At 67.7% G+C, this 230,686-nt stretch carries 216 protein-coding genes, 9 pseudogenes and 2 riboswitches (2 of these 227 cut by a window edge); of the genes and pseudogenes, 93 read left to right on the top strand and 132 right to left on the bottom strand.

All coding sequences use genetic code 11. The features are described from left to right. Positions 1–576 carry the 5' portion of a malate synthase G gene (locus tag OG225_RS09645; protein ID WP_405181351.1) on the bottom strand. It extends 1,605 nt beyond the left edge of the window, so the window shows 576 of its 2,181 coding nt (coding positions 1–576); the start codon lies at positions 574–576; its stop codon lies off the left edge, out of view. 259 nt (positions 577–835) lie between these two features. Beyond that, on the bottom strand, positions 836–1,876 hold the full coding sequence (locus tag OG225_RS09640; protein WP_405181350.1) for an alpha/beta fold hydrolase: 1,041 nt from the start codon (positions 1,874–1,876) through the stop codon (positions 836–838). 98 nt (positions 1,877–1,974) lie between these two features. Between OG225_RS09640 and OG225_RS09635 the strand changes: the two genes are divergently transcribed. After that, positions 1,975–2,604: a class I SAM-dependent methyltransferase gene (locus tag OG225_RS09635; protein ID WP_405181349.1), complete on the top strand. Its 630-nt coding sequence runs from the start codon at positions 1,975–1,977 to the stop codon at positions 2,602–2,604. 30 nt (positions 2,605–2,634) lie between these two features. On the opposite strand, the gene OG225_RS09630 is transcribed toward OG225_RS09635, so the two are convergent. After that, a complete protein-coding gene (locus OG225_RS09630) occupies positions 2,635–3,333 on the bottom strand; it encodes a winged helix-turn-helix transcriptional regulator (protein ID WP_216906701.1) in 699 nt (232 codons plus the stop codon). Positions 3,334–3,426: 93 nt separating this feature from the next. Between OG225_RS09630 and OG225_RS09625 the strand changes: the two genes are divergently transcribed. The 5 genes from OG225_RS09625 (at position 3,427) to OG225_RS09605 (ending at position 8,112) form a co-directional block, all read left to right on the top strand. Then, positions 3,427–4,560 carry an acyl-CoA dehydrogenase family protein gene (locus tag OG225_RS09625; RefSeq protein ID WP_405181348.1) on the top strand — a complete coding sequence of 378 codons (1,134 nt, stop codon included), beginning with the start codon at positions 3,427–3,429 and terminating at the stop codon, positions 4,558–4,560. Between the two features lie 106 nt (positions 4,561–4,666). Next, positions 4,667–5,203 carry a DM13 domain-containing protein gene (locus OG225_RS09620; RefSeq protein WP_405181347.1) on the top strand — a complete coding sequence of 179 codons (537 nt, stop codon included), beginning with the start codon at positions 4,667–4,669 and terminating at the stop codon, positions 5,201–5,203. 260 nt (positions 5,204–5,463) lie between these two features. Then, positions 5,464–6,009 carry an HNH endonuclease gene (locus tag OG225_RS09615; protein ID WP_216906697.1) on the top strand — a complete coding sequence of 182 codons (546 nt, stop codon included), beginning with the start codon at positions 5,464–5,466 and terminating at the stop codon, positions 6,007–6,009. Between the two features lie 22 nt (positions 6,010–6,031). Then, positions 6,032–6,307, top strand: coding sequence for a WhiB family transcriptional regulator (locus tag OG225_RS09610; RefSeq protein WP_109524287.1), 276 nt, complete (start codon positions 6,032–6,034; stop codon positions 6,305–6,307). Between the two features lie 125 nt (positions 6,308–6,432). Beyond that, positions 6,433–8,112, top strand: coding sequence for a VWA domain-containing protein (locus tag OG225_RS09605; protein ID WP_405181346.1), 1,680 nt, complete (start codon positions 6,433–6,435; stop codon positions 8,110–8,112). 5 nt (positions 8,113–8,117) lie between these two features. Here OG225_RS09605 and gcvP read toward each other — a convergent pair whose 3' ends face one another. The 7 genes from gcvP to OG225_RS09570 form a co-directional block, all read right to left on the bottom strand. Next, the gene (gcvP, locus tag OG225_RS09600; RefSeq protein ID WP_405183228.1) at positions 8,118–10,883 is read right to left on the bottom strand and encodes an aminomethyl-transferring glycine dehydrogenase; all 2,766 of its coding nucleotides are present in this window, start codon (positions 10,881–10,883) and stop codon (positions 8,118–8,120) included. A gap of 201 nt (positions 10,884–11,084) precedes the next feature. Then, positions 11,085–11,184: riboswitch (glycine riboswitch) on the bottom strand. Positions 11,185–11,319: 135 nt separating this feature from the next. Further along, a complete protein-coding gene (locus OG225_RS09595) occupies positions 11,320–11,913 on the bottom strand; it encodes a MerR family transcriptional regulator (RefSeq protein WP_109524283.1) in 594 nt (197 codons plus the stop codon). 163 nt (positions 11,914–12,076) lie between these two features. Further along, positions 12,077–12,550 carry a bifunctional nuclease family protein gene (locus OG225_RS09590; RefSeq protein WP_405181345.1) on the bottom strand — a complete coding sequence of 158 codons (474 nt, stop codon included), beginning with the start codon at positions 12,548–12,550 and terminating at the stop codon, positions 12,077–12,079. Positions 12,551–12,755: 205 nt separating this feature from the next. Then, positions 12,756–13,556 carry a MerR family transcriptional regulator gene (locus OG225_RS09585; protein WP_405181344.1) on the bottom strand — a complete coding sequence of 267 codons (801 nt, stop codon included), beginning with the start codon at positions 13,554–13,556 and terminating at the stop codon, positions 12,756–12,758. Between the two features lie 162 nt (positions 13,557–13,718). Next, complete coding sequence (locus OG225_RS09580) at positions 13,719–14,204, bottom strand: FHA domain-containing protein (protein ID WP_109524280.1); 486 nt, start codon at positions 14,202–14,204, stop codon at positions 13,719–13,721. A 163-nt stretch (positions 14,205–14,367) separates the two neighbouring features. Next, complete coding sequence (gene gcvH, locus OG225_RS09575) at positions 14,368–14,766, bottom strand: glycine cleavage system protein GcvH (protein ID WP_216906688.1); 399 nt, start codon at positions 14,764–14,766, stop codon at positions 14,368–14,370. 76 nt (positions 14,767–14,842) lie between these two features. Then, complete coding sequence (locus OG225_RS09570; protein WP_308165136.1) at positions 14,843–15,436, bottom strand: CDP-alcohol phosphatidyltransferase family protein; 594 nt, start codon at positions 15,434–15,436, stop codon at positions 14,843–14,845. A 217-nt stretch (positions 15,437–15,653) separates the two neighbouring features. On the opposite strand from OG225_RS09570, the gene OG225_RS09565 reads away from it, so the two are divergent. The 3 genes from OG225_RS09565 to OG225_RS09555 all read left to right on the top strand — a co-directional run bounded on the left by OG225_RS09565 (position 15,654) and on the right by OG225_RS09555 (position 19,800). Beyond that, positions 15,654–17,372: a GMC oxidoreductase gene (locus OG225_RS09565; RefSeq protein ID WP_405181343.1), complete on the top strand. Its 1,719-nt coding sequence runs from the start codon at positions 15,654–15,656 to the stop codon at positions 17,370–17,372. 60 nt (positions 17,373–17,432) lie between these two features. Then, positions 17,433–18,833 (top strand): DUF2252 domain-containing protein, encoded by a 1,401-nt coding sequence (locus OG225_RS09560; protein WP_405181342.1) that lies wholly within the window; start codon positions 17,433–17,435, stop codon positions 18,831–18,833. A gap of 88 nt (positions 18,834–18,921) precedes the next feature. Next, positions 18,922–19,800, top strand: coding sequence for a nuclease-related domain-containing protein (locus OG225_RS09555; protein WP_405181341.1), 879 nt, complete (start codon positions 18,922–18,924; stop codon positions 19,798–19,800). A 15-nt stretch (positions 19,801–19,815) separates the two neighbouring features. On the opposite strand, the gene OG225_RS09550 is transcribed toward OG225_RS09555, so the two are convergent. Next, on the bottom strand, positions 19,816–20,481 hold the full coding sequence (locus tag OG225_RS09550; protein WP_405181340.1) for a heme oxygenase (biliverdin-producing): 666 nt from the start codon (positions 20,479–20,481) through the stop codon (positions 19,816–19,818). 130 nt (positions 20,482–20,611) lie between these two features. Beyond that, positions 20,612–22,132, bottom strand: a complete 1,521-nt coding sequence (locus tag OG225_RS09545; RefSeq protein WP_405181339.1) for a threonine/serine exporter ThrE family protein — start codon at positions 22,130–22,132, stop codon at positions 20,612–20,614. Between the two features lie 194 nt (positions 22,133–22,326). Between OG225_RS09545 and OG225_RS09540 the strand changes: the two genes are divergently transcribed. Next, on the top strand, positions 22,327–23,223 hold the full coding sequence (locus OG225_RS09540) for a TIGR03619 family F420-dependent LLM class oxidoreductase (RefSeq protein ID WP_405183227.1): 897 nt from the start codon (positions 22,327–22,329) through the stop codon (positions 23,221–23,223). A gap of 9 nt (positions 23,224–23,232) precedes the next feature. On the opposite strand, the gene OG225_RS09535 is transcribed toward OG225_RS09540, so the two are convergent. From OG225_RS09535 to OG225_RS09525, 3 genes are read right to left on the bottom strand one after another with little or no spacing between them, the layout of a single operon-like run. Continuing rightward, positions 23,233–24,867, bottom strand: a complete 1,635-nt coding sequence (locus OG225_RS09535) for an ABC transporter permease (protein WP_405181338.1) — start codon at positions 24,865–24,867, stop codon at positions 23,233–23,235. Further along, the gene (locus OG225_RS09530) at positions 24,864–25,796 is read right to left on the bottom strand and encodes an ATP-binding cassette domain-containing protein (protein WP_405183226.1); all 933 of its coding nucleotides are present in this window, start codon (positions 25,794–25,796) and stop codon (positions 24,864–24,866) included. The genes OG225_RS09535 and OG225_RS09530 overlap by 4 nt, the downstream gene beginning before the upstream one ends. Continuing rightward, positions 25,796–26,416, bottom strand: a complete 621-nt coding sequence (locus OG225_RS09525; RefSeq protein ID WP_405181337.1) for a TetR family transcriptional regulator — start codon at positions 26,414–26,416, stop codon at positions 25,796–25,798. The genes OG225_RS09530 and OG225_RS09525 overlap by 1 nt, the downstream gene beginning before the upstream one ends. A gap of 158 nt (positions 26,417–26,574) precedes the next feature. Here OG225_RS09525 and OG225_RS09520 point away from each other — a divergent pair, with 158 nt between their 5' ends. After that, positions 26,575–28,506, top strand: coding sequence for an acyl-CoA dehydrogenase (locus tag OG225_RS09520; RefSeq protein ID WP_405181336.1), 1,932 nt, complete (start codon positions 26,575–26,577; stop codon positions 28,504–28,506). A gap of 47 nt (positions 28,507–28,553) precedes the next feature. Here OG225_RS09520 and OG225_RS09515 read toward each other — a convergent pair whose 3' ends face one another. Further along, a complete protein-coding gene (locus OG225_RS09515) occupies positions 28,554–30,068 on the bottom strand; it encodes a sugar transferase (protein ID WP_405181335.1) in 1,515 nt (504 codons plus the stop codon). A gap of 490 nt (positions 30,069–30,558) precedes the next feature. Here OG225_RS09515 and OG225_RS09510 point away from each other — a divergent pair, with 490 nt between their 5' ends. After that, a complete protein-coding gene (locus tag OG225_RS09510; RefSeq protein ID WP_405181334.1) occupies positions 30,559–31,341 on the top strand; it encodes a glucose-1-phosphate cytidylyltransferase in 783 nt (260 codons plus the stop codon). Here OG225_RS09510 and rfbC read toward each other — a convergent pair. Next, positions 31,290–31,898 (bottom strand): dTDP-4-dehydrorhamnose 3,5-epimerase, encoded by a 609-nt coding sequence (gene rfbC / locus OG225_RS09505; RefSeq protein ID WP_405181333.1) that lies wholly within the window; start codon positions 31,896–31,898, stop codon positions 31,290–31,292. The two genes, OG225_RS09510 and rfbC, sit on opposite strands and share 52 nt — an antisense overlap. A 247-nt stretch (positions 31,899–32,145) precedes the next feature. On the opposite strand from rfbC, the gene OG225_RS09500 reads away from it, so the two are divergent. From OG225_RS09500 to OG225_RS09490, 3 genes are all read left to right on the top strand, one after another. After that, positions 32,146–32,736, top strand: a complete 591-nt coding sequence (locus tag OG225_RS09500) for an MspA family porin (RefSeq protein WP_405181332.1) — start codon at positions 32,146–32,148, stop codon at positions 32,734–32,736. A 167-nt stretch (positions 32,737–32,903) separates the two neighbouring features. Next, positions 32,904–34,265 carry a glycosyl hydrolase family 28-related protein gene (locus OG225_RS09495; RefSeq protein ID WP_405181331.1) on the top strand — a complete coding sequence of 454 codons (1,362 nt, stop codon included), beginning with the start codon at positions 32,904–32,906 and terminating at the stop codon, positions 34,263–34,265. A 3-nt stretch (positions 34,266–34,268) separates the two neighbouring features. Continuing rightward, positions 34,269–35,597, top strand: a complete 1,329-nt coding sequence (locus OG225_RS09490) for a GNAT family N-acetyltransferase (protein ID WP_405181330.1) — start codon at positions 34,269–34,271, stop codon at positions 35,595–35,597. Here OG225_RS09490 and OG225_RS09485 read toward each other — a convergent pair. After that, positions 35,567–36,043, bottom strand: a complete 477-nt coding sequence (locus OG225_RS09485; RefSeq protein WP_216917257.1) for a hypothetical protein — start codon at positions 36,041–36,043, stop codon at positions 35,567–35,569. The genes OG225_RS09490 and OG225_RS09485 overlap by 31 nt on opposite strands. A gap of 157 nt (positions 36,044–36,200) precedes the next feature. Here OG225_RS09485 and OG225_RS09480 point away from each other — a divergent pair, with 157 nt between their 5' ends. The 3 genes and pseudogenes from OG225_RS09480 (at position 36,201) to OG225_RS09470 (ending at position 38,729) form a co-directional block, all read left to right on the top strand. Further along, positions 36,201–37,898: a bifunctional metallophosphatase/5'-nucleotidase gene (locus tag OG225_RS09480; protein WP_405181329.1), complete on the top strand. Its 1,698-nt coding sequence runs from the start codon at positions 36,201–36,203 to the stop codon at positions 37,896–37,898. A gap of 200 nt (positions 37,899–38,098) precedes the next feature. After that, a pseudogene (locus OG225_RS09475) lies at positions 38,099–38,314 on the top strand (SDR family NAD(P)-dependent oxidoreductase); the annotation flags it as partial. A gap of 217 nt (positions 38,315–38,531) precedes the next feature. Further along, on the top strand, positions 38,532–38,729 hold the full coding sequence (locus tag OG225_RS09470; protein ID WP_405183535.1) for a hypothetical protein: 198 nt from the start codon (positions 38,532–38,534) through the stop codon (positions 38,727–38,729). A gap of 79 nt (positions 38,730–38,808) precedes the next feature. On the opposite strand, the gene OG225_RS09465 is transcribed toward OG225_RS09470, so the two are convergent. Beyond that, positions 38,809–39,462 (bottom strand): cutinase family protein, encoded by a 654-nt coding sequence (locus tag OG225_RS09465; protein ID WP_405181328.1) that lies wholly within the window; start codon positions 39,460–39,462, stop codon positions 38,809–38,811. A gap of 310 nt (positions 39,463–39,772) precedes the next feature. Between OG225_RS09465 and OG225_RS09460 the strand changes: the two genes are divergently transcribed. The 3 genes from OG225_RS09460 (at position 39,773) to hemC (ending at position 43,234) form a co-directional block, all read left to right on the top strand. After that, a complete protein-coding gene (locus tag OG225_RS09460) occupies positions 39,773–40,471 on the top strand; it encodes a TetR/AcrR family transcriptional regulator (protein WP_405181327.1) in 699 nt (232 codons plus the stop codon). Positions 40,472–40,473: 2 nt separating this feature from the next. After that, complete coding sequence (locus OG225_RS09455) at positions 40,474–42,180, top strand: FAD-binding dehydrogenase (RefSeq protein ID WP_405181326.1); 1,707 nt, start codon at positions 40,474–40,476, stop codon at positions 42,178–42,180. 124 nt (positions 42,181–42,304) lie between these two features. Next, entirely contained in the window at positions 42,305–43,234 is a 930-nt protein-coding gene (hemC, locus tag OG225_RS09450; protein ID WP_405181325.1) for a hydroxymethylbilane synthase, read from the top strand. Positions 43,235–43,307: 73 nt separating this feature from the next. On the opposite strand, the gene OG225_RS09445 is transcribed toward hemC, so the two are convergent. Next, positions 43,308–43,586: a three-helix bundle dimerization domain-containing protein gene (locus tag OG225_RS09445; RefSeq protein ID WP_405181324.1), complete on the bottom strand. Its 279-nt coding sequence runs from the start codon at positions 43,584–43,586 to the stop codon at positions 43,308–43,310. Between the two features lie 173 nt (positions 43,587–43,759). Between OG225_RS09445 and OG225_RS09440 the strand changes: the two genes are divergently transcribed. Next, positions 43,760–44,239 carry a nuclear transport factor 2 family protein gene (locus tag OG225_RS09440; protein WP_405181323.1) on the top strand — a complete coding sequence of 160 codons (480 nt, stop codon included), beginning with the start codon at positions 43,760–43,762 and terminating at the stop codon, positions 44,237–44,239. Positions 44,240–44,350: 111 nt separating this feature from the next. After that, positions 44,351–45,430 (top strand): hypothetical protein, encoded by a 1,080-nt coding sequence (locus OG225_RS09435; protein WP_405181322.1) that lies wholly within the window; start codon positions 44,351–44,353, stop codon positions 45,428–45,430. 79 nt (positions 45,431–45,509) lie between these two features. On the opposite strand, the gene OG225_RS09430 is transcribed toward OG225_RS09435, so the two are convergent. The 4 genes from OG225_RS09430 to OG225_RS09415 form a co-directional block, all read right to left on the bottom strand. After that, positions 45,510–45,815 carry a helix-turn-helix transcriptional regulator gene (locus tag OG225_RS09430; protein ID WP_332873274.1) on the bottom strand — a complete coding sequence of 102 codons (306 nt, stop codon included), beginning with the start codon at positions 45,813–45,815 and terminating at the stop codon, positions 45,510–45,512. A gap of 136 nt (positions 45,816–45,951) precedes the next feature. Continuing rightward, on the bottom strand, positions 45,952–47,028 hold the full coding sequence (locus tag OG225_RS09425) for a hypothetical protein (RefSeq protein WP_405181321.1): 1,077 nt from the start codon (positions 47,026–47,028) through the stop codon (positions 45,952–45,954). Further along, the gene (locus OG225_RS09420; protein WP_405181320.1) at positions 47,028–48,191 is read right to left on the bottom strand and encodes a sensor histidine kinase; all 1,164 of its coding nucleotides are present in this window, start codon (positions 48,189–48,191) and stop codon (positions 47,028–47,030) included. The genes OG225_RS09425 and OG225_RS09420 overlap by 1 nt, the downstream gene beginning before the upstream one ends. Next, positions 48,188–48,859 carry a response regulator gene (locus OG225_RS09415; RefSeq protein ID WP_405181319.1) on the bottom strand — a complete coding sequence of 224 codons (672 nt, stop codon included), beginning with the start codon at positions 48,857–48,859 and terminating at the stop codon, positions 48,188–48,190. The genes OG225_RS09420 and OG225_RS09415 overlap by 4 nt, the downstream gene beginning before the upstream one ends. 528 nt (positions 48,860–49,387) lie before the next feature. On the opposite strand from OG225_RS09415, the gene OG225_RS09410 reads away from it, so the two are divergent. Beyond that, positions 49,388–50,440 carry an aminotransferase class V-fold PLP-dependent enzyme gene (locus OG225_RS09410; protein ID WP_405181318.1) on the top strand — a complete coding sequence of 351 codons (1,053 nt, stop codon included), beginning with the start codon at positions 49,388–49,390 and terminating at the stop codon, positions 50,438–50,440. Positions 50,441–50,476: 36 nt separating this feature from the next. On the opposite strand, the gene OG225_RS09405 is transcribed toward OG225_RS09410, so the two are convergent. From OG225_RS09405 to OG225_RS09395, 3 genes are all read right to left on the bottom strand, one after another. Continuing rightward, positions 50,477–51,778, bottom strand: a complete 1,302-nt coding sequence (locus OG225_RS09405; RefSeq protein WP_405181317.1) for an IS4 family transposase — start codon at positions 51,776–51,778, stop codon at positions 50,477–50,479. 184 nt (positions 51,779–51,962) lie between these two features. After that, a complete protein-coding gene (locus OG225_RS09400; protein ID WP_216917247.1) occupies positions 51,963–53,036 on the bottom strand; it encodes a diacylglycerol kinase in 1,074 nt (357 codons plus the stop codon). Beyond that, on the bottom strand, positions 53,033–53,827 hold the full coding sequence (locus tag OG225_RS09395; protein WP_405181316.1) for an SDR family oxidoreductase: 795 nt from the start codon (positions 53,825–53,827) through the stop codon (positions 53,033–53,035). Before OG225_RS09395 ends, OG225_RS09400 begins: the two co-directional genes overlap by 4 nt. Positions 53,828–53,921: 94 nt before the next feature. Here OG225_RS09395 and OG225_RS09390 point away from each other — a divergent pair, with 94 nt between their 5' ends. Next, positions 53,922–54,872: a helix-turn-helix domain-containing protein gene (locus OG225_RS09390; RefSeq protein ID WP_405181315.1), complete on the top strand. Its 951-nt coding sequence runs from the start codon at positions 53,922–53,924 to the stop codon at positions 54,870–54,872. A 10-nt stretch (positions 54,873–54,882) separates the two neighbouring features. Here the strand turns inward: OG225_RS09390 and OG225_RS09385 are convergent, their stop codons facing one another. Together OG225_RS09385 and OG225_RS09380 are read right to left on the bottom strand one after the other, a co-directional pair. Further along, positions 54,883–55,398: a hypothetical protein gene (locus tag OG225_RS09385; protein WP_405181314.1), complete on the bottom strand. Its 516-nt coding sequence runs from the start codon at positions 55,396–55,398 to the stop codon at positions 54,883–54,885. Between the two features lie 368 nt (positions 55,399–55,766). Next, positions 55,767–56,135: a hypothetical protein gene (locus OG225_RS09380; RefSeq protein WP_405181313.1), complete on the bottom strand. Its 369-nt coding sequence runs from the start codon at positions 56,133–56,135 to the stop codon at positions 55,767–55,769. Here OG225_RS09380 and OG225_RS09375 point away from each other — a divergent pair. From OG225_RS09375 to OG225_RS09365, 3 genes and pseudogenes are all read left to right on the top strand, one after another. Next, entirely contained in the window at positions 56,106–56,702 is a 597-nt protein-coding gene (locus tag OG225_RS09375; RefSeq protein ID WP_405181312.1) for an oxidoreductase, read from the top strand. The two genes, OG225_RS09380 and OG225_RS09375, sit on opposite strands and share 30 nt — an antisense overlap. A 98-nt stretch (positions 56,703–56,800) precedes the next feature. Further along, positions 56,801–58,282: an FGGY-family carbohydrate kinase gene (locus OG225_RS09370; RefSeq protein ID WP_405181311.1), complete on the top strand. Its 1,482-nt coding sequence runs from the start codon at positions 56,801–56,803 to the stop codon at positions 58,280–58,282. Positions 58,283–58,308: 26 nt separating this feature from the next. Further along, positions 58,309–58,698 (top strand): annotated as a pseudogene (locus OG225_RS09365) (thioredoxin family protein); the annotation flags it as partial. Between the two features lie 124 nt (positions 58,699–58,822). On the opposite strand, the gene OG225_RS09360 reads toward OG225_RS09365, so the two are convergent. Continuing rightward, positions 58,823–59,470, bottom strand: a complete 648-nt coding sequence (locus OG225_RS09360) for a hypothetical protein (protein ID WP_405181310.1) — start codon at positions 59,468–59,470, stop codon at positions 58,823–58,825. After that, positions 59,467–59,619, bottom strand: a complete 153-nt coding sequence (locus tag OG225_RS09355) for a hypothetical protein (protein WP_405181309.1) — start codon at positions 59,617–59,619, stop codon at positions 59,467–59,469. Before OG225_RS09355 ends, OG225_RS09360 begins: the two co-directional genes overlap by 4 nt. 88 nt (positions 59,620–59,707) lie before the next feature. Here OG225_RS09355 and OG225_RS09350 point away from each other — a divergent pair. The 3 genes and pseudogenes from OG225_RS09350 (at position 59,708) to OG225_RS09340 (ending at position 62,219) form a co-directional block, all read left to right on the top strand. Continuing rightward, a pseudogene (locus OG225_RS09350) lies at positions 59,708–60,570 on the top strand (NAD-dependent epimerase/dehydratase family protein). A 198-nt stretch (positions 60,571–60,768) separates the two neighbouring features. Then, a complete protein-coding gene (locus OG225_RS09345; protein ID WP_405181308.1) occupies positions 60,769–61,176 on the top strand; it encodes a hypothetical protein in 408 nt (135 codons plus the stop codon). Between the two features lie 230 nt (positions 61,177–61,406). Then, positions 61,407–62,219 (top strand): ABC transporter ATP-binding protein, encoded by an 813-nt coding sequence (locus OG225_RS09340; protein WP_405181307.1) that lies wholly within the window; start codon positions 61,407–61,409, stop codon positions 62,217–62,219. 7 nt (positions 62,220–62,226) lie between these two features. On the opposite strand, the gene OG225_RS09335 is transcribed toward OG225_RS09340, so the two are convergent. Both OG225_RS09335 and OG225_RS09330 read right to left on the bottom strand, forming a co-directional pair. Next, positions 62,227–62,730, bottom strand: coding sequence for a hypothetical protein (locus OG225_RS09335; RefSeq protein WP_405181306.1), 504 nt, complete (start codon positions 62,728–62,730; stop codon positions 62,227–62,229). Continuing rightward, positions 62,727–63,095: a hypothetical protein gene (locus tag OG225_RS09330; protein ID WP_405181305.1), complete on the bottom strand. Its 369-nt coding sequence runs from the start codon at positions 63,093–63,095 to the stop codon at positions 62,727–62,729. Before OG225_RS09330 ends, OG225_RS09335 begins: the two co-directional genes overlap by 4 nt. Positions 63,096–63,116: 21 nt before the next feature. On the opposite strand from OG225_RS09330, the gene OG225_RS09325 reads away from it, so the two are divergent. Next, positions 63,117–63,710, top strand: a complete 594-nt coding sequence (locus OG225_RS09325) for a TetR/AcrR family transcriptional regulator (RefSeq protein WP_405181304.1) — start codon at positions 63,117–63,119, stop codon at positions 63,708–63,710. 7 nt (positions 63,711–63,717) lie between these two features. On the opposite strand, the gene OG225_RS09320 is transcribed toward OG225_RS09325, so the two are convergent. Then, complete coding sequence (locus tag OG225_RS09320; protein ID WP_405181303.1) at positions 63,718–64,374, bottom strand: HAD family hydrolase; 657 nt, start codon at positions 64,372–64,374, stop codon at positions 63,718–63,720. A 266-nt stretch (positions 64,375–64,640) separates the two neighbouring features. Here OG225_RS09320 and OG225_RS09315 point away from each other — a divergent pair, with 266 nt between their 5' ends. Continuing rightward, a complete protein-coding gene (locus tag OG225_RS09315) occupies positions 64,641–65,306 on the top strand; it encodes a PaaI family thioesterase (RefSeq protein WP_405181302.1) in 666 nt (221 codons plus the stop codon). Positions 65,307–65,357: 51 nt separating this feature from the next. On the opposite strand, the gene OG225_RS09310 is transcribed toward OG225_RS09315, so the two are convergent. From OG225_RS09310 to OG225_RS09300, 3 genes are read right to left on the bottom strand one after another with little or no spacing between them, the layout of a single operon-like run. Continuing rightward, a complete protein-coding gene (locus OG225_RS09310) occupies positions 65,358–66,521 on the bottom strand; it encodes a sulfotransferase family protein (protein WP_405181301.1) in 1,164 nt (387 codons plus the stop codon). A 14-nt stretch (positions 66,522–66,535) separates the two neighbouring features. Next, positions 66,536–67,312 carry an SDR family oxidoreductase gene (locus OG225_RS09305; protein WP_405181300.1) on the bottom strand — a complete coding sequence of 259 codons (777 nt, stop codon included), beginning with the start codon at positions 67,310–67,312 and terminating at the stop codon, positions 66,536–66,538. After that, on the bottom strand, positions 67,312–68,475 hold the full coding sequence (locus OG225_RS09300) for a hypothetical protein (RefSeq protein ID WP_405181299.1): 1,164 nt from the start codon (positions 68,473–68,475) through the stop codon (positions 67,312–67,314). The genes OG225_RS09305 and OG225_RS09300 overlap by 1 nt, the downstream gene beginning before the upstream one ends. Before the next feature lie 84 nt (positions 68,476–68,559). Here OG225_RS09300 and OG225_RS09295 point away from each other — a divergent pair, with 84 nt between their 5' ends. The 4 genes from OG225_RS09295 (at position 68,560) to OG225_RS09280 (ending at position 73,543) form a co-directional block, all read left to right on the top strand. Next, positions 68,560–69,477: a helix-turn-helix domain-containing protein gene (locus OG225_RS09295; protein WP_405181298.1), complete on the top strand. Its 918-nt coding sequence runs from the start codon at positions 68,560–68,562 to the stop codon at positions 69,475–69,477. 71 nt (positions 69,478–69,548) lie between these two features. Further along, complete coding sequence (gene cysD / locus OG225_RS09290; RefSeq protein WP_405183225.1) at positions 69,549–70,442, top strand: sulfate adenylyltransferase subunit CysD; 894 nt, start codon at positions 69,549–69,551, stop codon at positions 70,440–70,442. Further along, a complete protein-coding gene (gene cysC / locus OG225_RS09285) occupies positions 70,442–72,277 on the top strand; it encodes an adenylyl-sulfate kinase (protein WP_405181297.1) in 1,836 nt (611 codons plus the stop codon). The genes cysD and cysC overlap by 1 nt, the downstream gene beginning before the upstream one ends. 522 nt (positions 72,278–72,799) lie before the next feature. Continuing rightward, the gene (locus OG225_RS09280) at positions 72,800–73,543 is read left to right on the top strand and encodes a response regulator transcription factor (protein WP_405181296.1); all 744 of its coding nucleotides are present in this window, start codon (positions 72,800–72,802) and stop codon (positions 73,541–73,543) included. Between the two features lie 10 nt (positions 73,544–73,553). On the opposite strand, the gene OG225_RS09275 is transcribed toward OG225_RS09280, so the two are convergent. Next, entirely contained in the window at positions 73,554–74,063 is a 510-nt protein-coding gene (locus OG225_RS09275; protein ID WP_405181295.1) for a nucleotidyltransferase domain-containing protein, read from the bottom strand. A 163-nt stretch (positions 74,064–74,226) separates the two neighbouring features. On the opposite strand from OG225_RS09275, the gene OG225_RS09270 reads away from it, so the two are divergent. Then, positions 74,227–74,907: an SDR family NAD(P)-dependent oxidoreductase gene (locus OG225_RS09270; RefSeq protein WP_405181294.1), complete on the top strand. Its 681-nt coding sequence runs from the start codon at positions 74,227–74,229 to the stop codon at positions 74,905–74,907. Positions 74,908–75,055: 148 nt separating this feature from the next. Here OG225_RS09270 and OG225_RS09265 read toward each other — a convergent pair whose 3' ends face one another. From OG225_RS09265 to OG225_RS09190, 16 genes are all read right to left on the bottom strand, one after another. Next, a complete protein-coding gene (locus OG225_RS09265) occupies positions 75,056–77,743 on the bottom strand; it encodes a fumarate reductase/succinate dehydrogenase flavoprotein subunit (RefSeq protein ID WP_405181293.1) in 2,688 nt (895 codons plus the stop codon). Next, the gene (locus OG225_RS09260; protein WP_216914778.1) at positions 77,740–78,489 is read right to left on the bottom strand and encodes an ABC transporter ATP-binding protein; all 750 of its coding nucleotides are present in this window, start codon (positions 78,487–78,489) and stop codon (positions 77,740–77,742) included. The genes OG225_RS09265 and OG225_RS09260 overlap by 4 nt, the downstream gene beginning before the upstream one ends. After that, positions 78,486–79,337 carry an ABC transporter permease gene (locus OG225_RS09255; RefSeq protein WP_405181292.1) on the bottom strand — a complete coding sequence of 284 codons (852 nt, stop codon included), beginning with the start codon at positions 79,335–79,337 and terminating at the stop codon, positions 78,486–78,488. The genes OG225_RS09260 and OG225_RS09255 overlap by 4 nt, the downstream gene beginning before the upstream one ends. After that, a complete protein-coding gene (locus tag OG225_RS09250; RefSeq protein ID WP_405181291.1) occupies positions 79,334–80,770 on the bottom strand; it encodes an ABC transporter substrate-binding protein in 1,437 nt (478 codons plus the stop codon). The genes OG225_RS09255 and OG225_RS09250 overlap by 4 nt, the downstream gene beginning before the upstream one ends. 17 nt (positions 80,771–80,787) lie before the next feature. Continuing rightward, positions 80,788–81,015, bottom strand: a complete 228-nt coding sequence (locus OG225_RS09245; RefSeq protein WP_216914782.1) for a ferredoxin family protein — start codon at positions 81,013–81,015, stop codon at positions 80,788–80,790. Next, positions 81,015–81,770: a GntR family transcriptional regulator gene (locus OG225_RS09240; protein ID WP_405181290.1), complete on the bottom strand. Its 756-nt coding sequence runs from the start codon at positions 81,768–81,770 to the stop codon at positions 81,015–81,017. The genes OG225_RS09245 and OG225_RS09240 overlap by 1 nt, the downstream gene beginning before the upstream one ends. A 230-nt stretch (positions 81,771–82,000) precedes the next feature. Then, entirely contained in the window at positions 82,001–83,797 is a 1,797-nt protein-coding gene (locus OG225_RS09235) for an acyl-CoA dehydrogenase (RefSeq protein ID WP_405181289.1), read from the bottom strand. Between the two features lie 63 nt (positions 83,798–83,860). After that, positions 83,861–85,498 (bottom strand): pyridoxal-phosphate dependent enzyme, encoded by a 1,638-nt coding sequence (locus OG225_RS09230; protein ID WP_405181288.1) that lies wholly within the window; start codon positions 85,496–85,498, stop codon positions 83,861–83,863. A gap of 81 nt (positions 85,499–85,579) precedes the next feature. Next, entirely contained in the window at positions 85,580–86,023 is a 444-nt protein-coding gene (locus tag OG225_RS09225; RefSeq protein ID WP_405181287.1) for a hypothetical protein, read from the bottom strand. Between the two features lie 73 nt (positions 86,024–86,096). After that, the gene (locus tag OG225_RS09220) at positions 86,097–86,675 is read right to left on the bottom strand and encodes a MarR family winged helix-turn-helix transcriptional regulator (protein WP_405181286.1); all 579 of its coding nucleotides are present in this window, start codon (positions 86,673–86,675) and stop codon (positions 86,097–86,099) included. Positions 86,676–86,733: 58 nt separating this feature from the next. Beyond that, entirely contained in the window at positions 86,734–88,974 is a 2,241-nt protein-coding gene (locus tag OG225_RS09215) for an ATP-binding cassette domain-containing protein (RefSeq protein ID WP_405181285.1), read from the bottom strand. Then, a complete protein-coding gene (locus OG225_RS09210; protein WP_405181284.1) occupies positions 88,971–89,945 on the bottom strand; it encodes an ABC transporter permease in 975 nt (324 codons plus the stop codon). Before OG225_RS09210 ends, OG225_RS09215 begins: the two co-directional genes overlap by 4 nt. Positions 89,946–89,960: 15 nt before the next feature. Beyond that, complete coding sequence (locus OG225_RS09205) at positions 89,961–91,550, bottom strand: ABC transporter substrate-binding protein (protein WP_405181283.1); 1,590 nt, start codon at positions 91,548–91,550, stop codon at positions 89,961–89,963. A 16-nt stretch (positions 91,551–91,566) separates the two neighbouring features. Beyond that, positions 91,567–91,762: riboswitch (cobalamin riboswitch) on the bottom strand. Between the two features lie 54 nt (positions 91,763–91,816). Further along, positions 91,817–92,689: a metal ABC transporter permease gene (locus OG225_RS09200; RefSeq protein ID WP_405181282.1), complete on the bottom strand. Its 873-nt coding sequence runs from the start codon at positions 92,687–92,689 to the stop codon at positions 91,817–91,819. Between the two features lie 24 nt (positions 92,690–92,713). Further along, entirely contained in the window at positions 92,714–93,472 is a 759-nt protein-coding gene (locus OG225_RS09195) for a metal ABC transporter ATP-binding protein (protein WP_405181281.1), read from the bottom strand. Positions 93,473–93,581: 109 nt separating this feature from the next. After that, positions 93,582–94,520: a metal ABC transporter substrate-binding protein gene (locus OG225_RS09190; RefSeq protein WP_405181280.1), complete on the bottom strand. Its 939-nt coding sequence runs from the start codon at positions 94,518–94,520 to the stop codon at positions 93,582–93,584. 263 nt (positions 94,521–94,783) lie between these two features. On the opposite strand from OG225_RS09190, the gene OG225_RS09185 reads away from it, so the two are divergent. Continuing rightward, positions 94,784–94,981: a hypothetical protein gene (locus OG225_RS09185; RefSeq protein ID WP_157978363.1), complete on the top strand. Its 198-nt coding sequence runs from the start codon at positions 94,784–94,786 to the stop codon at positions 94,979–94,981. 70 nt (positions 94,982–95,051) lie between these two features. Here OG225_RS09185 and OG225_RS09180 read toward each other — a convergent pair whose 3' ends face one another. Next, a complete protein-coding gene (locus tag OG225_RS09180; RefSeq protein WP_109524220.1) occupies positions 95,052–95,333 on the bottom strand; it encodes a hypothetical protein in 282 nt (93 codons plus the stop codon). Between the two features lie 290 nt (positions 95,334–95,623). Between OG225_RS09180 and OG225_RS09175 the strand changes: the two genes are divergently transcribed. Then, the gene (locus tag OG225_RS09175) at positions 95,624–95,848 is read left to right on the top strand and encodes a hypothetical protein (protein WP_405181279.1); all 225 of its coding nucleotides are present in this window, start codon (positions 95,624–95,626) and stop codon (positions 95,846–95,848) included. Here the strand turns inward: OG225_RS09175 and OG225_RS09170 are convergent. Beyond that, complete coding sequence (locus tag OG225_RS09170; RefSeq protein WP_405181278.1) at positions 95,815–96,450, bottom strand: TetR/AcrR family transcriptional regulator; 636 nt, start codon at positions 96,448–96,450, stop codon at positions 95,815–95,817. The two genes, OG225_RS09175 and OG225_RS09170, sit on opposite strands and share 34 nt — an antisense overlap. 86 nt (positions 96,451–96,536) lie before the next feature. Between OG225_RS09170 and OG225_RS09165 the strand changes: the two are divergent. Next, a pseudogene (locus tag OG225_RS09165) lies at positions 96,537–96,724 on the top strand (dihydrodipicolinate reductase); the annotation flags it as partial. Between the two features lie 15 nt (positions 96,725–96,739). Here the strand turns inward: OG225_RS09165 and OG225_RS09160 are convergent. Further along, positions 96,740–97,578 (bottom strand): annotated as a pseudogene (locus OG225_RS09160) (NADP-dependent oxidoreductase). Positions 97,579–97,651: 73 nt separating this feature from the next. After that, positions 97,652–97,831: a hypothetical protein gene (locus tag OG225_RS09155; RefSeq protein ID WP_405181277.1), complete on the bottom strand. Its 180-nt coding sequence runs from the start codon at positions 97,829–97,831 to the stop codon at positions 97,652–97,654. Between the two features lie 23 nt (positions 97,832–97,854). On the opposite strand from OG225_RS09155, the gene OG225_RS09150 reads away from it, so the two are divergent. Continuing rightward, on the top strand, positions 97,855–98,349 hold the full coding sequence (locus OG225_RS09150; RefSeq protein WP_405181276.1) for a hypothetical protein: 495 nt from the start codon (positions 97,855–97,857) through the stop codon (positions 98,347–98,349). A 264-nt stretch (positions 98,350–98,613) separates the two neighbouring features. Continuing rightward, positions 98,614–98,817, top strand: coding sequence for a hypothetical protein (locus OG225_RS09145; protein ID WP_216918418.1), 204 nt, complete (start codon positions 98,614–98,616; stop codon positions 98,815–98,817). Between the two features lie 254 nt (positions 98,818–99,071). Here the strand turns inward: OG225_RS09145 and OG225_RS09140 are convergent, their stop codons facing one another. Further along, complete coding sequence (locus OG225_RS09140) at positions 99,072–100,292, bottom strand: cytochrome P450 (RefSeq protein ID WP_405181275.1); 1,221 nt, start codon at positions 100,290–100,292, stop codon at positions 99,072–99,074. 13 nt (positions 100,293–100,305) lie between these two features. Next, the gene (locus OG225_RS09135) at positions 100,306–101,406 is read right to left on the bottom strand and encodes a cytochrome P450 (RefSeq protein WP_405181274.1); all 1,101 of its coding nucleotides are present in this window, start codon (positions 101,404–101,406) and stop codon (positions 100,306–100,308) included. Between the two features lie 942 nt (positions 101,407–102,348). Between OG225_RS09135 and OG225_RS09130 the strand changes: the two genes are divergently transcribed. From OG225_RS09130 to OG225_RS09120, 3 genes are all read left to right on the top strand, one after another. Beyond that, a complete protein-coding gene (locus OG225_RS09130) occupies positions 102,349–103,101 on the top strand; it encodes an LGFP repeat-containing protein (RefSeq protein ID WP_405181273.1) in 753 nt (250 codons plus the stop codon). A gap of 87 nt (positions 103,102–103,188) precedes the next feature. Then, positions 103,189–104,616: an MDR family MFS transporter gene (locus tag OG225_RS09125; RefSeq protein ID WP_405183224.1), complete on the top strand. Its 1,428-nt coding sequence runs from the start codon at positions 103,189–103,191 to the stop codon at positions 104,614–104,616. Positions 104,617–104,628: 12 nt separating this feature from the next. Next, positions 104,629–105,663 (top strand): LLM class flavin-dependent oxidoreductase, encoded by a 1,035-nt coding sequence (locus OG225_RS09120; protein WP_405181272.1) that lies wholly within the window; start codon positions 104,629–104,631, stop codon positions 105,661–105,663. A gap of 68 nt (positions 105,664–105,731) precedes the next feature. Here OG225_RS09120 and OG225_RS09115 read toward each other — a convergent pair whose 3' ends face one another. Beyond that, positions 105,732–106,559, bottom strand: coding sequence for an NADPH-dependent oxidoreductase (locus tag OG225_RS09115; protein ID WP_405181271.1), 828 nt, complete (start codon positions 106,557–106,559; stop codon positions 105,732–105,734). Positions 106,560–106,701: 142 nt separating this feature from the next. Here OG225_RS09115 and OG225_RS09110 point away from each other — a divergent pair, with 142 nt between their 5' ends. Continuing rightward, positions 106,702–107,463: a siderophore-interacting protein gene (locus tag OG225_RS09110; protein ID WP_405181270.1), complete on the top strand. Its 762-nt coding sequence runs from the start codon at positions 106,702–106,704 to the stop codon at positions 107,461–107,463. Here OG225_RS09110 and OG225_RS09105 read toward each other — a convergent pair. Then, positions 107,376–108,113 (bottom strand): YitT family protein, encoded by a 738-nt coding sequence (locus tag OG225_RS09105; protein ID WP_405181269.1) that lies wholly within the window; start codon positions 108,111–108,113, stop codon positions 107,376–107,378. The two genes, OG225_RS09110 and OG225_RS09105, sit on opposite strands and share 88 nt — an antisense overlap. 103 nt (positions 108,114–108,216) lie before the next feature. Here OG225_RS09105 and OG225_RS09100 point away from each other — a divergent pair, with 103 nt between their 5' ends. From OG225_RS09100 to OG225_RS09090, 3 genes are all read left to right on the top strand, one after another. Continuing rightward, positions 108,217–109,014, top strand: a complete 798-nt coding sequence (locus tag OG225_RS09100; RefSeq protein WP_405181268.1) for a class I SAM-dependent methyltransferase — start codon at positions 108,217–108,219, stop codon at positions 109,012–109,014. 103 nt (positions 109,015–109,117) lie between these two features. Then, positions 109,118–110,167, top strand: coding sequence for a Gfo/Idh/MocA family oxidoreductase (locus OG225_RS09095; RefSeq protein WP_405181267.1), 1,050 nt, complete (start codon positions 109,118–109,120; stop codon positions 110,165–110,167). 119 nt (positions 110,168–110,286) lie between these two features. Next, complete coding sequence (locus tag OG225_RS09090; protein ID WP_405181266.1) at positions 110,287–111,093, top strand: M50 family metallopeptidase; 807 nt, start codon at positions 110,287–110,289, stop codon at positions 111,091–111,093. Here the strand turns inward: OG225_RS09090 and OG225_RS09085 are convergent. Both OG225_RS09085 and OG225_RS09080 read right to left on the bottom strand, forming a co-directional pair. After that, positions 111,090–111,569 carry a gluconokinase gene (locus OG225_RS09085; protein ID WP_405183223.1) on the bottom strand — a complete coding sequence of 160 codons (480 nt, stop codon included), beginning with the start codon at positions 111,567–111,569 and terminating at the stop codon, positions 111,090–111,092. The genes OG225_RS09090 and OG225_RS09085 overlap by 4 nt on opposite strands. Before the next feature lie 34 nt (positions 111,570–111,603). Then, positions 111,604–112,182, bottom strand: a complete 579-nt coding sequence (locus tag OG225_RS09080; protein WP_405181265.1) for a TetR/AcrR family transcriptional regulator — start codon at positions 112,180–112,182, stop codon at positions 111,604–111,606. 159 nt (positions 112,183–112,341) lie between these two features. Between OG225_RS09080 and OG225_RS09075 the strand changes: the two genes are divergently transcribed. Further along, positions 112,342–113,067, top strand: coding sequence for a TIGR03086 family metal-binding protein (locus OG225_RS09075; protein ID WP_405181264.1), 726 nt, complete (start codon positions 112,342–112,344; stop codon positions 113,065–113,067). 359 nt (positions 113,068–113,426) lie between these two features. Here OG225_RS09075 and OG225_RS09070 read toward each other — a convergent pair whose 3' ends face one another. After that, complete coding sequence (locus tag OG225_RS09070) at positions 113,427–114,296, bottom strand: VOC family protein (protein ID WP_405181263.1); 870 nt, start codon at positions 114,294–114,296, stop codon at positions 113,427–113,429. An 85-nt stretch (positions 114,297–114,381) separates the two neighbouring features. Between OG225_RS09070 and OG225_RS09065 the strand changes: the two genes are divergently transcribed. The 4 genes and pseudogenes from OG225_RS09065 (at position 114,382) to OG225_RS09050 (ending at position 119,923) form a co-directional block, all read left to right on the top strand. Further along, positions 114,382–115,329, top strand: coding sequence for an Lrp/AsnC family transcriptional regulator (locus tag OG225_RS09065; protein ID WP_405181262.1), 948 nt, complete (start codon positions 114,382–114,384; stop codon positions 115,327–115,329). 250 nt (positions 115,330–115,579) lie between these two features. Next, positions 115,580–116,890 (top strand): annotated as a pseudogene (locus OG225_RS09060) (alkaline phosphatase D family protein); the annotation flags it as partial. Between the two features lie 303 nt (positions 116,891–117,193). Next, positions 117,194–118,114 (top strand): LLM class F420-dependent oxidoreductase, encoded by a 921-nt coding sequence (locus OG225_RS09055; RefSeq protein ID WP_405183222.1) that lies wholly within the window; start codon positions 117,194–117,196, stop codon positions 118,112–118,114. 93 nt (positions 118,115–118,207) lie between these two features. Further along, positions 118,208–119,923 carry a protein kinase domain-containing protein gene (locus OG225_RS09050; protein ID WP_405181261.1) on the top strand — a complete coding sequence of 572 codons (1,716 nt, stop codon included), beginning with the start codon at positions 118,208–118,210 and terminating at the stop codon, positions 119,921–119,923. A gap of 58 nt (positions 119,924–119,981) precedes the next feature. On the opposite strand, the gene OG225_RS09045 is transcribed toward OG225_RS09050, so the two are convergent. Next, positions 119,982–120,191, bottom strand: a complete 210-nt coding sequence (locus OG225_RS09045; protein ID WP_405181260.1) for a hypothetical protein — start codon at positions 120,189–120,191, stop codon at positions 119,982–119,984. 476 nt (positions 120,192–120,667) lie between these two features. Between OG225_RS09045 and OG225_RS09040 the strand changes: the two genes are divergently transcribed. After that, positions 120,668–121,600 (top strand): DUF5995 family protein, encoded by a 933-nt coding sequence (locus OG225_RS09040; RefSeq protein ID WP_405181259.1) that lies wholly within the window; start codon positions 120,668–120,670, stop codon positions 121,598–121,600. Positions 121,601–121,620: 20 nt separating this feature from the next. Here OG225_RS09040 and OG225_RS09035 read toward each other — a convergent pair whose 3' ends face one another. Then, the gene (locus OG225_RS09035; RefSeq protein WP_405183534.1) at positions 121,621–121,947 is read right to left on the bottom strand and encodes a hypothetical protein; all 327 of its coding nucleotides are present in this window, start codon (positions 121,945–121,947) and stop codon (positions 121,621–121,623) included. Between OG225_RS09035 and OG225_RS09030 the strand changes: the two genes are divergently transcribed. After that, the gene (locus tag OG225_RS09030; RefSeq protein WP_405183221.1) at positions 121,856–122,932 is read left to right on the top strand and encodes a PQQ-dependent sugar dehydrogenase; all 1,077 of its coding nucleotides are present in this window, start codon (positions 121,856–121,858) and stop codon (positions 122,930–122,932) included. The genes OG225_RS09035 and OG225_RS09030 overlap by 92 nt on opposite strands. Here OG225_RS09030 and OG225_RS09025 read toward each other — a convergent pair whose 3' ends face one another. From OG225_RS09025 to OG225_RS09010, 4 genes are all read right to left on the bottom strand, one after another. Beyond that, positions 122,933–123,679, bottom strand: coding sequence for a ferritin-like domain-containing protein (locus OG225_RS09025; protein ID WP_405181258.1), 747 nt, complete (start codon positions 123,677–123,679; stop codon positions 122,933–122,935). A gap of 149 nt (positions 123,680–123,828) precedes the next feature. After that, entirely contained in the window at positions 123,829–124,668 is an 840-nt protein-coding gene (locus tag OG225_RS09020) for a mycofactocin-coupled SDR family oxidoreductase (RefSeq protein ID WP_405181257.1), read from the bottom strand. A 119-nt stretch (positions 124,669–124,787) separates the two neighbouring features. Further along, on the bottom strand, positions 124,788–126,344 hold the full coding sequence (locus tag OG225_RS09015) for a phytoene desaturase family protein (RefSeq protein WP_405181256.1): 1,557 nt from the start codon (positions 126,342–126,344) through the stop codon (positions 124,788–124,790). 73 nt (positions 126,345–126,417) lie between these two features. Continuing rightward, on the bottom strand, positions 126,418–126,972 hold the full coding sequence (locus tag OG225_RS09010; RefSeq protein WP_405181255.1) for a hypothetical protein: 555 nt from the start codon (positions 126,970–126,972) through the stop codon (positions 126,418–126,420). A 148-nt stretch (positions 126,973–127,120) separates the two neighbouring features. Between OG225_RS09010 and OG225_RS09005 the strand changes: the two genes are divergently transcribed. The 6 genes from OG225_RS09005 to OG225_RS08980 all read left to right on the top strand — a co-directional run bounded on the left by OG225_RS09005 (position 127,121) and on the right by OG225_RS08980 (position 135,645). Beyond that, positions 127,121–127,618 carry a hypothetical protein gene (locus OG225_RS09005; protein WP_405181254.1) on the top strand — a complete coding sequence of 166 codons (498 nt, stop codon included), beginning with the start codon at positions 127,121–127,123 and terminating at the stop codon, positions 127,616–127,618. Then, positions 127,618–128,994, top strand: coding sequence for a hypothetical protein (locus tag OG225_RS09000; RefSeq protein WP_405181253.1), 1,377 nt, complete (start codon positions 127,618–127,620; stop codon positions 128,992–128,994). The genes OG225_RS09005 and OG225_RS09000 overlap by 1 nt, the downstream gene beginning before the upstream one ends. Next, a complete protein-coding gene (locus OG225_RS08995) occupies positions 128,991–130,361 on the top strand; it encodes a vWA domain-containing protein (RefSeq protein WP_405181252.1) in 1,371 nt (456 codons plus the stop codon). Before OG225_RS09000 ends, OG225_RS08995 begins: the two co-directional genes overlap by 4 nt. Positions 130,362–130,375: 14 nt before the next feature. Then, entirely contained in the window at positions 130,376–131,491 is a 1,116-nt protein-coding gene (locus OG225_RS08990) for an AAA family ATPase (protein ID WP_405181251.1), read from the top strand. Next, a complete protein-coding gene (locus OG225_RS08985) occupies positions 131,488–134,286 on the top strand; it encodes a DUF5682 family protein (protein ID WP_405181250.1) in 2,799 nt (932 codons plus the stop codon). Before OG225_RS08990 ends, OG225_RS08985 begins: the two co-directional genes overlap by 4 nt. A gap of 213 nt (positions 134,287–134,499) precedes the next feature. Next, on the top strand, positions 134,500–135,645 hold the full coding sequence (locus OG225_RS08980) for a BTAD domain-containing putative transcriptional regulator (RefSeq protein ID WP_216906244.1): 1,146 nt from the start codon (positions 134,500–134,502) through the stop codon (positions 135,643–135,645). Between the two features lie 15 nt (positions 135,646–135,660). Here the strand turns inward: OG225_RS08980 and OG225_RS08975 are convergent, their stop codons facing one another. From OG225_RS08975 to fabG, 4 genes are all read right to left on the bottom strand, one after another. Further along, positions 135,661–138,276 carry a protein kinase domain-containing protein gene (locus tag OG225_RS08975; protein WP_405181249.1) on the bottom strand — a complete coding sequence of 872 codons (2,616 nt, stop codon included), beginning with the start codon at positions 138,274–138,276 and terminating at the stop codon, positions 135,661–135,663. A gap of 123 nt (positions 138,277–138,399) precedes the next feature. Next, positions 138,400–138,852 carry a hypothetical protein gene (locus OG225_RS08970; protein WP_405181248.1) on the bottom strand — a complete coding sequence of 151 codons (453 nt, stop codon included), beginning with the start codon at positions 138,850–138,852 and terminating at the stop codon, positions 138,400–138,402. 183 nt (positions 138,853–139,035) lie between these two features. Next, positions 139,036–139,488 carry a MaoC family dehydratase gene (locus tag OG225_RS08965; RefSeq protein ID WP_405181247.1) on the bottom strand — a complete coding sequence of 151 codons (453 nt, stop codon included), beginning with the start codon at positions 139,486–139,488 and terminating at the stop codon, positions 139,036–139,038. A gap of 19 nt (positions 139,489–139,507) precedes the next feature. Then, entirely contained in the window at positions 139,508–140,263 is a 756-nt protein-coding gene (gene fabG / locus OG225_RS08960) for a 3-oxoacyl-ACP reductase FabG (protein ID WP_405181246.1), read from the bottom strand. Between the two features lie 148 nt (positions 140,264–140,411). On the opposite strand from fabG, the gene OG225_RS08955 reads away from it, so the two are divergent. Continuing rightward, positions 140,412–141,020, top strand: coding sequence for a QsdR family transcriptional regulator (locus tag OG225_RS08955; RefSeq protein WP_405181245.1), 609 nt, complete (start codon positions 140,412–140,414; stop codon positions 141,018–141,020). A gap of 6 nt (positions 141,021–141,026) precedes the next feature. On the opposite strand, the gene OG225_RS08950 is transcribed toward OG225_RS08955, so the two are convergent. The 3 genes from OG225_RS08950 to OG225_RS08940 all read right to left on the bottom strand — a co-directional run bounded on the left by OG225_RS08950 (position 141,027) and on the right by OG225_RS08940 (position 145,206). Further along, positions 141,027–141,986 carry an acyl-ACP desaturase gene (locus OG225_RS08950; protein ID WP_405181244.1) on the bottom strand — a complete coding sequence of 320 codons (960 nt, stop codon included), beginning with the start codon at positions 141,984–141,986 and terminating at the stop codon, positions 141,027–141,029. 179 nt (positions 141,987–142,165) lie between these two features. Further along, positions 142,166–142,828 carry a lactate utilization protein C gene (locus OG225_RS08945; protein WP_405181243.1) on the bottom strand — a complete coding sequence of 221 codons (663 nt, stop codon included), beginning with the start codon at positions 142,826–142,828 and terminating at the stop codon, positions 142,166–142,168. A gap of 158 nt (positions 142,829–142,986) precedes the next feature. Further along, positions 142,987–145,206: an ATP-dependent Clp protease ATP-binding subunit gene (locus tag OG225_RS08940; RefSeq protein ID WP_405181242.1), complete on the bottom strand. Its 2,220-nt coding sequence runs from the start codon at positions 145,204–145,206 to the stop codon at positions 142,987–142,989. A gap of 335 nt (positions 145,207–145,541) precedes the next feature. Here OG225_RS08940 and OG225_RS08935 point away from each other — a divergent pair, with 335 nt between their 5' ends. Together OG225_RS08935 and OG225_RS08930 are read left to right on the top strand one after the other, a co-directional pair. Beyond that, entirely contained in the window at positions 145,542–146,267 is a 726-nt protein-coding gene (locus tag OG225_RS08935) for a uracil-DNA glycosylase (RefSeq protein ID WP_405181241.1), read from the top strand. Positions 146,268–146,461: 194 nt separating this feature from the next. Next, on the top strand, positions 146,462–147,016 hold the full coding sequence (locus OG225_RS08930) for an Lrp/AsnC family transcriptional regulator (protein WP_405181240.1): 555 nt from the start codon (positions 146,462–146,464) through the stop codon (positions 147,014–147,016). Positions 147,017–147,144: 128 nt separating this feature from the next. Here the strand turns inward: OG225_RS08930 and OG225_RS08925 are convergent, their stop codons facing one another. Then, entirely contained in the window at positions 147,145–148,926 is a 1,782-nt protein-coding gene (locus tag OG225_RS08925; RefSeq protein ID WP_405181239.1) for an FAD-dependent oxidoreductase, read from the bottom strand. A gap of 176 nt (positions 148,927–149,102) precedes the next feature. On the opposite strand from OG225_RS08925, the gene OG225_RS08920 reads away from it, so the two are divergent. Next, on the top strand, positions 149,103–149,879 hold the full coding sequence (locus OG225_RS08920) for an IclR family transcriptional regulator (RefSeq protein ID WP_405181238.1): 777 nt from the start codon (positions 149,103–149,105) through the stop codon (positions 149,877–149,879). A 32-nt stretch (positions 149,880–149,911) separates the two neighbouring features. Next, positions 149,912–151,405: a glycerol kinase GlpK gene (gene glpK, locus OG225_RS08915; RefSeq protein ID WP_405181237.1), complete on the top strand. Its 1,494-nt coding sequence runs from the start codon at positions 149,912–149,914 to the stop codon at positions 151,403–151,405. 9 nt (positions 151,406–151,414) lie between these two features. On the opposite strand, the gene OG225_RS08910 is transcribed toward glpK, so the two are convergent. Continuing rightward, on the bottom strand, positions 151,415–151,870 hold the full coding sequence (locus OG225_RS08910; RefSeq protein WP_405181236.1) for a hypothetical protein: 456 nt from the start codon (positions 151,868–151,870) through the stop codon (positions 151,415–151,417). A 105-nt stretch (positions 151,871–151,975) separates the two neighbouring features. Between OG225_RS08910 and OG225_RS08905 the strand changes: the two genes are divergently transcribed. The 3 genes and pseudogenes from OG225_RS08905 to OG225_RS08895 all read left to right on the top strand — a co-directional run bounded on the left by OG225_RS08905 (position 151,976) and on the right by OG225_RS08895 (position 153,481). Continuing rightward, positions 151,976–152,617, top strand: a complete 642-nt coding sequence (locus OG225_RS08905; protein ID WP_405183220.1) for a GntR family transcriptional regulator — start codon at positions 151,976–151,978, stop codon at positions 152,615–152,617. Positions 152,618–152,749: 132 nt separating this feature from the next. Beyond that, positions 152,750–152,986, top strand: a pseudogene (locus tag OG225_RS08900) (MFS transporter); the annotation flags it as partial. 114 nt (positions 152,987–153,100) lie between these two features. After that, positions 153,101–153,481 (top strand): DUF1304 domain-containing protein, encoded by a 381-nt coding sequence (locus OG225_RS08895; protein ID WP_405181235.1) that lies wholly within the window; start codon positions 153,101–153,103, stop codon positions 153,479–153,481. A gap of 46 nt (positions 153,482–153,527) precedes the next feature. On the opposite strand, the gene OG225_RS08890 is transcribed toward OG225_RS08895, so the two are convergent. From OG225_RS08890 to OG225_RS08865, 6 genes are all read right to left on the bottom strand, one after another. Then, on the bottom strand, positions 153,528–154,778 hold the full coding sequence (locus tag OG225_RS08890; RefSeq protein ID WP_405181234.1) for a cytochrome P450: 1,251 nt from the start codon (positions 154,776–154,778) through the stop codon (positions 153,528–153,530). Next, positions 154,775–155,380, bottom strand: a complete 606-nt coding sequence (locus OG225_RS08885; protein ID WP_216906275.1) for an ATP/GTP-binding protein — start codon at positions 155,378–155,380, stop codon at positions 154,775–154,777. Before OG225_RS08885 ends, OG225_RS08890 begins: the two co-directional genes overlap by 4 nt. Further along, positions 155,355–155,705 (bottom strand): DUF742 domain-containing protein, encoded by a 351-nt coding sequence (locus tag OG225_RS08880; RefSeq protein ID WP_405181233.1) that lies wholly within the window; start codon positions 155,703–155,705, stop codon positions 155,355–155,357. Before OG225_RS08880 ends, OG225_RS08885 begins: the two co-directional genes overlap by 26 nt. After that, on the bottom strand, positions 155,702–156,133 hold the full coding sequence (locus OG225_RS08875) for a roadblock/LC7 domain-containing protein (RefSeq protein WP_405181232.1): 432 nt from the start codon (positions 156,131–156,133) through the stop codon (positions 155,702–155,704). Before OG225_RS08875 ends, OG225_RS08880 begins: the two co-directional genes overlap by 4 nt. Continuing rightward, positions 156,133–157,566 (bottom strand): sensor histidine kinase, encoded by a 1,434-nt coding sequence (locus tag OG225_RS08870; protein WP_405181231.1) that lies wholly within the window; start codon positions 157,564–157,566, stop codon positions 156,133–156,135. The genes OG225_RS08875 and OG225_RS08870 overlap by 1 nt, the downstream gene beginning before the upstream one ends. Positions 157,567–158,099: 533 nt before the next feature. Beyond that, the gene (locus OG225_RS08865) at positions 158,100–158,651 is read right to left on the bottom strand and encodes a YceI family protein (protein WP_405181230.1); all 552 of its coding nucleotides are present in this window, start codon (positions 158,649–158,651) and stop codon (positions 158,100–158,102) included. Positions 158,652–158,815: 164 nt separating this feature from the next. Here OG225_RS08865 and OG225_RS08860 point away from each other — a divergent pair, with 164 nt between their 5' ends. Then, positions 158,816–159,247: an SRPBCC family protein gene (locus OG225_RS08860; RefSeq protein WP_405181229.1), complete on the top strand. Its 432-nt coding sequence runs from the start codon at positions 158,816–158,818 to the stop codon at positions 159,245–159,247. A 116-nt stretch (positions 159,248–159,363) separates the two neighbouring features. Here OG225_RS08860 and OG225_RS08855 read toward each other — a convergent pair whose 3' ends face one another. From OG225_RS08855 to OG225_RS08840, 4 genes are all read right to left on the bottom strand, one after another. Continuing rightward, complete coding sequence (locus OG225_RS08855; RefSeq protein WP_405181228.1) at positions 159,364–160,902, bottom strand: DHA2 family efflux MFS transporter permease subunit; 1,539 nt, start codon at positions 160,900–160,902, stop codon at positions 159,364–159,366. Positions 160,903–160,965: 63 nt separating this feature from the next. Beyond that, positions 160,966–162,900 (bottom strand): MFS transporter, encoded by a 1,935-nt coding sequence (locus OG225_RS08850; RefSeq protein ID WP_405181227.1) that lies wholly within the window; start codon positions 162,898–162,900, stop codon positions 160,966–160,968. Between the two features lie 184 nt (positions 162,901–163,084). After that, positions 163,085–164,494, bottom strand: coding sequence for an amidase (locus OG225_RS08845; RefSeq protein WP_405181226.1), 1,410 nt, complete (start codon positions 164,492–164,494; stop codon positions 163,085–163,087). 134 nt (positions 164,495–164,628) lie between these two features. Next, on the bottom strand, positions 164,629–165,642 hold the full coding sequence (locus tag OG225_RS08840; RefSeq protein WP_405181225.1) for a crotonase/enoyl-CoA hydratase family protein: 1,014 nt from the start codon (positions 165,640–165,642) through the stop codon (positions 164,629–164,631). Positions 165,643–165,765: 123 nt separating this feature from the next. Between OG225_RS08840 and OG225_RS08835 the strand changes: the two are divergent. Next, positions 165,766–165,939: pseudogene (locus tag OG225_RS08835) on the top strand (helix-turn-helix domain-containing protein); the annotation flags it as partial. 444 nt (positions 165,940–166,383) lie between these two features. Here OG225_RS08835 and OG225_RS08830 read toward each other — a convergent pair. After that, positions 166,384–167,967, bottom strand: a complete 1,584-nt coding sequence (locus OG225_RS08830) for a putative glycoside hydrolase (RefSeq protein ID WP_405181224.1) — start codon at positions 167,965–167,967, stop codon at positions 166,384–166,386. Positions 167,968–168,082: 115 nt separating this feature from the next. On the opposite strand from OG225_RS08830, the gene OG225_RS08825 reads away from it, so the two are divergent. Then, entirely contained in the window at positions 168,083–169,105 is a 1,023-nt protein-coding gene (locus OG225_RS08825; RefSeq protein ID WP_405181223.1) for a polysaccharide deacetylase family protein, read from the top strand. Between the two features lie 15 nt (positions 169,106–169,120). On the opposite strand, the gene OG225_RS08820 is transcribed toward OG225_RS08825, so the two are convergent. Beyond that, positions 169,121–170,740: an amidohydrolase gene (locus tag OG225_RS08820; RefSeq protein WP_405181222.1), complete on the bottom strand. Its 1,620-nt coding sequence runs from the start codon at positions 170,738–170,740 to the stop codon at positions 169,121–169,123. Between the two features lie 410 nt (positions 170,741–171,150). On the opposite strand from OG225_RS08820, the gene OG225_RS08815 reads away from it, so the two are divergent. Together OG225_RS08815 and OG225_RS08810 are read left to right on the top strand one after the other, a co-directional pair. Continuing rightward, positions 171,151–171,327, top strand: a complete 177-nt coding sequence (locus OG225_RS08815; RefSeq protein ID WP_216906296.1) for a hypothetical protein — start codon at positions 171,151–171,153, stop codon at positions 171,325–171,327. Between the two features lie 99 nt (positions 171,328–171,426). Next, complete coding sequence (locus tag OG225_RS08810; protein WP_405181221.1) at positions 171,427–171,927, top strand: hypothetical protein; 501 nt, start codon at positions 171,427–171,429, stop codon at positions 171,925–171,927. Between the two features lie 55 nt (positions 171,928–171,982). Here the strand turns inward: OG225_RS08810 and OG225_RS08805 are convergent, their stop codons facing one another. The 7 genes and pseudogenes from OG225_RS08805 to OG225_RS08775 all read right to left on the bottom strand — a co-directional run. Beyond that, positions 171,983–173,584, bottom strand: a complete 1,602-nt coding sequence (locus OG225_RS08805; RefSeq protein ID WP_405181220.1) for a regulator — start codon at positions 173,582–173,584, stop codon at positions 171,983–171,985. Between the two features lie 26 nt (positions 173,585–173,610). Further along, positions 173,611–174,309 carry a cysteine hydrolase family protein gene (locus OG225_RS08800; RefSeq protein ID WP_405181219.1) on the bottom strand — a complete coding sequence of 233 codons (699 nt, stop codon included), beginning with the start codon at positions 174,307–174,309 and terminating at the stop codon, positions 173,611–173,613. Next, entirely contained in the window at positions 174,306–175,694 is a 1,389-nt protein-coding gene (locus tag OG225_RS08795) for an allophanate hydrolase (RefSeq protein WP_405181218.1), read from the bottom strand. Before OG225_RS08795 ends, OG225_RS08800 begins: the two co-directional genes overlap by 4 nt. A 215-nt stretch (positions 175,695–175,909) precedes the next feature. Then, positions 175,910–176,212 (bottom strand): hypothetical protein, encoded by a 303-nt coding sequence (locus tag OG225_RS08790; protein WP_216906308.1) that lies wholly within the window; start codon positions 176,210–176,212, stop codon positions 175,910–175,912. 69 nt (positions 176,213–176,281) lie between these two features. Then, positions 176,282–176,752, bottom strand: a complete 471-nt coding sequence (locus tag OG225_RS08785; protein WP_405181217.1) for an NUDIX domain-containing protein — start codon at positions 176,750–176,752, stop codon at positions 176,282–176,284. A gap of 60 nt (positions 176,753–176,812) precedes the next feature. Beyond that, the gene (locus OG225_RS08780; RefSeq protein ID WP_405181216.1) at positions 176,813–177,481 is read right to left on the bottom strand and encodes a GntR family transcriptional regulator; all 669 of its coding nucleotides are present in this window, start codon (positions 177,479–177,481) and stop codon (positions 176,813–176,815) included. 46 nt (positions 177,482–177,527) lie between these two features. After that, positions 177,528–177,791, bottom strand: a pseudogene (locus tag OG225_RS08775) (steroid C27-monooxygenase); the annotation flags it as partial. 464 nt (positions 177,792–178,255) lie between these two features. On the opposite strand from OG225_RS08775, the gene OG225_RS08770 reads away from it, so the two are divergent. Together OG225_RS08770 and OG225_RS08765 are read left to right on the top strand one after the other, a co-directional pair. Then, entirely contained in the window at positions 178,256–178,420 is a 165-nt protein-coding gene (locus OG225_RS08770) for a hypothetical protein (protein WP_405181215.1), read from the top strand. Positions 178,421–178,622: 202 nt separating this feature from the next. Continuing rightward, positions 178,623–179,891, top strand: a complete 1,269-nt coding sequence (locus OG225_RS08765; RefSeq protein WP_405181214.1) for a PucR family transcriptional regulator — start codon at positions 178,623–178,625, stop codon at positions 179,889–179,891. A gap of 192 nt (positions 179,892–180,083) precedes the next feature. Here the strand turns inward: OG225_RS08765 and OG225_RS08760 are convergent, their stop codons facing one another. The 11 genes from OG225_RS08760 to OG225_RS08710 form a co-directional block, all read right to left on the bottom strand. Next, on the bottom strand, positions 180,084–181,589 hold the full coding sequence (locus OG225_RS08760; protein WP_405181213.1) for an MCE family protein: 1,506 nt from the start codon (positions 181,587–181,589) through the stop codon (positions 180,084–180,086). Further along, the gene (locus OG225_RS08755; protein ID WP_405181212.1) at positions 181,589–182,746 is read right to left on the bottom strand and encodes an MCE family protein; all 1,158 of its coding nucleotides are present in this window, start codon (positions 182,744–182,746) and stop codon (positions 181,589–181,591) included. Before OG225_RS08755 ends, OG225_RS08760 begins: the two co-directional genes overlap by 1 nt. A gap of 5 nt (positions 182,747–182,751) precedes the next feature. Further along, entirely contained in the window at positions 182,752–183,987 is a 1,236-nt protein-coding gene (locus tag OG225_RS08750; RefSeq protein WP_405181211.1) for an MCE family protein, read from the bottom strand. Further along, positions 183,984–185,018, bottom strand: a complete 1,035-nt coding sequence (locus OG225_RS08745) for an MCE family protein (RefSeq protein ID WP_405181210.1) — start codon at positions 185,016–185,018, stop codon at positions 183,984–183,986. Before OG225_RS08745 ends, OG225_RS08750 begins: the two co-directional genes overlap by 4 nt. 2 nt (positions 185,019–185,020) lie before the next feature. Then, a complete protein-coding gene (locus OG225_RS08740; RefSeq protein ID WP_405181209.1) occupies positions 185,021–186,046 on the bottom strand; it encodes an MCE family protein in 1,026 nt (341 codons plus the stop codon). Continuing rightward, entirely contained in the window at positions 186,043–187,197 is a 1,155-nt protein-coding gene (locus OG225_RS08735; protein ID WP_405181208.1) for an MCE family protein, read from the bottom strand. Before OG225_RS08735 ends, OG225_RS08740 begins: the two co-directional genes overlap by 4 nt. Before the next feature lie 4 nt (positions 187,198–187,201). Continuing rightward, a complete protein-coding gene (locus OG225_RS08730; protein WP_216906334.1) occupies positions 187,202–188,047 on the bottom strand; it encodes an ABC transporter permease in 846 nt (281 codons plus the stop codon). Between the two features lie 10 nt (positions 188,048–188,057). Next, positions 188,058–188,852 (bottom strand): ABC transporter permease, encoded by a 795-nt coding sequence (locus tag OG225_RS08725; protein WP_216906336.1) that lies wholly within the window; start codon positions 188,850–188,852, stop codon positions 188,058–188,060. Positions 188,853–188,901: 49 nt separating this feature from the next. Then, a complete protein-coding gene (locus tag OG225_RS08720) occupies positions 188,902–190,398 on the bottom strand; it encodes an aldehyde dehydrogenase family protein (protein WP_405181207.1) in 1,497 nt (498 codons plus the stop codon). 311 nt (positions 190,399–190,709) lie between these two features. After that, a complete protein-coding gene (locus OG225_RS08715; RefSeq protein ID WP_216906340.1) occupies positions 190,710–191,216 on the bottom strand; it encodes a hypothetical protein in 507 nt (168 codons plus the stop codon). Beyond that, positions 191,213–191,818: a TetR/AcrR family transcriptional regulator gene (locus OG225_RS08710; protein ID WP_405181206.1), complete on the bottom strand. Its 606-nt coding sequence runs from the start codon at positions 191,816–191,818 to the stop codon at positions 191,213–191,215. Before OG225_RS08710 ends, OG225_RS08715 begins: the two co-directional genes overlap by 4 nt. Before the next feature lie 440 nt (positions 191,819–192,258). On the opposite strand from OG225_RS08710, the gene OG225_RS08705 reads away from it, so the two are divergent. The 6 genes from OG225_RS08705 to OG225_RS08680 all read left to right on the top strand — a co-directional run bounded on the left by OG225_RS08705 (position 192,259) and on the right by OG225_RS08680 (position 199,788). Continuing rightward, the gene (locus tag OG225_RS08705; RefSeq protein ID WP_405181205.1) at positions 192,259–193,428 is read left to right on the top strand and encodes an amidohydrolase family protein; all 1,170 of its coding nucleotides are present in this window, start codon (positions 192,259–192,261) and stop codon (positions 193,426–193,428) included. Between the two features lie 33 nt (positions 193,429–193,461). Further along, on the top strand, positions 193,462–194,697 hold the full coding sequence (locus tag OG225_RS08700; protein ID WP_109524149.1) for a Xaa-Pro peptidase family protein: 1,236 nt from the start codon (positions 193,462–193,464) through the stop codon (positions 194,695–194,697). Further along, positions 194,687–195,808 carry a M24 family metallopeptidase gene (locus OG225_RS08695; RefSeq protein WP_405181204.1) on the top strand — a complete coding sequence of 374 codons (1,122 nt, stop codon included), beginning with the start codon at positions 194,687–194,689 and terminating at the stop codon, positions 195,806–195,808. Before OG225_RS08700 ends, OG225_RS08695 begins: the two co-directional genes overlap by 11 nt. An 8-nt stretch (positions 195,809–195,816) precedes the next feature. Next, a complete protein-coding gene (locus OG225_RS08690) occupies positions 195,817–196,863 on the top strand; it encodes an enoyl-CoA hydratase/isomerase family protein (RefSeq protein WP_216906346.1) in 1,047 nt (348 codons plus the stop codon). A 36-nt stretch (positions 196,864–196,899) separates the two neighbouring features. Beyond that, positions 196,900–199,368, top strand: coding sequence for a CaiB/BaiF CoA transferase family protein (locus OG225_RS08685; RefSeq protein ID WP_405181203.1), 2,469 nt, complete (start codon positions 196,900–196,902; stop codon positions 199,366–199,368). Between the two features lie 114 nt (positions 199,369–199,482). Then, positions 199,483–199,788: a hypothetical protein gene (locus tag OG225_RS08680; RefSeq protein WP_405181202.1), complete on the top strand. Its 306-nt coding sequence runs from the start codon at positions 199,483–199,485 to the stop codon at positions 199,786–199,788. Positions 199,789–199,897: 109 nt separating this feature from the next. On the opposite strand, the gene dmpG is transcribed toward OG225_RS08680, so the two are convergent. The 20 genes from dmpG to OG225_RS08580 all read right to left on the bottom strand — a co-directional run bounded on the left by dmpG (position 199,898) and on the right by OG225_RS08580 (position 222,217). Further along, the gene (gene dmpG, locus OG225_RS08675; RefSeq protein ID WP_109524144.1) at positions 199,898–200,941 is read right to left on the bottom strand and encodes a 4-hydroxy-2-oxovalerate aldolase; all 1,044 of its coding nucleotides are present in this window, start codon (positions 200,939–200,941) and stop codon (positions 199,898–199,900) included. Further along, positions 200,938–201,855: an acetaldehyde dehydrogenase (acetylating) gene (locus OG225_RS08670; protein WP_405181201.1), complete on the bottom strand. Its 918-nt coding sequence runs from the start codon at positions 201,853–201,855 to the stop codon at positions 200,938–200,940. The genes dmpG and OG225_RS08670 overlap by 4 nt, the downstream gene beginning before the upstream one ends. A 15-nt stretch (positions 201,856–201,870) precedes the next feature. Then, positions 201,871–202,656, bottom strand: coding sequence for a 2-keto-4-pentenoate hydratase (locus OG225_RS08665; protein WP_405181200.1), 786 nt, complete (start codon positions 202,654–202,656; stop codon positions 201,871–201,873). 22 nt (positions 202,657–202,678) lie between these two features. Beyond that, entirely contained in the window at positions 202,679–203,881 is a 1,203-nt protein-coding gene (locus OG225_RS08660; RefSeq protein ID WP_405181199.1) for a cytochrome P450, read from the bottom strand. A gap of 22 nt (positions 203,882–203,903) precedes the next feature. Continuing rightward, positions 203,904–205,142 (bottom strand): cytochrome P450, encoded by a 1,239-nt coding sequence (locus OG225_RS08655; protein ID WP_405181198.1) that lies wholly within the window; start codon positions 205,140–205,142, stop codon positions 203,904–203,906. Between the two features lie 58 nt (positions 205,143–205,200). Next, on the bottom strand, positions 205,201–205,395 hold the full coding sequence (locus OG225_RS08650; protein ID WP_216906362.1) for a ferredoxin: 195 nt from the start codon (positions 205,393–205,395) through the stop codon (positions 205,201–205,203). 22 nt (positions 205,396–205,417) lie between these two features. Then, a complete protein-coding gene (locus OG225_RS08645) occupies positions 205,418–206,620 on the bottom strand; it encodes an NAD(P)/FAD-dependent oxidoreductase (protein WP_405181197.1) in 1,203 nt (400 codons plus the stop codon). Positions 206,621–206,802: 182 nt separating this feature from the next. Continuing rightward, on the bottom strand, positions 206,803–207,639 hold the full coding sequence (locus tag OG225_RS08640) for an SDR family NAD(P)-dependent oxidoreductase (RefSeq protein WP_216906369.1): 837 nt from the start codon (positions 207,637–207,639) through the stop codon (positions 206,803–206,805). Between the two features lie 5 nt (positions 207,640–207,644). After that, entirely contained in the window at positions 207,645–208,499 is an 855-nt protein-coding gene (locus tag OG225_RS08635) for an alpha/beta fold hydrolase (protein ID WP_405181196.1), read from the bottom strand. After that, positions 208,496–209,896 (bottom strand): 3,4-dihydroxy-2-butanone-4-phosphate synthase, encoded by a 1,401-nt coding sequence (locus OG225_RS08630; protein WP_405181195.1) that lies wholly within the window; start codon positions 209,894–209,896, stop codon positions 208,496–208,498. The genes OG225_RS08635 and OG225_RS08630 overlap by 4 nt, the downstream gene beginning before the upstream one ends. After that, a complete protein-coding gene (locus tag OG225_RS08625) occupies positions 209,893–210,507 on the bottom strand; it encodes an NADPH-dependent FMN reductase (protein WP_405181194.1) in 615 nt (204 codons plus the stop codon). Before OG225_RS08625 ends, OG225_RS08630 begins: the two co-directional genes overlap by 4 nt. 21 nt (positions 210,508–210,528) lie before the next feature. Further along, a complete protein-coding gene (locus tag OG225_RS08620; protein WP_216906379.1) occupies positions 210,529–211,524 on the bottom strand; it encodes a cyclase family protein in 996 nt (331 codons plus the stop codon). Positions 211,525–211,576: 52 nt separating this feature from the next. Then, entirely contained in the window at positions 211,577–212,389 is an 813-nt protein-coding gene (locus OG225_RS08615; protein ID WP_405181193.1) for a coniferyl-alcohol dehydrogenase, read from the bottom strand. 22 nt (positions 212,390–212,411) lie between these two features. Beyond that, a complete protein-coding gene (locus tag OG225_RS08610; RefSeq protein ID WP_405181192.1) occupies positions 212,412–213,716 on the bottom strand; it encodes an LLM class flavin-dependent oxidoreductase in 1,305 nt (434 codons plus the stop codon). Then, positions 213,713–215,518 (bottom strand): FAD-binding protein, encoded by a 1,806-nt coding sequence (locus tag OG225_RS08605; RefSeq protein WP_405181191.1) that lies wholly within the window; start codon positions 215,516–215,518, stop codon positions 213,713–213,715. Before OG225_RS08605 ends, OG225_RS08610 begins: the two co-directional genes overlap by 4 nt. Further along, complete coding sequence (locus OG225_RS08600; protein ID WP_405181190.1) at positions 215,518–216,495, bottom strand: 3-carboxyethylcatechol 2,3-dioxygenase; 978 nt, start codon at positions 216,493–216,495, stop codon at positions 215,518–215,520. The genes OG225_RS08605 and OG225_RS08600 overlap by 1 nt, the downstream gene beginning before the upstream one ends. Continuing rightward, positions 216,452–218,107 carry a bifunctional 3-(3-hydroxy-phenyl)propionate/3-hydroxycinnamic acid hydroxylase gene (locus OG225_RS08595; RefSeq protein ID WP_405181189.1) on the bottom strand — a complete coding sequence of 552 codons (1,656 nt, stop codon included), beginning with the start codon at positions 218,105–218,107 and terminating at the stop codon, positions 216,452–216,454. The genes OG225_RS08600 and OG225_RS08595 overlap by 44 nt, the downstream gene beginning before the upstream one ends. Beyond that, the gene (locus OG225_RS08590) at positions 218,104–218,973 is read right to left on the bottom strand and encodes an alpha/beta fold hydrolase (RefSeq protein WP_405181188.1); all 870 of its coding nucleotides are present in this window, start codon (positions 218,971–218,973) and stop codon (positions 218,104–218,106) included. The genes OG225_RS08595 and OG225_RS08590 overlap by 4 nt, the downstream gene beginning before the upstream one ends. Positions 218,974–219,014: 41 nt before the next feature. Then, positions 219,015–220,643, bottom strand: a complete 1,629-nt coding sequence (locus tag OG225_RS08585; protein ID WP_405181187.1) for an FAD-dependent oxidoreductase — start codon at positions 220,641–220,643, stop codon at positions 219,015–219,017. Positions 220,644–220,678: 35 nt separating this feature from the next. Beyond that, a complete protein-coding gene (locus tag OG225_RS08580; protein ID WP_405181186.1) occupies positions 220,679–222,217 on the bottom strand; it encodes an AMP-binding protein in 1,539 nt (512 codons plus the stop codon). Between the two features lie 219 nt (positions 222,218–222,436). Between OG225_RS08580 and OG225_RS08575 the strand changes: the two genes are divergently transcribed. From OG225_RS08575 to OG225_RS08550, 6 genes are all read left to right on the top strand, one after another. Continuing rightward, positions 222,437–223,297: a mycofactocin-coupled SDR family oxidoreductase gene (locus OG225_RS08575; RefSeq protein WP_109524128.1), complete on the top strand. Its 861-nt coding sequence runs from the start codon at positions 222,437–222,439 to the stop codon at positions 223,295–223,297. Positions 223,298–223,422: 125 nt separating this feature from the next. Next, on the top strand, positions 223,423–224,787 hold the full coding sequence (locus OG225_RS08570) for a cytochrome P450 (RefSeq protein ID WP_405181185.1): 1,365 nt from the start codon (positions 223,423–223,425) through the stop codon (positions 224,785–224,787). After that, the gene (locus OG225_RS08565; RefSeq protein WP_405181184.1) at positions 224,784–225,878 is read left to right on the top strand and encodes an amidohydrolase family protein; all 1,095 of its coding nucleotides are present in this window, start codon (positions 224,784–224,786) and stop codon (positions 225,876–225,878) included. Before OG225_RS08570 ends, OG225_RS08565 begins: the two co-directional genes overlap by 4 nt. Before the next feature lie 31 nt (positions 225,879–225,909). After that, entirely contained in the window at positions 225,910–227,055 is a 1,146-nt protein-coding gene (locus OG225_RS08560) for an amidohydrolase family protein (protein WP_405181183.1), read from the top strand. Next, the gene (locus OG225_RS08555; protein ID WP_109524124.1) at positions 227,056–227,457 is read left to right on the top strand and encodes a Rieske (2Fe-2S) protein; all 402 of its coding nucleotides are present in this window, start codon (positions 227,056–227,058) and stop codon (positions 227,455–227,457) included. Positions 227,458–227,479: 22 nt separating this feature from the next. Beyond that, positions 227,480–228,346 (top strand): alpha/beta fold hydrolase, encoded by an 867-nt coding sequence (locus tag OG225_RS08550; protein WP_216906408.1) that lies wholly within the window; start codon positions 227,480–227,482, stop codon positions 228,344–228,346. Between the two features lie 14 nt (positions 228,347–228,360). On the opposite strand, the gene OG225_RS08545 is transcribed toward OG225_RS08550, so the two are convergent. After that, complete coding sequence (locus OG225_RS08545; protein WP_405181182.1) at positions 228,361–228,834, bottom strand: hypothetical protein; 474 nt, start codon at positions 228,832–228,834, stop codon at positions 228,361–228,363. Positions 228,835–228,875: 41 nt separating this feature from the next. On the opposite strand from OG225_RS08545, the gene OG225_RS08540 reads away from it, so the two are divergent. The 3 genes from OG225_RS08540 to OG225_RS08530 are packed head-to-tail and all read left to right on the top strand — an operon-like array spanning position 228,876 to position 230,613. Next, on the top strand, positions 228,876–230,174 hold the full coding sequence (locus OG225_RS08540) for an NADH-ubiquinone oxidoreductase-F iron-sulfur binding region domain-containing protein (RefSeq protein WP_405181181.1): 1,299 nt from the start codon (positions 228,876–228,878) through the stop codon (positions 230,172–230,174). Beyond that, positions 230,171–230,425 carry a ferredoxin gene (locus OG225_RS08535; RefSeq protein WP_405181180.1) on the top strand — a complete coding sequence of 85 codons (255 nt, stop codon included), beginning with the start codon at positions 230,171–230,173 and terminating at the stop codon, positions 230,423–230,425. The genes OG225_RS08540 and OG225_RS08535 overlap by 4 nt, the downstream gene beginning before the upstream one ends. After that, the gene (locus OG225_RS08530; RefSeq protein WP_405183219.1) at positions 230,416–230,613 is read left to right on the top strand and encodes a ferredoxin; all 198 of its coding nucleotides are present in this window, start codon (positions 230,416–230,418) and stop codon (positions 230,611–230,613) included. The genes OG225_RS08535 and OG225_RS08530 overlap by 10 nt, the downstream gene beginning before the upstream one ends. Before the next feature lie 12 nt (positions 230,614–230,625). On the opposite strand, the gene OG225_RS08525 is transcribed toward OG225_RS08530, so the two are convergent. After that, a protein-coding gene (locus OG225_RS08525; RefSeq protein WP_405181179.1) for an acyl-CoA dehydrogenase family protein crosses the window boundary here: on the bottom strand, positions 230,626–230,686 show its 3' portion. It continues 1,112 nt past the right edge of the window; the window shows 61 of its 1,173 coding nt (coding positions 1,113–1,173); the start codon falls outside the window, past its right edge; its stop codon occupies positions 230,626–230,628.

Here is a 230,686-nt window from a genome sequence, read left to right as displayed (position 1 = left end):
CGACGACGATCCGATATGCGAACCGGTGATGAGCGTCACCGAATCGTCGAGGAAGTTACGCGCCCACTCGATGACCTTGTCACCGCGAACCCTGTTGTAGCCCTTGCCCTTCTCGGCGCCGCCGGTCTCCGGGATGGCATCGGTGCCGTAGAGCGCGTCGTAGAGCGAGCCCCAGCGCGCGTTCGCGGCGTTGATGGCGAACCGCGCGTTCATCACCGGCACCACCAGCTGCGGGCCCGCGGTGGTCGCGATCTCGGTGTCCACGTTCTGGGTGGTGATCTGGAATCCGGCCGGTTCGGGGCGTAGGTACCCGATCTCGGTCAAGTAACTCTTGTACGCGGCCTTGTCGTAGTTCGCGCCGGGGTGCTCGGCATGCCAGGCGTCGAGTTTTCCCTGGATCTCGTCGCGTTCGGCCAGCAGGGCGCGGTTGCGCGGCGCCAAGTCGTTGATCACCTGTTCGGCACCGGCCCAGAACGCGGCGGAGTCCACGCCGGTCCCGGGAAGCGCCTCGTTCTCGATGAACTCGTGAAGAACACTGGCCACCTGGAGCCCGCCGACCTGAATCCGCTCTGTCATCTACTGCCTCACTTCTGAGAAAGCCGGGTGTGAAAAGACGGGGTCAATGTTACCCGTCGGTAGTGGTTACTCGGCGCGATGGGTGACGGAAGCACCGTGCGCGTCCGGTCGGCGCGCTGCCAGCACATTCTCGTCCGCGATGCCGGTACCCGATGGTCCTTCGGTCGGCGGGTCGCGCGGGTTGTCGGCGGTCGGCCGAACAATCGCGTCGATCCTATCGCTCGCGCGGTGACCCACCGATATCGGCCGTGGGTACGGGTTACCGGCCCGGTCGGTCCCTCCTGATCGCCGCCGCGGCGGCAGCGCGGGATCGGACGCCGAGTTTGGTGCGGGCGTTGGCGATGTGACGGTGGACGGTGTGCGGACTCAGCGTCAGCCGTTCGCCGATCTGGACGTCGGTCAATCCGTCCGCGACCAGGCGCAGGATCTCCCGCTCGCGATCGGTCACCGCCTCGGGACCGGGAAGGGCGGGACGTGACCGCACGGGATGTCCGAGTCCGCGCAGGGTCGCGTCGGCGACGGCCGTGGCGTCGCCGCGCCACGGGAAATGATCCTCGCCGTGCAGTTCGACCAGGGTCGCCCGGCGGACCCGGCGCGCCACGTCGACGCCGAGCGCGAACGGCACCGCGCGGTCGCCCCTGCGGTGCAGGACCGTCGTCGGGGCGGTGACGGCGGTCAGATACTCGGTCGCGTCGATCTCGTAGGTGGCGGCCAACGATCTCGCGGCCTGCTCGGCGGTGGCGGACAGACGCTGGAAGCGGGCGAAACGTTCGCGCTCGGCATTGTCGGCGTCGGGGACGAACACATCGGCGAGCAGCCGCGAGCCCAGCCCCCAGTGCGCGGAGACGGCGTTCACCATCGCGCGGCGCGCGCTTTCCGGCGCGATATCGGCCCCGTCGGCGAACGCGCCGTAGAGCACGAGCCGGTGTACCCGGTCCGGCAGCAGCGCGGCCAGGCCCGCCGCGACGGCGGCGCCGGAGGACGCGCCGAGCACGGCGAAGCGGTCCACTCCGAGCGCGTCGACGATCTCGGCCGTCGCGGTGATCTCGTCCTCCAGATCGCGCGGATACCCGGCGGCGGCGGACAGGCCTCGCCCCGGCTGGTCGTACCTGACGACGGTGAATCGTTCGGCCAGCCGGGAGACGTAGGCGCGGAAGAGCGGGTCCTCCCAGTTGAGGGCGAGGTGGCCGCACCACCAGCCGCCGATCAGCAGCGGCGGACCACTGCCGACCTCGGCACAGGCGATGTCGCCGTGGGCGGTCTTCACGTAGCGCACGACCTGATTCTCGACACGCAGCATCACATCACCTTCCCGAATCCCGGATCACCTGTTCGGGCCATCGATGATGGCCCGAAACGGCCATGACGGCGGGGTGACCCGCGCAGCAGACTTCCACCATGACCACCACAACGTTCGGCGAACGCTTCTTCGCGAGCTGGTATCCCCGTTTCATGGCCCGCGTCGAGCGGGCGGGTCAGGCAGGTGTGCGTCGCGCCCAACTCGCCGGCGCGCGGGGCCGGACCCTCGAGATCGGCGCGGGAAGCGGTCTGTCCGTGCCGCACTACCCCGACGATCTGACCGAACTGGTTCTGCTCGAACCGAATCCGGCGCTGCGCACCCGGCTCACGGTACTCGCCCACTCCCCCGCCGCCCCGATCACCGTGGTGGACGGTGACGCGCACGCCCTGGAGTTCCCCGACGGCAGCTTCGACACCGTCACCGCGTCCCTGGTCTTCTGCTCGGTGCGCGACCCGGATCGCGCCCTGGCCGAGGTACACCGGGTGCTGCGGCCGGGGGGGCAGTTCCTGTTCCACGAACACGTCCGAGGCACCGGTGTGCGCGCCGCCGTACAGGACCTGCTCACCCCGGTACAACGACGCCTCGCCGACGGCTGCCACGCCAACCGCGACTTCGAATCCCTGCTCGGCGCGACCGATTTCCACCTCGAGGTGATCCTGCGTACCCGTATGCCGACACGAATGCCGACCATCGTGCCCCTCGTCGTCGGCACGGCGCGTCGACGATGACGCCGTGCGCCGGGGTCATGCCGGAAGGTGTCACGCCGGAACGCTGCTCAGCCGCGCGTCGAACGCGGATTCCGTGTACGGGGCGATGGGGCTCAACCGCAGCACCGAGGACATCCTGCGGGTCAGCGCGGGCGGGCCGCTGAACTGGAGCAGGCCGGTGCGCTGGGCGTGGGCGACCGGGATCCGTCCGAGCCACACCTCGTAGAGCGAACCCACGTCCGAGGTGATCGTGACGTCGACGGGGTAGCCGGGGTCGGCGGAGCAGACCGACGGGTCACCCGCTTCGATCACGATCCAGTAGCGGCGGATGTCATCGGTGAAGCGGACGGCGAGTACCTGCCGCTTGCCGGGGAACGACGAGGTGTCCAGACGGGTGTGCATCCACCACACCAGCAGGTCGGCGTCGAGTTCCCGCGGATCCGGCTCGCCGAAGGTCCAGCGGGCGCCCCACTCGCCGAGGCCGAAGAGAATCGGCTCCAACTCCCGGCCCGAGTCGGTCATCACGTAGTTCGTACCCAGTTTCTCGATGAGCCCGGAGCGCTCGAACTGACGCAGACGTTTGGTGAGCAGGCTGCGCGACAGCCCGGGCAGGCCGCGGGCCAGGTCGTTGAACCGGGTGGTGCCCAGGAGTAGATCGCGCAGGATCAACAGGGACCAGCGATCACCGAGCACATCCAGCGCGCGCGAGATCGGACAGTACTGGCCGTAGCTCTGGGTCGTTTCCGACACGATCACCTCCGGGGTCGCGGGGTCCACTTTCTGAACCGGGTAAGTCCACTTTCTGGACTATTCGGTTATCGCGGGAATTCGTAGCTTCGAAACATGACGACTTCCACGATTCCCGAGACCACCACCGACTGGACCGCCTCGGCGCGCCGGATCGGCGAAAACCTGCGCCCCGGGGTCGCCGAACGCGACCGGACCGGCGAGATCGACGCCGCGGCCTTCGACCGGCTGCGCGAGGCCGGACTCGCGGCCGCGCTGGTGCCGATCGAATTCGGCGGCGGCGGCGCGACCCACCGCGAGGCGGGCGAGATCCTGCGCGAACTCGGCAGACACGATCCCTCCACCGCGGTCACCTTCGCCATGCATTCGCATCTGGTCGCCACCCAGGTGTGGCGGCATAATCACGGCGCGGACGCGACGCCGGTCTTCCGGAAGGTGGCCGACGGCGCGATCCTGGTCAGCACCGGCGCCTCGGATTGGGTGGGCTCGAGCGGCACGGCCGAGCGCGTCGACGGCGGCTACCGGGTGAGCGCGCGCAAATCACCCGCCAGCGGCTGCGAGGTGGGCACCGTGCTGGTGACCAGTATCCGCTGGGACGACGCGCCGGACGGGCCGCGGGTGCTGCACTGCGCGGTGCCGATGGCCGCCCCCGGCATCCGGATCGAGAAGACCTGGGACACACTGGGTCTGCGTGCGACCGGATCGCATTCGGTCGTGCTGGAGGATGTCTTCGTGCCGGACGCGGCGGTATCGCTGATCCGTCCCGCCGAACTCTGGCCGCCGCTGCTGAACGTGGTGATCGGCGCGGCCATGCCGTTGGTGATGGCCGCCTACCTCGGAATCGCCGACGGGGCGGTCGAACTGGCGACCGCGCTCGTCGCCGGACGCACCGATCCGCACCTGTGCCAACTGGCGGGCGAGATGACCAACGCCCACATCACGGCGCAGGATCTCGTCGACGCGATGTTCGCCACGTCGGACAATCTGGGTTTCGCCAACACCGACGATCACGCGGCGCGCACCCTCAGCCGCAAGACCGTCGCGGCCGAGAACCTCATCGACACGGTCCGCCTCGCCATCGAAACCGTCGGCGGCGTCGGCTACTCGCGCACCTGCGAACTCGAGATGCGCTACCGCGACGTGCACGGCAGCCTGTTCCATCCGCTGCCGAGGGCCAAGCAGACACAGTTCACCGGCCGGGTCGTTCTCGGAAGCGGACCGCTCGGCTGAGGACCCATGACGGAACCGTGACCATCGGGGCCGAATCACGACACACGCGGTGTCCACGCGGTTCGATGGTGTCGACAGCGATGGTCACGAATTCGAGGAGTGCGTCATGGTTTCGGTAGCAAGGGTGGTCCGGTCACCGCTCGCGTGGATCGTCGCCGCGGTGGTCGTCGCGTTCGGCGCGACGGCGATCGTGCTGCTCGAACCGTGGAAGCTGATCGTCGACACCACGGTGAACGAGGCCGCGCCCACCGCGGCGGTCGCCACCGGGTCCACCGCCGCTCCGGTCGCGGGCCCGGTCGTCCTGGCCGAGGGGACCTTCGTCTCGCACGAACACCACACCTCCGGCACCGTGCGCGTCCTGCGCCTGCCCGACGGCAGCCGCGTGCTGCGCCTCGAGGATCTCGACACCTCCGATGGACCCGACGTGCGAGTCTGGCTCACCGACCAGACCGTCACCGACGACTGGTTCACCTTCGACGACGGACATCACGTCGATCTCGGAAGTCTCAAGGGCAACAAGGGAAACCAGAACTACGCCGTTCCGGCGGAACTGGATCTCGCCGCGTTCGTCAGCGCCGATCTGTGGTGCGACCGCTTCAACGTCTCGTTCGGCGCCGCCACGCTGGTACGCACCGGCAACTGAGACCGGGCGCGATCCGGCCGGAAATAAATGGGCCGACAACGGCACGATCCGTGTGCCACCATGTAATTCATCGACGATCACCCCGATCAGCGGGGTGATCTTTTCGAGCATCAGGAGAGGAGGAGGTGGCTTGTCGAATTCACAGAACCCGAACGTGATCGGCCTGGCGGATCCGGTATCCGGCCACCTCCGGTCCGGTCGCTGACCGAAGCCGTTCCCCCGGCAATATCCGCTGCTCTTCACGAAACATGGTGATCCCCATGATATTCCGCCATGCCACCGATCGGGTGGCGTTGACCGCGTCCAACTGGATACACACCGGCGTCCTCGTCCTGAACGCGTCCTACGAGGCGCTCGACGAGATCGGCGCCGACCGTGCCGTGGTACTGGTGACCAGCGGCGCCGCGGAATCGATCGCCGACCACGAGCCCTACTTCCCGATCCGGTCCAAGGATCTGGAGATCGCGCTGCCGGAGACGATCCGCCTGCTGCGCTACGTCTACATCGAGCACACCGTGCTCGTCCACGACGAGAGCCGCGCCACCCTGGCCGGCGTGCTGCGCCGCGACAACCACCGCTGCGGGTACTGCGCGAACTGGGCCCGCACCGTCGACCACATCCGACCGCGCAGCCGGGGCGGCCCGAACACCTGGAGCAATCTGGTCGCCTGCTGCGCGCCGTGCAATTCGGCCAAGGCCGACCGGACCCCGGAGGAAGCGGGCATGCGGTTGCTGTGGCAGCCCAAGGCCCCCGACCACCTGGCCAAGCGGCAGCGCCGCGTCTGGAAGCAGTTGGCCACCACCTGACCGATCCGAGAGGAGCAAGGATATGACCGTCCGTACCCAGCCGACCCGCACCGACGAGTTGACGCTCGTCGACCTGCTCCCGGTTTCGGACAGCCGAGAGTGGCACCGCGCCGCGTGCCGGGGCGACCCGAATCACGAGGCCTGGTTTCCGTACCCGTCGCAGGATTTCGAGTACGCCCGAGAGATCTGCGCCGGGTGCCCGATCCGCACGGCCTGCGGCGAATTCGCCTCCGGCACCGGACAATCCGGCGTCTGGGGCGGGCACGAATTCGATCGCGGGCGGGTCATCCGCGAGTGAGACGACTCGCGGCGCGGCGGGCCGCCGTCCTCGCGCGAGCGCGCGGCGGCGGCCCGTACCCGCCCGTACCGATGACCTGGGCCTCCCCGTAGAGCACCGGTCGACGTGAACATACACTGACCGTCGTGGGCACTCATCGCAGCGGAATCAACTCCCGAGGCGTCAGCAAAGGTCCGGTTATCGCAGCGGTGACAGTCGTGCTGCTGGTGGTAGCCGTCTTCGCCTGGTTCCAGTTCCGGGATCGCGCCACCGACCGCGACAGCGCGGCGGCGGCCGAATGCGTCGAAGGCGAATCGACGCTGTTCGTCACCGTCGACCCCGATATCGAAGCGCCGGTGCGCGCGATCGCGGACCGATACAACGCGACCGCGCCGCAGATCCGCGACCACTGCGCGAAGGTGCTGGTCACGGCGCGCCCCACCGCGTCGATCAGCGCCGGTTTCATCGCGGGCGGAGTGTGGAACGGCACGCTCGGACCACAGCCGGCGCTGTGGATCCCGACCTCCTCGCGTTCCATCGAGGCGACACGGGTGCCCGGACTGATCGAGGGTGAGCCGACCTCCGTCGCGGCCAGTCCCGTCGCGCTGGCGGTCACCGAGGAACTGCGGCAGTCGATGGAGCAGGCGCAGGTCGCCTGGAGCGATCTGCCCACGCTGCAACAGGGCTCACTCGACCAGATCGGGCTCTCCGACTGGGGTGGCCTGCGCATGGCGCTGCCCGAGGGTGACGCCACCGTGGCCGCGGCGGCGGCGGTCGCCGCGACGGTCTCCGGCACCGATCCGCTCACCACAGAGGCCGCGCAGTCCGGCCAGGTCGTCGCGGCGGTCTCCGGATTGGCCGCGGGCGCACCGCAGGCGACGAGCACCGGCGACGCGCTCGACGCCATCGCGACGGCGCTGCCGCAGCAGAAGGCCGATATCCACGCGGTAGCCGCTACCGAACAGCAACTGCGGACCCGGCCGGGCCTGGTCGCCTATCGACCGGCGGGAGCGGCGCCGGTCGCCGACCATCCCGCCGCGATGATGTCGGGATCGTGGGTGGACCAGACCCAGAATCTGATCGCGAGCGTGTTCGCCGAATACCTGCGCGCGCCGCAACAGGCGACGCTGCTCACCGACGCCGGTTTCACCGTGCCGCCGACGACCGCGACGGGGACCGGCGCTTCGCGCGAGGCGCTCGACAAGGTCGCCGCGACCCTCGCCGATCCGGTCCTCGGCGTGCAGTCGACGGTGGTGCTCGATATCTCGGCCTCGATGTCGACCTCGGAGGGTTCGGGCACCAGGCTTTCCAACAGTCTCGGCGCGCTGCGTTCCACCATGAACGTGATGCCGCCGGATTTCGGCCTGGGAGTGTGGACCTTCGCCGAGAACCTCGACGGGGCCAAACCCTATGACGTGCTCGCCTCGACCGCGCCGCTCACCACCACCCAGCGCACCGCCATCGACACCGCGCTCGGCAAGGTGCGCGCCAGTGACAGCCGCACCGATCAGGCCTACCCGACCGTGCTGGCCGCCTACCGGGCCGCGATCGCGAACTACGCGGCGGGCCGGACCAATTCGCTGCTCGTCGTCACCGACGGCCCCGACGACGATTCCAGCATGACCGGCGCGCAACTGCTCGCCGATATCGCCGCCGCCACCGACAAATCCCGGCCGGTGCGCATCGATATCGTCGTCATCGGCGGTACCGCCACCGAAACCATGCGGGATCTCGCCGAGAAGACGGGCGGCACGTACACCCGGGTCGCCACCTCCGACAACCTCACCTTCGCCAGCACGGTGGTGAAAGCCCTGACCAGTCCCTAGCGCGTTCAGTCGGCGTAGGCCTCCGGCGGCGGGCAGGAGCACACCAGGTTGCGGTCGCCGTAGGCACCGTCGATACGCCGCACCGAGGGCCACACCTTGGCCCGCGCGTGCGTGAGACCGCGCGGGTAGACCGCGGTCTCGCGGCTGTAGGGGTGATTCCACTCCCCGACCAGGCTGGCCGCGGTGTGCGGCGAGCCGCGCAACGGATTGTCGGTGACCGGCCAGACACCGGCGGCGACCTGATCGATCTCCGCGCGGATCGCGATCATCGCCTCGACGAATTCATCGATCTCGGCGAGGTTCTCGCTCTCGGTCGGCTCGACCATCAGCGTGCCCGCGACCGGGAAGCTCATGGTCGGCGCGTGGAAGCCGTAGTCGGCCAGACGTTTGGCCACGTCGTCGACGGTCACGCCGGTCCGTTTGGTGATCTCGCGCAGATCCAGGATGCATTCGTGCGCGACCATGCCGTTGTCGCCGGTGTAGAGCACCGGGAAGTACTCGTCGAGCCTGCGCGCGATGTAGTTGGCCGAGGCGATGGCCGACAAGGTGGCGCGACGCAGGCCGTCGGCTCCCATCATCCGGATGTAGGCCCAGGTGATCGGCAGGATCGAGGCCGAACCGTATTTCGCCGCCGACACCGCGTGCGAACCGGATTCCAGCGGGTCGCCGGGCAGGTACCTGGTCAGATGCGAGCGCACGGCGACCGGACCGACGCCGGGACCGCCTCCGCCGTGCGGGATGCAGAAGGTCTTGTGCAGATTCAAGTGGCTGACGTCCCCGCCGAAATGTCCGGGGCGCGCCAGTCCGACCAGCGCGTTCAGATTCGCGCCGTCGACGTAGACCTGGCCGCCCGCCTCGTGCACCAGGGCGCACAACTCGGCGACCTCGTGTTCGTAGACACCGTGCGTGGACGGGTAGGTGATCATGATGCACGACAGCCGTTCGGCGTGGTCGGCGATCTTGGCGCGCAGGTCGTCCAGATCGACGTCGCCGTTGTCGCGGCACCGGACCACCTCGACCCGCATGCCGACCATGGCCGCCGAGGCCGCGTTGGTGCCGTGCGCGCTGGACGGGATCAGGCAGGTGTCGCGGTGCGCGTCGCCGCGATCGAGGTGGTAGCGGCGGATGGCGAGCAGGCCCGCGTACTCGCCCTGGCTACCCGCGTTCGGTTGCAGGCTCACCGCGTCGTAGCCGGTGATCTCGGCCAGCCAGTTCTCCAGATCGGAGACGACCTTCAGCAGACCCGGCGCGTCCTCGACCGGCGCGTAGGGGTGAACACGCGCGAATCCGGGCCAGGTGATGGGCTCCATCTCCGCGGTCGCGTTGAGTTTCATGGTGCACGATCCGAGCGGAATCATGCTGCGGTCCAGGGCGATATCCTTGTCCGAGAGCCTGCGCAGGTACCGCAGCATCGCGGTTTCCGTGTGATAGCTGGTGAACGCCGGGTGGGTCAGGAATTCGGTGGTTCGGGTCTCGATCGCGGCGCCAGGACTCTGCGCCGGTGCCGCCGCGTCCAATGAGCGCGCGGTGCCGAAGGATTCGAGTACGGCCGTGATGTGCGCGGTGGTCGTCGCCTCGTCACAGGCGATGCCGACGTGATCGGCATCGACCAGACGCAGATTGATACCGCGCGATTTGGCCTTGGCGACAACGGCTTCCGCGCCGCCCGGCACGTGGGCGAGCACGGTGTCGAAGAAATCGCCGTGCACGAGCGCGCCGCCGAGTCCCGCGGCGACGGCCGCCGCGTGCGCGTGCACCCGGCGCGCGATCGCGCGCAGCCCGTCGGCGCCGTGGTAGCTGGCGTACATCGCGGCGACGATGGCCAGCAGCACCTGTGCGGTACAGATGTTCGACGTGGCCTTCTCTCGGCGAATGTGCTGCTCACGGGTCTGCAACGCGAGCCGGTAGGCCGGATCCCCATCGGCGTCGACCGAGACGCCGACCAGCCGTCCCGGCAGTTGACGCGCGAAGGCCTGCCGCACCGCGAGGTAACCGGCGTGCGGGCCGCCGAAACCGAGCGGGACGCCGAAACGCTGGGTGGTGCCGAAACAGACATCCGCGCCCTGCTCGCCCGGCGAGGTGATCAGTGTCAGCGCCAGCAGATCCGCGCCGACCGCGACGAGTGCGCCGCGCTCGTGGCCCGCCGCGACGACCTCGCGCCAATCGACCACGCGGCCCGACGCCCCCGGTGCCTGCACGAGCACACCGAAGAAATCACCGTCGGGCAGCGCGCCCGAGGACAGATCCGCCGCCACGAGTTCGATGCCGAGCGGTTCGGCCCGGGTCTCGAGCACGGTTCTGGTCTGCGGGAACAGATCGGTGTCGATGAGCAGCCTGGTGGATTTCGACCTACCCGCGCGACGCAGCAGCGTCATCGCCTCGGCGGCAGCGGTCGCCTCGTCCAGCATGGACGCGTTCGCGACATCCATTCCGGTCAGATCCGACACCATGGTCTGGAAATTGAGCAGCGCCTCGAGCCTGCCCTGACTGATCTCGGGCTGATACGGGGTGTACGCGGTGTACCAGGCCGGATTCTCCAGCAGACTGCGCACCAGGACGGGCGGGGTGAGCGTGTCGTAGTACCCGAGCCCGATCATCGACGTGGCCACCGTATTGGAGTGGGCCAGCGCCGTCAGTTCGGCGAGCACCTCGTGTTCGGTCAGGGCGGCGGGCAACCCGGCCAGGGCGGTGGCGGTGTCGTCGAGAATGCGCGCGGGGATCGCGGCCGTCGCCAGGTCGTCCAGTGAGCCGACGCCGACCACCGGCAGCATTCGGGCGAGTTCCGCCCGGTCCGGTCCGATATGGCGGTCGGCGAAAGATCGAGTCACGTCAGCTCCAAGGGTCGGGCGGGTCGACCACGTGGCCGACGGGTACCAGCCCTCCCCCTCTGTCGTGGAGCCTGAGAGATTCGGGACCTGTCGTCCCTTTCCCCATGGGCGGGCGGCACGCGGCCACCGCTTTCCAGAGGCGCCGAAGCCCGTACGGTCCGGTTGCCTGAGAGATTGACGGGGAGGTGCTGCTCCTTCGGCGCCCGGACTCATGTCGAGACCGGAACTCTCCCGCACGGCGGCGACGCATCGCCCAGTTTATGCGGAAGGGCCGCCGAACACGGCCTCCAGGTCTGTGTCGCCCTCGTCACTCGATGCCGCGAGGGCGATCACGACAGAAAGACCGCCCCGGTGACATCCGGGACGGTCCGAACCGGATCTAGCCGGTTTTGGCGTTCATCCGCGCCTTGCGCCGGTAGGCCAGTTCGTCCTCCGGCCGCTCGGTCGCCGATACCGCTCGTTCGGCGGGGAAATTCGCGATCGCGCCCGTCAGCTCACGCATGGCGCCGCTGACCGCGATACCGAAGACGCCCTGACCGCCCTGCAGTAAATCGACGACTTCCTCGGGCGAGGCGCACTCGTAGACCGAGGTGCCGTCGGAGAACAGGGTGATACCCGCCAGATCCTGAACGCCCCGGCTGCGCAGGTGATCCACCGCGATCCGGATGTTCTGTAGCGAGATGCCCGCGTCGAGCAGTCGCTTCACGATCTTCAGGACCAATATGTCCTTGAACGAGTACAGCCGCTGACTGCCGGATCCCGCCGCGCCGCGAATCGAGGGCACGACCAGTCCGGTGCGCGCCCAGTAATCGAGCTGCCGGTAGGTGATGCCTGCCACCTGACACGCGCTGGGGACGCGATAGCCGACTAGATCATCGGGTACCGAATCATCCGGGAACAGGCCTGGCTGTACCACATCCTGCGATTGCTCTGCCACTGACCACTCCCTTGCTTCGCCGACGCCTTGCCTCATCGATGACCCGGCTCCGTGACGACCATCAACCCGCCGTAACGGACATGGCCCAACTATCGAGATTACTCCCACTGATTCTCCTGGGAGCAGCATCATCGATCCAAACGCGACGCGCGGTAAAAGTCTCGACCTGTAGTTCAGGGCAAGAAGATAGCCATACCGTTCAGCTATCGGTTGCCTTGAAATCATCGGGCGAAACCGACTCGAGGAACTCCTTGAACTTCTCCACCTCGTCCTCGCGCTCGTCCGGCATCACCAGCCCCGCCTCCTCCAGCACCGCCTCTTCGGCGTAGATCGGGCAACCGACCCGCAAGGCGATCGCAACCGAATCGGAGGGACGCGCGGAGATGGTCAACTCGTTGTCGAACACCAGATCCGCGTAGAAGGTGCCCTCCTGTAGATCCACGATCCGCACTTCCTTGAGGGTGCGCCCGAGCTCGGCGATCAAGATCTTGATCAGATCGTGAGTCAGCGGGCGGATCGGGGTCACCCCCTCCTGCTCCAGCACGATCGCCGTCGCCTCGGCCTGCCCGATCCAGATCGGCAGATACCGGTCCCCGGACACTTCGCGCAGCAAGAGCACGGGCTGGTTCTGCGGCTGCTCGACACGAATGCCGATTACGCGCATCTCACTCATCGCACTGCCTCCCATACTCGCCGGCCGCCCGGCATGACCGCTGCGGAGCTCGCCGTAATACCGAGTCTAAGCGAACTCGGAGCAGTGCTGCGATCGGTGTACGGAGCCGAAACCGGCGTGTTGTCACGGTGGAATACACGCGGGGACCCGGCCTCGACCGCGCGGTGCGCGACCGCGTCCCGCGAGGTGGGATCGGCAGCGCCGTTCAGCCGCCGAGCGAATTGCGCACCGACGCCTTGACCAGGCACGTGTGCAAGGTCAGGGACAGGGCCGCGAGCTCACGCGCGGTCTCCTCGGCCCGTGCCCTCGCACCGGCGTCACGACTCTTGGCGATCGGCGCGACGATCTGCGCCACCAGGGCCGCCTCGCGGTCGGCCGCCAGCTTGAAGGCGCGCAAATGCCGTGCCTCCAAGCCGAATTCGGCCATCGCCTTGGCCGTTCGGGCCAACGTGACCGCTTCGGAGTCGAAGAACCCGGCGGCGCCGGGAACGATCAGATTCGCGCGGATCAGGTCGTTGAGGAATTTCTCGTCGATCGCCGCCTGCTGGAGCAGATCGGCACGAGTGAGCCGGATTTCGTGATCGAACCGCAGTTCGTCGGGTGAAATCTCACCGGGCACGACGCCGAGCCTACGGGGTGGCGCGTGACCCGCAACCCGAGCGGAACGGTCGCCCGATTCGGCCGGGTGTCCGGAATCGTCCGACCGCACCGGCTCGACGCCGCCGCCACCGACGGCCCTGGCCCGCGCCTCACGGAAACCGAGCGTCGCCGCACCGCTGTCGATGGCCTCGAGTTGTTCCTTGATGACCTTCAACGGCAGGTACTGATCTCGCTGCGCGGTCAGCACGAACCGCAGCCGTTCGCAGTCGGCGACCGAGAACCTGCGGTATCCCGACGGAGTCCGTTCGGGCCGGATCAGGCCCTCGGCCTCGAGGAAGCGGATCTTCGAGATGGTGACATCGGGAAAGTCGGGACGCAGCAGATCCAGGACGGAGCCGATGGACATACCTCCGCGCGCCCACTGCGCCGCACCTGTCACAGTGCCGAGCCTTTCATGATCGCCGACACCGTCCCGCCCTTGTCACTGCCCCGATTGTCTCCACCCGGCCTGCGCTCGGCGGCGTCACGCGCGCCGTGCGCAGGCATCCGATTCACTCGTCGCGCGTGCTCATAGCGAGCCCGCACCCGCCGACGGCTCGTTGACCTGCGCGCGCGGACCGGTCAGGAAGACGAGCCGGAACTTTCCGATCTGAACCTCGTCACCGTTCTGCAGTTCCGAGGAGTCGACCGGCTCCCGATTCACATAGGTGCCGTTCAAGCTGCCCACATCCACGACCTGGAACGTGTCGTCGTCCTGCCGGAACTCGGCGTGCCGACGACTGACAGTGACGTCGTCGAGAAAGATGTCACTGTCGGGGTGACGACCGGCCGACGTGGTCGGCTGATCGAGCAGGAACCGCGAGCCCGCGTTCGGACCACGTTTGACGACCAGGAGGGCCGCACCGACGGGCAGTCCCTCGACCCCTTGGACCGGCTGTTCGCCGGTCGGCTCTGCGGAGCGCGACGCGTCGACCTCGTTCAGGAAATCCGCGCGGAAGACCGACGTCGTCTCGGCCGCGGTCTCCTGGTAACCCGGGTCTTTGTTCTCGCTCACCGTTTCTCTCCTCCTCGAACCTGATTATCCATACAAGCAGGTGATGCCTTCATTGACACGACACGTCGTGTCACGAGAACACCGGCATCGACCGCCGGACTCTGTTGGCATTGACCGTACCCTGCCGGGCCGTGCCCGTGCAGGTAGAACAGGGAAGGCTGATTCAGCCCCCGATAACTCCTTGATAACCCGCGGCATCCAGCAGGTCGGCAAGCGTGTCGTCGAGGCCGGCGGCGTCGGCGACCTCCAATTCGAACAGCCATCCGTCACCGTAGGGATCGCTGTTCAGCGACTCCGGTGACTGCGTCAGTTCCTCGTTCACCGCAACGACTTTCGCGGTCAACGGGGCGTAGATATCGGAAACGCTCTTGGTCGATTCCACCTCGGCGATGCTGTCTCCCGAGGCGACGTCCTTGTCCGCGTCCGGCAGCTGCACGAACACGACGTCACCGAGCTGTGACTGGGCGTAGTCGGTGATGCCGACCCGGACTATCGTCGGGCCGATCCGGCGCACCCATTCGTGCTCCTCGGTGTAGCGCAGATCCTCGGGGGTCTGGGTCACAAGGCCGTCCTTTCTTCGTCAAGGTCGCACGCAACTCTATTCGAGACCGGACCGTCGGGCCGACCCGACGCCTCGGTTACGGGGAGCGCTGTGGCACAGCCGGTATCGCACGCGCCACCGCGACCGCTTTGCCCAGGTACAGCAGACCCGTCCAGACGTAGACCGCGGTACCCCAGATCAGGAAGGCGCCGCCGAAGGCACGACCGAAACCGTCCAGCGGCCAGTCCATCTCTCCGGCCAGCAGCCACGGCAGCGCCGACATCAGCGCGAACGTCGCCGCTTTGCCCAGATAGATCACCTCGGGCGGTTCCAGGTCGCGGCGCCGGTAGACGCCCAGGGTCAGGGTGAGCACCAGATCGCGTCCGACCAGGATCACCGCCACCCACCACGGGATGAGCCCGCGGATGACGAAGGCGACCAGCGTCGTCACCAGGTACAGCCGGTCCACCAACGGATCGAGCAGCGCGCCCAGGCGCGAGGACTGGTCGAGCAGCCTGGCCAGTTTGCCGTCGAGGAAGTCGGTGACCGGGCTGGCGATCAGCAGGGCGAACGCCCAGCCGTCGGCTCGCACGACCAGCAGCAACCACAGGAACAGGGGAATGCTGAGCAGCCGCAGCACGCTCAGCACGTTCGGGACGGTCAGTACGCGGTCGGCGAATACGGCCCGGATGCCGGTGGGCGCGTCGGCGTCCCCGTGCGGTTCCGTCGTTCCCGGTTCGGTTGTCACAGCCCAGTGCATACCGCACCGCCCCCGGCCACCGCCATCCGGGCGCGCCTACTCCCTCGCGGAATCCGCCCGGATCGACGGGTTATGTCACATTCGACGTGGTGAAAGAATGACTGTGAAACCATCTCAGCTGGCCTGTCAGCCGAACGGGAGGAAGCCCATGACCGCATACGACTACGACGTGGTGGTGATCGGTTCCGGATTCGGCGGCAGCGTGAGCGCGCTGCGGCTGACCGAGAAGGGGTACCGGGTCGGCGTACTCGAGGCGGGCAGGCGCTGGGATCCGGAGGAGCTGCCGCGCACCAACTGGAATGTGCGCAAATCCATCTGGGCGCCGCGCCTGGGCCTCACCGGCACCCAGCGCATCAGCGTCCTCGGCAAATGCGCGGTTTTCTCGGGCGCCGGTGTGGGCGGCGGCTCGCTCATCTACGGCAACACGCTCTACGAACCGCTGCCGAATTTCTACACCGACCGGCAGTGGGCACACATCACCGACTGGCGTGACGAACTCGCGCCCTACTACGACCAGGCCCAGCGCATGCTCGGGGTGACGACGAATCCGCGGATGACCCCCGCCGACCGGGTCATCCGGGAGATCGCCGACGATCTCGGAGTCGGTGACACCTTCCACCCCACCCGCGTCGGGGTGTACTTCAACGAGGACGATCCGGGCGCCGAGGTCGACGACCCGTACTTCGGCGGTGTCGGCCCGCGCAGACGCGGCTGCGTGCACTGCGCGCAGTGCTTCACCGGCTGCCCGCACAACGCGAAGAACACCACCCCGAAGAATTACCTGTACCTGGCCGAGCAGGCGGGCGCCGAAGTACATCCGCTGACCACAGCCACCGAGGTCAGGCCGTTACCCGGCGGCGGATACGCGGTGCGGACCGAGCGTTCGGACCGCTGGATCCGCAAGCAGCGCACCACGTTCACCGCCGAGCAGGTCGTCTTCGCGGGCGCGGCGCTCGGCACCCAGAAGTTGCTGCACACGATGCGCGACAAGCGGGTGCTCCCCCACCTCTCGCCGCGGCTGGGCGCGCTGACCAGGAGTAATTCCGAGGCCATCCTGAATGTGGTCAGCCGTTCGCGCGCCGATTTCGCCGAGGGCATCGCGATCACCTCCTCCATCCATCCCGAGGCCGACACCCACGTCGAGGTCTGCCACTACGGCAAGGGACAGAACGCGCTGTTCCCGATGTCGGTGCCGATCGTGGACGGCGGCGCTTTCCGCTTCCTGCGGTTCCTGCTCGCGATGGTGTTGCACCCGGTGGTGTTCGCGCGCAGCCTCGACGCCAGGCGCGCCTCGGAGAAATCGGTGATCCTGCTCGTGATGCAGTCGCTGGACAATTCGCTCACCTCCTACCGCAAGCGCGGACTGCTGAAGACCAGGGCGGGTGGCGGCGAGCCGAATCCGAGCTGGATCCCCCTCGCCCACGACATCGGCCGCCGATTCGGCGCGAAGGTCGACGGCGATACGCACGGTCTGGTGATGGACGTGTTCAACATCCCGGCCACCGCCCACTACATCGGCGGCTGCGTCATCGGCGATACCCCCGACACCGGCGTCGTCGACCCATACCAGCGGGTATTCGGACACCCCGGCCTGCATATCGCCGACGGTTCGGCCGTCACGGCCAACCTCGGCGTCAACCCGTCGCTGACCATCACCGCTCAGGCCGAACGCGCCATGGCCTTCTGGCCCAACAAGGACGAGCCCGACCCGCGCCCGACCCTCGGCGCCCCGTACCACCGCATCGACCCGGTGCCGCCCGGCCGTCCCGCGGTGCCCGACTCGGCCCCCGGCGCCCTGCTGCTCCCGCTCACCCCCGTCGACCCCGCCCTGCGAGCCGGCAGGGCCGACCCGACCCCGACGACCTGAGCGACGCCTCGGCCGCCGACGGTAGGCAACCGCGAGAACTCCCAGCTAGAGTTCCGATCTGTGTCAGACAGTGGTAGCGACCGTAGCGACCTACGGAACTTCGTCCCCGCCGAAGAGGTGCGGGCTCGTGGGCGCGCGCTGCGCGAGCGTGTCCCGGTGACCGCGCGCGACCGCGGCGCCGTCGGCCCGCGACGGCCGGGGGTGCTGGAATTCCTCGAGGCCAGCCATGCCGATCGGCTGCCGCATCTGGTCCCGTTGCGGGTGGGCCGGATGATGTCGGGACCGTTCACCTTCTACCGGGGTGCGGCGGGGTTGATGGCGGCCGATCTGGCGCACAGTCCGGTGAGCGGGCTCGACGCGCAGATCTGCGGCGACGCCCACGCCGCCAATTTCGGCCTGTACGGCACCCAGCGCGGCGAAATCGTCATGGATATCAACGATTTCGACGAGACGATCCTCGGCCCGTGGGAGTGGGACCTGGAACGTCTCGCCGCCAGTCTCGTGCTGGCCGGCCGGGAGTCCGGTGTCGCCGAGGACGCCTGCCGGGCCGCGGCGCGTGACGCGGCGACCTCCTACCGGACCGCGATCGATCGGCTCGCCGAGATGCCGTTCATGGAGTCGTGGACCGCGTTGCCGGACGAGTCGGTGCTCAGCGCGGCCAAGGCCGACGATCTGCTGGACAATTTCAAGAAGGCGGCCAAGAAGGCGCGCAAGAACACCAGCGCCAAGGTGGCCTCGAAGTGGACCGAGCATATCGATGACCACGAGACCGGTGTCCGCAAACATCGATTCGTGAGCGACCCCCCGGTTCTCACCGCCGTGGACGAGCAGGTCGCCGAGGCGGTGATCGACGGTCTCGAACACTACGTCGCCACGCTGCGCGAGTCGCGACGTAATCTGATCACCCGATTCGCCGTGTCCGACATCGCTTTCCGTATCGTCGGCACCGGCAGCGTCGGGTTGCACAGCTATGTGGCGCTGCTGCACGGCAACGACGGGGAATCGCTGGTGCTGCAACTGAAGCAGTCCATCCCCTCGGCGCTGGCCCCGTATCTGCCACCGCGTCCGGAGCGGCACGAGGGCGAGCGAATCGTCCAGGGTGCCAGGCATGTTCAAGCCGAGACCGATATCCTGCTCGGCTGGACCTCGATCGCGCTCGGCGAGCGGGAGTTGCCGTTCATCGTGCGCCAGTTCCGCAATCTCAAAGGCGCGATCGATCCGGCCGGACTCGACGCCGATGATCTCGACGATTACGGCAGGCTGGCGGGCGCGCTGCTGGCACGGGCGCATTCGCGATCCCTCGATCCTCGCTCGACCTCCGGATATCTCGACGGCGACGAGAGTTTCGATGACGCGGTCAGCGCGTTCGCGGTCCGCTACGCCGACCGCACCGAGGCCGATCACGCCGAGTTGGTCGCCGCGGTGCAGGCCGGAAAACTGGCCGCCGAACTGCCCGCTTAACCGTGTCTGCGGCGCGGGTGGCCGAATTGCTCGTATCCTGTGCACTGTCGAGTGACGACGTGAAGGGCGGTCGCGAATGCTCGTGCGAGTGCAGAACCCGGCAGGCACGAATGCCGAACGGGCACTGATCGACTGGTTGCGCACCTGGAAGGATCCGGGCAGCCCGCACGGGGTTGCGACGATCAATTGCAGTCTGTTCCACGAGGATCGACTGCATCAGTTCGACGCGGTGGTCTGGACGCCGACCAGTTGCGTGGTGATCGAGGCGGAGGCGTTGTCCGCGCGCCAGGACGGTGTGCTGGATATTCCGCTCAACGGTCCGTGGACGATCGACGGCGAAGCGGCGACCCTGGAGGGCAGGGACCGGCGCACACCGCTGGACAAATCCCGTGAGCACACTTTCGCCCTGCAGAACTGGCTCGCCGCGCGCGGCCTGGGCCAGCGCGCGGTCCACGGCGTGGCGCTCATCGTTCCGTTGCGCGGCGCGCAGCTGAAGATCCAGCAGGCGTGGAACGACCCGAGTTTCGATGTCATCCTCGGTAACGATCCGGGCAGGCTGCGCCACTATTTCGAGGTGCTGTCGGAGTCGGAGAAGCATCTGTGGACGGCCAACGACGTCGCGGTCGCGTTCCGCGGACTCGGCATCCTGCCGTATCTGCCCGCACCGCAGGAGTTGCTGCACGAGGGCTTCATCGGGCCGATCGATATCACCCTGTGGCACGGCGGCCCGCAGCAGGCGCAGGCCGAGGCCTACGCCGAGGAGTTGGCCCAGGCCGAGCGCGACGCGAAACCGCCGCTCATCCAGGCGCCCTGGTACAGCCCGTGGAAGCTGTATCCGACCGAGGCCGGTGACATCGATATGGGCCGAGCCTTCATGCGTACGTTGCTGACCATCGGGATGGTCATCGGGGTCGCGTGGGTGGTGTGGATCGTGATCATGGCGATCCTGAGCTACGGCCCGGGCTGATAGGGCCCGTCACTCTCAGGAAGGACGGCGGGCGGGGAATTCGACGGCGAGTTCGGCGAAGACCGCGGTGTTCAGGGCGAACGCCCGCTGTCCCTCGTCGATCACGCGGCGGCGTTCGAGGTCGTCGACCGCCAACCCGTCGAGCAGCAGGCGGTATTCGCGCTTGAAGGCGGCCGGGTTGTCGATGCCGTCGAAGACGTAGAACCGCACGCCGTCGCCGCGGCGCGGCAGATCCCACAATTTCTCGGCGGTACCGCGGATCACCTGTCCGCCGGACAGGTCACCGAGGTAGCGGGTGTAGTGGTGGGCGACATAGCCCGCGGGCCACTGTCGTGCGCATTCCTCGATCCGCGCGGCGTAGGCCGTGGTCGCGGGCAACGCGGTGAGTTCGTCGCGCCAACGCGGTCCGATCAGGTGCGCGAGGTCACGCTCGAGTTCGGGTGTCCTCGCCAGTTCCGGCCGGATGAACGGCCCGGCGACCGGATCGTCGGCGAGCACCTCCCAGTGCGATTCCAGCGCGCGGTAGATGAACCACAGCTGGGCGGTATAGCGGTGGTAGGACGCGATGCCGAGCGTCCCGCCGAGCATTTCGCCGATGAACGAGGAATTCTCGGCCTCTGCGTGTTGCCGGGCGGTCGCCGAACGGAGCGCAGCGGAGAACGTCACTATTTCATCCGACATATCCGAACCACCTCACCGTCGCCGCGAGCATCTTCTATGGATACCCTTACCAGTCGCACCGACCATACCGGTTCGACCGCCCGCGCACAGTTGTTCGGTCCGGGACGAACGTGCCGCCCCGAACCGGGATCTACCCCGCGGCGGACGCGCGCCTGCGCCCGCGCACGATCGGCCTGCGCAGCGAACCGAATCGGCGCAGGATGCGCGGCCGCAACTGGGTGCGGTCGAACCATTCGCCGAGGGTGACGCCCGCCGCGAGCGCGCAGCCGACGCCGAAGGCCGCGAGCAGTTGATTGATCCCGAGCAGGAGTTCGTCGGTGAGCACGGCGTAGAGCCCTCGGTACACCTTCAGACCAGGCAGCAGGGGCGTGATGCCCGCGACCGCGACGACGAGTGGCGGCGTCAACGACCGTCGCGCCATCAGACCACCGGCCAGACCGACCACGGTGGCGGCGACGGCGGAGGAGATGATCGGCCCGAATCCGGCCTGCTGGACGAGCAGGAAGCAGATGATGCCCGCCGCGCCGCCCATCGCGGCCGCGGCCAGCGCGCGTCGTTCCGCGTAGCAGGCCAGGGCGAAGGCGAACGCAGCCACCGCGCCCGCGACCAGTTTGACCGGTAGATCGGTGATGTCGCGCCCGACGCTCATCTCGATGGAGGGCACCGTCGCGCCGAGTACCTGTCCGAATCTGAGGGCGAACACGATGCCCGCGACGATGCCGCCGGTCATCATCATGACCTCGAGCAGTCGCGCCGACGCGGTGATGGGCGCGCCGGTGATCGCGTCCTGCACCGCGCCGACCAATTGCAGACCACTGAGCAGCACGGTGATCCCGGCGGCGACGATCAGGGTGGGATCGGCGGTGATCCCGAGTGGTTCCGCGAAGGTGGACAGGATGATGGCGGGCGTCGCCGCGACGGCGCCACCCGCCACGTGTTGAAAGAAGAACGGGAGACCGTAGCCGTTGAGTACCCGGTTCACCCGGTCGATGAGCAGGGTGGTGCCGAAACTGACCGCGGCAACCAACCAGCCGCCGCCGAGCAGCGCGCCGATGGCCGCGGCGAGCAGCGACCAACCGAAGGTGGCGGTCCAGCGGTGGTAGGGGTGCGGTGCGGTGGTGATGGCGTCGAGTGCGGCGCGAGCGTCGTGGGGGGCGACGACCTGGGTGCGGATGCGGCGGGTGAGCCGGTCGACGGCCGCGAGCCTGGTGAAATCCAGCGAGCGGTAGTGCACCACCCGCATAGTGCTCGCGGGCGGTAACCGTGGGCCCCGATCGGCCCAGATGCGGATCGCGTCGTAGGTGACATCGATATCGCAGCGCGCCAGGCCGTAGGTGGCCGCGATGAAGCGGACCTGGGCGCTGGTGTCGATCACGCCGGTCCCCGAAGCCAGCACGACCTCCCCGACCCGGACCGCGAGATCGAGTACCTCGGCGACGCGCGCGTCGTCGGCGAGGTCGATCGGTTGCAGGGGTGTGGGGGCGGAGACGATGGTGTCGGCCATCGCCTGCCGGTCCGCGACGAGCAGGCCGACCGCCTGGGTGACCACCGGCACCCGCAGCACCCGCCTGCCGCGTAATCGGCCCCGGCGACCGGTGTGCCCGGACGGGGATATCGTCTCGCCTGCTCCCGGAAGTGCGTCAAGACCCATGCTCGCGAAGGTAGTCAACGACCCGGCGATCGCGCATCCGCGCCTGGGAAACGCGTGTCGAGATCACAACCGACCAGCCGGTTCAACGCCCGGATATCGGATTCGAGTCGATCGGGCTCGGCGCGCGAACTCTTGGTGCGAACATCGGGACAGTGGTAGAACTTGTTCTAATTCGACCGATGGGAGCGGAGCCGGTGCGGTACGGAATCGTGTTGTTCACCAGTGATCGGGGCATCTCGCCCGCCGTGGCGGCGGTCACCGCCGAGCGGAGCGGATTCGACTCGTTCTACGTGCCCGAGCACACCCACATCCCGGTGGTCCGCGCGGCCGCGCACCCGACCACCGGCGACGCCACGTTGCCCGACGATCGCTACCTGCGCACCCTCGATCCGTGGGTGGCGCTGGCGACGGCGGCCGCGGTCACCGACCGGATCACCCTGTCGACGGCGGTGGCGCTACCCGCCGAGCACCATCCGATCGCACTCGCCAAGACCATCGCCTCGCTCGACCATCTCGCGGGCGGACGAGTCGGCCTCGGTGTCGGATTCGGTTGGAACACCGACGAACTCGCCCATCACGGCGTGCCCGCCGGTAAACGCCGCACGGTGCTGCGGGAACATCTGGCGGCCATGCGCGCGCTGTGGACCACCGAGGAAGCCGCGTTCGACGGTGAATTCGTGACGTTCGGTCCGAGTTGGTCGTGGCCCAAACCCGCCAGCAAGCACATCCCGGTGATTCTCGGCGCGGCGGGCGGCGAGAAATCCTTCACCTGGCTGGCGAAGAACGCCGACGGCTGGCTCACCACGCCGACCGAGGGCGTACTCGACGACAAGATCGCACTGCTGCACCGGATCTGGCGCGACAACGGTCGCGACGGCACACCGGAGATCGTCGCCCTCGCGGGCCGCCACGACGCCGACCAACTGGCCCGGTGGGCCGAAACAGGCGTCACCGAGGTCGTTTTCGGACTTCCCGACCTCGAGGCCGATGTCGTGCGCGGCTACATCGGCAAACTCGCGGGCAAACTGGGACTCACGGCCTACGACGGCCCGGACCGTCGCCTGGCCGAGTACGCGCCGCCGACGACCTGAGCACCGAGATCAGCGCAGGTCGCGACGGCGGAATCCGGCGACCCCGACACCGACCAGCACCGCGGCGACGGCGAGCAGCCACAGGATCGGCGACCACTGCCACGGCGCGCCGGGCAGTTTCGGCGGATGCACGAACGGCACCACATCGATGAGCCACTGCGGCAGTCCGTCGAGCGCTCCGAGGAAGAAGATGATCAGCATCGCGCTGAGCACGCCCCACGCCGTCGGGGCGAACCGAGGGGCCAGGCCGTAGACGGCCATCGCGATTCCGGTGATCACCCACACGGCGGGCACCTGGACCAGCGCCGCGCCGAGTCCGTCACCGATCTTCTCGGCGAACCCGCCGTCCATCGCGCCGTAGACCCCGCCGATACACAGACCCGCGATCGACAAGAGCACCACCGGGCCGAGCAGCGCGAAGAGCAGGTGACTCGAGGCGTATCGGGCGCGGCCGACGGCACCGGCGAGGGTGGTCTCGGCACGCTCGGTGGCCTCCTCCTCGTGCAATCGCAGCACCGCCGAGATCGAATAGGCCGACGCGGCGATGGCGAGGAAGGACACGGCGAAGGTGATGAAGGAGTTCTGCAACTGCTCGGTGCCGCCCATTCGCGCCAGCACGTCCTTGACCTGCTGACTGTCGCCGAGTATGTCGCCGACGCTGTCGATCGCCCCGCCCATCAGCAGGCCGTAGAGCAGGAATCCGACCGACCAGGCCAGCAGGCTGCCGCGATGCAGCCGCCAGGCCAGACCGGTCGCGCCGGACAGCGACGCGGCGGCCAGCGCCGGGCCCGGCCGCTCGGCGAGCAGTCCCGATCCGGTGTCGCGGCGACCCAGCAGCAGGTACGCCGCGGCGGTACTCAGTACCGCGAGAGTCAGCAGCGGGATCAGCACCCACCAGCGTTCGTCGGCGTAGGGACGCATGTTGATGCACCAGCCCAGCGGCGACAACCAGGACAGCACGCCGTTGCCCGCGTCACCGACCGCGCGCAGCGCGAACGCCGTGCCCAGCGCGGCGAAGGCGATTCCACGCGCGATCCGCGCGCCGGTGCTCACCTGCGCGGTGATCGCGGCCACCGAGGCCCAAACCAGCCCGGAACCGCCGAGGGCGGCGCCGTAGGCCAGTGAACCCACGAGCGGCAGGCCGCTGCTCAGCAAGGTGAGCGCGGCAAGTACGCCGACGAGTACGCAGCCGACGGCCGTCATGGTCAGCGCGGCCGTGAGTCCGGCGTAGCGGCCGATACTGGTGGCGCCGACCAGTTCCGCGCGACCGGTCTCCTCCTCGACCCGCGTGTGCCGGATGACGGTGAGGATGACCGCGATCGCGATCAGCGCGTAGAACGGCCCCGCCTTCCACAGCCCGATCGAGCCGATATCGGTCCCGAAGGCCGGGCCGTACATCGCGACGAGCGCGGGACTGTCGGTGATGGACCTCGCGTAGTTGTCGAGTTCGGCCTGGGTGCTGTACACGCTTTCGGTACTGGACACGTAGAAGGTCGGCAGCAGCCCGAAGGCGAGCACCCACAGCGGCAGCACGATCCGGTCGCGGCGCAGGTAGAGCCGCAACATCTGCGCGGTACCGGCGAAATCCGTCGATCCGCGCAGAACCGGTGCGGTGAAACCGCGTTCGGCGGTGACGGCGGTCATGCCCGCACCTTCTCGACCGCCACGTCGACCCCGTCGACGTGATAGTGGCGCAGGAACAACTCCTCCAGGGTGGGCGGCGCGCTGGTGAGGCTGCGCACCCCGGTGTCGCCGAGTACCCGGATCAGTTCGCCCAGATGTTCGCCGTCGACCTGACAGCGCAGTGTCGAACCGTCGCGCACGATATCGTCCACCCCGTCGATTCTGGTGAGATCGCCCGGGTCGCCGAGTAATTCGGCGGTGATCGAGGTACGCGAGAGATGGCGCATCTCCGACAGCGATCCGCTTTCCACGGTGCGGCCGGACCGGATGATGGTCACCCGATCGCAGAGCGCCTCCACCTCGGACAGGATGTGGCTGGAGAGCAGGACGGTCGCGCCGCGTTCCCGCGCTTCGCGGGTGCATTCGCGGAATACCTGCTCCATCAACGGATCCAGGCCCGAGGTCGGCTCGTCGAGCAGCAGCAGTCCCACATTCGAGGCGAAGGCCGACACCAACGCGACCTTCTGCCGATTGCCCTTGGAGTAGGTACGCGCCTTCTTGCGCGGATCGAGGTCGAACCGTTCGATCAACTCGGCCCGCCGCCCGGGGTCGATACCGCCGCGCATGCGGGCGAGCAGGTCGATGGTCTCCCCGCCCGAGAGCGACGGCCACAGCGTGACATCGCCCGGCACATAGGCGAGTTCGCGATGCAGGGCGACCGCGTCGGTCCACGGGTCACGGCCGAACAGTCTCGCACGACCCTCGGTGGCGCGCAGGATCCCGAGCAGCACCCGGATCGTCGTCGACTTCCCCGCGCCGTTGGGCCCGAGGAAACCGTGGATCTCCCCCTCGTCGACCGACAGGTTCAGCCCGTCCAGGGCCGCGACATGTCCGAATGTCTTACGGAGATCAGTGATCTCGATTACCGGTGCAGTAGCTGAATCGGCCATCATCGCTCCTCGTCGAGTGCGTCCAGCAGTGTGGAATCGGTCAGCATTCCCTGCGTGTAGAGCTCGAGCGCAGGGAAGGTGGTCTCCTCGGCGATATCGCGAATCGCCTTGCGGTAGTCGATCTTTCCGTCACGCTGCACACGCATTTGCAAATACAGGTTCATGGCTCCGACATGGCAGAGCACGATGTAGCGGGCGCGGGCGGCCGGATCGCGGCTCGGTTTGAGCCTGCCCGCGTCCACCGCGTCCTGCATATATTTCTCGGCGTCGGAGATCATGTGCTCCAGCAGTGATTCGGCCAGCGATCCGCCCGCCTGGAAACTGCGCAACATGTAGGCGACGACCGGGGCGTACACCTCGATCTCGGCCAGGGCGTCGATCATGCCCGTCGGGCCGGGCGCCGCGATGGCCTTGCCCTTCTCGACCCTGATGATCTCGAGGACTCTCTCGTCGCAGACCGCGCGCAATCCGTCCTTGGAGCCGAAGTGGTGGTTCACCAGCCCCGGGGACACCCCCGCCGCGGCGGCGATCGCCCTGACGCCGACCTGGAATCCGTTCGCACCGAAGACGTCGATCGCCGCGTCACGGATACGCGCGGCCGCTGTCAGGTCCGAGGTCATCGGACCGGCGGATCTTCGCGATACCGGATCGTCGCGATCCGGAGCTCGATTGAACACATGTTTGGCATCTTAAACACTTGTTCAGTCGTGCGGCAAGAGTTGGATCACAGTTGTCGTGACAGCGGTTTGCCTCCGATCGTGCGGGCTATCGTCGGATTATGGACACCGGCAGCTCATCGACGGCAGATCACCTTCGTGCGGCACTCGACGGCCCCTGGGGCGACGTGAGGGAAGAGGCACGCAAACAGCTCGCGGGCGACGAATTCGCCGGTGATCCGCACCTGGACTACAAGGCCGCGCGGGCCCGCGTCCTCGAGCAGATGCGCACCATCGCGACCATGGGCATCGCCGAGCGTGGATTCCGCCGCGAGAACGGCGGGACCGGCGAACCCGGCGCCGCCGTGACCGGCCTGGAGATGCTGGCCTACGCGGATCTGTCGCTGTGGGTGAAATCCGGCGTCCAGTGGGGGCTGTTCGGCGGCGCGGTGGAGAATCTCGGCACCGAACGGCACCGGGAGTACATCGAACGGCTGATCTCCCTCGACCTGCTCGGCTGTTTCGCGATGACCGAATCCGGCCATGGCAGCGATGTCGCCGATATCGAGACCACCGCGACCTACGATCCGGCCACCGAGGAATTCGTCATCCACTCCCCCACACCGTCGGCCCGCAAGGACTACATCGGCGGCGCGGCCGAGCACGCCAGGATGGCGGCGGTTTTCGCCCAACTGGTGACCGACGGTGAGAACAAGGGCGTGCACTGTCTGCTGGTGCCGATCCGAGACGAGCAGGGGGCGGATCTGCCCGGCGTCACCACCTACGACGACGGCCTCAAAGGCGGTCTACCCGGGGTCGACAACGGGCGCATCGTGTTCGATCAGGCGCGCGTGCCGAGGGAGAACCTGCTCAACCGCTACGCCGACGTGGCTCCCGACGGCAGCTACACCTCCGATATAGAGAATCCGAGCCGGCGCTTCTTCACCACACTCGGCACGCTGGTGCGCGGCCGGGTCAGCGTCGGCGGCGCGGCGGCGGCGGGTGCCAGGGTCGCGCTGAGTATCGCGGTGCGCTACGCGCTCGAGCGGCGTCAGTTCTCCGACCCCGACACCGGCGAGGAGACGTTGCTGATGGACTACCGCAGCCATCAGCGCAGGCTGTTCCCGCTGATCGCGCGCTCGTTCGCGCTGGCGTTCGCCCAGAACGACCTGGTGCGGCGCATGCATCTGGTCCAGACCGGACAGAATCTCGATCCCGAGGCACAGCGGTCGCTGGAGAAACGGGCCGCCGGACTCAAGGTCGCCCAGACCCGCCACGCCACCCGGGCCATCCAGGAATGCCGCGAGGCCTGCGGCGGCGCCGGCTACCTCACCGAGAATCGGCTGGTGACGCTCAAGGCCGACACCGACGTGTTCACCACCTTCGAAGGTGACAATGTCGTGCTCACCCAGCTGGTCGCCAAGGAACTGCTCACCGCCTACGCCGACGAGGTCCGCGATCTGGACGCGCTCGGCTGGGTCCGATTCGCCGCGACCATGGCCGGTGACGTGGTGCGCAAGCGCTCCGGGGTGCGGCAGATGATCCAGACCATGCGCGACCGCAACGACGAATCGGTCGACGAGGGTGACCTGTCACGCCGCTCGGTACAGCTGCAACTGTTCGCCGATCGCGAGGACTACCTGGTCCGCACCGCCGCGCACCGGTTGCGCGCGCGAGCGAAGGAGACCGGCCCGTTCGAGGCGTTCAACAACGCCCAGGATCACATCCTGGCCGCCGGTACCGCGCATATCGACCGCCTGGTCCTGGAGGCGTTCATCGACGGCCTCGCCGATATCGAGGACGACGACGCCCGCCACCTCGCCGAGGCCGTCTGCGATCTGTTCGTCTACTCCCTGGTGGAGGAGAACTCGGCCTGGTTCATCATGCACCGGTTCATGTCGGTGGAACGGGCCAAGGCGGTGCGCCGCGGCGTCAACGAACTCGTCGACCGACTGCGCCCCGACGCGCTCACCCTGGTCGAGGCGATGGGCGTCCCCGAACCAATGCTGCGCGCCGCGATGCTCGACGACGCGAGCGTCTACGACCGACGCTGAATTCGCGTTCCCTCGCGGAATCGGCCGCCCGATTCCGCGAGGGATGTTCAGTAGGCGCCTTCGCCCCGCGCGACCGCGCCGATCGTCTTGGCGATCAACAGCAGATCCAGCACCATCGACCAGTTCTCGACGTAGGACAGGTCGAGCCGGACCGCGTCCTCGACGGAGAGATCGGATCGACCGCTGACCTGCCACAGTCCGGTGACACCCGGTTTCACCAGCAGACGCCGTCGCATCTCCCCGTCGTAGGAGTCGACCTCGCGCTGCACCTGCGGACGCGGGCCGACCACGCTCATCTCACCGCGCAGGACATTGAGGAATTGCGGCAGTTCGTCCAGGCTGAATTTGCGCAGGAATCGTCCGACCGGGGTGACGCGCGGATCCTGCTTCAACTTGAAGAACACCGGATTGCCGCCGTTGTGCTCGATCAGATCGACCACGTCGCGATCGGCGCCGATGTACATGCTGCGGAACTTGATCATGCGGAAGGGTGTGCCGCCGCGACCGATCCGCTCCGACAGGTAGAACACCGGACCGGCACTGGTCGCCTTGACCGCCACCGCGATGACCAGGAGCACCGGCAGGATCGCGAGGAGGACGGCCGCCGAGAAACCGAGGTCGAAAACCGCCTTGCCGGTCGATTTCGCGCGGTCGTACCTGGGCTTGGCGATATGCAGCATCGGCATGCCCGCCACGAGTCGATTGGTGAGCCTGGCCCCGGAGATGTCGACCACGCCGGGAGCGACCACGAGTTCCACCCCGAGGGGGTCGAGTGCCCAGGCCATCCGGCGCAGTTCGACGGGACCCAGGTAGTCGGTGGCCGTCACCGCCACGGTGTCGGCGCCGCTGCGCCGCACCGCGTCGACCACCGAGCGGTCGTCACCGACCACCGAGACGGTCCGGTCGGTGGCATGCAGGCCGAATCCGGCGCTGCCCGGTATCCCGTCCGGCACGCAGACGCCGACCACCTTGTATCCGGTCGCGAGATCGCGGGAGAACGCCGTCGCCATCGCCTGGGCCGCTTCCGGCGGCCCGACCACCAGCACCGAGGTCAGGTAGTCGCCGCGACCGCGCCGCCGCGACCGGATCCGCAGCCGCCAGGCGAGTCTGCTGAACATCAGACCGAGCAGGCCGAGCGGCAGCGCGATCGCGAGATAGCCGCGCGCGAACTCGATCTGGAAGATCAGCGAGATGATCGCGAGCACGCCGAACAGCCGCAGCGTCGCCGAGACGAGCCGCCGATACTCCTCGGTACCGCTGCCGATCACCTGCGGTGACCGGGTATTGCACGCGACGAGGAAACCCATCCAGCTCACCGCGAGCACCACGGAGACGACGGTGTATCCCACCTCGTACGGCAGCGTCCACGCCAGCGGTGGCGCCACCGGACCACCGAACCGGATGACCTGCGCCAGGATCACCGCCGCCACGATCACCGCGAAATCGGTTGCTTCCAAGCGCCTCACATAGTCGGCCTGCCAGCGTTCCCGGTTCGATCGCGGCGACACAGCGGCGGACACCGGCACATCGAGGTCATCGCCCTCGGAGAGCTCGAAGCTCATGAACACACACCTCCCCCTGGGAGAGAATCGTCGCCCCCGATCGACATCGACCGGTCCCCTCGGCAAACACGAGGCGCCCGGGGTGTTCGGTCATTCGGCGCCCGACAGCTGATTGTTACAGACCACATTCCGATTCACACATCTAATGACAAGGGGCACAAAGTATTCCGCGAGTTAGCGGAGAGGGTGAAGATCATCCGATCCGACCGCGCACAATACCGGACTCCGACCCCTGCCCGGGAAATCCCCGAAAGCCGCGCCGGTAGCCCGCTGGATGCTACCCGGCAAACCGGATGGTAGGTAGTCCGGAACCCGCTACCACACAGATGATTCCGCCCTCGTCGGCCGAGCCCCGGACATCGGCGATACATGATCGCTATGGACCGATCCGCGGTGGCCGGTGGGCGGTGCGCAAGCCGTCACCTTTTCGGGCGATCGAAATCCCCTCCGGCGCGGTAGATTCACACATCAGACACAGGGAGGTAACCCGATGAAGGTCGTGCTGTTCTGCGGCGGGTACGGCATGCGGATGCGGGAGGGCTCCGACGACGTGGTGCCCAAACCCATGCAGATGGTCGGCAATCGACCGCTGATCTGGCATGTGATGCGGTACTACGCGCATTACGGCCACACCGATTTCATCCTGTGCCTCGGATACGGCGCCGCGCACGTGAAGAACTACTTCCTCACCTACCAGGAATCGGTCTCCAACGACTTCGTGCTGCGCGACGGCCGGGTGGAACTGCTGAGCGAGGACATCGCCGACTGGTCGATCACTTTCGTCGACACCGGACTCGAATCGGCCATCGGGGAGCGACTGCGCCGGGTGCGCGGACATCTCGGCGAGGACGAGGTCTTCCTGGCCAATTACGCCGACGTGCTCACCGACGCGCCACTCGACGCCATGATCGAGCGGTTCACCGCGTCGGGCGCGGCCGCGTCGATGCTGGTGGTGCCACCACAGCAGTCGTTCCACTGTGTCGACCTCACGCCGACCGGCGAGGTCAAGGAGATCATGCCGATCTCGCGCATGCCGCTGTGGGAGAACGGCGGATACTTCGTCCTGACCCGGAGGATCTTCGACCTACTGCCACCGGGCGGTGATCTCGTCGCCGACGCCTGCGGCGCGCTCGCCGGGCAGGGCAGACTCCTCGGCTACCAGCACCAGGGGTTCTGGAAGCCCGCCGACACCTTCAAGGAACGCGCCGAACTCGACGCGGCCTACCACAGCGGCGAGCGGCCGTGGATGGTCTGGGAGTCGGCGCCACGGTGACCCTGCCACACCATCCGCAGCACCTGCTCCCAACTCCCGGCGGCCGCGTCGCGCGGCGAGACCACGCTGACCGGCAGCGGCCATTCGATCCCGAGATCCGGATCGTCGTAGGCGACGCCGATGTCCTCGGCGGGGTCGTGCGGCCGATCGATGCGGTAGCACACGTCGGCCGTGGTGGTGAGTGCCTGGAATCCGTGCAGGAATCCCGGCGGTACGTACAGGTGGTGGAACTCGGCGTCATCGAGACGGAACGCCTGCTGCCGACCGAAACTCGGCGATCCGGGACGGATGTCGACCAACACGTCGAACACCGCGCCGTTGGCGCACCGCACCAGTTTGGCCTCGCCGCGCCCGCGCCTGCCGTGCATACCCCGGACCACACCCCGGCCCGAACGGGACTGGGAATCCTGGAGGAAGGCGGCGCCCGCACCGGGCACGCCGAGATACTCCTCGAAGATCTCCACGTCGAAAGTCCTCGTGAACAGGCCCCGATCGTCCCTGAAGGGCTGCGGTATCAGCAGCAAGACGTCGGCGAGCTCCGTCTGCTCGATACGCACCGCGTCATCGTGCCACGAACGACCGGGTGCCGCTATGTCCGAATCGACCCGCCCCCGCCTTCGGCCCAGCGCGCCCCCAGCGGTCATTGTCGGACTCGACCGGCCGTGACGGGGGCCGATCGGCTAGTTTGAACTCGCTGCGCCGCATCTCATTTGCCGATGGTGACGCAGCACACAGTCCGGAAAAGAGAGAAATCTGATGAGGGAAACCACCCGGCTCCGATCCCGGAGCGTACGAGTTCTTACCATGGCCTCGATCGTCGCCGCGGGGCTGGCATTCGGGAACGGATCGGCCGCCGCGGCGGTCGACAACAGCAGTTCCATCGTCGACCGGGCCCAGCGCACGGTCGAGGCGATCCAGGCCGACACCAAGATCGACTCCGTGCCGCCGCTCGACAGCAACCCGTTGACCAGGGAGTGGTTCCACAACGGGTCGGCGGGCTTCAAGATCTCCGGCCCCGACGCGAGCGACTGGAAGGGCCACATCACCTTCGGCTATCAGGTCGGCTACCCCGCGACGGTGGGCGGAAAGATCAAATTCGAGTACTCCACCCCCGGCCTCGGCGTGGATCTCGGTGGCGCCGATATCGGCGTGCTGAAGATCGACAGCCTGATCCCGAAGGCGGGCGTACAGCTCGAGGCCGGTTTCGGCCCCGGCATCCAGACCATCGAATGCGCGGGCGGCGACGTCTCGGGCACCGAGGGCTTCATCCGGCTGTCCGGATTCCACGCGACCATCACCGGCGTGCTCGGCCAGACCAATATCCGGCCGTTCGTCAAGCTCGTGAGCGCCGACGGTGACACCGTGATCACCTACGGCAAGCCCTGGACCCTCTGATCCGGCTACGCCCTCGCCCGGATGTCGAGTCCGAAACGGCGTTCTCGGGTGAGGGCGAACGGTCGACGAGGCACGCGCCGCGCGGCCTCCGCGCAGCGTGCCCGGATCGACGCGGTAGCGTACGGAACCCGGGAAGGGGCCTGCGATACTGGTCGGGAGACTGCACAATGACCGATGACGCCATCCGTCGACGACGACTGCTGGCCGTTTCCCTCGGCGCCGCCGCCGTGCTGCCACTGGCCGCGTGCGCGACCGCCGAGCAGGAGCAACCGGATACCGAGTTCCGCTCCCCCACGGTGACCGACGCGCCCGCGGCACGCAATGTGCGCGATTTCGGCGCCGTCGGTGACGGCCTCGCCGACGACACCGCAGCCATCGCCGCCGCGGTCGCCGCGTCCGAAGGCCCCCCGGTGCTCTACCTGCCCGCGGGCCACTACCGGGTGACGGCCTTCCCCGAACTGCCCGATTTCGCCACGGTGCTCGGCGACGGCCCCGACATCTCGACGCTGGTCTGCGAGACCGACACCACGCTCATCTCGTTGCGCAATCGCAGCAGGGTGCGGTTCTCCCGGCTCGGGATCTACATGTCGGGCCCCCGCTCCACCGCCGTCGTCCTCACCGAATGTTTCCGGTGTTCCTTCGACGCGGTGGTGATCCGGGGCAACCATCTGAGCACCAATCACCCACAGTTCCTGGCCCAGCGCGGCGTGGTGCTGGAGGGCAATACCGGCGGCACCGCGTTCATCAACTGCGATATCAACAATTTCGGTGTCGGCATCACCACCTCGTGCATCCAGAACTATGTGACCTCGTCCAAACTCACCAGCAATTTCATCGGCGTGCTCGGCACCGGCAACGATCACAACGCCGGTCTGGCGCTGACCAATGTCGAATTCGTCTCCGACCACGACCCGAGGACCACCGACAAACACCTCGCCATCGACGGGGCCGCCAACGACTGGTGGTTGACCAATGTCTGGTTCGAGGGCGCCGATATCGCGGTGTCGGTCGGCGACCGCGAGCGCGGCGGGCCCGCCCAGTTCGGCATGGTCAACTGCAAGGTCGCGGCCCGTTCGGTCGCGATCGACCTGGTCTACTGCCGCCAGCCCTACCTCGCCAACATCGTGTTCGACCCGGACCTGGAACGGCATCCGATCGAATTGCGGATCGATCCGGCAGGCTGCCCGGAGGGTACCGCCGTCAACCTGATCTCCAGTGCCGGAGAGGATTTCGCGCCTGCCCAGTTCCCGGACCGCTGGCACGTGCTCGGGCGGGGCAGTATGCGCGCACCGCGCTTCGAGGGCACGATCGTCGGCAGGGCCGGACGCGGCGACGCCGACATCATGCAGGCCCAGGGGCCCGACGGCGATGTGCGATCGGCCGTACTATCCAGTGGAGCGTGGCTTTCCGACCGGCCCGAAGGCGGGGTCGTGCTCAAGGACAACGACGGCGGCTACTGGAGGCTGACCGTCTCCACCGATGGCGCCGTCCGCACCTCCCCGCTGGGACGCCAGCGACCCAAGGGGTGACCCGTGACCGACCATCCGACCCCTCTGTCACGGGTCAGGCTCGGTCCGGTCACCCTGCACGGCGCCACCATCGTCCTGCGGCCGCCGCGGATCGATGACTACTCCCGATGGCGGCAACTGCGGCTGTACGACCGGCACCGGATCGAACCGTTCTGGTCGAGTTCGCCGCTGGACTGGCCCGCGCGCCACACCCCGCGACACTGGGTCCACGAATATCTCGCGGGCCGAGCGGGCGAGCGCGCCGCCCGCAGACTCGGGCTGGTGATCGAGGTCGACGGCCTGCTGGCCGGGCAGGTCGAACTGGCCCACATCGACTTCGATTCCGGCAGTGCCGAACTCGGGCTCTGGATGTCCTCGCAGCTGGCGCGGCACGGCATCGCGGCGCTGGCGACGGCGTTGATCGTGGATTTCGCCTTCGGCACGGCGGGTCTGCGGCGGATCACCGCGCCGATCTCACCGGCGAATGCCGCGACCGGCGCCGGAGCGCAGCGGCTCGGGTTCCGCCGCGAGGCGCTCATGGCGAGGTACTTCGACGCGGGCGGCGCGCCGCAGGATCACGAACTGTGGGCCATCACCGACCGGACCGCGCCGCGAGAAGGCCTGACCGAGTACTGGATCCGGCACCGCTCGGGCCGGCCGCCACGCAGCGAGCCGCCACCGGAACTGCCGGATATCCGGCCACCGCGCCGCACCGAGGTGCTCGTCGCGATCGCCAGGTATCACGCGGGCCGGGTTCTGCGTTCGGCCGACCCGCTGTGGTACGCGCAGCGGATCCGGCTCACCGACCCGCGCCATCCCGGTCTGGCGGTGCGCAGTCCCGAACACGCCGATCTCACCACCGGGGCGGCCCGATGGCGGCCCATCGGGGCCGGTACGGCACGTCCGAGGGGATGGACCTTCGGCCTGGCGCGTCCCCGGTGCGACGCTCCCCCGCCCGACCTGGTGCTCGCGATCGAGGACGACGGCGCGTTCGCCGGCGAGGTGCGCCTGTTCGAGGCCGATATGTTCAACCGGCACGCCCGGCTGTTCGCGTGGACCGATCCGACGCTGCCCCCTTCCTCGACACGCAGGATCCGCACGATCGCCATCAGGCTCGTCGTGGAATACGCGCTGACGGTCCTGCGCATGATCCGCGTCGCCGCCGAGATCGAACCCGACGACATCGAGTTCGCCGAGCTGGCCGCACGCGCGGGCATGGAGTGGGAGGGGCGGCTGCACGATTTCGTCGGCGTCACCGGACGCCGCGCCGACCACGACCTGTGGGCCGTGACCGTCCCCGATTCCCGGACCGCGCGGCGGCTCTACCGCACGATCGGCGCGGAGGGCCGGTAGCGTCGGATGGTGTCGGCGACGGCGTCCGCGGAGGTGGACAGGTCGGCTGTATCGATGCGGTAGGGATCGAAATGGCGCGCGACCACCGTCATCCTGCGCCCGCCCGCGATATGGATCAGTTCGATCTCCGACCAGTCGAACGCGGTCACGAGTCCGCCGTGCCAGTGACTCAATCCGTCCGCGGTGATGACCAGGCGTGGGGTCGTGCGCCAGATCTCGCGCGCCGCCCACAGCCCGACCCCGCCGATCGCGCACCACAGGATTCCGAACACCAGCCCGAATTCGGGCTCGAACCGATCGAGATTCGCGGCGTTCTCCGCGCCGTAGGCGAGCAGGGCCGACACCACCACCGCCGTACCCGCCCCGCCGAACAGGATTCCGGCCGCCAGGCACAGCCACGTATCGAGCACCGCCGTCGGCGCCTGCCGATACGTTGTCGACGACATGAGAACCACCTCGCTGTCGACGAACCGGCCGTCGAAGGACCCGTGATCGAACTCTTCGAGTGTACGGCCGCACGTCGTTCGCGGCACACCGAACGTTGGTCGGAACGACACACCGTGTCCGGTGCATGAACGGGCGACGCGTGGGAAAGTCTCGCGTATGCGCGAGTCCCGTTCCATCGCCGGTGTCGTCATCGGATTCCTCGCTCTCGGCATGCTCGCCGGGTGCGCCCCCGCCACCGACGAGAGGTCGCCCGCGACCACATCCGGCGGTGCCCCACTGATCTCGACCGACGATCTCGTCGGAGTGAAACCGGACGAGGTGCACCTGTTCGGGTTCAACGACCTGCACGGCAATCTCGAGCCGCCGCAGGGGTCGACGGGCAAGATCGCCGGATACGACGCGGGTGGCGCGGTGTATCTCGCGACGCACCTGGCCAGGCTGAAAGCCGCCTATCCCGCCAGCGCGGTGGTGTCGGCGGGCGATAATATCGGCGCGAGTCCGCCCATATCGGGCCTGTTCCACGATGAGCCGACCATCGCGTTCATGAATACGGTCGGGGTCGCCGCCTCGGCGGTCGGCAATCACGAATTCGACGACGGCGTCATCGAATTGGGGCGGTTGCAGCGGGGTGGGTGCGCCCCGGACGGCTGCACGCCCGGAGAGCCGTTCACCGGCGCGAAATTCCCGTTCCTGGCCGCGAATGTCACCGACGCGTCGGGCAAACTCCCGCCCGCGCTGCGCGCCTGGACGATGGTCGAGGTCGGCGGGCGCAAGATCGGCGTCGTCGGCACCGTCACCGCCGACACCGTGAATATCGTGATGCCGGAAGGGATCCGGGGCTACAACTTCGGTGATCAGGTCAGCGCGATCAACGCCTACGTTCCCGAGATGAAGGCGGCGGGGGCGGAGACGATAGTCGCGCTCGTGCACGACGGCGGCGCGCAGCAGGCCGCGGGGACCGGCCCGGTCGACTACAACGGGTGTGCGAATGTCGGGCCGGAGGTCACCGCGCTCGCAACCCGGACCGACCCGGCGGTCCGCGCGGTGCTCACCGGCCACACCCATCAGCCCTACGTCTGCGCGGTGGACGGGAAAGTGGTCACCCAGGCCGCCTCCTACGGCAGGCTGATCACCGACGTCACCCTGCGGTTCGGCGCGGACGGCGTGCAGGCCTCGGCGGTGAACCGGGTGGTCACCCGCGAGGTCACCCCCGACGCGAACGCGACCGCGCTGGTGAATTTCTATGCCGAACAGGCGCGCCCGCGTGCGGCGCGGGTGGTCGGGACGACGGCCGTCGCCCTGCCGCACGATCCCGGCCCGGCCGGTGAGTCACCGCTGGGCAGCGTGGTCGCCGATTCCATGCTGACCGCGACAACCTCGGCTCCCTCGACCGCCGTCGCGGCGTTCACCAATCCCGGTGGTGTGCGCGCCGACCTGAAAGCCGGTCCGATCACCTACGGCGACATCTACACGGTCCAGCCGTTCGGGAACCAGGTCGTCACCCTCACCCTCACCGGACAGCAGGTGCTGCGGCTGCTCGAGCAACAATGGAGCAACGGGACCAAGAGCACGGTGCTGTCCCCGGCGGGCCTCACCTACACCTACGTCGATTCGGCGCCGAAGGATCAGAAGGTCGTGGCCGCGAGCGTTCGCATCGGAGGTCAACCGCTCAACCCGGTCGCGACCTACCGGATCACCACCAACAGCTTCCTCGCCTCCGGCGGCGACGGATTCACGGTCTTCACCGAAGGCACCGACAAGACCGTCGGCCCGACCGACCTCGGCGCGTTCGAATCCTTCCTGACCTCCCGCCCGAACGTGCAGGCTCCCACCCCTCGCGTCGAAAAGAAGTAATTCGACATTCTGTTCGCGCCGATGTGACCGGCGCATCAATAACTCCGATGTGTATATGAAAACTGTTGTCACACAAATAAATCACATCGGGCCCGCGGTGACAATTCACACAGCGTCCGCCGACCTCGCGGCTCGCTCCCGCCGAACCGGACCCATTACAGTTCCCCATCAGTCAGGACGAAGGTGTTCCCACCGACCGGATGCACGATTTCGAACGGACCATGGCCGTGAACTATTTCGGCGCGGTGCGCCTGATCCTGGGTCTGTTGCCCTCCATGCGCGCCCGCCGCTTCGGCCATATCGTCAACATCTCCTCCATCGCGGTGCAGACCAAGGTGCCGCGCTTCGCCGCCTACGTGGCCAGCAAATCCGCGCTGGACAATTTCAGTGAGATCGCCGCCGTCGAGAACAGCGACGCCGGAGTCGGATTCACCTCGATCCGGATGCCGCTGGTGCGCACCCCGATGATCGCGCCGACCGACCTCTACCGCTCGCTGCCCGTCCCCGATCCCGACCGGGCCGCCGCCATCGTGGTCAGGGCGCTCGAGGAGCGCCCCGATCGCATCGACACCCCCCGTCGGCACGTTCGCCCAGGCCGTCGACCTGCTGATGCCGTCGGTGAAGCGGTCCATCATGCATCGAGGTTTCCGTCGGTTCGGCGAATCCGATGCCGCGCGCGGGGTCTCGTCGATACCGCGCGCCGAGAGCGCGGACAAGTCCTCGGCCACCGGGACCGCGCTCGGCGTACTCGCCCCGGTGCTGCTGCCGTTGATGGCGTTACCGGGCCCGGCGGCCCGCATGGCGCGAATCGTGCCCGGATTGCACTGGTAGCGAAACGAATTCACCTCGACGCGGCGACGCGGGGTGGAGGCAGTGCCCTCCACCCCGCGTCGCCGTGCTCGGTCGCGGATCAGACGTGTTCGGCCGCGAGCCACGCCGCGGGTCCGAACGCCCATCCGTAATCGGTGTGCGTGCGGAAGTCGATGCCACCACCGCAGATGGGATCGCCGCTCACACAGTAATTTCCGGTTCGCCAAAGATAGAGATCCGAGACGCGCCAGCCGACCGCGCGCAGCGGATCACCGAACAGCAGAACCGCCGCGACCTTCGATTCGAGATGTATCGGCAGGACGTGGACGCCGGGAATCCAGGCGACCAGGGCGGTACCGAGTACCCCGTGGACGACCGCGGCCCCCTGGGAGTAACCGACCAGGACGAAACGCTGATCCGGGCAGTCCTCGGACTGCCGGACGAGGTGATTCACCATATCGGTCGTACCGTCGGCCGCCGACGACGGAACCGTCAGGTCGGCGGGATAATTCACCGCGTACGCGGTGGAATCGACCGGAAGTGCCTGTACCAGTTCGCCGTACAGCGGGTCACCGACCACGCTGCCAAGCCACCCGGGTTCTCCGGTCCCCCTCGCGACGACGACGTCCACCGCCGCGCAGTCGTTCGCCAGGGCCGTAGCGCCGAGACTCGTCACCCCCGCCACCAGGACCACCACCGCGAATGCCCGTACCGGACGCCACTTCTCGGAGAATTTGATGTGTCGAATTGCCATCGTGATCACCCACTCACGCCGTTGTGAGACGCCGAGTGGCGCCTGTCGATGACAAGCGCCACTCGGCTATATCCGCGAAGGTAGGGACGGCACCGGTCGGCGTCAAGGAATCGGACCGAAGCGAGACCGGCTCAACGCTCAATCGTTGTGCGGAGGGCGATTTCACTACGGGACGAGATCGACCGCGCCGGTGGAAGGTCCGTACGCGGGGTCGGCCGAGGGTGGCGCCGCCACCCGAATCCCACCGAACCGACACCCGGGGGCGGCGCGGGCTGATACAGTTCCGTATTCGATACAGAACTGTATCTAAATGACCGGAATATCCGTTTTGCCCGAGGAGAACGCCCTGCCATCGCCGACCACCCGGAGCGCACCGCGCCGCGTCACGCGCAGGCGTAGCGAAACCCGGCACCGCCTGCTCGCCGCCGCCTACGACGTCTTCGCCGAGGAGGGTTTCGGGCGCGCGTCGGTCGAGCGGATCTGCGACCGGGCAGGTTTCACGCGGGGGGCCTTCTACTCCAATTTCGCCTCGCTCGACGAACTGTTCCTCGCCATCTGGGAACAGCGCTCGGCGGCCATGCTCGACGATCTGCGCGCCGCGCTCGACGGCATCGGCGCGGACGGCGTCGGCGACCTGCGCGACGCCATCCACCGGCTGGAGCGGGCGGTGCACCTCGACGAGGCCTGGTTCCGGATCAGCGCCGAGTTCACCGCGCACGCCCTGCGCACGCCCGCCCTGCGCACCGCGATGGCCGACCGCGAGGAGGCGATCGTCACCGCGCTCGTCCCGACCGTGGTCGCGGCGCTGTCCGGACTCGGGCGCGATGTCGCCGATCCGGTCGTGCTCGGGCGGGCGATCGTCGCCGTGCACGACGGCACCGCGATCCAGGTGCTCATGGAACCGCTCGACAGCCGAGTGCGGCGCGCGCGTACCGACCTACTGCGACATGTGGTCCTGGCGTACAGCGCGCCCGCGGCGACCACACCGCCCACCACCCCCGAAGGATGAACATGACCAATTGCAGTCCCGAATTCGCGCGCACGGCCGATGTCATCGTCGTCGGCGCGGGTCTGGCCGGTCTCGTCGCGGCCTACGAACTCACCGCGGCGGGCCGCACGGTGCATCTGATCGATCAGGAGAACCGCGCCAATCTCGGCGGGCAGGCGTTCTGGTCGCTGGGTGGCCTGTTCTTCGTCGACAGTCCGGAACAGCGCCGGCTCGGGATCAAGGACTCCTACGAACTGGCGTTGCAGGATTGGCTCGGCTCGGCGGGCTTCGATCGTGACGACGAGGACCACTGGGCCCGGCAGTGGGCGCGGGCCTACGTCCGGTTCGCCGCCACCGAGAAGCGGGATTACCTGCACGCCTTGGGTTTGCGGGTGACACCGCTGGTCGGCTGGGCCGAACGCGGCGGCGCTTTCGCCGACGGGCACGGCAACTCGGTGCCGCGTTTCCACCTCACCTGGGGTACCGGGCCCGAGGTGCTGCGCGTCTTCGCCGAACCGGTGCTCGACGCCGAGAGGCGCGGTCTGGCCGGGTTCAGTTTCCGGCACCGGGTGGACGAGCTGCTCGTCGAGGGTGACGCGGTGGTGGGTGTGAAGGGCGGTGTCCTGGAGGATTCCGATGTCGCGCGCGGTGTCGCGTCCTCGCGCGAGGTGGTCGGCGAATTCGAGTTCCGGGCGTCGGCGGTCGTCGTCACCTCCGGCGGAATCGGCCACAACCACGAACTGATCCGCCGGAACTGGCCGACCGACCGTCTCGGGCCGTGCCCCGAGACGCTGATCTCCGGTGTGCCCGCCCACGTCGACGGCCGTATGCTCGGGATCACCGAGGCCGCGGGCGGCGCGATCGTCAATCGGGATCGCATGTGGCACTACACCGAAGGCATCGTCAACTGGGATCCGATCTGGCCGGACCACGCCATCCGCATCATTCCCGGCCCCTCCTCGCTGTGGTTCGACGCGAACGGAAAACGGCTGCCCGCACCGTGTTTCCCCGGATTCGACACCAACGCCACGATGAAGGAGATCCTCGCCTCCGGCTACGACTACTCGTGGTTCGTGCTCACCCAGTCGATCATCGAGAAGGAGTTCGCGCTCTCCGGTTCCGAACAGAACCCCGATATCACCGGCAAGGATCTCAAACTCACCCTGAAGAGCCGCGTCGCCAAGGGCGCGCCCGGTCCGGTCGAGGCGTTCAAACAGCACGGCGTCGATTTCGTCGTCGCCGACACCCTGCGCGAACTCGTCGACGGCATGAACAAGATCGCCCGCGGCCCGCGACTCGATCACGACGCGCTCGAAGCGCAGATCGTCGCCAGGGACCGGGAGATCGGCAACAAGTTCAGCAAGGACGCCCAGTTGATGGCGATCACCAACGCGCGCCGGTACTTCGGCGACAAGGCGGGCCGGGTGGCCAAACCGCATCGCATCCTGGATCCGGCGCACGGCCCGCTGATCGCGGTCCGGCTCAATATCCTCACCCGCAAAACCCTCGGCGGCCTCCAGACGACCCTGGACTCCCAGGTCGTGCGCCCGGACGGCACACCGTTCGCGGGCCTGTACGCCGCGGGCGAGGTCGCGGGATTCGGCGGCGGCGGCGTGCACGGATACAACGCGCTCGAGGGCACGTTCCTCGGCGGCTGCATCTTCTCCGGCCGCGCCGCGGGGCGCGCGCTCGCGTCCCGGCTCGCGGACGCCGAGACGTCGGTGGGTTAGGGTGATACAGGCAACAGTCCTCGACTCTTTTCCCCTGCACGGACATCCGAACCAGCGCCGATACGGCCGACGCGCGCGCGTCCCCTCTGTTCGCCCCCGATCGCGGCGGAGTAGTGTCCCCTGAATGTCGCGTGGGCGCGTTATTCGCATTTCGACCCGATCAAGTCCGATGGCTCTGGCGCAAGCCGAACAGGTCGCGGGCCTACTCGCGGGTCTCGGGGTGGACAGCGAGATCGTGAAATTGACCACCGCGGGTGACCGGTGGATGGGCGATCTGTCGAAACTCGGTGGCAAGGGCGCGTTCGTCAAGGAGATCGATGTCGCGCTGCTCGCCGATGACGCCGACCTCGCGGTGCACTGCCTCAAGGACATCCCGGGCGATATCCCGGTGCCCGAGGGACTCGCCTTCGCCGGGTATCTGCCGCGCGAGGATGTACACGACGCGGTGATCACCCGCACCGGCGCTCCGCTGAGCGAGTTGCCGGAGGGCACCGTGGTCGGGACCAGTTCGGTCCGGCGCAGCGCGCAATTGCGGCTGCACTACCCGCACCTGGCGGTGAAACCGTTGCGCGGCAACGTCAATACGCGGCTGGCCCGCCTCGAAGAGGGACATATCGATGTCCTGATCGCGGCGGTCTCCGGCCTGCACCGGGTGAACCAGGCGCACCGCATCACCGAAACCCTCGGTCTGGACGTCATGCTCCCGCCGATCGGCGCGGGCGTCATCGCGTTGCAGTGCCGTAAGGACGACACCCGACTGCTCGAACTCGGCGCTCGGCTCGACGATGCCGTCACCCACCGGCACGCCGACGCCGAACGGGCGATGCTGCACGCGCTCCAAGGCCACTGCAACTCCCCCATCGCGGGCTACGCGACCTCCGATGCCACCGGCCGCCTCACCCTGCACGGCAAGGTGTTCGACCTCGACGGCAGCCGCTGGCTCGACGCCATGCACTGGGGCGTCGCGGAGGATCCGCAGGCACTGGGCTTCTTCGTCGGCGCGGATCTACTGCGCCAGGGCGCGCGTGCGCTGATCGACTCCATTCCGCACTGAGACCGACCGCGTCGTCGGACCGACACACGAATCGCCGGGCACCGTACGGTGCCCGGCGATCGTCGTCCGACGACTACACCTCGGCGGACGTTCTCGTGCCGTGCTGCTCCGCGTCGGCGGCCTTCAACAGTTCGCGGGTGTATCGCTCGGCGAGCAGGGGAAGGAAATTGTCGATATTCGCGTGGTCGGCGACATGCGCGTACGCGGCGCGCACCATGACGTCGATATCGTCGTCGGCCGCGATATCGTCGAATTCGCCGCGCAGGCGCTCGACGGCGGCGCTGAGCGCCGCCTGCTGGTCGAGAGTCAGGTCGGAATGGGTGTTGTCGGGTTCGATCGGGCTGTCGGTCACGATGGCTCCTCGACGTGCCGTATGGATTTCTCATCTGCCGAGCCGGGCTCGGGTCACCCGCGCTCGACTGTCGAGTACCCGATTCGCCGCCGTTCACCCGGGCGAACGGCGAGCGAAACGCGGAATTAGAACACGTTCTTGTGCGGTGGCGAACCGCGTGCGACGCTGTCGGCATGGACCTCGCCGCCGTGGAAGCTGTTCGGCAGCTCAAATACCGCTATTTCCGGACACTCGACCTCAAACAGTGGGACGAATTCGCCGACACCCTCACCGAGGACGCGGCGGGACGATACGGCACCCACGCGCTCGGTGAACCGCTGACGCTGGACGGACGCGAGGCCATCACCGATTTCATGCGGCAGAATCTCGGCCCGTCCCTCGTCACCGTCCATATCGCGAATCACCCCGAGATCACCGTCGACGGCGATACCGCCACCGGTTCCTGGGCCTTCGAGGACACCGTCATCGCGACCGAATACGGCGTCCTGATCAGGGGCGCCGGGTACTACACCGACCGGTACCGCCGCGACGACGACGGCCGCTGGCGTATCAGCGAAACAGGCTACCGGCGGGTTTACGAATCGTCACAGGCCCTGGCCGACACACCCAGTTACCAACTGCTGAGCAATATGTGGGCCTCGTCCGACCGGTGACCGCGACGGCGGAAAGCCGGAGGAAATCCCAGAGAATGGTGACGACCTGTTGCGGCCGTGGCATTTCCACGCAATAGTGACCTCTTGCGGTTGACACGGAAAGGTCCAGGGATGGCACTCAGGTCTATCGCGGTCTCATTGGCCGCGGTCGGGCTCACGATCTTCGCTCCGAACGCCTCGGCGGACGGGACCGGACCCTTCGCCTACGTCCCGGTGGTGAGCGAGGGCGCCGTGCTGGTGGTCGACACCGCCGCGGACCGCGTGGTCCAGCGCATCGAGAACGCGGGCCCACACGCCTCGTCGGTCACGACATCGCGTGACGGCCGCAAGCTCTACGTGCAGGCGTTCAATCCGCCGTTCGTCGGCACCGACGACATCGCCGTGATAGATCGCGAATCGAACGCGGTCACTTCGCGTATCCCGATCACGGGAACCGACGGACTCGCCCAGCCGATCGCGGATCCGGTACGCGACCAGGTGTACATCCTGACCGCGCGACCGTCCATCGACGTGCTGAGCACCAAGACCGACACGCTGCTGCGCTCGATGCCGTTGCCCGCCATACCGTTCGCGGCCGCCATCGCGCCCGACGGCAGCCGCGTCTACGCCGTGTTCGCCGATTCCACCGCGGCCGCGTTCGACCCGGAGTCCGGATTCCAACTGGGACAGCGCATCCAGATCGACGGGTCGGTCCCCTACGCCGCCGCGATCTCCCCTGACGGCCGCAAGCTCTATTCGATGAATGTGCTCGGCGACAACGTGTCCGTCATCGACACCGCCGGTTGGCAACGAACCGGGGCGATCTCGTTCGGAGCGGGCAGCGCGCCCGTGGCGGGCGCGATCAGCCCCGACGGCACCCGACTGCTGGTCGCCACCGTCGGCTCGGACGCGGTCCAGGTCGTCGACATCGCGACGGACCGGGTAGTCGGCACCGTGCCCGTCGACGCCCCGGTCTCGGTCGGCTTCACCGCCGACGGTGCCAAGATGTACGTCGGCAGCCTCGGGCCGCAGGCACGCCCGCTGGTTCCCACCGCGATCGCCGGATTCGACGCCACCGAGGTGCTTCCCGCGTTCCTCCAGGCGAATCCGCGTCCCGGAACCCTGATCCCCTTCGGCACGTCCGATTTCCAGCAGGCAGGCGCCCCCATCGGCATCGGATCCGGGCCGGGCTCGGCCGCCTTCTCGCACTGACACCGGATTTCCGACGGCGAAAGCGGACAACCCGGTCGCCGTCGTCGTGTCCGGACCGTTCTGTTCCCCTCGGATCTCGTCAGATCTCGTCGAGATCGAGATAGCCGTCCTGGAGCGCGCGCGCCATCAGCGCGGCCTTGGTCGGCGCGGGTCGGCCCGCGCGTTCGTACTTGTCCCGGATACGGACGAGATGGGTGTTGACGGTCCCCGGGGAGATGTACAGTTTCTGGCACACTTCGGTTTTGGAATCGCTCGCGATCCACGCGAGCAGAACTTCGATCTCCCGCGGGCTCAACGGCGGGGTGATACGACGGCGGCGCGGGGTGGCGGCACCCGCGGCCGACAGCGACGACACTGATTCCGGGACAGCGGAAACGAACGACACGATGATCTTCCTTCTTCCGTCGATATTCGGGTCCGGCACCGGTCTCCCCGATCACGACACGCGCCGACCTCACCTGAATGCTAGTGGATTGCTCACTGACGGAGCAGATTCCAGTTCCTTGACCCCAGAGTTGGTGTCATCGTTCGCCGGGATAACGATCTTCCTCGTCGTTCCCGGTAGAGGTGGTGCGCAGACCGGCGTCGTGGCCGACCTCCACCCGGCGAATCCCGTTAACCGGATGGTTGACGACGATCGTCGCGAGCATCGAACGGCGCGGTGGCAGTATCCGGATACTCACGCTGCCCGCGTCCGCGCGCTCGAGTTCGGCGGCCACCACATCGACCAGGCGTGCCCGTACCCGCGCGGTCACGCCGTCGAGACCGTGATCGTCGACGAGCACCACATCGACACCGCGGCGTCGCGCGGCGCGGGCTTTCGCCGTCACCGGGGCGACATCGAGCGCGGGCGCGCGCAGGCTGTCCCTCAGATGCGCTTCGATCAAACGGCATTCGGTCCTGATCTCGTGGTCGAGCGGGCCCGGTCCCGCGATCGTCTCGAGAATCGGGCGCACGAGCCGATCGACCCGCCGCGTCTGATCTCGGCGCTCTTCCAAGGCGGCCGCCGCCGCGGCTTCCCGGCCCGCCCGCCGTGTCGATTCCTCTCGCAGCGCGAAGATCTCGTGGGCGGCCGGACGGATCGTGTAGGCGAAGAAGGTCGCCATGAACAGCGGCCCGAGATTGATGATCGAGATCTCGACCCCGTGGCCGACGCCCTGACCGGTGCGCGCCGACCACAGCGCCGAAACCCCGATCATCGCCGTCATTGCGAGCCACGCGGCGGCGGCGCGTCCTCGCACGCACAGGAAGGTCGCGGTGACCGTACCGGACCCGAACGGCCACAGTTGCGCCGCGGAGGTCGGTGGCACCGGCAGTTCACACAGCACGAGCAGACTGCACACCGGAACCGAGATCGCCAGGGCGAGGGTGAGTATCGGCGCGAGCGGGTCGCTGCGCGCCGCGATCAACGTCGCGGTCGCGAGTACCGTCAGCGCCAGCGCGACGAACACCGGCCACACTCGGTCGACGTCGCCGGAGGAGGTGATCGCCAGTGCCGCTTCCGAACACAGGTAGAAGCCCGCGATGACCCACGCCGCGCGGGTGTTCATCCCCAGCAGGGTGCCCGCGTCGCGCACCGGGACGCCCGGTTCGCTCATCACGCCCGCCACGACATACGGACGGTGGTGCCGTGTCCCGGCCGCGAGCGCACATCGACCGTCCCGCCAGTCAATCGGCGCAACCGCCCGATGATGCTGACCGACAGTCCGAGCCGGTGCGGCGCGACGGCGGCCGGATCGAACCCGATCCCGTCGTCGGTGACGACGATATCGATACCGGACGGCTCGACCGTGAGGTCGACCCGGCGAATCGCGTCGACGCCCGCGTGCAGCACGCTGTTGCGGATCGCCTCGGTCACCGCGGCGCCGAGAACGCGGACCGGATCGGACGGGAAGGACGCGTCCCGGACATCGTCGTGGGTGTGCACCGTGACCTCGAGGGTGTCGTCCGCGTCCGCGACGGCGGTGCGCAGGTGCGCAATCAGCACGGCGGTCGTGTAGCCCTCGATATCGTCGGGTTCGCTCTCACCGAGTTTGACCAGGGCGAGTCCGGCCTGCTGGCGTACCTCCTCGCGCGCGGTGCGCCTGGCGGCGGCCAGCAGTGACGACATGACCCAGTCGTGGATCAGCGCGTTGAATCGGGCGCGCTGCACACTGCGCGACTGCGCCGCGGCTGCCGCGGCGGCGCTGGCGTGCGCGGCGGTCCTGGTCCGGTCGAGGAGCCTGCCGGTACGCATCGCCATCAGCGCCGCGGCGACGAAGATCAGGCAGAAGCTGAGCGCGAACATCAGATCGGGCAGGAAGAGACCGTTGCGATCGGGCATCCGGCAGTAGTGGTTGATCAATTGCACAGGAACGACCGCCGCCGCCAGCAGCGCCACCGCCCACGGCGGTCGCCAGGTGAGAGCCGCGGCGAGCCCGGCCAGGCCGGGGATGGTCGAGATCCACGCGTCCGCGGCGAGCAATGTGCCGTCCCAGGCCAGCGGCCACAGCAGGGCGGCGACCACGAACAGCAGCGCCGTCGCGGCGGCGGCGCGGTACATCGGGGTCGGGTCGCCGTGGAAGGACGCCAGACCGAGGACGATGGGCGGCCCGAACACCATGGGGACCGCGATCCAGGTCCACCAGGTCGACATCGCGGCGGCCTGGGTGGTGATGTCGCGAAACATCAGCGCCAGATAGAACACGTACCCCGATCCGATGAACCGGGCGAACAGCCGGGTGATCCGCATTCCGGCGGAATCGTTTCCCCGGGTTGTCATCTCCGACGTCTCGGGATGGGTAACCAACCGTCCTCCAGCGCGCGCTTGAACAATTCGGTCTTGTTCCGAGCCGGCCGACCGGCCTCGGCGTATTTCTGGCGGATCCTGCCGAGATAGGCGTTGACCGTATCCGCGGTCAGCCCGGTCAGTTTCGCGACGCGGGCCGCCGGTTCGCCCGACGCGTACAGCGAGAGCACATCGCGCTGCCGTGGACTGAGATCGACCTCGGCGAAACTGTCGTCGGAATCGATGGCGGCCGCCCAGTCCATACTCGGCACCAGTTCGCCCACGGCGGCGGCGCAGACGGCGGCGGCGATCACATCGTCACGTTCGGATTTGCGCACGACACCGAGAACTCCCGCGCGCGCGGCGGCGCGGACCAGGAACGGTTCGTCGCCGGAGGTGAGTACCAGCGCCTCGACTCCGGCCGCGCGGAGCTGCTCGACATTGGCGATCGGCGACGAGCCGTCGGGGAGACGCAGATCCAGGACCACCAGGTGCAGGTCACGGGTGACAGCCAGCAGTTCGGTGACCGATGCCGCGGTGGCGACGATCTCGACATCGGGCTCGTCGGCGAGGATCTGACGCAGACCGGCGATGGTCACCGCGTGATCCTCGACCACCCCGACCCGGCGCGGATATTCGGTCCGACCGTTCGAGCTACGCACATTCGTTCCCCTCGTCGAATATCGCTGTCCGTCGTCCGGCGGCGTCCGGATCCCGTTGTCCGCCGTTCACATCATTGTGTGAGAATTTCTCCGGCGAACACCGATCACACTATTTCGCGGAATGAATCGACGATGATATTCCGAGCCGTGAAAGAGATATGCCGTGAAAGTCGGACGGTACGCGGTACCGATCACCCGACGATGAAAGTTCCTACCTCACCCGCTGTTCCGAGCGTCGGGCGGCGGATCGCCGCGCTTCGGAACCGGAGGTAATTCGATCCACCGCATTCCCGGTGACAGGCCGAGGTAATGGACCGATAATTCGACACGGTCGGCGGAACCGAATTGAGCACCGGACAATGCTAACGCAGCGACGTCACGTTTGCCAGGAGATGGCGGAACGTTAATTATACCGAATGGTTGGCACTTGATCGCGGGAATATATTTCTCGCGCGGCCACCGAGGAAAGGTCCAGTTTCGCGGCACCGGCGCTGGACACGCATGGCGACGAGATCACATGCTGAGTCCATGAAGTCGCTCGCACCGGCCGAATTCTGCTCCGAGACCACCTATCTCAATACCGCCGCGTACGGGCTGCCACCCGCGCGCGGCCTCGCGGCCGTGCGGGAGGCGACTGTGCGATGGGCGGCGGGGCGGGGTAGCGGGCTCGCCTCCGACGACGAGAGCGTCGAGACCGTGCGCGCGGGGTTCGCCCGATTGCTCGCGGGCGCGACCCCCGACGACATCGGCCTCGGCGGCACGGCCGCCGGACTCGTCGGCCCGGTGGTCGACGCGCTGGCGCCGGGGGCCGAGGTCCTGATCGCCGACGGCGAGTTCTCCTCGGTCTCCATGCCCTTCCTGCATCGCGGCGACCTCTCGGTCCGTTTCGTTCCGCTGGCGGACCTCGCCGATCGGGTGCGGGCGGAGACGGGGTTGGTCGCGGTCAGCGTGGTGCAGTCCGCGAACGGCCGCGTCACCGATCTGTCCCGGTTGCGCGCCGCCACATCGGCGCACGGGACCCGCCTGCTCGTCGACGCGACCCAGGCCGCGGGGTGGCTGCCGCTGAGATTCGCCGACGCCGACTACTGGATCTGCGCCACCTACAAGTGGATGATGGGCGCCCGCAGCGTGGCGTTCTTCGCCGTCGGTCCGGAGGCCGCCGCCGCGCTGCGACCGCTGTCCCCCGGCTGGTACGCGGCCGCCGATCGCTGGGCCGAACTGTACGCGCCGGTGGCGCTGGCGAATTCGGCGCGGCGCTTCGACTTCTCCCCCGACTGGCTCGGCATCCTCGTCGCGGGCGCCGGGCTGAGCCTGCTCGAAGAACTCACCGTCGAGACCGTCCACGCGCACGACATCGGCCTCGCCGACCGGTTCCGCGCCGGACTCGTCGAGCGCGGGTACACGCCGGTACCGGGACGATCGGCGATCGTCTCGGTACCGGGCGCGAGCGCATCGGCCGCCCGTCTCGAACAGGCCGATATCGTGGTCGCGGCGCGGGGCGGCGGACTGCGTTTCGCCTTCCACCTCTACAACAGCGCCGACGACGTCGACCGGGCACTGGAGGTGCTCGGCGACGCCTAACCCCAATGCCGCGCAGTTTGGCGGGTTGGTCTGATGTCAAGTTGGTGGTTTTCGGAGGTTGATGGTGATGTCGATGTTCGGGTAGTTGGTGCGGTCGATGATGCCTTTGGCGCGGTGTTTGGAGATGGCGCGTTTGACGACGCGGGGGCTTTGCCGGGGTCGGCGGGTGGGTATCGGATCGGCCAGGACCGCGCGGCCGATGCGTCCGACCAGGTCGATGGCGGTGTCGGCGATGACTGCGGCGGCGTGGATGAGTTGGTCGCGGGCGGTGTTGAGCGCGATGGTGAAACTGGCGTGCAGGGGGCCGGGATGACCGTGTGTGGCGTCGGCGATGGCGATGCGCAGTGCCTGGTGGGTGACCAGAAGGGCGTAGACTTCTTGGTCGATCCCGTTCGGGGTGCGGGCGCGTAGCACTCGACCGTTGAGGATGCTCGATTTGATTTCGGCGTAGCTGGTTTCGATCTGCCATCGCTGGTGATAGAGCCGCATGAGTTCCATCGCGGGGTAGCGGCGGTGGTCGGTCAGTGTGGTGAGCAGCCGGTAGTGTTCGGTGCGCCGTGGCCCACCGTGTGGCGCGACCTCGATGTCGGCGTCGATCACCCTCACGACGATCTGGCCTTTCAGCGTGAGCCAGGACCCGTCGGCCGAGCGCTCGATCATCGGGACTGCGTGGCCTGTTTTCGCACGGACCAGCAGGTCGGCCTTGGTTTCGGCGATCTGGGTGATCAATGCCGCGACGGCGGAGTTGCGGTCGGCCAGCAACAGCATGCCCTCTCGTAGGCACCCGAACAGCTGTGGGGCGTATGCCTGTTCGGAGATACCGTGGGTGCCGAACACGGCATCGATGACGGTGCGGGTGCCACACGCCACCACCGTCAGCAGTCGTAGCATCGGGTACCCCGACTCACCGTTGCCGCTGCCTTGACGGTGGTAGGTACTCAGATTGGCAGTGGTATCGGGCACGAACATGGTGGTGGCATCGATGGCACAGACGAGCAGTCCGCGCCACCGGGTCGCGCCGGCGGCAGGCCCGGCGAGCAGGCCGAACAACTCCCGCAGCGGCGCGGACCCGACCCGGCGACGAGCCTGGGTCAGGGCCGAGGAACCCGGGCGGGCCGGGGCCGGGCCATCCAGACCCGCGATCATCCGCGCCCAGACCTGCGTGTAGCCGATATCGGCGAACAATGCCCCGGCCAGTAGCAGATACACCACCACACGCGAGGGCAGATCCCGCACCCTCGACTGCACCGCCCGCGCCGATTCCAATGCGGCATCGACCATTTCGAACGGCACGATCTGGGTCAACTCACCCAGATGCCCCGGCGCGAACACCCCCACCGCGACCCTCGGCGCACGTGTGATGACAGACTGAACAGACAGCGGAGCTCCCGGTGGATGGTTTGTCTTGGAGGACGAAACCTCTCTACCAGTAGTTCCGCTGTCTCATTTCACGACATACCGCGCCCCACAACACGACTCGCTTGACACACCCACCAACCACCTAAACTGCGCGGCATTGCGCCTAACCCCGCCGGGTGGCCGGGGCGGTGATCAGCGGCAGGTCGAGCGCGGTGCGAATGCCGGGCTCGGCCGCCACGACGGCGGGTACCGCGTTGACGATGCGCATGGCGGTCGCGAGCAGCGTGGCGAAATTGTGATCGCCGCGCGGACTCGAGGTGACGACATCCATGGCGTAGCACGGGTCTCCGGTGATCTCGATCCGGTAGGAACCCTCCCGGTGCGCGGGTTGGCGCCACTGCGGGCACAGATCGGGGCGCAGCCGGGTCACGTGTTCCAGCACCGTCACCGGTTCGTCGCCGACCATGCCGCGCACTTCGAAACGCAGTGCGGCAGCAGTTCCCTCGGCGATATGGCCGGTGACGATATCGAAGGATTCCGGGGCCGGGATCCGTTCGTAGACCTCGGTGACACTGTCGAGGGTGACCCCGATGCCCGCCGCGAGCTGACGCACGGTGCCGCCCCACGCCAGCGAGAGCACACCGGGCTGCAACAGCATCGGCACCTCGTCGAGCGGTTTGCCGAAACCCATGATGTCGAACATGACCGCGCGATTGTCGTAGCTGGCGTAGTCGACGATCTCCACGCAGCGAAGTTGATCGATGCGCAGACAGGTGCCAGCCAGCGCCAGCGGTAACAGGTCGTTCGCGAAACCGGGATCTATCCCGTTGACCCAGAGCGACGAATTGCCTTCGCGTGCCGCCTCTTCGATCGGCGTCAGCAGTTCGGCGGGCAGCACGCCGTAGGGATACTGGAAGAACACCGGCGCGCAGGCGACGACGTTGATCCCGGCGGCGAGCAGCCGCCGCAGATCCTCGATGGCCTCCATCAGCCGGTTGTCGGTCATCGAGCAGTAGACGACGCAATCCGGTTTCGCCGCGATCACCGCCGCCGCGTCGTCGGTCGCGATCACTCCCACCGGATGATCCAGTCCGGCGAGGATTCCCGCGTCCCGACCGGCTTTGTCCGGACCGGAGACCCACACGCCGGTCAATTCCAGATCCGGCGAGGCGATGATGCCCGCCAGCGCGTGCCTACCGACATTGCCCGTGCCCCACTGCACTACGCGACAGCTCATGACAGGTCCGGAATCGGCAGGTCGAGATTCGGGCTGATCAGGCCGCCGTCGGGTTCGAGCACCTTACCGGTCAGGTACTTTCCGGCCGGTGAGACGAGATACAGTGCCGCGGCGGCGATATCCTCCGGTTCACCGATGGTGTGCAGCGGCGTCTTCGACTCCACCTCGGTGCGCATGGCGTCGTTGCCGGCGACGATCTCGAGCGCCGAGGTGAGAATGGAACCCGGCGCGATGGCATTCACCCTGATGCGCGGATTCAGGTCCAGCGCGGCCAGTTTCGTGTAGTGCGCCAGCGCCGCCTTCGCGGTCCCGTAGGCGGCGAAGGCGCGCCCGGGCAGCCGACCCATCGTCGAGGTGATGTTCACGATCGAACCCTCACCCGCGGTCTCGAGTATCCGCGGCACCGCGGCGCGGACAAGCGCGTGCGCGGTGGTGACGTTGAAGCGGAAGGCCGATTCCAGCGCGTCCGGCGTGGTGCCGAGCAGTGTGCACGGCATCGCGCCGCCGACATTGTTGACCACGATGTCGAGGCGGCCGAACTGCTCGACCGCCGTGGCGGCGAGTGCGGCGACGGCGTCGATATCGTTCAGGTCGGCGGGAACCACGTGGGCCCTGCGACCGACCGCGGCGATCGCGTCGGCCACCTCGTCGAGCTGGCTCTCGGTCCGCGCCGCGACGACCACGTCGGCTCCCGCTTCGGCGAATGCCACCGCGATCGCGCGGCCCAGTCCCCGTCCCGCACCTGTCACGACGGCGACCTTGCCGTCTATCCGGAATCTGTCCAGAATCATGCGATCCACCCGTTCATCTGACGAATATTCGACACCTCATGACATATATTCGACATCGTAAGGTTGCTCGCAGAGATCACACAAGGGGTTGGCCATGAAAGACCGTATGACCGCGCCGACCGGAAAGAACCGCGCGCAACCCGAGGACGACCGTTCGGCGTCGCCACCTACCCGCCGCGTCGTCGAGATCGTCGCGCTACTGGCCTCGACTCCCGAACCGCTGCCGGTCGCCACCATCGCCGAACGTCTCGATATCGCCCGCGCCACCGCGACCGCCGTGCTGGCCGAACTGGATTCGGCGGGCTGGGTCATGCGTGATCCCCGGCGCGGCTACCGCATCGGCACCGTTCCGACCGGCCTGGCCGAGCCGCCGCTGCCGCCCGGCGTCGGCGACATCCTCGCCGCGCTCGCCGCCGAGACCGGATGCGGCACGACCCTGAGCCGGATCTCGGCGGATCGACTGACCGTTCTCGACATCAGGCACGGACCCGATCGGGTGGTTCCGGGAATCCCACTGGGACATCGCATTCCGTTGCAGTTCCCGGCGGGGGCCGCCGTCATGCCGTGGCGCGACGCCGCCGAGCAGAACACCTGGCTTGCCACCGCTCCCGATACCGACCGCCGTGGCGCGGCCGCCCTACTCACCCTGGTGCGCGATCGCGGTGTCGCGCTTTTCCGTCCGCGCGCCGACGACAACGGCATGGTGGATCTGCTGGCCGATCTGCTCACGGCCGCGGGCACCGAATTACTGCAATCGCATCTGCGCACCCGGGCGTTGCGCCAACTCGCGGCGTTGACCTCACGGCCGTTCACCAGGGACGAATTGGATTCCGACGCGATACTGCCGCTGAGCTATCTGGGCGCGCCCGTCTTCGACTCCTCGAGCGCCGCCACCTACGAGATCCAGCTCGGCCCGCTGCGCGCGGCCACCACGAGATCCGAACGCGACGCCTACATCCGCGCGACCCGCACCGCGGCGGAGGCGCTCACCGCGGCCGCCCGACACCGCGAGCGCCCGGGGGTGGCCGCGCTGCGTGACACCTGACCGCCGACGGTCAGGTGTGACTCCAGATCGGCACCGCCCGGTCGTCGGGGGCCGCCCACTGTCGATCGAACAGCCACACCAGACCGTCACCCGCCGCGGCCAGGCGGAAGGCGAGGACCTCGCCGAATACCGCGCCGAGTCCTTTGGCCTCGTTGACGCCCATCTCCAGGTAGACGACCTGCCGCGAGCGGGCCAGCTGGGCGCGCACGCGATCGGGGCCCGGTCCCGACCCCGCGGGCAGCCGTTGGGCCAGCACTTCCGCGATATCCCCCTCCGCGGCGGTTCCCGACACGGCGCGAATCTGCAACGGTCGTCCGGCGGACTTCCAGTGCACTTCGATCTCGGCGCCGTGCCGCTCTATCCGCAACTGACCCGCGGCCGACTCGAGCGCACGCGCGGCCTCCTCGTCGGTGTCGAATACCGCTTCCGCCAGGGTTTTCAGGTCCGCGGTCGCCAATTCCTCGCGCAATTCCTTCACGTCGAGTTCGATCCGGCTCCCGCAGTACACGCTGATCCACTCCGCCACGGGCACACCGTACCCCGCGCCGCAAGTCACGATCGGTTCCGTGATCAAGTCGTATATCACTATCGCCCAACATGTTTCATGACACCGACCGGTACGCGACATGATCCGCGACACATACGCGCCGGTATGCGCACGAGTTGCTCCGACGCCTTGGGCGAACGTGACCAGCGAGAATCGCGTTACCGGGCCGTGAGCGATATTGCTCCGAAGATCGGGCTTCGCGACGGGAATGCCATGTCGATCCAGCCGCTCGATCGTAAATAATTACGGTCTAGGGGGATTGACGCCAAACCCCCACCGAACCGGCGCCGTCCGGCACGCGCGATCCGCGAACTCTTCTATACCGCAGGCATTCTCGGTCCACCGAGTTACGCGTGGCGAGTGTCTCGATCCGAACCTGATACCGAATTCTTTCCGGCCACGCCCCGTTTCGGATGTCGCGCCGCGACCGGTGACGCGCCTTCGCCGTCCCCGCGACGTTCACCGGTCAATACCCGCACCATGTCGGCGACGAGCCCCCTGGTCTGCCCGTAGGAGGCCTCGTTCACCGCGGGCGCGCCGACCACCACCCGCATCACCCCGAGTCCCAGCAGCAGCGCGCCGACCAGCTCGGCGCGCAGTTCCGCGTCGGGTCCGTCCAGGCGTCGGGTGAATTCGCGCAGGTAACGAACCGGGTGCTCACCGAGGTGCCCGCCCTCACCGACACCGTGGACGGACTCGTATTCGGCGCGCAGCACTTCCGTCCCCAGCGCGTGGAGACCGCCGACGGATTCGAAAGCACCTTCGCACCGGCCTATCTCAGCGGCTACATCCTCGGTCACGGACTCGTCCCGTTGCTGGAGGCCGCGCCCGCCCCGGTCATCATGAATATCGCGGGTCCGGGCGGACTGCCGGGAACCATCGCCTGGGACGATCTGCAACTGCGCGACGACTACCGCGGTAGGCGCGCGGCGATGCAGGCTTCCCGGTGCATCGACCTGCTCGGCATCCACTTCCCGCAGCGTCATCCCGGCGCGCGGACCCGATACGTGCTCTACAACCCGCTGTTCACCCGCACGTCCATGGCCGACTCGTTGCCGACCACGCAACGACTGGTCAGCAAGGCGGCGGCGGTGTTCTTCGCACAGTCGGTCGCCAAGGCCATCGTTCCCGTCGTCGAACTTGTGGACACACCTCCGTACGCACCGGTCAGCGCCTTCCGGCGACGCACACCGATTCCGCTGACGGGGAAGGATTTCGACCCCGACGCCGCGCGGCGACTGGACGCGGTGACCGCCGCGTTGCTCACGGAAACCACCGCCTGAACCTTCCTGCGGGCATTGCCGCGACCTCGGCGATAGGCTCCTCACGGCGGCCGCCACACGGCGGGCCGCGGCCGTGGCATCCGATCGGGAGGCACGTCATGTTTCTCGGCATCGATATCGGGACATCGGCTTCCAAGGGGGCGCTGGTACGCGAGGACGGCGTGATCGTCGCGAAAGCCGAACGCGCGCACGGCGTCTCGAGGCCCGAGCCGGGATGGGTCGAACACGACGCCGAGGCCGTCTGGTGGGCCGATTTCCGCGATATCACCCGGGAACTGCTCGCGAGCCGCGACGGCGCCGCGCTGGACGGCCTCGCGGTCTCGGGAATCGGACCGTGCCTGCTTCCCGCCGACGCCGAGGGGAATCCGCTGCGCCCGGCGATCCTCTACGGCGTCGACACCCGCGCGACCCGCGAAATCGCCGATCTGAACGCCGAATTCGGCGCCGACACGGTCCTCGCCCGCGCCGGGGCGCCGCTCACGAGTCAGGCCGTCGGGCCGAAATGGCGTTGGCTCACCCGTCACGAACCGCACGTCACCGACCGCACCGCCATGCTGCTGATGGCGAGTTCCTTTCTCGTGCACCGGCTCACCGGCCGATACGTCCTCGACCACCATTCCGCCAGTCAGTGCGTGCCCATGTACGACCTGTACCGGCGGGAGTGGGCGGCGGATATGTGCGCGGCCGTCGCGCCGGGACTCGCGCTGCCCGAACTCGGCTGGCCGACCGAAGTGATCGGGCGTGTCACCGAACGCGCCGCGCGGGATACCGGACTCCCGCCGGGACTTCCGGTGACCACGGGCACCATCGATGCCTGGGCCGAGGCCGCCAGCGTCGGCGTCCGCGCGCCGGGCGACGCGATGATCATGTACGGCACCACCATGTTCCTGGTGCAGGTGCTCACCGATCCGCGCCCGCACCCCGGCCTGTGGGGCACCTGCGGCGTCGAACCCGGGACCTACACCTTGGCCGCGGGTATGGCCACCTCGGGCGCGGTCACCGACTGGTTGCGCGGACTGGTCGGCGGGGATTACACCGAGTTGACCGAAGCGGCGGCGCGGGTGCCCGCCGGTAGCGGGGGCTTGCTGCTGCTCCCCTATTTCGCGGGCGAACGCACCCCGCTGTTCGATCCGGACGCGCGCGGGGTGATCGCCGGTCTCACCCTGGCGCACGGCAGGGCCGAGTTGTACCGCGCCGCGCTGGAGGGCATCGCCTACGGCGTGCGGCACAACATGGAGGCGATGACCGAGGCGGGCGGGCGGGCGCGACGTCTGATCGCGGTCGGCGGCGGCACCAGGGGCGGGCTGTGGACCAGGATCGTCTCCGATGTGACCGGTGTGGCCCAGCGACTTCCGGCCGAGACCGTCGGCGCGTGCCTGGGCGACGCGCGCTTGGCGGCCGAAGCCGCGGGCGTCGACACCTCGGAATGGAATCCGGTGGTCCGCACCGTCGAACCCGACGCCGAAAAGACCGCGCGCTACGAGCCCTACTATCGGCACTACCGGGATCTGTACCACCGCACCGTCGATATCGCGCATTTCCTCGCCTCCGAACAGCGCGGGACCGAACCCCCTTCCTGAATTCGGCGTGGCCGTGCGAAAATCCGATGCGCGAATCGAATGCCAGGGAGGAAGACCCCGTGCCGACAGTGACCCTGACTCAGCACAACTTCGAGGAGATCGTCACCGGCAACAGCATCGTGCTGGTCGACTGGTGGGCGGGCTGGTGCGGACCGTGCCGCCAGTTCGCGCCGGTGTTCGAGGCGTCGTCGAACGAACATCCGGAAATCGTGCACGGCAAAGTCGACACCGAGGCCGAAACCGAACTCACCGAGATGGCGCAGGTGGACCGTTTCCCCACGCTGATGGTGTTCCGCGAGGGCATGCTGGTCTTCTCCCAGCCGGGTTTCCTGGCCGCCGACGCGCTGGAGGAGATCGTCCAGCAGGCACGGTGGCTCGACATGGACGCCTTGCGTGCCGAAGCGGCGTCGGCGGCGACTCCGGTTGTCCCGCACAGCCGTACCGAACAGCGCGCCGCCATGCCCGCGCACGCGACGGCGGGCTTGGCCGCCGGTCCGGCGCGTTACGGCTGGCCCGGTATCTGAGCGTCGATCTCGGCGATCAGAGAGCGCCCGAATCGGTATCGCCGAGGTCCGGCGGCGAGTCCGGGCCGGGGTCGTCGAGATCCATCGCGAGTAGTGCATCGATCCGCGCGAACGGGTCGTCGGTATCGAACCCGTCGCCCGCGTCCAGCGGCACGGTCGCCGTGCCGATGTCCTCGCTGTCGAAGGACCGCGACGGATCGTCGGCACCGGCGAGCAGTTCGTCGGCGCGGGTGAGCGCGTCGTCCATGGCGCCGGTCAGAGCGTCGAGCGCGCCGAAACCGTCCAGCAGATCCGCAACTTCGGCGCGCACCGATTCCAGTTCCGCGATCACCGGGTCGATACGCGACCAGGCCACCCGGTCCGACCACCACGGATCGCGGTCGATCCAGGCGAACACGATGTCGCGCAGGAATATCGGGTCGCCGGTGTACAACTCGAACTCGTCGGTGGCCACGGCCGCGCGATGGGCGATCCGATACATCCCGTCGGGCAGCAGGTCGGCCCTGATCCGTTCGCCGCCCCGGGTGACATCCAGGAACGGACGCTCGGTCTCGGCCGTGGCGTCCAACAGCCCGGTCAGTACCGGATCGGTGAGCACGGGCAGCGTGGCACCGTCACCGGTCCGGATACGGATTCCGGATTCCTCGTCCGGGTCGTCGCTCATCGCGCCCAGTGTGCCCGATGCGGCCGGGCCACGATGTGCCCACCGGCGAAATCGCGCACCGAACCGGCGGTGCGGCAAGGTCGGCGACGGGCGCCGTCGCGTCGCGCGGTGATCTTGGGCGTACCGCCGCCCGCTCCGCTGATCGGCATTACTGTATTCCTGACAGTAATGCCGGAGACCCAGGGAGTCGACGTGACACCGAACCAGGCGGACGACAGCAGGCGCACCGTCCTCGTGATGGGCGCCAGCGGATTCCTCGGCTCGCACGTGACACGACACCTCGTCGAGCGCGGCGACCGGGTGCGGGTACTGCTGCGACACAGCAGCCCCACCCGGCCGCTCGAGGGCCTGGACGTCGAGCGACACTACGGCGACATCTTCGACGAGCAGGCCGTGCGGACGGCGATGACCGGTTGCGACACCGTCTACTACTGCGTGGTCGACACCCGCGCCTGGCTGCGGGACCCGGCGCCGCTGTTCCGCACCAATGTCGACGGCCTGCGCCGAGTGCTCGACATCGCGATCGAACTGGACCTGCGCCGGTTCGTCTTCACCAGCACCCCATCGGCACGATCGCCGTCGGCGACGCGAGGTCTCCCGCCACCGAGGAAACGCCGTACAACTGGAACGGCCGGGGCGGTCCTTATATCGAATCCCGCTGCGCGGCAGAAGCGCTCGTACTCGAGTACAGCCGCGAGCACGGATTGCCCGCGGTGGCGATGTGCGTCGCCAACACCGACGGGCCCGACGACTGGCAACCGACACCGCACGGCTCGCTCGTGGCGATGGCGGCCCTGGGCAGAATGCCGGTGCATTTCCGCGGTATCGGTTCGGCCGTGGTCGACGTGGACGACGCCGCCGCCGCGATGCTGCTCGCCGTCGGCGATGTCGTGCGCAGGGTGCTGCGCCGCGACTCTCCGATCACCCCGACCTCGGTCCAGCTGCTGCGGTGGACCTCGCCGCTCGATCACGGCAAGGCCGAGCGGGAACTGCACTGGCGGCCACGCCCCACCGTCGACGCGATCCGGCGCGCGGCACAGTTCTATGTCGAACGCCGCACTCGGCGCATGGACCCGTCGCGAGCGGGTACCGCCGAATAGAAGGCGGTTACGGTCGACCGTGATGCCACGGACGCCCTCCACCAGCGCGGACAGCAGCACGATGACGCCGCTGTCTGTGTGATTCGACCACGAGCGTGGCCGATGGGCTGGATCATGGGGTGTCGTTGCCGGATGAGGGCCGTACGCGCTTTCGTCGTGTCAGAGATCCGTCCCACCTCACAGGAGGAACGAAGATCCATGATGACCACTCGAAATCTCCGCACCCTCACCCACACTTCCGCCGCGCTCGTCGCCGTCGGCGCGGCCTCGGTGGCACTCGCCGCTCCCGCGTCCGCCGCCAACGCCATCGATGTCATCAGCGCGAACACCGGCACCGTCGGTGTCGACTACAGCTGCGACGCCGACGCGGGCGTGACCAGCGTCAAGGCCATGGTCGGCGAACCGACCGCCGAACGCCCGGCGGCCCTCGGCGTCCAGAACGCCGTGGTCTGCGACGGCACACCCCAGACCGCCACCATCACCATCGTCCCCGCCGAGGGCGAAGCGCCGCTGGACACCGGCGGACTGATGCAGATCCGCGCGGCCCTGGTCGACGCGAACAATATCGTCGTCTCGGGGCAGGCGAAGATCGTCGTCCTGCAATAGTCGCGGCGTACGCGGGCCGTACCCGGATCGGCGGTCCGGCCCGCGCCGGTCGTGTCCGCGACGTGGCGACCCGGGTGAGCGAGGCCCGAGCCGACAGGTCGGCGGGTTCCCCGCACACGAGGACGACTACCCTGGCACCGACCTTTGGCACACCCGACGACGTGCCGATGGTCGACCAGTTGCGCGGGCATCCGCTCGCCGCGCAATCCGCCGAGCCAGGAGCGCGACCCGTGACCGAGGACCGACCCGTGCTGAATCTGGCGGAGGTGACCTTCCGCCGCGACGGCAAACAGATCATCGACGGGATCTCGCTCACCGTGCGCGCGGGTGAACACTGGGCGCTGCTCGGACCGAACGGCGCGGGTAAGAGCACGCTGCTGGGATTCTGTGCGGCCGTGACCTTTCCGACGACTGGCACCGTCGACATCCTCGGCCACCGGCTCGGCCGGGTCGATCTCGCCCAGTTGCGTCATTCCATCGGCCACGTGAATCCGCGCCACCCCCTGCGTTCTCCCCTCACGGTGCGCGAGGTCGTCCTGACCGGTATCACCGCCACCATAGACACTCCGATGCGATGGACCCCGACGGCGGATCAGTCGCGCCGCGCCGACGCGATGATCGAGACCGTCGGGCTGAAGGGGAAGTCCGAGGCCACCTGGAACACGCTGTCCCAAGGCGAACGCGGCCGCAGCCTGATCGCGCGGGCGCTGATCTCCGAACCCCGTCTGCTGCTGTTCGACGAACCGACGACCGGTCTCGACGTCGCCGCCCGCGAACAACTCCTGGAGACCATCGACACCTTGGACGACACCCACCCGGATGTGGCGTCGATCCTGGTCACCCACCATCTCGAAGAGCTGCCGAGCACCACCACCCACGCCCTGCTCATCGCCGACGGGCGCACGGTCGCGGCGGGTCCGGCGCACGCGACGGTCACCACGGAGAACATCACCACCGCCTTCTCCCACCCGGTCGAGGTCGGACACGACCGGGGGCGATGGTCCGCGCGAGCCCGGGTGTCGCGGCTCGACGTCCCGCACTGAGCACCCGTCAGCCGGTCGCGGTCGTCGCTCGCGCTTCGCGTTCGGCGAGTTCCTTCAGCGTCAGTAGTTGCTTACGCATCATTACCAGGTCGCCGAGGGACAGCGCGGCGGCGAGAATTCGCGGGAGTCCCCAGCGCACCCGCACGAGCAGGCGGGTGCCGGCGCCCTCGGGGCGCACCGCGTAGGTGACGCAGACCCGGCCGGAGGTCAGGGTCAGATGTCCGCCGAGGACGAACGACACCAGGGTGAACGTCGACATGAATCGCTGCCCGCGTTCGAGTTCGGTCAGCGCCGGATCGCGGTGACGCGGACTCGGCTCGCCGAAATTATCGAGCAGGTCGTAGCTGTAGGGGGCGACGCGCAATTGGCACAACCACGCGTAGACCACCGAGGGCGGGGCGTCGACGCTGACGGCGCGGTCGGATCGTGTGCCGCCCGGCCGCTCGACATCGCAGGGCAGTGGAATCTCGCGCTCGGCTTCGGTCGCGCCCCAGACCAGCCCCGGGATCATGCCGCGTCCGCGATTCGGCGCAACATCCGCCTGACCACGATCCGGTGCCCGCCGGTGCCGATGACCAGTGCGCGGTAGATCCGGCCCGAGATCCCGGGGAATTCCGCCAGGGTCGTGGCCCGCAGCCGGGTGGTCGTCGCCCCTTCGTCGTCGAGTTCGAAGATCAGCGCGTACCGGGAGAACGGGTGTCGGCCGCTGAGCGCGAGCCTGCTCGGTTCCTCGGCCGAGTCGAGGACGAATCCGGTGGGCACCGTGCGCGGATCGCCCGGGTCCGCGCAGACGACTTTCAGCAGCGCTTTCCAGGTCCGGTCGCGGTTCGCGTCGACGGTTCTGGCATGCTCATCGATATAGGACAATCGCTCCATATAGAAGGAACGTACTAGTACATGGCCCCGCCCCGCAAGCACTCCACCGATGTGATCCTCGACGCTGCCCGCACCCTGGTCCTGGAGAGCGGGCCTCGGGCCGCGAGCGTCGCCGCCATCGCCGCGGCCAGCGGCGCGCCGGTGGGCACCCTCTATCACCGTTTCGGCAATCGCAACGGGGTGCTGACCGCCGCGTGGCTGCGGGCGCTCGAACGCTTCCAGTCGCGGGTCCTGGCCGCGTCCGAGGAACCGGACGCGGTCGAGGCCGGGGTCGCGATGGCACGCGCGAGTATCGAATTCGGTCGTGAACTACCCGACGACGCGCGACTGCTGCTGAACCTGCGGCCCAGCGACCTGCTCGACGGCGGACCCGACGACGATTTCCGGGCCCGTCTGAGCGAGATGAACGCGCCGCTCATGGATCAGCAGCGCCGGATCGCCCACGACCTGTTCGGCCGCGCGACCGACCGCGAATTCGACGCCGTCAGCCGCGCGATCGTCGATCTGCCCTACGCCGCCCTGCGCAGGCACGCCCACGCCGACACCCTGCCCGACTGGCTCGACGCCGACCTCACCGCCGCCGCCCGCGCCCTGCTCGCGTCCTATCGGGTCTGAGACCGGCTCAGCTTCCGGAGGCCACCAGCGCAGGCGTCAGTTCGTCGAGTCCGTCGATGACGTGGGTAGCCAACGCGCGGGCATCGGGGTCGAGCGGATACTCCGGCCTCGGCGCGGCGATGACGCGCATGCCCGCGGCGTGCGCGGCCCGCAGGCCGTTACTCGAATCCTCCACCGCCGCACAGTCGGTCGACTTCTTGCGCAGGAATCCGGCCACCGCGACGTAGACGTCGGGCGCGGGTTTGCCCCGGTCGACCTCCTCGGTGGAGAAGGTGACATCGAAGAACTCGATCAGGCCGGTACGCCCGAGCACCGTGTCGATCAAGGCGCGCGGCGAAGAACTCGCGACACCGAGCGGCCAGTTCTCGCTCAACCGCTGCACCGCCGCCACCGCGCTGGGCAGCAACGGCACCTTCCGGTCGTAATGTGCCGCCATCCGCTCGATGACATCCTCGGCGACGGTGGCGGGCTTGTCTCCGACACCGAGTTCGGTGCTGAGATATTCCGACCACTCCCCCGTGCTCATCCCCATCAGACGTTTCTGCGTATCGGGTAGCCAGAGCCCGCCCTTTTCGGCGACATATTCGCGGCGCACTCGTTCCCATACCGGTTCGGAATCGATGAGTACGCCGTCCATATCGAAGACGACCGCCGTAATACGCATCGGTACAACGCCTTTCGCCGGCCACGCGCCCGCATCGACCGACGCTCGAGCCGGACCGATTCGGGCATCGCGGGGGTGTTCGCAAGTCCTGATGGATCAACGGGTACCCAGCGTAGGGCACGGCTTTCACCCGCGTGCGGGCCGCCTCGCCCCGGTCCCGCCGATGTCGGACCGGTGGAGTTGTCCTCGGCGGACGTACTCGACTGTGACGGGGTCGACGGGTGCCGAACGTGAGCATTCCACCGGCAACCGATAACTTGGTTCTCATGAGCGAACAGCAGGCCGGACCCGCCCTACCGAGCGAGGAACACCACGAAGGCGGTTTCCGGCCGATGATGGAGCTGATCGAGGAGCACTCCGCCGACACCACACGCGGCGGGCCGCACTTCGGCGCCCTGATCGAGCAGGTCCGCACGTTGATGGACCGCGCGCGGCTCGCCTGTCCCCCCGACGACGAGGCGTTGGAAGCCATCGCGATCCTGGAGAAGCTCAACGAGAAACTCGAGGCGTCGGTGACCGACGAATGGTCCTCGCCCACCTGGACCCGGTTCGATCTGCCCTCCCGCGGAAACATCTCCCTGCCGCCGATCACCATCGTCGAGGCGAGTCGCGACGGCGTCGACGCGCGTGTGACATTCCGCCCCTTCCACCTGGGCGGAAACGCCGCTGCGCACGGCGGGCAGATCGCGATCGCACTCGACGAACTGCTCGGCATGGCGGCGGCGGTGCATTCGGGCAATGTGACCAGGACCGGCTCGCTGACCATCGACTACCGCTCGATCACGCCGCTGGACACCGAGTTGCGGGTGCATACCTGGGCCGAGCGTATGGAGGGTCGCAAGGTCTACGTCCGCGGCACCGTCCACGCGGGTGAGCGGCTGTGCGCAGAGGCGAACGGATTGTTCATCGTGCTGAAACCCGGTCAGCAGTAGGCGGCGCCGCACCGCGCGGATCCCGCCGATCGACCGGCGGGATCCGATTTCTCACCGACCCGGGAAATGCGCTTCGCGGTACGCGCCGAAACGCGCGTCGACCTGTTCGGCCGTCAGTCCGAAATCATCGAGGGTGTACCGGTGCACCGGCCGGGCCGCCCCGGAGGTGCTCTCGGTGTGCAGCACCGCCATCGCGACCTCGGCCTCGGTGCTGAGAGCCAGCCCGAAATGGCCGTAGATCGATCCGACCGTGCCGATCGGGTCGGCGACGAAATCGTCGTAGTAGACGTCGCAGAACTGCGCGGCGTCGTAGCGCCGACGATCCGCGAGGAACCGGTCCGCCCCGCGCGCCCACAGGTCCAGTTGCGTCGCCCCCACCGTCGCGCCGCGGAATTTGTCCGACCAGCCCGCCGAGGCCTGCTCGTTCAGGCTGCACACCGAGGCGATGATGGTGCTCGGGTCCCGGTGCATCTGGATGATCAACGCGTCCGGGTACACCTCGAAGATCGCGTCGAGCGCGAACAGGTGGCTCGGATTCTTCAGCACCCAGCGCCGGTCCGCGTCGGGCAGGCCGATCAATTGCAGATTGCGCCGATGTCTGCGGTAGGCGTCGGTCCAGTCCTGTTCGCGCAGCCACTCCGAATAGCCGGGCAGGTAGCCGAGACATTCGTAGGACACCGACATGGCCGACTGGCGAAGCAACTGCCAGCACTCCTCGACCTGATCGGCCGAAATATGGTGCACGCCCATGAATTCCGGATGCTCCACGTGATGCCGCGCGAAGGCGGCCTCGATCCCCTGGTACACCGGATCGTCGGCCCAGGTCTCACGCGGCGGCCTCGGCTGCGGCATCTCGGTCAGCCACATCTCCAGGCCCTGATGCGCCGGGTCGGCGTTCAGCAGCCGATGCACCGCCGTGGTGCCCGAACGGGGCAGGCCGGTCACGAAGATCGGGCGATCGATCACCACCTCCGCGTGTTCGGGAAAGCGTTGCCACGCCGACTCGCTCAGCAATCGCGCGATGAGCGCGCCGCGCAAGAAAGCGCGATTGACCTTGTTGCCGAAGGGGGTCAGCTCGGCGTCCTTCGCGTAGGACTCGAGCAGCACCCGCAGTCCCTCGCGATAGCCCGGATCGCCGAAATCGTCCAGTCCGACCACCTTGGTGGCCGAGGCGTGCAGATCGTCGACGGTGCCGACATCGTCTCTGCCGATCATGTTCTGCCGTCTCCTCAGTGGTGGTATTCGCCGCAGTTGACATCGAGGCAGGCCCCGGTGATCGCGCGCGCCATCGAGGACGCGAAGAAGACCACCGCCTCGGCGATCTCGTCGGGTTCGGGCAGCCTGCGCAGGTCGATGGTCGACGCCGTCTCCGCGTAGATCTCCTCGGCGGTGATACCGCGCTGCTCGGCCAGGTAGTTGAAGTACCACTTCAGATTGCCCGCCCAGATATAGCCGGGGGCAACGGTATTCACCCGGATACCGCGCGGTCCCAGTTCGGTCGCCAAACTCTGCGCGAGGGCGAGCAGACTCGATTTGGCCATCTTGTACGGACCGAAGGTCAACCGCGAATGCCGGAGCACGGCGGAGTTGATCATCACCACCGACCCCTTCGATTCGGCCAGCGCGGGCACGAACGATCGGGTGAGCCGCAGTGCCGCCAGCACATTCGTCTCGAAACCGGCGCGCACTTGCTCGAGATCGACATCGACCAGATCCGCGATCGGCGGGATGGCGAAGGCGTTGTTGACCACCGTGTCGACCCGGCCGAAGGCGTCGCGCGCCGTCTCGACCAGATTCGCCACCGCCGCCTCGTCGTTGATATCGGTCGGCACGACCACCGCCCGCCTGCCGAGTTCGGTGACCTCCTTCGCCACCTCGGTCAGCCGCGATTCGGTGCGCGCGGCCAGCACCAGATCCGCGCCCGCCGACGCGCACTGTACGGCGATCGACCGCCCGAGGCCGGGGCCGATTCCGGAGACGACGACGACCTTGTCCCGCAACAACATCAGCCGAGCATCCTCTCCGCGACGGCGACCTGGCGGGCCGCGATCCGCGCCTGCCATTCCTTGGGCGAGATTCGCGCCTGCTCGTAGAACGGGAGCCGTTGCGGCAGTTCGTCGACCGAGACCAGTTCGACGGTCGGGCCGTCCTCGGGGCCGAGGTCCCGGGAGAGCCGCTGCCAGCGGAATTGCAGGTATCCGCGCGCGTGGCCGGTGCGCTCGATCCAGTTCGCCACACCCGGATCGCGCTCGCTGACGACCAGGCGGATCATCCCGTCCGGATCGACCTGCGACTGATCGGCGGTGAGGCTGGTCTGGTGATTGATGTAGTCCAGCGAGATGTACCACATGCTGCCGAGCTGGAAGCCCTGGTAGGGCGCGTCGGATTTCGGCACGGTGATGATCATCGCCTGCTCGTCGGTCAGGTCGTAGTGGCCGACCGAGGAGAACTGGGTGGCCAGCCCGCCCGGGGTCGGACGCGGTTCGGTGAGCGTGTTCACCGGCAGGTTCAGGTAGAACCACTGCGGGAAGGCGAGGAAGGTGTTCAACCGCGAGGTCAGCATGCGCGCGGCGACCGCGTAACGCTTGCCCATCACCTCCAGTGTCGGGGCGGGTGGCGCGTCACCGATCCGGTCGACCCGCTGGATGCGGATCGTGCCCGCGGTCTCGCTGTTCCAGTCGCTGGAGACCTCGCGCACCACGAGCATGGCGGCGTCGGAGCCGAGCTGCACGTATCCGGGTTTGCTCGAGCCGGGTCCGAAGCGGATCTCGTAGGAACCGTCCGCCGCGATCTCGAGATCGCGATCGTCGAACGCGGTGAGGCTGTCGGGCACGTCGACCGGCGAGTAGTTGCCGTTGAGCACCTGGAAGCTCAGGTCACGGGTGGTGCCGCGGGTGCCGGTGACGACATATTCCGCGTCCGGGCGCACGAACGAGTGGAAGTAGAGGGTGTCGGGATTGTCCAGGCCCATTTTCGTGTACGGGCCGGTGGACATCGCGAAGAACGGGAAATCGCGATCGTAGGCCCACGCCAATTGCAGCGACGCGCGAATACTGCCCGCCAGATAGTCGTACCCCTCGATGAGATCCTGCTCGGTGTCGATGTGCGGGGTGGCTTTGATGATCTCTTCGGCGGCGGCGATCGACTCCGCGAACGGCTGGGTCAGCAAAAGACTTCTCCCGGTGTTCCATATATGTACCGCTCTGGTACATTCCGATACGAGAAAGATTAGAACGTGTTCTAGGAGTGGTCAATGACTTCCTCGGCTACCCCGGTCGCCCGGCGGTCCGCGCCGACGGCGCGCGTGGTGCAGATCCTGGATTTCCTCGTCGAACAGCGCGGGAATCGCTGCGGGTTGTCCGAAATGGCCCGCGCGCTCGATCTGGCGAAACCGACCTGCCTGGGCATACTCACCGAACTCACCGCGGGCGGCTACCTGGTGCGCGACCCGAAAACGCTGACCTACGGCCTCGGTCCGGCACTCATCGCCGCCGGACGGGTCGCACAGCGGAGTTTCGCGATCTCGGCGGTGGCCCGCGCCGAACTGGAGAAACTGACCGCGCGCTACCGGACCACCTGCACCGCCTCGGCGGTGGTCGGCGAGCGCATCGCGGTACTGGAGGGCACCGGCCCCGGGATGGTCAAGGTGGGCGCCTCGTACGCGTTCGCCCCGCCCGTCGGACTGATGTACGTCCTCTGGGATACCGACGCGGCGTTCGACGCGTGGCTGGCCACCCCGCCGACGGTGCCGGTAGGACAGGACGAGACACGCCTGCGCCGAGTCGTCGCCGAATGCCGCGAGCGCGGATATCTCATCGAGAGCCTGACCGCCCACGGCAGGCGCCTGTACGGCCTGCTGGCGGGCGTCGCCGCGCGCGATCTGCCCGACGAGCTGCGGGAACTGGTCGGCGAACTGGTGACCAGTCTCGGCGAGCGGGTCTATCTCGGCACCGATCTACGGCCGAGGAAGGAACATCCGGTCAGCCTGCTCGCCGCGCCGACCTTCGACGCCGACGGCAGGCAGAACATGGTGCTGACGATGTACGTCGGCGCGTCGATCACCGGGGCCGAGATCGAACGTCGCGGCGGCGCCCTGATCGAGGCGGCCCGCACCGTGACCGAGAATTCCGGCGGTCGCGCCCCGGAGCGAATCATCGCGGCGCCCCGTTGACCAAAGACCGAAACGTGTTCTAGTTTTGAAAGGTGAGCCAGTACGCGAAGTCGACGGTGAGCACCTACGAGATGCCGCACTTGGACGCGCTCGAGGCCGAGTCGGCACATATATTCCGAGAAGTGGCGGCGACATTCGAGCGGCCGGTGCTGTTGTTTTCCGGTGGCAAGGATTCGGTGGTGATGTTGCACCTCGCCGCCAAGGCCTTCTGGCCCGCGCCGCTACCTTTCCCGGTGCTGCATATCGACACCGGACATAATTTCGACGAGGTGATCGAATATCGCGACGCGACCGTCGATCGACTCGGTCTGCGCTTGGTGGTCGGCGCGGTGCAAGACGATATCGACGCGGGTCGCGTCGTCGAGGACACCGGACCGCGCGGCTCGCGCAATCGGCTCCAGACAACGACGCTGCTGCGCTCGATCCGCGAGGGCGGCTACGACGCCATCTTCGGCGGGGCACGGCGCGACGAGGAGAAGGCGCGGGCCAAGGAACGCGTCTTCAGCTTCCGCGACGAATACGGGCAGTGGGAGCCGCGCAGCCAGCGCCCCGAGCTGTGGAACATCTACAACGGCAAACACCGTCCCGGCGAACACATTCGGGTGTTCCCGCTGTCGAACTGGACCGAACTCGACATCTGGAGCTATATCGCCGCCGAGGGCATCGACCTGCCGCCGCTGTACTATGCCCACCGCCGACCGGTGGTGCAACGCGACGGAATGCTTCTGGCGCACACCAGATTCCTGAAACTGCTCGACGGTGAACAGCCCTACGAGGCGACCGTGCGCTTCCGCACCGTCGGCGACGCGACCTGCACCGGATGCGTGGAATCGAGCGCGTCGACCCCCGACGAGGTCGTCGTCGAGGTGGCCGCGGCCCGCGTGACCGAACGCGGCGCGACCAGGGCCGACGACCGGATCTCGGAGGCGGGCATGGAAGATCGAAAACGAGAAGGGTACTTCTGATGGCCACCACCCTGCTGCGCCTCGCCACCGCGGGCAGCGTCGACGACGGCAAGTCGACGCTCATCGGCCGCCTGCTCTTCGACTCCAAGACGATCTTCACCGATCAACTCGCCGCGGTGGAACGCACCAGCCGTGATCGCGGCGACGAGTACACGAATCTGGCCCTGCTCACCGACGGACTGCGCGCCGAACGCGAACAGGGCATCACCATCGACGTCGCCCACCGCTATTTCGCCACGCCCCGACGCAAATTCATCATCGCCGACACCCCCGGCCACATCCAGTACACCCGCAATATGGTGACCGGGGCGTCCAACGCCGATGTCGCGCTGATCCTGGTCGACGCGCGCAAGGGCGTGGTCGAACAGACCCGGCGGCACGCCTTCCTCGCCGGGCTGCTCGGCATCCCGCACCTGGTGCTGTGCGTGAACAAGATGGACCTGGTCGACTGGTCGCAGGAGAGATTCGAGGAGATCCGCGGGGATTTCACCGGTTTCGCCACCAAACTCGAAATCTCCGACCTCGCGTTCGTGCCGGTCTCCGCGCTACAGGGCGACAACATCGTGCACAGGGGCACGAGTATGCCCTGGTACGAGGGCACCCCGCTACTGCACCACCTGGAGGAGGTGCATATCGCCTCCGATCGCAATCTGATCGACGCGCGCTTCCCGGTGCAGTACGTGACCCGCAGGCACGCCGCGGATTTCCGCGGTTACGCGGGCACGATCGCGGGCGGTGTCTTCAAACCGGGTGACGAGGTGACGGTGCTGCCGTCGGGGCTGACCAGTACCGTCTCCGCGATCTGGGGACCGGGCGGGGTGCCGATCGCCGAGGCGTTCCCGCCGCAGGCCGTCACCGTCCAACTCGCCGACGAACTCGATATCTCGCGCGGCGATATGATCTGCCGCCCGGCCAACCGCCCGCAGGTCGGCCGCGATATCGACGCGATGGTCTGCTGGTTCGCCGACGAGACCCGACTCACCCCCGGCGCCACCTACACCCTGCGCCACACCACCCGCACCGCCACCGCCGAGATCCGCAGCCTGGACTACCGGCTCGACGTCAACACGCTGCATCGCGACGAAGCGGTAGAGAGCCTGTCGCTCAACGAGATCGGGCGCGTGCAGCTGCGGACCCGCACCCCGTTGCTCTTCGACCCCTACCGCCGCAATCGGTCCACCGGCAGTTTCATCCTGGTCGACGACACCACCAACAACACCGTCGCGGCGGGCATGATCACCGGCCCGACCCTGCCTTCGGCGCGGGTGGTGTGGCATTCGACCGCCGTCGGCCGCGACGAACGCGCCACCCGTGGACTGACGGTGTGGCTCACCGGACTGTCGGGTTCCGGAAAGTCCTCCGTCGCAGTTGAATTGGAACGTCGACTGGTCGCGAGCGGGCGTCCCGCGTTCCTGCTCGACGGCGACAATCTGCGGCACGGACTCAATGCCGACCTCGGATTCTCCGCCGAGGACCGGACCGAGAACATCAGGCGGGTCGGTGAGGTCGCCCACCTGTTCGCCGAAGCCGGTGTGGTGGCGGTGGTTTCGCTGATCAGCCCGTACCGGGCCGATCGCGCGACGGTCCGCGCCGCCCATCTCGCCGCGGGTATCCCGTTCGTCGAGGTCTTCGTCGACACGCCGCTCGAGATCTGCGAAGCCCGCGATCCGAAGGGGATGTACGCGAAGGCCCGCGCGGGCGAGATCACGGGTTTCACCGGCATCGACGCCCCGTACGAGATTCCCGCCGAGCCGGATCTGATCCTGCGGCCCGAACACGGAGACCCGGTGTCGATGGCCGCGGCCATATTGGGCAGGTTGGCCGACCTGACATGATCGACACCTGCTCGGTGACCACCGACCGGCCGCGCGGGACACGACTCGCGCGGCCGGTCGGTCGCCGCTCACAGCGCGCCGAAGAATGCCCGGATGTCGTCGAGCAGCAGATCGGGGACTTCCAGTGCGGGGAAATGGCCGCCGGAGTAGAACTCCGACCAGTGCGTCACCGTGTGCGTGCGCTCGGCGAAGCGGCGGATCGCGAAATCGCCGTCCCGGAAAACCGCGACACCACGCCGCGATCGGCACGATCCAGGACGGTCTGCGGATCGCGCACGACACTTTCCGATTCGCCGAACGCGGACCGATCCTGCTGGTGAAATGGGCGCAGGTGCTCACCGCGCTCGGGCGGTGGCCGGAGGCGACGCAACTGATCCGCGAAACCCTCGCGGAACCCCTGCCCCGCTGAGCACGGCCGCGCTGCACCTGTGTCAGGCTCGAATCGCCGTCGCCCGAGGCGATTACGCGGAAGCGGCGCTCGACGCCGAACGTGCACGGACCCACCTCGGACCGGGTACCTGCGTGGGGCAGTATCGCATCGAACTGGGTATGGTGCTGTCGGGATCAGCGCTGGCACAGCATGATCCGGTGACCGCGGCGGCCCATGTGAGGCAAGCCCTCGCCGAGGGCGCACCGGACCGGCACCCGAACGAAACCTGGCCGCTCCTCGTCCTCGCCGCCCGAATATCGGACCAACTACCGGATCTCGCGGAATCGGCCGAGATGTTGCCGTGCACGTCTCCGGTATCGTCCGCGCACCGTGCGGTCTACACCGCGACCATGTTCGCCGAGGTAGGCGATTGGCGTGCCGCGGTCGACGCGTGGCGGGTCATCCCCCAGCCCTACGAGCAAGCACACGCGCTATTCGGTTGTGCCGCGGCGGAATTGCGGTCGGGCGATCGCGCGGCGGCCCGCACGGCATTGCGCTCGGCCGCCCGACTCACCGCCGAACTCGGCACCACACCGCTGGCCGAGCGGATCCGCGACACCGCCGACCGCGCCGGTCTGGCCCTCGACACCCCACCCGACCGAGCAGGCGTCACACCGAAATCGGATACCTACGGTCTCACCCCCCGTGAGCTCGAGGTGCTCCGACTGGTGGCCGATGGTTCGAGCAACCGCCAACTCGCCGCGCAACTCTTCATCAGCACCAACACCGTCGGGGTGCACGTCTCCCGCATTCTGGCCAAACTCGGTGTGGCGACCCGCACCGAAGCCGCGGCCTTCGCCCGTCGGCACCATCTGATCACCGACCCGGGCCGATGACTCGGGACGCTCAGCCCTTTTCACCGTCGCTCGGGCGGTAGTCGGCCGGTGGGTCGAATCCGAACCGTGCACTCAACGCCCGGACATCGAGCAGATCCTTCGCCGCGGGCGGGTACGCGGTCTTGAACTGGAACATCCGCGCCGGGGTGATGCAGTGCACCGGTTCGCCCTCGATCGCACCCACGCCGGTGAACGAGTCGCTCGGGTAGGCGATCCCGTACACGTGATGACCGTCCTCGTCGAACTCGAAGACGTGGATATCGACCGACGCGCCGGAATCCCGCTTCATCACGAAATTCCACTCCGTCGAGTCCTCGCCGTCCTCGGCCGCGTAACCGAGCGCGGCGAGAACCCTGCGCAGTCGACCGACGTCCGCGCGGCCGACCGCGATATCGAGATCGCCGTGCTCCCTGGTCTGCCGCCCCAGCAGCGCGTCGACACACCATCCACCGTCGATCCAGACCTCGACCCCCACGGCCCGAAGCTCCCGCCAGATCTCCAGCACGTCCGCCGCTTCCACCACGCTAACCTAATTCACCGCCGCCCGAGAAGAGCCGAATATCGCCGCGCGCCCGGAGTCGACCGAGGACCCGATCCGGGGAATGTGGGGCCGGTCGCCGCTTTCCGTCTGCCGTGGGCCGCAGACCTCGACCGGTGATCCACGGTGGTCGTACCATGACCCGATGTCTTCGAGTGGAAAGGTCGCGCTGGTCACCGGGGCGACCAGCGGAATCGGTCACGCCACTGCGATATTGCTGGCCGAGCGGGGCGCACACGTGCTGGTGACCGGGCGCGACGGCGAGCGCGGGAACGCGGTCGTGGAGCGGATCCGCGCGGCGGGCGGCACCGCCGATTTCCTGCGCGCCGAACTCGGCGACGCGGACAGTGCGCGCGCACTGGTCGACGGGGCGCTCGGGGTCGCGGGCCGTATCGACATCCTCGTCAACAACGCCGCCATCGCGGTGTTCGGGCCCACCGCCGCGATCGCCGAATCCGATTTCGACGCCTGCTACGCGGTCAATGTGAAGGTGCCGTTCTTCCTGGTCGGCGCGGTCGCCCCGGCGATGGCAGAGCGCGGATACGGCGTGATCGTCAATGTCAGCACCATGGTCGCCGGATTCGGCAGCCGGGGCTCGGCGGTCTACGCGTCCAGCAAGGCCGCGCTCGAACTGCTCACCAAATCCTGGGCAGCGGAATTCGGCCCGCACGGCGTGCGGGTCAACGCCGTCGCCCCCGGCCCGACCGTCACCGAGGGAACCACGGCCTACTACGGCAGCGAACGACTCGAAGCGCTGGCCGCGCAGGCACCCGCGCGACGGGTCGCCCACCCGACCGAAATCGCCGAGACCATAGGCTTTTGGTGAGCGACGCCGCCGGTTTCATCCACGGCGCGATACTGCCCGCCGATGGTGGCCGCACCGCGGTCTAGCAACCGGTGCGGCGCCTGTCACCCTCGCGTGGGCATCCCCTCATGCCATGCCATGCCCACGCGCACCGCACCCGCATGCCCGACTACACCGCCGCGTGGCTGAGCGCTCGGCGCGCGTAGGCACGGACGTCGGCGTCGCCGTCGTCGACCGCCGTCCTCAGGGCGTCCATGGCCGCGTTGTCGTCCCCGTAGGTGGCCAGGGCGAGGACGGCGGCCTTGCGTACGTCCAGGTGCGGGTCGAGCAGTGCCGTCGTCAGCGGGGGGACGGCCGCGTCGACGGCGGCGCCGGACAGGCCCTTGGCCGCGCCGACGCGGACCTGCCAGGCCGAGCTACCCAGGGCCACACCGAGTTCCGAGACATCCTCGGTGGTGGCGCCGAGTTGGGCGAAGGCCGCGTAGGCGGCGGCCCGCACCAAGGGGTCGGTGTCGGCGGCCAGGACGCGCACGGCGTCGACCCCGCCCGCGCCGATGGCGGCCAGGCCGTGCGCGACGGCGATGCGGACCTCGCGGTTCTCGTCGCCGACGGCGGACGCGACGCCGCGCCAGTCGTCCAAGGAGACCGAGGCCCGCACGGCCTCGATACGAACCCGGTGATCGGGATCGGTCAGACCCGCGGTGAACTGGGCTGCCGAACCCGCGCGCAATGCCCGCAGCAGGTCGATGACGGTCGCGCGGACCAGCGGATCCGGTGACCGCAGCCGCTGCGCCAATCCGTCGGCCGAGGACAGAACCTCCACCAGTTCGCGCAGGCTCTCGGTCGCGGCGCGGCGCACCGAGGACGCCTCGTCGTCGAGCGCGCGCACCAGTTCGTCGGTGAACCGTTCCGGGGTGTGTTCGGTAAGGACCGAGAGCGCGGCCACGCGAACCACCGGATCGGGATCGCTCAGATAACTCGAAAGGTCTTCCACCGTCGGGGAATCCAGGGCGAGCAGGGTGACGATGCGCGGTGACGGCGGAGCGGGCGGCACCCGCTCGGGCACCACGGCGGCGACGTCCTGGGGCGCGCGTCCACCGACCAGTTCCGGCTGGGCGACGATCACCACGGATTCGTCCGCCGACGGCAGATCGTCCAGTCCGGGCACCGCGACGATGTAGGGTGCGACCGGACGTTTGAGGAATTCCATCTCACCGGAGTCGGTCTTGCGCAGATTCAGGTGATAGCGCCATGCCACGTCGTCGCGTTCGGGCAGGTCGGCCCGTTCGTGGTAGAGGCCCCAGCGGGATTCGGTGCGGGTGAGCGAACTGCGCGAGGCCATTTCGGCGCAGTCGCGGATGAACGACACCTCGACCGCGCGCATCAGCTCGTGCGGGGTGCGCGCGCCCATGTCCGCGATATCGCCGCGCATCCGCTCGAAGGTCTCCACCGCGATGGACAGTTTCGCGGCGGTCTTGGGCGGGGCGACGTAGTCGTTGACGAAACGGCGCAATTTGTATTCGACCTGCGGCTGCGGCGGACCGTCCGGGTTGCGCAGCGGGTGGTAGACGAGTTCGTGCGCCACCGCGAGCTGGTCTTCGGGGAGTTCGGTCGGAGCGTCGACCTCGGCGAGGGTGCCCGCGGCGTGCGCGCCCGCCAGATCGCCGTAGACGAACGCGCCGATCATGTAGTTGTGCGGCACGCAGGCGAGATCACCGGCGGCGTAGAGACCGGGGACGGTGGTGCGCGCGTTTTCGTCCACCCACACACCGGAGGCGGAATGTCCACTGCACAAACCGATCTCGGAGATGTGCATCTCGATGTCGTGGGTGCGGTAGTCGTGGCCGCGGTTGCTGTGGAAGGTGCCGCGAGTGGGACGCTCGGTGGTGTGCAGGATGCCCTCCAGCGTGCTGAGCGTCTCGTCGGGCAGGTGCGACACCTTGAGATAGATGGGGCCCCGCGCGGATTCGATCTCCTCCTTGACCTCGGCCATCATCTGCCCGGACCAGTAGTCGGAATCGACGAAACGTTCACCGTGCGCGTTGACCTGGTAGCCGCCGAAGGGATTGGCGACGTACGCGCAGGCGGGCCCGTTGTAGTCCTTGATGAGCGGGTTGATCTGGAAGCATTCGATACCGCTGAGCTCGGCGCCTGCGTGATAGGCCATCGAATAGCCGTCACCGGCGTTGGTGGGGTTCTCGTAGGTGCCGTACAGGTAGCCCGACGCGGGCAGTCCCAGTCTCCCGCACGGACCGGTCGCCAGGATCACCGCTTTCGCGCCGACGGCGACGAATTCGCCGGTGCGCGTGTTCAATGCGGCGGCGCCGACCGCGCGCCCGCCGTCGGTGAGCACCCGCACCGGCATCAGCCGGTTCTCTATCTGGATCTTCTCGCGCATCTTGCGTTGCCGCAGTACGCGATACAGCGCCTTCTTCACATCCTTGCCCTCGGGCATCGGCAGGACGTAGGAACCCGAGCGGTGCACGCGCCGCACCGCGTACTCGCCGTATTCGTCCTTCTCGAATTTCACCCCGTACTTCTCCAGCCGCTGCACCATGGCGAAGCCACGGGTGGCGGTCTGATACACGGTGCGCTGGTTGACGATTCCGTCGTTGGCCCGGGTGATCTCGGCGACGTAGTCCTCGGGTTCGGCCTTGCCGGGGATGACGGCGTTGTTGACACCGTCCATCCCCATCGCCAGCGCGCCGGAATGGCGGACGTGCGCCTTCTCCAGCAGCAGCACGTTCGCGCCCTGTTCGGCGGCGGTCAGCGCCGCCATGGTGCCCGCGGTGCCGCCGCCGATGACCAGCACGTCGCAATCGAGCCGGGTCCGGTCGTCGAGTTCCGGAATGTTCACAGCTTCTCCAGTAGTTCGGCCTTCACCGACCGGCGATCCAGCGGGGTACGCGGCTCGGGGACGTCGACGAGGGCGCGCAGCGCGCCGCCGCCGAGTACCGCGATCCGGTCGCCCAGCAGCAGGGCCTCGTCGAGATCGTGGGTGACGAAGACGATCGTGGTGGGGTGGGCACGCCAGGTGTCGATCAGCAGGCGCTGCATGGTGGCTCTGGTCTGGGTGTCGAGGGCGCCGAACGGTTCGTCCATCAGCACCGCGCGCGGTGAGCCCGCGAGACTGCGCGCCAACTGGACACGCTGACGCATCCCGCCGGACAGATCGCGCGGCAGGTAGTCGGCGTAATCGGTGAGGCCGATCTCCTCCACCCAGTGCCGGGCGGTCTGTCTGCGCACCGATCGGGCGACACCGCGCAATTGCAATGCCAGCTCGATGTTCTGGCGGGCCGTGCGCCACGGGAGCAGCGCGTCGTCCTGGAAGACCAGCGCCCGGTCGGCGGAGGGTCCGGTGACCGTCGCGCCGTCGGCCCCGATCCGCCCGGCCTGGGTCGGACGCAGACCGGCGATGGCGCGCAGCAGCGTGGATTTGCCGCAGCCGGATTTGCCGACGAGGACGAGGATCTCGCCCGGGGCGATGGTCAGGTTCAGACCGTCGATCACCGGCTCGCCACCGTAGGAGATGCGGATATCATCGAGGCTCAGGCTCATTCCGGTATGGACCGGGGCCGAGGTCTGTGCGGTGGTCGTTGTCATCGCGATACCTCTCCCGGCAGCCAGCGGGTCACGCGGCGACCGGTGTATTCGACCAGGGCCGAGGTTCCGAACCCGAGGATGCCGATGGTGATCATGCCGACGAAGACCGCCGGGTAGTCGACGATCGTGTACGCCTGCCAGGTGCGGTAGCCGACGCCGAGTCGTCCCGAGATCATCTCCGCGGAGATGAGGCAGATCCAGCCGACGCCGATGCCGACCGAGAGCCCGCTGAAGATGCCGGGCAGGATCCCCGGGAAGACCACGCGCACGAGCACATCGGTGCGCGAGGCGCCGAGTGTGCGCAACGCGTCCTCCCAGATCGTCGGCAGCGCGCGCACCGCGTGCCTGGTACTCACCAGCACCGGGAACAGCGAGGCGGTGAAGGTGATGAAGACGATGCCGGACTCGTCGCTGGGGAACAGCAGGATCGCGACCGGCACCAGCGCGATGGCCGGAATCGGGCGGACCAGTTCGGTGAGCGGTCCGAACACCGCGGCGAGCAGATCCGAACGTCCGAGACCGATACCGACGAGCACGCCGACCACCGCCGCCAGACCGAATCCGGTCACGATGCGGATCAGCGACTGACAGATATCGAGGTAGTACTCGTCGCGACCGAACTGCTCACCGAATTCGGCGACGATCTCGGTGACGGTGGGCAGTGTGTCGAAGCGCAGCCACGCTCGCACATTGTTCGCGGTCAGCAGCTGCCACAGCCCGACCGCCGTCGCCACCGACAGGATCTGGATCACCCTGGTACGCCAGCCGGAGACGCGGCGACCCCGGGAACCCTTGACGGTTTCGCCGGTCCGGTCGGCCGTAGGGCCCGCCACAGCCGCGGTGCTCATCCACGGACTTCCGTCACGGCCTGGTCGTAGGACACGACCACGGCGGCGGGATGGACCTGGCGGTAGCGCTGGGCGGCGGCGGGCGTGGTGAAGGGCAGGTAGGTCTGCCCCTCGCGCAGCCAGCTCGCCTTGTCCGCGAACCAGCGGGTGCCGAGTTCGGCGTCGGGGATGTAGGCGGCGCGGATGACGGTGCCCTTCGCCTTCGCGGCGGCGACGGCGCGCAGCAGGCAGGTGGCGTCGGCGGCGGGTTCGGGCCGGTCGGCGCCTTCGAGCCACAGTTCGCCCGCGGTGGGCGCGCCGTCGACGGTGCGGCCGCAGGTGCGATCGGTGCCGGTCACCCGGCTCGGATTGACGGTGGAGGCCTTGGCCTGGTCGTAGTCGCCGTACCCCTGTGCGCCGTAGACGGTGCGCAGCGCCGTCTCGTCGACGAATCCGTCGATGTTCAGGTCGGCGAAGTCACCGATCGACTTCAGGTACGGCACATCACCTTCGAGCGCGTCGATCAGACTCGGCTTCACCGTGACGTCGAAGGAGGTGCCGCCCGGCCCGTTGTACAGGTAGACGACCTCCTGGGGCAGGCCCGATCCGTCGGCGACGATCTTCGCGGCCTCGAAAGGTTTGTCGTTGAGGAATTTCGTGGCGTCGAGCTGTGCGGCGAGGAACGCCTCCAGCACCTCGGGATGCTCGGCGGTGTAGGCGCGGCGGGCGACCACGCCGTGGAAGGTCGGCACATTCAGTTCCGCGCCGTCGTAGAGCAGTTTCGCCTTGTTCTGGAATACCAGCAGACCCGGCCACGCCACGAATTGCGACAGCGCGCCGACCTGGTGCGATTCCAGTGCCGTCGCACCGACCTGCGGCTGCTGGTTGAGCACTTCCACGCCCTTGGCCGGATCGATGCCCGCCCGCGACAGCGCCTGCACCAGGGTGCCGTGACCGGCCGAGCCGACACTGGCCGAGACCTTCTGACCGGACAATTCGTTCAGGCTGGTGGCCGCCGAATCCGTCGGCACCACAACCATATTCAGCGCGCCCTTGGGGTTGTACCCGGTCACCGAGACCAAGGCCGTCTTCGAGCGTTCGTTGGCCTGGGTCCTGGAGCCGTTGATCAGCAGCGGGTAATCGCCCATCGAGCCGATATCGATCTTCTCCGCCACCATCTGCGCGGTGATGGGCGCTCCGGTGTCGTAGTCCTGCCACTCCACCTGATATTTCGCGCCACCGCGTTCGGTGATCTTCTGTAGCCGCTGCTCCAGATAACCCTGCGCGCGCAGCAGGGTTCCCGCGGTGACGGTGTTGATGGTCTTCGACTGGTAGCCGACCACGACTTTCACGGTGCCGGCCGGGGTGTCGCCGGAACTGTCCAGCGAACAACCGGTCGCGGCGAGCGCGGCGGTGATGACTGCTGCGAGAGCAAGGGGCGCAAGGTGTTTCATCGAATTTCCAGAATCTTTCAACGGAGCAGATAGGGCATGTTGACGGTGACCGCGCCCGTGGGACAGCGAGCGGCACAGGGTCCGCAGTACCAGCACTCGTCCACGTGCATGAAGGCCTTGCCGTTGTCGGGGTTGATCGCCAGGGAGTCGAGTGGGCAGATCTCGACACACAGCGTGCATCCCTGGATGCACAGCGATTCGTCGATGGTGACGGGGATATCGCCGCGCTGATTCGCCAGTGCCATCAGATGACCTTCCATTCCGGTGTGCTGCGGGTGAGACTGCCGCGCATGGTGATTCGGTCGCCGCGCATGCGGATGTACTCCAGATCGACGGGCCTGCCGTCGTCGAGTCGGGTGAGTCGCTCGAGCATGAGCAGTGGTGCGCTGTCGGGGATCTCCAGCGTCGAGGCGGTGTGCGGGTCGGCGGAGACCGCCTCGAGCGCCAGATCGGCCGAACCGAGCGACTGCCCGCTGATCTGTTCGAGGAGTACGAAGATGTCGGTGGTCTCCAGATCGTGGCCGAGCACCTCGGTGCCGATATCGGGCACGAGGTAGGTCAGGTCCAGACTCAGCGGGAGATCGGCGAGGTGGCGCAGCCGTTCCAGGTACACGACCCGCTCCCCCGGCGCGACGCCGAGTCGCCGCGCCACCGCGGGCGGTGCGGTGACGTGCATGGCGGCGCGGACCTCGTTGCGCACGGTGCCGTGCCCCTTGAGGGTTTCCTGTAGGCCGAGCAGCGCGTCGAGGCCGTGATCGTATTTGCGCTGCGCGACCCTGGTGCCGACCTTGGGCACCCGGTCGATGAGACCCTCGTCCTTGAGCAGGGCCAGCGCCTCGCGCACGGTGTTGCGCGAGGCCGAGTACTCGGCGGCGAGTTCCTGTTCACCGGGCAGCACCTCGTCGAAGGCGCCCGCGTGGATCTGATGACGCAGAACGTCGGCGACACGGCGCGCCTGATCGGCGCGCAGGCGCCGTACGGGCGCTGGTTCCGCCGCCATCTCATCCCCTTGTCGGTCGCTGACCTGCATGGATAGCGACGATAGCGGGACGGGGCGACCCCGCTGGGCCACGGCGGACCCCTGCCGATTCAGGGGATGTTATTGCGCCGGTAGGCGGCGGGCTCTACCTGCGGGAATGAATGGGTGAACGGCATTAACGCCACCCCCATCACCGGCGGCGACTTAGGATCACGTCGATTCCAATTCGCCGCCGATGCGCGGGGACGCGGTCAGAACCAGCTGTCGCGCATCTCCAGGGTGGTGCGATCCAGCGATTCGAGCAGGTCGAGCTGCGGTGCGGTCCTCGGCAGTTCGTAGCGGTAGAAGTACCTGGTCGCGGCGCGCTTGCCGTCGTAGAAATCGCCGTCTGCGCCCTGCGCGGCGAGCGACTGTTCGAGCCAGATCCAGGCGAGCACGATATGCCCGAACACCTCGAGGTACACACTCGAATTGGCCATCGCGGCGGCCGGATCGCCCGCGCCGAACATCGCGCTGGTCACGGCCACCAGCCGCTGCCAGACGGCGGCGAGTTCCGCGCCGAATTCGGCCGCGTCGCCGCCCTGCCCGGTCGCCGCGGCCACGGTGTCGGCGATCCGGGCCGAGAGCACCCCGAGACTCGCGCCGTCGTACTGGACGACCTTGCGTCCGAGCAGATCCATGCCCTGGACGCCGTGGGTACCCTCGTGGATCGGATTGAGGCGATTGTCGCGATAGTGCTGTTCGACATCGTATTCGCGGGTGTAGCCGTAGCCGCCGTGCACCTGGATCGCCAGATTGTTGGCCTCCAGGCACCACTGCGACGGCCAGCTCTTGGCGACACCGGTGAGGATCTCCAGCAACAGCGTGTGTTCGCGCGCCACCTCGGCGTCGGTCTCGGTGCGCCGCAGATCGACGAGCCGGTTGCAGTACAGCAGCAGGCCGAGCGCGCCCTCGACATAGGATTTCTGGGCCAGCAGCATGCGTCGTACGTCGGCGTGCTCGATGATCGGGATCTGCTGCGTCGCGGGATCTTTGGCGGTGGCCGCGCGGCCCTGACGACGTTCGCGCGCGTAGTCGAGCGATTTCAGGTAGCCGGTGTAGCCGAGCGCCGTCGCACCGAGCCCGACGCCGAGGCGCGCCTCGTTCATCATGTGGAACATGTAGGACAGGCCGCGATGCGGTTCGCCGACCAGATAGCCGACCGCCCCCGCCGCGCCGTCCGGCGTGAAGGCGCCCTCACCGAAGTTCAGGACCGTATTGGTGGTCCCGCGATACCCCATCTTGTGGTTCAGCCCCGCGAGCACCACATCGTTGCGCGCCCCGAGGGAACCGTCCGCGTCGACGAGAAATTTGGGAACGACGAACAGCGAGATGCCCTTGACCCCGGCGGGCCCGCCGGGAATCTTGGCCAGCACCAGGTGCACGATGTTCTCGGTCAACTCGTGGTCGCCGCCCGAGATCCACATCTTGGAGCCGGTCAGCCGATACGTGCCGTCGGACTGCGGCTCGGCGCGGGTGACGATGTCGGCGAGCGAGGAACCCGCCTGCGGTTCGGACAGGCACATCGTCCCGGTGAAACGCCCCTCGACCATCGGCCGGACGAACCGGTCGATCTGTTCGGCGGTGCCGTGTTCGGCGAGGAGATTGGCATTGCCGACGGTCAGGAACAGGTACGCGGCCGTGCCGACGTTCGCGGCCTGGAACCAGCTGAAACCGGCGGCCTCGACAGCCGAGGGCAATTGCAGCCCGCCGATCTTCTCGTCCATTCCCGCGCCGAGCAGATTCGCCTTGGTGAACGCCTCGATCGCGGCTTTCACCTCGGGGATGATGGTGACCCGCTCGCCGTCGAAGGTCGGCTCGTTGCTGTCGTTGCGTTTGTTGTGCGGGGCGAAATGGCGCGTCGCCAGATCCTCGCAGAGATCCAGGAAGCCGTCGAAGGTCTCCCGGGAATGCTCCTCGAACCGCGGCAGGGAGGTCAGTTCCTCGACCCGCAGCCATTCGTACAGCAGAAAGTCCAGATCCCGTCGGGAGATCAACGTCGAGCGCACGGGGTACATCCTCTCGCGATAGTCCGATTCCGGACGAGAGCCCGGGAACTATTTGATACGCTACTATCTCTGTGTCGCGAATGGATCGGTGCCCGGCGGGTCCGCACGGGGACCGTAGGTGTTGAGGAACAGCACCGGGCCGTCACCGAGCGCACCGCGCGCGATCAACTCCGGCACGGCGGCGAACGCCTTCGCCGTGTACACCGTTTCCAACCGCAATCCGACCGAGGCCGCGCGCTCGGCGGCGCGCACCGCCCGCGGTGTCGGGTGACCGTAGCCGGGACCGAGCCAATCGCGCAGAATCGTCACCTCGTCGGCCCGGACGACCGGGGGCTCGACACGCAGACCTCGGGAGACGAGCACGGCGCCGGCCCGCTCGGCCAGCCCGACGATCCGTCGCGCGTCCAGCGGCAGGCTGTCGTTGACCACGACGCCGAGCACGCGGGTGCGCAGACCGGCCCACTTCAGCCTGAGCGCGAGCCCGGCCGCGGTTCCGCCCGATCCGACCGGTACCACCAGGTGGGCGGGCTCGGGCAACTCGCCCGCCGCGACCTGATCGGCGAGTTCGAACGCCGCCTCCACATAGCCGAGCGCGCCGATCGGCGAGGAACCGCCGACGGGCAGGTAGTACGGCAATTTCGCACCGCGCGCGTGGCGCAGCATCAACCACGGCGCGGCCACCATCGTGCGCGCCTTGGTGCGCGTGAAACGCAGGACGGCGCCGGAGTTCTCCAGCCGGGCCAACTGTGCCCGGACATGGTCGTCGGTCGGCTGATCCACCAGCGCCAGGACGGTGTCGATCCCGTATTCACGACCGTATCGCGCCACCGCGAGACCCCAGTTGGTTCCGGTGCCGCCGACCGTCAGGATGGTGTGCGCACCGCGCCGCAGCGCTTCGGGCAGCAGCCATTCCAATTTCCTGATCTTGTTTCCGCCCCAGCCGCCCGCCCCGTAGCCGCTCTCGTCCTTGCACCACACGGGCAGGCCCGCGTCCAGCGCCAACTCCCGCACCGGCGTGGGCCCCTCCCCCAGACTCAGGTACGGCAGGTGGGCGGCGAGTTCGGGGAAACGCCGATGCAGGTACGGATCGGTCACCGGATGCTCCGTCGCGGCTATCGGGGCTCGTCCACCACCACGACCACCCCGCTCGGCGCCTCCAGCAGCGCGACGGTGGCCGTGGCGGCGTGATCGATGTGCGCGCGGGGCGGCGGGGGCGGAGTGGATTCGTAATACGTTCCCGGACCGTAGAAACTGGCCGTATTTCAGCACGACGCCGCCCGCCTCCAGTACCGCGGACTCGTGCGTCGCGATCTCCGCGCCGCGACCGGCGGGCGGTTCCCAGGCGATGCTCTGGGCCAGAAACCGTTTCGCGCCCGCGGCCGCCGCGGCGTCGAGCAGATTGCGGGTGCCCTCGGTGCGGATCCGGCTGTTGGCCGCACCGCTTTCCGGAAGCCGCGCGAGATCGTCGGGCAGATCGGTGAGCTGGTGCATGACCAGATCGGGCCGGAACTCGACGACCGCCCCGGTGAGCGCGGCCGGGTCGTACACGTCGCAGACCACGGGCGTCGCCCCGGCCTCGGATATCTCGTCCGCCTTCCGCGCGGACCTGGTCATTCCCGCCACCTCGTGTCCGGCCTCGATCAGCAGCGGCACCAGACGGACTCCGATCACGCCGGTCGCCCCGGCCAGAAAGATGCGCACCGAATCAACACTAGCGATCACCGCCGGGCAGTGCCGGTACCGTCGCAACACGCGGCCCGTCGTCGCGTGACCGGCGCCGGGTCAATTCCACGGCAGGGCGCGGTAGCCCGCCGAGAGCGCCGTGGACAGTTCGCCGTAGGCGATCTCCAGTTCGGCCAGGTGGGTCCAGGCGGCGTGCATCTCGTCGCTGCCGGGGTCGATCGTCATCAGGAGGTGGAAGGCGAGATCCGAGGCCGCCGCCATCCGATCGATCGTCACGCCGAGCGGTTCGGCGACCGTGCGTACACCGGGACGTGGGTCGGGCAGGGCCAGCCTCGCCCATTCGTCGATCTCGTCGATGAGTTCCCCGCGGTAGTAATCGATCTCGGCGGCCCGCTCCGGATGACCGCGGCGCTGCCTGTGCAATTCGGCGAGACCGAACGCCTGCGCGCACAGCGGTCCGAGCAGATAGTGCCCTCGCAGGGCCGCGAGCAGCTGATCCTTGGACGGCAACACCTCGCGCACCGCACCGCGATTGTCGCCCATCAGCGAAAACCCTCCCATCGTCGGCGCCTGGTGTCTGTCACCGGGCTACCACCAGCGGCACGGGCTAACGCATCTATTTCGGACCAACGGCTGTGTTCGATCCCACGTCCGCCGTCTCCGCGGCGCTTCGCGCGCCGACGACGGCGTCCAGTCGCGCGCCGAGACCGTTCACCTGATCGCGCAACGCGATCACGGTTTCCAGTGGCCAGGCCACCTCGGTGAGTACCGATTCGATCATCTGCCGCGCCCGATCCTGTAGTGCGCGACCGGCATCGGTGGCGCGCAGCTGCACCGCGCGCCGATCATGCGGGCTGCGCACACTTTCCACCAGACCGTGTGCCTGGAGCCGCTGGATCAGCGGTGAGACCGTGCCGTAGTCCAGATGTAGTCGTTCCCCGAGTTCCCTCATGGTCATCCCCGGTTGTTCCCAGAGCGCCAGCAACGCGAGGTACTGCGGATATGTCACCTCCATCACGTCGAGGAAGGGCCGGTAGGCGGCGGTCATGGCACGTGAGGTCGAGTACAGGGCGAAGCACAGTTGGGCGGCGAGCGAGAGCAGGTCGGTGTCGGTTCCCCCCGCGATCGCGGTAGCACCGCCGGAGGTTTCGGCCGCTTCGACACGCACCACGGGTGTGGGATGCGTTTCGGGCATATCTGCACTGTACGCACCGACACGGGTTTCCCCCTGTCGACGTGGGGATACCCACTGTTCACCTCCGCGCCGAAACCACGCGGGCGGCACCGTCGACGGCGAGGGTCGCGTCCGCCAGCCGCTCGATCACCCGGGACTGGTGGCTGATCAGAACCAGTGCCAGACCCTGTTCGCGCAGTTCGTCGAGCACATCGAGCACGACTTCGCGTGTACGCGCGTCGAGCGAGGCCGTGATCTCATCGCAGATCAGCACGCGCGGGCCCGCCGCCAGTGCCCTGGCGATCGCCACCCGCTGCTGCTGACCGCCCGAGAGCGACTCGGGACGGCGCTGTGCCAGAACCGGATCCAGCCGCACCGCCTCGAGCAGACGTTCGGTCTCGCGCGCGGCGTCCCGTTCGTCCATACCGCGCAGCAGCCGCGCCGGTCTGGCGATCTGCGCGCCGACGCGATACGCCGGATTCAGCGAGGTCGCCGGATTCTGGGAGATCAGCTGTATCGCGCGACGCTGGTCGACGGTGCGCCGATCGACGTCGCGGGCCAGCCGCTGCCCGTCGAGTTCCACCTCGCCGCCCTCGGCCGGATGCAATCCGGCCAGTGCCCGTGCCACCGTGGTCTTGCCCGCGCCCGAAGGTCCGGTGAGCGCGAGACATTCCCCCGGCCGCACACCGAAAACCAGTCCGTCGGCGACCGCACCGAACCGGTTGCCGTGCCGATATCCGACCCGCAGCGCCGTCACGCGCAGCACCGGCGCGGCGTCGACGGCGATATACCGAGCGGTCGATACCGTTGCCGCCATGGGCTTTTCGGCACGGTAGGGCGCGAGCGAGACCACCGCGCCCCGTTCGAGTTCGAGAACATCGTCGATCAGCGGGGCCACGGTGGACAGGTCGTGGGTGATGACGAGCAGGGTGATCGCGGTGTCGCGGCGGATCTCGCGGACCGTGTCGACGAGTTCGGTCCTGGTCCCGGCGTCCAGGCCGGTGGTGGGTTCGTCGAGTACCAGCACCGCCGGTTCGCCGACCAGGGCCATCGCGAGCAGCACGCGCTGCTGCTGTCCGCCGGACAGTTGGTGCGGGAACCTGCGCCGGAACGCGCGATCGTCGGCCAGACCCACCCGCCGCAGCGCTCGGGTCACGGCGGCCCGACGGTCGGTACCGCCGTGCAGGCGGGCGATCTCACCGATCGCGGTCCCGACGCGCAGGGCCGGATTGAGACCCGACGCCGGATCCTGCGGCACGTACCCGACAGTCCTGCGGCCGCTCGCTCCCGCACCGACCGAAACGGTCCCCGAGGCCGACAGTCCGGGCGACAGCGCACCGAGCACCGCCGACGCCAAGGTGGACTTGCCCGCGCCGGACGGGCCGATCACCGCGAGTCCGCGGCCGGGCCGCACCCGGACCGACACGTCGTCGAGTACGGGGTCGCCGCCCGGCCCGAGCACCGTCAGCGCCTCGATCTCCAGCCCGATATCGTCGGCACGCGTCCGCACCGGAGCCCATCGCGTCGGTGGCCGGTCGAGGCCGAGCGCCCGGTCGGTGACCATATTGACCGAGACCACCAGCGCCATGATCAGCACGGCCGGTGCGAGCACCGCCGACGGCTGGAGGACGAATCCCGGACGGTTCTCGGTGATCATCAACGCCCAGTCGGCCGAGGGCGGGCGCAGGCCGAGTCCGAGGAATCCGCTCACCGCGACCATCGAGATCGTCATCGACACGCGCACTCCGGCGTCGGCGAGCACCACCGAGCGCACCGACGGCAGCACCTCCACCAGCGCCAGCCGCCACAGCGGTTCGCCGCGCGCCCGCGCCGACTCGACGTACCCGGTGGGCACGACCTCGAGCACGGCCGTGCGCACGATCCGGATGATCCACGGCACCGAGGCGAGCGCGCAGGTCAGCACGATGGCGGCGGGCCCGGCCCCGATCGCGGTCGCGATGACGGCGAGCATCAGGAACCACGGCATCACCACGATCGCGTCGACCGGTCGCATGATCCAACGGTCGGCCGGGCGACGCAGTCCGGCGAGCAGCCCGAATGTCACACCGAGCGAATAGGCCACGGCCAGAGCAAGACTCGCGACCGAGAGCAGCGGCAGTCCGCCGTGCATGATCCTGGACAGCACATCGCGCCCGACCACGTCGGTGCCGAGCAGGTGCCGCGCGCTCGGCGCCTGGAAGGGCGGACCACCCGGCGCGGTCGGCGAATGCGGGGCGAGCGCCGGACCGAGCAGCGCCAGCAGCAGGACGCCCGCCGTGATCGCGGCCCATCCGGTCCGGATCCATCTGTGCCCCTTCACGACCGCCCCGCCACGATCAGATGCCTGGCGCGCGGTCCCGCCAGCAACGCGAGCAGATCCGCGAGCAGGTAGATCCCGATCCCGAACGCGGCCATCAGCACGGCGGCGGACTGCACGAACGGGAAGTCGCGAGCCGAGACCGCGGCCAGGATCTCCTGGGAGAGCCCCGGATACACGAAAAGCGTTTCCACCACCGCTATTCCACCGAGCAGACCGACCACCGACCCCGCCAGCGGGTGGATCGAGGCCGATACCGCGTTGGGAGCGGCGTGGCGCAGGATCAGCCGCCATTGCCCGATCCCGTTGGCTCGCGCGGTCCTGATGTAGGCCGAGTCCATGACCTCGGCCGTCAGTGCCCGCACCATGCGAATCGGATGCGGAGCCAGCCCGGTCAGCAGACATATCACCGGCATGACGAGGATCTCGGGTCGGGCGGTCACCGCGGTACCCGTCGGAACCAGTGAGACGGCCGGTAGAACATGCAGCGTCAACGACAGCACGGCCACCAGCAGCACACCGGAAACGAAGGGCGGCACCGACTCCGCGGTCAGCGCGCTCACGCTGACCGCCCGGTCGGTGCGCGAACCCGCACGCGCGCCTGCGATCAGCCCGAGCCCGAGTGCCAGCGGGATCAACAGCGCGGCGGTGATCACCGCGAGCACGGCGCTGTTGCCCGATCGGCTCAGCAGCACCTCGCGGACCGGTCGACCGGAGATCAGCGAATCACCGAAATCGCCGTGCGCGAATCCCTTCGCCCATTCGCCGAACCGGACCGGCGCGGGCCGGTCCAGTCCCAGTTCGGCGCGCAGCGCGGCCACCTGCTCCTGGGTGGGGTCGGCCCCGCCGACACGCGACAGGATCACCGTCGCCGCATCCGAATCCAGCGACTCGAACAGGCAGAACACCGCGAGCGCGACCAGCGACAGCACCACGATGGCGCCGCCGACGCGCCCGATCACGTAGCGAATCACGACCGTCGGCGTTCGCTACCGCGCCAACCACGTGGTCGTGTAGTTGGCCCAGTCGTCGGTGCCGGGCACCCCCGCCCGCACACCGCCCACATCGTTGCGCGCCGCGTCGGGCCGTTTGGCGAAACTGTGCAGGATGTATCCGCCTTCGTTCCAGAGTTGTTCCTGAAGTTCGTGATACAGTACCCGGCGGCGCTCCTGGTCGAGTGTCGCCCTGACCTCGGTGAATTTCGCGTCCCAGGCCGCGTTCCGCCATCCGGTGCCGTTGCTCGGCGAACCGGTGGTCATGGTCTGGCCGTAGAAGTAGTCGAGACTGTAGTTCCACCAACCGACGTGGGTCAGCGGCTGTTTCCCCGCAACCTGGGTGAAATAGGTGTCGGCGGGTACGGATTCGAGTTTCACGGTGATTCCGGCCGCCTTGGCGTGCTCGACCAACAGCGTCGCCGATTCGATCATGCCCGGCATGCCGTCGGCCGTCTGCAAGGTGACCGTGAGGTTCTCCTTGCCCGCCTGGCGCAGCAGTTCGCGCGCCCGCGCCGGATCGTAGGCGCGCTGCGGCAGCGAATCGTCGTAGAACGGCGCACCCTTGCCGTAGATGTCGTTGCCCAACTCGGCATAGCCGTAGTACACGGTGTCGACCATCGCCTGCCGATCGACGGCGAGGCGCATGGCTTGGCGCACCCGCACGTCGTCGAAGGGCGGGAGGTCGACGCGCATCTGGAAGGAATCCATGAGTCCGAACGGATGCAGCACGACGGTGATATCCGGATCGTTCTCCAGCGTGCGCGCCTGGAGATAGGACATCTCGTGCACGATATCGGCTTCCCCGGACAGGAAGGCGTTCACGCGGGCCTCGGTCTCGGCGATCTGGATGATCTCGACCTCGTCGAGCAGCACCAGCCCGTCCCAGTACCGGTCGTTGCGGCGCAACAGTGTTCGATCGCCGGGCGACCAGTTCGCCAGTGCGAAGGGGCCCGTGCCCACCGGCAGCGTCCGCGCGTCGAAGGTGGTCGTCCCGTCCTTGATGACGTAGCAGTACCAGCCCGCGAGCACCGAACCGAAATCGGCGAGTGGGGATTTCATCCCCACGATGACGCCCAGTTCGCCGTCGGCCCTGGTGCGCGACATGTCGATCATCGAGAGATCGCCGGCGGAATGTTTGGCCGGGTCGAGCATCCGCTCGAAACTCCAGAGGACGTCGCGGGAGGTCAGCGGTGTGCCGTCGCTGAAGACGACACCGGGACGCAACGCGATCCGCCACCGACTGCCGTCCGCGTCGGGCGTCAGCGATTCCGCGAGCCGGTAGCGCAGCGTCAGATCGTTGTTGTAGGCGACGAGTTTGTCCCAGACATTCTTGGAGACCGCGCCGCCCGCCGAACTGCCCGCCTGATACGGATCGAGTACGTCGACGCTCGCCGACCTGCCCGCGATCACCGAACGCAGTCGCCCGCCGGGACGCGGCGGCCCCTGCGGTCCCGCGGAGGCTGCGTCGTCGGCGGCGCAGCCGATCAGCGATCCGCCCGCCGACGCGGCCAGAGCCGCCGCTCCGGCGCCGAGCAGGAATGTCCGGCGCCGCAATGCGGGCACGGTCGATCTCGAGTTGTCCATGGCCATCCTCGTGGTGCGATCCCTCTACCGTGGACGCAGGTGTCCTGGCTCCCGGATCGACGCGCACCGCCTGCCTTCCAACCCGGGTAGGTCGTGGCAACGAGATCGGCGGATTACTCCTCGGTGACAGTTGCGGGACAGCCCCGGATTCGCACCGGTGTTCCCTTCGTCCGGATCAGACGTTACAAGGCGCGAGCCCCGAGCACACATCCCCGTGATTCGGCCGCGGAACCCGATGCGGCCGAATCACGGGGATGCACCGGCGGTCACACCGCGCCCGCGGTGGCACGACGACGCGCGGCCGCGATCCGGCGACCGATGACACCCTGTCGCGGTGCGAACAGGTACACCGCCGTGAAGGTCAGCCCCTGGACGACGACGACCATCGCCCCGGAGGCGGTGTCCAGGTGATAGCTCAGGTACAGGCCCGTCACCGCCGCCGCGACCGAGACCGCGGGGGCGATGACGAGCATGCGCTGGAATCGGTCGGTGAGCAGGTACGCGGTCGCGCCGGGAATGATGAGCATCGCGACCACGAGCACCACGCCCACCGCCTGCAACGCCACCACCGAGGTCAGCGCGAGCAGTCCGAGCAGGGCGATACCGAGCCAACGGGTGTTCAGGCCGATCGCGTGGGCGTGCACCGGGTCGAACGCGTAGAGGGTGAAATCGCGCCGCTTGAGGACGAGCGCCGTCAGCGTCAGCGCCGCCAGGACGACGATCTGAACGAGTTCGGATCGGCTGACCCCGAGCAGATTCCCGAACACGATGTGATTGAGATCGGTCTGACTCGGCGTCACCGAGACCAGTACCAACCCGAACGCGAACAGCGTCGTGAACACGATGCCGATCGCGGCGTCCTCCTTGATGCGGCTGGTCGACCGCACCACCCCGATCAGTGCCACCGCCAGGAATCCGAAGACGATCGCGCCGACCGCGAAGGGCAGGCCGACGATATAGGCCAGCACCACCCCTGGCAGTACCGCGTGGGAGACCGCGTCGCCCATCAACGACCAGCCGATCAGCACCAGCCAGCACGAGAGCACCGCGCAGACCACCGCCGCCGTCACGGTGGTGGCCAGCGCCCGCACCATGAATTCGTAGCGCAGCGGGTCGATGAAGATTTCCTCGAAACTCATTGCGCCCGTCTCACCTTCGGCCGTTCACACACGGTTGAGCACATCGAGGCCGAAGGCCGCGGCAAGATTCTCCGGGCGCAGCACCGTCTCCGGATCCCCCTGCGCCAGCACCGTTCTCATCAGCAGCACGGCTTCGTCGGCGAGGCCGGGCAGTGCGTGCAGGTCATGGGTGGACACCAGGACCGCGGCGCCCGCCGCCGCGAGTTCGCGTAGCAGCGCGGTGATGGCGGCTTCGGATCGCTTGTCGACACCGGCGAAGGGCTCGTCCAGCAACAGCACCGTCGCCCCCTGGGCGAGGGCACGACCGACGAAGGCCCGCTTCTTCTGCCCACCCGACAACCGCCCGATCTGCCGATCGCCGAGGTCGGTCAATTCGACCCGCTCCAGCGCCTCGGCCACCGCTTCCCGGTCCGCGCGCCGGGGGCGGCGGGTGAACCCCATCCGGCCGTAGCGCCCGGTCATCACCACATCGCGTACCGACAGCGGGAAACTCCAGTCGACGTCCTCGCTCTGCGGCACGTAGCCGAGAACGCCGCCGCGGCGCGCGGCCTTCGGGGCGACGCCGTCGACCAGCACCGTCCCGTGATCGGGTTCGATCGACCCCATGATGGTCTTGAACAGCGTCGACTTCCCGGAACCGTTCATCCCCACCAGGCCGCAGACCCGCCCGTGCTCGAGTCGCAGCGCGACGTCGTCGAGGGCGAGCACTTCGCCGTAGCGCACGGTGACGCCGTCGACCCGGATCGCGCTCACCGCTTCTCGCGCCTCGCCCGCTTCCCGCACCTCGCTCGGCTCCCGCGCCTCGCCCGCTTCGCGCGTGTCATTCGCTTCCCGCGTGTCACTTGCTTCCCGCGTGTCACTTGCTTCCCGCGTGTCACTTGCTTCCCGCATGTCACTGCCGCCCGGTGAGCGCGGCGCCGATGGTCTGCGCGGCGTGGCGGATCAGCGCCAGGTAGGTCGGTACCGGACCGTCGGCCTCCGACAGCGAATCCACGTACAGCACACCGCCGTACGAACTTCCCGAAGCCTCGACGACCCGGCGCATCGGCGCGTCGGACACCGTGGATTCACAGAACACCGCGGGCACCCGGTTGGATTTCACCATATCGATGACCGAGGCGATCTGCTGCGGTGTCGCCTGCTGTTCGGCGTTGACCGGCCAGATGTACTTCTCGGTCAGACCGGTGTCACGGGCCAGGTAGGAGAACGCGCCCTCGCAGGTCACCAGGGCACGCTGTCCGGCGGGCAGCGTACTCAGCGTCCGCACCAATTCCTCGTGGACTCCGCGTAATTCAGCCTTGTAGCGTTCGCCGTTGGCGCGGAAATCCGCGCCGTGTCCCGGATCGAGATCGGTGAAAGCGCGCACCATGTTGTCGACGTAGACGAGCACGTTCAACGGTGACATCCACGCGTGTGGATTCGGCTTGCCCCGGTAGGCGTCCTCACCGATCTCGATCGGTGCGACGCCCTCGCTGACCACCACGTGCGGCACCCTCACCTCGGAGACGAACCGGGCGAACCAGGCTTCCAGGTTCATCCCGTTGTCGATGATGAGATCCGCGCGCGTGGCCTTCCTGATATCCCCCGGTGTCGGCTCGTAGCCGTGGATCTCGGCCCCGGCCTTGGTGATCGACTCGACCTCGAGGTGCGGGCCCGCGACATTGCTCGCGATATCGGCGAGCACCGTGAACGTGGTCAGGACCACCGGTCGATCGCCGTCGGCGGCGCCACTGCCGCACGCGCTCGCGCCTATCGCCGACAAACCGAACGCGATCGTCGCGAGCAACCGGCCCGTGGCCGCGAGCCGCCGACGGCGGTGCCGAATCTTCATACGGCGAAATCTTAATGTTCGGGTCGACTAACTTACAAGTTCGAGAATGTGAAACCGAAATCGTCCGTATGGACGCGCCGGATCGGCCACGCCGGAGCCCGACCGGATCCGCACAGGTCCAGCCCTCGCAACGCCCGGATTCCGGAACGTGAGAATTCCTCGCGCGATCGACCGATCCGGGGGCGACCACCCCGCGAATTCCTTGTCCCGGCGAGCGGACATCGCCCCCGCTGATCACTCCGAAGTCCGACCAGGAGCTCACGATGAACACAGCCTTCCCGCTTCGCACCGTCGTCATGGACTGCCGTATCGAACCGGGTCCGATGACCGTGGCCCGAGCCCATCGCGAGATGCAACGGCACCTCGATTGTTCGGTGGACACCTGCCGCGTCCGCCGCCGGGCCCGCGCCGTGCTGGTTCGCGCGGGCGCCATGACCCTCGACGACCGCGCCCTGCCCTGACCCCGAAACGCCGAACGCCGCCCGCGGAGTCCACGGGCGACGTTCGGTCGTGTGCACTGTCGAATGCGGGTCAGATCACCGAGTTCATGATCGTGCCCGCGCTGGTCGCGACGGCGCCGCCTGCCATCGCGCCAGCCACCATCTTCGGCGACTGGAGGCTGCCGCCGTTCCATTTCTCCCAGGCGAAGCGACCGCCGCCGTAGGTGATGGCGGTGATGCCGGACAACTGAACGAGCCAGGTGAAATACCGGCCGATCTGCAACAGCTTGTCCGCCAGCGGTGGAGCCTCCGGGGTCGGATTGCCGACCTGCGCGAGGACCGTCTCATGTAGCGCGCAGAGGATCGTGCTCACTGTCATGCTCCTTCGGATGACGAGGTGATGCTCGAAAGGGGATTGACGAGAACAGGCGCACGCAGAAACTCGTTGACCTCACCAATTGAACAGCATCGGGTCGGTGCGATTGAACCGACACTCCGGTCCGCACATGACTCGGCTCACAGTCGTGTCCCGTGCGCCGAGAGGCGTAGCGTTCTAGGATTCGGAGTGCAGTTGGCTCGTCCGGGTTCACACCCGATTCGGCGCGATGTCGCGCCAAACCCCTTGTAGACGCCATAGAGCACCCTATTTCCGGGGAGGCCACCATGGATCACTTCGTCGCACTGCTCCTACTCTCGATCGCCGCGATCGCGGCGGTGATCGTCGCCAGCTACGCCACCGTCACGGCGACCTACTGGTTCGAATCGCGCCACTACGACGGGGCGAATCACCCGAGGTCTCTGCGGCGCGCTGAGAACCGCGTCGACCGTCGCCTCGCGGACTCACCCGTGCGCGGCTATCGCGCCGGCTCGGCGTCGGGGCGCAGATAGGCCACGATGGCATTGGTGAGTCCGCGTCGCGCGAGATCGAGGTCGGTGTAGGTACCGAACTGGCGTTCCGAGACGATCCCCCGCATAGCGCCGGGGATGAACGCGGCGACTTCGGCCACCCGATCCGGATCGACATCGAGTCCGGCGAACCCTCGACGGCAGGTCTCCAACCACGCCCGGCCCCACGACGCGAATTCGGCGGCGGTACGGGGATAGAGGCGTTCGAACTCCTCCCGATCACGCGGTAGCGCGGCGCGCAGATTCTCGATGGCGCGCGAATCCCCCGTGGTCAGCCCGTCGTACATGGTGTCGACGATCGCCGCCACCCGTTCGCGCAGCGAAGCGGACGACGGCGCGCCGACCGGCATATCGCCCCGGCGTTCGGCGATGTAGCCCAGCACCGCCGCCCACAATCCGTCGATATCGCCGAACTGGTACTTGACGGTCCCCCACGTGGCGCCGATCTCCTTGGCGATCCGGTTACCGGATACCGCCGCCGGATCACCGGTCGCCAGACACCGCAGCGCGGTGTCGAGCATCGACTCCCTGGTGGCGAGTCCGCGCCTGTTGCTGCGCCTGCCGAGCACCTCGGGATCCGTCATCCACCCGATCCTAGTGGCAACTCCACCGCGTCCGGATCCCGCGCGAACCAGTTTCACAGATGCTTCTGTTATTTTTTCACAGAGAGCAACATATGATCTTCCCTAAAGCCGGTGCGCGGTTGGACAATCCGGACGACTTCGCGTCGATCGGCATGACCGTCACCGGATTACCGGCGCTCAACGCGATCCGCAGCGTGGTCGCGGCCGCGCCGGGAATCCTCACGAGCGCCGATCTGCCCTGCGCGGATTCGGCGGGCGTTTCGAACTCTCGTAGCGGTCGGGAAAGACCCTACCCGACCCGCACCAGAAGCTTGCCGAAGTTGCGTCCCTCGAGCAGTCCCATGAACGCCTCCGGAGCCTGCTCGAGGCCGTCGACGACATCCTCGCGGTACTTGACGCGCCCCTCCGCGGTCCACCCCGACATATCCGTCAGGAAATCGTCGTACATCTCGTCGACGAACTCGGTCCGGATGAATCCTCGAACCGTCAGACTCCCGGTCAGAATACGAGAGTAGAAGGCGAGCCGTCGATTCGGCCCCTCCAGCGCGTTCCCGGTGTTGTAGTCGGCGATGAGAGGTAGGCCACCTTCTTCGGGCCGCCCGCGATCCCCACCGCACGCACGCCCTCGATACGCGCGATCTGGCCGACGGCGGAGCCCACCGGGCCACTCGCCGCGGCCACCACCAGCGGCTCACGCGCGGGACGACCGATCCGCAACAGACCCGAGTAGGCGGTGAAACCCGGCATGCCGAGCACGCCGAGCGCCGTCGACACCGGCGCCCGATCCGGATCGAGTACCCGCAGCCCTTTCCCCCGCGTGACCTGATGAGTCCGCCAGCCCGAATAAGACTGCACCACATCACCTTTCGAAAGTCCGGGCGCGCGCGACTCCAGCACCTCGGACACGGTGCCGCCGACCATGACGGCGCCGACCTCGACCGGGGCGGCATACGATTTCGGCGCGCTCATGCGGCCTCGCATACACGGATCGAGCGGCAGGTACAGCGTGCGCAACAGCACCTGCCCGTCGCCGGGCGGCGGCAGCTCCGCCGACTCGGTGCGGAGGTTCGCCGCGGTGGGAGCCCCCTCCGGACGGGAGGCGAGCACGATCTGCGTCGATGCGACCATGCCTCCACCCTGACCCGACGGCCGGACGAGCCCCCGACCTCACCGGGCGCCCGAGACGGCCGTGCGTTAACCCTCACTGCCGCAACAATTCCCAGGGAATCGAGAGGGGCGGACCGCCGCCGAGGTCACGGTCGGATACGGCGAGCGGACAGCAATGGCCGGGCAATGTCGTGGAAATGATCACGCAACGGGCGAGTGGTGTCATCGACGCACCATCCAGGCCCGGCCGCACCACCCGGCCGAGGGCGTCCACGATCACTCCACCGGAGAGGTACCGTGTTCGAAACCTGTTACAGCCCACACGATGTCGCCCACCTGCTGCGCCACCGATACGGATTACCGGTCGAACTCTCCGAATCGCGGCCCACCGTGGTCTGCGGCGCGCGACTCGACGCCGTCGACATGCCCGCGCTCCTGGGCTCACGGGTACTGGAGATCCTCCGGGACAGCGACGTCGGGCCGGTCGTCGCGAACCCACGCGACACGACCTGGACCTTCCTCATCGCACCCCCGACCCGCCCCACCCCGACCCCCGACCTCACCGCCTACGGCGTCCGCGTCCGCGCCAGCGGACGGCGGGTGATCCTCCCGATGTCGGACCGCGGATTCGGATGGCGCTGGGCCCGCGAACCACTACCCGGCTCGCTCCGACTACCGGCCGGATCCGCCGTCTCCGCCGCGATCGAACAACTCACCGAACTCATCGCGCCGCCGAGCAACCGAAACAGTCACAACTCCGTTGCGGTCGAAGACGCCACCGCGAGGACGTGAATAATCCGTCACGTCTCGATAACTCGAATTCCGTTACCCGGGCATCGAACGATGACCAGGTGACGAATAGCCGGTCAGCGCATTTTTCCGGAGTTACGACACCCCCGACTATCACTTCTGTGACCCTTCTGTGTCTTGAACATCATAGGAATTCGGACTTACGGTTCCTGTGAGCAAATTTTCAGCGACCGGAACGAGATACGAGACACGCACGAGTGACTCGGGACTCGGCAATCGAACTCGCCCTACCAGCGGGAGCAGGTCATGAAGCTACTTCTAGCCACCGCGATCATCATTCTGGCCGGCGTCGGCGCACTCGACATTCTCGGGGATCAATCGGTTCCCACCGACAGTGTGCGAATAGCAGGAGTCTCGACCTCGGCAGCGGGCCCGCATATCGGCGATGTCCGGATCGACGTACCGCGCACGGTGAGCTGTCCGATCGACCAGGCCGACATAGGCCGATAAATTGGCGGCCCGGGGGCCGCGGGTTCGCGGCCCCCTTTGTCTCGCGTCCGAGCGGTCGAGACTCGCGACTTCGTCGCATTGCTTCGACCGCTCGGACGCGAGACGGGCCGCGAACGGTCGCTCGTAAGACTCGCTCCGTGGGGGGGCTGGGAGAGGTGTGAAGCGGGCGTTCGGGTGTACCGGGAGATGAACTCGCCGTTGACCTTACGACCGGCGGACGAGGGGGCTGCGGCAGGCGGGGGTGGGATCTGACGTCAGGTCAGGTAGACGGGGAGGGTTCGGTGGCCGTTCGATACGAAGCTGCCTACGGGGTCCAGCTCCTCGGAGGGCACTGCCAGGCGCAGGTTCGGGAATCGGGTGAAGACGGCGGGGAGGGCGATGGCGGCCTCGAGGCGGGCGAGAGGTGCTCCGATGCAGTGGTGGGCGCCGTGGCCGAAGGACAGGTGGTCCTTGGTAGCGCGGTGGATGTCGAAGGCGGCGGCGGTGGGGCCGTAGACACCCGGGTCGCGGCCCGCGGCGGCGTAGGACGCGAGGATGGGCTCGCCCTTGGGGATCAGGATGCCCTCGACCTCGATGTCCTCGACGGCGTAGCGCAGTGGGATGTGGGCCGCGGGCGCCTCGTAGCGCAGGGTCTCCTCGACCACGTCGGACCACGAGGCCCGGCCTTCGACGACCTCGGCGCGCTGCTCGGGGTGGGTCAGCAGGGCGAAGATGGCCTGGTCGAGCAGGTTCACGGTGGTCTCGTGTCCGGCGTTGATGACCAGGATCAGGGTGTCGACGAGTTCCTTCTCGGTCAGACGCGAACCGTCGTCCTCGTCACGGGTGGCGATCAGGACGCTGGTGACGTCGTCGCCGGGCGTCTCGCGCCGGTAGGCGACGAGTTCGCTCACGAGCCGGTACATCTCCAGGTAATTGGCCAGCGCCTCTTCGGGGCCGAAGGACATGTCGAAGAAGCCGTCGACACATGTGTGCATGCCGGGGCCGAGATGGTCGGGCACGCCCATCATCTCGGTGATGACCCGGATCGGCACCGGATAGGCGTAGGCCTGGCGCAGGTCGACGGGCTCACCGTTCGGGACCTGCCCGAGCCGATCGAGCAGTTCGGCGATGATCTCCTCGATCCTCGGGCGCAGCGCGGTGGAACGCCGGTGGGTGAACGCGGGTGAGACCAACCTGCGCAGCCTGCGGTGCTCGGGGCCGAACGCGGTGAACATATTGTCGACCGCGACCCACGCGTGCAGCGGCCACGCCTCGGTGATCTCACCGTTGATGAACGCGGACCAGTGCTGACGCGCGTCCTTGGACACGCGGGAATCGGCGAGCAGACTCTTCAGGACCGCGGCGTCGGTCACCGACCAGGCGGTCACACCGCCCGGTAATCCCACCGCCGCGACCGGTCCCGCGGCCCGGATCCTGCTCGACTCGCCCTGGATGTCCGCGCCGGTCGGATCCAGGGCGATCGGTTGATTTTCCATGGGGAGGAACTCCTTACAACGGATTCACCGGGGGAGACGGTGGAAAGACGACCGGCAGCGCGGCGAGCGCACGGTGGAACGGGCCGGGGCGCCACGCCAACTGGTCGGCGGGCACGGCGAGGTCCAATTCGGGCAGGGCATCGAGCAATTGGTCGATGGCGTCCTGCACGATCATGTAGGCCACGGATTTGGCCGGACAGGCGTGCGGGCCCGCGCTCCAGGCCAGGTGCGCGCGATTGCCGGTCCGGTCACCGCCGCGGATGGCGGGATCGTTGTTGCAGCCGGACAGGCTGATGACGACCGGCTGATGGGCGGGCAGCCAGGTGTTGTCGATGAGGATGGGCTGCCTCGGATAGGTCGTGCAGAAATTCGCCATCGGCGGGTCGTTGAACAGCACCTCGTCCAGGGCGTCACGGGTCGAGAGCGCGCCGCCGAGGACATTGCCGCCGAACCGTTCATCGGTGACCATGAGCAGCAACGTGTTGGCGATGAGATTCTGCTGGGGTTCGATACCCGCGCCGTAGAAACTGATCAGCTGACTCAGCATCTCGGTGTCGTCCAGACCTGCCGGGTGGTGGGCCAGGCGGGAGGTGACGTCGTCGCCGGGTTCGGCGCGCCGCAGCGCGATCAACTCGAGCAGCGCCGTGCTGAGCATCTCCATGCCGCGCGCCGCCTCGACGGTGTCGAAGAGCATCGCCATACCGGTGGCCACGCGCTGACCCAGTTCGGGCGAGCAGCCGACCATCTGGTTCAGCACTTCGAAGACGAGCGGAAACGCGTACTGGGACACCAGATCCGCCGATCCGGTGGTGCAGAAGGCGTTGATCAGCGGAACGGCGATCGTCTCGATCTTGGCGTGCAGGGCGTGCAGGTCGATCCCGTCGATCGCGCCGACGTAGGCCTGCCGGTAGCGCGTATGCGCGGCGCCACTGTTACGCAACGCGTTCGGATGCCATTCCATCATCGGCTTGACCGGGGAATCGGCGGGGATGCTGTCCTGCCAGCCGCGCGGATCGGCCGGGAAGTGATCGGGATCGTTGAGAACCCGCAGTGCGGTCTGATAACCGAGTACGAGGGTCGCGGGAACACCCGGCGCGACTTCGATCGGGGCCATCGATCCGTACTGCCTGCGCATCTCTCGATACGCGGCGTGTGGGTCCGCGGCGAATTCGGACGTGTGCAGGGGTAGTCGGGGTCCGTCGGTGTCGACCGGCGATCCGTGCTGGACCGGGCACAGACCCGAATCGACGGCTCGGGGCGTGAATGCGGCTGAACGTGGGTTGCTCAAAAGATATGACTCCAAGTGGTGGAACAGGATGTCGCCCGGGCGACGGGGGCGAGTGTCGGTGTCTGCCTCAACTGTCCCGCTCGACCTTCCCTCGCACCGCCGACCCCGGTGACCCCGGTGACCCCGGACGTGGGGTCCGATCGCGCACCGGGACCGCGGCAGGACGCGGCGGATCGTCCGAAGCGACCCACAGTGCCTACGGAACAGGCAGTTTCACAGATCGAAGCGATCGAGCGCGCGTACCCACCAGTCGTCCGAAACCCGACCGGCCATCCACGGTATCAGTACCGAACCGGCGGCAAGCCGGATGCGTCAACAAGATTCGACAGTCACTTCGGCTGCCCGGCTTCGGGAACGTCGACGCGTTCGATCGTGGTACGAATCCACGTCGCCGCCAGGCGTCTGGGTAGCCGGATTCTCGGATATGTTCTACTACTTGGCTTTCCATCGGCCCGTGCCTGCTTCCCGAGCGGAATGCCGTGCGGGCCGATTACGCCCGACAGACCCGGCGGCCGGGTCCTCCGGCGGATATCCTTCTCCAGCGAGACACGGTGCGGCAAGAATCATCGGTCCGATTCACCCGCGACTGTTCGCGCCCGTGCCGCGCGAGGACGCACAGATCGCGGGCGGCGGACCTGCCGTCGCCCCGGCGCGGGACCACACGGGCCGTGCCCGGCACCGACACTGCGGCTGGTAGCTTCGGGTGAGCATTGCCGAATGTCGGGCGCAAACCCACGGCTACCGATTCCACGTCTCCAGGGGAGTTCTATGGCACGGCCACTTCGCACACACACTCCGTTCGGATCGCGCCGCCGCGGCGCGTTGGCGCTGTCCGCCGTGGCCGCAGGTCTGATGCTGACCGCGACGACGGCGGGCGCACGGCCGATCGGCCCCTTCGAGGTCGGTGGCGCGATCGAGGTGGAATACGACCGGCAGGGCGGACCCGCGGTCTTCGGCGATCCGACCGCTCCCGAAGCCGACGCGGCGCGCGGCGGGAAGTTCCAGACGTTCGCGCGCAATGCCGCGATCTACTGGCAGCCCGATACCGGGGCGCATTCGGTGAACGGCGCGATCCGCGATAAATGGACCGAACTCGGCACCGAGACCGGGACGCTCGGATACCCGGTTACCGCCGAGCAAGTCACACCGTCCGGTTCCGGGCGTTTCAACCACTTCGAACGCGGATCGATCTACTGGTCGCTCGGCACCGCCGCGCACCAGGTCGGCGGACCGATCCGGGACAAATGGGCGGCCACCGGCTGGGAGAGCGGCCCGCTCGGATACCCGCTGACCGACGAGGCCGCCGCCAAGAACAACGGCAGATACAACCTGTTCACCGGCGGCGCGATCTACTCCTCGCCGAGTACCGGCGCCCACGCCGTCTGGGGCGCGCTGCGCGACGACTGGGTCCGGGCGGGCGCGGAGAACGGCCGCTACGGCTATCCGACCAGCGACGAATACGACTACCAGGGCGGCAAGGCGCAGGACTTCCAGGGCGGCCGCATCACCTGGGTGCCGTGACCGGATAATTCGGTGCGGGAATAGCCTCGTCGCGGATACGTTCGTCCGAATGGTCGGATGAATGAGCGAGAGGGGCCGCCGGTGGCGATCGGAACAGTGGATTCGGCGGATTCGGCCATCGGATTCCGATCGGAACGGGGACCGATCCTCGCGGCGCTGATGTTGTCGACCGGACTGGTCGCGCTGGATTCGACGATCATCGCCACGGCGGTCCTGAGCATCACCGACAGTCTCGGCGGCTTCTCGCAATTCCCCTGGCTGTTCTCGATCTACCTGCTGGCCCAAGCCGTCACGGTGCCGATCTACGGCAAACTGGCCGACACCGTCGGGCGTAAACCGGTGATCCTGTTCGGCATCGTGGTCTTCGCCCTCGGGTCGCTGCTGTGCGGCCTGGCCGGAAATATGGTGCTGCTGATCATCTTCCGCGCGGTACAGGGAATCGGCGCGGGTGCGATCCAGCCGATGACGATGGTGATCGCGGGCGACCTCTACACACTGTCCGAACGGGCCAAGGTGCAGGGCTATCTGGCCAGCGTCTGGGCGATGTCCGCGGTGCTCGGCCCGCTGCTCGGCGGCGTCTTCGCCGAGTACGTCAGCTGGCGGTGGATCTTCCTGGTGAATCTGCCGCTCTCGGCGGTGGCGGGATGGATGCTGCTGCGCAGTTTCCGCGAGACCGCGCCGCGCACGCGCACCAGCGTCGACTACCTGGGCGCGGGCCTGCTGACCGTCGCGGCCGGATCGCTGATTCTCGGACTGCTCGAAGGTGGTCAGGCCTGGGCGTGGTCCTCGCCGATCAGTATCGGGATCTTCGCGGCCGGGTCGCTGGTCCTGGTGCTGTTCGTGCTCGTGGAACGCGCCGCGGAGAATCCCGTGCTGCCGCTGTGGGTCTTCACCCGGCGTGTGGTGATCGCGAGCAGCCTGGTGTCGGTGCTGGTCGGCGCGATCGTCCTCGGACTCACCTCCTATGTCCCGACCTTCACCCAGGGGGTCCTCGGCACCGGGGCGCTGGTGGCAGGTCTCACGGTCGGCGCGCTCACCCTCGGCTGGCCGCTGGCCGCGTCCCAGGCGGGAAAGGTGTACCTGCGTATCGGTTTCCGCGGCACCGCGCTCATCGGCAGCGGACTGGCCACCCTCGGCGCCGCGAGCACACTGCTGATCACCGAGGATTCCACGCTGGCGCAGGTCGCGGCGTCGTGTTTCCTGGTCGGCGCGGGTATGGGCATGGTCGCGACCCCCACCCTGATCGCCGCCCAGACCAGCGCCGAATGGGCCGAACGCGGTGTGGTGACCTCGGCCAACATGTTCGCCCGTTCGCTGGGCAGCGCCGTGGGCGTCGCGGTGTTCGGCGCGATGGTCAATTCCCGGATCGGCGACACCGACCACCCCGAGCCCGCGATCCTGGCCGAAGCGGTGCACCTGGTCTTCCTCGCGATCGCCGCGATGGCGGTGGTCATGGTCGCCGCGGCGGCGATGATGCCGGGCCGGGCGGTCGTCGATCCGGCGGCGGTGAAATAAGGCGCGGGTCCGATGACGTTGGGTCTTGATGTCATCCCACGACTAGGAGCCGCATTGCTTGACGTCCCGCTGTCAGTTCTGGATCTGGCGCCGGTGGAGGCCGGTCGTACCGCGGGCGAAGGGCTCGCGGCCACGACGGAGGTCGCGCAGCGCACCGAGGCGCTCGGATATCACCGCTTCTGGGTGGCCGAGCACCACAACATGCCCGGGATCGCGAGTTCGGCCCCGAGCGTGCTGCTGGCACATCTGGCCGCCGCCACCTCGACCATTCGTATCGGATCCGGCGGTGTGATGCTGCCCAATCACGCGCCGCTCGTTGTCGCCGAACAATTCGGAACACTGCACGCCCTGCATCCGGGCCGGGTCGATCTGGGCATCGGACGCGCGCCGGGTACGGATCAGGCGACGGCGCTCGCGCTGCGGCGCACCAGGGAGGGACTCAACGCCGATTCGTTCCCGCAGGAACTCGCGGCCCTGCTGCGCTACTTCCGCGGCACCGACTCCGCCGGAATCACCGCGACACCCGGACTCGGCGAGCAGCCCGATATCTGGCTGCTCGGCTCGAGCGGTTTCAGCGCGCAGGTGGCGGCGCTGCTCGGCCTGCCGTTCGCCTTCGCCCACCATTTCTCCGCCGCCAATACCGAACCGGCGCTGGCGCTGTATCGCGAGCAGTTCCGGCCCTCGGAACATCTGGACGAGCCGTACGCGATGGTCGCGGTCGCCGTGGTCTGCGCCGACACCGACGAGCGGGCCGAGGAATTGGCGCTGCCGCGCGACCTGGCATTCCTGCATCTGGCCGGTGGCAGGCCGCAGGCGCTGCCGACCCCGGAGGAGGCGGCGCGATATCCGCTCAGCGACCGGGAGCGGCAGTTCATCCTGTCGCGCCACGAAGGCCAGGCGCTCGGCTCACCCGAGACCGTGCGGCGCCAGCTCGGCGAACTGATGGAACGCACCGACGCCGACGAGCTGATGATCAACACGCTCGTCTACGACGTCGAGGATCGGGTGCGTTCCTTCGAACTCGTCAAGGAGAAGGTCGCCGCGTGATCGAGGTCGGCGTGATCGCGGGCCGCGCGATCGGGGCCCGCGTGCGTCGCCGACCGCCCGATTCGCGGTCAGCGCAGTCGGAATCCCTGTTTGAACAGGGATTCACGCAGCGTGTGCCGTCCGTTCAGGCTCGCCTCGGAGGCGAGCCTGGTCAGCACCCGATCGGTCCACGAATGCGAAAGTTCTTGTTCGGCATAGAATTGCGCGATCCGCCCCTCGTATTCGGTGACGTGATCGCGCTGCGTCTCGAGGCCGTAGGTCTCGTGGTGCAGCACCGCCTGCTGCGGCAGGCGCGGCTTGACCCTCGCGTCCTCGGCGGGATCGGGGTGACCGACCACGAGACCGAAGACCGCGAAAACATGTTCGGGCAGACCGATTTCGGCCGCGACGACCTCGGGCTTGTTGCGCAACGCCCCGATGTAGACGGTGCCGAGCCCGAGCGATTCCGCGGCGACGACGGCGTTCTGCGCGGCCAGCGCGGCATCGATGAAACCTACGTAGCTGGACTCGAGGTAGTCCGCGCCGTCGAGCGGGGCATCCCGGTCGCCCGCGAGCTGACGCAGCCGCGCGAAATCGGCGGTCCAGACCAGCAGTACCGGCGCTTGCAGAATATGTCGCTGATCACCCGCCACCGCCGCCAGGCGCGCTTTGCGTTCCTGATCGCGGACCGCCACGACACTCCACACCTGGAGATTGGACGAGGTGGGCGCCGACTGGGCCGCGGACACCAGCAGCCGCAGGGTGTCGTCGGAGACCGGATCGGGCAGATACCTGCGCACCGATCGGTGCTCGTGCAGAACCTGGAGGACCGGATTCCAGTGCGCGGGATCGGCCGGGGCGTCGCCCCGGTATCGCTGCGCGACGATGTGGGCGGGGGTCGGCACGGTCTGCGTCATGAATCGTCATCCTGGCCCGTGGAACACCGCGTGTCTGCGGTAAGCGTCACGCTGAACCGAACCCGATCACCCTGCCGTCGACCGTGAGCGACGGGTACTGTTGGTTAGGCATACCTAATTTATCGAACTTTCGGAGGCAATCTTGGCGCGACCCCGCACCACCCTCACCGTGCAACGCACCGAGTGGCTGACCCCGCATCTCATCCGGGTCCACCTCGGCGGACCGGGCTTCGCCGCGTTCCGTCCCAGCGAATTCACCGACTCCTACGTGAAATTCATCTTCGACCGCGACGGCGTCGAGGTGCTGCGCACCTATACCGTCCGCTCGGTCGATCCGGTCGCCGGACAGTTGGCCGCCGATTTCGTCTATCACGGCGGCGAGGGTGTCGCCGGCCCCTGGGCCGCGACGGCGGAACCGGGCCAGACCATCGATCTCTACGGACCGGGCGGAGCGTACTCGCCGCGCGCCGACGCCGACTGGCATCTGCTTGCGGGCGACGAGGCTGCGCTGCCCGCCATCGCCGCGGCGCTGGAGGCCATGGAGAGCTCCGCCGTCGGACGTGTCTTCGTCGAGGTCGGCGAGCCCGATGACGAACTTCCGCTGGTCAAGCCGGACGGCGTCGAACTCACCTGGCTGCATCGCGGCAGTCGCGAACCGGGCGAGGCGCTCGCCGAGGCGGTGCGCGCGGCGCCGTGGAACGACGGACAGGTCCAGGTCTTCATCCACGGCGAGGCGCAGGCTGTCATGCGGGATCTGCGCCGCTACATCCGACGCGAACGCAACGTCTCCGCCGAGTGGGCCAATTCGATCTCCGGCTACTGGCGACGCGGCCGCACCGAAGAAGGTTTCCGCGAATGGAAAGCCGCGCTCGCGACCGAGGAATCCGCGCCCGCCGCGAGTTGAGCATCTGCCGAGGCCGGGGCGGGATCCGCCCCCGCCGCGACGGGTTCGGCGGGGTCCTCGGCGCGGAAGCCCGGCAGGCGGCCGTGGACCGAGGGGATCATGAGCTGGATGAGCGGCCCGATCCCCAACGCGTAGACGACCGTCCCTATCCCGACGCTGCCGCCGAGTATCCAGCCGACGGACAGCACCGTCACCTCTATACCCGTGCGTATCAACCGAACCGAGAGACCCGTGCGGCGAACCAGACCCGTCATCAGTCCGTCGCGGGGCCCCGGTCCCATCCCCGCACCGATATAGAGCACCGTCGCGGCGGCATTGAGCACCACGGCCACGAGCATCGCGCCGAGCCGCACCGGCAGCTCGTGCCATTGCGGCAGCAGCCACAATCCGATGTCGACCGAGATCCCGATCACCACGACATTGCTGACGGTCCCGAGCCCCGGCCGCTGTCGCAGCGGGATCCAGGCCAGCAGCACGACCACTCCCGTGACCGCCGTCACCGCCCCGAAACTCAGCGGGACGTGCCCCGCGATCCCCTGGTGGAAGACGTCCCACGGATCCAGCCCGAGTCCGGCCCGCACCATCACAGCCATGGAGAACCCGTACAACCAGAGTCCGGAATACAGCGCGGCGAGCCGCCGAAACAACATCACTCCAGCCTGACGGCTACTGGCTCCCGAAAACAGGGCCACTCCCCGACTACTGGACCGACTCCCGACGAGGCGGCCGGGTATCCACCTCTACCATGAACGCATGGGCACCGATCGTGAGGTACTGCGCGCGACTTTCGACACCGCCGCAGCACATTACGGGGATGCGCGACCGGGCTATCCCGACGCGCTGTTCACCGACCTGATCGCCGCGACCGGGGTGACCCCCTCCGCCGCGCTGCTCGAAATCGGTTGCGGTCCGGGCACAGCCACCATCGCGCTGGCCGGAGCGGGTTTCGCGATCACGGCGGTCGAACTCGGTGCGGCGATGGCGGCGACGGCACGGCGACGGCTGGCCGAATTCCCTCGGGTCTCGGTGATCACCTCGGCGTTCGAGGAATGGGATCCGGGACGGGAGGTCGCGTTCGACCTGATCTACGCGGCCACCGCGTGGAAATGGGTCGACCCGACCGTGAAGTACGCACGTGCCGCCGCGCTGCTGCGCCCCGGCGGTCATCTCGCGGTATGGGCCGCCGATCATGCCTTTCCCGAAGGATTCGACCCGTTCTTCACCGAGATCCAGCGGGTCTACGACGAGATCGGCGAGAGTGTCCCCGCGTGGCCGCCGCCCCCGCCCGACGAGCGGATCGACACCACCGCGGACGAATTCGTCGACTCGGGCCGTTTCGAGGTGACCGCGTCACACCGCTACCTGTGGTCGATCGACTATTCGGCGGATTCCTATATCGCACTGCTCGACACCTTCTCCGGCCATATCGCGATGTCCCCGGTGAAGCGCGAGTACCTGTACCGCGAGATCCGCCGCCGCCTGGCCGAACGTCCGGACGACCGGCTGACCCGGCACTGGTCCGCGACGCTCACCGTCGGACGACGCCGCTGAGACAACACCGCCGAGACAACGCCGCGAGAACCGTCCTGACACCTCGCGCGACAGATCTCCCGGCTGCGATACGGACCGCCGCGAGGCCGGTAGCGTCGCGGTGATGAGCATCCTCGAGGTCGGCGTCGTCGGATACGGACTCGCCGGATCGGTTTTCCACGCGCCGCTGATCGCCGCGGAGCCGCGGACGCGGCTGGCGACCGTGGTCACCAGGTCGGCGCGGCGGGCCGAGCAGGCACGCCGGGATCATCCGGGCGTGCGCGTCGTACCGGACGTGGACGCGCTCTTCGAGGACATCGGCGCGCTGGATCTGCTCGTGATCGCGTCGCCGAACGACACCCACGCGCCGTTGGCGCAGCGCGCGCTGCGGGCCGGGGTCGCCGTCGTGGTGGACAAACCGTTCGCCGTGACCTCCGCCGAGGCCGAGGAGGTGCTCGCCGCCGCGCAATCGGCCGGTGTCGCGCTGTCGGTCTTCCAGAACCGGCGCTGGGACGGAGATTTCCTGACCGTCGGCGGCCTGATCGCTTCCGGGCGACTGGGCGAGGTACGACGATTCGAATCCCGGTTCGAGCGGTGGCGGCCGGTGTCCAAGGGTGGCTGGCGCGAGAGCGCGGCGCCCGAGCAGGGCGCCGGGCTGCTGTTCGATCTCGGCAGCCATCTCCTCGACCAGGCCTTCGCCCTGTTCGGTCCGGTGCACTCGGTGTACTGCGAACTCGACCGACGACGCGAGGGGATCCGGACCGACGACGACGTCTTCCTCGCGCTCACCCACGCCTGCGGGGTGCGCTCACACCTGTGGGCGAGCGCGGTCACACCGCTGCTCGGACCCCGATTCCGGGTGCTCGGTTCGACAGCGGGCTATCGCAGTTTCGGACTCGATCCGCAGGAGGAGGCATTGCGCGCGGGACGCCGTCCCGGTGACGAGGGTTGGGGCGCTGTCGAATCCGATCGGTGGGGGTCCTTCGGCGCGGAACCCGATCTCGCGCCCGAGCCCACCCTCCCCGGTGACTATCCCGCCTTCTACGCCGCGATGGCCGCCGCCGTACTCGACGGCACACCGGTCCCCGTCGACCCGTACGACGCGCTCGTCACCACTCGACTGCTCGAAGCCGCGCGGGAATCGGCGCAGACCGAGCGGATCGTGCGGGTCTGATCCCGCGCCACGCCCGACCCGCGGGCATATCCGCGCGATCGGCGACGGAACACCGCGGCAGACCGCATCCTGGAACATGGGCCCGAGCGGGCACGCGGTTCGGCGGATAGGGTGCGGCGGTGGACAGAGCGGAACTGGTCGATCGCGGCGCCTCCATCGCGGATCGGCTGACGACAACGCAAGTACCGCCACCGTGGTGGCTGGTGGTCGTGACCGGGTTGGTCGCCCTGGTCCTCGTGGCCTACGGGCCGCTGTGGCGGATCACGCGCAATGTGGTGACCATCGCGCACGAGGGCGGGCACGCCCTGATCGCGCTGCTCACCGGACGCCGCCTCGACAGCATCACCCTGCATTCGGACACCTCGGGTCTGACCGTCTCCAGCGGAAAACCCTACGGCCCGGGCATGATTCTCACCGCCATGGCGGGCTATCCCGCTCCCCCGCTGCTCGGCCTCGGTTTCGCGGCGCTGCTCGGCGCGGAGCGCATCACCTTGATGCTGTGGACCTCCATCGTGTTGCTCGCCGCGGTGCTGATCAAAGTGCGCAACATCTACGGCCTGTGCACCGTCTTCGCGCTCGGCGCGACGATTTTCGCGGTGTCGTGGTTCGGCACCGATACCGTGCAGGCCGCGGTCGCCTTCCTCGGCGCCTGGTTCCTGCTCCTCGCCGGGGCACGGCCGGTGATCGAATTGCAGCGCGGACGTTCCCGGCGACTGCGCAACACACCGCACAACGTCGGCTCCGACGCCGACCAATTGGCCGGGCTCACCCGCATTCCCGGCATCCTGTGGGTGCTGTTCTTCGGCGCGATCGCCGTCGCGGCACTGGTGGTCGGCGGCGGCCTGCTGCTCTCGGACGCGACCGGGGTGTGTATTCCGGTGGTGTCGGGTGAATCGTGCCGGCCCCCGACCTTGACGAGTGGCTAGCCCGCGCGCGCGGCCAGCGCGGCTATCACCGTCGGAACCAGTTCGGCCGGTGGACGTGTCGCGTCGACGGTAAGACCGCGCTCGTCGGCGGCGAGCGGTCGCAGGGTGTCGAGTTGGGAGTCCAGGAGTGTCGCGGGCATGAAATGACCACCGCGGGCACGTATTCGGCGTTCGAGTTCGGCGCGGTCGACATCGAGATGCACGAAGAAGGCGGGCGCCGCCGCGCGCAGGCGGTCCCGATACCCGCGCTCGAGCGCCGAACAGGCGACGACGCCGCCCGAGAGGCGATGCGCGGCCAGCCAGGCGGCGACGGCGTCGAGCCACGGAATCCGGTCGGCGGTGGTCAGCGCGACCCCCGCGGCCATCTTCTCGATATTCGCCGCCGGGTGGAAATCGTCGCCGTCGGCGTAGTCGATCCCGAGCGCGGCGGCCAGGCGCGGACCGACGGTCGACTTGCCCGACGCGGACACCCCCATCACGACGACGATCGGCGGCCTGCGTTCCCCGTGCTCAGTCACGCGCGTACAGGGTGCTCATCCAGATATGAGTGAGCACGTCGACCAACTGTTCCTCATCGTTCAACGGCGCGACGTCGATGGCCGCCAGATAGTGCAGACGTTCACCGAGCCAGGTCAGCGCGGTCGCGAGCGCCTTCGTGTCCGGAATATCGTCGCGCAGCACCCCGGCCGCGGCGTCGGCCTCCGATCTGGCCTCGGTCGTGGCCGTGAACGTACTCATCTGTTCCAGCCACAATTCGGCCAAACCCGGGTCGCTGCGCCAGTTCTCGACGATCGCGCGCAGGATGTGCGGGTGTTCGCGCCACAGCCGCGCACTCTCGGCGACCCCGTAGCGAATCGTGTTGCGCCGCTCACCTTCCGCCTCGTGTCCGAGTGACGGGTGTGCCGCGGCGTGTCCGCGCGCGACGGTCCGGCGCACGAGTTCGGCCAGTACCTCGTGTTTGCTCCCGAAGTGGAAATAGAAGGTGCCGCGAGCCACGTCGGCGCGGGTCAGGACGTCGGCCACGCTGAACTCGTTGAAGGACCGCTCGGCCAGCAACTCGCTGGTCGCGTCGAGAATATGCTGTCGCACCGATCTTCCCTGCCCCCGGCGCGGACGTCGCGGGGTCGATTCACCTGCGGTCACCATCGCGAAACCGTAGCAACAATTCCGAACATAGTGTCTATACATACATAGATTAATGCTGTCCGGAGGCCTCAGCTCGAGGCGCGCCGACCAGGGAGACGCACCATGAACACCAGCGGATTACGGCGCGCGTTCACCACCACCCGCGCCGTTCTCGCGGTCGTCCGAGACGACCAGTTCGACGCGCCGACGCCATGCGCTTCCTGGAACGTGGGCGCTCTGATCCGCCACGTGATCGACGCGGCGCGCGCGGCCCGCGACGCGATCGACGGCATCACCGATCGGGTCGCCGACACCGGCGAGGACCACACCATCGGCGACTATCTCGACGCGTACGACGACGGCATTCGAAAGACGCTGGCCGCCTTCGAAACTCTGCGCGCCGACACCTCGCTGTTCGGCGGCCGTCTCTCCGCGAGCGCGCTACTGGTCATGTCGACCCAGGACCAGTTCATCCACGGCTGGGATCTCGCTCGCGCGGTGGAACATTCGACGAATCTGGATCCGGAACTGGCCGACGGACTGCTCGCCCACGCCGGACCTGGGTGCTCGACGGTCACCGCGGCGCCGACGGCGTCGGCCTCTTCGGACCGGCGGTCCGGACATCCTCCGAGTACCCCGCCGATCGACTCGCCGCGTTCCTCGGACGTGAGATGTGACCGCGCGCCCGAGGCCGTGAGGTCACTGCATCCAGCCCCGTGCCACCATGATGTGTTCGGCGAGATCCTCGATCGTCATCATCTCGGGATGGCTGTAGTACATCAACTCGAAGCGGCGTTGGCGCCAGTGCGTCGGGTCCACGCGTCCCGAGTCGCTTGTGTCGCACAATGATTCGAGACGGCCGAGATCGAACGGTTCCTTTCCGCGCGCGTGGGCGTCGGCTTTCACCGCGGCCAGGCGTTCGGATCGCGTCGAATCCTGACGCTGCCATACATGCGCCGCGAAACGGCGCGCGTCATCGACGTCCACCGTCGCCCTCCTATCCGCTCACGCGACCGGGCCCGACCACCTTCGATGTCCATCCGTGCACAAGGCCACCGCTGGCGATTGTTCGCCCCGACATTTCCGATACGTACGCATCCCACCTGCACCCCTCGGCCGAACGTCGATCAGAGTAGCGCGGTTCCACTCCGCTATCCAGGGATCGCCGCCACCGTTCCCGCGACCACCGCTCACCCGACACCACCGCCTCATCCGGTGAAGAACAGGCCCGCCCCGCAGGCATCGCGCGCCGAGACGAAGAATCCGTCACCGGTCGGCTGGATCGGGATGCCGTGGTCCTCGACGATATCGCGCGCCTCGGCGGCGTCGGCGACGCGGATCGTCATGGCCGCGAGGTAGGAGTCGGCGGGAACCGGTTCGCCCGGCAGTACCTTCTCGGCATCGGCGGCCCGCACGAATTCCATGTGGACGGGACCGGTTCGGAGCAGCGTCAGCGGTCCCTCCTCGTACGGGGGCAGTTCGAGGATGTGCACGTAGCGGTCGACGATCGCGTCGAAGGCGTCCTCGCTCGCGACGATCAGAACCGCGCCGATCCCGCGCGCCCCGTTGTCGTGGACGAGAGAGCGCGGCCGGTGCACGTGGTCGCGCGTGCGATGTTGAGCGAGGCCGAGAAATCCCTCCGGTGTCGAGCGCGGGTCGATACGCACCGCCTTCGCCCGGACGGTGCGGACGCCGTCCTCGGTGTCGACATCGCGGGCCAGATCGAGCACCCCGGAGGTGCGCAACCCCGCCGCCGCCAACCGCTCGGCGGAGACGACGGCATCGGCTGTTTCCAGGTTCAACAGGCGCAGCCCCTCGTAGCGCTCGATCATGGCGCGGGTGTGCCACGGATCGGGAGCGGATTCGTCGACGATCCCGAGCAGTTCGATGGAGGAGTCACCGAACAGGACGCATCGGTCGACCGCGCGTCCAGGCACCGTCGGCTCACCGGGGCCCGCACCGAGCAGATGCCGCGAGTGCGGGCTCACGGTGAATCCGAGTTCGGTGTAGCGCCGTGCCAGCCCGTCGAGATCGCGAGTGACGATCCCGGCGTGGTGAAAACCCGATACTTCTGTCATGGCTGCGAGCCTGCGGCCGGGCGTCGTGCGCGTCACCGGAATATCGCCGCCACGCCGCAATCCGACACTGTCCTAGTCTGGAGCGGTGGATTCGGTCACCCTGGACGCCGTCGATCGTGGACTGCTGCACGCGCTCCAGGTCGACGGGCGCGCGCCGTTCAGCAGGATCGCGGAGGTTCTCGACGTCGCCGACCGGACGGTCGCGCGTCGTTTCGCTCGCCTGCGCGCGCACGGACTCGCCCGCGTCACCGGCGTTCCCGACAGCGGGCGGATCGGATACGCCGAATGGTTCCTCCGGATCCGCGTGCGTCCCGGCGGTGCCGCCGCCGTCGCCGGGGAACTGGCCCGCAGACCGGACACGGCGTGGGTGATCGTCCTGTCCGGTGGGAGCGAGGTGACCGCGATCCTGCGGGTCGACGGCCAACAGCCGCCGCCGGTGGCGTCGCTGAGTCGCGCGCCGCAGGTCGTCTCGCTCGACACCCAGCGACTGCTGCGCCACCTGACCGACAGACAGTGGCCGGGCCGGACCTCCGCGCTGACCCCGGATCAGATTCTCGCGCTGTCGACACCGCGATCGGAGGAATCGGGCCGGGTCGCGCTGACCGATCTCGACCGCCGTCTACTGCCCGCGCTGGCACGCGACGGCCGGACCGACTACCAGCACCTGGCCCGTGGGCTCGGCTGGTCCGATTCGGCGGTACGGCGGCGACTGGAAGAGTTGCGCCGCAACCGGGTTCTGCGCTTCGACGTCGAAGTCGATGCCGCCGTACTCGGGTTCCCGGTCCAAGCGGCGCTCTGGCTCGACGTCGCTCCCGCACACCTGCTCGCGGTGGGGCGCGCGCTCGCCACGCACCCGGAGATCGCGCACGCGTGCGCGACGACCGGATCGCACAGCATCGTCGCCGTCGCGGTGTGCCGGGATTCGGAGGGACTGTTCGGCTATCTCACCGAACGCATCGGCGCGATCGACGGGGTGCGGCACGTGGAGACCGCGCCGATCACCTCGATCGTCAAACGCGCGGCGCCCGTCTGAGCGACCGATCCGGGGCGCACGCACGAGCGTCACGGCGGGCTACCCACCGAGCCCGATCGTCGGCGAAAGCACCGAATATCTCCTGGTAGGAGCACGCCCGACGGCAATCGGAGGTAGGTCCTCCGCTTTTCGTGTACCGTCGAGTACGAGCTTGTCCCGTCGGCAGTTGTTGAATATCGGCACCGCCGGATCGGCGGCGCTACTGGTGGGAACATCGGCGGTCAGCAGCAGCCGATTCCGCGCCCCACGAATGTCGGGCGACCCGTTCACCCTCGGGGTCGCCTCGGGTGACCCCACGCCCGACGGCGTCGTGCTGTGGACCCGGCTCGCCCCCGATCCGTTCGCGCCGGGCGGTATGGGGATGAGGCCGGTGACCGTGGAATACGAGGTCGCCGAGGACGAGCGGTTCGCCCGGGTCGTGCGTCGCGGCGCGGCGGTGGCGACCAGGGAACTGGCCCACAGCGTGCACCCGGAGGTCGACGGATTGGCGCCGGATCGCTGGTACTACTACCGATTCCGCGCGGGTTCGGCGATCTCACCGGTCGGCCGGACACGAACCGCGCCCGCCTACGACAGTCACCCCGACCGACTACGTTTCGTGTTCGCGTCCTGTCATGCCTGGAGCGACGGCTACTACACCGGTTACGAGCACATCGCCGCCGAGGACATCGATCTGGTCGTGCACCTGGGCGATTACGTCTACGAGGACGCCGTATCCGGTCGGCGCACCGGCAGGACGGTCGAATCGCACCTGCGCCCGGAGGCCCGCGACCTGGCGGACTACCGGCTGCGCTACGCGCTGTCCAAGGTCGAGCAACCACTACAACGCGCCCACGCGCTGTTTCCGTGGCTGGTCACGATGGACGATCACGAGGTCGACGACAACTGGGCGGCGGGTTCCTCCGGGATCGATGCCGATATCGACATCCTCCCCGTGGTGTTCCGGGCGCGCCGCGCCGCCGCGTTCCGCACCATGTACGAACACCAGCCGCTACGCCTGGCGCAACGACCCTCGGGCACCCACATACATCTGCACCGTCGCTATCACTACGGCGATCTGGCCGACTTCACCATGCTCGACACCCGCCGGTACCGCACCCGGCAGAGCAGTCTCAACGGAGACATCACCACCGAACGCGAGGACCGCACCGCCGCCGACCGCACGATTCTGGGCGGCGCGCAACGGGACTGGCTCGTCGACGGATTCGCACGCTCTCGCGCCCGCTGGCAGATCATCGGCAACCAGGTGCCGCTGGGCCAGACCGATCACGACCCCGGACCGGCCACCGCCGTGTCCACCGACGCTTGGGACGGCTACGTCGCCGACCGCAACGCCCTGCTCGGCGCCGCCACCGACCGCGACGTCGGCAACCTCGTCGTCATCACCGGTGACCGGCACGAGAACTACGCCTGCGACCTGCGCCGCGACTACGCCGATCCCGACTCCCCCGTGGTCGGCACCGAATTCACCGGCACCTCGCTGACCAGTGGCGGTGACGGCGTCGACATCTACGACCACGGACGGCGTCTGCTCGACGCCAACCCGGACCTGAGATTCTTCAACGCCCAGCGCGGTTACGTCCGCGTCGAGGTCGACCGACAGCTGTGGCGCAACGACTTCCGGGTCGTGCCCTACGTCGAGAGACCCGGAGCGCCGGTCCACACCCGCGCGACCTACGTCGTGCGGGACGGAATTCCCGGAGTCGTCGAGGCGTGGCGACCCGACCACTCCACCGACCGGGATGCCGAGTGGCGCGCGACGGCGGAGCACCGTCCGCCCCCGCACGCCCGTCTACGACGAGGTGTGATCACATGGAACACACAAATACCGCGAATTCGCTGGAGGTTGTGTGTGTCGGAATCCATGAAATTGCGCATTTTCACCGAGCCGCAGCAGGGCGCGAACTACGATGCGCTGCTGACCGTGGCGAAGACCGCCGAGCAGTTGGAGTTCGACGCGTTCTTCCGTTCGGACCACTATCTCGCCATGGGCGACTCGGACGGGCTGCCGGGCCCCACCGACGCCTGGATCACCCTGGCCGGGCTCGCGCGCGATACCGAGCGCATCCGGCTCGGCACCCTGGTCACCGCCGCCACCTTCCGACTGCCCGGCCCGCTGGCCATCCAGGTCGCCCAGGTGGACCAGATGTCCGGCGGCCGGGTGGAACTCGGTCTCGGCAGCGGATGGTTCGCCGAGGAGCACGCCGCCTACGGCATCCCGTTCCCCGCCGACAAATTCGCCCGACTCGAGGAACAGCTGGCGATCATCACCGGGCTGTGGTCGACCAAACTCGGCGACACCTTCGATTTCGACGGCAAGTACTACCGGCTCGCCGATTCGCCCGCGCTGCCCAAACCGGCGCAGGATCCGATCCCCGTCGTCATCGGCGGCACCGGCACGACCCGCACCCCGGCGCTCGCGGCGGAATACGCGACCGAATTCAATATGCCGTTCTCGTCCGCCGAGGATTCGGCCCGGCAGTTCGAGCGGGTGCGGGCGGCCGCGCGGGCACGCGGACGCAGGCCCGAGGATCTGGTCTATTCGAACGCGCTCGTGGCGTGCGTCGGCGCGAACGACGCGGACGTGGCGCGGCGTGCCGAGGCGATCGGGCGCGACGTGGCGGAGTTGAAGGCCAACGGGCTGGCGGGCTCGCCCGCCGAAGTGGTCGACAGGATCGGCGCCTATGCCGCTGTCGGCACGAGCCGGATCTACCTGCAAATCCTCGATCTGCACGATCTCGCGCACCTGGAGCTCATCGCCTCCGAGGTGAGCTCACAGCTCTGAGCGACGGTCGATATGTCCGCGGATGACGCCTACCGCGGGCCGGGTGGGTAGCCTTTCGAATGTTCGGTCCGTTCGAAGGGAACAACGTTCGCGATGCAACCGCTTGGCATGGACGATCCGCGACGGATCGGTGACTACCGGCTGCTGGGCGTGCTCGGCTCCGGCGGGATGGGCCGGGTGTATCTCGGGCGCAACGCGGGCGGGCGCACGGTCGCGGTGAAGGTGATCCGGCCCGATCTCATCGGCGACGGCGAATTCCGGATGCGTTTCCGGCGCGAGGTGACCGCGGCGCGGCGGGTCGACGGGCGATTCACCGCGCCGGTGCTCGATGCCGACGTCGACGCGAATCCGCCGTGGCTGGCGACCGGCTACGTCGCGGGTTTCTCCCTCTCCGAAGCGGTAGAGCGGTTCGGCACCTTCACCGAGGACGCGGTGAAGGTGCTCGCGCGCGGCCTAGCCGAAGCTCTCGCCGCCATCCACGGCGCGGGGGTGGTGCACCGCGATCTGAAACCGTCGAATGTGCTGCTCGCGCTGGACGGTCCGAAGGTGATCGATTTCGGCATCGCGCGTGCCGTCGAGGACACCGCGCTCACCACGACCGGCAAGGTGATCGGTTCGCCGGGTTTCATGTGTCCGGAGCAGGTGACGGGCGAATCCGTGGTGCCCGCCAGCGACATATTCGCTCTCGGTGGGATTCTGGTGTTCGCGGCCACCGGACACGGCCCGTTCGGGACCGGCGACACGGTGCACATGCTGTGGCGGGTGGTCTACGAGGAGCCGCGACTCGACGCCGTCCCCGAACGCCTCAGACCGCTCATCGCGTCCTGCCTGTCCAAGGATGTCGCCGCACGGCCGACGCCCCGGCAACTGATGGAGCAACTCGACCTGCTCGGGGTCCCCCGGGACGGCGGATGGCTCCCGAGTCCGGTCGTACACGAGGTGAGCCGCCGCGCCGTGCAGCTGCTCGACCTGGACTCCGGCCCCCACGACCTGCCCCACGAGATCCGATCACACTCCCCCGCAACCGGTTCCGGGTCCTTCACACCGCCACCGACCGCACAGCCCCCGTACACGGGGCCCCCGCGACAGCACACGGGGTACGGCCCCGGAGGCGATCCCTCGGCCCCCGGTCGTCACGAACCCACCCGGCACAACACGCCGCCCCCGTCCCCGGTGTGGCAGACGCCGCAGGGCTCGACGCAGCCCGGATCGATGCCACAGCCGGGCAGATACGACGCCCAGTCCGCACCACCGCCGCCGACGAAGAACCGCACACGTGCCGCGCTGATCGCCGGACTCCTCGTCGTCGCGATCGCCGTCGCCTTCGGCGCCTTCTTCATCGGCACCCGGCTGCACAACGATTCGAAAGACAGTGCCGACAGCTCCGAGACCAGCACCGAGGAGTCCACCGACACCGAATCGACCGACATCACCGAACCGGAGTCGACCAGCGCCTCGTCGGATACACATGTACCGCAGGCTTTTCTCGGCAGCTGGCGCGGAACCGCGAAGGACGCCGTGTTCACCTTCGATATCGAAGTGGTCCTCGGTGAAGGCGGAATCGGTGACGAGGTCGGCGAGTCGGCGAACACCGGCAAGCTGGCGGGCGCGCGCTGTGTGCGCGCGGAAAGCCTCAATTCCGCGAACGAGACAGAGATAGTTCTGACTGCCCGATTGACCGAGAACGGCGGCGGCTGTCTCGACGACGGCTCCCAATCCACGCTGACGTTGCAGGCAGACGGCTCATTGTCCTATACGACATCCGGTCTCGCCGGCCCCATGACCGGAGTACTGCGCAAGGTCCAGTAGTTCATGAACCATCCGCTGCGGCACGCCTGGGCGCACCACGTCGCCCGGGCTTCAGGCCCTAGCGGTTGACCGACAACACGTGTCCGTCAAGCCGCCCACCTTGGCAGATCGTTATCGTCCCCTTCGGCGGATTGTATTGGGTGACAACCCTGCCACCGCCCGCGATACAGTACTCGGTGAGGGTCTGCGCCGCGGCGACACCCGTGGTCCCCACGATCACCGACGCCGCCGCACTCACGGACACCACGAAATAGAGCAACTTACGCATAGTGCAATCCCCTCCGTAACGGTTGAAGCAGATATCGTCCTCATACGTGATCACACGGAACAGATACCGCTAGCTCGACCTACACAGCAGACCGAACTCCCCTTGTGTACGCTGCCGAAAACGTCGGAATACACTCCCCCGCCAGCATCTACAACCTACCAAAAGCGTTCGTGGTACACAATATTCGCGCGATCGGAGACAGTGCAGCGCGGACTGCCGCCGCTACACGGCGTGCAACGCCGCATATGTCCGGCGCAGAACGGGCGGCATCGCGACACTGCTCGAGTGCCGAGTCCGAACTTCCCGCCTCCTTGGCATCGGTCGCACCCCCCGGGAGCGACACGTCATCGCTGACGTGCTCGGGGCCGTGATCTTCGATAGGCTCCTACGCGGCCGGACCGTGCGATCACTCGAGGTGTCCGGTCTCCGCGCATCGGCAACCCCGCATCACCCCGACGAGTGCACTCGGAGCCGCGATGACGAACGACCGCAACGCAATTCAGCTCGAATGTGGCGAACGGACGGTGGCCGTCGGGCTGCGGACGGGGATGCTCGTGGTGCTGGTCGCGGTGCTGGTGGCGCTCGGGTCTCCAGTCGTCGCGGCCGCACCGTTCGACCGGGCCTGCGGCTCCGCACTGGGGCGCGACGAGGTCGAGACGATCGTCGAGCTGTCCGATACCGACGCACTGCGCGGGTCGTCGATGGAGCGGCTCGAGCGGGCGGTGGAGAATCATCGGCGAATCGCCGAGATCTTCGTGCGCCATCGCGATCGGCGTGGTCGGTTCCCGTTGGGGCTCGACGCCGTGGAACGGGCGGCGGTGATGCCGCTTCAGCGTTCGTCCGGGGTTTTCGACGATCCGGAGTGGGCGCATCGGATCAGTCTGGAATTGCTTTCGCGGTTTCTCCGGAATGTGCACGCCGAATTCACCGGCGCGCCGGTGCAGGCGCAGTGGGCGCGCTATTTCGAGCTCACCCGGCAGTGCGAACTGCCGCCAGCGCAGGTCGCGATGGCGGGATACAACGCGCACCTGAGTGTCGATCTGTCGTATTCCGTTGCGGCCGTGCGTGGTACACCCGCGAACGCGGCGGACTATTTCCGTATCGTTGACGTCATCGCGCAGCAGGGACAACTGATCGTGGCGGAGACCGAGCGGGTGTACGGCGGGAATCTCGGTCCGCTGTGGCGGTTCTACTTTCTCGGTGAAGGACTCGATGCCGTATTCGGGGCCGGGGTGGGCAGCGGCGCGCTGCTCCGGCTCGCCGACGCGGGCGCGAACGTGGTGATCTTCGCCAACGGGCTCGCCCTGCAAGATCCCGTTCTCGCACCCGCCGCCGCAGCGGAGATCGACGCGCTGTGGCGGGCGGCCGATGCCGCGTTCGGTGTGCTCGCGGGGATCGGCGGCCTGTAGTCCGGCACGCACCGTCTGCGTCACCCGGCGAAGCCGTGTCGGTCGGCGATTTCGGCCGTGGCGCCCGGCGGCGTGATCGCGGAGACGGTCGGCAGCGTCGCGCGGACGCGACCGTGGACGGATATCGTCGGGAAAGGCAACCACGACGGGATCGAGGCGACCGAGATGACGAGCCGGGACCGGCGCGCGGACACGGTTTCCCCGCGAGCGACGCTTCCACCTGCGACGACCATCGGATCGGCGACGCGGCGACGGGTGGCGATCGCGATCGTCGGTCTCGCGGTCGCGCTCACGGGTTGTTCGGACACACCGACCGCGCCCGACACCACGACGGTGGTGAGCAGCACGGCCCCCAGCGCACCGTCGGGCATCCCCGATCTCGGGACGGGCGAGGAAATCGCCCGGGATATCGACGTGCCGTGGGGGCTGGCATTCCTGCCCGATGGCGCGGCACTGGTGGCCGAGCGCGATTCGGGCCGGATTCTGCGTATCGCGCCGGGGCGCGCGCCGGAAGAGGTCTATCGGGTTCCCGGGGTGGTCGCCCGGGGCGAGGGCGGACTGCTCGGGTTGGCGGTTTCCCCCGACTATGCCGAAAACCGTTATGTATACGCGTATTTCACCGCAGCGTACGACAATCGTATCGTCCGCTTCCGGCTCGACGGGACACCCGAACCGGTGTTCACGGGAATCGCGAAGGCGGGCAATCACAATGGCGGTCGCATCGCCTTCGGTCCCGACGGCATGCTCTACGTCGGCACCGGTGATGCCGGGCAGACCGCGCGCTCGCAGGACCGGGACAGCCCGAACGGGAAGATTCTGCGCCTGACTCCCGAAGGTGTTCCCGCACCGGACAATCCGATCGCTGGGTCACCGGTGTTCAGCCTGGGACACCGCAATGTGCAGGGCCTGGCCTGGGACCGGTCGGGACGTCTGTTCGCCGCGGAATTCGGACAGAACCGGCTCGACGAGATCAACCTGATCCGGCCCGGCGCGAACTACGGCTGGCCCGCGGTGGAGGGCGGGGGCGGCGGCGAACGGGGCTATGTCGACCCGGAACTGACCTGGTCGACCTCCGAGGCGTCTCCGTCGGGGATCGCCATCGCGGGCGACACCCTGTACGTCGCGGCGTTGCGCGGTGAACGGCTCTGGACCGCGACGATCACCGGCGACGGACTCGTCGACCCGCGCGACCTGTTACGGGACAGCTACGGACGCTTGCGGACGGTGAACGTCGCCCCGGACGGCGCGCTCTGGCTCATCACCTCGAATACCGATGGACGCGGCGATGTCCGCGAGGGAGACGACCGGATCCTGCGATTCCCGGCGCGATGATCAGCGCACGGCCCGACCGAACGGTGAGATGACCGTCGGCGCGATGGTCCGGAAGAGGCCGAGCACCTGCCGCACGAAATCTCCACGACGGCAACCGAACTCGCGAAGCGCGGGCCCGTGATCGTAGGCGACCACGATCGTGGCGCCGAAGAGGACCGTCGACCACGCCGACAGCGCCACCCATCGCACGGCTCGGGAACTCGTCGCGAAGTCCGCGCGCAGGCGTTGGCAGTGGAACGGGATGTGGCGTTTCTCCTCGCTGAGGATCAACGCGGCGACCTGCGTGGTCAGCGGATCGGACGTTCCGCCGCGCAGCAGGCGGTAGTACTGGAGTGCGACGACTTCCGCGACCATCAGCACCATCAACTCGAGCCGGAGACCGAGCGCCCTGCGCAGCCGGGTGAACACGATATCGGTCCAGTGATTCGCGATGGTCGGAGCGCCTGCCGAGCGGAGCAGCAGTCCCAGCAGACGGGCGTGATTGCGTTCCTCCGCGATGAACAGCTCTGCCGCCGCGGCGTATTCGGTGTCTCCCGCACGGCCCGCCTTGGCGATCAGATTCGCGCCGTCGCCGCTCTCACCGACCTGGAACCGTTGGATACTGCGGATCACCGCGGGATCCAGACGCGCGCCACGGGGCCAATCCGGGTCACCGACCGTGCCGCGCGCGATCGCCTTCGCCTCGAATTCCCGCGTCCACCGCGCGAAATCGACGGTCTCTCCCCTACCGAGCAACAAACTCTCCATGGGCGCAACCCTAGGAAGTCGATGTGCTTGGAACCTGGTCGAATTGTGGAGATCTCGAGCAGGCGGGCACGGACACGAGAACGGGCCGCCCACCGTCCATAGCGGCAAGCAGCCCGAATGTCGCGGCGTACTTCGCGAGGGTACTGCTCCTACTTGAGGGTGCTGCCCGCGTCCACCGTCATCTGCAAACCCGTGATGTAACGAGCCTCCTCCGACGCCAGGAACAACACCGCGTTACTGATATCGACCGGCTCCACCCACCCGATCGGCAACACATGCATGAACTGCGCCACCGGCAACATATCCTCCGGACCCGGCGACTCCAGATCAGGACGGAACAACTTCATCGTCCCCTCGTTCATGAACATCGGCGTATTCACATTCGTCGGATGCACCGAATTCACCCGAATCGAATGCTGACCCAACTCCACCGCGAACGTCTTCATCAACCCCACCACACCATGCTTGGCCGCGATGTAATGACCCGTATTCGGATACGCCTTGATACCACCCACCGAACTGGTCAGAATGATCGAACCACCCCTACCCGCCGACAACAGATGCGACACACCCACCTTCACCGACTTCCACACACCCGCCAGATTGATATCGATCATCGAAGACCAATCGGCCTCACTCAACTGATCCAACGTCTGACCACCATTACCGATACCGGCATTGGCCACGATGATATCGAGCCCACCCAACTCCTCGACACCACCGGCCACAGCAGCCGACAACGCGTCGAAATCACGCACATCGACCTGCGCGGTCACGACCCGACAACCCTGCGCCTTCACCAACTCCGCCGTCTCGGCCAAATCCTCCGGCGTCGACGACGGAATCAAATCCGTACCACTGACCGACGCACACACATCCACCGCGATGACATCCGCGCCCTCCTGCGCCAAACGCACCGCATGACTACGACCCTGACCACGCGCCGCACCCGTGATGAAGGCGACCTTGCCCTCTACCCGCCCACTCAAAGATCCACCTCGTTGGTCGCGGCTCGAACACGACGGTGTCCGATGTCCTGTCGCCGACAAATACTGATCGACTGCTCAGCAACTGTTGCACCGGCGACGCGACATTGTCAACGGCCTCCTCAGCGGCCGGATTCGGATTCCAGAACGGCCATCGCCGCGTTGTGTCCGGGAATACCACTGACTCCACCGCCGCGCACCGCGCCCGCGCCGCACAGCAGGATCTTCTCGTGTCCCGACGCCACACCCCAGCGGGCGGCGGCGTCGGCGGCGTCCTCGGTGCGGAAGGGAAACGCCAGATCCCGATGGAAGATGTGGCCGCCCGGCAGGCCGATATCGCGCTCCAGGTCGAGCGGGGATTTCGCTTCCAGGCAGGGGTTGCCGTCGGCATCGGTGGCGAGGCAATCGGTGATCGGTTCCGCGAGTACGGCATTCAACTGCGCCAGGGTGGCGTCGACCAGCGCGGACTTCGCGGCTTCCCGGTCGTCGGCGAAGAGACCGGCGGGGGTGTGCAGGCCGAACAGGGTCAGGGTGTGCATGCCGCGCGCGGCGGCGTCGCCGGTCAGGATCGAGGGATCGGTCAGTGTGTGGCAATAGATCTCCGAGGGCGGCGCGGACGGCAGGGCGCCGCTCGCGGCCTCGCGGTAGGCACGCTCGAGTTGTTCGTAGGATTCGGCGATGTGGAAGGTGCCCGCGAAGGCGTCGGCGGGATCGACCGCGGCGTCGCGCAGCCGAGGCAGCCGGTGCACCACCATATTGATCTTCAGTTGCGCGCCCTCGGGTTTGGTCGGCAGGGGTTCGCCGAGCAATCGTGACAGGTCGTAGGGCGAGGCATTGACCAGGACGTATCCCGCGCCCACCGTGCCGCCGACGTGGCGGACCTCGGAAGTGACACCGTCGGTGTCGATCCCGGTCACCTCGTGTCCGGTGACGATCTCCGCACCCGCCGTGCGCGCCGCCGAGGCCAGGGCGTCGGTGAGCGCGCCCATGCCGCCGACGGGCACATCCCAGTCGCCGGTTCCGCCACCGATGACGTGATACAGGAAACAGCGGTTCTGGCGCAGCGACGGGTCATGGGCGTGGGTGAACGTGCCGATCAGGGCATCGGTCAGTATTACGCCCCGCACGGTGTCGTCGGCGAAGCGGTCTTCGATGCTCTCGCCGAGAGGTCGTTCGAAGACGGCGTCCCAGGTGCGCCGGTCGTCGACCAGGCTCCGCAGACGTTCGCGGGACGGCAGCGGTTCGGTCAAGGTCGGGAAGACGCGTTGCGCGAGTCGTCCCATCGCGCCGTAGAACTCGTGCCACGAGTCGTAGTCGCGCGTCGTACCGGTGAGCCGCGCGAAACTCTCCCCGGTTCGCGCCGCCGAGCCCGTGTCGACCAGCAGGCCGCCGGTGTCGACGGGGGTGTAGGAGGAGATCCGGCGGCGGCGGGTCTCGAATCGCAGTCCGAGATCGTCCACGATCCGGCGCGGCAGCAGACTCACCAGGTAGGAGTACCGCGACACGCGCGCGTCGACTCCCGCGAAGGGACGTGCCGACACCGCGGCGCCACCGGTGTGATCCTGGCGTTCGAGCACCAGGACCGAACGGCCGGCGCGCGCGAGATAGGCCGCGGCGACCAGACCGTTGTGGCCGCCGCCGACCACCACCACGTCGTAGGCGGAACGTGTCGTTGTCATCGGTCCTCGATATCACGCGGCGCGCGCCGAGGTGAGCCGACGCGCCACGGCCCGGACGCCACGGCGGCGGGGGCTACCCCACCGTCCCGCAGAGGTACCGCGCGCGACGGCCGATCAGACCGAGCGCGTGTTCGTGGACCTCGCGCGCGTATTCCCACAGATTCGGCCAGTCGAGCAGGGCCACAGCGCAATTGGTCTTGGCGAAGGAGGCGTTGGTGAGATCCCAGTCGCCCGCGAGCGCGGTGTACTCGCAGGACCCGCAGGTTTCGAAGGGTTCGGCACCGTACATCCAGTCCTCTTCGTCCCAGCCGTCGAGCGGGGTACGGCAGCGCGGGCAGACCGGCGCGGTCGCCTTGTCCCAGGCACAGGCGAAATCGAAGCCGAGCATGGGGGTGATCAGATGCCGGTCCGGCACCTCGGTGGCCCGGCCGACATTGCGCACCGCCTCGGCCATCAGATCCGCCAGCGCGCCGTGATCGACCGGATGCCCGGGAACGATCAGGAAACCGTGCTCGGACTCGGCCGTGGACACCTCCCGGCACCCGAGGAAATAGCGCACCGTCTCGCGCACCCGTCGCACCGCGGCGGTGTCGGATTCGCCGAGTGCAAAGTAGTACTGCAAGAACACCGTGCTGAGCGTAGCAGTCGGCACCGACAATCGCTGACCGAACGAAAGCCACTGTCGGACAACACTACCCGTGGATGATGAGGCGATGCGAACTTGTCGGTGCCCTCCCGTAGGTTGATCACCATGATGAGGAACGGGAGGGAAGCGAATGGATTCGGATGAGCGCGAACGGGAGCGCGCGTCGGTGGTGCGGATGCTGCCCGCGGTCGCTCCGCGCAAACTCGCGAAGGTCCCCTTCGTGGAGCTTGCCGACGGGCGGTTGCAGGGTGTGGTGTCCAGCGGATCCGATATCGCACGGGTCTACGTCTCGTCGATCTCGGCACGCGACCACGGACTCAGTTGCAGTACCAACAACAATCGGCCGTGCGGCGGTCTGCGCGGATCGTATCCGTGCAAACATATCTCCGCGCTGGTCAGCGAGGCGATAGTGCAGTACGGCATCGACCAGGTCGCCCGGTATCTGCGGGTGGAGGTCCCCGAGGACGGCCATCTGATCGGTGCGCTGAACCCGGTGCACGAGCCCGCGCCCGCGGCGGTCGTCTTCAGCCGGTTCCTGCGCCACCTGGCCTACCTGGAATTCCCCGGCAGCACCGCGCCGATTCCGGAGTTGCAGTGGTTCCCGGCCACCACGGGGGTGACGCGCTGATGCTCGGTGTACAGATTGCCTCGCTGACCGAGATCCCCACCGGTGTGGCCGATGTCGTGGATATCGTCACCGGTATCGATACCGCGCTCGTCAACGGGTTCGGACGCCTCGGCGACCAGGACGCGGGCGCGCTGGCGGCGCTGGCGGCGGCGGTGAGCGGTTCGCCGCTCGGCCCCGCGGTCGCCGACGCGGTGGGCAAACTGGGTGCGGGCTCCATCGGGCCCGAGGACCTGTCCGCGGTGGCGGCGGGACGCGCCGCGCTGCTCGGCGCGGTCCACGACGCGCTGGCCGAGCGGTTCGACTCGGCGCTGGGGCGAACCCGATCCCCTTGGGACACCGCCGATCAGCTCACCCCGCCCGACGATCTCGTCCTCGGGTGCCGGTCCTGGTTGCAGGAGGTGGCGATCACGGGGTGGCGCGGGGTCGACCACGACCTGGTCGCCGCCGCCGATCGGACCGTCGAAGCGCTGTGGGCCCACCCCGCGCTGCGGCGTCTCGCCGTCCTGCTGGACGGATTCACCGCGGAGCTGCGCGCCGCGTGCCCCGTCGCCACCCTGGACACGCTGCCCACTCGGCGCTGGGCCGATCTGTGGACTCGGGCGCTGCTGTCGACCTGGCGTCGCACCGAGGCGCTGCCCGCGCGCACCGTCTCCGGGCGTCTGCTGATCCTCGGCGCCGATATCCACGAACACGGCACCGCCGTGCAAGCACAGGTCCACTGCGTGCTCGAAACCGGTGACGGGCCCGCCCGGCGCGTACGGGTGAGCGTCGGCGCGGCCAAGGTCGACACGATCGTCGGCCCGGCGATCTGGGAACTGCTCGGCGATCACCCGCAACTCCTGCGCGCGCTGGCCGAACACCGCAGCCTCGTGGTCGCCGATCTGCCGATCACCGCGGGCGGGGATCTGCTGTGGCACGACGACAGGGCCGCACTCGACGCCCCCGCCGATCCGTTCACCACCGCGCGTGTCGCGCTGGCGGAGGCGATCGGTCCCGCGGTGGCGCCGCTCGAACGCGATCCGGTCCATCTGTCCGAACCCGTTCTGCTGGAAGGCTATCGGGTCAAGGACGGGGCGGTGGAACTGGACGGCCACCGCCTGGCCCTCGACCTCGAGCTGCTGCCCGGCTGCGGACCGCTCACCCCGGCGATCGTGACGAGTTCCACGGCATGTGTCGGTCTGGTGCGCTGGGACGCGGGGCGCTGGATCCTGCGGCCGCTCGCGGTGCGGCGCACCGTCAAGGGCGCGGCCGTCGATGCGCACAACGGGGACTGGGCACTCGGTCCGACCGACCCGAAAGCGGTGAAGGCGCTGGCAAAATCCGGTGATTCGGTCGCGGTACTGCGGGAACGAGCGGGACGGTTGCTGCGGAAATGAACGATATCGGTCAATCCACGCACGAAACCCGGCGCCAGATTCTCTACTGGCGTCTGCTGGCCCGGATATTCGACAACGAGCCGCAGTCGACGCTCGAGTCGGCCAGCGTCGCGATCGTCGACGATCTCGGACTTCCCGCGGCACTGCTCGATCCCGGTATCGCGATCGACACCGTGCTACAGCGGTTTCCCGAGCTCACCGGGGATCTGGAAACGCTGCGCACCGAGATCACGCCGCGTCGGCACGGTTCCGCCGCCGAGGAGTCGTCCGCGCCCAGCGAGGAGATCCAGGAGCCCACGGGCAGCGACGAGCCGGAACCGGTGGCGACCGACGAGGTTCGCAATGCCGCGCTGATCTCGAAACTGCTGCTCAACGTGTTCGCCACGGGTTCGGGCAATGTCAGCGCGACCCAGCTCTCGGGCTGGCAGCGCGACGCGGGCTGGCTGCGCGGCGCCCTCGGCGCCGGTGCGGATCCCGAGATGCGCGCGGTACTCGCCGGTCTCGAGGGCGATCTGGTGGCCAGGATGCGGTTGCGCGAAGTGCTCGCCGACCCGCGACTGGCCGCGCAACTCACTCCGAGCATGTCGTTGATCGAGCAGTTGCTGCGAGACAAGGCCAATCTGTCCGGCGTCGCGCTCTCCAACGCCAAGGCGCTGATCCGCAAATTCGTCGATCAGGTGGCCGAGGTGCTGCGCACGCAGGTGCAGCAGAGTTCGGCGGGCACGATCGACCGCTCGGTGCCGCCGAAGCGGATCCTGCGCAATCTCGATGTGGATCGCACGATCTGGAAGAACCTGACCAACTGGAACCCGCAGGACGAACGTCTGTACGTGGACCGGCTGTTCTACCGCCAGACCGCGAAACGGACCGTGCCCGCGAAGATGATCGTGGTGGTCGACCAATCCGGGTCGATGGTCGACTCGATGGTCAACTGCACCATCCTGGCCTCGATCTTCGCCGGCCTGCCGAAGGTCGACGTGCACCTGATCGCCTACGACACCCGCGCCCTGGATCTGACACCGTGGGTGCACGATCCGTTCGAAGTGCTGCTGCGCACCAAACTAGGCGGCGGCAACGACGGGCCGGTCGCGATGGCGATGGCCCAGCCTAAGATCAGCGATCCGGCCAACACCGTGATGGTGTGGATCTCGGACTTCTACGAGTTCGACCGGTCGCAACCGCTGTTCGAGAGCATGCAGGCGGTGTACCGCAGCGGCGTCAAATTCATTCCCGTCGGATCGGTGAACAGCTCGGGCCACCAGAGCGTCAATCCCTGGTTCCGCGAGCGATTCAAGGCCATGGGCACCCCCGTGATCTCGGGCCGCATCCAGAAACTCGTCAACGAACTCAAGAACTTTCTCGACTAGGAGATCTCCCCACCATGACCGACACCGCTCTGCGCGCACCCGCCGAAGTCAAGTACGCCGAGGAATTGGACTGGCTGGAATCGATCGATGACGGACCGAAACCGTTCGCGTGGCGACTGAGCCCGAAAATGGTGCGGCTGTTCGTACTCGGCTCCGAGCGCGCCGACGGACTCGACCGCACGATCGACCAGAAATGGTTCGGCGACCGCAGTTTCGTGGAACGCAGCATCGTCACCCTGGCCTCGGACCGCGGTCTGCTGCTGATCGGCGACCCGGGCACCGGCAAGAGCTGGCTGGCCGAATTGCTCTCCGCCGCGATCAGCCGCAATTCGACCCTGGTCGTACAGGGCACCGCGGGCACCACCGAGGACCACATCAAGTACTCGTGGAACATCTCGATGGTCATCGCCAAGGGGCAGTCCAGGGAGTCGATGATCCCGTCCCCCATCATGACCGCGATGGAACAGGGCGTCATCGGCCGCTTCGAGGAATTGACGCGTTCGACCAGCGCTGTGCAGGACGCGTTGATCTCGATCCTGTCGGAGAAATACGTCTCCATCCCCGAACTGGACGACGACAATATCGTCTTCGCGCAGCCGGGATTCTCCATCATCGCCACCGCGAACAGTCGCGACCGGGGTGTGAACGATCTGTCGTCGGCGTTGAAGCGCCGCTTCAATTTCGTCCGCATCCCCGTGGTCACGAACAAGCGCAGCGAAGCCGAGATCGTGCGGTTCCGGACGGCGGAACTGCTGCGCCGTCATCAGATCGAATTGGAATTGCCGCCGACGCTGCTCGATATCCTGCTGGAGAGTTTCGCCGATCTGCGCGCGGCGTCCGCCGCGGCCGGAAGCGACGACGAGAAACTGGAATCGGCGCTGTCGACGGCCGAGCAGATCGGTGTGCTCGAGGACGCGATCCTGCACAGTCAGTTCTTCGGCGACACCACCCTCGGCGCGCACACCCTGGCCGGTTCGCTGGTCGGGTCGCTGGCCAGGCGCACACCCGAGGATCTCGCCATCCTGAACAAGTTCTGGCACGGCGTGGTCGAGCCGCGCAGCAAGGAAATCGGCGGCGACTGGTCGCAATTCCTCGAAGGCGGCCGTGACGCCATCGCGAGGCTCTCGTGAGCACGTTCTCTCCGCTGCGCGAGCAGCTCACCGAGGCCGCGACGCGATTCGCGGCCGAACCGGGGGTCGTCGCCGATATCCTCGCCGGCATCGTCGACGATGTCGACCGGGCGTTGCGCGAGGAGTTGGAGATCTTCCCGGTCTGCCATCACTCGCCCGCCTCGGCGCTGGCCATGGTGCGTCGGCTGCACGACAAGCAGCCCAAGGTCATCTACCTGGAGTTGTGTGAGGATCTGCGCCCGATCCTGGAGGAATTGCGCAACTGCACCCTGCCGGTCGCGTTGCAGGCCTGGGCCGGGGAGCCCGACGGCTTCCCGGCCACGTGGGCCCCGCTCTCGGTGGTCGCGCCGATCACCGAGGCCTCGGCCGAATACCAGGCCATCGCCTACGCGCTGAACACCCCGGGCGTCGAACTGGTGCTGGTCGACCGGTCGACCGACCACGTCTTCCAGTGGTCACCCACCACCGAGCGGGATCCGGCCGACGGCGGCGAGACCGAGGAAGCCCTGCACGGTGACGCGGTGGGGATCGAGATCGGTGATCTGCGACCGCATTTCGCCGAACTCGAGGAACATCTGCTGCACCACGGCAAGGTGCGGCACTGGTCGGAATGGTGGGATCAGTACGTCGAACAGCCGCTGGCAGGCGCCGATTACGACACCTACCGGCAGGTCATGGTGCTGATCGGCAGCCTGTTCCGTCGCCTGCGCCGTACCGGAACCGATCACGACGAGGACCGCGAACGCTATATGTGGACGCGGATGCGCGAGCATCTCGCGGCCACCGGATCCGATCCCGCACGGTGTCTCTACGTGTGCGGGGCGTTTCACGCGGCCAGTCACGTCGAACAATTCGGACTCGCCGCCGACGCGCCCTACGAGATCACCCCGCGCTCGGCGACCGTCTGGCAGTACGGGCTGATCCCGTCGAGCCATTCCGCGATCGAGGAACAGTTCGGGCTGGCGGCCGGTTCGGTGTCGATCGCCGCCGCCACTTGGGCCAAGGGGGTCCGGCGCGGCAAGTTGCGGCCGTTCGCGCTGAAAGGGCAGCAGACCGCGAAAGCCGCGTCGGCGCGCAAGACGAAGGCGATCGCACGGTCCGAGTCGCCAGCTGTCGCCGACCAGCTCTCCGGTTTCCTCTCCCGCCCACCGCGATTGGACGATCTGGACGAGTCCGAGTTGCTGGAGTGGTCGGTCGACATCGTGCGGCTCGCGCGGCGCAACGGCTACCTCGCCAGCACCGCCGACGCCATCGCGATCTTCGAGACCTCGATCCTGTTGGCGGGCATGCGCAATCGGGCGCGCCCGACACCGTACGACTTCCAGGACGCGGCGATCACCTGTATCGAGAAGGATCACGTCCCCGGTCGCCGTGACGTGCGCAGGCTGTGCGAGATCCTGCTCGGCGGCGACCGGATCGGACAGGTCGGCTACGCGGCGCTGCCGCCGCTCGCGCAGAACGTCTTCGATCGGCTGAAGCCGGTCGGTGTCGTACCGACCGATCGCGGGGTGCGCCGCACCCTGCTCGACCTGGAATCCGATCCGCTGCTGCGGCCGTGTTCGGATCTGCTGTGGATGCTGCGCAGGCTGCTGCCCGCGGGCGCGGCCCGGCCCATCATGGGCACGCGGGAACTCGGCGAACGCTCCATCCAGGAGAGCTGGGATCTCGCGCTCGGCAAGTACCAGCGCGATCTGGTGCAACTCGGGTACGAGGGCGTCACCATCGAACAGGTACTGGAGCAGCGCCTGCGCCGGACGGTCAACGATCCGGACGCGACGGCCGCCGGGGCGCTGGCCGCGGTGGAGGACGCACTGGTATACCTCGGCTCGGCGCGACTGGCCGACGAACTCGGCGCTCGCGCGGTCGAATTGCTCGCCGCGGAACGGTCGGTGGACGAAGCGCCCGAGGTGCTGCGCCGAATCCGGCTGCTGCTCAACTATTTCCGCTCGACAAGTGCCGGTCTGCCGCAATGGTGCGGCACCTTCGTCACCGCGGGCTACGCGCACTACTGCACCCTGCTCCCCACCGCGTTCACCGACGACGAGACCGGTGTCAGGCCCGTCGCCGCCATGCTCGGATTCCTGTTCGGCATGGAGAATCTGGCGCTGTCGCTCGGCTGCGATCACACCCAGTTGGAACTGGCCGTCCGCCAGTCCCATCCCGAGGCGCCCGCCAAGGTCGCGCTGCTGTGGGCCACTCGCCTGCAATTGGGTCTGCTCACCCAGGCCGAACTGCGCGCCCGCTGCGACGACATGCTCGCGAATCCGCTCGTCGTCCCAGCGTTCCCGCAGTACCTCAGCGGATTCGTCCAGGCCATGGACCCGGTGCCGACGCTGAAACCCTTCATCGTCGAGTTGCTGTCCAAGGCATTCGGTCGTCTACCGGATTCGGTGCTGCTGCCCTGGCTGCCGAAACTGATCACCACCCTGCGCGGTCAGGCCGCCGAACTGATTCCCGCCCTGACCAGGGAAGCGGGCCGCACCTTCCCCGGCGAACGCGGTGCCGTCGAATCCTGGACACCGCCGTGGGCGAAGACCGCGTCCGTCGCCCCGGCCGCCGTGGTCGTCGCCTCGGGCGGCCCGGCGGGCGATCTGCTGCGTGCGCATCCCAGCGCCTGCGACGCCCTCGCCGGGCTTCTCGGGCACGAGGACGGATGGCAGGAACTCACACCCGGCCCGAACCGCTCGGTCACGGCATTGCTGGAACGGCACCCGCGGGCGGCGGCAGCGTTGGCGGCGATGCTCCCGGGTGAGGCGTCGGCTGCCGGATTGTCGGTGGCCACTGCCGCGAGCTGATCCGTCCTTTCGCGCGTGGGGCCGTTCGGACGTCGCCTGCCGGATTGTCGGTAGCGTCTGCCGCGGTTGATCCACCCCTCGCGCGTGAGCCCGTTCGGTGGAAGGCGCTCCGGCCGCGCATATACGATTGGTTCGCCGCAGGTCGGGGCAGCGCGGATACGGTGACGCTGTCGTGCCGGGTTGCCGGACGGACCGCGTCGGGAGGAGTTCGGCATGGCTGATGTACGGGCGCAATTCGGCGTGCTCGGGCCGGTGGAACTCACCATCGATGGGGAGGTCCGGGCGACCGGGGGGCCGAAACAGCGCGCGGCACTGGCCTATCTGGTGATCAACGCGAACCGTCCGGTGTCGGTGGACGCGCTCGCGCACGCGGTGTGGGAGGAGAATCCGCCGCCGGATGTGCGGGTCGGCCTGCACACCATCGTGTCGAATCTGCGGAAACCGTTTCGCGACGCGGGTATCGACGCTCGCTCGGTCCTCTCGCAGGTCGGTGGAGGTTATCGCCTCTCGGTGGCCGACGACGGATGCGACGTCCACCGGTTCCGGGCACGTAAGGAAGCCGGTGTCCGGGCGCTGGCGGCGGGCCGTTTCCGGGCGGCGAGCGAATCGCTGTCCAGCGCGCTGGGGCAGTGGCGCGGGGCGGTGCTGGGGGATCTGCGCGGACTCGCCTTCGCCGACGCCTACGCCGCCGCGTTGGAGGACGACCGGATGAGCGTGATCGAGGCCCGCGCCGAAGCCGATATCGCGCAGGGCCGCGCGAGCGCGGTGGTCTCGGAACTCTCGCACCTGGTGGGGGCGCACCCGCTGCGAGAACCGTTGTGGCAGCAGCTGATCACCGCGCTCTACATCGACGGCAGGCAGTCCGACGCGCTGGACGCCGTCCGGCGGTTGCGCACGACGCTGGCCGACGAACTCGGCATCGATCCCAGCCCGCCCCTGCGGGAACTCGAGGAACGCATCCTGCGTCAGGAACCGCTGACCGCACACGCGGCGGGCACCGCGTCGGCGACCCGAATGACCACGATCGTCGACCAGAAACCGGGTGACCATCTCGCGGTGCTCCGCGACGACGCGGGCAACGACTACCCGGTCCGTGAACGTTTCACCAGGATCGGGCGGCTGCGGGACAACGACATCGCCCTGGACGACGGCAGGGTCAGCCGCCATCACGCGGTGGTCGTCGACACGGGTCTGGCCTACGTCGTCAAGGACCTGCTGTCCTCCAACGGCGTTTTCGTCGACGGTGTCCGCGTGATCGACAGCATGGCGCTCGTCGACGGGGCCGTCCTCCGGATCGGTGACAGCGAACTGGTGTTCGCACTGGTACCGCGCGCGCCGATGAGGCCACCGGGCGTCTAGGTTCGTGACGGCCCGCTAGCCGAATCCGCGCTGGAACCAGGCGAGCAGGTCCGGCTCGGTCCTCGGCCCGTTCTCGGGATTGTCCTCGGACAGCGCGCACACCCCCACCATCATCGCGTGTTCGTCGTGTGCTCCGACCAGGCAGGTCCGGGCACCGGTTGCCGGGGGGCCGTCGACGTAACAGAAGATTCGGCCGACCGGGGCGGAGTCGGCGCGCCATACGCTGTCGGGGCCGGGTCCGCCGCCGCAGGCATGGCCAGCCAACTGGTTCAGGACGCCCTGATACATCCGCGTCGTGGACGCGCGATCCGGGAAGCCGAGGAACTGCGCCGAGGGAGATCCGAGCGGCGCACCGCACGCGACGGTGGCGTTCATCAGACCGACCGGAGGAGCGAGATGGCGGCAGGTGGCCGACGTATAGGGCGGTCCGACCCGGTCAAGCAGCGCGAGATCGGCGTCGGTGAACACATCTGGATCCGTTGCCGCGTCCCCGGTTCGGAATTGGAGCAGGCCCGCGCGTGCGGCGTAGTCGCGCAACGGCGTCGCGGCCCGATCGGGCCAGAAATAGTACGCGAGAGACAGTTCGGACTCGTTGGTCAGCGCCAGACCGGGTTTGGGCACCGACGGATCGTCGACGATATTGGTGAGGCAGGTTCGACGGCCGACTTCCTTGCCGTCGACCGGTGACGGAGCGTCACGCCCCGGCGGATCTACCGGGCAGGCGGTCGCGGCGAATCCGTCGAGGACAACCTCGCGGTAGTACTCGCGCAGCGCGTCGAGATCGCGGAATCGCAGGAAACGGGCGGTCGGCGCCGACACCGCCGGATTCGCGTCGCAGAAGACCACGGCGGTGGTCGTGGTGTCTGGGTCGAGATGCGCGCAGGTGGCGCGGCGATACCCGGCCCCCGGCAGGGCCGCGAGCAGATCGAGATCCGGTCCGCGCAGTGCCGTGCCGTCGGCGACGGCGGTGCCGCCGTCATCGCGACCGACCATCGACCAGGTACCGAGAAGTGTTGCGGCGATGAGGATTACCGCCGCGGTTACCGCGATGACGGGCCGTCTCCCCCGGAACCCGTCCCATCGCGACACATCGACGCGACCATCGCCGCCGCCGGTTTCGTCGGCGGCCCCGCCGACCTCTACGTCCGAGCCTGCGCCGTGCACGGGCGTGCCCGTGGGCGGTCCGGAATCGTCACCTGATCCCGCCCCCCGCTTCGGTGCCGAACCCGAATCCTGCGTCGGGGTGTGGCCCGGTGCAGAGGACGGTGGCGCGGCAGAGGCAGAGGCTGATTCCGACGATGCCGCCGGTGACGCTCCCGAGGCAGGCGATGCATTGTCACCAGAACCGGACCCGGTGCCCACACCGTGGCCGGACTGGGACGTCACTCCCCCATCCTCACCGAGTCCCGACACGCCTCGACCACCGTGGCCCACGGCTCCCGATCGCCCACCCTGACCGCCTCGCGCGCTGTGCCCGGATGCGTGCGTATCCGCTTCACCGCGCACGGTCTGCGACGACGTCTCATTACCGTCATCCGCGTGCGAAATCGCCTCGTCCGGGCTGGGACTCGGTGACTCATCGGCCGACCCGGCACCACCTGGATCCCACGCCCGACGCGCGCCCTTGTCCGACTCCGACCTCCCGACCGCACCCCTGTCGGACTCCGATCTCTCGGCCGACCGGGGCATCGACCCCGACGAGTACCGCCCCGGGGGCTGCGCGCGTTCGGTCGCCACCGGTCCGCTCACCGCGCCGCCCCTGGTCGGTTCCTCATCCACTTGCGCGGCGGTCGCGGTCCGCAGCGCGGCCTCGGCCGCGTCGGCCAGCTCACCCGCCGTGGCGTGACGATCCGAGGGATTCTTCGCCATTCCTCGGCCGATGACGGCGTCGAAACCGAGGGGTACGTCGCGGCGGATCATGCTCGGTCGTGGCGGGGGTTCGCCGAGGTGGGCGCGCATGACGGCGGCGTCGGTGCCGACCGGGAACGGGCGTGCCCCGGTGAGGCATTCGTAGAGCACGCAGGCGAGCGCGTAGACGTCGGCGCCTCGGGTGACCACGCGCGAGGTGAACCGTTCCGGGGCCATGTAGTGGAACGAGCCGACCGCGGCGCCGTCGGAGGTCAGTCCGGTGTCGGCGCTGGAATGCGCGATGCCGAAATCGACCAGGTAGGCGAAACCGCGTGTGGTGGTGAGGATGTTGTCGGGTTTGACGTCGCGGTGCACCAGTCCGTCGGCGTGCGCGGCGTCGAGCGCGGCGGCGATCTGCCCGATCAGGCCGACCGCGCGCGCGGGTGCCAGCGGCGCTTCGGCGCGCAGCACGGCGCGCAGATTGTCACCTTCGACCAGACGCATATCGATGAACAGGTGACCGTCGATCTCGCCGTAGTCGTGGATCGGGATGACGTGCGGTTCCTTGAGTCTGGCCGCGCTGTGGGATTCGCGGCGGAACCGCTCGCGGTAGATCGGGTCGTCGGCGAGTTGCTCGGGCAGCACCTTGATCGCGACGACCCGGTCGCGTTCGGTGTCGTACGCCTCGTAGACCTCGCCCATGCCACCGCGGCCGATCAGGCGATCCAATCGGTACGGGCCGAACCGTGATCCCACCGTGAGCGGCGGCTGCTCGGCCGTCATCTACCCCTCCGCGTGACAGGAACCACCCGTGCGTGCCGATCAACTGTAGAGCGCGCGGACACGTTCCGCAGACGTACCGACGTGCGGTGATCGGCTCTCATCGGTCGCGGCGTCGCACGCGAATCACACGACCAGGCAGGAGGTGCCGATGGGCATGCCGACCCCGACGTAGACGCTCACGCCGGGAACCTGACCGTCCTGCGGCGCCTGCACGGCGGTGAGGGTGTGCGGGCCGCGCGAGGTGGGAATCCAGGTCGCGAGCGCGACGCCGCCGGTCGGTGCGATGGTGGCGAGCGGAATTCCGTTGTCGTAGAGCGAGACCGGGGTGACGGCGTCGGTGAGGACGGCCTCGATCGTGTAGGAGCAGCCGGTGCCGTAATTGGTGAGCGGCCCGTAGTTGATATCGGGAAGTACCCCGATCCTGGTCACGGTGGCGGCGGCGTGCGGCGGCTGGAGCAATCCGCCGAGGACGCAGGCGAGGGCCGCGACACCGGTGACCGAGGCACGAAGGACCGGCGATCGGTAGTCGATCCCGGCTCGGTCGGTGCGGTGGCCCCTCGTGCGGTGGTCCCTCATGCGGTCCTCGTTCCGCGCCGCCCGTTTCCGCGCGGCGCACGCCGTGGTCCGCGCGCTACCGGCAGTCGATCGCACGCGAATCGTCCAGCAAGCCCTGTCCGGGGATAGGACATCCCCGCCCCGATCGTATCGGTTCGGGGCGGGTGCGGACCACGGGTCGCGCGGTGAGTCCGCGCCGGAAACTCAGCCCACCAGCACCGACAGCGTCTCGGCCACGCAGGCGGGCTTGGCGCCGCCCTCGATCTCGACGGTGACCCTGGCCGCCAACTGGGTGCCTGCCGGTGTGGTGGTCAGGCCGACCAGTTCCACGCTCGCGCGCACCCGGCTACCGACCGGCACCACGGAGACGAACCGCACCTTGTTGGAGCCGTAGTTGACCGCCATCTTCAGCCCGTCGACCCGATAGACCTGGGAGACCAGCATCGGAAGCAGCGACAACGTCAGATAGCCGTGCGCGATGGTGGTGCCGAACGGACCGCTCGCGGCCCGCTCCGGATCCACGTGGATCCACTGGTGGTCACCGGTCGCCTCGGCGAACAGATCGATCTGCTTCTGCGTGACGGTGTGCCATTCGCTGTAGCCGACATGGGTGTCGATCGCCGACTCGAGTTCGGCGATTCCGTTGAACGTACGCATTGTGTCTGGTTCCCCTGTATCAGTCGGTCGGTCCACCGGCGACATAGAGGACCTGTCCGGAAACGAATCCGGCGCCCTCGCTGACGAGGTAGGAGACGGCGTTGGCGATATCGGACGGCTGGCCGATGCGGGCCACCGGGATCTGCTGCACCAGACCGTCACGGAACTGCTCGAAGGTCACACCGAGTCGTTCGGCGGTCGCGTGGGTCATATCGGTCTCGATGAAACCGGGCGCGATGGCGTTGGCCGTCACGCCGAATTTGCCCAGTTCGATCGCCAGCGTCTTGGTGAAGCCCTGCAGGCCCGCCTTGGCCGCGGAGTAGTTGACCTGACCGCGATTGCCGAGCGCCGAGGTGCTCGACAGGTTGACCACGCGGCCCCATTTGGCCTCGGTCATGTATTTCTGCGTCGCCCGCGTCATCAGGAAGGAACCGCGCAGGTGCACGCCCATCACCGCGTCCCAGTCGGCGACGCTCATCTTGAACAGCAGGTTGTCCCTGGTGATGCCCGCATTGTTCACCAGTACGGTCGGTGCGCCGAGTTCGTCGGCGACGCGCTGGACCGCCGCGTCGACCGACGCCTCGTCGGAAACGTCGACGCCGACCGCGAGCGCCCGGCCGCCGGCCGCTTCGATATCGGCGACGACGGGTTTACCCGCCGCCTCCGCAAGATCGAGGATCGCGACGGCGAATCCGTCCTCGGCGAGTTTGCGGGCGGTGGCCGCGCCGATTCCGCGCGCGGCGCCGGTGACGATGGCGGTTCGGGTGTCACTCATGGAGACTCCTGGGGTCGAAGGGGGTCGAGACGACACTTCATAAAATACATCTTCATTTGGGCGTCTCTAACTGGCCGGTGGGTGTCGGACCGGAAAACTACCCGCACGTAGGTTCGATACACAGCAATTCAGCTGTACTATTCTCGCGGTGAGCACCTCCCAGCGGCATCCGTCCACACGTTCTCCCGGACGGCCGGCCTCCGCCACGCGGGAGCAGGTCCTCGACCTGACCCGCCGTTCGTTCCTCGCGGGCGAACGGGTGGACGTCCAAGCCATCGCGGCCGAACTCGGACTCAGTCGCGCCTCCATCTATCGCTGGTTCGGTTCCCGCGACGGACTGCTCGGCGCCATGCTGGTCGACGAACACCAGCGCATGCTCGACCGAGCCGACGTCAAACGGCGCACCCGCGGCGCGGCACGAGTGCTCGAAGTCTACGGCCGCCTCGTCCGGTGGGAATCGGATAACGAACCGTTCCGGCGGTACTTCGAACACGAACCCATGTCCGGCCTGCGCATCCTCACCGCGAGCGACGGTCCGGTGCAGCCGAAGATCGTTGCCGCGATAGAGGATTTGATCGGCAGGGCGATGACCGAGGACGGCTACCAGCCGTCGCTGGAGCCGTCCCTGCTCGCCTACTCGCTGGTCCGGCTCGGCGAGGCGTTCCTCTACAACGATCGCGCGGCAGGCATCCGCGGCGATGTCGATCGCCTGCGTCAGGTCGTCACGGTGCTGCTCGGCGTCACGCCGCTGGAGTGAGCGGAGTCAGGCGCGGGCCCGTTCCCGCGCCAGGGCACGATCGCGCTGCTCCTCGAAACGGGGCACGGCGACCCGCTCGAGATGGTCGAGATAGGCGGCGAGCCCGTCGCGCACCCGTTCGCCGCGCGCTCCGAAATCGCCGCGCTCGAAGATATTCCACTGCCTGAGCACCGGCCACAACACCTCTTCCAGATGCTGGCGCAGGTCGTACACGCCGTGTTTGGCCATCAGCACACCGTGGCGACGGAAATCGGGCATGCCTGCCCCCGGCATCCGGAAATTCTGGACGACCCGGTCGATCGCCTCGACGGCCTGATCCGGCGCGAGGTCGAGTGCCGCGCCGCACACGGTGCGGTAGAAGATCATGTGCAGGTTCTCGTCGGCGGCGATGCGCTGCAACATGCGGTCGGCGATCGGGTCCTCGCAGACGCGGCCGGTATTGCGGTGCGCGACCCGCGTCGCCAGTTCCTGGAACGAGACGTAGGCGACCGAATGCAGGAATCCGGCGCCGCTGTCGACCTCGACGTCGGTGGCGCCCGAGGCGAATCCGTCGGTCATATGCGCCATCCTGGCCCGTTCCAGCGCCACCGGGTCGACGCCCCGGGTCACCACCAGGTAGTCGCGGATGACGATGCTGTGGCGCATCTCCTCGGCGGTCCAGCGCCCGACCCAGGTGCCCCACGCCCCGTCCCTGGAGAAATTCCGCGAGATCTCCCGGTGATAGGAGGGCAGATTGTCCTCGGTGAGCAGATTGGTCACCATGGCGGCCTTGGCGACCTCACCGAGCGCGGATTGTTCCGGCTCCCAGTCCGTTCCGCCGAGCAGCGCGAAATTCCGCCCCGCGTCCCACGGCACGTAGTCGTGCGGTTGCCAGTCCTTGGCCAGCGCCAGATGCCGGTCAACGCAGGTCTCGGCGACCGGCTCCAACTCGCTGAGAATCTCACGCTGGGTCAGATCTCGTGCCAACGGATATCCCGCCTCTCTGTGACGTTCGGGGATTCGGCCGCGACGACCGGCCACCATGGCATCAGGACGGGCGTCGTCGCGATCAGGGCCGAAAGTCACCGGCGAACAGGACCAAGGACGTCACATGCGCGTCCCGTCGTCATCGAGACGGCCTGCGCCGGTCCGGTTCCCCGAGCGGTTCAGACCGCCGGGTCGATGATCAGCACGATGAGTTTTCTCGGCGCGGTGAGGACGCCCACCTCCCCGGACCGCGGATCGGCGGTGGCGGCGGGCCCGCCGAACCAGGTGATCGGGCGGCGATGGTCGAGCCGGTCGATCACCTCGGGCAGGGTCGCGCCGATCTGCTCGACCCGGACCACACACACGTGACATTCGGGCGCGAGGGTCGGTGCGCGCCGCCCCTGCCCCGCACTGCCGTCGAGGACGATGATCCCCGCGTCGGCCACCGCCGCGGCGCAGGTGGTGACGACCGCGTCGGCGCCGGACAGTTCCTCCTGGGGCAGGAACGGGCTGTCATCGATGACGCGGTGTCCGGTCGCGGACGACCACCGTGACAGCCAGTATTCGGGCAGCCCCTGCGGCGCCACCACCGATTTCACCCCGTGCGTCGCGAGGATATCGCACACCATATTCGGGATATCGGGCTCGATCAGGTGATACACCTGTCCGCCGTAGCGTTCGACGCGGTCGGAGAACAGGTCGGCCAGGGCGGTACGGTCGCCGTAGGTGGTGTCCGACGGGTGCCGCTGATGGGCCCGTGACATCGGCACGAGCCGTTCGTCATCGGGAAGATCGTGCAGCGCTTCCAGCAGACGGCGCAGCAGATCCTCGCGCGGATTCAACTCCGCCCGCCGTTCGCCTCGTCGCGAACGGCACCGCTTGTTCTACCCAATGCACAACTCCCCGAGCGATTTCCGTAGCGCCCGCCGGTTGCTCCACGATGGCATCGCGATGCCGGCGCACGACCCATCCGCGTCATCCGACCGACACACCGGGCGGTCTAGACCGACTTCTCGACCGGGTGCCCGCCGCCACCGTGCACGGCGGCGAGTTCCAGGCCGGTGTCGTCGGCGTCGACGTGGACGGTGTCACCGGAGGACAGCGCGCCGTCGAGCAACAGCCTCGACAATTTGTTGTCCAACTCCTTCTGCACGGTACGCCGAAGTGGGCGCGCGCCGAATTCCGGCTGGTAGCCGTGCTCGGCCAGCCAGTCCACGGCGGGTTCGGTGACGTCGAGTTCGATGTCCTGGGCGTGCAGCAGCCGTCGGGTGCCGTCGAGCACCAGATCGACGATGTGGTGGATCTGCTCCTGATCGAGGCGATGGAAGATGATGGTGTCGTCGATCCGGTTCAGGAATTCGGGGCGGAACCGCGTGCGCAGACGCTGGGTCAACTGCTCTTCGATCGCGCCGGGATCGGACGCGGACAGGATGAGATCGGAACCGATATTGCTGGTCAGTATGACGATCGTATTCTTGAAATCGACTGTGCGACCTCGAGAATCGGTGACCCGTCCGTCATCGAGCAGTTGCAGCAGCACATTGAACACATCCGGGTGCGCCTTCTCGATCTCGTCGAACAGGATCACCGAATACGGCCTGCGGCGCACCGCGTCGGTGAGCTGGGCGGCATCGTCGTAGCCGATATATCCGGGAGGCGCGCCCACCAGACGCGACACGGTGTGCTTCTCCTGGAATTCGCTCATATCGAATCGGATCAGCCGGTCCTCGTCGCCGAAGACGGCCTCGGCCAGCGCCTTCGCGAGCTCGGTCTTGCCGACACCGGTGGGTCCGAGGAACAGGAACGAGCCGATCGGGCGGTTCGGATCCTTCATCCCGGCCCGCGCGCGCCGCACCGCCTCGGCGACCGCGACGATCGCCTCGTCCTGCCCGACCACGCGTTTGTGCAGCGCGTCCTCGAGTCCGAGCAGGCGCTGACGTTCCTCGACGGTGAGATCCGCGACCGGTATGCCGGTGTGGCGTGACACCACCTCGGCGATATCGGTGACCGTCACCTCCGGCATCTCCCCCGCGCCGACGTCGGCGAGTGCCCCTTCCGCGTCGGCGATCTCGGTCTTCAGCGCGTTGGCCTTCTCGTAGTCCTCGGCCGCCACCGCGGCGTCCTTCTCCCGGTGCAGCCGTGCCAGTTCCTCCTCCGCCGAGCGCAGGTCCGGATCGGGGGTCCTGATCCGCAACCGGACCCGCGCGCCGGCCTGATCCATCAGATCGATGGCCTTGTCCGGCATGAAGCGGTCGGCGATGTAGCGATCCGACAGTTCGGCGGCGGCGACCAGCGCCTCGTCGGTGAAACGCACCTGGTGATGTTCCTCGTAGACGTCGACGAGTCCGCGCAGGATCTCCACCGTGTCCAGTACCGAGGGCTCCTTCACCAGCACGGGCTGGAAGCGGCGTTCCAGCGCGGCGTCCTTCTCGATGTGCTTGCGGTACTCGTCGATGGTCGTCGCGCCGACCACGTGCAGTTCGCCGCGGGCCAAGGCCGGTTTGAGCATATTCCCCGCGTCCATCGACCCCTCGGAGCCGCTGCCCGCGCCGACGATGGTGTGCAGTTCGTCGATGAAGACGATGAGTTCGTCGGAATGCGCGCGCACCTCGTCGAGGACCTTGGTGAGCCGTTCCTCGAATTCGCCCCGGTATTTGCTGCCCGCCACCAGCGAACCGATATCGAGGGCGACCACCCGGCGATCGGCCAGGGTGCCCGGCACGTCGCCGTTGACGATGCGCTGGGCGAGCCCTTCCACGATCGCGGTCTTCCCGACGCCGGGATCACCGATCAGCACCGGATTGTTCTTGCGCCGCCGCGACAGGATCTCCACCGTCTGCTCGATCTCCTCGGCCCGGCCGACCACCGGGTCGACCTTTCCGGCCCGCGCGTCGGCGGTGAGGTCGCGCCCGTATTCGTCCAGGGTCGGGGTCTGGCTCTGCACGCGGCCCGCCGCGGCCTGCTTCCTGCCGCCCGACAGCAGCACCTGCGCCGCCGGGCTGTCCGGCGAGGACGCGACGCCGAGCAGGATGTGCTCGGGGCCGATATAGCTGCTGCCCGCCTCGGCGGCGCTGCGCTGGGCGGCGCGCAGGGCGAGTTTGGCGGCCGGGCTCAGCGTGAGCGTTCCGTATCGATCCGCTGCACCGGTGGCTCGGCCGTCGAACCCGGTCCGAAGAAGCGCTGGAAGATATCGTCGAAGGAATTCATCGAACGGGGCCACGGGTCGGTCATGTCCACCTCGCTGCGTCGGCGGCACCGGATCGGCGCCCGGATCACGGAGGGGGCCGAATATTCGGAGACTTCGGCACCCACGGACTACTCGGTTGCACTGATTCGCGACATGGCCCCGCCCCTGCGGTGCGGCCACCACCGCAAACTACCGCCGTCCGACATTCAGTCGCAACCGGTCGGTTCCATCGCCGGCCCAGTAGCTCTCGACCGTGACAGCTTCGATACGCCCGCGCCGAGTCGTGACCCGCGCGGACGCCTACGCTGCAGAGATGATGCCGGGCACCGGGGTGACGATCCGACCGTCGGAGTGGAGCTGAACAGCCGATGTACCCGACCATGGCCGCCCTCGACGCCGCCGTCGCCGACTGCCGCGCGTGCCCGCGCCTGGTGGCATGGCGCGAACAGGTCGCGCGCGACAAACGCGCCGCGTTCCGCGACGAGACCTACTGGGGACGGCCCGTGCCCAGCTACGGACCCGACGACGCGCGCTTGCTCGTGGTCGGCCTCGCACCCGCCGCGCACGGCGGCAACCGCACCGGACGCATGTTCACCGGTGACCGCAGCGGCGACATGCTCTTCGCCGCCATGCACGCGGTCGGCCTGACCAACCAGCCGACCGCCGTGCACCGCGACGACGGTCTCCGCCTGCTCGGCGCCCGCGTCACCGCGCCGGTGCACTGCGCGCCACCCGACAACAAGCCGACCCCGGACGAGCGTGACCGGTGCCGCCACTGGCTGCGCACCGAACTGGAGTTGCTCGCGCCGACGGTCCGCTCGATCGTCGTCCTCGGCGGGTGGGGGTGGCGGGCGCTGATGCCCGTACTCGCGGACGCGAGGTGGATCGTGCCGCGCCCCCGGCCCGCGTTCGGGCACGGTGCGCGGGTCCTGCTCGCACCGGCCGACGCCGATCGCGCGCCGCTGCACCTGTTCGGCTCCTATCACGTGAGCCAGCAGAACACCTTCACCGGACGATTGACCCCGGCGATGCTGGAGGAGGTCTTCACCGCCGCCGCGGATGCCGCGGGGATAGCGACGGGCGAGCGCGCCTGATCCGAGGGCCGGACCGCGGTATCCCGGTTCGACGCGCCGCGCCGCGAACACGCACCGCCACGACACGGCAAAGGCGAACGGGCGCAACGACGCAACTTCGTCCGCGGCACGGCACAGCACCTTTGGGCGGCGCCGGATCCGACGACGAGGTCACCCGTATGCCGGAGGATCGCTCGCGCGGTATTCGGTACGGTATGCGGGTGCTCACAACCGGCGCGGTGCCCGCGTCCGAGGGCCACCGAAGCCCCCGTCGTCCTTCGGTGATCGAACGCCCCGCTACCCCGGCCCGACGCGGCGCCGCACCCCTCGACGATATCGACCGGGTTCTGCTCGACCAACTCGCGCGCGACGGCCGGATGACCAACAACGCCCTCGCCGCCGCCGCGGGTATCGCGCCGTCGACCTGCCTGGGCCGGGTGCGCGCGCTGGTCGAGCGCGGCGTCATCCGCGGTATCCACGCCGATATCGATCCGGCCGCGATGGGCCGTGGCCTGCAAGCCATGATCGCCGTTCGGTTGCACGGGAATTCACGCGCTCACCTCGCCGAATTCGGCCGCGAACTCGCCGCGCTCCCGGAAGTGCTCGACGTCTACCTCATCGCGGGCGCCGACGATTTCCTCATCCAGGTCGCGACCTCCGACACCGACGAACTGCGCAATTTCGTGCTGGCCGAGCTGAACAAGCGGGCCGCGGTGGCGTCGACGGAGACGATCCTGATCTTCGAGCACATACGTCCGAACGCGTTCTGACGATCGAACCGTCCATGATCCGGCAGTCGATTTCCGCGCATCAGGTCAGGCCGGACGTCCGCACGGCATCGACTACCGGGAATGAGCGCGTCGATGCCGCAGGTCGCACCCGAGCCGAACAGGGTCCGCTACACCGGAATCCGGTCGTCGGCGAGGGATTCGAACGGGCCTCGGGAATCGGGGGCTGCGGCGCGGATCGCGTCGGCGGATTCGTCGTCGGGGCGGGTGTTGGCGCGCAGTTCGGCGTCGACGCGGGCCAGGTAGGTGGCGATCTCGCGGGCGATCCTCGCGTCGTCCCAGCCCAGGTGTGAGGCGACGAGGTGGGCGACCTCGGCGGCCGAGTCGGCGCCGCGTGTTCCCGTCTCGATCGACAGGCGGGTGCGGCGGGTGAGGATGTCGTCGAGATGGAGTGCGCCCTCGTGGGTGACCGCGTAGACGATCTCGGCCGCCAGGTAGCGCGAATTGCCCAGTGGTGCACTCAGTTCCGGATGTGCGCCGACGATATCGCGGATTTCGGTGACGGCGCTGCCGTAGCGGCCGAGCAGATGTTCGGCGGTGGTGATGTCGACGCCGAGTTCGGCGGCCAGTCGGGGAATCGAGAGTGTCAGTTCGTGATAGCCGTGCGCGCCGACGAGCGGCACCCGGGCGGTGCGCGAAGGTCCCACGCGACCGGGCAGATCCGCGACGGCCAGGTCGACGGCGTCGGCGGCCATTACCCGGTAGGTGGTGTATTTGCCGCCCGCCACGACGACCAGCCCCGGGGCCGGTGACACGACAGCGTGTTCGCGTGAGAGCGCGGTGGTCTGCGCGGCGGTGCCCGCGAGCAGCGGACGCAGTCCGGCGTAGACGCCGACGATGTCGTCGCGGCTGATCGGGGTCTCGAGCAGCTGATTCACCTGCGCCAGAATGTAATCGATATCCGCGCTGGTGGCCGCCGGATGTGCCGGGCCGTGTTCCCAGTCGGTGTCGGTGGTGCCGATGACCCAGTGCTGATCGCTCCACGGGCACGGGATGACGAACAGCAGGCTCTTCTCGGTTTCGGTGATCAGGCCGGTCTCGGAATCGATGCGGTCGCGCGGTACCACGATATGCACCCCCTTGGAGGTGCGGACCCGGAAGTCGCCGGGCGTGCCGAGCACGTCCTGGAGTTCGTCGGTCCACGGGCCCGCCGCGTTGATGGTGCGGGCGGCGCGCACCCGCAGGTATCGCCCGGATTCGAGATCGTGGACGAGCGCGCCGACGACGCGGCCGTCCTCCCGGAGGAAATCGACCACCCGCGCGCTCGAGGCGACGAGCGCGCCGTGCGAGGCGGCGGTGCGCGACAACATCATGGTGTGGCGGGCGTCGTCGAGTTGGCCCTCGTAGAAACTCACTCCGCCGTGCACCGCGCCGCGTTTGGCTCCGGGGAAGCGGGCCAGTGTCGCGCGTTTGCCGAGGTGGCGGTGGTGGCCCGGCACGCCGCGTCCCGCGCCGAGGAGGTCGTAGACGCCGACGCCGGTGCCGACCCAGGCGCGATCAAGGCCCCGCCGTTCCAGCGGGTAGACGAATTCCACCGGTTTCGCCAGGTGCGGAGCGAGGGTGCCGAGTATCAGCGATCGTTCCCGCAAGGCTTCGAATACCAGTCGGAAGTCCAGTTGTTTCAGGTAGCGCAGTCCGCCGTGGATCAGTTTCGACGACCGACTCGAGGTGCCGGCGGCGTAATCCCTGGCTTCGACGAGTCCGACGGTGAGTCCACGGGTGACGGCGTCGAGCGCCGTGCCCGCGCCGACGACACCGGCGCCTATCACCAGAACGTCGAGTTCGGTGCTCGCCATGGTGTCGAGGGCGTGCTGTCGCTGCTCCGGACCGAGGGCAACGGGAGTGAACGGCGACCGGTCGGCCGCGGCGAAATTCTTTCCGGCTCGAATCATGGTGCGCGCATTCGTCTTTCTGGTCGTTTCGGCAGGAGTTTCCGCTCGACGGCGGAGTGTGAGCGTTCCCGCCGAGCGAGTCGTACCCGAAAGTAGGCACTCCGCCCCGCACGGGCAAGCGATGCCGTTCGACAATGTCGAACGGCATCGGCATTCCGCCCGCTACAGTGGACACCGTGCCCGGGCCGATCCAATCCATCGAACGGGCCGCCGCGATCATGAACGTGGTGGCCGAGGCCCCGTTCGGCATCGGTGTCGGCGAATTGGCGGCCGCGCTGGATCTACCGAAGACCACCGCGCACGGCCTGCTCCGCACCCTGGTGCGGGTCGGGTATATCGAGCAGGAAGCGGGGTCGGGGAAGTATCGGGTCGGCGCTGTCGCCCTCGGGCTCGCTTCCCGACCCTTGGATACCAATGTGCTGCGGTCCTACTCGATGAACCGGGCCGACGCGCTCGCCGCGCGTTCGGCGGAATCGGTCCGTATCGGGGCGCTGCACGAAACGAATGTGCGGATCGCGCACCACGTCTTCCGCCCGGACGACACGGCGCAGACCCTGCGCATCGGCGCCGAGCTGCCGCTGCACGCCACCGCCCTGGGCAAGGTACTGCTGGCGTACACCCCCGGCCTCACCGAAAGCGGTGCCGGCGCGACGCTGCCCGCGTTCACCCGTCGCACCCTCGTCGCGCCACGTGCGCTGTCCGCCGAGGTGGCGGGAGTGCGAGGACGTGGCCACGCCACCGATATCGGCGAGTTCTCCTCCGAGCGGGCCTCGGTGGCCGCGCCGATCCGGGACGCGGGCGGGCGGGTGGTCGGGGCGATCGGACTGGTCGGGACGATCGACCGGATCACCGAACGCGGGACCGTGCCGCGACCGGGTCTGATCGAACTGGTCGTCGTCGCCGCCGCGGGGATTTCGCGTGATCTGACCGCCTCGCGGCCCGGGGCCCGATGATGTCGGCCGCCGCGAGCACGGGACGCTTCGTCATGGCGATCGACCAGGGCACCACCTCCAGCCGCGCGATCCTCTACGACGCCACCGGACAACAGGTTTCGATCGTCCAGCGCGAACACCGGCAGCTGTATCCGGCCGCGGGACGGGTCGAACACGACGCCACCGAGATCCGCAGGCAGGTCGAGGCGTCGATCGGGCGGGTGATCGGCGCGGCCGGGATCACCCCGGCGCAGGTGGTCGCGATCGGGATCGCCAACCAGCGGGAGACGACGGTGCTGTGGGACCGCCGCACCGGCGTCCCGGTGGGTAACGCCATCGTGTGGCAGGACACCCGCACCGAGGACCTGGTCACCCGGCTGGCGGGTTCGGCCGGGGCCGCCGAGGTGACCCGGCGGTCGGGGCTGCCGCTGCTCGGCTATTTCGCCGCCCCCAGGATTCGCTGGATCCTCGACCGGGACGAACGTCTACGGGAACGAGCCGAACGCGGCCACATCCTGTTCGGCACCATGGACAGCTGGCTGATCTGGAATCTGACCGGTGGCCCGGACGGCGGCGTGCACGTCACCGACGTCACCAATGCCGGACGCACCATGCTGATGAATCTGCGCACCCTGGACTGGGACGACCCTCTGCTCACCTTCTTCGGCGTGCCACGGGCGATGCTTCCCGAAATCCGTTCCAACGCCGAGATATACGGGCATACCGCGATAGCGCCGAAGGGTATCGCGATCGCGGCCGCTCTCGGAGATCAGCAGGCCGCCCTGTTCGGGCAGACCTGTTTCGAGGCGGGCGAGGCGAAATGCACCTACGGCACCGGCAGTTTCCTGCTGGCCAATACCGGAACCGAACCGGTGTATTCGACCCACGGTCTGCTGACGACCGTCGGCTTCCGGATCGGTGACGAACCGGCGAGGTACGCGCTGGAGGGTTCCATGGTCGCCACCGGAACCCTGGTGCAGTGGCTGCGTGACCGTCTCGGCCTGATCGACGCCGCCCCGGAAATCGAGACCCTCGCCGCCACCGTCGCCGACAACGGCGGCTGCTACGTGGTTCCCGCGTTCTCGGGCCTGTTCGCGCCACGGTGGCGGGCGGAGGCGCGCGGCGTCATCGCGGGACTCACCTCCTACATCACCAGGGGGCATCTGGCGCGGGCCGTCCTGGAGGCGACCGCCTGGCAGACCAGGGAGGTCGTCGACGCGATGAACGCCGATTCCGGTCACGCGCTCGCCGAACTCCGCGTCGACGGCGGCATGACCTCCAATCACCTGCTCATGCAACAGATCTCGGACGCACTCGGCATTCCGGTGGAACGTCCGCTCTTCTCCGAGACCGTGTCGCGCGGTGCCGCCTACGCCGCCGGACTCACGGTGGGGTTGTGGCCCGATATGACGGGCCTGCGTCGCAATCGCCACACCGCGGCGCGCTGGCAACCCACGGCGGCGGCCGATCGGCGCGAGCACGAATACCGGCAGTGGTCGCGGGCGGCCGAACTCACCTACAACTGGCACGAGCCCGTCCCCCGGTGACCCGGGCCGCTATCGCCCGAATCGGTCACGTAACCAGGACCAGCCGCCGGTCGACCACAGCGCGATGGCGATCAGGACGGGCTGGAAGAACAACCGGGTGAACCGTTTGCCGTCGGTGTCGAGACCGAAGGCGTCCACGTGCTCGCGCCACTGGCCGATATTGCCGGGAAAGACCGCGACGAAGAACACGGCGACGACGACACCGACGATCGGCCGCCACCGGCGGACGGCGAAGAGCAGGGCCAGGCCGAGCAGGATCTCGACGACACCCGAAGCGAGTACCACCAGATCCTCGTCGACCGGAACCCACGCGGGCACCTGAGCGCGAAATTCCTGACGGGAGAAGCTGAGATGGCTGATTCCGGCGAAGGTGAGACTCGCGCCCAGCCCCAGGCGGGCGATCACGCGAATCACCCCGACCGAGCGGGAAGGCGATGTTCGGTCCGATGTCACCGGGATGCTCATGTCGATGATCGTTCCAGAAACATTGTGCACGATCAAGTTGTCAGCGATGTATTTATGTCGCACCCCAGGCGGGTCGTCCGGCGGACGGAACCTGGAATGCAACTTGTGTCCAAGACGTACTCATCAGCCGATCACGCCTATCGCGAGGTCAAGGAGCGGATCCTGACCGGCGTCCTGCCGGGCGGTCAGCTGATCAGCGAGGGTGAGGTCGCGAGCGATCTCGGCATGTCACGCACACCGGTGCGGGAGGCCTTCCTGCGGCTGGAGACCGAAGGCTGGATGCGGCTCTACCCGAAGCGCGGGGCGCTCGTCGTGCCGATCCCGGTCGCGGAAGCCGAACATGTCGCGCACGCGCGCTACGTCGTCGAGGTGGCGGCGGTGCGTGCGGTGGCCGTACGCGACCGAACCGCGCTGATCGCGACCCTGCGCGCCTCACTGGACCGGCAGCGAGCCGACGCCGAGTCCGGCGACCGTGAACGATTCGCGCTGGAGGACACCGACTTCCACCGCACCTACGTGGTCGCCGCCGACAATCCGCTGCTGGCCGGGTTCTACGACTCACTGCGAGAACGGCAGCGCCGGATGAACAGTCTCGCGCTGCACCGGGGCGCCACCGATATGGCGGCGATCATCGACCAGCACGCGGGACTCGCGGACCTGATCGAGGCGGGCGACGCGGACGGTTTCGCCACCGCGCTCGTCGCGCACCTGTCCACGGTGCACCGACTATCCCTCTCGGGCCTGTGATGGCGACGCTCACCGACCTACGCTCCCCCGCCGTCGCGACGTCGACCGGCACCGGCGGGCCGTCGCGGCCTCGATGTTCGCGATCGCCTGGGGCGGTAACGAATTCACGCCGCTGCTGGTGATGTACAAGGCATGGTCGCCGGTCTCCAGGAGATCGAACGGATCGCGCGCCCGGACGATCTCGCCGGGCTGACCGCGGTGTTCTACTCCGTGTCCTACCTCGGATTCGGGATCCCCGCTCTGCTGGCCCGGCTGCACCGGTCCGCGGGGCTCGGCTACCCGGTGATGTTCGCCGCGGGGGTGCTCGCGGCGGCGGCCTGCCTGGCGCTGGTCGCGCGCGATTACCTCGCCGACGAGGCTCGGCGGTAGTCGAAAACGGCGCGGCGCGCCACTGTCGAAAACGGCGCGGCGCGCCACGGCGGACCGACACGGCGCTACCGTTCTCCCAGCACCGAATCCGCCGTGTTCACCAGAGGAGTTCCCTTGCTCGCGATCGTGCAGATCCTGGCGATTCTCGCCGCCGTCCTCCACGTCTACATCTTCACCCTGGAGACGCTGCGATTCGGCATCCCCCAGGTGCATCGCGGAATCTTCGGGGTGGCGGACACCGACCTCGCCGCCGTCCGCCCGTGGGCCTTCAACCAGGGCTTCTACAATCTCTTCCTGGCCGTCGGGGCATTCGTCGGCGCCCTGCTCGTCCGCTCGGTCGAGGCCGCGGGCTGGGCGCTGATCGTGATGGGGTGCGGATCGATGGTCGCGGCCGCCCTCGTCCTGCTCGCCACCGACCGTCGCATGGTCAAAGCCGCCGCGACGCAGGGCACCATCCCCGCGCTCGCCCTGCTCGCCTCGCTCACCCAACTCTGACCGTCGGCCGCGGCGCCCGATATCTACGGGCGCCGCGGCCGATCCGTCAATTCCCGTACAGCGGAGCCGATTTCGGAAAGTCGACGGGAAGCGAGACCAGGGCGCGGTGAAACGGTCCCGGCCGCCACATCAACTCCTCGGCCGCCACCGCGAGACTCAGTTCGGGCAGCGCGTCGAGCAACTGGTCGATGGCGTCCTGCACGACCAGGTACGCCAGCGAACGCGCGGGGCAGGCGTGCGGTCCGACACCCCACGCCAGGTGCGACCGATTGTCGGAGAACTCGCGCCGCGTCGTGATCGCCGGATCGTTGTTGCACGCGGTCATGCTGACGACGACGGGTTGGTGCGCGGGTAACCAGGCATCGTCGATGAGGATCGGCTGACGCGGGTAGGTGACACAGTAATTCGCCATCGGCGGATCGCTGAACAGCACCTCGTCGATCGCGTCGCGGGTGGACAGACTGCCGCCGAGGATGCCGCCGCTGAAACGTTCGTCGGTGAGCATCAGCAGCACCGTGTGCACGATCAGGTTCTGCTGCGTCTCGATGCCCGCGCCGTAGAGGGTCGCGAGCTGGTGGACCATCTCGACGTCATCGAGCCCGGCCCGGTGGGCGATGAGCCGGGAGGTGATGTCGTCGGCGGGATCACGGCGTTTGCGCGCGGTCAGTTCCAGCAGCGCGTCGGCGAGCATCACATTGCCCTTCGCCGCGTTCACGCCGTCGAAGATCGCCGCCATCCCGGTGGCCACCTGCTGCCCGATATCGGGCGGGCAACCGAGCATCTCGTTGAGCACCGCGAACGCGAGCGGAAATGCGTACTGGCTGATCAGATCCGCGGCGCCGTCCCCGCAGAACCCGTTGATCAGCGGAAGGGCGATCTGCTCGACCACCGCGTGCAGCGCGTGCAGATCCATGGCCGCGATGGCCTCGACATTGGCCTGCCGGTAGCGGGTGTGCTCGGCGCCCGCACTGCGCAGGGCGTTCGGCCGCCACTCCAGCATCGGCAGCACCGGACACTCCCCCGGGATATCGCGCTGCCAGGTACGCGGGTCGGCGGGGAAATGCTCGGGATCGTTGAGGACGCGCACGGCGGTGTGATAGCCGATCACCAAGGTGGCGGGCACACCCGGAGCGAGCTCGACGGGGGCCAGTGAACCGTAACGTGCGCGCATCCGGTCATAGGCGCCGTGTGGATCCTGCGCGAATTCCGGGTCGAACAGAGAAACCCGCGGGCCGTCGGTATCGATCGGCGATCCGTGGGGCACCGGACAACGCCCGGAGACAGAAGAAAGGGTCAACGACGGGTCTCCACGCGATGGAACAGGAATTCGACCAGGGTGATCAACGACTGTAGACAGGTGCCGCGATGTCGGGCATCGAGGGCGGTCAACGGGGTATCGGGGGTCAGGTCGAGTGCGTCCCTGATCTCGTCGAGCGGATAACTCTGCGCGCCCTCGAATCGGTTGACGGCCACCGAATACGGCACCCCGCGCTCCTCGAGAACCGACAGCACCTCGTCGGCCTTCTCGATCCGGCGGGTGTCGACCAGGACGAGCGCGCCGAGCGCGCCCCGCGCCAATTCCTCCCACAGCGGCACGAATCGCTGCTGTCCAGGCGTGCCGAACAGGTACAGCGCCAGTTGCGGATTCAAGGTGATCCGCCCGAAATCCATGGCGACGGTGGTGTTCACCTTGCCGGGTAGCCCGACCATATCGTCGATGCCGACACTGGCCTCGGTGATGGTCTCCTCGGTGCGCAGCGGCTTGATCTCCGAGACGCTGCTGACGAACGTCGTCTTTCCGACCCCGAAATTGCCCGCTACCAACAGTTTGACCGAACGTGTCACCGTCTCCGGTACGTAGTCGACAGCGCGCTCAGGCCGGGAGAGCACGGAGCCCATTGAGTACCTCCTCCAACAGGGCGATCTCCGGCAGATTCTCGGCCGGGGTCGGTGTGACCAGATGCTCGCTGTCCATCAGGTCGGCGACCAGGATCTTCACCACCGACGGTGGGAGATCGAGATAGGCCGCGATCTCGGCGACGGACAGCGCGCCGCGCCTGCTGCACAGGTTCATCACCCGAACGACGTCCGGCGCGGCACCGGGCGTCGGATCGGCTTTCGCGATGACCAGGGTGACCAGATCCAGTTCGCGGGTCGGGCGCAAGCGCCCGCCGGTGCGCACGTAGGCGCGCACCAGGTCGGGATCGCGGCGGGATCTGGTCATCGCCGGTCGCTATCGGCTCTCCGCTGCGACATGCTGCCTAGCTCGTGACCGACTCTGGCCGCCAACTCGTTCATGCGGTGGGCGATGAGACTGACGTCGATCTCCCCGGTGGTCGAAACCCCCAGCAGCGCACCCTCGCCCGCCGCGGTGATGAAGATCATCCCGTCGTCGTATTCGGTCATCGCCTGCCGCAGATTGGTCTCCGGTCCGCCGCAGAACTCACCGAGGGCCTTACCCAGTGAGCGCAGCCCGGACGCCGCCGCCGAGAATCGCTCGGCGTTGTCGCGGGTGATACCCGCGGAGTGCGCGATCCGTAATCCGTCGTCGGAAAGCAGCACCGCGAATCGCACCCCGGGAGCGTTCAGATCCTCGAGTAACCACCCCAGCTTGTTGCTGTTATCGGTCGCGGCCGTGTTCGGTGTGCTCATCAGGGTGTCGTCCCTTCCGGGTGTTCGGTCGCGATGCTGTTCGGAGCGGTCGCGGGGTTGTCGTCCGCGGCGGCGCGGCCGCTCTTGGAACCCGATTGCCACGCTGCGGCGATATCCGGTCGAGCGGGTCCCGACGCCGTCGCGTTATCGGATCGGGCAGTACGTGGCCGGGCCGACGACGCGGACGCGACCGTGCGACGGCGCCGCTTCGGCAGACCGCCGCTGGTGATGTCGTGCACGGCGAATTCGCTCTCCTCACTGGCCGGTTCCGCGGCGGCGGGCACCAGGGCCGGTTCGAGTACCTGCGGTTCGGGTTCGGCGGGCGCGGGGGGTTCGTCGGACCTGGTCGGAGCGGCGAGCAGGGCCTCGGGCACGTACACCATGGCGCGCATACCGCCGTAGGCGTTCGGCCCATCGATGTAGACGGTGAATCCGTAGCGTCGCGCCAGGGCCGCGATACCGGGGAAACCGACCTTGGGAGCCGGGCCGAGCTGGTGGATGTCGACCGGACGCTCGTTCGCGAGGATCTGCCTGGCCTCCTCCATCTGCTCGGAGTTCATGCGCACACCGGCGTCGTCGATGATGACGGTGACGCCGTGATGGCCGGTCTGGAAGCTGACGTCGACGAAAGAGGTTGGCGGCGAATAGCGCAACGCGTTGTCGAGTAACGTCGCGAGCGTATGGACCAACGGTTCCACCGCACGGCTGATGACGACCCGGTCGAGTTGGTTCGGCCGGACGCGCAGGTAGTCGCGCACACGGCCGACCGCGCCGCCGACCACGTCGGTCAGCGACTGCGCGGGCCAGCGCCGTCCCGGCAGGCCACCACAGACGATCACGTAGGACTGCGCCTGACGGATCATCTGCTGCACGGTGTGGTCGATCCTGGTGAGCGTCGCGTATACCTCGTCGTCGCGATGTTCGCGCAGCGCGGCACTCACGACCTGGCTCACGTCGGCGCCGAGACTCACCACCGAGGTGCCGAAGGAGCGCACCGCGCCACTGGTCGCCTCACGGGCCGAGGTGGCGACCTCCGATCGCACCGTGGACTCGGTGTGCTTGATGACCAGCCTGGCCTGTTCCTCGGCCTCGTGCGCGATCATCTCGCGGGTCTCGGTCTGCACCCGACGCAGATCCTCGTCGAATCGTTCGCCGATCCAGCGCAGTCCCTGCGCCAGTCGCGAATTCTCCAGTCCCACAGGAATTTCCACGGCGGGAGCGGAGGGCTCGAAACGCCGCACCGCCTCGGTCACCGCGGGTAGGGTCTTGACCGCGAACGCCTCGAGTGCGTCCTCGTACGCGCTCTGTCTCGCCGCGAGCTCGTCGATCCGGGCTCTCTGGCGTCTTCCGGTATTCACCGAAAACCCCGCCACCGCGAGCACGAGTGCAAGGGCGAGGATCCATGGCAGTACTACGGCGATATCCACATTCATCAGTTCTCTCGTCGTCGACAGGTTCAACCTCCCCCCGAGAACCAGTTGCCTATGGTCCGCGTCGAATCCCACAGCCTGCTGCCACCGAACTCCGTCTCACCTTCCGCACGTTTGCCCAATACATATTTGCCGAACACATATTGCCGATCACGATGCCCACCTCGATACACCACCGCGATCGGGTCACCTCACCGTTCACCATCGGAGGTTCCGAATCCCGTAGCGGCGACCGGGCGGCGCGGGTCATCGCCGGTCGAGTCCCGACCCACAGTGCCTGTGGGACAGGCGATCAGACAATCGATCGCCAACTGAACGGAGCGCTCCCGCACAGCCCGGAACCCGACGACCCGCCCACCCTAGCAGCAACCTCGCGAACGCACGACGTAACCATGAGACGCAAAGAAGTTGAGCCGGTGCGGATCACGCGTCCGAACGGAAACATGTCCGCCCGTACCCACCGCGAACACAAAGCAATCGGCCGGGGTTCACCGAATTCGGTGAACCCCGGCCGGGATACGCGTGTGCGGGTGGGATCAGCTCCGGAGGCCGACTTCCACCTCGAGGGAGAGGGTGATCTTGTCACCGACCACAACGCCGCCGCCGTCCGGCAGTGGCATATCGATATCCACGCCGAAATCACGACGACTGACCACGGCGGTGGCCTCGAAACCGGCGACGGGCCCGTTGCCCATGCCCGGATTCACGCCGAGGAATTCCACCTCGAGCGAGACCGGCTTGGTCACGCCGTGGAAGCTGAAGTCTCCGTCGACGACGAAGGCGTCGCCCTTCACCCGGAAGCCGGTCGACGTGAAACTCGCTACCGGGAACTGCTCGGCATGGAAGAAGTCGGCGGTGCGCAGGTGGGCGTCGCGCTGAGGATTGTCGGTGGTCACCGAGTCGATCCGGATCTCGGCCTCGGCCGAGGCCGAACCGTCCTCGCCGATGACGAGTTTGCCCGAGAAATCGGTGAATCGGCCGCGCACCTTACTCACCATCAGGTGGCGGACGGAGAAACCGACGAGCGAATGGACGGGGTCGATGACCCAGGTACCCGCGGACAGGGCGGTCGTGGTTCCGGCGGTCATGGAGCGCTCCTCTGCTGTGCTGTCGCCGCATTTGGTTGATGTGGCAACCTCTATAACACGACCGCACGGCGAGACATTTCCTCTGTGACGCACGACACAATCGATGACAACGGGCCGTCGCGCGGCCGAATACCCAAACCCGCGGTACCGGATACCATGCGCGCATGGCAAAGCTGAAGGTCTCCGTCGACGTTCCGATCCCGCCGGAACAGGCGTGGGCGCACACCTCGAACCTGGCCGATCTGGACAAATGGCTGACCATGCACGAGGCGTGGCGCGGCGAGGTTCCCGCCGAATTGACCGAGGGCACGAAACTCGTCGGAGTGGCCACGGTGAAAGGTCTGCGGAACCGGGTGACATGGACCGTCGACGCGGCGGAACCGCCCCGCCGACTCGCGCTCAGCGGCGCGGGCAAGGGCGGCACCAAACTCGGCCTCGAACTCCGGGTCGCGCCGAAGGGGGCGGGCTCGGAGGTCACCGTCGACATCGCACTCGGCGGAGCGCCGCTGTTCGGACCGATCGGCGCGGGTGTGGCGCGGGCGGTGCGGGGCGATATCGAGCGGTCGCTACAACGTTTCGTCGCGCTGTACGGCTGAGCCGGAGCGACTGCGAAACGCCGAAATCCGGGTCGGTGACGTCGGTAGACGCTCATCGACCCGGATTTCGGTCGTTCATACCGGCTGATACGCCGACGCTCTCAGCGCATCGCCCTTCAGTGCGTCATCGCCGCGGGCGTGTCCGCGGCGAGTTCCGGATTCTTCGGCCTGGTCCTCGGCAGGAAGAACGCCGGGATCAGGGTGAGCGCGAGCACGACCACGGCGACGACATAGGTCGAACCGAACGCGTCGGCGGCCTGATCGAAACCGGACTCGATGGTGCCCGGCGGCAGTTTCGCGGCCAGGGACGGGTCGGTATTCGACGCGATCGCGGCCCCCGCGTCCGGCTTGTCCTGGAGCAGGTTGGTCAGCACCACCGACATGATCGCGGTGCCGATCGAGCCGGAGGTCTGGTTGACGATGTTCATCAATGTCGTACCCCGGGCGACCTGCGAATGCGTCAGCGTCTGGATGGCCGCGGTCATCGTCGGCATCATCGTGCAGCCCATGCCGAAGCCCATGATCAACAGCGCGACCATCATGATCGGATACGCCGTGTCGGCCTCGAGCTGGGTGAAGAACGCCATGCCGATGGTCATCAGGGTGATGCCGGTCAGCACGATCTTGCCGGGGCCGATCTTGTCGACGAGCCGCCCCGCGATCGGCATGGTGATCATCGCTCCGATGCCCTGTGGCGCGATGAGCAGACCGGCCGCGAGCGCGGTTTCGCCCCTGACCTGTTGCAGGTAGCTGGGCAGTAGCAGGCCCGCGCCGAAGAAGGCGATCGCGAACAGCACCATGGTGAGCACCGCGAAGGTCATCGCCCGGTCGCGGAACAGATGCAGATCGATCAGCGGATGTTCGGTGCGCAACGCGTGCAGCACGAACAGCACCAGCAACGTCACGCCGAGCAGCGCCGGAATCAGCACCCTGGCCGAGGCGATGGTGCCCTGTTCCGGGATCGAGGAGACGCCGAACAGGAACAGCGCCAGACCCGGTGAGGCCAGCAGCATACCGAGGAAGTCGAAGGATTCCGACGGTTCCGGACGGTCGGAATCGAAGACGACGAAGGCGAGGATCAGCGCGACCACGCCGATCGGCAGGTTGATGAGGAAGATCCAGTGCCAGCTGAACGTGTCGATCAGCCAGCCGCCGAGAATCGGGCCGCTGATCGGGCCGAGCAGCATCGGCACGCCGAGTACGGCCATGACCCGGCCGACCCGCTGCGGGCCCGCCGCGTGGGTCATGATCGTCATGCCGAGCGGCATCAGCATGCCGCCGCCGATGCCCTGGAGCACCCGGAAGGCGATGAGCGACTCGATATTCCAGGCCGTGCTGCACAGCAGCGAGCCGAGTATGAAGAACGTCAGCGCCATGATGTAGAGGCGCTTGGTGCCGAACCTGTCGGCCGCCCATCCCGTCAGCGGGATGACCGTCGCGAGTGCCAGGGTGTAGCCCGTCATCGACCACGCGGCGATGGCGTAGCTGGTGTCGAACTCGGCCTGGAAGGTGGGGATCGCGACAGTCACGACCGTGATGTCGAGGATGGACATGATCGCGCCGAGCACGACCACGCCCGCAACCTTGTACACCCGCGCGTCCAGCTTGTCGCTGGCGGGATCGGAACCCGGCGATTTATCCGGAGATAGTGTCACCGCTTAAGAGTGGCACCTCTTCGGCAAAAGAACCAGTACCGCGACGAAGCAATCGCGATTCTCCTAGGGGGTGAGTGCCGCCAATTCGCTCTGGACCAGTTCGTCGTGTTCCTTCGCCGCGGCGGCCGCCTTCCTCGGGCTCCAGTGTCCCGCCATGACGAAGACGAACGGCAGGAAGGCCACCTGCGCCAGCAGGCAGATCCACCACCAGAGTTCCCACTGCGCGGGCGAATCCTCCTTGGCCTGAGCGACTTCCGGACCGTACTCGGCCAGGTAGGCGGCGTCGTCGGGTGCGATGCCGCCGACGGCGGCCAACTGCGACGCCGCCGTCGCCACCTTCGGGCCGACCGTCGCGGCGACCGTCAGCTGATCCCTCGGAATTTGCTGGGTCGCGGTCAGTCGCGCGATCGCCTGATCCACCGGGATGCCGAACTTCTGCGAGACCTGACCGACGGCCGCGAGCCCGGCGGTGGCGTCGGTGGGATTCTCGGCCAGCTTCGCCTGGGTCTCGGGCTGGATCGCCTGGAGGGTCTGCAATTCCTGCGGGTATTTCGCGTTCAGCGCCAGCGTGGTCTGCACCTGCTCCGGTGTGGCGCCGCTCAACGCCGACAGCGCCCGCACCTGCGCGGCCTGATCGCCCGGATTCTTCTGCAACGCGGCGAGGGTTTCGGTGCCGACGATCTGGATGGTGGCCAGCTCCGAGCCGTACTTCTCCTGGATCTCGCCCAGGCGCGGACCGTGGTTCACCAACGGACCCGCCGCGTTCACCACGATCAGCAGCCCGAACAGCACCAGGGTCACCACACCGCGCAGGATGCCGCCCCACACCGCGAGTCCGGCCACCGTGGCGGCCGGATTGCGCGCTTCGACGGTTTCGGTGAAACTCGCCATCCAGGTCGAATAGGCGATACCGGTGCCGATCGCGATGACGACGAAAACCCCGGCGAAGGTGTAATACCCCGTATCGGGCTCGTCGGTGAATCCGATGAAGACGAACAGGCCGACGATGCTGATGAGCGCGCCCACGATCATGAACGGCTTGCGCACCTTCAGATAGTCCGACGCGATTCCCGCCAGCACGAGCGCGATGGCGTTCGGACCCCAGTACCAGTTGCCGAGCGCGTTGGCCTGGGATGGACTGAATCCGAAATTGGTCGCCATGTACACCGGCAGGAACGACACGATCGTGTAGAAGTACGCCAGGAACAGGCTGATGCCCAGCGCCGAGCCGACGATGTTCACGCGCATCATCTGTTTCCACTGGTCACGTTCCAGCGCGTTCACGTCCAGGCCACGGGCGCGCGCCTCGATCAGCGCCTTGTCGCGCAGCGACACCATGATCTGATCGCGCAGCGGCGGACTCAGCTCCCGCAGACCGATCACCGCGACGACCGCGATCACCATGCTGATCACACCGCAGACCCGGTAGTGGAATTGCCAGTCCGGATGAGCGTCCAGGGTGCGGGTGGAGATCGCCGTGGTGACCAGCGCGCCGATCACCGGTCCGAGCGTCCAGAACCCCATCGCCGAGGCCCGGCCCAGCTGCGGGGAGAAATCGCGGATCAACGCGGGCGTCGCCACCAGCACCGCGCCCTCGACGATGCTCACCAGGATGTAGACGGCCAGGTAGGCCTCCTTGGTGGTCACCGCGGGCACCGCGAACAGCGTCAGCAGCGAGCAGATCACCACGCCGTAGGCGACGATATTGGCTCGCCCCCATCGGTCGAGCAGCCCGGCGAGCACCGAAGCGACCGCGCCGAACGCGGCGCCGATGATGAATATCCAGACGAAATAGGCGAACGACAGATCGAAGTAGTCGATCAGCTCGTTGCCGACAGCCCCGGTGACGAACAGCTGGTAGTACAGCGCGATCGAGGCGATCACCACGACGGCCAGATACCAGGAACGGGCGGGGGTGTCCGGATAGTGCGGGAGTTTTCGCTGCCAGAGCCCGGTCAGCAGGGTCGGCGAGGTGGTTGGTATCGACGAGGAGCTCATGGTCGAGGCGCCTTTCTAGCCGCGGCACCTCGCACGAGCTGGACCACCGCGGTTCAGGAACGAGCAGCCGGGTGGGATCAGGCTACCGAGACGACGTGACGCACATCACTGTTTGCGCAGGGTTGTCCGGTTCGGCGGCATCCGCCCGCGCACGAGGCCCCCACCAGGGCATTCGTCCCCGAATTCAGCCGGGAATCCGGTACGACGCACGCGCCTGCGGACGTTCCCGTTCCAACTGCGCCGCCGCCGAGAGGATCGTGGTCTCACCGTTGGCCGGTCCGATCAGCTGAACCGACAGCGGCAGCCCGTCGGCGGCGACCCCGGTAGGCACCGAGGCGGCGGGATTGCCGGTGACGTTCCACAAACCGGTGTAGGCGACCATCGGAATCGCGGCGAGCTGGGCGCGGACGCTGCCGAGACCGTCGAGCACACCGACCGCGGGCGGGCGGATCGCGAGCGTGGGGGTCAGCAGCAGATCGCATTCGTCGAAGAGTCGATCGACCTTGCGGGTGAGCGCCTCGCCCTTGCGGATCGCCCGTTCCACCACCCCGCGCCGCGCCCAGGCCCCGAGTCGCAGGGTCTCTCTGGTACGTCGTTCGAGCAGTTCCGGGTACTCGACCGACTCGGCCTCGGCGCGCACACCGCCGAAGAACTGCGGGAAGAACGCGGGCGTCGGATCGGGATAGTCGGGGTCGACCTCGAAGACGGTATGGCCGAGACCGGCGAGCAGCGCGGCCGTCTGCTCCACCGCCCTCCGGTGCTCCGGATCGAGTTTCACCATCGGCACCGGCGAGCGCGTGCTGTATCCGATGCGCAGCACCCGATCGGTTCGGCGCGCGGCCTCCTCGAACGACATGATCGGATCGGGGGCGCTGAACCGGTCGGCGGGGGCGCCGCCGCGGATGACGTCGTAGACGATCGCGGAATCGAGCACACTCCTCGTCAACGGTCCCGCCACGCCGAGCGCCCACCACAGGTGCTCGTGCGGGGCGACCGACACCCGGCCGCGCTGCGGTTTCAGCCCGAACAGGCCGCAGCAGGCGGCCGGAATCCGGATCGAACCACCGCCGTCGCCGCCGAGGGCGACCGGGACCAGCCCTGCGGCTACCGCGGCCGCCGACCCACCGCTCGAACCGCCCGTCGAGCGGGTCGGATCCCACGGATTGCGAGTGATCCCGTAGGTGCTGGACTCGGTGAAGGGCCACTGGCCGAATTCCGGCATCGCGGTCTTGCCGATGATGACGGCCCCCGCCGCGCGCAGTCGCCGCACCACCTCGGCATCGGCCGCGGCCGGTGTGCGATTGGCACGGGTACCGAATGTCGTGACCACCCCGGCCACATCGATCTCGTCCTTCACGGCAACCGGAATACCGTGCAGCGGACCGAGTTCCGCACCGTCGACGCGCTGCCGGTCGCGGGCCGCCGCCTCGGCCCGCGCCTGTTCGCGCAGTACCCGGATGAAGGCGCCGAGTTCGCTCGCCCTGTCGATCCGCTCGAGTGTCGCCTCGACGAGTTCGGTCACCGAGACGGCGCCGCTGTCCAGCAATTCGCGCTGCTCGCCGATGCCCGAACCCGCAACTTCGTGAATATCCATCCGTCCTGCTTCTCACATTCGTGTGATCGATCCGATTCGACCGGGGACGCGCGTCGCCTCACGTCGGCGACCGGTCAGGCGAGCCTACCGACGTATATCGCGATATCGAGGAGATATGTGAACGCCGACCACGCTCACGACCGGGAACGTTTCTGATCTCCGAACGGTTCGTCGCGTTCGCGCACGGCCTCGCGGAAACCGACGGTGGCCGCCCGCGTCTGAAAGGCGTAGCCCTCCGAGGTGTGGCGGGAGATACCGTCGAAGACGGTCGAGATCATGCCGGAATTGAGCACGCCCTGGGAGTAGAGGGCCGAGTTGAGCGCGAGTTTCGCCATCATGAGCTGGTTGACCGGCATTCGCGCGATGCGAGCGACCAGCGCTTCGGCGCGCTCGTCGAGTTCGTCGGCGGGCCAGGACTCGACGGCGAGACCCCATTCCACGGCCTGCTTGCCGGTGAGGCAGTCACCGGTGAACAGCAGCCGCTTGGCACGCTGATCACCGAGGCGATGCGCCCACATCCCGGCCGCCGGGATACCCCATACGCGGGTCGGCGGGTAACCGATCTTCGTATCGTCGGCGCAGATGATCTGGTCGGCGAACAGGGCGATATCGCTGCCGCCCGCGACGGCGAAACCGTGCAGTTTCGCCACGGTCGGTTTGTCGGCGCGCAGCAGACTGGCGAAACCGCGGTTGAACCGGCTCATCATGGCGTAGTCGACCATCGGATCCCAGGTCGCGGCGGGATCGTGATTGCGGCCCTGCACGACGGGATCGACCACGGTTCCGGTGACATCGTCGGCGGGATCGGCAATCCGGAAGGAGTCCTCCGCGAACATGCTCAGGTCGTACCCGCCGCAGAAACCCTTGCCGCGCCCCGACAGCAGGATGACATGTACGCGCGGATCCAGATCGGCCCGTTCCACCGCGTGCGCCAGGTCGCGTGGTGTGTCCGGGGTGATCGCGTTGCCCTGCTCGGGCCGGTCGAAGGTGATACGCGCGATCCTGCCGTCGACCTCGTAGGTGAGAGTCGGGTAGGTGCATTCCGATTCCGCCCGCGCGCGGTCGTGCCAGCGCGAATCCGGTGTCTCGGTCCAGTTCTCGTACCACGCCGCGGGGCGGGAGCCCGCCTGGAATCGGTTGTCTGTCACTGGTTTTCCTCTCGTGCCCGGACTCGGCGGGGGGAATATTCGACGGGTCGAAGTCTTGTCCACGATCATTTGACAGTCAATATTGACTGTGAAATTCTCGGGGCGCGACGACCGAGGGAACCGATGACGGGTAAGCGGGACGAACAGAAACGAGCGACGCGGGCGCGCATCCTCGACGCCGCGACGACGCTGCTGATCGAGCGCGGATACGCGGCGCTGTCCACCCTCGCGGTCCAGCGGACGGCCGGGGTCACCCGTGGCGCATTGCTGCACCACTTCCCCACCCTGGACCAATTGCTCCGTGCCCTCGTCGCACACCTGGTGGAACGCAACGAAGCGGTCGTGCGCGCGGTAGCACTACGCGGGGACCACCCCGGCGACCCGATCGCGCGAACCCTGACCGCGCTGTACGAGGCGATGACCGGCCCCGCCGCCACGGCCGAATTCGAGCTGTGGGCGGCGGCGCGCGGTGATTCCGCGCTCGCCGCGCTGCTCCGCGCTGCCGAACGCCGGGCCGGGCGCGACCTGTACCGCGTCATCGACGACCTCTTCGGCCCCGACATCGTCACCCATCCCCGTTACCCCCAGGTGCGCGACCTGACCGTGGCGGTGCTGCGCGGAACGGCGGCGGCGCGTCCGCTGCGCGACTCCGCGCGAGCGGAGGTGACGACACTGCGCTACTGGGCGGACGCGATCGCGACGCTTCTCGTTCCCCCGGTGGAGAATTCGCGCCGCGAGTCGCTAGAGGTGATAGCGGACGTTCGGGCTCCACAGGAAGTAGCTGTCGATACCCGCGGCGGCGCAGGCGTCGATCTGAGCGCGGACCTCGGCGGGTCCGTAGTTCACCCCGAGACTGAAATCCTGGAGCCACGGAACAACTTTCGCGCCGGTTCCCTCGGTCTGCCTGCGGAAGTCGTCGAGTGATCGGACGATGATGTCGTAAGGCTGCCCGTTCGGGTCCGCGACGCCGTACTCCCCGGCGTTCCAATGCGACGGGTACAGCATGGGCGCGACGTAATCCACGTGCCGCGCCATCATGGGGATGTCCTGGGCGATCTGCTGCGGCCGGGTCGAGGCGATGCCGAAGACCGCCGCGCTCTGGAAGGCGCCCGCGTCGTGCACCGGGCCGCGGCTCTCCCCCAGGAAATCCGCGACGGAGACGGCGACGTCGACAGTGGCGCCGGGGAATACCATCGACGATTCGGGGCCGTCGGGTCGCCGGATGTAGTCGTACATGATCTCGTCGAAGCCGAGCCGCGCCGCTTCGACCGCGAGAGCGATGTTGTAGCGGCGGATCTCGGGATGCACGAAATTGGTGAAGGCGATCGGGCCGTACTTGCTCGAGTACGGCTGACCGCCCGGATTCTGGATCACCCAGTCCGGGCGGCCCGCGTGCCACGCCCATTCGGCGACGGCCGGATCCCGGAACGCGACGATCCGGCCCACCACGCGCAGGCCCATGTCGTGCAGCACGCGCAGGGCCGACGGCGCGTCGTAGATCGCCTCGACGGCACCGGATTCCCGTGCCAGCGGCACCTGGGAGTCGTAGCCGACCACGCCGTCCTCGTCCTTGATGTCGAGTTGGACGGTGTCGATGCGCCCGGACCGCGCCAGTTCGAGGACATCCTCGCGCAGCCCTTCGTGTGACCAGGCGTGCGCCGTGACGTGCACGGCCCTGATCCGGGGAACCGCGGCCGCGGCGGCGAGGGGAACGGTGGTCGAATTACCCGCCGCGTCCAGCGCGACCAGTTCCGCGCGCACCGGCGCGCGCGACAGGGTGATGTCGAATGTGCCGTCGGGGGCGAGCGGTACCGGCTCGGACCCGATCGAGGCACGCTGCGCGCCGATGATCCTGCCGCGCACCGAAACCGGCTCCCGATAGGAACGCACGGGCGCGGTCGGGGCCAGTTCCACCTGGGGAGCGGCGGTGTCGACGGTGAAGGTCTCGTCGAAACCGGGGCCCGCGCGCAACCACCCGGACGGTCCGCCGCGCGGGATCTCCACGCTGAGCCGGTGTTCCCCGTCGGCGAGCGGGCCGGGACGGAAGACGACGGCCTCGCCGTCGACCGTGCCCGTGACCGGGGCACCGTCGAGTTCCAGACGCAATTCCTTCGCGTCGTGTCCTCGCGTGTCCACCCGGAATTCCAGGGTGCTCAGCTGCGCGGCCCCGACGATTCCTTCCGGCAGACCGGTCACCGTGAGCCCGTCGGGTTCGGTTCTCATTCCGACTATCACCGAGGCGACCACCACCGAGGACACGACCGCCACCGCCACCGCCACCGCCACCAACCGCCGACGGCCCGGCTGCCGGACACTTTCCAACAACGCCCACACCAACTTTCGTACCGAGTGTTCCCACTATCCCCGGCATATTCGGTCGCGTCGTGGTTTTCGCGTATATCCCGCGAACGAAATTCATCCGGCGGGTACCGTCACCCCGATGGCGGTGCGCACGGTCCCCGGAATACGACCCATCCTGATGTCGGTGCTGGTCGCGGCGGTCGCCGGATGCGCGACCGCGCCCGCTCCCGAAGCCGCTCCCGAAGCCGCTCCCGAACAACAGGTCTCGACGACGGTCGCCGAACCCACTCCGACGTTCGTCGACCCGGCCCGGGTCGCCGCGAACGAGTTGGGCGCGGTGCCGATCCTCATGTACCACCAGGTGAGCGCGAATCCGGCGGGCGAATACGATCAGACCCCCGAGGAATTCCGCGCCGAACTCGACCAGCTGTACCGAGAAGGCTATCGCCCGGTGACCGCCGCCGATTACATTTCCGGTCGCATCGATATTCCTGCGGGCACCCACCCGGTTGTTCTCACCTTCGATGATTCCACCGTCAGCCAATTCGCCTTCACACCGGACGGGCGGCCGACGCCGGAATGCGCGATCGGCATTCTCGAGGAATTCGGCGCGAGCCGTCCCGATTTCGGCCCGACCGCGACCCTCTACGTCAACGACGACCCGTTCACCCTCGGCGCTCCCGCGTTGACCTGGCTCGCGGCGCACGGCTACGAGATCGGCGCGCACACCGCCGGTCACGCCGCGCTGGCCCGTCTGGATGGTGACGGCGTGCAGCGTGAACTGGCCGAGAACGTCCGTGCCATCGAGGTTTCCGGTGTCCGGGTGCGCACCATGGCGCTGCCGTTCGGTCTCGCTCCCGCCGATCGGTCCCTGGCCAGGCAGGGCAGCTGGGCGGGGACCTCGTACTCCTTCGAGGCCGTGATGCTGGTCGGGGCCGGGCCCGCGCCGTCCCCGTTCGGACCGGTGGACCCGATCGCGGTGCCTCGGATCAGATCCGGTCGGGGCGAGGTCGATTTCGATTCCGCGTACTGGCTGGATCGACTCGCCGAGACCCCGGAGCGGCGCTACACCTCCGACGGCGATCCGGCCAGGATCTCCTTCCCCGCCGCCCGGGCCGGGGAACTGGCCGCGCAGTGGGCGAGCCGGGCGACACCGTACTGAGTCCCGACGGCGGATTCAGCCCGAGAAGGTCCGCACACCGTTCAGATAGGTGCCGAGCACCGCGACATCGGCCAGGTCCTCGGCCGGTACCACACGCGGATCATGTTCGAGGACAACGAGATCGGCATACTTCCCGGGCGTGAGAGAACCGGTGATGTCGTCGGCGAAGAGCTGGTAGGCGGCGTCGATGGTCTGGGCGCGCAGCGCCTGGTCGATGGAGATGCGCTCCTCGGGGGCGAGAACGCGCCCGGATCGCGACGTTCTGGTGACGGCCGCGGCGATATTGCGCATCGGCTCCTCCTCGGTCACCGGACTGTCGTTGTGGAACGAGATCCGCATCCCCGCGTCCAGCGCCGATCTGGCGCGCACCCAGTGCGCGCCGTGCTCGGGGCCGAACAGATCATCGACCAGGACGTCGCCCCAGTAGTAGAGATGGTCTACGAAGAGGCTGCACGTGATCCCGAGCCGTGCCGCGCGTTCGAACTGCGCGCTCGTCATCGCGCCGCAGTGTTCCAAGCGCAAGCGGTGATCGAACCTCGGATACTGCCCGAGTACCTCGTCGTAGACATCGAGGATCATGTCGACGCCGTTGTCGCCGTGGACATGACACGCCATCTGCCAGCCGAGCGGATAGTAGGCGCGCACGATCGAGAACAGTTGTTCCTCGGTGTAATTGGAATGTCCGCGATGATCGTGCCCGAGTCCGAGCGCGGCGGTCGCCGGGGTGTTCAGGTACGGGAAGGAGATATCGATATTGCCGATCCACGGCGACCCGTCCACCCACAGTTTGATGCCGACCTGACGGAACATATCGTCGCCGTTGCTCAACGGACAGTAGGTCACGCCGTCGACGCTCGACATCTCGTACACGCGCATGCGCACCTTCGCCAGGCCCCGCCGGTACAGCTCCGCGGTGAGCGGGCGCATCTGGTCGGAGAACGCCATATCACTGCACAGGGTGACCCCGCGCGCCGCCAGATCGGCGTGCTGGCGGGCGAGCAGTTGCGGGCCCGTCAGTTCCCCGGCCAGGATCGGGGCGACCACGGCGAGAACGGCGGGCGCCTCGTAGACCTTGCCGGTCGGTCTGCCGTGCGGGTCGCGTTCGAACGATCCGCCCACCGGATCGGGGGTGTCGGCGTCGAGGCCGGCCAGGGTGAGCGCCGCCGAATTGGCCCAGGCGAGGTGACCGGAGTTCTGCCACACGATGATCGGCCGATCGGGTCCGAGTTCGTCCAGCCATTCCCGTGTCGGTTCCGGAAACCCGGTCTGCAACAGGACATCCACGCCGTAGAAGATCAGCGGACGACCGGCGGGCGCGTTCGCCACCGTGCGCGTGATCGTGGCGTGCGCCTCGTCGGCGGTCGGGCAGGTGGTGACCGGTCGGATGTCGATCACGGTGTCGGAGTACAGCATCTGGTCCTGCGTCGGGTGGGTGTGCGCTTCGACGAACCCCGGCATGAGGCAGTGCCCACGCAGGTCGACGACCTCGGTACCCGAACCGCGTGTCGCCAGCACCTCCTCGCCGCCGACCGCGGTGATGCGATCGCCGGTCACCGCGACGGCGCTCGCCACGGGACGGTCGGGATCGACGGTGATGACGGGACCACCGGTGAAGATCAGATCTGGCGTGCTCATCGAACCTCCGCGGGACAACGGGGGCGAAATCGGGCGCGTTCCGATCGAGCGTCGTATGCCCAGAGGTAGCTGTCATCCGACAAGCGACGACGATAACAGCAGCGTAGCTGCCATCGGCGCTACCTGCGTGCCGCGCGTGCCGTCACGAACCGACCGGTCGGCGCCCTACGAGGTCTGTCGCGGACAGATTACGAGATCGTGTACTTCGCCCGAACCGGCCCGCGAGAGCAAGTTCGTGGCATACGGTGGGTCCACCTCGGTAACCCCGGGGTTGCAGGACGGGTAGCGAAGCCCCCAACGCACCCGTCATCGCTGAGTAGGTCAGGTGGGGTTCACGGGTTCAGGCTTCACCCGACCCCACCTGACCAGCACAAGACCGTTGCGGCGTAGATTCTGATCGAAGGACCACCATGAGCGGTATCGAGGAATGCACCCCGGCCGAGCAATTGCTGGCGAGTATCGCCCGCGCCGGATACGCATCGATTGACGAATTCATCGCCCGGCTACGCGCCGACCCCTTCGCCGACACCATGGAATTGCCTGCTGTCACGGAGTTCTGGGCCGTTCCCGCGCGACAGGCCAGCTGATATATGCGAGGCGACGGCAGTGGCGACGCGGCGAACCGCGCACGGCTCCCCGGCGAGTCATCGACCCCGGCGCGCGAATCGGACCCCTACAGTGCCGACATGACCAGTGACGTTGCGCGGCAACCGACGGCCGAGGATCTGGCGTGTGCGGCGGCGACCAAGGAAGCGATGGGCTATTTCACCGACCAGGGCTGGTCGTATCCGCCCACCCGGGTCGCGCGGGCCATCGAACTCATGGGCACCGTCGGGCGCTATCTCACCGACGCGGTGGAACATTCGGGCCAGCTGGACTCGGCCGATCTGGACAGGCGCTACGAATTCGTCTGCGCCCTCACCGAAATGGCCTACGAACAGCGGCGACTGTACTGGCTGCTCGACCGGTGGGCACAGGAATGCGCCACCGAGGGCACACTCAACGGCATCGACGCGGTGTGGACCGCGCACCGGTTCCGCGACGCGCAGAAACACGCGACCGCCCTCGGTGACGCGCTCAGCGACGCGCACGCCCGCATCGGCCGCGATATCGACCGCTCGTGCGGCGAACACGCGCACGCCGCCGACCGGGCCGACGACGACGGAGACGATCAGCGCACCTGGTGACCGCACATGAGCGCCGCCGCACCCGATTCGGGTGCGGCGGCGCTCATGTCGTTCACTAGGCCGTCGCGACCTCCGGTTCGGCCTTCTCCTCCGGTTCCGCCGGTGGCGCCTTCTTCGCGCTCGGCAGGAACGAGTAGGCCAGACACACCAGGCCGAAGAACAGGTAGCCCAAAGCGACCTGCGGCGCTGCCGCCCAATCGACTTCGTGCGCGTGGATGAGTCCGATCCAGCTGAGCCCAGCGCCGACGGCCGAGCCGATCGCCGCCGCGACGAACCGTTTGTCCAGGACGAAGGTGACGATCGCGCCGAGCACCAGGCCCGCGAGGACCGCGCCCGAACCCAGTGTCTTGAGACCGTCGTAGACGACACCGGCCTGACCGAGCGCGTCCGAGCCGATCTTGTCGGCCGAGGTTCCCGCCGCGCTCAATGCGTTGTCGATCTGTCCGACCGCCCATTCCGCGAGGTTGGGCAGCAGGGCCGCGACCACCGCGACCGCGTGCAGCCGTGGCACCGCTTGGAAGGCTTGGGCGCCGATCAGCAGACCGATGTACAGCAGGATCGGCACGATGGCCGGAATCGGCAGGATGGTGGACAGGACACCGAAAAGGCCGAGCAGACACATCAATCCGATGGCGGCGCCGCTGGCGAGGGAGTATCCGGTGCGCCCGCCCGCGTCCTTCCAGCCGGGGTGCCCGATGTACACGGCGGGCGGGAAGGGCGAGCCGAATCCGGAGCCGATGATGGCGCCGAGGCCGTCGGCGAGCAGGACGCTGCGCAGGTTGTAGTTGTCCCCGGCCGCGGCCGCGCTCTCCACATTGCTCATGGCTTCGGTGAAGTTGTAGACGCCAAGCGGAATCGCCGTGGCCAGCAGCGGCGCGAGATTGCTCAAACCGTCGAACAGTAGGTCGAAACGCAGATCCGGCAGGCCGAGCGCGATATCACGCGCGGCTTCGGACACATCGGGAGCCGACATGTAGCCGCCGATCCAGCCGATGGCCGTGCCGACGAGCAGTGCGACGAGTCCGACCGGGATATTGCCCGGCAGCTTGGCGTCGGTGAAGAAGCCGATCAGGATGATCGCCAGCACCGGGAGCCCGATCCAGGCCGCCTCCCACATCTGGGCGGCGGGCCGCATCGCGATGAAGGTGATGGAAATACCGGCCAGGGTGCCGAGCATCGCGGCGCGCGGGGTGATCTTGCGGATGAACGGGCCGACGAACGCGCCGATCATCACGATCACGCCGATCATGAACGCCCACGCCAAACCGGCGGACCAGGCCTGGAACGCGTCGTTGGTCTTCAGGTAGATCGGCAGCATCACCACGAAGACGACGATGAACATGTGCGGGACGCTGGGCCCGTACGGCAGTGCCGTGACGGTATCGCGGTTCTCACGCCTCGCCAGCCTGCGCGCCAGCAGCATGTAGTACAGGTTGCCCAGGACCAGGGCGACGCCGAGCGCGGGCAGTACCGTGCCGAGCACGTCACCGCTGGGGATCTTCACCACTGCGATGGACAACGTGGTGAGGGTCAGGACATTGACGAGGATATTGAACGAGAGCCCGAAGAAGGCGTTCGTATCCCCTCGGGTCCACCACGGCAGCGACAGTTTGGCGACGGGACTGGATTCGTCGGGGAGTTTCGTATCGACGGACATCGGCTTTCCTTATGCTGTCGTTTTCGCTACGCGGAGGTATGCGCTGGGGTCGATGAGGCGAGTGCGTCGATGACGGTCGCCGAATCGGCGACCCATCCGAAGATGCCGCCCTGGGCGGCGATCATGTCCAGTCCGACGCGCTGGAATTCCGGGAAATACGAACCGACGCAATCGGAGACGACCAGGCATTCGTAGCCGCGATCGTTGGCCTCGCGCACGGTCGTGTGCACGCACACCTCGGTGGTGACACCGGTGACCAGCAGCGATTCGATGGAGTTCCGCGCCAGTACCGCGCCGAGGTCGGTGGCGTAGAACGCGCCCTTGCCGGGTTTGTCGATGACGACCTCGTCGGGCAGCGGGGCCAGTTCGTCGACGATGTCGTGTCCGTACTCGCCGCGCACCAGGATGCGCCCGAACTGTCCCGGATCACCGATGCGCTGGGAGGGGTTGCCGCGACGCAGTTTCGCGGGCGGGCAGTCGGACAGGTCGGGCAGATGACCTTCGCGGGTATGGATCACCGGGATGTTCGCCGACCGCGCCGCCGTCATCAGCCGGGCCAGCGGGTCGATCACACTGCGCAGCAGTTCCACATCGTTGCCGAGACTTTCGCCGAATCCGCCGGGTAGCAGGAAGTCGCGTTGCATATCGATCACGAGTAGGGCGGTGGTGCTCGGATCGAAGGAGAAGGGGGTCGGTGTCGCCGGAATGTGCTGGGGTGCGGTCATCTTCGTTCTTTCTGTGCGAGCCGGACATCCATGTGCGCCTCGACCGGGCGCGGCTCGTCGAGCATCCGGGCGGCCGCGGCGAGCACGGTGTCGTCGGACTGCGCCGGGCCGAAGACCATCGCCGAGACCGGGCGGCCGTCGGCGGCCGTTCCCATCGGCACCGCGACGGCGGTGAGGTCGAGCAGATTGCCGAAGTGGGTGTAGTGGCCGAGCATCGTATTGGTGCGGATGGGATCGGCCTCGACCTGATCGACGGTGAAGGTGGTGCCGAGGGTGGGCACCACGACGACGTCGATCTCGGCCCACATCCGTCCGACCACCGCGCGCAACTCCTGGAGTCGCTGTTGGGCGCGGAAGACATCGACGGCGTTGAATTGATAACCGCTGGTGAAGATCTCGCGGATCACCGGAAGGATCGACTCCGGCTTCTCGGCGAGGAAGTCGCCGAATTCCACCAGCCGTTCGGCGACCCACGGTCCCTGGTACAGCAGTTCGCCCGCGTCCAGGAACGGTCGCAGTGTCGTGGTCGTGGTGTCGAATCCGCGTCTGCCGAGGCGTTCGCGGATACCGAGGTGCGCGACCCGGAAGGCGTCGTCGCCGAAGAATTCCAGTTCCGATTCCGGCGGCAACCCCATTCGGATGCGCTCGCCGCGGTAGCGGGGGCCGCGCACGCGGCTCCACGGGTCGTCCGGATCGGGCGCGGCGATGACCTCGAACACCCGATCCAGATCCTCGATCCGCGAGGCCATCAGCGTCAGGCAGTCCAGTGACTTGCAGGCGGGGACGAGCCCGACCGTGCTGATCAGCCCCCGTGAGGGTTTCCAGCCGACGATGCCGTTGAGCGCGGCGGGAACCCGGCCCGACCCGGCGGTGTCGGTGGCGACGCAGAACGGCACCTGCCCGAGCGCGACGGCCAGCGCGGAGCCCGAACTCGAGCCGCCGGAGATCAGATCGCCGCCGAAGACGCTGCGCGGAACGGGATACGGCGTCCGCGTGCCGTTCAATCCGGTCGCGAACTGGTCCAGATTCGTCTTGCCGACGAACAGCGCGCCCGCGTCGAGCAGGCGCTGCACCGCGGGGGCGGTCTCGGTGGCGATGTAGGAGAAATCGGGACACGCGAGCGTCGTCGGCCAGCCGGCGACGTCGATACTGTCCTTCACTCCGAACGGAACTCCGTACAGCGGCAGGGTGCGCGCGCCCGGCCTGCATTCGATCGCGGCGGCCGCCGCCACCAACTGTTCGCGCGGCACCGGGGTGATCCAGGTGCCGTCGTCACCGCGCGCCGCGATCGCATCCGCGACACGCGCCGCGGTGCTGGTCGGTGCGCCACTGCCACTTTCGTGCGACGCGAGGATCTCCGCCACCGTAGGCCCGGGATTCAGCATCTGTCGATTGTCGACAGAATGTGTGAAGCCGATGGTCTCCGAATGTATCCGCTGTGTTAGCAGATATCGATGGGCGTACCACCGCGCGTAAGCGCCGCGGCCATGCCGGATTCGATCAGCGGGCCGACCGCGAAGGGTCGACGACGAAAGGGAGGGGCGTTCTCTCCGGCACACCGGGCCGAGTCACCAACGCCGACCGCCGGCTCGCGGACTCCTCAGCGAGGTCGGCCGCCTTCCGCGACCCGGTCGAATCGCGCGCCGAGAGCCGTGAACGATTCCAGCCATCCGCTGCTCGCGGCGATCTCGCACAGGGGGCCGGTGGCGAGGAACAGAGTTCTCAGGTAGCGCAGGCGAATCCGATCGCCCCGGCGGATCCGCTGGCACTGTTCGGTGAGATCGGCGACGAGTTCGGCCTCGTCCTCGTAGCGCGACTGCCAGACCAGATCCTGGGGACCGGACCGAACGTGGGCCAGTACCTGTTCGAGGATGTCGAGGAGTTCCGCCGCGTCCGAGTCCACATCACAAGAATCGCATGACGACGGCGACGATTCTCGTGCGGCGACCCGCCCCTTGATGGACCGGCGAGGTCACCGGATCGCGGTTTCCCATCCGGGCACACCGAAATTCTCACCGCGCCGGTACAGGTCGATGCCCGCGGCGGTATAGGGAACGGTCTCGGCGGGCAGTCTGTCGAGGGGGAACCATCGCAGGTCCGAGCATTTGTGCGGTTCACGATTCTCGGGCTCACCGTCCCAGCGGTCCGCGGTGAAGAAGAACCCGACCCGGCCGCCGCCCTCCGGTGTCCGCCAGTGCACCGTCGAGACCACGCGGAGATCCTCGCGTTCGAGCCGGAGCCCTATCTCCTCGTCGGACTCGCGGATCATGGCCGCGACGACGTCTTCGCCGTCCTCGAGTTTGCCGCTCGGTAGGTTCCACATTCCGTCCGAATACCCGGTGTTCTGCCGACGGGCGAGCAGCACCTCCCCGCCGCGCGCGAGCAGAAGCAGGACATCGACGGGAGCGGTATACGGCACGAGCAGCAGGCTACCGGTGCCCACCGACACGGTCCGCGAGCCGCAGGACAACGGGCGCGGTGGCACGCGGGATCTATCCGCCCTTCAGCAGATGTCCAGGTTCAGATACGTCAGTTCGCCGTGGCGCTGGAGGGCGGCGCAGGCGATGTCGGGATCGTTGGATTCCAGCGATTCGAGCAGTTCGGCGTGCCGTCGGATGCCGTTGCGGCGGGAGGCGACGCGGGCTTCCTCGCGCAGGTTGCGTGCCATCGGCAGTTGCAATTTCAGCAGGACCGGCGCGTAGGCCAGATTCAGCTGATGATTTCCCGCCAGGGCGACGACCTCGAGGTGGAAGCGGCGGTGCGCGTTGTCGCGTTCGAGGGTGTCGTCCGAGACATCGGCGGTACGCATCTCGTCGAGTGCTGTGCGCACCGCGCCGAAGGGGTCACCGTGCGCGGGCAGCGGCAGCGCGCTCTCGATGGCGTGACGTTCCAGGACTCTGCGCAGTTCGAACAGTTGCAGGATGTCGGTGGCCGACCACACGAGCACCCGGAAACCACGGCGCGGCAGATGTTCGACGAGACCTTCCTGCGCGAGCAGTCGCAGCGCTTCGCGCACCGGAGCCCGGCTGATCCCGAGCCGGGCGCACAGCGTCTCCTCGATGATCCGCTCCCCCGGCTCGAGAGCTCCGCTCAGCACGGCGGACCGCACGTGCCTGGTGGCCATCTCGACCAGGCTCGGCGGCAGGACGGTCACGTGCGTCCGCAGGGTCATGAGTTCGAGTGTACGAATTTCGCGGAGTAGTGCTCCGGCGAGCGGTTCAGTCGAACCGGACCTGCCAGTGTTCGATGCCGTTGATCCAGCCCGAACGGAGGTGTTCGGGCTCGGCGGCCTGGGTGATGCGGGGCATGGCGTCGGCGATCGCGTCGAACATCAGGTCTATCTCGAGGCGGGCCAGATTCGCGCCGAGACAGTAGTGCGTGCCCGCGCCGCCGAAACCGACGTGCGGGTTGGGGTTTCGCAGGATGTCGAAGGTGAAAGGGTCCGCGAAGGCGTCCTCGTCGAAATTGGCCGAGCTGTAGAACAGGAGTTGACCGCGGAGGAGAACACCTCGGGTCGCCGGGAGATCTCCTTGATATCGGCGAGTTTGGTGACTACCCGGTAACCTCCGTCGTCGAAACCGCTCACGCCGTCGGGCTGGGCGTTCCACCGGATCGGCGCGGTGCGCCGCAATTCGGCGAATTCCGCCTCGGGCCTGCGTTTCGCCCACAGATCGGGGTCGGTGAAATCGAAACCCGGAGGGATCGAGGGTGCGGCCATTCGCGACCTCCCGTTGGAACCTGTTCTATTGAGTGTAAACACGCGGGCGCGGTGCGCCGGGCCGGAACGCCCGGATCGGTGACGGCGCGACGGCGAACGCAATAGGGAGGATTCACAATCCTGGGCGACCGTGATTCGTTCTCTCAATGAAACGCGGCGGCGGGGTCGAACGCCATGGCGGCGGCACGTACCGTCGATACTCGGAGAAACGTCACGACGAGGAGTGGCATGCGCATGGGCCCGCAGGAGGAATGCGGAAGCGGGGTGGACGTTCCCGACGCCACCGAGCGCTGCCCGATGCCGGGGCGTGACGCCGATTCGATCCTCAAGGCCGGAATCGAACTCGCGCTCGTTCTCGTCGACGCCGCCGCGGCCGCCGAGATCGCCCCGTAGAACAACTCCGCTCGGAACTCGGACGTTTGTCCAGCTCATCGTGGCGGATTCACGAATACACCATCGACGCTGTGAACGATCACAGGTGAGCTCGGTCACGCTTCGACAGATCTCAGAAACCGTTTCGCGCCCACGCGATCGGCGCCGCGAGCGCGCTACCGTGATGTGCTTCGCCGGGTGCGGGGACGAAAGGGAGTTCACGATGACCATCGCCAGTACAGCCCAGCCGGACTTGACTGTTTCGGGCCAGCCGGTCACTTCGTCACTGAAGGATGTCCGCGCTCTTTCCCGAAAGATGGTGGGCCACTTCATCGAGAACGTCGCCCCGTGCCGGACATTGCCGGGCGAGGCGATCAACGGTGATATCACGACCATCACCCGCACCTGCCTCGAACTCGCGGTCAGCATGCTCGACGGCAGCGATATCCCGGAGAAGACCCAGCAGCTGCGAATCGGCGCGGAAGGCTGGGCGCGCGAGGGTATTCCGATCGACACCATCCATCACGCGGTGCACGAGGGATTCAAACTGGGTTTCGATCTGATCCTCGCCGATGCCACCGCGGCCGATTTCGACAGCCTCAAATCCGTCGGACGGCGACTGCTGGAAATTCTCGACATCATCACCTCCACCGTCTCGCACGCCTATGTCCGCGAGCTACGCGCGGTGGTCGGCGAGCACCACACCGCCGCGCACACCCTCGCCTCGGCACTGCTCGGCGGACACGCCACCTCGACGATGGCCAGGGAATGCGGCATCGAGATCGCGGCCTCGTATTCGGTGCTGGCCGTGTCGATTCCCCCGCATCCGGAGGAGGCAGACGCCCGACTCGACGGCAAGGTCGTCGCCCGCCGCAAATTGCGTCGAGTGCAGGCCGAACTCGCCAAACGCTGCGGCGACAGCGCACTGTCGCTGCTCAGCATCGACGGGGGCACCATCCTGCTGCCGACCGGCCTGGTCAGCGGGGAAGCCCTCGACCACCTGATCGAACAACTCTCGCGCAGCGCCCAGGTGCCGATCGCGGCGACGCTGGTCGACGCGGTCACCGCACGCGTTCCGGCGGCCACCGACCAGGCGCACGAACTGCTGGACATGGTGCAGCGGTTGCGGTGTGTGCGCGGGCTGTACCGCTTCGACGATCTGGCCCTGGAATACCAGCTCACCCGCCCCGGCCCCGGCCTGGAACGCCTGCGCACCATCCTCTCCCCGCTCGACGAGCATCCGGATCTGTTCGAGACCCTGCAACGTCACATCAGCAACAATCTCAATCGTCAGCGCACCGCCCGCGCTCTGCACGTGCACACCAATACCGTGGACTACCGGCTCAAACGCATCGGGCAACTGACCGGGTTCGATCCCTCGGAGGCGGCGGGCCTGTGGTATCTGCGCGCCGCGCTCATCGCCCGCAGCTACCAGCAGCCGGGTGATCCCGGCGCGGCGCGGCGCACCGTGACCGCGTCGCGGCCGAGTTGACAGTCGACCCTCCCGCCTCGACACGCCCGTAGCCGCCGGGTGAGTCGGCCGCGCGTCGTCGGTGGACGTTTCGGGCGCTACCGCCCGCGCGGCCGAACTCACCACAGCCAGGCTCGTGTTCGCCCAACAGCGTCATGGCGGTGGCGAATTCGGTGAGCGGCAGGCGGCGGGTGATGCGTGGCACCGAATCCGTCAGTGCGGCAGCATATCCGTCCACGCCCGGGTCGGGCACGAGACGAGGTCGGTCTGCTGGTGCATCGAACCGTCCGGCGAGAGGTAGTTGCCGGTGCGCGGATCGTACTGCGCGACACCGATCGTCGGCTCCCGCGTCGCCGGGCGGCCGGTGTCCGCACTCGGAATGGTCAGGCCCGGAATCGACAGCCCCGGGAGCGCGGGAGCGGCGGGCGGCGCGGGCTGGTTCTCGGCGGGCACGCGGCGGGAATCGGTTGGGACACCCTGGGATTCGAGATTCGGGTCGGTCGGATACGGGCCGAGCAGCGGTTGATCGGTCGCCAGCGGCACGAATTGCTCGTCGCTGTTGCACATGGCGGCCGTCGCGGCGCGTTTGCCGGGGACCGCCGCACAGGGGATATTGCGCGCGCCGCGCACCGCGATCTGGGAATCCTGCGGCAATTTGCAGTACAGGTCCTCCGGGGTGTCGATGGTGTCGACCTCGGCGGGTGAGCGCCACGAGGACGGCGGGAGGAAGCCGACCGTGCACGCGGGTGGATCGGACAGCCCGCCGAGACGGAAGGTTCCGAGTCCGAGACCCGACGCGTTGTTGGACGGCTGCACCGCCTGGATCATCGAGATCGACGGCGGCAGCAGAACGAGCAATTGCTCGAGTCCCGCATGATAGGTGACCGCGAGCGAACCGACACTGGTCAGGTTGGCGAGCAGGATCGGCAACGTCAGTTTCACCGAATCGAGTAGGTCCGTCGCCTCCCTGGCGAATCCGGGGCCGGTGTCGAGCAGGGTGCGGATCTGCGGATCGTTCGCGACGACCTGCCCGGTGACCCCGGCCAGACTCCTCGTCCAGATCCGGATGGCGTCGGCGGTGCGCGCCTGGCTGTCGAGCAGCGGGGCGGCATCCTCGAGGAAGGTCCGTGCCTTGTCACCGACCCCGTTGAGATCCGAGGACAGCACCTGCGCCGAGGTGAGCAGTGAATTCAGGTCGTAGCCCGCGCCGTTGACGCCCTTGAACAATTCGTCCAGCAGCGCGTGCAGCTGTTCGCGCGGAATGGTGGCGACCAAGGCGCTGAGACTGTCCAGCATCGGACCCACCGGTTGCGGCACGGCGGTGTCGGCGGAGTCGATGACCGAACCGTCGTGCAGATATGGCGGGGAGTCGGTCCGCGGGCGCAGGTCGACGTACTGTTCACCAACCGCGGACACACTGCGCACCTCGGCCTCCAGATCGGCCGGAATCCGTTGTCCCCCATCGATGGCCAGGCGCGCGCGGACCCCGTCCGGGGTCAGTTCGACCGAGGTCACCTTGCCGACCTGCACACCGCGATAGGTCACATTGCCGAACCGGTACAGCCCGCCGGTATCGGTGAGATTCACCGTGACGTCGATGGTGCCGACCCCGAACAGTGTGGGCAGGCGCATGTACACCGTGGCCATGACGACGAGTCCGATGACCGACAGGATCGAGAAGAGCACCAATTGGGTTCGGACGAAACGTGAGAGCAGCATCAGCGGCCTCCGCCGGTCGGCGGCTCGGGGTCGGGGGTGATGCCGACGCCGAGCGGGTTCGTGGTCTGGCGGGCGTAGCCGGGATCGCCGACGGCGGCCTGGATGACCGCCGTCGGATCACCCCACGGGGTGCCCATCAGCAGCTCGCGCCGCAACCGGGGGATCGTGAGGTCGACGGTCGCGTGCAGGTTGAGGTAATCGCCGCGCGCCGCCCGGTCGATGGTCTTCTGCCCGTAGGGGTAGACCGTCGCGTAGGCCAGCGCGGCATCGAGTTTCGGGCCGACATCGGCGATCGAACGCAGCGTCGGTTCGAGATTGCGCAGATTCGTCACCAGATCGGACTGCACCTCGGTGATCACGGAACCGGCCGTATTGCTCAGCGTCCGCAATTTGTCCAGGGCCAGTGTGATGTTCGGCTGCTGTTCGAGCAGGACGTCCAGCGCGGCGGGCAGGGTGCGCAGGGTTTCGGTGAGCACATCGCGTTGCGTGGCGAAGGTGCCCGCCAGGCGGTTGAGCGCGTGGATGGAGGCGACGATCTCCCCGCGTTGGGCGTCGAGCGCGCCCACGAAGGTGTCGAGCCGGGTGAGCAGTGCGCCGATCTGTTCCTGGCGTCCGGCGAACGCGTCGTTGAGATCGTCGATGATGTCGCCGATCTGGCCGAGCCCGCCGCCGTTCACCACGACCGATACCGACGCGAGGGTCTGTTCGGTCGACGGGTAGGTGGAGGTCCTGTTCAGTGGGACCGTCGCGCCGGAGGCCAGACGTCCGCTCGGCGCGGCCCCCGGCGGGGTGTTCAGCGCCAGATGGCTCGAACCGAGCAGGCTGGTCTGTCCGATGGAGGCGACCACATTGGAGGGGACGACGGTATCGGAATCCACCGAGACCTCCACGACGGCGTGCCAGCCGCGCAGAGCGATGGTGCTGACGCTGCCGACCACGACGTCATCGATAAGGACCGGCGAATTCGCGACGAGGGTACCGATATTCGCCATCTCGACCTCGATGACGGTCGCGTCGGCATCGCGGCCGGGCGCACCGGGCAACGGCAGCGAATTCACTCCCTGCCAGCCGCATCCGGTGGCCGCCAGCACCACGCACACACCGAGCGCGACCGTCCGCGCGCCACCTCGTATATCCCGAATTCTGCTGCGTGACACGATGTTCACCTTCCGCTCGGGAACAGGATGTCCGCCAGGCTCGGCAGCGGAGCGGGCGGCGGGCCCGTGGTGTCCACTACCGCGGGCACCAGGTCGGGTTCGGTGTAGATCAGATTCTCCGGGCGCGCGGAAGGACCGTGCAGCGGATTCAGCGGGAACGGCAGGTAGTTGAAGTTGAGCAGGTTCAGCACCGGGCCGAGATAGTCACGACATCTACGGGCCGATTCCTCCGTGGTCGCCGTTTCGATGCTGGCGATGGAAGCGCACACGAACTGGATCGGATTGGAGAAGTTGTTCAATACGAAAACCCCTGCCTCGGTGGCGGTTTCCGGATTGTAGATATTGTAGAAATTCGCCATGCTGGTCGGGAAGATATGCAGCAGTTGCTCGAGGTCGTCCCGGTTGTCGACGAGATTCTGGGTGACGTCCACCAGCCCCCGCACCTGCTCGCTCGCCCGGTCCCGGTTGTCGGCGACGAATCGGCGCACCTCGCCGACGGCCACCGACAGTTCGGTCAGTGCCGCGTCCAGATCGGACCTGCTGTCGTCCAGCACGCTGGACAGTGTGGCCAGCCGGTCCTGGAACTGCACGATCTGCTCGGTGCTGCCGCGCAGGATCGACACGAACTGCTGGAGATTGCCGATGATGTCGACGATATCGCCGCTGCCGTCGGCGAGTATTCGCCCGACACCGGATAATTGGGTCAGTGTCTCGCGCAGTTTGTCGCCGTTGCCCGCCATCGCGTTCGCCGCGCTGTCGATGAATCGACCGGTCGAACTGCCCGCGATATCGGCGCCGGGGCCGAGGTCGGTGGCCAGGCGCGTCAGCTGGGTCTTGATCTCGTCCCATTCGACCGGCACCGCGGTCCGCTCGACCGGGATGACCGCGCCGTCGGCCATGGTCGGCCCTTCCGAGCGGTAGGCCGGAGTCAACTGGACATAGCGTGAATCGACCAGGCTCTGGGCGACGATCACGGCTTTCGCGTCCACCGGTATCGAGAGGCCGCGGTCGACCTCCAGGACGAGTTCGGCGGTGGTCCCGTGCGGTTCGATGGCCGCGATCCGACCGACCTTCACCCCGGACACCCGGACGTCGTCGCCCTCGTAGATGGCGGTCGCGCTGGTGAAGATCGCGCTGATCTGCTTGGGTCCGAACACTATTCGATATCCGGTGATCGCGCAGGCGAGCAGCACCGCCGCGGCGACGAGCACCGCGCCGATGCGCAGGATTCGGTTCGTCATCGTGGCGGCTCCGGGTGCGGTAGCGGGATCTGGCTCTGCGGTTGCACACCGAAGGCCTGATCGATGAAGGGCTGGATCAACGACCCTGGGATCAGATTCGCCACGTAGGCGTTGTAGAACGGCCCGCCGGAGACCGCTTCACCCTGTGTCAGAGCCACTTTCGCGAGTCCTGGCAATGCTGCGGCGATATTGTCGCGGTTACGTTCGAGCATGGCGACGACCGAATTGAGCCGGTCGAGCGTCGGCGCGAGTTCGGCCTCGTTGTCGGCGACGAGTCCGGACAGTTGGCGCGATACCGCGGCGGTGTTGGCGAGCAGTTCGACGATCGCCTGCCTGCGCGCGGCCAGGACTTCGAGTAGCGAATTCGCGTTGAGCAACAGCGAATTCAACTGCTGACCACGCTGGGCGAGGATGCCGGTCACCTCGGAGGTCGCCGACAGCAGTTCGCGCACCGAGCCGTTGCGACTGTTGACCGATTTCGAGAGCGCGGTCAGGCCGTCGAACGCGGGACCGACCTGCGGGGCGATCCGGTCCAGCGTGGAGGACAGCATATCCAGCGACCGATTCAACGATTCGGTGTCCATCTCGGACACATTGGTCGTCAGATCGCCGACGGCGTCGGTCAGCGAATACGGCGAGGACGTGCGCGTGGCGGGTATGACCTGGAGCGGCCGCAGCGGGTTCTCGCCCTCGGAACGCAGTGTGAGGATCCGCTTTCCGAGCAGCGAGCCGGTTTTGATCTGGGCGGAGGTCCGGTCGCCCAGCCTGATGTCCTCGTCGACCGCGAAGATCACCCGCGCGTCCCCGTTGTCCAGGCTCACCTTCGTCACCCGGCCGACCTTGACCCCGGACACGATCACGTCGTCGCCGACGGCCAGTCCCCCTGCCTCGGTGAACACCGCCTCGTAGCGGACGGTGGTCGCCCAGGTGATGAACTGCTGGGACTGTAATCCCACCAGGATGACGCAGACCACGAGGACGACGCCGACGAGTCCGTGCCGGAACAGATGTTCACCGCGATACTGGAGCATGGCTACGGGCTGCACCTTCCTGTGGTCTGTTCGATCCACGGCAGCACGAGCACCTGACCGGATTCGTCGGTCACCCGGACCGTGACCGCGCAGATGTAGTACTGGATGAAATTCCCGTACGCGCCCGCCCTGACCAGCTTCCGGAAATTGACGGGCGCGCGCTGCAACGCGTCGTCGAGCCGGTCCTTGTCGTCGTCGATCAGCGGTGCGAGCCTGGCCAATTCGTCGATCGTGCCCGCCAACGGCGGTCGCGCGGTGGTGAGCAGATCGGCGATCGTGGCGGTGCCGTCGTCGAGCGCGTCGATGGCGGCCGCGATGGGATCGCGATCGCGGGCCAGCGCGCCGACGAGTCGCTCCAGCCGGTCGATGGTCTCGGTGAAACGACCGCCTTCGGCGGCCAGGGTGGTCATGACGGTGTTCAGGTGGTCGATCACCTGCTCGACCACGACGTTGTCGCGTCCGAGCGTCGAGGTGAACGACGCGGTTCTGGCCAGTAGCGAATCCAGCGATCCATCTCTGCCCTGGACGATTTCGAGCAGTGACCAGGTGAGCGAGTTGACGTCCTTCGCGTTCAATCCCTGGATGACCGGTTTGAGACCGCCGAGCAGCATGTCCAGATCCAGCGCGGGCGAGGTGCGGTCCAGCGGGATCTGCGCACCCTCGGAAAGGATTTCGGTGCTGCCCGGCCCCTCGGTGAGTTCGAGATAGCGATCGCCGACCAGATTCAGGTAGCGCACCGCGACGGTGGTGCCCGTGGTCAGCGCCAGCGACCGGTCGGCGTCGAATCGCACGCTCACCGTGTGGTCCTCGCGCAGGGCTACCTCGCGCACCGCGCCGACCTCGACACCCGCGACCCGGACGGTGTCACCCGAGCGCAAGCCGGAGGAATCCTCGAAGACCGCGCCGTACTCGAAGGTCGAGCCGGTCCGGTATTGCCCGAAGACCAGGATCAGGCATCCCGACAGCACCACCATGACCGCGGCGAAGACCCCGAATTTCAGCAGCGGCGTATTCCTGGCATCCCTCATCGCGGCGGCCCGAGCGGTCCGAACAGCGCCTGCGGGAGTGTGTCGACATTGAGCAGCACGCCCTGATTTCCCTTCTCGAACGGGTTGGCGCCGGTGTCGGCGACCACGTAGGGCGGTTTGCCCTCGTAGGGCACGGGCAGTACCGAACACTGCGGCCCGCCCGTGGCCGCGACCTTCGGCAGATGGTTCGGATACCGGTAGGGCTCGGTGCCCCAGAGGAAGTTCGCGGACAGCCCCAGCCCCGGCACATCGACCGGTCGCGAGAACGCCAGCTTCCCGAACCCGTCCAGCGAACAGGTCAGCGACTCGTTGTATTCGTTGGTCAGCGAGGTCGTCGGCACCAGCAGTCGCAGGGTCGTCGCGAGCGCGTCGCCATTGGCGCCGAGCACCGGTGTGCCCACATCGGCCAGACCGATCAACCCGACGAGCAGCGCGTCCAGATTCCGCTGCTGGTCGACCAGGGTGCGGCTGATATCCGTGGCGTTCGCCGCAGTGTCGACCAGCGATTGCGCGGAATCGGCGTAGGTGTTCAGCACGCCGGGCGCGAGCGCGAGATCGGTGCGCAGGGTGGGTAATCCGGGTTCCAGCTTGCCGAGGAAACTCTCCAGATCGCTGAGCATGAGCCCGACCTGGTCGCCGTGGCCGCCGGTCGCCGCGGCGATCGCGCCGAGGGTCTGGTTCAACTTCTCCGGTTCGATTCCGGCCAGCACCGTGGTGAGTTGCTGGAATACCGTGTTGATCTCGACCATGACGTGTTCGGCGTCGAGGACCTGGCCCGCGTACATGGTCCGGGTCGTGGCACGCGCGGGCGGAATGAACTGGACGAATTTCGCGCCGAACACCGTCGTGGAGGTGATCTCGACGGTGACGTCGGCCGGTATCAGCGCGAGTTGATCGGAACGGATGGCCAGGCGGATCTCGGCGAGTCCGTCGGCGCGCTCGTCGATCGCGTCGACCTTGCCGACGGTGACGCCGCGCATCTTCACATCGGCGTCGGGGTACATCACCAGGCCCGCGCGCGGTGACAGCACGGTGACGGCCACCGTATCGGTGAAACCGCCACCGAACATGATCACCGAGACGGCCACGATCACCACGCCGACCACGACCGTCAGCAGACCGACGAACGGACGTAGGAAGTTGTCGAACATTGCCTCACCCCGACAGATCGAAGTTGCCGTTGGCGCCGTAGACCGCCAGCGAGACGAGCAGGGTGACCGAGACGATGGCGATCAGCGACGTGCGCACCGCGTTGCCGACGGCGATGCCGACACCGGCGGGTCCGCCGCTGGCGAAGAAGCCGAAATAGGTGTGGATCAACAGGATCGTCAACGCCATCAGCATGGCCTGCACGAACGACCAGATGAGGTCGATCGGGTTCAGGAAGGTCGAGAAGTAGTGGTCGTAGAGTCCGGAGGATTGACCGAGCAGGAAGACCGTGGTGAAGCGGCTGGCGATGAAGGAGGCGATGACCGCGAGCGCGTAGAGCGGGGTGATGGCGATCATGCCCGCGACGATTCTGGTGCCGACCAGATAGGCGATGGGATCGATGGCCAGCGATTCCAGCGCGTCGATCTCCTCGTTGATGCGCATCGCCCCCAATTGCGCTGTGGCACCGGCGCCGAAGGTCGCGGCCAAGCCGATCCCGGCCACCACCGGGGCGGAGATGCGGACGTTGATGAAGGCGGAGAGGAATCCGGTCAGCGCCTCGATCCCGATATTGCCCAGCGAGCTGTATCCCTGCACCGCGAGGGTGCCGCCGGTGGCGAGGGTGAGGAATCCGACGATGACGACGGTGCCGCCGAATACCGCGAGAGCGCCTGTGCCCATGCTGATCTCGGCGATGAGGCGGATGGTCTCGCGTTTGTAGCGCCACGCCGCGAGGGGGGCGTACGCCAACGCTTTCGAGTAGAAGAGGGTGTGGTCGCCGATGCGGCGCAGGCCGACGATCGGCATGCGTATTCGACGGATGGCCACGGGATATCGCGCGATCAGGGTCATGGTGTGCTCCTCAGCGCACCGTCATCTGGATACCGATGGCGGTGACGACGACATTGATGACGAACAGCGACATGAACGCGTACACAACGGTTTCGTTGACCGCGTTGCCGACCGCCTTCGCCCCGCCGGTCACGATCAGCCCGCGATAGCAGGCGACCAGACCGGCGACGAGACCGAACAGCAGTGCCTTGATCGAGGAGATGATGACCTCGTTGATCCCCGTCAGCAGGGTGATTCCGGCGGCGAAGGCGCCGGGATTGACGTCCTGGACGAACACCGAGAAGGCGTAGCCGCCGAGGATGCCGATGATGCAGACGAGATTGTTCAGCAGCAGCGCCACCAGTCCCGAGGCGAGCATGCGCGGGGTCACCAGTCGCTGGACCGGGTCGATGCCGAGGACCTGCATGGCGTCGATCTCCTCGCGGATGGTGCGCGATCCGAGATCGGCGCACATCGCGGTGGCGCCGGAACCGGCCACGATCAGGACGGTCACCATCGGACCGACCTGGGTGACCGCCCCGAACGCCGCGCCCGCCCCGCTCAGATCCGCCGCGCCGAGTTCGCGCAGCAGGATATTGAGCGTGAAGCTGACCAGCACCGTGAACGGGATCGCGACCAGCAGCGTCGGCACCATCGAGACCCGGACGATGAACCAGGACTGTTCGAAGAACTCGCGGGTCTGGAAGGGCCGCCGGAACGCGAATTTGATCGCGTCGGCCGACATCGCGAACAACCCGCCCACCATCTGCAACGGTGTCCGGTAGCCGCGCGCGATCGCCGGAGACCACTTTCCCCCCGACGCCATCAGACCGCCGGTCCCCGGGGTGTGATCGTCACGGGATACCCGGGGGACCTCACGGGACCACCGTGGCGAAGGTTTTGCTCTCCAGGAATTCCTCCAGCCCCGCCCGGCCCATCTCGCGGCCGATGCCGGACTGTTTGTAACCGCCGAACGGGGTGTCGGGCGCGAAGTACATGCCGCCGTTGATCATGAACGCACCGGCGCGGATTCGGCGCGCGACCGCGAGCGCGCGGGCCTCGTCACCGCTGAAGACGCCGCCGGCCAGACCGTAGATCGAGTTGTTCGCGATCGCGACGGCATCGTCGTCACCGTCGTGCGGGATGACGACGAGGACCGGCCCGAAGATCTCCTCCTGGGCGATCTCGCTGTCGGGGTGCACATTCGTGAGCAGCGTCGGGGTGTAGAAGTAGCCGGGGTCGACCCGCTCGCCACCGGTCACCAGGGTCGCGCCCGCCTCGATCGCGCGTCGGACCATGCCGTCGACCTTGTCGCGCTGTGCCTGGCTGATCAGCGGACCCATGTAGGTGTGCGGATGGGACGGATCGCCGTAGGGGATATTGGAGAAGCCGTTGACGACCAGTTCCACGATCTCGTCGTGGTGCTGCCTCGGCACGATCAGCCGCGTGGTCAGCGCGCAGCCCTGCCCCGCGTGCGAGGCCATGCTGAACGCCGAGAACATCGCGGGCGCCGCGAAATCGGCGTCGTCGAGCACGACCATGGCCGATTTGCCGCCGAGTTCGAGGAAGACCTTCTTGACCGTCTCGCTGGCCGCCGCCATGATGCGGCGTCCGGTCGCGGTCGACCCGGTGAAGGTGATCATGTCGACGCCGCTGTGGAAGGTCAGCGCGCGCCCGACCGCGGCCTCGGAGGAACTGAGCACGTTCACCACACCCGCGGGGATATCGGTGTGCTCGGCGATCAATTCGCCGAGCCACAGGGTGACCAGCGGGGTGTCCGGCGCCGCCTTGAGGACGACCGTGCAGCCCGCCGCCAGCGCGGGAGCGAGTTTCGCGAGGGCGAGCTGGGTCGGATAGTTGTAGGCGATGATCGCCGCCACCACACCGGCGGCTTCCTTCTCGACCCACCGCCGGTGTTTCATGCCGCGCGACTCGATCTCGCCGAGTTCCTCGCTGAACGGGTAGTCGCGCAGCAGATCGGCGTAGTAGCGCACGATCTCGAACGGACCTTCCACCTGCGGTCCCGGTGTCAACAGCCGGGCCGCGCCGACTTCGGCGATGGTCAGCTCGCGCAATTCCTCTTTGTTGTCGTGCAGCGCCCGGTACAGCTGGTCCAGGCAGTGCAGGCGGAATTTCGCGTCGGTCGACCAGGTGGTGGTGTCGAACGCGCGGCGCGCGGCCTCGACGGCGGCCTCGGCGTCCTCGACCGTGGCGTCGGGCGCGTGCCCGAGAACCGTTGCGGTCGCGGGATTCATCGTCGGGAACGTCGTGGCGGCCCCGACGAGTTTGCCGTCGATCAACAGCCTGCGTTCGCGCGCCGGGGACTGCCCCGCGGCGGCCGCCTGGTCTGTGCTGGTTTCGGAGTGCATCATCAGCCCCACTCGAGATTCGATGAAAATGCCATTCTCATTCGTGAACAGGGTCACATCTCTCATCCGAGAATTCAATACCCGTGAGAGATGGATTTCCCTGGTGGACGCGCGTAAGTGGTCGGTTGGACGGTGCACGGACACGCAGGGACGGCGCGCAGGCCGCGTCCGGTGACGGGGCGGTCCGCACGCTGCCCGGAAAATCGCTGTCCGTGAGACGGACAGCCGGAAGTTACCGGGGTACAGCGGCTTTCACGGCGCGATCTCCGAGATGGACTACCGGAGATCGCCGCACGCGAGGAGATCGTGGCGGATCAGCCCACGGGGCTGAGATCCGCACCGACGGGAGGATGATCGAGGACACCGCTGCGGAACAGTTCCGTCGAACCGACCGCGGACATCGGGACCGCACCCGCGGCGAGCGCGTGCGCCTTGAAGGCCTGGGCGGCGAGACTGAGCCGGTGCAGCACCGGATCGACGCCGTGGTCACTGCCCAGCGGCCAGCCCTCGCCCCAGACGACGACCTCGATTCCGCCGTGGCCCAACGCTTTCAGCAGTCCGCTGCGCGCACGGGAGTCGAGTTCGCAGATATCGGCGGCCACCGCGAGCGCCTGCGGCCTGCGACCGCGACCACCCCCGGCGAGTACCGATTCCAGGTCCAGCATCTCCGCCCCGAGGATCTGGAGCGGCCGGGTGTCCTCGGCGCGGGGAACCATGACGGTGACGTCCCAGCCCGCCACCGCGCGGTCGAACAGCCAGCCGCCCGCGTTCTGCACCACGTCGGCGACGCTGGTGCCGACGACGTCGAGGCGATACCTCATGACTTCGCTACCGGGGCGAAGTCCTGAGCCAGCGACCTCGTGTACTCGTTGAACACCTCGGTGAGCGGGATCGTGTGATCGAGCAGCCATGAGAGCTCCATTCCATTGATGAAGGCGACGATTTCCACAGCCCGAATGTCAGGATCCAAATCGGTCCGGAATCGTCCGATCTCCTGGTGGTGACGGATGGTCTCGGCGACGATGTCGACGGCGACCTTCCACCTGTTGAGGAGCCGGTCGTGGAGGGGAGCCTCGGGCAGCAGGTTCTCCACCAGTAATACGACGAACGTGCCCACCAGTTCCGGTGAGCGCTCGATGCGATCGGCGACCTTGCGAATTTCTTCGATCAGGTCACCGGTCAGGTCGGAGACGGAGGCGTCGTCCGCGTCACGTGCATCGAGTACGGCATGCAGCAACTGCTCCTTCGACTGGAAATGGTGCAGGAGTCCCGCCGGGGTGACCCCGGCCTCCCGTGCGATCTGCGCGAGTGTCGTACTGCGCCAACCGCTGCGGGTGAGCATCCGCTGGGCGACAGCCAAGATGCGTTGCCGACGATCCTCACCCTTGGCGAGCAAGGATTCGTACGGGCGCGGTGATGTCATTGCGAACCCCGTTCAACTAACCTAGTGAACATACGGTAGGCCGGTTTCAACCCTGTGACAAGGGTCTCAGGCGTCCGAATCATCAGCATTCGTCACACGGCGGTTCGCGCGGCGCGCCGCGCATTCCACACGGTGCGCAAACACCTACCGAGCCATCTTATTCTCATTTATGGAAATGCTATTCTCATTGCTTGAGCTGGCATTATCTCTCCGCAAATTTTACAGATCCGAGAGTCTGCACAACTGAAAATGAAAATGTCATTCCCCTCAAATGGAATCGCGTCTATCATCTGGTTGGTACGCCGCTCCCGCGGCACCTGACGCGGTGCGCGTCCTCGGACGGCCCCGACGCGAGTCGACGCACACCGCACCGATCGACGGTCCGCACGCGCGCAGATATGACACGTTCCGCGACGACTCACTCCCCCTGGAGGCTCACGATGTCGGTTTCCACCAGCAGCCCCTCGCTGTATCCCCCCGGCGGTTTCGCACCGCCCAAGGATCGGCGTGGACATACCGAGGGCAACGTCGGCCTGCCCGAGGGCACCGAGGTGTTCTCGGCCGACAACCACATCTCCCTGGCGGACGACATCTTCTTCGAGCGCTTCCCCGAGGGGATGAAGGACCGCGCGCCGCGGGTCTGGTACGAAGACGGCGCCTGGATGCTGGGACGCAAGGGGAAGTCTTTCGTCGCAGGCGATTTCAGCCACGTGCTGATGCAGTACGACCCGCTGGCCGGTTCGGGCAGCGCCGATATGCCCGCGCGCGCCGCCGATCTGCGTGGCGACGGCATCGCCAAGGAACTCGCGTTCCCGAACGCGTTGCTCGCGCTGCTGTTCTACCCCGACACCGAGGTCCGCGAACTGTGTTTCCGCGTGTACAACGAGTACATCTCCCAGTTGCAGGAGGAGTCCGGGGGCTCGTTCTACGGCGTCGGCCTCATCAACTGGTGGGATGCCGACGGCGCGGCCAGGACCCTGAGCGAACTGAAGTCGTTGGGCCTGAAGACCTTCCTGCTCCCGCTCTCGGCAGGCAAGAACGGCGACGGTGAGCGGATCGATTACAGCAGCACCTCGATGATCCCGGTGTGGGACGCGATCGAGGAATCCGGCGTTCCGGTCTCCCACCACATCGGAGAGGCGCCACTGGCGGCACCCTGCGAGTTCAACAGCGTCGCGGTGGGCATGATGCACAACCTGGCGCCGTTCCGGGAGATGTTCGGCAAGTACATCTTCAGCGGAATCATCGACCGGCACCCGAGTCTGAGCATCGGCTGGTTCGAGGGCGGTATCAACTGGATTCCCGCGGCGCTCCAGGACGCCGAGCATCTGAACGCCTCCTACCATCATATGCTCAACCGTCCGGTGGAGCACGAGGTGCGCCACTACTGGGACAACAACATGCGCGCGTCGTTCATGGTCGACCCGCTCGGACTGTCGCTGGCCGACCAGATCGGCATCGACCGGATCATGTGGTCCTCCGACTATCCCCACAACGAAAGCACTTTCGGCTATTCGGAGAAGTCGTTGACGGCCGTCGTCGACGCGGTCGGCCCGGAAGCCGCCGCCAAGGTCGTCAGCGGCAACATCAAGGATTTCCTCGGCCTCTGAGCCATGCCCGCCTCGGAAAGTGACGCACACTCTATGACAACGTTCGCGACCGCGACTCCCTCGTCCCTCGTCATACCGGATACCCCCGACCGTGCTCGGATGCGCAGGGAAACCGGGGCGCGCTTACGCGCATCAATGGCCGAACAGGGCGTCGACGCGCTGATCCTGCTGAACAACAGCAATGTCGCCTACGCGACCGGCACCAGCTGGCCGCTCGGCGACGCCGGCGTCTCCCACGTGGAACGTCCGGTCGCCGTGGTCGTCGCGGATGATCCGTGGCCGCACCTGTTCCTCCCGTTCCGGGAGGGCGCGGCCGAGGAGTCGGATCTGCCCGCCGACCACCTGCACGGCCCGGTGTATCTCGAATTCGACGAGGGCGTCGACACTTTCGTGGATCTGCTGCGCGAGATCGTGCCTGGCGGTGCGACCGTCGCGGTCGACGAATGCACCGGCGCGATGATGCGTGCGCCGCATCTGCTGTTCCCCGCGAGCCCGGCCCGCGACGCGGCCGCGGTGATCGGCCCGGCCAAACTGATCAAGACCCCCGACGAACTGTCCTGCATCCGCACCGCCTGCCGGATCACCGAGCAGGCGATCGTCGATGTGCAGGCGGCGCTGTCGCCGGGACGTCGTCAGATCGATCTGTCGGCGAGTTTCGTGCGCAGGGCCTTCGAGCTCGGCGCGACCGCGACCATGCTCGACGCCATCTGGCAGGTGATGCCGGATCGCAAACAGGACGGCGTCTGGACCACCCACGGTGATCTGGCCCTGCCGTTGCTGACCACCGAGCGCGAGCTGGCGGCGGGCGATGTGCTGTGGACCGATGTCAGCATCACCTACGGCGGCTACTGCTCGGATTTCGGGCGTACCTGGATCGTCGGACAGGATCCGACCCCGCGCCAGCAGGCGCAGTTCGAGCAGTGGCGACACATCATGACCGCGGTGCTCGACAAACTGCGTCCCGGTAACACCGGCGCGGATCTCACCGCCGCGGCCATCGCGGCGAACGGCGGCACCCGTCCGTGGCTGCCGCATTTCTATCTGTCACACAGTATCGGCGTGAGCGCGGCGGAGATGCCCATGCTCGGCACCGATCTCGGCCAGGAATACGACGAGGGTTTCGTCCTGAAACCAGGCATGGTGCTCGTTTTCGAGCCCGTGGTCTGGGAGGACGGCACCGGCGGCTATCGAAGCGAGGAAATCGTGGTCATCACCGAAGAGGGCTGGACCGCCCTCACCGACTACCCCTATGCGCCCTATGGGAACTGAGGTACTGCCCGACGATCGCGCCCTGCGGCATGGGCGGCGCGATCGCGCACTGGCACAGATGCGAGCCCATGACCTGGATATCCTCGTGCTCGGACGACAGGCGAACGCCAGGTACGTCGCGGGAGCGCCACAGCTGTGGGTCGCGGGCACGCGACCGTTCGGCCCGGTGGCGACACTGGTCCGCAGCAGCGGTGACGTGCACCTGCTGAGTTCGTGGGACGAGGGCATTCCCGACGACATCCCACACGAGCACCTGTACGGCCTGGCGTGGAATCCGATGACCCTGGTCGCCGTCCTGCGCGGCATCGAGGGCGCCGACACCGCGCAGCGGGTCGGCACCGACGCGCTGTCGCCCGGCTACGCGGCCCTGCTGCCGATGGCCTTCCCCAAGGCCGACATCGTCGACGGGGAACTCGCGATGCGGGCGGCGCGGCGGATCAAGACCGCGCCGGAGATCGAGATCCTGCGCGACGCGTTGCGGGTCGCGCAGACGGGTCTGGCGGCCGCCGTGGCCGAATTGCGCCCGGGCAGCACCGAACAGGATCTGACCGGCATCCTGCTGGAGGCGATGACCGCGGGCGGCATCAGCACGCCCGCGACCCAGGATTCGACCTGGGTGACATCCAAGGAGCATCCGTGGCGCCGCGCCAGCGGTGACCGCACCGCGCGCGAGGGCGATCTGGTGGCCTTCTCCTCGAGTGTTCTCGGCGACGGGTACATCGGCGAGGTCGGCCGCACCATCCCGGTCGGCGAACCCGACGACGCCGCGCGCAAGCTGTATCGGCGCTCGGAGGCCCTGTGGTCGCGGCTGCTCGAGGCGTGCCGACCGGGAGCTCTCGCCTCCGATCTGCTGGCGGTCTACGAGCACGCGGGCGAACCGCTGCCGCCGATGCCGGTGGCGCGCGGACTCGGCATGGGTTTCGACACCCCGGTCGTCTCCCCGCATCTGCGGGCGACCGCCGCGGCCGAACAGCTGGAGCCCGGCATGGTTCTCGCCGTCACCGGGTACGTGTGGCAGCCGGGGGTCGGCGCGGTCTTCGGACGTGACGCGGTGCTCATCACCGACACCGGTTGCGAGGTTCTCACCTCGAGCCCGTACTGGAAAGAGTAGGAGCCCCGATGCCCGGTTCCGACCGACCGTCGGCCGAAGAGATCATTCGCTACGAGAAGGATCCGAAGACCAGGATCGCGACGATCACCTTCGATCGGCCCGACCACCTCAACGCGCCGACCACGGCCGCGCGGCTGCGTTACGCCGATCTGATCCATCGCTCCAGCGTGGACGACGAGGTCAAGGTGCTCGTCATTCGCGGAGTCGGCGACGATCTCGGAACCGGCGCGGATCTGCCGGAATTCATGGAGATACAGGATTCCCCGGATCCGGGGCCGCGGCTGGGCGAGTACAAGATCGGCCCGGACGAGGTCGAGTACCCGCCGAAGGGTTCCTTCCGGCACGGCGCGACGATCAATCAGTGGTACGCCAACGCGCAGGCGGGGTGCCGGACGTTGCAGGAGTTCAAGAAGATCAGCATCCTGGAGGTGAAGGGCTACTGCTACGGCTGGCACTTCTATCAGGCCGCCGACGCCGATCTCGTGATCTCCTCCGACGACGCGCTGTTCGGACATCCGTCGTTCCGGTACTACGGCTGGGGTCCGCGCATGTGGACCTGGGTGCAGACCATGGGTATGCGCAGGTTCCAGGAGATGGTGTTCACGGGTCGGCCGTTCACGGCCTCGGAGATGTACGACTGCAATTTCCTCAACAAGGTCGTGCCGAGGGACGAACTGGAGGCCGAGACGGAGAAGTACGCGCTGGCCTGCGCCCGCACCCGCCCCACGGACACCGTGTTCATGCAGAAGGTGTTCTTCGAGATCATGAAGCAGCACCAGGGCGAGTACATGGGCAGCCTGCTCAGCGGCTTCTTCGAATCCATGGGTGGTTATGTCCGGCCCGACGACAACGACCTCATGCTCGACGACGCGATCAGCGGTGGACTCAACAACGCGGTCAAGGACGTCGACAGCAAGTACCCGCCCGACTTCCGGCTGAGCAAATCCGGGCGTAACGGTTCGGGCAAGACGGTTCCCGTGCGAAAGGCCGCGGCGAAGAAGGCACCCGCGCGCAGGCCCGCCGCGAAAAAGGCGACCGGGAAACAGGATTCGTGACCCGCGCGTTCACGCGGGAATGACAGGTGGAGTGAGATGGCGTCGAAACATGCCCCCGATACGTCGGCATCGCGGACCGAACCGCCGTTGAGCGGTGTCGTCGTCATCGATCTCTCGACCGGGATCGCCGGGGCCTACTGCACGAAACTGCTCGCCGAAGGCGGCGCGATGGTCGTGAAAGTGGAACCGCCAGAGGGCGATCCGCTGCGACGGTGGTCGGCGTCGGGCGCGGATATCGCCGACGGGGACGACGGGGCGCTGTTCGCCTTCCTGAGCGGCACCAAGGACAGCGTGGTCGCCGACGTCGCCGTGGCGGGCGATCTCGATTTCCTCGCCTCGCTCCTGGCCGGGGCGGATGTGGTGGTGTGGTCGTCGGGGACATCGGTCTCCGATCATCCGCGCCTGTCCCCCACCGAGATCCGGCGCGAGCACCCCCACCTCGTCGTCACCACGATCACCCCGTTCGGGCTCGACGGCCCGTGGCGGGACCGGCCCGCGACGGATTTCACGCTCCAGGCGTGGTCCGGCGGGATCATGGGACTCGGGCGCGGCGCGCCCGATCGGGCTCCGGTGCACGTCGGCGGTCGCATCGGGGAATGGTTCGCGGGCGCTTACGCGTCCGCGGCCACCCTCACCTCGCGTATGCGCACCGCGGGCACCGATGTCGGCGAACTGGTGGATCTCGCGATACTGGAAACCCAGATCCTGAGTCTCACCTACTTCCCCGTCTCGTTCCACGAGGCGCTCGGGCGTCCGTTCCGCACACAGCGCAGGCTCAGCGTGCCCGGCGTGGCCTCGGCGGCCGACGGCATGGTCGCGCTCGGCTGCGGGACGGCCCAGCAGTGGTTCGATCTGTGCGCCATGGTCGGACATGCCGAATGGATCGACGAGGGCATCGCGCCGTCGATCACCGAGCGCGCCTCCGAGAAGGCGCCCGAGATCAACGGCTGGCTCGCCGAACAGACCGTGGCCGATATCCGTGATCTGGCAACGGCTTTCCGGATACCGAACGGGCCGGTCGCCAACGGGGAGAATGTCGCGCGGATGGATCATCATCGGGCGCGGGAGTTCTTCACGACCAATCCGCGCGACGGATTCACCCAGCCCGGTCGCCCCTTCCGCACCACGCCGGAACTCCTGCGCGGTCCCGGACCCGCCCCGCGCCTCGGCGAGCACACCGGACACTATCGAGCCGAACCACCGCGCCGTACGGTGCCCGACGCGGGACGCGCGCCGGACCCGTTGCCGTTCCGCGAGCTGCGTGTCCTCGACCTGACCACTTTCTGGGCGGGACCGTCGTGCACCCACTATCTGGCCATGCTCGGCGCGGAGGTGATCCACGTCGAGTCCGTGGCACGCCCGGACGGCACCCGGCTCATCGCGGGCGTGCCGGTCACCGAGGACCAGTGGTGGGAGAAATCTCCGATCTTCTCCGGTCTCAACACCGGGAAGAAGGGCCTGACATTGGATTTCAGCACCGAACGCGGACGTGAACTGCTCGCCGAACTGGTCCGCGGCTGCCATGTGATCGTGGAGAACTACACCCCCCGCGTCCTGGAACAGATCGGGCTCGACTATCCGGCGGTGCGCGCGCTGCGCCCGGACGTGATCATGGTCAGGATGCCGGGTTTCGGGCTCGACGGCCCGTGGCGGGAGAATCCGGCCTTCGCCTACGTCATCGAGGACACCTCCGGCCTGACCTGGCTGACCGGTCATCCCGACATGAATCCGGTGGAGCCGTATTCCATCGGCGATCCGAACGCGGGCGTGCACGCGCTCAACGCGCTGCTGCTCGCGGTGGAACATCGCCGCCGCACCGGCGAAGGCGTGCTGGTCGAGGCGGCGATGGTCGAGGCGGCGCTCAATGTGACCGCCGAACAGGTCATCGAATACTCCGCCTACGGCGCGCTGCTCCAGCGCGCGGGCAATCGCGGACCGGCGGCCGCGCCCCAGAACCTGTATCGCACCGCCGAACCCGACGAATTCGGCGGCAACGACAGCTGGGTCGCGGTGGCGGTGGAAACCGACGCGCAGTGGTCGGCACTGTGCGCGGCGCTCGGCGATCCGGCCTGGGCGATGGACACGGAACTGGCCGTCGCGGCGGGTCGGCGCGAACAGCACGACCTGATCGACAAACACCTGTCGGCCTGGTGCGGGACCCGCACGGCCACCGAGATCGTCGAAATACTCTGGGGCGCGGGCGTTCCCGTCGCCGAGGTGATGCAGCCGCATCGGCAGGTGGAATTGGCCCAGCTCCAATCACGCGGATTCTTCGAAGCTGTCGGACACCCGGTCAACCCGACCGCTCGACACAGCACGGTTCCGGTGCGATTCTCCCTGGGGCCGAATAGTTTCCACGCGCGACCCGCGCCACTGCTCGGTGAGCACAATCGGGAACTGCTGCGTGGACTCGGGGTCGGCGAGGACGAGATCGCCGCGCTCGAGGCACAGGGCGTCATCGGCAACGCCCCCACCCGCCACGACAGACCGGCCGCGTCGAAGTGAACATCACCCCGATCGCACGCTCGGAGGCATCGGCCACGCCGGCCCACCACAGCGATCGACCGAGTACCGCTGCCGAGATATCGGCCGCGACAGCGAGTTTGCGACGGGAGCACGATGGCCGACGGGACAGAACGAGCGTGGATCGACGCCGCCGAGAAGGTGTCGGCCGGAGTCACCGACGGTATCGACTGTCCCGAGCATGGCGATGATGCCCTCCAGGTGACCTGGATGCCGGGTCCGATTCCGGCCCTCGGCGAATACGAACTCCACTGTCCGTCCTGCCAGGCGGTCCGATACCTGCGCGTCACGTGTATTCGAGCGGCCGATGACGACGGACCGATCTCGCCGTCGGCGGGCACGGTCGACGACGCGGTGGCCGGACGCGCGCCGTCGCCGATCACCGAGCGGGTTCGGCCGTAGCGGTGCCGGACGGCGCGGCGACGGACGCACGGTCCGGCGCCGCCCGGCTCGGCGTTCGCGCGGCCTCCTCCCGTCGCGAGGCCGCGCGAACGAATTCCGCTCCTTCGCACTAACGCTCGGCGATATCGCCCGCCGCCGCGCGTTCGCGAACGATCTCCAGCGCGATATCGATCAACTGGTCCTCTTGACCGCCGATGAGTTTGCGCGCACCGGCCCGGCGCAGCAGCAGGGCCGCGGGGACGTCGTAGCGTTCGGCCTGGCGGATGGCGTGTTTGAGGAAGCTGGAGTACACCCCGGCGTAGCCCATGATCAGGGCATTGCGGTCGAGTTGGCATTCGGCGGGCATCGCGGGGCGGACCACGTCCTCGGCGGCGTCGGCGATATCGAAGAAATCGATACCGGTTTTCACGCCGATCTTGTCGAAGACGCCGATGAGCGCCTCCACCGGGGCATTGCCCGCGCCCGCGCCGAAACGGCGGGTACTGCCGTCGATCTGTTTCGCACCCGCCCGGACGGCCGCGACCGAATTCGCCACGCCCAGACCGAGATTCTCGTGGCCGTGGAAACCCACCTGCGCGTCGTCGCCGAGTTCGGCGACCAAGGCGGCGACCCGGTCGCTGACACCTTCCAGGACCAGCGCGCCCGCCGAATCGACGACGTAGACGCACTGGCAGCCCGCGTCGGCCATGATCCGGGCCTGACCGGCGAGCCGCTCGGGAGTCACCGTATGCGACATCATGAGGAAGCCGACGGTCTCGAGACCCAGATCCCTGGCGAGGCCGAAATGCTGGATGGAGACGTCGGCCTCGGTGCAGTGGGTGGCGATGCGGCAGATGGTGCCGCCGTTGTCGCGCGCCTGCTCGATATCCTCCTTGGTGCCGACACCCGGCAGCATGAGGAAGGCGATCTGCGCGTCGGTCACCGTCTCGGCCGCCAGCTTGATCAATTCCTGATCGGGCGTCTTGGAGAATCCGTAGTTGAACGACGACCCGCCGAGTCCGTCGCCGTGCGTCACCTCGATCACCGGCACGCCCGCGTCGTCGAGCGCGCGGACGATGGAATACACCTCGTCCCTGGTGAATTGGTGACGCTTGTGGTGCGAACCGTCCCGCAGGGAGGTGTCGGTGATCCGGATGTCCCAGATATCGCTCATCCCCGTACTCCTTCGTCCGTCGCGAACAGTTGTGCGGCGATCTCCTCGCCGACCTTGGTCGCCGCGGCCGTCATGATGTCGAGGTTGCCCGCGTAGGGCGGCAGGTAATCGCCCGCGCCCTCGACTTCGACGAAGGTCGTGACCAGCGCGTAGCCACCGGAGTTGACCGAGGGGTCGTCGAACTGCGGTTCGTTGAGCAGCCGATAGCCGGGCACGTAGGTCTGCACGTCGGCGACGATCCGGTGGATCGAGGCCGCGATCGCGTCGCGGTCGGCGTCCTCGGGGATGGCGCAGAAGATGGTGTCGCGCATGATCATCGGTGGCTCGGCCGGGTTGAGCACGATGATGGCCTTGCCGCGCGCGGCGCCGCCGATCGTCTCGACGCCACGACTGGTGGTCTTGGTGAATTCGTCGATATTGGCCCTGGTACCCGGCCCCGCCGAGGCCGAGGACACCGACGCCACGATCTCGGCGACGGGGACATCGACGACGCGCGCGACCGCGTGCACGATCGGAATGGTCGCCTGTCCGCCGCAGGTGATCATGTTGACGTTCGGCGCGTCCAGGTGCGCGCGCAGATTGGCGGGCGGGATGACGGCGGGCCCCACCGCGGCCGGGGTCAGATCGATCACCCGGATCCCGGCCTCGGCGTAGCGGGGCGCGGCGGCGCGGTGCACGTAGGCCGAGGTGGCCTCGAAGACCAGATCGGGCTTCTCCGACTGCGCGAGCAGCCAGTCGACGCCCTTGTCACTGGTCTCCAGGCCCAGGTCACGGGCGCGGGCCAGGCCCTCGCTGTCCGGATCGATGCCGACCATCCAGCGCGGTTCCAGCCGCTGCGACCGCAAGAGTTTGTACAACAGGTCGGTCCCGATATTTCCGGACCCGACTATGGCAACCGACGCTTTGGCCGTCATCGTGCTCCCTGTGTTCTATTCGAATGTCAGACCGACGGTGCCGAGACCACCGAAGTGGGCGACGAATTCGTCGCCGGGACGTGCGTCGATCGCCCGCGTGCACGAGCCGGGCAATACGATGTCGCCCGCGCGCAGCCGCACGCCGAAATCGGCGACTTTGCGCGCGAGCCAGGCGACCGCGATCGCCGGATCGCCGAGCACCGCGTCCGAGCGGCCCTCGGCGACGGTCTCGCCGTTGCGGGTGAGCACCGCGTCCACCCCGGCGATATCGATATCGGTGGGGGCGACGCGCTGTTCGCCGAGAACGTAACCCGCGGAGGAGGCGTTGTCGGCGATCGTGTCACACAACCCGATCGACCAGTCGACGATCCGGGAATCGATCAACTCGATCGCGGGCGCCACCGCGGCGGTGGCCGCGAGCACGTCCTCGACGGTGCATTCCGCGCCGGGCAGATCCTCGGCGAGGATGAACGCCACCTCCACCTCGACCCGAGGGTAGAGGTAGCGCCCCGCGGGCACCGGCTCGTCCTCGCGGACGAGCATGTCCGCCAGCAGGTGCCCGTAGTCGGGTTCGTCGACGCCCATCATGGCCTGCATGGCCTTCGACGACAGACCGACCTTGTGCCCGACCACCCGCGCGCCCGCGGCAAGCCGCTGCCGGATATTGATCAGCTGGATCTCGTAGGCGTCGACGACATCCATCTCGGGATGACCGGATGTCAACGGCGCCATCGCGATCGCGCTCTGTTCGGCTCGCGCCAGGTCGGACGCGAGTCGCTCGCGCGTCGCACCACTCAACATCTTCGTCCGCCTCGGCCGTTGATCACGCGGTGAACGCGGGCATGGATTCCCAGCCGCGAACCGTCGAGGTGGGCGACAGTTTCGCGCCGGACATGTCGACATCCCATTCGGGGAAGCGCTTGAGGATCTCCTCGAGCGCGACCCGGCCCTCCAGTCGCGCCAGTGCCGAACCCAGGCAGAAATGGGTGCCGACGCTGAACGAGAGGTGCTGACGGGTCTTGCGGTGGATATCGAAGACATCGCCGTCCGGCGCGTACATCCGATGATCGCGATTGGCCGCGCCGATGAGGAACATCATGACGTTGCCCTCGGGCACGGTCCGCCCGTGCAATTCGACATCGCGGTTCACGTAGCGGCAGACATGCGGCGCGGGCGCTTCGAAGCGAAGCAGTTCCTCGATCGCCTGCGGAATGAGTTTCGGGTTCTCCACCAATTGCCTGCGCTGGTCGGGATGTTCGGCCAGCACCTTGCCCGCCCAGCCGATCAGCCTGGTGGTGGTCTCGTTCCCCGCGCCCGCCACCACGTTCACGTAGATGAGCAGTTCTTCCCGGGTCAGATGCCGGTAGTTCCCGTTCTCGTCCTCGAATTCGACATTCAGCAGTTCGGTCATGATGTCGTCGGACGGATGTTCTCGACGCCATTCGATGTAGGCCGCGAAGATATCGCCGCTGACCATGCCGTCGGCGGCCGCCTTCATCGGCTGCCCCTCTTCGGTGCGCATCTGCTCGTTGGCGAAATCCCGGATCGCTTCCTGATCCTCCTCCGGAATTCCGAGCAGCAGACCGATGGTGCGCATCGGCATCTGCGCGCCGAGGTCGGCGATGAAATCGAAACGACCGGTGCCGACGACCGGGTCCAGGCTCTGCGCGCAGAACTCCCGGATCTTGGCCTCGAGCCCGATGATCTTGCGCGGGGTGAACATGCGCGAGAGCAGTCCACGATGGATGTCGTGGACCGGCGGATCCTCGAAGATCAGCGCGCCCGAGGGGATCTCGATATTCGCCTTGATCAGCTCGAGGATCGCGCCCCGACCGGAGATGAAGGTGTCCTTGTCGATCAGGCCCGCGTTGACGTCGTCGAAACGGCTCATCGCGTAGAAATCGTGCGCCTCGTTGTAGTAGAGGGGCATCTCGTCGCGGAGACGTTTGAACATCGGGTACGGATCATTGTTCAGCTCGACGTCGTACGGGTCGTAATGGACGTCGCTGGCCGCGGTGGTGATCACGGATCTCGCCTTTCTGAAACTTCTACCAACTGACGGGAAGCGTGTACACGCCGAAGGCGAGCCGATCGTGTTTGAACTCGACCTGATCGAACGGAATCGCCAACTCCAGGGTCGGCACCCGTTTCACCAGGGTCTCGAAGACGATCTGCAATTCGACGCGGGCCAACTGCTGGCCGACGCACTGATGGACACCGAATCCGAATCCGACGTGGTGACGCGCGGGCCGGGCGATATCGAGTTTCTCGGGATCGGGGAACGCGGCCGGATCCCAGTTCGCGGGCGCGAGGTCCACGATGATGCCCTCGCCCGCCCGGATGGTCTCCCCCGCGATCTCGATATCCTCGACCGCGACGCGGCGCTGTCCGTTCTGGATGATGCTCAGATACCGCAGCAGTTCCTCGACCGCGTTGGCCACCAGTTTCGGATCGTCGGTGTCGCGCAGCAACGCGAACTGTTCCGGATTCCGCAACAGCGCCAGCACCCCGAGCGAGATCATGTTCGCGCTGGTCTCGTGCCCGGCGATCAGCAGGCCGGTGCCGAGTTGGGCGGCCTCCTTCATGCTGAGTTCCTCGGCCCGCACCCGCTCGGCGAGATCGGAGACGACGTCCTGGGCGGGGTTCTCCAGCTTCACCTTGATCAGGTCGATCAGGTAGCGCGCGAGTCCGGCCCGGCCCGCGGCGGCCTGCTCCTTGGTCGCGTACCTGTCCACGCCGACGGTGGCGTGCTGCTGGAAGAATTCGTGATCCTCGTAGGGCACGCCGAGCATTTCGCTGATCATCAGCGTGGGAATCGGCAGGGCGATCGCCTCGACCAGGTCGGCGGGCTTGGGCCCGGCCAGCATCCGGTCGATGTGCTCCTCGGTCATCTGCTGGATCGAGGGCCGCAGCGCGTCGACCCGCTTGAACGTGAACGGCTTGGTCATCATCCGCCGGAAGCGGGTGTGCTCCTCACCATCGCTGGTGAACACCGACCTGGGCCGGGTGTTCACGGTGGACAGCATGCCCTCGTTCCAGTGCGGGAACCCCGGCCTGCGGTCGTCGACGCTGACCCTCGGGTCCGCCATGAGCGCCTTGAACTCGGTGTATCCGGTGACGAGCCACGGTGTGCTCCCGTTCCAGATGCGCACCCGGTGCAGTGGTTTGGCGGCCGCCATCTCGCTGATCCGGGGGGCGGGCGCGAACGGGCACGCGGACGACTTCTCGATCGGATAGTCGGGAATCTCGGTGGCGGTGGTGGCTGATGTCGTGGTGGTGTCGGACACGGTCACTCCTGTGAGGTAGAGCCGCGATGGCGGCAGCTGGAGATCCTGGAGATATCGGTCATTCCTGGATGTGGATGGCCATGGCGGGACAGACCGCGGCCGCCTGCCGCACGTCCTCGGCGAGTTCCTCGGGCGGGTTCTCGTCCAGCAGGACGACGATGCCGTCCTCGTCGCGCTGATCGAACACATCGATCGCGTGCATGACGCAATGCCCGGCCGCGACGCATTTGTCTTGTTCGACAGTCACTTTCATCGGGAATTCCCTTTCCGTTCGATCACGAGGCGGCCCGCCGGGCTGTGACGGGAGCCTCGAGCGCGTCGCCGGCCAGCGCGTCGACCACGCCTTGCCGGTGTGCACGGCACTGCTTGGGCATATTCCAGCCGAGCACTCCGGTGACCACGCCGTCGCGCTCGTATCGCGCGACGAAACGTCCGTCGGCCGGGTCGCCCTCGACCACCGTGGTGCGCGCGTCCGCGGCGATGACACCGTGGACCTGGATCTTGGTCTGGAACTGGTCGGTCCAGAAGTACGGGACGGGCCGGTACTCCCGGTGCGTGCCGACGATATTCGCGGCCACCACCATCGCCTGTTCCGTCGCGTTGGTGCGGTTCTCCAGGCGTATCGGTCCGCCGTAACCCGCGTGCTGCCAGCGGGCGACATCCCCGACGGCGTAGATGTTTTCGGCGGCACGGCACTCGGCGTCGCAGACGACGCCGTTGTCGAGCCGCAGTCCGCTGCCCTCCAGCCACTCGGTGGCGGGCACCGCGCCGATGGCGACGACGACCACATCGGCGGACAACGTCTGCCCGGAGGCCAGTTCGACGCCGGTGACCGCGCCGTCGTCCTCGACGAGCCGGGTGACGCCCTGGCCCAGGCGAAGCCGCACCCCGCGTTCGGTGTGCAACCCCGCGAGCATTCCGGAGGCGAGTTCGCCCAGCTGCGCGGCCATCGGCGCGGGCTGCGGGCCGGTCATCGTGACATCAAGACCCATGTCCCGTGCGGTCGCTGCGATCTCGGCGCCGAGGACACCCTCGCCGACCACGATCAGCCGCGAACCGGCGAGCAGTCCCGCGCGCAGCGCGAGCGCGTCGTCCAGGGTACGCAGCACGTGCGGACCGCGGGTGCCCGCCGTGACGGGCATGGTGCGCGGGTGCGCGCCGGTGGCGATGACGATGTGTTCGGCGGTGATCGTCCTGGTCGCGGTGCGCACCGTCCGGTTCGCGGCGTCGAGTTCGCGCGCCGGTTCGCCGAGGATCAGCTCGACATCGAGCGCCGACAGGATCTCGGGGGCGCGCAGCATCGTCCGATCCGGTGTCCAGGCGCCGGACAGGATCTGCTTGGACAGCGGCGGACGATCGTAGGGCGCATGCGATTCCGCGCCGAGCAGCGTGATCCGCCCGCTGAATCCGTTGCGCCGCAATGCTTCCACGGTTGTCAGACCCGCGGCCGACGCGCCGACGACGAGTACATCTGTCATGGCGCGACTTCCCTGTTCGCACCGACCGTGTTCACGTCCGGTCCAGGTCGCGCCGCCACCGGCGCGAGGTAGATCGCGATGATCGCGTCGACGCGGATCATCGTGGCGCCTCGCGTAGTGCGAAGGCGGCGGCGAGGCCGACTTCGCGTGACCCGGGCCGCGCTGTCGGGATGTCGTGTCGCTCACGCACGGCCCGATACCGACTTCCCGTTCGAATCCGCCCGACGCCGCACCGGTTTGCCCGCGACCGTGCCGCCGTCGATCGGCAGAATCGTGCCGGTGATGTAGCGGGAGCGCTCACTGCCCAGATACAGGGCGGCCTCCGCGACGTCCTCTGGTGTCCCTTCCCGGTCCAACGGCCGGTCCGCGCGCATCGTCTCGCGCACCACCGCCGCGAAACGCTCGGCCTTCTCCGGCGACATCCCCGCCGCCGACGACGCGAGCAGCGTGGTCGGGATATTGCCCGGCGCGATGCAGTTGACCCGGATCTCGTGCTGGGCCAACTCGATCGCCGCCGACTTGGTGTACTGGATGACCGCGGCCTTGGACGCGCGATAGGTCATGACACCGCCACCGGCCTGGATGCCGCCGATGGAGGACATGTTCACGATCGAGCCGCCGCCGTTCTCGGCCATGTGCCGCGCGGCGAACTGGGTGCCCGCCATCACCCCGAGGACGTTGACCGACATCACCCGCGCGAAGTCGGCCAGATCGTCGTGCAGGATGCTCCTGTGCAGGGTGCCGGAGATCCCGGCGTTGTTGACCATGACGTCCAGGGCGCCGAACGTGTCGAGCGCGAACGTGATCAGGCCTGCCATCTGCTCGAGGTCGGCCACGTCCACGTACCGGAAGATCGCGCCGGTCCCGCACGCTTCGGCCAGTTCCGCACCGCGTTCACGATTGGTGTCCGCGATGACGACGCGTGCGCCCTCGGTGTGGAAGCGTTCGACGATCGCGCGACCGATTCCGACGCTGCCGCCGGTGACGATCGCGACCTTTCCCGACAGTTCGTCGGCCATGGCCCTCATTCCTTTCGTTTCGTCGGCGACACGGCGGTCGCCGTGGCGTCGAGGAATTTGTGCAGCACCGTGTTCACCGCGTCGGGCTGTTCGATCTGCGGGCAATGTCCCGCCCCATCGATGACGACGGACCGCGCCCCCGCGATCCGCCCGGCGATCTCCGCCGCCCACCCTGGTGGCAACAGTTTGTCGCCGCCGCCCTCCACGATCAGGGTCGGCACCGAGATGCGCTCGTAGGCACGCTCGCTCGACGGGGCCGACGGCGCGTCGAGGCCCGGCCTGCGAAACCGCGCCGCCGCCACCGCTTCCCAGGCGCCGGGCAGGGTGCTGGACAGGAAACGCCTGCCGACATACCCCTCGTCCGCCGGGTACTCGGCCCCGTGGAACAGCGCGGTCACGATGCGGCGCATCGCCTCCGAGGACGCGTCGTAGTCGTAGAGCGCCTGCATGTGCTCGTTGCGCTGGATCTCGCCGCCACCGCAGATCGCGGCGAGACTGCGTACCGGCAGTCGCGGGAATTCCGAGGTGGCGTCGACGAGCAACATGATCGCGCCCATCGAATTGCCGACGAAATGCGCCGAATTCACCCCGAGCGCCGCGCAGAATCGCGCGATATGCCTGATGCGCATTCCGCGGCCGTCGGTGAAATCGATGACCTTGGCCGAATGGCCGAACCCGAGCATATCGGGCGCGAGTACCCGATAGCGTTCGGCGAGCGCCTCGATGGTGTGTTCCCAGCCGAGTTCGGCACTCGCCCCGAATTCGCCGCCGTGCAGCAGGACGACACAATCGCCCGCGCCCGCTTCGAGATAACTCGTGGACAACCCGTCCACGACAACGGTTCTCCGTTCGACCGTCATGTCGCACTCCCCACTCTGTTCACCGCGTCCACCGTCGTTCGGGTGACCGTGTCGATCGCGGGCCCGTTCACCGCGGTCCCGTTCACCGCGACCCCAGTCACCGCAGTCCCGGTCACCGCAGTCCCGGTCGCGGTAGACCCGCTCACCACGGTTCCCGTCGCCACAGTCCCATTCACCACAACCCCGTTCACCGCCGTCCGACTCGCGGCCGGCCCACCGAATCCCGTGTGACGGACGGCGCGGTCCGCCGGTAGCCGACCGGCTCCGTCCGACAGCGGATCGGCGACGATGTCGACACGTTCGACCACCGCGATATCCGCGGGGAGGTCGACGGTGTCGGCGGTATCGACGAGCAAACGGACAGCGTGCACGCCGAGGTCCGTCAGGATATCACCGGCGGATCGGATATCACTGTGCAACAGCGTATTTCGTGAGTCCAGGTCCGGTGACGCGCGCGGGCAGGTCGCGGGCGTGCGGGACACCACGTCGTCGGGACCGCGCAGGTAGACCACCACGCCGTCACCCGTCTCGGCGATGAGCGCCAGCGACCGGCGCAGACTGTCGCGGCATTCGCAGCGACGCGACCCGAACACGTCGCCGAGCAGGCATTCGCTCTGTACCCGCGCCAGCGGAGCCTCGGCGCGGGCCAGATCGCCGTGGACGAGCGCGATATGTTCGCGCCCCGTACCGTCGACGTAGCCGATCGCGCGGAACTGCCCGGCCTCCAGCGGTATCCGGGCCTCCCCCGCCCGCCGTACTCGGCACAGCTCGCGACGGCGGTACTCGATCAGTTCGGCGATGCCGATCACCGGAATATCGTGCGCCCCACCGAGTTCGAGCAGTTCCGGCAGTTGCGCCAATTCACCGTCGACACCGCATATCTCGCACAGGACCGCGGCCGGTTCCAGCCCCGCCGACACCAGCAGTTCGACCGCGGCCTCCGCGTGCAGGGTCACCGACCTCGGCTCTCCCGCCGCGGCGAGCAGACCATCCTCGCGGCACCCGACCGGGAAGACGTACCCGGGGCGGGTGAAATCCCGTTCGGTGGCGGCGGGGTCGACCAGCGCGCGAATGGTTTCGGCGCGACCGCGCGCGCTGATACCGCGCGCGGTTCCGGCCGCCACGTCCACCGACACGCGGAATGTGTCACGAGCGGGCCCGGTCGCGGTGGTGTCGGCGGGCGGGATGCCGAGGGCATCCAGCCGCGCCGCGCTCATGGCGACCCGGATCAGGCCGCGGCCCCGGGTCGCCATGAAATTGACGGCTTCGGCCGAGGCATGTCCCGCGCCGAGCACGAGATTGCCTGTCGCCGAATCGTCCTCGCCGTCGACGACGATGACCATCCGTCCGGATCGCACCGCCTCGACCGCGAGGTCCACCGCGGCCGGGCCGCTCACGGGTTCGCCCCCGAACTGCGGGCGAAGGTCAGCACCTGGGTAGCCAGCATCTCGAGTTGACTCTCGACCGTGGCATCGGTCAATTCGCCCGCGCTGTCCCAGATCTGCTCGGCCGAGTTGATCGCCACGCCGAGCGGTGTCGGCCACGCCCGCAGCGCGTGGCCGATCACCCGTAGCTGGCCGAGCGTGCCCACCGCGGCCTGCCACCCGTAGGCGCAGGTGATGCAGCCCCACGGCTTGTTGTCGAGGTACACGGTCGGGTCGGCGCGCATGTCCTCGACGTAGTCGAGCGCGTTCTTCACCAGCCCGGAGATGCCGCCGTGATAGCCGGGCGATCCGACGATCACGGCGTCGGCCGCGCGCAACGCCTCGACCAGGGCGGTGGCCTGCGGTGTCCGGCTCTCGTCGTGCGGGCTGTACATCGGCAGGTTGATGTCCTCGCCGCTGAACAGCGCGGTCCGCCCGCCCTGCTGCTCGACCGCCGCCAAGCAGCGCCGCAGCGCCCGCTCGGTGGACGAGTTCGCACGCAGGGTGCCGCCGATTCCGACGACGAACGTACGCCCGTCACCTGTCACAGTGACATCCACGGCGCTGGTTGTACTTGCGGTCATGACCGTTACCTCGTGCTCTCACTACTTGATGGCGATCGGGTTGATCGGCGAGCCGACCGCGCCGACGACTCGCAAAGGCGGTGCGACGAGCTGGAATTCGTACACGCCGTCGGCGGCGCAGTCCGCGGCGAGCGCGGTGAGATCCCAGTACTCGCCCAGCATCAGACCCATGTCTCGCAGGCAGAGCATGTGCATGGGCAGGAAGGTGCCGTCGACGCCGGAGGTCGGATCCTCGACCATGAGGTTGTCCGCCGCGACCGCGGCGACCTCACGCTCGTGCAGCCACGACGCGCACAGCCAATCCAGGCCGGAATAGGATTCGCCCCGGTCGCCCGTCTCCAGGTACCGCGCCTGCCATCCGGTGTGGATCAGCACGATATCGCCGCTGCCGACGGTGACGCCCTGGGCCGCCACCACCTCGTCCAATTCCTCGGGTGTGATGGGACTACCCGGCGCGAGATAGGTGTCGGCCTTGCGGTGCCGGACCAGGTCGAGCAGCACACCCCGCGACGTGATGCCCTTGCTGTCCACTTTGTCGATACCGCAGTGGAAAGCGCCGAGACTGGTGACCGAGTCCGCCGGGAACCCGTTGTAGAGCTTGTCCTCGTAGTAGACGTGCGACAGCGCGTCCCACTGGGTGGCGGCCTGCAACGGCATGATGATCATGTCGTCGTTGAAGCGGAACGGATTCTGCGCGCCGTCGAAGAAGCTGCTCAGCTCCTGTCCCACGGTATTGGACAGCCATTTCGGCCCGTATTCGACCAGGGTCCGCGCGTCGCCGCCGTCCACGGTCATCACGTGCACCGGATTCTGGCGGAACTGGAACGCGCCCTGCGGTCCGTTGGAGCCGAAATCGATGCCGAGCGGGAAGACTTTCCCGTGCCTGACCAGACCGGCCGCTTCGCTGACCTTGCCGGGGGTGATGAAATTGAGAGTTCCGAGTTCGTCGGCGGCGCCCCATCGGCCCCAGTTCCGCACACCATCGGCGACCCGCCGGAAATCGGTCAAACTGGCCACGATGCTGCTCCTTCCACGTTTGTCGCTCGCATTGTTCGAGTCGTTGGATGTGTCACGGCGAGGTCGTCTCCGCCGTGATTCGTCCGGCCACATTGCCGCCGTCGACCCACAGCACCTGACCGGTCACATAACTGGCCACTGCGCTGTTCAGAAAGGCGAGCACAGCCGCCTGCTCGGAAGGATCGGAGACCCGGCCCAACGGTTTGGGGATATCGTCGAGATATTCCGGTCCGTAGGCCGTTCGCAATTGATCCAGGATCGGCGTTTCCGTCACTCCCGGTCCGGTGCAATTGATTCTGATGCCGCGAGCGCCGAGCGTCGCGGCGTTCGCCATGGTGTAGAGGATGATCGCCTCTTTGGAGAGGCGATATCCGCCGTCCGCCAATCCATCCGGATTCCGCTCGCACCACTCGGCGCCCTCGGCCATGCCGCCGGTGTCGAGCAGTCCGCGCACGCTGTCCTGGTTCTCGCGATAGGACGCGGCCGCGAGCGAGGAGACGCTCGCGATCGACGATCCCGGTTTCATCCGCGGCGCCAGCGCCTCGGTGAACTGCCGCAGACCGAGGAAGTTGATGGTCACCACGCGCAGTGGATTCCCGATCCCCGACGAGACGCCCGCGACGTTGAACAGCGAATCGACCCGCGGACCGATCGCGCTCGCGGCGCGATCGATCGCGGCGCGGTCGGCCATATCCACCTGATGGAATTCGTCGAGTTCCACCGACGGCGGCACCACGTCGAGCCCGACCACCTCGGCGCCCAGTTCACGTAACTGGCCGACCAGGCATGCCCCGATTCCCGAGGCACACCCGGTCACGACGGCTCGTTTACCGTCGTAGCGCCACAATTCGTGGATGGGTGCCATGTTCAGGCACCCACACTCGCGGTCATGATGACGCTTCTCCCGCGGCGCGTTCGGCGGCCTGGGCCTGGCCCGCCGCCATCTCCTCCATCGCCTCGGGGATCTCGCTCGCGGTGAAGGAGCCACCGCGACCGGTCGGCAGACCACCGAACGCGTACTCCTCGTCCATCGTGGGAACGGCCCACGGCCTACGACGCGTCTCGGCCTTGGCCAGGATCGGCTCCATCCGCTTGGCCTTGGCCTTCACCGCCGCCGCGTCACGCTCGATGAATTCCGGCAGGACCTCCTTGCCCATCAACTCGATGGATTCCAGCGTGGCCTCGTGCGCCCGCGGATTCAACAGCAGGATGATCTCGTCGACACCGGAAGCCTCGTAGCTGCGCAGGAATTCACGCACCGTCTCCGGCGAACCGATCGCGCCGCGGCCGGGACCGTAGGCCAGGGTCGGGTCGTTGGCGACCTCCGAGGCGTAGGTCTCCCACACCTTCGTACGACCCGGGGTGTGCATCCCGGTCATGTAGTAGTGCATGATCCCGAACGAGAAGAACCCGCCACCGATTCCGAGCCGCTCGACGGCCTGCTCGTCGGTGGGAGCCACCATCATCGACAGATCGCCGCCGATGGCGAGGATATTCGGGTTCATCACCGGGATCGACGGGGCGGCGGCATTCTCGAACTCGTCGTAGTAGCCACGAACCCGCTCGCCCAGCGCCTCGGGACCGGTGTAGGCGAAACTCAGTGCGCCCATACCCTTCTGCGCCGCCATCTGCACCGACGAGGGCCGCGTACAGGCGACCCACACCGGCGGGTGCGGCCGCTGCAACGGCTTGGGCACCACATTGCGCGCCGGCATCTGGATGTGCTCACCCTTGAAACCGGTGAACGGCTCCTCCACCATGCAGCGGATGGCGACCTGAACGGCCTCTTCCCACTGATCGCGCTTGTCGGCCGGGTCGATGTTGAAGCCGCCGAGCTCGCCGACCGAGGAGGACTCACCGGTACCGAACTCCACCCGGCCGTTCGAGATGAGGTCGAGGGTCGCGACACGTTCGGCGATGCGCGCCGGGTGGTTGATGGCGGGCGGCATATGCATGATGCCGAACCCCAGACGGATGTCCTTGGTGCGCTGACTGGCCGCGGCCAGGAACATCTCGGGCGCGGTGGAGTGGCAGTACTCCTCCAGGAAGTGGTGCTCGGTCAGCCAGACCGTCGAGAAGCCCGCCTTGTCGGCGGCCTCCACCTCCTTCAAACCCTCCTGGAACATCTTCTGCTCGTCATCAGCAGCCCACGGCCGCGGCAGGGCGAACTCGTAGAACAGGGATACCTTCATCTATTTCCTCCGATGGAATCGAACGGCGAGTCGGTGTCGGCGGCCGCGGCGGCGGGCTCGGGCCGGATGTTGTCGTCCGTGTCGGGCGCGGTGTCGGTCTGCGCGGCAATGTGTTTCACCGCGATGTAGCCGAAGGTCATGGCCGGACCGATGGTCGCGCCCGCGCCGGCGTAGCTGCGACCCATCACCGGGGCCGACGCGTTGCCGACCGCGTAGAGCCCGGCGATCACGCCGCCGTCCTCGCGCAGCACCCTGGCGTGCTCGTCGGTGCTGAGCCCGCCCGAGGTGCCGAGATCGCCCAGGACCATGCGGAACGCGTAGTACGGGGGTTTGCCCAGCGGCGCGAGATTGGGGTTCGGCAGCGTCGGGTCGCCGTAGTAGTTGTCGTAGACGCTCACGCCACGGTGGAAGTCCTGGTCCTCGCCCTGCCGGGCCAACACGTCGAATCGCTCCGCGGTGGCGCGCAGCGCGTCGGCGGGCACGTCGATCCGCGCGGCGAGTTCGGCCCACGAGTTCGCCTCGCGCACCACCCCGGAGTCGAGCCAGGCCTGCGGGATCTTGCGGCCCGTCGGTACCGGCGCGAACGGAATCTTCGGCAGCGGAAGATGTCCCGCGACCACGTAGCGGTGGAACGAGCGCGCGTCGGTGATCAGCCAGCACGGGATGTGCGAGACGCCGGAGCGCTGGCCCTCGATCATCGCGTGACCGAAGTCCATGTACGGCGCGGCCTCGTTGATGAACCGCTCGCCCGCGCCGTTGACGATGAACTGCGAGGGCATCATGCGTTCGTTGAGCATGAATTGCATACGGCCGTCGGGCCATTGGATCGCCGGGAACCACCAGGACTCGTCCATGAGTTCGGTGGCCGCGCCGACCTGCTGTCCCGCGCGGATGCCGTCGCCGACCGCGAGCGGATTGCCGAAACTCCAGTCGTCCTCGATCTCGGGCAGGTGCTCCTTGCGCCAGGCCATGTCGTGGTCGAACCCGCCCGCCGCGATGATCACCCCGCCCCTGGCCTCGACGCGCAACCGCTTACCGCCGCGTTCGATCACCGCGCCGATCACCGAACCGTCGGCCGCGGTGATGAGCGAGCTCATCGGAGAGCTGAGCCAGAGCGGAATATTCCTGTCCCGCATCGCGAGTCGCAACCGCGCCACCAACGACTGCCCGATGGCGGCGATCCGGTCGCCGAAGACACGCGCCCGGAACATCCGCCACAGCAGTTTGAGCAGGACGGCCTTGCCGCGCCAGTTCTGGCGCACCTGATAGAACAGTCGCAGATCCTTCGGCCCGAGCCAGATGCCCTTGGGCGCCAACGCCAGTGGCGCGAGCAGGTTCTGCTCCTCGTCGCCGAGCACCCGCAGATCGATGGGCGGCACATTGATCGTGCTGCCCTGTTCGGAGCCGCCCGGCAATTCCGGGTAGTAGTCCGCGTAGCCGGGCTTCCACACGAATTCCAGCCACGGACCGCACTTCTCCAGGAATTCCATCATCGCGGGCGCCTGCTCCACATACGCGCGTAACCTCGCGTCGGTGACCAGCCCCTCGGTGATGGTCCGCAGGTAGGTGACGACCTCTTCGGGATCGGGTGAGTATCCGTCGCGACGCTGCGCGGGAGCGTTGGGCACCCAGATGCCGCCGCCGGACAGCGCGGTGGAACCGCCGTAGCGATCGGCCTTCTCGACTACCAGCACGTCGAGTCCGGCGTCGGCGGCCGTGAGCGCCGCGGCCATACCGCCGCCACCCGAGCCGATCACCAGGACGTCGACGGATTCGTCGAAGGTCTCGGACGTCTCGGACATCACTGTCTTCTCCTGTCGTTCGCCCGCGTGGTCCGGTCGGTGTCCGGAATCGCGGTGCGCACGGCGAATCCGGCGATCAGCGCCGGGGCCGCGCGGTAGTAGCGCACACCGGTCAGGTAGCTGCCCTGGGTCGCCAGGGCGGCGTAGGCGGCCACCCAGGTGCGGATCTCGTGGGCGGAATTGCCGCCCTCGCGGGTGATCGTGGCGTTGTCCCAGTCGTCGAACGCGTCGAGCCTGCCCTCGTCGACGAGATCGAGGAACAGCCGATCCCAGTCCGGATTGAGGGGTTTGAGGGGGCTTTCCGCGACCGCGAAGTCGCGAGCGGCCGCGATCACCGCCGTCTGCCTGGCCGCGCGCTGCTCCGGTGTCTGCGGCGTCCCGTGCACGATCCGGTCGAGCACCGGGCCGCTGGCCGTGGCTCGCGCGGGAACGGGCGGATCGTGCGACAGTCCGCCCGAGCCGATGAGCAACACCCGCTTGTCCAGGGACGCCAGGTATTCGCCGACCGCCCTGCCGAGAGCCGCGGCGCGACGCAGCGGTCCCAGCGGTGTCGCCACCGCGTTGACGAAGATCGGGATCACCGGAAGCGCGCGAGCGTCGCCGAGCAGTCGCTGCAACGGCTGGGTGGTCGCGTGGTCGACGTCCATCGTCGCCGAGACCGAAATGTCCACGCCCGCGTCGAGTATCGCCTGCGCGCAGTCGCCCGCCAGTTGCTCGGGCACGTCGAGCGTACCCGCGTAAGTGCCGTAGTCGCCGATGCCCTGCGCCGAGGTGCCGAGGCAGAACGGCGGCATCAGGCGGTAGAAGAAGCCGTTGTAGTGATCGGGCGAGAACGTCACCACCAGTTCCGGATCCCAGGCCCGCACGAATTCGCGCGCCTGCGCGAGCGCGCCGCCGACGTCGTCGACGAGTTCGGCCTCGGGCCCCGGCAGATCAAGCAGAGGGCTGTGCGAGACGCAGCACAGAGCCAGCGGCATGGTCACCTCCGTCGGTCAGACCGAGCGCGGCGAACAACTCCGCGCTCAATTCGGGGGCGAGTTGGGCGATACACGCACCGGCCACACAGCGGTCGGGACGCAGGAACAGCACCGAATCCAACTGCCCGTCGAACCAACTCTTGAGCGCACCGGTCCGGTCGCCGACGACGACCACATCGGGATCGTCGTGGCCGGTCCAGTGCAGCTGTGTCGCGGGCCTGGCGGCGACGAAGACCGCGCCCAGCGATTTCCATCGCGCGAAGGCCGCCTCGCCGAGTACCTCGCGGGGCCGGTTGTTCCAGCACAGCACCGCGAACCACGGGCCGAGCACCTCGTCGAGCGGTACATCGGAACGATCCCTGGTGTCCACGCGCGGCTGGATGAACAGTGTGCCGACGGCCGAGCGTGGCGAGCGAGTGTGCTTGTGCACCACCGCGCCCTGGTCGTAGCGCGGCATCGGCTTGAACCGCATGCCGAGCACATAGCGCTTCACCGGCGGTATGGCCGCCGCGATCCGCACCGCGACATCGCGGAAAGCCGTGACCCCGGGGTTGGTCGGCGAGATGACCTTGCCCACCATCGTGGACAGGTCGATCATGGCGCGGGCGTGTTTGCGCCGCTCCTGGTCGTAGCTGTCCAGCAGGGCGTCGCCCGCGTGGCCGTTGACCACGGCGGCGAGTTTCCAGCCCAGATTCGCCGCGTCCCTGATCCCGCTGTTGTATCCCTGGCCCTGCCAGACCGGCATCAGGTGCGCCGCGTCGCCCGCGAGCAGCAGCCTGCCGCGCCGGAACGCGCTCGCGATACGCGAATGGTGGGTGTACACCCGTCGCCTGATGACATCGACCTGATCCGGGTACGGCACGAACGGCGCGATCATCTTCGCGACGAACGCGGGATCCTCGGCCAGTTCGTCGGGTTCGTCGTCGTGGATCATGAATTCGAAACGCCGGATGCCGTGCGCGATCGAGACCGAGACATTCGGCCGTGCCGGATCGGCCCCGACCTCGATATTGGGATGCCCCAACGGATCCGAGGCGATATCGACGACGAGCCAGCGGGTCGAGGACGTCGTCCCCTCGAAGCTGACGTCCATCTGATGCCTGGTCGCGCTCCGGCCGCCGTCGCACCCGACCACGTACCGCGCGGCGATCGTCGAGGACCCCCGCGGGCCGTCGACCACCACGCGCACCGTCTCGCTCGCGTCCGCGCACGACCGCATGGCGTGGTGCCACAGGATCTCGACACTCGGATAGCGGTCCAGACCGGCGAGCAGTTCGGCGTCGACGAGCGGCTGGACGAAACCGTTGCGTTTCGGCCATCCGAACGAGGTGTCGGTGGGCGCTATCTCGGCGAGCAGTTTGCGTCGGGCGTCGACGAATCGCAGGATCTGGTTCGGTGTGGTGTGCGGGAGGATTCGATCGGTCAGCCCGATCGACTGGAAGGTGCGCAGCGATTCGTCGTCGAGCCCGACGCCGCGCGGATAGTCGATCAGGGTGGCCCGTTCCTCGACGACCAGGACGCGAACGCCGTGGCGGCCCAGGATATTGGCCAGGGTCAGTCCCACCGGTCCCGCGCCGACCAGGACCACATCCGCTGTGCATTCCTCGGTCACGGCCGACCGCCGAGCAGATGGTCGAGGTGGATGGCGTCGAAGGTCTTCGCGTCCTCGTACTGTGGCCAGTGCCCGCAGTCGGGCATGACCTCGAAACGCGCGCCGGGAATCATCGACGCGATACGCCGTCCCTCGCTGACGTCCGCGGTCGGGTCGTCACTGGTCCACAGCACCAGGGTCGGCGCCTTGATGCCGCCGTACTCCTTCTCCCCCAGCAGATTTCGCTGACGGATCTCCGGGTCCTGCAACGCCATGATGTCGCGCATGGCGGCGACGAAACCGGGCTGACGATAGATCCGCTGCCTGCTGGCAACGATATCGTCGTAATCCTTGGTCTTGTCGGCCATCAGCCATTTGATCCTGGCCTGCACCGTTTCCCAGGTCGGATCGCTCACCGCCGCCATGGACAGCGTCACGATGCGCGCCATGACGACCGGATCGGCCTGGGAACCGCCCGCGGTGTTGAGCACGAGGCGGTCGACGCGGTCCGGGTGGTCGAACGCCGCACGCGCCGCGACCCAGCCGCCCAGCGACTCACCGCTCAGGCTCACCTTCTCGACCCCGATCGCGTCGAAGAACGCGATGAGATGGTCGACGTAGTGGGCGATCTCGAGCGGATGACCGGGTTTGTCGGTGTACCCGTGCCCCAGCATGTCGATGGACCACGTCGAGAAATGCTCGGCGTGCGCCTCCAGATTGCGGATATAGGCCTCGGCGTGACCGCCGGACCCGTGCAGCAACACCAAGGTCGGCAGCGACGGGTCACCGGCGTGCAGGTACCGCGTGCGCACTCCGCCCACGTCGAGGTATCCCTGGGTGAAGGACACACCCTGTAGGTCGCTCCAGATGCTTTCGTACTCGGCCACTCGCTACCTCCATCTCCCCGGCGCAGTCGCCCGTCTGTGTGTCAGCACTCGACCGACTTACCGGTCGCCGCCGTATATCCGGCGCGAAAACCCCACGTCATCCCAGGGCCGATGGTGCCGCCCGCGCCGCCGTAGGCGCGGCCGGTGACACCGGCCATCGCGTTGCCCGCCGCGAACAGACCGGGCAGCACGTGCCCGTCGACGTGCAGCACCCGGCCGTCGCGATCGGTACGCGGTCCGCCCTTGGTGCCCATCGCGCCGACGGTCACCGGCACCGCGTAATACGGCCCGGTGTCCAGCGGTCCGAGGGTGCGCCCCGCGGCGGTGGCGGCCGAGTCGTCGCCCCACCACCCGTCGTAGGCGCTCGATCCGCGGCCCCAGTCCGGGTCCACCTCGTCGGCGACGGCGCTGTTCCAGCGCGCGACGGTCGCGGTGAGGCCGTCCGGGTCGATACCGGTCTTCGCGGCCAGTTCGGCGAGATCCGCGGATTCGCAGAACCAGTCCGGCACCGCATCACCCGGCGCGATGCCGAGAAATCCGTAGCGCCGCAGGTGAATCGCGTCGAAGACGATCCAGGCCGGATCGTTGACGTACCCGCCACGCGGGTCGAGGTAGTGGAAAGCGCCCGCCATCGAGTTGTACTCGGACGCCTCGTTGACGAACCGCGTGCCCGCGCGATTGACCATGATGCTGCGGGGTCGGGTGCGTTCGAGGCGGACGCTGCGGCTGCGCGGTTGCCCGTCGATGGTGTCGCCGGGGATCCGCACGATGGGGACCCACCAGGCTTCGCTCATGGTGCCGAGGTCGGCGCCGTGCGCCATGGCCATGCGCAAACCGTCGCCGGTGTTGTTCGGCGGTGACACCGCGCCGTGCATCGGCCCGCGCAGATAGGCCTTGACCAGGTTCCGATCCCATTCGAAACCGCCGGTGGCCAGGATGACACCGCCGCGCGCCCGAACGGCGAGTTCGCCTGTCGCCGTGGCGAACCGGACGCCGACGATGGCGCCGTCCTCGGCGATCAGCTCGACCGCGCGCGCGTCGGTGCGCGGTCGCACGCCCGCCGCGAGTACACCCGCGAGCAATCCGGCGACCAGGGCGGTGCCCGCCACGCACGGATCACCGGCCTCGTTGTCGACGGTGACGTGCAGCCTGGCCCTGGTCTCCGCGTCGAAACCGACATTGCTCCAGTCGGCGGGGAACGCGGTGATGCGGTCGCTCCACTCGCCGAGCCTGGTCAGATCGAAGGCCACCGGACTCAGCGAGCGTCCGCCCGTTGGTCTGCCACCGGGCAGTTCGGGTTTGTAATCCGGGAAACCATCGGCGATTTCGAAGCGGACGCCGCTGTGCTCCTCCACGAAGTCGACCATCGCCGCACCGGTGCGCACGAAGGTGTCGACCAGTTCGTCGTCCATCGAGCCGAATGCTTGCGCGCGTAAGTAGCTCAAAGCGGCCTCGGCGGTCAGCTCTCCGTCCGGAGACCGGCCATGCGCGGGAATCCAGGCGATTCCACCGGAGACGGCGCTGGTGCCCCCGATGGTGGCGGACTTCTCGAACAGGGCCACCTCCGCGCCGTTGACGGCGGCGCTGAGAGCGGCTGTCAGACCGGCGGCTCCACTGCCGAGCACGACAACGTCGACAGTATCGTCCCAGGTAGAGGGTGGGTTTCTCATGAAAACCTCCATCTTCTAATAAGAGAATCGTATTCTCACAGCGACGCGTCCGCAATAGCTGCCCGAAGCAGATGTTTCTGGACTTTCCCGCTGGCGGTGCGGGGATACTCCGCGACCTCGAAAAGCCGCTCCGGCCACTTCTGGCGCGCGATACCCGCCGCCTCGAAATATTGCCGCACCCCGTCCAAGGACGGCATGGGATGCCCGGACCGCAACCGCAGCACGGCGCCGACCTGTTCACCGAATCGGTTGTCCGGCACGGCGACCACCACCGCCTCGGCGACCTCGGGCATGCCGAGGAGCAACTCCTCCACCTCGAGCGCGCTGATGTTCTCGCCACCGCGAATGATGATGTCGGATTTGCGATCCGTGATCGTGAGGTGACCGTCCGGGTGCAGGACGCCGATATCGCCGGTGTGGTACCAGCCATCGGCGTCGAAGACCTTCGCCGTCAACGATTCATCGAGATACCCTACGCACAGGTCCGGCCCCCGGCTCAGGATTTCGCCATCTTCGGCCAACCTGATCTCGACACCGGGCATCGGCCTGCCGTCGGTCGCCAACCGTTCGAATTCCGGCGCGTCGAACAGCGACCCGGAGATCGACGGATGTTCGGTGCTGCCGTAGGCACGGAAAGCGGTGATGCCGAGAGCGGCCAGCCTGCGGGTGACCGCGAGCGGCACCGCCGACCCGCCGAGCCCGAAGTACTGCACCCCGCGCAGATGTTCCGGGGTGAAATCGGGATGCTCGAGCAGACTCGTCACGAAATACGGTGGACCGCCGCCGATCGCGAGGCCGTCGTCCTTCATCAACGCCAGCGCCCGCTTCGGATCCCAGGCGTCGGCGAGGTGGATCGACTTACCGTGCAGCACCGGGATGACGAACGCGCCGACCATTCCGATGAAATGACCGACCGGTGCGGCGGTCAGCTGGACGCTGCGGTCACGGACATTGCGCTCGGACAGCTGCCTGGCCTCGCACCCGAGCGTCTGATGACTGTGCACCACCGCCTTGGGCGCGCTCGTGGTGCCCGAGGTGAAGGCGATCAGCGCCGGCGCGGCCGGATCGGTGCTCAGCGTGCCGGTCATCGGCTCGTCGGCGAGCAGTTGTTCGAAATCGCGCCCGACCACGCCGACCACCGGGATGTCGGCGCAGACATCGGGTTCGTAGATCATCCGGCCGAAGCGCTCGGCGGTGATGAAGACGCTCGGCCGGGCGGTCTCGAAGATGTGCGCGAGTTCCTTGCGCCCGTAGAAGTGCACGATCGGCACGACCGCGGCGCCGAGGAAGGCCGACGCCCAGAAGGTGGCCGCCGCTTCCATCCAGTTGGGTAGCTGGAAGGCGATGACATCGCCCGACCCGATACCCCGCGCGCGCAGGCCCGCGGCCAGCCTGCGCGCGACCAGTTCGACCTCGCCGACCGTGCCCGACCACGGCCTGACATCGGAGTGCACGCGGAAATCTCTGTCCCGAGCCGGCGCGAGACTGCGACTCAGCAGGTCACCGAGCGTATCGGAGGTCCACCAGCCCTCCTGCTCGTATCGGGTCCGCAGTTCAGAGGGAATCGTTCGCATGTGAAAACACCATTCTCAGTACGCGAGAGGAACTAATATGCGATGCACCGACACCGCCTCGAACGAGTGTGAACGGGAGCGCGCGTATCCGCAGCGAGAATGGCATCAATTCGCCAGGTAGATGCCGGAGTCTTGCAGGCAATCTATGGGTAGAGTACCGTTCTCATATAGCGGAAGTAAAATTCTTGCGCATCGGTTGGGGGATAGAAAGGGATCACTGTGGGACGTGTTGCGGGCAAAGTTGCATTCATCACGGGCGCCGCGCGTGGCCAGGGTCGTAGCCACGCTGTGCGACTGGCCGAAGAAGGCGCTGACATCATCGCGATCGACTTGTGCGAGAGCCTGACCACCGTCGGATACGCGTTGGCGACGCCCGAGGATCTGGAGGAGACCGCGGCCCTGGTGACCAAGACCGGGCAGCGCTGCTTCACCGCCAAGGCCGATGTGCGTGACGCCGCGCAGCTCAAGGCCGCGCTCGAGGCCGGTATCGCGGAACTGGGCAGGCTCGACATCGTCATCGCCCAGGCGGGCATCGCCGGTATGAAGGGCGAGCCGCAGATCGACGCGTGGACCGACGTCATCAACACCAACCTGGTCGGCACCATCAACGCCATCCAGGTCGCGCTCCCCCACCTGAGCGAAGGCGCCGCCATCGTCGCGACCGGTTCGACCGCCGCGCTGATGGACACCTCCAAGGTGGACGTGCCCGGCAAGGATCTCGGCGGCGCGGCCTACGTGCACTCCAAGCGTGCGCTGGCGTCGTACGTCCACGACCTCGCCACCCATATCGCACCGCGCGGAATCCGCGTCAACACCGTGCATCCGACCAACTGCAACACCCCGATGCTGCAGAGCGAGCCGATGTACCGCTCGTTCCGCCCGGATCTGGAGCACCCGACCCGCGCGGATGCCGAGCCGGTCTTCGGTGTGCAGCAGGCGATGCCGATTCCGTACATCGAGCCCGAGGACATCAGCAACGCCATCCTGTTCCTGGTCTCCGACGAAGGTCGTTACGTCACCGGCGTGCAGTTGCGCGTCGACGGCGGCGGCTACCTGAAGTGGTACGACTTCAAGATCTGAACGACCTGATCGCGCCGCGCCGTCTGACGGTGCGGCGCATATCTTTAGGTGGACAACCGGATTCGAGCGGCGAGCACCTGTCATTCGCGGGGCGGCCGACACCGTGATCAAAGAGAGACAACACCGTGAGCACTGACGACGTCGCCACTGACGAAGGCCGTAAGGGCACCCAGTACCACTTCGACCGGCACACCCCCGAATACCGGCACAAATTCCAAGAGATCACCGAAGAGATGCAGGCCAAATGTCCCGTGGCCTGGACCGAAACCCACGGCGGGCACTGGGTCGCCGCCAGCGGCAACGCGGTCTTCGAACTCGCCCGCTGCCCAGCGGTTTCCAATGACCACGACCTGAACAACGAACGCCGCGGCTACAAGGGCATCTCCATCCCCTACGCCAAGCGCGTCTCGGTCGTTCGCGGCGGCATCCTCGAGATGGACGATCCCGAACACCGCATCTATCGGGCGGTCCTGAACCCCTACCTGTCCCCCGCCGCGGTCAAGCGCTGGGAACCGTTCATCGACGAGATCACGCGCGCCGCCCTGGACGAGAAGATCGAGTCCGGCAGTATCGATTTCGTCGACGACCTCGCCAATATCGTCCCGGCCGTACTGACGCTGGCCATGCTCGGCATCCCCTTGAAGCAGTGGTCGATCTACAGCGAGCCCGTGCACGCGGCGGTCTACACCCCCGAGGACTCACCCGATGTCACCCGCGTCGCGGAGATGCACCGCGCGATGGGTCTCGACCTGCTCACCAACATGCACGAGATCAAGCAGAACCCGCGCCCCGGCCTGGTCAACGGCCTCGCCCAGCTCCGCATCGACGGCGAGCCCGCCCCCGACCTCGAACTGCTCGGCATGCTCGGCCTGATCATCGGCGGCGGCTTCGACACCACCACCGCGCTCACCGCCCATGCCCTGGAATGGCTTTCGGAGAACCCGGAACAGCGCACCACCCTCAGCGAGGAGCGCGACCACCTGCTCGACCCCGCCACCGAGGAATTCCTGCGCTTCTACACCCCCGCGCCCGGCGACGGACGCACCATCTCCGAAGACGTGACGATCGACAACACCCGGTTCAAAGAGGGTGAACGGCTGTGGCTGTCCTGGGCGATGGCCAACCGCGATCCCTCGATCTTCGAGGATCCGAACGAGATCGTCCTCGATCGCAAAGGCAACCGGCACTTCAGTTTCGGACTCGGCATCCACCGCTGCATCGGCTCGAACGTGGCGCGCACCGTCTTCAAATCCATGCTCACCGCCGTGCTGGACCGCATGCCCGATTTCCGCTGCGACCCCGAGGGCGCGGTGCACTACGACACCATCGGTGTCATCCAGGGCATGCGTAAACTCCCCGCCACCTTCACCCCGGGCAAACGTCTCGGCCCCGGCCTCGACGAGACACTCGAGACCCTGCAACTGGCCTGCGAGAAATACGGTCTGGCCGCGCCGGTCACCGAACGTCCGGAAGTCGCGCAGATTCGATGAAGTTCACCGCGGACGGTTCGAGCATCCCCGTCATCGATGCCAGCGTGCACATCTTCTTCGGTTCCAACAGGGATATGCGCGGTTTCCTGCGTGAGCCCTACAAGAGCCGTGGCATCCCCGATGCCGAGATGGACTGGTACGGCGCTCCCGGCGGCGAATACGCCCCCGGGACCAAACCCGAGGGCCGCGGCAAATACCCCGGTTCCGATCCGGAGTTCGTCGGAGGTCAACTGTTCGACGAACGCGGCGTCGACATCGCGATCCTGCATCCCATGACCCGCGGCATCCTGCCCGACCGCCATCTCACCACCGCGGTCCTGGCCGCGCACAACGAGATGCTGGTGACCCGCTGGCTCGACACCGGCGAATACGCCTCCCGGTTCCGCGGCACCATCCGCGTGAATCCGGAGGACATCCCGGGCGCGCTGCGCGAAATCCACAAGTGGGGTGACCATCCGGGCGTGGTCCAGATCGGCATCCCGCTGCAATCACGCGAGCTCTACGGCAAACCGCAGTTCTGGCCGCTGTGGGAAGCCGCGGCCGCGGCCGGACTTCCGGTGGCGGCGCACGTGGAGACCGGTGAGAGCATCGGGTTCGCGCCGACGCCTTCGGGACATCCGCGAACCTACGAGCAGTACCTGGGCTTCCAGTCGCTCAACTACATCTACCACCTGATGAACATGATCGCCGAGGGCGTTTTCGAACGATTCCCGGCGTTGAAATTCGTGTGGGCCGACGGGGCCGCGGATATGCTCACCCCGTTCACCTGGCGTATGGACACCTTCGGTCGCCCGCATCTCGAGCAGACACCCTGGGCGCCGCGCATGCCCAGCGATTATCTGCCCGGCCACGTGTACTTCGTCCAGGGCAGCCTGGATGGTCCCGGCGATACCGAATTCGCCGGTGAATGGCTCGGATTCACGGGCAAAGAAGATATGGTGATGTTCGGGTCCAGTTATCCACACTGGCACAGCGGCGATATCGACACGCTGCCTTCCGCACTCACCGCCGAACAGCGCGAGAAGCTCTGTTGGCGCAACGCGGCCGGACTCTACGGAATCGAAATTCCAGTTCCGTCGGGCACCCGGTAGTCGCTTTTCGGTCCCTTGCAAGGAGACGACCATGACCTTGGCCCATCAGCAAGCACGCGTACCGGCCGCCGAGCAGGTCGCCGTCCGGGTCGTCGACTCGGACGTCCACCCCGTGCCGCGGCGCGGGGAACTTCTCGAGTACATTCCCGAGCCGTATCGCACGTCGTACTTTCGTAGTCATCGCGTCGGGGACACCATCCTCTACGACGCGCCCGACTACGCCCACGCGTACGCGATGCGGGTGGATTCGTTCCCGGAGAACGGTGAATTCCCGGGCAGTGACCCGGATCTGGCGTTTCGTCAGTTGATCCTGGACGCGGGTTCGGATATCGCGATCCTGGAGCCGACCGTCAAGGCCGCGCGGTTGCCCGAGGCGACCCAGGCGTTGGCGACCGGGGTCAATCACTGGCTGGCCAACCACTGGCTCGACTCGCACAACAATTGGCACACCCGGTGGCGTGGTTCGATCTGCGCGGCGATCGACGATCCGGTCGGCGCGGTCCGCGAGATCGAGCACTGGGCGGGTCACGATTACATGTCCCAGATCCTCATCAAGGCCGAACCCCGTCCGGCGTGGGGTGATCCGAAGTACGACCCGATCTGGGCGGCGGCGACCAAGCACGACCTGGTGGTCAGCTGCCATCTGGCGCGGGGCGCGTTCGAGACGATGCCGATGACCCCGGTCGGATTCCCCAGCTACAACCACGATTTCATGGTCACCTACTCGCTGCTCGCGGCGAATCAGATCATGAGCCTGATCTTCGACGGTGTCTTCGACCGGTTCCCGACCCTGCGGATCGTGTTCGTCGAACACGCCTTCACCTGGATCCTGCCGTTGATGTGGCGGATGGACGCCATCTACGAGGCGCGTAAATCCTTCACCGGAATCCGGCGCAAGCCTTCGGAATACGTGAAGGAGCACATCAAGTTCACCACCCAGCCGCTGGACTACCCCGAGGACAAGACCGAGTTGACCCGGGCGTTCGAGTGGATGGACTGCGAGAAGATCCTGCTCTTCTCCTCCGACTACCCGCACTGGACCTTCGACGATCCCAGTTGGCTCGCGAAACATTTACCTACTTACGCGCGTGAGCGGGTGATGTTCCGCAACGGCATCGAGACCTACCACCTCCCGGAGACGGTGCCCGTGCTCCAGGGGCAGAGGCGGGTGTTCTGAGTGTCGGACACCTCGGGACCCGCCGGTGAGCGCAGGTTGGCGCAGGGGCGTGAGCACGTCGTCGCCACCGTCGACGAGATCCCGCCCGGGAAGTCGAAGGTGGTGCCGATCGGGCGGCACGGTGTCGGCGTCTACAACGTCGGCGGCACCTACTACGCGATCGCGAATTACTGTCCGCACGAGGGCGGTCCGCTGTGTTCGGGTCGGACCAGGGGGCGCACGGTCGTCGACGAGAGCGTGCCGGGTGACGCGGTCATGGTGCGGGACAAGGAATTCATCTTCTGTCCGTGGCACCAGTGGGGGTTCGAACTCGCTACCGGAACGACGGCGGTGAAGCCGGAGTGGAGTATCCGCACCTATCCGGTGCGGATCGTCGGTGACGACGTCGTCGTGACGGCATGAGTAACAGTCGAAGGAGACCGTGATGGGCTCGGTGGAGATCAACGGTGGCCGCGTCGCCTACGAGATACTGGGCGAGGCGGGCGAACTGATCGTGCTGACCCCCGGTGGGCGGTTCGGCATGGATATCCCCGGTTTGCGGCCACTCGCCCGGGCGTTGGTCGACGGCGGCTATCGGGTGCTGTTGTGGGACCGCCCGAACTGCGGTGATTCCGATGTGCAGTTCTACGGGCAGAGCGAATCGCATATGCGCGCGCAGACCCTGCACGGACTACTGACCGCGCTCGATACCGGGCCGTGCGTGCTCGCGGGCGGATCGGGCGGTGCGCGGGATTCGATGATCACCGCGATCCTGTATCCGGAACTGGTCGAGAGACTGGTGCTGTGGAATATCGTCGGCGGTGTGTACGGGTCGTTCAATCTCGGCTCGTACTACATCATGCCGAGTTTGCAGGCCGCGCGCGGCGGTGGTGTGGAGAGTCTGGTGCGGCTGCGCGAATGGCGTGAGCTGATCGAACGGAATCCGGCCAACAAGGAGCGATTGCTCGCGCTGGATCGGGACGAGTTCGTGAAACTGCAACTGCGCTGGCTCAACGCCTACGTCCCCAAACCCGGTCAGACCATTCCCGGCGTCGAGGACGAACTGTTCGACGGCATCACCGTGCCGACCATGATCATCCGGGGCGGGGAGAACGATCTGGACCACCCCAAACGCACCTCGCTGGAGGTGAGTTGCCTGATCCGCGGTTCGGTCCTGATCGACCCGCCGTGGCCCGAGGACGCGTGGGAACGCGCGATGGAAGATCGCGCGTCCGGAAAAGTGAACCGCTACAACCTGTTCGACACCTGGGTACTCGCCGCGCCCGCCATCCTGCGATTCCTGAGCAGCTGATGGCCGCGCGCGATTCACTTCGCGAGAACGGTGACCTCGCAGTTGAGCGAGGCCTCGAGCGCGGTGTGCAGGCGACTCTCCGGCACCCGCAGGAGATCTTCCTTCGCCACGATCACCGAGACGACGTCGAACCCGTCGGCGTCCTGGGTCCGCACGACCTCTGCGGTCAGCCCGAATCCGGCGAGGACGCCGTGGGCGTCGTCGTCGGTGCCGCGGCTGATGAAGGTGACCACACCGGCGGCGGGTTCGGTGCCGAAGGCCCGCGCGCACAGTTCGAGCGCGGCCCGGTGTGCGCCGTCGGCGTCGTCGGTGGCGACGAGCAACTGCACTTCGCGCCGATTCGGCGGCGCGGCGGGCAGGTCACCGCCCAGCACCTCGCCCTCCCATGCCGCTACCCCGGCGCGCAACGCCGAGACCCCTTGCGCCAGTTGCTCATCGGTGAGCTCACCGGCCGGGTCGATATTGATACGCAGCACCGCCGTCCTCATGTCGGCCAGCTTAACCAGGAAATCAGCCAGAGGAGGTGACCATGCACGATGCGTTCGAACCATCCGGTTCACTCACCGTTGCCACGGCCCCCGGCTGCCGCCCGCGTCTGTTGCGGGCCGCGCCGGGCATCGAGAGTGCGGCCGAATACCGCGCACAGGGCGGCTACCGCGCCCTGGCCTCGACCACGGATCTGCTCGCCGAGGTCGAAGGCAGCGGATTACTCGGTCGAGGCGGGGCCGGGTTCCCGCTCGCCGTCAAACTGCGCACGGTCCGCGAGGCCGGTCTGCGCGGCCGTGACACCGTCGTGGTGGCCAACGGCGAAGAGGGCGAACCGTCCTCCATCAAGGACAAATGGTTGCTGCGCCACCGCCCGCACCTGATCCTGGACGGACTGCGCCTGGCCGCGGCGGTCGTGGGAGCGCGACGGGCTTTCGTCTACGTCTCCGATCCCGAAGCGGCCGAGCGGATCGAGGCCGCCGTCGCCGAGGCCGCGTTCGATGATCTCGTCGTTCGCGTCGTCAGTGTCGCACCCGCGTACGTGGCCGGTGAGGAGACCGCGGCCGTCCAGGCCATCAACGGCGGGCCCGCGCTGCCCAAGGACAAGCCGCCCCGCCCCTTCGAGCAGGGCGTCGCCGGTGTCCCGACGGTGGTGAGCAATGTCGAGACACTGTCGAACCTGCCGTTCGTCCAGCGCTACGGCGGGCAGGCGTTCCGGTCCGAGGGCACGGCCACCTCGCCGGGAACCTTCCTGGCGACGCTCACCGTCGCCGGACGCGCGCCCGCGCTCTACGAACTCCCCCACGGTGTCGCGCTCACCGATCTGCTGTCCTGGGAGGGTATTTCGCCCGATGACGTGCGCGGCGCGCTCATGGGCGGCTACTTCGCGGGCATGCTGGACCGCGACGTACTCGGCGCGACGCTCGACCACGCCGCGCTGCGCGCGCTCGGCAGCGGACTCGGGTGCGGGGCGATCTCACTGATCACCTCAGAATGCCCCGTCGCGGTCGCCGCGGCCGTGATGAGCTACTTCGACCGCGAGAACGCCGGACAGTGCGGTTCCTGCTTCAACGGCACCGCCGCCATGGCCGCCGCCCTGTGCGCGCTTCGCGACGGCGTCGCGGGCACCGAGGATCTGGCCCGGCTCGAGCGCTGGTCGGTGGTGCTGCGCGGGCGTGGCGCGTGCGGCACCCTCGACGGCGCGACCAACACCGCGGCGACCCTGCTCGCCCGTTTCCCCGTCGAGGTCGTCGACCACCTCGACAATCGTTGTCCGACATGCCGATCCGGCGCCTACACCGCCGATCGCCCCTTCGCAGTGGAAGCGGTGGCCCACGCATGAAGATCCGACTCGACCGCACCATGTGCGACGGCTTCGGCATCTGCGCCAAACACGCGCCGGAGTACTTCTCGCTCGACGACTGGGGCTACGCCGTCCTGGTCGGCGACGGTGTCATCCCGCCGTCGGACCGAGACGCGGTCATGCGGGCGCTACTGGACTGCCCGGTGCACGCCATCATCGAAACCCCCGGCACCGCCGCGCGTGCCGACGGTCCCTCGGCCGTCACACAGACCACGGAGGTATCGCGATGAGGATCCACGTCGACACCGTGCTGTGCGAGAGCAACGGCATCTGCGCGGGAATCGTCCCCGAGGTGTTCGATCTCGACGACGACGATCGGCTCGAACTGCTGCGCGAGGAACTCACCCCGGATATCGAACCGCGGGTGCGCGACGCGGTGGTGCAGTGTCCGCGCAACGCCATCTCCCTTTCGGAATAGCGGATTCGGCGACTACCGGGGCAGTCCGAGCACTCGCTCGGCGATGATGTTGCGCTGGATCTCCGAGGTGCCG

Origin of the sequence: Nocardia sp. NBC_01377 (genome assembly GCF_045040005.1) — a bacterium.
GTDB lineage: Bacteria > Actinomycetota > Actinomycetes > Mycobacteriales > Mycobacteriaceae > Nocardia > Nocardia noduli.
This window is presented reverse-complemented; position numbering and strand designations above follow the sequence as displayed.

Coding starts and splice junctions, on each gene's coding strand:
- OG225_RS09640 (WP_405181350.1), bottom strand. CDS start 1,876: ATGCTGCGTGTCGAGAATCAGGTCGTGCGCTACGTGAAGACCGCCCAC.
- OG225_RS09635 (WP_405181349.1), top strand. CDS start 1,975: ATGACCACCACAACGTTCGGCGAACGCTTCTTCGCGAGCTGGTATCCC.
- OG225_RS09625 (WP_405181348.1), top strand. CDS start 3,427: ATGACGACTTCCACGATTCCCGAGACCACCACCGACTGGACCGCCTCG.
- OG225_RS09620 (WP_405181347.1), top strand. CDS start 4,667: ATGGTTTCGGTAGCAAGGGTGGTCCGGTCACCGCTCGCGTGGATCGTC.
- OG225_RS09615 (WP_216906697.1), top strand. CDS start 5,464: ATGATATTCCGCCATGCCACCGATCGGGTGGCGTTGACCGCGTCCAAC.
- OG225_RS09610 (WP_109524287.1), top strand. CDS start 6,032: ATGACCGTCCGTACCCAGCCGACCCGCACCGACGAGTTGACGCTCGTC.
- gcvP (WP_405183228.1), bottom strand. CDS start 10,883: ATGCTGCCGGTGGTCGGCGTCGGCTCACTGGACGACCTGGCGACGGCC.
- OG225_RS09595 (WP_109524283.1), bottom strand. CDS start 11,913: ATGAGGCAAGGCGTCGGCGAAGCAAGGGAGTGGTCAGTGGCAGAGCAA.
- OG225_RS09590 (WP_405181345.1), bottom strand. CDS start 12,550: ATGAGTGAGATGCGCGTAATCGGCATTCGTGTCGAGCAGCCGCAGAAC.
- OG225_RS09585 (WP_405181344.1), bottom strand. CDS start 13,556: ATGTCCATCGGCTCCGTCCTGGATCTGCTGCGTCCCGACTTTCCCGAT.
- OG225_RS09565 (WP_405181343.1), top strand. CDS start 15,654: ATGACCGCATACGACTACGACGTGGTGGTGATCGGTTCCGGATTCGGC.
- OG225_RS09550 (WP_405181340.1), bottom strand. CDS start 20,481: ATGTCGGATGAAATAGTGACGTTCTCCGCTGCGCTCCGTTCGGCGACC.
- OG225_RS09545 (WP_405181339.1), bottom strand. CDS start 22,132: ATGGGTCTTGACGCACTTCCGGGAGCAGGCGAGACGATATCCCCGTCC.
- OG225_RS09535 (WP_405181338.1), bottom strand. CDS start 24,867: ATGACCGCCGTCACCGCCGAACGCGGTTTCACCGCACCGGTTCTGCGC.
- OG225_RS09530 (WP_405183226.1), bottom strand. CDS start 25,796: ATGGCCGATTCAGCTACTGCACCGGTAATCGAGATCACTGATCTCCGT.
- OG225_RS09525 (WP_405181337.1), bottom strand. CDS start 26,416: ATGACCTCGGACCTGACAGCGGCCGCGCGTATCCGTGACGCGGCGATC.
- OG225_RS09520 (WP_405181336.1), top strand. CDS start 26,575: ATGGACACCGGCAGCTCATCGACGGCAGATCACCTTCGTGCGGCACTC.
- OG225_RS09515 (WP_405181335.1), bottom strand. CDS start 30,068: ATGAGCTTCGAGCTCTCCGAGGGCGATGACCTCGATGTGCCGGTGTCC.
- OG225_RS09510 (WP_405181334.1), top strand. CDS start 30,559: ATGAAGGTCGTGCTGTTCTGCGGCGGGTACGGCATGCGGATGCGGGAG.
- OG225_RS09500 (WP_405181332.1), top strand. CDS start 32,146: ATGGCCTCGATCGTCGCCGCGGGGCTGGCATTCGGGAACGGATCGGCC.
- OG225_RS09495 (WP_405181331.1), top strand. CDS start 32,904: ATGACCGATGACGCCATCCGTCGACGACGACTGCTGGCCGTTTCCCTC.
- OG225_RS09485 (WP_216917257.1), bottom strand. CDS start 36,043: ATGTCGTCGACAACGTATCGGCAGGCGCCGACGGCGGTGCTCGATACG.
- OG225_RS09480 (WP_405181329.1), top strand. CDS start 36,201: ATGCGCGAGTCCCGTTCCATCGCCGGTGTCGTCATCGGATTCCTCGCT.
- OG225_RS09470 (WP_405183535.1), top strand. CDS start 38,532: ATGCATCGAGGTTTCCGTCGGTTCGGCGAATCCGATGCCGCGCGCGGG.
- OG225_RS09465 (WP_405181328.1), bottom strand. CDS start 39,462: ATGGCAATTCGACACATCAAATTCTCCGAGAAGTGGCGTCCGGTACGG.
- OG225_RS09460 (WP_405181327.1), top strand. CDS start 39,773: ATGACCGGAATATCCGTTTTGCCCGAGGAGAACGCCCTGCCATCGCCG.
- OG225_RS09455 (WP_405181326.1), top strand. CDS start 40,474: ATGACCAATTGCAGTCCCGAATTCGCGCGCACGGCCGATGTCATCGTC.
- hemC (WP_405181325.1), top strand. CDS start 42,305: ATGTCGCGTGGGCGCGTTATTCGCATTTCGACCCGATCAAGTCCGATG.
- OG225_RS09440 (WP_405181323.1), top strand. CDS start 43,760: ATGGACCTCGCCGCCGTGGAAGCTGTTCGGCAGCTCAAATACCGCTAT.
- OG225_RS09435 (WP_405181322.1), top strand. CDS start 44,351: ATGGCACTCAGGTCTATCGCGGTCTCATTGGCCGCGGTCGGGCTCACG.
- OG225_RS09425 (WP_405181321.1), bottom strand. CDS start 47,028: ATGAGCGAACCGGGCGTCCCGGTGCGCGACGCGGGCACCCTGCTGGGG.
- OG225_RS09420 (WP_405181320.1), bottom strand. CDS start 48,191: ATGACAACCCGGGGAAACGATTCCGCCGGAATGCGGATCACCCGGCTG.
- OG225_RS09410 (WP_405181318.1), top strand. CDS start 49,388: ATGAAGTCGCTCGCACCGGCCGAATTCTGCTCCGAGACCACCTATCTC.
- OG225_RS09400 (WP_216917247.1), bottom strand. CDS start 53,036: ATGAGCTGTCGCGTAGTGCAGTGGGGCACGGGCAATGTCGGTAGGCAC.
- OG225_RS09395 (WP_405181316.1), bottom strand. CDS start 53,827: ATGATTCTGGACAGATTCCGGATAGACGGCAAGGTCGCCGTCGTGACA.
- OG225_RS09390 (WP_405181315.1), top strand. CDS start 53,922: ATGAAAGACCGTATGACCGCGCCGACCGGAAAGAACCGCGCGCAACCC.
- OG225_RS09370 (WP_405181311.1), top strand. CDS start 56,801: ATGTTTCTCGGCATCGATATCGGGACATCGGCTTCCAAGGGGGCGCTG.
- OG225_RS09360 (WP_405181310.1), bottom strand. CDS start 59,470: ATGAGCGACGACCCGGACGAGGAATCCGGAATCCGTATCCGGACCGGT.
- OG225_RS09355 (WP_405181309.1), bottom strand. CDS start 59,619: ATGCCGATCAGCGGAGCGGGCGGCGGTACGCCCAAGATCACCGCGCGA.
- OG225_RS09345 (WP_405181308.1), top strand. CDS start 60,769: ATGATGACCACTCGAAATCTCCGCACCCTCACCCACACTTCCGCCGCG.
- OG225_RS09335 (WP_405181306.1), bottom strand. CDS start 62,730: ATGATCCCGGGGCTGGTCTGGGGCGCGACCGAAGCCGAGCGCGAGATT.
- OG225_RS09330 (WP_405181305.1), bottom strand. CDS start 63,095: ATGGAGCGATTGTCCTATATCGATGAGCATGCCAGAACCGTCGACGCG.
- OG225_RS09325 (WP_405181304.1), top strand. CDS start 63,117: ATGGCCCCGCCCCGCAAGCACTCCACCGATGTGATCCTCGACGCTGCC.
- OG225_RS09320 (WP_405181303.1), bottom strand. CDS start 64,374: ATGCGTATTACGGCGGTCGTCTTCGATATGGACGGCGTACTCATCGAT.
- OG225_RS09315 (WP_405181302.1), top strand. CDS start 64,641: ATGAGCGAACAGCAGGCCGGACCCGCCCTACCGAGCGAGGAACACCAC.
- OG225_RS09310 (WP_405181301.1), bottom strand. CDS start 66,521: ATGATCGGCAGAGACGATGTCGGCACCGTCGACGATCTGCACGCCTCG.
- OG225_RS09305 (WP_405181300.1), bottom strand. CDS start 67,312: ATGTTGTTGCGGGACAAGGTCGTCGTCGTCTCCGGAATCGGCCCCGGC.
- OG225_RS09295 (WP_405181298.1), top strand. CDS start 68,560: ATGACTTCCTCGGCTACCCCGGTCGCCCGGCGGTCCGCGCCGACGGCG.
- cysD (WP_405183225.1), top strand. CDS start 69,549: ATGCCGCACTTGGACGCGCTCGAGGCCGAGTCGGCACATATATTCCGA.
- cysC (WP_405181297.1), top strand. CDS start 70,442: ATGGCCACCACCCTGCTGCGCCTCGCCACCGCGGGCAGCGTCGACGAC.
- OG225_RS09270 (WP_405181294.1), top strand. CDS start 74,227: ATGTCTTCGAGTGGAAAGGTCGCGCTGGTCACCGGGGCGACCAGCGGA.
- OG225_RS09260 (WP_216914778.1), bottom strand. CDS start 78,489: ATGACAACGACCACCGCACAGACCTCGGCCCCGGTCCATACCGGAATG.
- OG225_RS09255 (WP_405181292.1), bottom strand. CDS start 79,337: ATGAGCACCGCGGCTGTGGCGGGCCCTACGGCCGACCGGACCGGCGAA.
- OG225_RS09250 (WP_405181291.1), bottom strand. CDS start 80,770: ATGAAACACCTTGCGCCCCTTGCTCTCGCAGCAGTCATCACCGCCGCG.
- OG225_RS09245 (WP_216914782.1), bottom strand. CDS start 81,015: ATGGCACTGGCGAATCAGCGCGGCGATATCCCCGTCACCATCGACGAA.
- OG225_RS09240 (WP_405181290.1), bottom strand. CDS start 81,770: ATGGCGGCGGAACCAGCGCCCGTACGGCGCCTGCGCGCCGATCAGGCG.
- OG225_RS09225 (WP_405181287.1), bottom strand. CDS start 86,023: ATGGGCGACAATCGCGGTGCGGTGCGCGAGGTGTTGCCGTCCAAGGAT.
- OG225_RS09220 (WP_405181286.1), bottom strand. CDS start 86,675: ATGCCCGAAACGCATCCCACACCCGTGGTGCGTGTCGAAGCGGCCGAA.
- OG225_RS09205 (WP_405181283.1), bottom strand. CDS start 91,550: ATGGACAACTCGAGATCGACCGTGCCCGCATTGCGGCGCCGGACATTC.
- OG225_RS09200 (WP_405181282.1), bottom strand. CDS start 92,689: ATGAGTTTCGAGGAAATCTTCATCGACCCGCTGCGCTACGAATTCATG.
- OG225_RS09190 (WP_405181280.1), bottom strand. CDS start 94,520: ATGAAGATTCGGCACCGCCGTCGGCGGCTCGCGGCCACGGGCCGGTTG.
- OG225_RS09185 (WP_157978363.1), top strand. CDS start 94,784: ATGAACACAGCCTTCCCGCTTCGCACCGTCGTCATGGACTGCCGTATC.
- OG225_RS09175 (WP_405181279.1), top strand. CDS start 95,624: ATGGATCACTTCGTCGCACTGCTCCTACTCTCGATCGCCGCGATCGCG.
- OG225_RS09170 (WP_405181278.1), bottom strand. CDS start 96,450: ATGACGGATCCCGAGGTGCTCGGCAGGCGCAGCAACAGGCGCGGACTC.
- OG225_RS09145 (WP_216918418.1), top strand. CDS start 98,614: ATGAAGCTACTTCTAGCCACCGCGATCATCATTCTGGCCGGCGTCGGC.
- OG225_RS09140 (WP_405181275.1), bottom strand. CDS start 100,292: ATGGAAAATCAACCGATCGCCCTGGATCCGACCGGCGCGGACATCCAG.
- OG225_RS09135 (WP_405181274.1), bottom strand. CDS start 101,406: ATGGCCCCGATCGAAGTCGCGCCGGGTGTTCCCGCGACCCTCGTACTC.
- OG225_RS09130 (WP_405181273.1), top strand. CDS start 102,349: ATGGCACGGCCACTTCGCACACACACTCCGTTCGGATCGCGCCGCCGC.
- OG225_RS09120 (WP_405181272.1), top strand. CDS start 104,629: ATGACGTTGGGTCTTGATGTCATCCCACGACTAGGAGCCGCATTGCTT.
- OG225_RS09115 (WP_405181271.1), bottom strand. CDS start 106,559: ATGACGCAGACCGTGCCGACCCCCGCCCACATCGTCGCGCAGCGATAC.
- OG225_RS09105 (WP_405181269.1), bottom strand. CDS start 108,113: ATGTTGTTTCGGCGGCTCGCCGCGCTGTATTCCGGACTCTGGTTGTAC.
- OG225_RS09100 (WP_405181268.1), top strand. CDS start 108,217: ATGGGCACCGATCGTGAGGTACTGCGCGCGACTTTCGACACCGCCGCA.
- OG225_RS09095 (WP_405181267.1), top strand. CDS start 109,118: ATGAGCATCCTCGAGGTCGGCGTCGTCGGATACGGACTCGCCGGATCG.
- OG225_RS09085 (WP_405183223.1), bottom strand. CDS start 111,569: ATGGGGGTGTCCGCGTCGGGCAAGTCGACCGTCGGTCCGCGCCTGGCC.
- OG225_RS09075 (WP_405181264.1), top strand. CDS start 112,342: ATGAACACCAGCGGATTACGGCGCGCGTTCACCACCACCCGCGCCGTT.
- OG225_RS09070 (WP_405181263.1), bottom strand. CDS start 114,296: ATGACAGAAGTATCGGGTTTTCACCACGCCGGGATCGTCACTCGCGAT.
- OG225_RS09055 (WP_405183222.1), top strand. CDS start 117,194: ATGAAATTGCGCATTTTCACCGAGCCGCAGCAGGGCGCGAACTACGAT.
- OG225_RS09050 (WP_405181261.1), top strand. CDS start 118,208: ATGCAACCGCTTGGCATGGACGATCCGCGACGGATCGGTGACTACCGG.
- OG225_RS09045 (WP_405181260.1), bottom strand. CDS start 120,191: ATGCGTAAGTTGCTCTATTTCGTGGTGTCCGTGAGTGCGGCGGCGTCG.
- OG225_RS09040 (WP_405181259.1), top strand. CDS start 120,668: ATGACGAACGACCGCAACGCAATTCAGCTCGAATGTGGCGAACGGACG.
- OG225_RS09025 (WP_405181258.1), bottom strand. CDS start 123,679: ATGGAGAGTTTGTTGCTCGGTAGGGGAGAGACCGTCGATTTCGCGCGG.
- OG225_RS09015 (WP_405181256.1), bottom strand. CDS start 126,344: ATGACAACGACACGTTCCGCCTACGACGTGGTGGTGGTCGGCGGCGGC.
- OG225_RS09005 (WP_405181254.1), top strand. CDS start 127,121: ATGGATTCGGATGAGCGCGAACGGGAGCGCGCGTCGGTGGTGCGGATG.
- OG225_RS09000 (WP_405181253.1), top strand. CDS start 127,618: ATGCTCGGTGTACAGATTGCCTCGCTGACCGAGATCCCCACCGGTGTG.
- OG225_RS08995 (WP_405181252.1), top strand. CDS start 128,991: ATGAACGATATCGGTCAATCCACGCACGAAACCCGGCGCCAGATTCTC.
- OG225_RS08990 (WP_405181251.1), top strand. CDS start 130,376: ATGACCGACACCGCTCTGCGCGCACCCGCCGAAGTCAAGTACGCCGAG.
- OG225_RS08980 (WP_216906244.1), top strand. CDS start 134,500: ATGGCTGATGTACGGGCGCAATTCGGCGTGCTCGGGCCGGTGGAACTC.
- OG225_RS08975 (WP_405181249.1), bottom strand. CDS start 138,276: ATGACGGCCGAGCAGCCGCCGCTCACGGTGGGATCACGGTTCGGCCCG.
- OG225_RS08970 (WP_405181248.1), bottom strand. CDS start 138,852: ATGAGGGACCACCGCACGAGGGGCCACCGCACCGACCGAGCCGGGATC.
- OG225_RS08965 (WP_405181247.1), bottom strand. CDS start 139,488: ATGCGTACGTTCAACGGAATCGCCGAACTCGAGTCGGCGATCGACACC.
- fabG (WP_405181246.1), bottom strand. CDS start 140,263: ATGAGTGACACCCGAACCGCCATCGTCACCGGCGCCGCGCGCGGAATC.
- OG225_RS08935 (WP_405181241.1), top strand. CDS start 145,542: ATGTACCCGACCATGGCCGCCCTCGACGCCGCCGTCGCCGACTGCCGC.
- OG225_RS08930 (WP_405181240.1), top strand. CDS start 146,462: ATGCGGGTGCTCACAACCGGCGCGGTGCCCGCGTCCGAGGGCCACCGA.
- OG225_RS08925 (WP_405181239.1), bottom strand. CDS start 148,926: ATGATTCGAGCCGGAAAGAATTTCGCCGCGGCCGACCGGTCGCCGTTC.
- glpK (WP_405181237.1), top strand. CDS start 149,912: ATGGCGATCGACCAGGGCACCACCTCCAGCCGCGCGATCCTCTACGAC.
- OG225_RS08910 (WP_405181236.1), bottom strand. CDS start 151,870: ATGAGCATCCCGGTGACATCGGACCGAACATCGCCTTCCCGCTCGGTC.
- OG225_RS08885 (WP_216906275.1), bottom strand. CDS start 155,380: ATGGGCTCCGTGCTCTCCCGGCCTGAGCGCGCTGTCGACTACGTACCG.
- OG225_RS08880 (WP_405181233.1), bottom strand. CDS start 155,705: ATGACCAGATCCCGCCGCGATCCCGACCTGGTGCGCGCCTACGTGCGC.
- OG225_RS08875 (WP_405181232.1), bottom strand. CDS start 156,133: ATGAGCACACCGAACACGGCCGCGACCGATAACAGCAACAAGCTGGGG.
- OG225_RS08870 (WP_405181231.1), bottom strand. CDS start 157,566: ATGAATGTGGATATCGCCGTAGTACTGCCATGGATCCTCGCCCTTGCA.
- OG225_RS08865 (WP_405181230.1), bottom strand. CDS start 158,651: ATGACCGCCGGAACCACGACCGCCCTGTCCGCGGGTACCTGGGTCATC.
- OG225_RS08860 (WP_405181229.1), top strand. CDS start 158,816: ATGGCAAAGCTGAAGGTCTCCGTCGACGTTCCGATCCCGCCGGAACAG.
- OG225_RS08850 (WP_405181227.1), bottom strand. CDS start 162,900: ATGAGCTCCTCGTCGATACCAACCACCTCGCCGACCCTGCTGACCGGG.
- OG225_RS08845 (WP_405181226.1), bottom strand. CDS start 164,494: ATGGATATTCACGAAGTTGCGGGTTCGGGCATCGGCGAGCAGCGCGAA.
- OG225_RS08825 (WP_405181223.1), top strand. CDS start 168,083: ATGGCGGTGCGCACGGTCCCCGGAATACGACCCATCCTGATGTCGGTG.
- OG225_RS08820 (WP_405181222.1), bottom strand. CDS start 170,740: ATGAGCACGCCAGATCTGATCTTCACCGGTGGTCCCGTCATCACCGTC.
- OG225_RS08815 (WP_216906296.1), top strand. CDS start 171,151: ATGAGCGGTATCGAGGAATGCACCCCGGCCGAGCAATTGCTGGCGAGT.
- OG225_RS08810 (WP_405181221.1), top strand. CDS start 171,427: ATGACCAGTGACGTTGCGCGGCAACCGACGGCCGAGGATCTGGCGTGT.
- OG225_RS08805 (WP_405181220.1), bottom strand. CDS start 173,584: ATGTCCGTCGATACGAAACTCCCCGACGAATCCAGTCCCGTCGCCAAA.
- OG225_RS08800 (WP_405181219.1), bottom strand. CDS start 174,309: ATGACCGCACCCCAGCACATTCCGGCGACACCGACCCCCTTCTCCTTC.
- OG225_RS08795 (WP_405181218.1), bottom strand. CDS start 175,694: ATGCTGAATCCCGGGCCTACGGTGGCGGAGATCCTCGCGTCGCACGAA.
- OG225_RS08780 (WP_405181216.1), bottom strand. CDS start 177,481: ATGACCCTGCGGACGCACGTGACCGTCCTGCCGCCGAGCCTGGTCGAG.
- OG225_RS08770 (WP_405181215.1), top strand. CDS start 178,256: ATGCGCATGGGCCCGCAGGAGGAATGCGGAAGCGGGGTGGACGTTCCC.
- OG225_RS08765 (WP_405181214.1), top strand. CDS start 178,623: ATGACCATCGCCAGTACAGCCCAGCCGGACTTGACTGTTTCGGGCCAG.
- OG225_RS08760 (WP_405181213.1), bottom strand. CDS start 181,589: ATGCTGCTCTCACGTTTCGTCCGAACCCAATTGGTGCTCTTCTCGATC.
- OG225_RS08750 (WP_405181211.1), bottom strand. CDS start 183,987: ATGACGAACCGAATCCTGCGCATCGGCGCGGTGCTCGTCGCCGCGGCG.
- OG225_RS08745 (WP_405181210.1), bottom strand. CDS start 185,018: ATGCTCCAGTATCGCGGTGAACATCTGTTCCGGCACGGACTCGTCGGC.
- OG225_RS08740 (WP_405181209.1), bottom strand. CDS start 186,046: ATGAGGGATGCCAGGAATACGCCGCTGCTGAAATTCGGGGTCTTCGCC.
- OG225_RS08735 (WP_405181208.1), bottom strand. CDS start 187,197: ATGTTCGACAACTTCCTACGTCCGTTCGTCGGTCTGCTGACGGTCGTG.
- OG225_RS08730 (WP_216906334.1), bottom strand. CDS start 188,047: ATGACCCTGATCGCGCGATATCCCGTGGCCATCCGTCGAATACGCATG.
- OG225_RS08725 (WP_216906336.1), bottom strand. CDS start 188,852: ATGGCGTCGGGGGGAAAGTGGTCTCCGGCGATCGCGCGCGGCTACCGG.
- OG225_RS08720 (WP_405181207.1), bottom strand. CDS start 190,398: ATGATGCACTCCGAAACCAGCACAGACCAGGCGGCCGCCGCGGGGCAG.
- OG225_RS08715 (WP_216906340.1), bottom strand. CDS start 191,216: ATGAGGTATCGCCTCGACGTCGTCGGCACCAGCGTCGCCGACGTGGTG.
- OG225_RS08710 (WP_405181206.1), bottom strand. CDS start 191,818: ATGACATCACCGCGCCCGTACGAATCCTTGCTCGCCAAGGGTGAGGAT.
- OG225_RS08705 (WP_405181205.1), top strand. CDS start 192,259: ATGTCGGTTTCCACCAGCAGCCCCTCGCTGTATCCCCCCGGCGGTTTC.
- OG225_RS08700 (WP_109524149.1), top strand. CDS start 193,462: ATGACAACGTTCGCGACCGCGACTCCCTCGTCCCTCGTCATACCGGAT.
- OG225_RS08695 (WP_405181204.1), top strand. CDS start 194,687: ATGGGAACTGAGGTACTGCCCGACGATCGCGCCCTGCGGCATGGGCGG.
- OG225_RS08690 (WP_216906346.1), top strand. CDS start 195,817: ATGCCCGGTTCCGACCGACCGTCGGCCGAAGAGATCATTCGCTACGAG.
- OG225_RS08685 (WP_405181203.1), top strand. CDS start 196,900: ATGGCGTCGAAACATGCCCCCGATACGTCGGCATCGCGGACCGAACCG.
- OG225_RS08680 (WP_405181202.1), top strand. CDS start 199,483: ATGGCCGACGGGACAGAACGAGCGTGGATCGACGCCGCCGAGAAGGTG.
- dmpG (WP_109524144.1), bottom strand. CDS start 200,941: ATGAGCGATATCTGGGACATCCGGATCACCGACACCTCCCTGCGGGAC.
- OG225_RS08670 (WP_405181201.1), bottom strand. CDS start 201,855: ATGACGGCCAAAGCGTCGGTTGCCATAGTCGGGTCCGGAAATATCGGG.
- OG225_RS08665 (WP_405181200.1), bottom strand. CDS start 202,656: ATGTTGAGTGGTGCGACGCGCGAGCGACTCGCGTCCGACCTGGCGCGA.
- OG225_RS08650 (WP_216906362.1), bottom strand. CDS start 205,395: ATGAAAGTGACTGTCGAACAAGACAAATGCGTCGCGGCCGGGCATTGC.
- OG225_RS08645 (WP_405181197.1), bottom strand. CDS start 206,620: ATGACAGATGTACTCGTCGTCGGCGCGTCGGCCGCGGGTCTGACAACC.
- OG225_RS08640 (WP_216906369.1), bottom strand. CDS start 207,639: ATGGCCGACGAACTGTCGGGAAAGGTCGCGATCGTCACCGGCGGCAGC.
- OG225_RS08635 (WP_405181196.1), bottom strand. CDS start 208,499: ATGACGGTCGAACGGAGAACCGTTGTCGTGGACGGGTTGTCCACGAGT.
- OG225_RS08625 (WP_405181194.1), bottom strand. CDS start 210,507: ATGACCGCAAGTACAACCAGCGCCGTGGATGTCACTGTGACAGGTGAC.
- OG225_RS08615 (WP_405181193.1), bottom strand. CDS start 212,389: ATGGCACCCATCCACGAATTGTGGCGCTACGACGGTAAACGAGCCGTC.
- OG225_RS08610 (WP_405181192.1), bottom strand. CDS start 213,716: ATGAAGGTATCCCTGTTCTACGAGTTCGCCCTGCCGCGGCCGTGGGCT.
- OG225_RS08605 (WP_405181191.1), bottom strand. CDS start 215,518: ATGTCCGAGACGTCCGAGACCTTCGACGAATCCGTCGACGTCCTGGTG.
- OG225_RS08600 (WP_405181190.1), bottom strand. CDS start 216,495: ATGCCGCTGGCTCTGTGCTGCGTCTCGCACAGCCCTCTGCTTGATCTG.
- OG225_RS08585 (WP_405181187.1), bottom strand. CDS start 220,643: ATGAGAAACCCACCCTCTACCTGGGACGATACTGTCGACGTTGTCGTG.
- OG225_RS08580 (WP_405181186.1), bottom strand. CDS start 222,217: ATGCGAACGATTCCCTCTGAACTGCGGACCCGATACGAGCAGGAGGGC.
- OG225_RS08565 (WP_405181184.1), top strand. CDS start 224,784: ATGAAGTTCACCGCGGACGGTTCGAGCATCCCCGTCATCGATGCCAGC.
- OG225_RS08560 (WP_405181183.1), top strand. CDS start 225,910: ATGACCTTGGCCCATCAGCAAGCACGCGTACCGGCCGCCGAGCAGGTC.
- OG225_RS08550 (WP_216906408.1), top strand. CDS start 227,480: ATGGGCTCGGTGGAGATCAACGGTGGCCGCGTCGCCTACGAGATACTG.
- OG225_RS08545 (WP_405181182.1), bottom strand. CDS start 228,834: ATGAGGACGGCGGTGCTGCGTATCAATATCGACCCGGCCGGTGAGCTC.
- OG225_RS08540 (WP_405181181.1), top strand. CDS start 228,876: ATGCACGATGCGTTCGAACCATCCGGTTCACTCACCGTTGCCACGGCC.
- OG225_RS08535 (WP_405181180.1), top strand. CDS start 230,171: ATGAAGATCCGACTCGACCGCACCATGTGCGACGGCTTCGGCATCTGC.